Source organism: Pseudoalteromonas sp. J2K-J979 (genome assembly GCF_058169715.2).
Window position 1 is genome coordinate 474,154 of record NZ_CM200281.1, and the last position, 230,686, is coordinate 704,839.

The 230,686-nt window shown below is 40.3% G+C and carries 218 protein-coding genes, 5 tRNA genes, 3 pseudogenes and 2 riboswitches (2 of these 228 running past the window's edge); of the genes and pseudogenes, 154 read left to right on the forward strand and 72 right to left on the reverse strand.

The window, feature by feature from the left end; genetic code table 11:
- The 4 genes from secA to AC3KVK_RS02285 form a co-directional block, all read left to right on the forward strand.
- Positions 1–1,451 carry the 3' portion of a preprotein translocase subunit SecA gene (secA, locus tag AC3KVK_RS02270; RefSeq protein WP_490311053.1) on the forward strand. 1,255 nt of this gene lie to the left of the window's left edge, so the window shows 1,451 of its 2,706 coding nt (coding positions 1,256–2,706); the start codon falls outside the window, past its left edge; its stop codon occupies positions 1,449–1,451.
- 120 nt (positions 1,452–1,571) lie between these two features.
- Positions 1,572–1,979, forward strand: coding sequence for an 8-oxo-dGTP diphosphatase MutT (gene mutT, locus AC3KVK_RS02275; protein WP_490311052.1), 408 nt, complete (start codon positions 1,572–1,574; stop codon positions 1,977–1,979).
- An 84-nt stretch (positions 1,980–2,063) separates the two neighbouring features.
- Positions 2,064–2,825 carry a substrate-binding periplasmic protein gene (locus tag AC3KVK_RS02280; protein ID WP_490311051.1) on the forward strand — a complete coding sequence of 254 codons (762 nt, stop codon included), beginning with the start codon at positions 2,064–2,066 and terminating at the stop codon, positions 2,823–2,825.
- 354 nt (positions 2,826–3,179) lie between these two features.
- Positions 3,180–3,353 (forward strand): hypothetical protein, encoded by a 174-nt coding sequence (locus tag AC3KVK_RS02285; RefSeq protein ID WP_490311050.1) that lies wholly within the window; start codon positions 3,180–3,182, stop codon positions 3,351–3,353.
- Here the strand turns inward: AC3KVK_RS02285 and AC3KVK_RS02290 are convergent.
- Positions 3,350–4,345 carry a substrate-binding domain-containing protein gene (locus AC3KVK_RS02290; RefSeq protein ID WP_518526923.1) on the reverse strand — a complete coding sequence of 332 codons (996 nt, stop codon included), beginning with the start codon at positions 4,343–4,345 and terminating at the stop codon, positions 3,350–3,352. The two genes, AC3KVK_RS02285 and AC3KVK_RS02290, sit on opposite strands and share 4 nt — an antisense overlap.
- Before the next feature lie 459 nt (positions 4,346–4,804).
- The gene (locus AC3KVK_RS02295) at positions 4,805–5,680 is read right to left on the reverse strand and encodes a LysR family transcriptional regulator (RefSeq protein ID WP_490311048.1); all 876 of its coding nucleotides are present in this window, start codon (positions 5,678–5,680) and stop codon (positions 4,805–4,807) included.
- A gap of 130 nt (positions 5,681–5,810) precedes the next feature.
- Between AC3KVK_RS02295 and AC3KVK_RS02300 the strand changes: the two genes are divergently transcribed.
- Positions 5,811–6,380 (forward strand): cytochrome b, encoded by a 570-nt coding sequence (locus AC3KVK_RS02300; protein ID WP_490311047.1) that lies wholly within the window; start codon positions 5,811–5,813, stop codon positions 6,378–6,380.
- A gap of 5 nt (positions 6,381–6,385) precedes the next feature.
- Positions 6,386–6,970 (forward strand): YceI family protein, encoded by a 585-nt coding sequence (locus AC3KVK_RS02305; protein WP_490311046.1) that lies wholly within the window; start codon positions 6,386–6,388, stop codon positions 6,968–6,970.
- Between the two features lie 33 nt (positions 6,971–7,003).
- Here the strand turns inward: AC3KVK_RS02305 and AC3KVK_RS02310 are convergent, their stop codons facing one another.
- Positions 7,004–7,855, reverse strand: a complete 852-nt coding sequence (locus AC3KVK_RS02310; protein ID WP_490311045.1) for a transporter substrate-binding domain-containing protein — start codon at positions 7,853–7,855, stop codon at positions 7,004–7,006.
- 150 nt (positions 7,856–8,005) lie between these two features.
- Positions 8,006–11,557, reverse strand: a complete 3,552-nt coding sequence (locus AC3KVK_RS02315) for a methyl-accepting chemotaxis protein (protein ID WP_490311044.1) — start codon at positions 11,555–11,557, stop codon at positions 8,006–8,008.
- Between the two features lie 288 nt (positions 11,558–11,845).
- Between AC3KVK_RS02315 and thiI the strand changes: the two genes are divergently transcribed.
- On the forward strand, positions 11,846–13,303 hold the full coding sequence (gene thiI, locus AC3KVK_RS02320; RefSeq protein WP_490311043.1) for a tRNA uracil 4-sulfurtransferase ThiI: 1,458 nt from the start codon (positions 11,846–11,848) through the stop codon (positions 13,301–13,303).
- A gap of 60 nt (positions 13,304–13,363) precedes the next feature.
- Here thiI and AC3KVK_RS02325 read toward each other — a convergent pair whose 3' ends face one another.
- The gene (locus AC3KVK_RS02325; protein ID WP_490311042.1) at positions 13,364–14,302 is read right to left on the reverse strand and encodes a ketopantoate reductase family protein; all 939 of its coding nucleotides are present in this window, start codon (positions 14,300–14,302) and stop codon (positions 13,364–13,366) included.
- Positions 14,295–14,642, reverse strand: a complete 348-nt coding sequence (locus AC3KVK_RS02330; RefSeq protein WP_490311041.1) for a VanZ family protein — start codon at positions 14,640–14,642, stop codon at positions 14,295–14,297. The genes AC3KVK_RS02325 and AC3KVK_RS02330 overlap by 8 nt, the downstream gene beginning before the upstream one ends.
- 170 nt (positions 14,643–14,812) lie before the next feature.
- On the opposite strand from AC3KVK_RS02330, the gene AC3KVK_RS02335 reads away from it, so the two are divergent.
- Entirely contained in the window at positions 14,813–15,295 is a 483-nt protein-coding gene (locus tag AC3KVK_RS02335) for a YajQ family cyclic di-GMP-binding protein (protein ID WP_490311040.1), read from the forward strand.
- Positions 15,296–15,432: 137 nt separating this feature from the next.
- Positions 15,433–15,600, forward strand: a riboswitch (cobalamin riboswitch).
- Between the two features lie 34 nt (positions 15,601–15,634).
- Positions 15,635–17,482 carry a TonB-dependent receptor domain-containing protein gene (locus tag AC3KVK_RS02340; RefSeq protein ID WP_490311039.1) on the forward strand — a complete coding sequence of 616 codons (1,848 nt, stop codon included), beginning with the start codon at positions 15,635–15,637 and terminating at the stop codon, positions 17,480–17,482.
- Positions 17,483–17,575: 93 nt separating this feature from the next.
- Here AC3KVK_RS02340 and hutC read toward each other — a convergent pair whose 3' ends face one another.
- Positions 17,576–18,298, reverse strand: coding sequence for a histidine utilization transcriptional repressor HutC (gene hutC / locus AC3KVK_RS02345; protein ID WP_490311038.1), 723 nt, complete (start codon positions 18,296–18,298; stop codon positions 17,576–17,578).
- Positions 18,299–18,434: 136 nt separating this feature from the next.
- On the opposite strand from hutC, the gene hutI reads away from it, so the two are divergent.
- Positions 18,435–19,664, forward strand: coding sequence for an imidazolonepropionase (gene hutI, locus AC3KVK_RS02350; protein WP_490311037.1), 1,230 nt, complete (start codon positions 18,435–18,437; stop codon positions 19,662–19,664).
- 166 nt (positions 19,665–19,830) lie between these two features.
- Complete coding sequence (locus tag AC3KVK_RS02355; protein WP_518526924.1) at positions 19,831–21,618, forward strand: EAL domain-containing protein; 1,788 nt, start codon at positions 19,831–19,833, stop codon at positions 21,616–21,618.
- A 9-nt stretch (positions 21,619–21,627) separates the two neighbouring features.
- On the opposite strand, the gene AC3KVK_RS02360 is transcribed toward AC3KVK_RS02355, so the two are convergent.
- Together AC3KVK_RS02360 and rraA are read right to left on the reverse strand one after the other, a co-directional pair.
- Positions 21,628–22,683: a formimidoylglutamase gene (locus tag AC3KVK_RS02360; RefSeq protein WP_490311035.1), complete on the reverse strand. Its 1,056-nt coding sequence runs from the start codon at positions 22,681–22,683 to the stop codon at positions 21,628–21,630.
- Positions 22,684–22,686: 3 nt separating this feature from the next.
- Complete coding sequence (gene rraA / locus AC3KVK_RS02365; protein ID WP_490311034.1) at positions 22,687–23,235, reverse strand: ribonuclease E activity regulator RraA; 549 nt, start codon at positions 23,233–23,235, stop codon at positions 22,687–22,689.
- Between the two features lie 172 nt (positions 23,236–23,407).
- On the opposite strand from rraA, the gene AC3KVK_RS02370 reads away from it, so the two are divergent.
- From AC3KVK_RS02370 to AC3KVK_RS02380, 3 genes are all read left to right on the forward strand, one after another.
- The gene (locus AC3KVK_RS02370; protein ID WP_490311033.1) at positions 23,408–23,932 is read left to right on the forward strand and encodes a phosphatase PAP2 family protein; all 525 of its coding nucleotides are present in this window, start codon (positions 23,408–23,410) and stop codon (positions 23,930–23,932) included.
- Positions 23,929–24,963 (forward strand): MJ1255/VC2487 family glycosyltransferase, encoded by a 1,035-nt coding sequence (locus AC3KVK_RS02375; RefSeq protein WP_490311032.1) that lies wholly within the window; start codon positions 23,929–23,931, stop codon positions 24,961–24,963. Before AC3KVK_RS02370 ends, AC3KVK_RS02375 begins: the two co-directional genes overlap by 4 nt.
- 71 nt (positions 24,964–25,034) lie before the next feature.
- The gene (locus tag AC3KVK_RS02380) at positions 25,035–26,915 is read left to right on the forward strand and encodes a methyl-accepting chemotaxis protein (RefSeq protein WP_490311031.1); all 1,881 of its coding nucleotides are present in this window, start codon (positions 25,035–25,037) and stop codon (positions 26,913–26,915) included.
- Here AC3KVK_RS02380 and AC3KVK_RS02385 read toward each other — a convergent pair.
- From AC3KVK_RS02385 to priA, 5 genes are all read right to left on the reverse strand, one after another.
- On the reverse strand, positions 26,912–27,283 hold the full coding sequence (locus AC3KVK_RS02385; RefSeq protein WP_490311030.1) for a gamma-butyrobetaine hydroxylase family protein: 372 nt from the start codon (positions 27,281–27,283) through the stop codon (positions 26,912–26,914). The genes AC3KVK_RS02380 and AC3KVK_RS02385 overlap by 4 nt on opposite strands.
- A 54-nt stretch (positions 27,284–27,337) precedes the next feature.
- Complete coding sequence (hslU, locus tag AC3KVK_RS02390) at positions 27,338–28,666, reverse strand: ATP-dependent protease ATPase subunit HslU (RefSeq protein WP_490311029.1); 1,329 nt, start codon at positions 28,664–28,666, stop codon at positions 27,338–27,340.
- A 12-nt stretch (positions 28,667–28,678) separates the two neighbouring features.
- A complete protein-coding gene (hslV, locus tag AC3KVK_RS02395; protein ID WP_193332262.1) occupies positions 28,679–29,197 on the reverse strand; it encodes an ATP-dependent protease subunit HslV in 519 nt (172 codons plus the stop codon).
- A gap of 80 nt (positions 29,198–29,277) precedes the next feature.
- Complete coding sequence (locus tag AC3KVK_RS02400; RefSeq protein ID WP_490311028.1) at positions 29,278–29,790, reverse strand: SPOR domain-containing protein; 513 nt, start codon at positions 29,788–29,790, stop codon at positions 29,278–29,280.
- 144 nt (positions 29,791–29,934) lie between these two features.
- Positions 29,935–32,112, reverse strand: a complete 2,178-nt coding sequence (gene priA / locus AC3KVK_RS02405; protein ID WP_490311027.1) for a primosomal protein N' — start codon at positions 32,110–32,112, stop codon at positions 29,935–29,937.
- A gap of 342 nt (positions 32,113–32,454) precedes the next feature.
- Between priA and rpmE the strand changes: the two genes are divergently transcribed.
- A complete protein-coding gene (rpmE, locus tag AC3KVK_RS02410) occupies positions 32,455–32,670 on the forward strand; it encodes a 50S ribosomal protein L31 (RefSeq protein ID WP_086744205.1) in 216 nt (71 codons plus the stop codon).
- A gap of 75 nt (positions 32,671–32,745) precedes the next feature.
- Here rpmE and AC3KVK_RS02415 read toward each other — a convergent pair whose 3' ends face one another.
- From AC3KVK_RS02415 to AC3KVK_RS02425, 3 genes are all read right to left on the reverse strand, one after another.
- On the reverse strand, positions 32,746–33,261 hold the full coding sequence (locus AC3KVK_RS02415) for a DUF1285 domain-containing protein (RefSeq protein WP_490311026.1): 516 nt from the start codon (positions 33,259–33,261) through the stop codon (positions 32,746–32,748).
- Positions 33,262–33,264: 3 nt separating this feature from the next.
- Positions 33,265–33,837, reverse strand: coding sequence for a YceI family protein (locus AC3KVK_RS02420; RefSeq protein ID WP_490311025.1), 573 nt, complete (start codon positions 33,835–33,837; stop codon positions 33,265–33,267).
- 114 nt (positions 33,838–33,951) lie between these two features.
- A tRNA-His gene (locus tag AC3KVK_RS02425) sits at positions 33,952–34,027 on the reverse strand.
- Between the two features lie 106 nt (positions 34,028–34,133).
- On the opposite strand from AC3KVK_RS02425, the gene AC3KVK_RS02430 reads away from it, so the two are divergent.
- From AC3KVK_RS02430 to AC3KVK_RS02515, 18 genes are all read left to right on the forward strand, one after another.
- Positions 34,134–34,520, forward strand: coding sequence for a YbaN family protein (locus AC3KVK_RS02430; protein ID WP_490311233.1), 387 nt, complete (start codon positions 34,134–34,136; stop codon positions 34,518–34,520).
- Between the two features lie 125 nt (positions 34,521–34,645).
- Entirely contained in the window at positions 34,646–35,464 is an 819-nt protein-coding gene (locus tag AC3KVK_RS02435; RefSeq protein WP_490311024.1) for a mechanosensitive ion channel family protein, read from the forward strand.
- A gap of 28 nt (positions 35,465–35,492) precedes the next feature.
- Entirely contained in the window at positions 35,493–36,269 is a 777-nt protein-coding gene (locus AC3KVK_RS02440) for a DUF481 domain-containing protein (protein ID WP_490311023.1), read from the forward strand.
- 114 nt (positions 36,270–36,383) lie between these two features.
- Positions 36,384–39,053, forward strand: coding sequence for an SLBB domain-containing protein (locus AC3KVK_RS02445; protein ID WP_490311022.1), 2,670 nt, complete (start codon positions 36,384–36,386; stop codon positions 39,051–39,053).
- Between the two features lie 40 nt (positions 39,054–39,093).
- A complete protein-coding gene (locus AC3KVK_RS02450; protein WP_490311021.1) occupies positions 39,094–40,020 on the forward strand; it encodes a Wzz/FepE/Etk N-terminal domain-containing protein in 927 nt (308 codons plus the stop codon).
- 151 nt (positions 40,021–40,171) lie between these two features.
- Positions 40,172–41,251, forward strand: a complete 1,080-nt coding sequence (wecA, locus tag AC3KVK_RS02455) for a UDP-N-acetylglucosamine--undecaprenyl-phosphate N-acetylglucosaminephosphotransferase (RefSeq protein WP_490311020.1) — start codon at positions 40,172–40,174, stop codon at positions 41,249–41,251.
- Between the two features lie 135 nt (positions 41,252–41,386).
- Positions 41,387–41,797, forward strand: a complete 411-nt coding sequence (gene gspG / locus AC3KVK_RS02460; protein WP_490311019.1) for a type II secretion system major pseudopilin GspG — start codon at positions 41,387–41,389, stop codon at positions 41,795–41,797.
- Positions 41,797–43,449: a GspE/PulE family protein gene (locus AC3KVK_RS02465; RefSeq protein WP_490311018.1), complete on the forward strand. Its 1,653-nt coding sequence runs from the start codon at positions 41,797–41,799 to the stop codon at positions 43,447–43,449. Before gspG ends, AC3KVK_RS02465 begins: the two co-directional genes overlap by 1 nt.
- Positions 43,449–44,651, forward strand: a complete 1,203-nt coding sequence (locus tag AC3KVK_RS02470; RefSeq protein WP_490311017.1) for a type II secretion system F family protein — start codon at positions 43,449–43,451, stop codon at positions 44,649–44,651. Before AC3KVK_RS02465 ends, AC3KVK_RS02470 begins: the two co-directional genes overlap by 1 nt.
- Before the next feature lie 17 nt (positions 44,652–44,668).
- Positions 44,669–45,094 carry a prepilin-type N-terminal cleavage/methylation domain-containing protein gene (locus AC3KVK_RS02475; RefSeq protein WP_490311016.1) on the forward strand — a complete coding sequence of 142 codons (426 nt, stop codon included), beginning with the start codon at positions 44,669–44,671 and terminating at the stop codon, positions 45,092–45,094.
- A 4-nt stretch (positions 45,095–45,098) separates the two neighbouring features.
- Positions 45,099–45,533, forward strand: a complete 435-nt coding sequence (locus AC3KVK_RS02480) for a prepilin-type N-terminal cleavage/methylation domain-containing protein (RefSeq protein ID WP_490311015.1) — start codon at positions 45,099–45,101, stop codon at positions 45,531–45,533.
- The gene (locus AC3KVK_RS02485) at positions 45,526–46,212 is read left to right on the forward strand and encodes a prepilin-type N-terminal cleavage/methylation domain-containing protein (RefSeq protein WP_518526925.1); all 687 of its coding nucleotides are present in this window, start codon (positions 45,526–45,528) and stop codon (positions 46,210–46,212) included. The genes AC3KVK_RS02480 and AC3KVK_RS02485 overlap by 8 nt, the downstream gene beginning before the upstream one ends.
- Entirely contained in the window at positions 46,209–47,099 is an 891-nt protein-coding gene (locus AC3KVK_RS02490; protein ID WP_490311014.1) for a type II secretion system minor pseudopilin, read from the forward strand. The genes AC3KVK_RS02485 and AC3KVK_RS02490 overlap by 4 nt, the downstream gene beginning before the upstream one ends.
- A gap of 5 nt (positions 47,100–47,104) precedes the next feature.
- Complete coding sequence (locus AC3KVK_RS02495; RefSeq protein ID WP_490311013.1) at positions 47,105–48,214, forward strand: hypothetical protein; 1,110 nt, start codon at positions 47,105–47,107, stop codon at positions 48,212–48,214.
- A gap of 43 nt (positions 48,215–48,257) precedes the next feature.
- Positions 48,258–48,779 (forward strand): hypothetical protein, encoded by a 522-nt coding sequence (locus tag AC3KVK_RS02500; protein ID WP_490311012.1) that lies wholly within the window; start codon positions 48,258–48,260, stop codon positions 48,777–48,779.
- Complete coding sequence (locus AC3KVK_RS02505; RefSeq protein ID WP_490311011.1) at positions 48,780–49,364, forward strand: hypothetical protein; 585 nt, start codon at positions 48,780–48,782, stop codon at positions 49,362–49,364.
- Between the two features lie 14 nt (positions 49,365–49,378).
- Positions 49,379–51,430 carry a type II secretion system protein GspD gene (locus tag AC3KVK_RS02510; protein WP_490311010.1) on the forward strand — a complete coding sequence of 684 codons (2,052 nt, stop codon included), beginning with the start codon at positions 49,379–49,381 and terminating at the stop codon, positions 51,428–51,430.
- 465 nt (positions 51,431–51,895) lie between these two features.
- Positions 51,896–53,635, forward strand: coding sequence for a Slr4 family S-layer protein (locus tag AC3KVK_RS02515; protein ID WP_490311009.1), 1,740 nt, complete (start codon positions 51,896–51,898; stop codon positions 53,633–53,635).
- A 328-nt stretch (positions 53,636–53,963) separates the two neighbouring features.
- On the opposite strand, the gene AC3KVK_RS02520 is transcribed toward AC3KVK_RS02515, so the two are convergent.
- The 7 genes from AC3KVK_RS02520 to AC3KVK_RS02550 form a co-directional block, all read right to left on the reverse strand.
- On the reverse strand, positions 53,964–54,035 hold the full coding sequence (locus AC3KVK_RS02520) for an integrase core domain-containing protein (RefSeq protein WP_490311232.1): 72 nt from the start codon (positions 54,033–54,035) through the stop codon (positions 53,964–53,966).
- A gap of 561 nt (positions 54,036–54,596) precedes the next feature.
- Complete coding sequence (locus AC3KVK_RS02525) at positions 54,597–54,773, reverse strand: transposase (protein WP_490311008.1); 177 nt, start codon at positions 54,771–54,773, stop codon at positions 54,597–54,599.
- Positions 54,736–54,897, reverse strand: a complete 162-nt coding sequence (locus tag AC3KVK_RS02530) for a transposase (protein WP_518526941.1) — start codon at positions 54,895–54,897, stop codon at positions 54,736–54,738. Before AC3KVK_RS02530 ends, AC3KVK_RS02525 begins: the two co-directional genes overlap by 38 nt.
- A gap of 107 nt (positions 54,898–55,004) precedes the next feature.
- Positions 55,005–56,906: a tetratricopeptide repeat protein gene (locus AC3KVK_RS02535; protein ID WP_490311007.1), complete on the reverse strand. Its 1,902-nt coding sequence runs from the start codon at positions 56,904–56,906 to the stop codon at positions 55,005–55,007.
- A 64-nt stretch (positions 56,907–56,970) separates the two neighbouring features.
- Positions 56,971–57,663, reverse strand: coding sequence for a sulfotransferase family 2 domain-containing protein (locus AC3KVK_RS02540; RefSeq protein ID WP_490311006.1), 693 nt, complete (start codon positions 57,661–57,663; stop codon positions 56,971–56,973).
- Positions 57,660–58,952, reverse strand: a complete 1,293-nt coding sequence (locus AC3KVK_RS02545) for an oligosaccharide flippase family protein (protein WP_518526926.1) — start codon at positions 58,950–58,952, stop codon at positions 57,660–57,662. The genes AC3KVK_RS02540 and AC3KVK_RS02545 overlap by 4 nt, the downstream gene beginning before the upstream one ends.
- Complete coding sequence (locus tag AC3KVK_RS02550) at positions 58,945–60,135, reverse strand: glycosyltransferase (RefSeq protein WP_490311005.1); 1,191 nt, start codon at positions 60,133–60,135, stop codon at positions 58,945–58,947. Before AC3KVK_RS02550 ends, AC3KVK_RS02545 begins: the two co-directional genes overlap by 8 nt.
- 96 nt (positions 60,136–60,231) lie before the next feature.
- On the opposite strand from AC3KVK_RS02550, the gene AC3KVK_RS02555 reads away from it, so the two are divergent.
- From AC3KVK_RS02555 to AC3KVK_RS02630, 16 genes and pseudogenes are all read left to right on the forward strand, one after another.
- On the forward strand, positions 60,232–60,873 hold the full coding sequence (locus AC3KVK_RS02555; RefSeq protein ID WP_490311004.1) for a sulfotransferase family 2 domain-containing protein: 642 nt from the start codon (positions 60,232–60,234) through the stop codon (positions 60,871–60,873).
- Positions 60,866–62,077, forward strand: a complete 1,212-nt coding sequence (locus AC3KVK_RS02560; RefSeq protein ID WP_490311003.1) for a glycosyltransferase family 4 protein — start codon at positions 60,866–60,868, stop codon at positions 62,075–62,077. Before AC3KVK_RS02555 ends, AC3KVK_RS02560 begins: the two co-directional genes overlap by 8 nt.
- A gap of 332 nt (positions 62,078–62,409) precedes the next feature.
- On the forward strand, positions 62,410–63,339 hold the full coding sequence (locus AC3KVK_RS02565) for a glycosyltransferase (RefSeq protein ID WP_490311002.1): 930 nt from the start codon (positions 62,410–62,412) through the stop codon (positions 63,337–63,339).
- A complete protein-coding gene (locus AC3KVK_RS02570) occupies positions 63,320–64,042 on the forward strand; it encodes a WecB/TagA/CpsF family glycosyltransferase (protein WP_490311001.1) in 723 nt (240 codons plus the stop codon). Before AC3KVK_RS02565 ends, AC3KVK_RS02570 begins: the two co-directional genes overlap by 20 nt.
- Positions 64,043–64,132: 90 nt before the next feature.
- Complete coding sequence (rfbB, locus tag AC3KVK_RS02575; protein ID WP_490311000.1) at positions 64,133–65,212, forward strand: dTDP-glucose 4,6-dehydratase; 1,080 nt, start codon at positions 64,133–64,135, stop codon at positions 65,210–65,212.
- A 3-nt stretch (positions 65,213–65,215) separates the two neighbouring features.
- Positions 65,216–66,088 carry a glucose-1-phosphate thymidylyltransferase RfbA gene (gene rfbA, locus AC3KVK_RS02580; protein ID WP_490310999.1) on the forward strand — a complete coding sequence of 291 codons (873 nt, stop codon included), beginning with the start codon at positions 65,216–65,218 and terminating at the stop codon, positions 66,086–66,088.
- Positions 66,085–66,486, forward strand: coding sequence for a sugar 3,4-ketoisomerase (locus AC3KVK_RS02585; RefSeq protein WP_490310998.1), 402 nt, complete (start codon positions 66,085–66,087; stop codon positions 66,484–66,486). The genes rfbA and AC3KVK_RS02585 overlap by 4 nt, the downstream gene beginning before the upstream one ends.
- Positions 66,486–66,608: pseudogene (locus AC3KVK_RS02590) on the forward strand (N-acetyltransferase); the annotation flags it as partial. The gene AC3KVK_RS02585 and the pseudogene AC3KVK_RS02590, both read left to right, overlap by 1 nt.
- Before the next feature lie 123 nt (positions 66,609–66,731).
- Positions 66,732–66,929 (forward strand): annotated as a pseudogene (locus AC3KVK_RS02595) (DapH/DapD/GlmU-related protein); the annotation flags it as partial.
- Positions 66,930–66,954: 25 nt separating this feature from the next.
- Entirely contained in the window at positions 66,955–68,067 is a 1,113-nt protein-coding gene (locus tag AC3KVK_RS02600; protein WP_490310997.1) for a DegT/DnrJ/EryC1/StrS family aminotransferase, read from the forward strand.
- Positions 68,064–69,356 carry an O-antigen translocase gene (locus AC3KVK_RS02605; RefSeq protein WP_490310996.1) on the forward strand — a complete coding sequence of 431 codons (1,293 nt, stop codon included), beginning with the start codon at positions 68,064–68,066 and terminating at the stop codon, positions 69,354–69,356. Before AC3KVK_RS02600 ends, AC3KVK_RS02605 begins: the two co-directional genes overlap by 4 nt.
- Positions 69,353–70,345, forward strand: a complete 993-nt coding sequence (locus AC3KVK_RS02610; protein WP_490310995.1) for a glycosyltransferase family 2 protein — start codon at positions 69,353–69,355, stop codon at positions 70,343–70,345. Before AC3KVK_RS02605 ends, AC3KVK_RS02610 begins: the two co-directional genes overlap by 4 nt.
- 1 nt (position 70,346) lies before the next feature.
- On the forward strand, positions 70,347–71,414 hold the full coding sequence (locus AC3KVK_RS02615) for an acyltransferase family protein (protein WP_490310994.1): 1,068 nt from the start codon (positions 70,347–70,349) through the stop codon (positions 71,412–71,414).
- Positions 71,415–71,462: 48 nt separating this feature from the next.
- A complete protein-coding gene (locus AC3KVK_RS02620) occupies positions 71,463–72,248 on the forward strand; it encodes a glycosyltransferase family 2 protein (RefSeq protein WP_490310993.1) in 786 nt (261 codons plus the stop codon).
- Positions 72,245–73,165 carry a glycosyltransferase family protein gene (locus tag AC3KVK_RS02625; protein ID WP_490310992.1) on the forward strand — a complete coding sequence of 307 codons (921 nt, stop codon included), beginning with the start codon at positions 72,245–72,247 and terminating at the stop codon, positions 73,163–73,165. Before AC3KVK_RS02620 ends, AC3KVK_RS02625 begins: the two co-directional genes overlap by 4 nt.
- On the forward strand, positions 73,155–74,288 hold the full coding sequence (locus AC3KVK_RS02630; RefSeq protein ID WP_490310991.1) for a hypothetical protein: 1,134 nt from the start codon (positions 73,155–73,157) through the stop codon (positions 74,286–74,288). The genes AC3KVK_RS02625 and AC3KVK_RS02630 overlap by 11 nt, the downstream gene beginning before the upstream one ends.
- A 3-nt stretch (positions 74,289–74,291) precedes the next feature.
- Here the strand turns inward: AC3KVK_RS02630 and AC3KVK_RS02635 are convergent.
- Positions 74,292–74,366 (reverse strand) — tRNA-Arg (locus AC3KVK_RS02635).
- 208 nt (positions 74,367–74,574) lie between these two features.
- Between AC3KVK_RS02635 and AC3KVK_RS02640 the strand changes: the two genes are divergently transcribed.
- Positions 74,575–74,757 carry a MerR family transcriptional regulator gene (locus tag AC3KVK_RS02640; RefSeq protein WP_086744235.1) on the forward strand — a complete coding sequence of 61 codons (183 nt, stop codon included), beginning with the start codon at positions 74,575–74,577 and terminating at the stop codon, positions 74,755–74,757.
- On the opposite strand, the gene AC3KVK_RS02645 is transcribed toward AC3KVK_RS02640, so the two are convergent.
- From AC3KVK_RS02645 to AC3KVK_RS02660, 4 genes are all read right to left on the reverse strand, one after another.
- Positions 74,754–75,608, reverse strand: a complete 855-nt coding sequence (locus AC3KVK_RS02645) for a phosphotransferase (RefSeq protein WP_490310990.1) — start codon at positions 75,606–75,608, stop codon at positions 74,754–74,756. The genes AC3KVK_RS02640 and AC3KVK_RS02645 overlap by 4 nt on opposite strands.
- Entirely contained in the window at positions 75,608–76,222 is a 615-nt protein-coding gene (pnuC, locus tag AC3KVK_RS02650; protein WP_490310989.1) for a nicotinamide riboside transporter PnuC, read from the reverse strand. Before pnuC ends, AC3KVK_RS02645 begins: the two co-directional genes overlap by 1 nt.
- Complete coding sequence (locus AC3KVK_RS02655; protein WP_490310988.1) at positions 76,219–76,476, reverse strand: YkoF family thiamine/hydroxymethylpyrimidine-binding protein; 258 nt, start codon at positions 76,474–76,476, stop codon at positions 76,219–76,221. Before AC3KVK_RS02655 ends, pnuC begins: the two co-directional genes overlap by 4 nt.
- A 61-nt stretch (positions 76,477–76,537) precedes the next feature.
- Positions 76,538–78,622, reverse strand: a complete 2,085-nt coding sequence (locus AC3KVK_RS02660; protein ID WP_490310986.1) for a TonB-dependent receptor — start codon at positions 78,620–78,622, stop codon at positions 76,538–76,540.
- A gap of 239 nt (positions 78,623–78,861) precedes the next feature.
- Between AC3KVK_RS02660 and AC3KVK_RS02665 the strand changes: the two genes are divergently transcribed.
- On the forward strand, positions 78,862–79,257 hold the full coding sequence (locus tag AC3KVK_RS02665) for an acyl-CoA thioesterase (RefSeq protein WP_490310985.1): 396 nt from the start codon (positions 78,862–78,864) through the stop codon (positions 79,255–79,257).
- 9 nt (positions 79,258–79,266) lie between these two features.
- On the opposite strand, the gene AC3KVK_RS02670 is transcribed toward AC3KVK_RS02665, so the two are convergent.
- Entirely contained in the window at positions 79,267–79,692 is a 426-nt protein-coding gene (locus AC3KVK_RS02670; RefSeq protein WP_490310984.1) for an META domain-containing protein, read from the reverse strand.
- A 170-nt stretch (positions 79,693–79,862) separates the two neighbouring features.
- Positions 79,863–79,976, forward strand: a riboswitch (TPP riboswitch).
- 151 nt (positions 79,977–80,127) lie between these two features.
- Between AC3KVK_RS02670 and thiC the strand changes: the two genes are divergently transcribed.
- From thiC to AC3KVK_RS02705, 7 genes are all read left to right on the forward strand, one after another.
- Positions 80,128–82,089 (forward strand): phosphomethylpyrimidine synthase ThiC, encoded by a 1,962-nt coding sequence (thiC, locus tag AC3KVK_RS02675; RefSeq protein WP_490310983.1) that lies wholly within the window; start codon positions 80,128–80,130, stop codon positions 82,087–82,089.
- A 17-nt stretch (positions 82,090–82,106) separates the two neighbouring features.
- Positions 82,107–83,180 (forward strand): FAD-dependent oxidoreductase, encoded by a 1,074-nt coding sequence (locus AC3KVK_RS02680; protein WP_490310982.1) that lies wholly within the window; start codon positions 82,107–82,109, stop codon positions 83,178–83,180.
- An 8-nt stretch (positions 83,181–83,188) separates the two neighbouring features.
- Positions 83,189–83,389 carry a sulfur carrier protein ThiS gene (thiS, locus tag AC3KVK_RS02685; protein WP_490310981.1) on the forward strand — a complete coding sequence of 67 codons (201 nt, stop codon included), beginning with the start codon at positions 83,189–83,191 and terminating at the stop codon, positions 83,387–83,389.
- 2 nt (positions 83,390–83,391) lie between these two features.
- Positions 83,392–84,186 carry a thiazole synthase gene (locus AC3KVK_RS02690; RefSeq protein ID WP_490310980.1) on the forward strand — a complete coding sequence of 265 codons (795 nt, stop codon included), beginning with the start codon at positions 83,392–83,394 and terminating at the stop codon, positions 84,184–84,186.
- Between the two features lie 51 nt (positions 84,187–84,237).
- Positions 84,238–85,758 (forward strand): thiamine phosphate synthase, encoded by a 1,521-nt coding sequence (thiE, locus tag AC3KVK_RS02695; RefSeq protein ID WP_490310979.1) that lies wholly within the window; start codon positions 84,238–84,240, stop codon positions 85,756–85,758.
- Between the two features lie 14 nt (positions 85,759–85,772).
- Positions 85,773–86,531 carry a HesA/MoeB/ThiF family protein gene (locus AC3KVK_RS02700; RefSeq protein WP_490310978.1) on the forward strand — a complete coding sequence of 253 codons (759 nt, stop codon included), beginning with the start codon at positions 85,773–85,775 and terminating at the stop codon, positions 86,529–86,531.
- Between the two features lie 100 nt (positions 86,532–86,631).
- A complete protein-coding gene (locus tag AC3KVK_RS02705) occupies positions 86,632–88,821 on the forward strand; it encodes a M14 family zinc carboxypeptidase (RefSeq protein ID WP_490310977.1) in 2,190 nt (729 codons plus the stop codon).
- A gap of 48 nt (positions 88,822–88,869) precedes the next feature.
- Here AC3KVK_RS02705 and asd read toward each other — a convergent pair whose 3' ends face one another.
- Positions 88,870–89,766, reverse strand: coding sequence for an archaetidylserine decarboxylase (gene asd, locus AC3KVK_RS02710; protein WP_490310976.1), 897 nt, complete (start codon positions 89,764–89,766; stop codon positions 88,870–88,872).
- A 63-nt stretch (positions 89,767–89,829) separates the two neighbouring features.
- Complete coding sequence (gene rsgA, locus AC3KVK_RS02715) at positions 89,830–90,885, reverse strand: small ribosomal subunit biogenesis GTPase RsgA (RefSeq protein WP_490310975.1); 1,056 nt, start codon at positions 90,883–90,885, stop codon at positions 89,830–89,832.
- Positions 90,886–91,006: 121 nt separating this feature from the next.
- Here rsgA and orn point away from each other — a divergent pair, with 121 nt between their 5' ends.
- From orn to AC3KVK_RS02750, 7 genes are all read left to right on the forward strand, one after another.
- Positions 91,007–91,552, forward strand: a complete 546-nt coding sequence (gene orn / locus AC3KVK_RS02720; protein ID WP_490310974.1) for an oligoribonuclease — start codon at positions 91,007–91,009, stop codon at positions 91,550–91,552.
- Positions 91,553–91,924: 372 nt separating this feature from the next.
- Positions 91,925–92,000 (forward strand) — tRNA-Gly (locus tag AC3KVK_RS02725).
- Between the two features lie 199 nt (positions 92,001–92,199).
- A tRNA-Gly gene (locus AC3KVK_RS02730) sits at positions 92,200–92,275 on the forward strand.
- Between the two features lie 36 nt (positions 92,276–92,311).
- Positions 92,312–92,387: transfer RNA gene (locus AC3KVK_RS02735), tRNA-Gly, on the forward strand.
- A gap of 93 nt (positions 92,388–92,480) precedes the next feature.
- The gene (locus AC3KVK_RS02740) at positions 92,481–92,678 is read left to right on the forward strand and encodes a DUF1289 domain-containing protein (protein WP_490310680.1); all 198 of its coding nucleotides are present in this window, start codon (positions 92,481–92,483) and stop codon (positions 92,676–92,678) included.
- A complete protein-coding gene (locus AC3KVK_RS02745; RefSeq protein WP_490310681.1) occupies positions 92,650–94,638 on the forward strand; it encodes a PAS domain-containing sensor histidine kinase in 1,989 nt (662 codons plus the stop codon). The genes AC3KVK_RS02740 and AC3KVK_RS02745 overlap by 29 nt, the downstream gene beginning before the upstream one ends.
- 96 nt (positions 94,639–94,734) lie before the next feature.
- Positions 94,735–95,856: a response regulator gene (locus AC3KVK_RS02750; RefSeq protein ID WP_490310682.1), complete on the forward strand. Its 1,122-nt coding sequence runs from the start codon at positions 94,735–94,737 to the stop codon at positions 95,854–95,856.
- Positions 95,857–95,863: 7 nt separating this feature from the next.
- Here AC3KVK_RS02750 and queG read toward each other — a convergent pair whose 3' ends face one another.
- Complete coding sequence (gene queG, locus AC3KVK_RS02755) at positions 95,864–96,991, reverse strand: tRNA epoxyqueuosine(34) reductase QueG (RefSeq protein ID WP_490310683.1); 1,128 nt, start codon at positions 96,989–96,991, stop codon at positions 95,864–95,866.
- Between the two features lie 2 nt (positions 96,992–96,993).
- Between queG and AC3KVK_RS02760 the strand changes: the two genes are divergently transcribed.
- The 28 genes from AC3KVK_RS02760 (at position 96,994) to AC3KVK_RS02895 (ending at position 123,595) form a co-directional block, all read left to right on the forward strand.
- Entirely contained in the window at positions 96,994–98,511 is a 1,518-nt protein-coding gene (locus AC3KVK_RS02760) for an NAD(P)H-hydrate dehydratase (protein WP_490310684.1), read from the forward strand.
- Positions 98,512–98,521: 10 nt separating this feature from the next.
- The gene (gene tsaE, locus AC3KVK_RS02765) at positions 98,522–98,992 is read left to right on the forward strand and encodes a tRNA (adenosine(37)-N6)-threonylcarbamoyltransferase complex ATPase subunit type 1 TsaE (RefSeq protein WP_490310685.1); all 471 of its coding nucleotides are present in this window, start codon (positions 98,522–98,524) and stop codon (positions 98,990–98,992) included.
- Entirely contained in the window at positions 98,982–100,337 is a 1,356-nt protein-coding gene (locus AC3KVK_RS02770; RefSeq protein ID WP_490310686.1) for an N-acetylmuramoyl-L-alanine amidase, read from the forward strand. Before tsaE ends, AC3KVK_RS02770 begins: the two co-directional genes overlap by 11 nt.
- A gap of 9 nt (positions 100,338–100,346) precedes the next feature.
- The gene (gene mutL, locus AC3KVK_RS02775) at positions 100,347–102,173 is read left to right on the forward strand and encodes a DNA mismatch repair endonuclease MutL (RefSeq protein ID WP_490310687.1); all 1,827 of its coding nucleotides are present in this window, start codon (positions 100,347–100,349) and stop codon (positions 102,171–102,173) included.
- Positions 102,170–103,087 carry a tRNA (adenosine(37)-N6)-dimethylallyltransferase MiaA gene (miaA, locus tag AC3KVK_RS02780; RefSeq protein WP_490310688.1) on the forward strand — a complete coding sequence of 306 codons (918 nt, stop codon included), beginning with the start codon at positions 102,170–102,172 and terminating at the stop codon, positions 103,085–103,087. The genes mutL and miaA overlap by 4 nt, the downstream gene beginning before the upstream one ends.
- An 81-nt stretch (positions 103,088–103,168) precedes the next feature.
- Positions 103,169–103,435: an RNA chaperone Hfq gene (hfq, locus tag AC3KVK_RS02785; protein WP_490310689.1), complete on the forward strand. Its 267-nt coding sequence runs from the start codon at positions 103,169–103,171 to the stop codon at positions 103,433–103,435.
- A gap of 16 nt (positions 103,436–103,451) precedes the next feature.
- Positions 103,452–104,750 carry a ribosome rescue GTPase HflX gene (hflX, locus tag AC3KVK_RS02790; RefSeq protein ID WP_490310690.1) on the forward strand — a complete coding sequence of 433 codons (1,299 nt, stop codon included), beginning with the start codon at positions 103,452–103,454 and terminating at the stop codon, positions 104,748–104,750.
- An 81-nt stretch (positions 104,751–104,831) separates the two neighbouring features.
- Positions 104,832–106,010, forward strand: coding sequence for an FtsH protease activity modulator HflK (hflK, locus tag AC3KVK_RS02795; RefSeq protein WP_490310691.1), 1,179 nt, complete (start codon positions 104,832–104,834; stop codon positions 106,008–106,010).
- Positions 106,011–106,016: 6 nt separating this feature from the next.
- A complete protein-coding gene (hflC, locus tag AC3KVK_RS02800) occupies positions 106,017–106,895 on the forward strand; it encodes a protease modulator HflC (protein WP_490310692.1) in 879 nt (292 codons plus the stop codon).
- 388 nt (positions 106,896–107,283) lie between these two features.
- A complete protein-coding gene (locus tag AC3KVK_RS02805; protein WP_490310693.1) occupies positions 107,284–108,600 on the forward strand; it encodes an adenylosuccinate synthase in 1,317 nt (438 codons plus the stop codon).
- 237 nt (positions 108,601–108,837) lie between these two features.
- Positions 108,838–109,410 carry a tetratricopeptide repeat protein gene (locus AC3KVK_RS02810; protein ID WP_490310961.1) on the forward strand — a complete coding sequence of 191 codons (573 nt, stop codon included), beginning with the start codon at positions 108,838–108,840 and terminating at the stop codon, positions 109,408–109,410.
- Between the two features lie 91 nt (positions 109,411–109,501).
- Positions 109,502–112,000, forward strand: coding sequence for a ribonuclease R (rnr, locus tag AC3KVK_RS02815; RefSeq protein WP_490310694.1), 2,499 nt, complete (start codon positions 109,502–109,504; stop codon positions 111,998–112,000).
- A gap of 3 nt (positions 112,001–112,003) precedes the next feature.
- On the forward strand, positions 112,004–112,741 hold the full coding sequence (gene rlmB / locus AC3KVK_RS02820) for a 23S rRNA (guanosine(2251)-2'-O)-methyltransferase RlmB (RefSeq protein ID WP_490310695.1): 738 nt from the start codon (positions 112,004–112,006) through the stop codon (positions 112,739–112,741).
- Between the two features lie 199 nt (positions 112,742–112,940).
- Entirely contained in the window at positions 112,941–113,282 is a 342-nt protein-coding gene (gene rpsF, locus AC3KVK_RS02825) for a 30S ribosomal protein S6 (RefSeq protein ID WP_086744266.1), read from the forward strand.
- 17 nt (positions 113,283–113,299) lie between these two features.
- Positions 113,300–113,647, forward strand: a complete 348-nt coding sequence (gene priB / locus AC3KVK_RS02830; RefSeq protein ID WP_490310696.1) for a primosomal replication protein N — start codon at positions 113,300–113,302, stop codon at positions 113,645–113,647.
- The gene (gene rpsR / locus AC3KVK_RS02835) at positions 113,622–113,849 is read left to right on the forward strand and encodes a 30S ribosomal protein S18 (RefSeq protein WP_086744268.1); all 228 of its coding nucleotides are present in this window, start codon (positions 113,622–113,624) and stop codon (positions 113,847–113,849) included. The genes priB and rpsR overlap by 26 nt, the downstream gene beginning before the upstream one ends.
- A gap of 35 nt (positions 113,850–113,884) precedes the next feature.
- Positions 113,885–114,337, forward strand: coding sequence for a 50S ribosomal protein L9 (rplI, locus tag AC3KVK_RS02840; RefSeq protein WP_086744269.1), 453 nt, complete (start codon positions 113,885–113,887; stop codon positions 114,335–114,337).
- A 279-nt stretch (positions 114,338–114,616) separates the two neighbouring features.
- Positions 114,617–115,042, forward strand: a complete 426-nt coding sequence (locus AC3KVK_RS02845; RefSeq protein WP_490310697.1) for a type IV pilin protein — start codon at positions 114,617–114,619, stop codon at positions 115,040–115,042.
- On the forward strand, positions 115,039–115,485 hold the full coding sequence (locus AC3KVK_RS02850) for a pilus assembly FimT family protein (protein ID WP_490310698.1): 447 nt from the start codon (positions 115,039–115,041) through the stop codon (positions 115,483–115,485). Before AC3KVK_RS02845 ends, AC3KVK_RS02850 begins: the two co-directional genes overlap by 4 nt.
- Positions 115,476–115,901, forward strand: coding sequence for a type IV pilus modification PilV family protein (locus tag AC3KVK_RS02855; protein WP_490310699.1), 426 nt, complete (start codon positions 115,476–115,478; stop codon positions 115,899–115,901). Before AC3KVK_RS02850 ends, AC3KVK_RS02855 begins: the two co-directional genes overlap by 10 nt.
- Positions 115,901–116,419: a PilW family protein gene (locus tag AC3KVK_RS02860; RefSeq protein WP_490310700.1), complete on the forward strand. Its 519-nt coding sequence runs from the start codon at positions 115,901–115,903 to the stop codon at positions 116,417–116,419. The genes AC3KVK_RS02855 and AC3KVK_RS02860 overlap by 1 nt, the downstream gene beginning before the upstream one ends.
- Positions 116,420–116,429: 10 nt before the next feature.
- A complete protein-coding gene (locus tag AC3KVK_RS02865) occupies positions 116,430–118,217 on the forward strand; it encodes a DUF7305 domain-containing protein (protein ID WP_490310701.1) in 1,788 nt (595 codons plus the stop codon).
- 227 nt (positions 118,218–118,444) lie between these two features.
- The gene (locus AC3KVK_RS02870) at positions 118,445–119,017 is read left to right on the forward strand and encodes an RNA polymerase sigma factor (protein WP_490310702.1); all 573 of its coding nucleotides are present in this window, start codon (positions 118,445–118,447) and stop codon (positions 119,015–119,017) included.
- Positions 119,004–119,510: a hypothetical protein gene (locus AC3KVK_RS02875; protein ID WP_490310703.1), complete on the forward strand. Its 507-nt coding sequence runs from the start codon at positions 119,004–119,006 to the stop codon at positions 119,508–119,510. Before AC3KVK_RS02870 ends, AC3KVK_RS02875 begins: the two co-directional genes overlap by 14 nt.
- A gap of 11 nt (positions 119,511–119,521) precedes the next feature.
- Complete coding sequence (locus AC3KVK_RS02880; RefSeq protein WP_490310704.1) at positions 119,522–120,469, forward strand: DUF4097 family beta strand repeat-containing protein; 948 nt, start codon at positions 119,522–119,524, stop codon at positions 120,467–120,469.
- A gap of 126 nt (positions 120,470–120,595) precedes the next feature.
- Positions 120,596–121,975 carry a replicative DNA helicase gene (gene dnaB / locus AC3KVK_RS02885; protein ID WP_490310705.1) on the forward strand — a complete coding sequence of 460 codons (1,380 nt, stop codon included), beginning with the start codon at positions 120,596–120,598 and terminating at the stop codon, positions 121,973–121,975.
- Between the two features lie 3 nt (positions 121,976–121,978).
- Positions 121,979–123,055 carry an alanine racemase gene (gene alr / locus AC3KVK_RS02890; protein WP_490310706.1) on the forward strand — a complete coding sequence of 359 codons (1,077 nt, stop codon included), beginning with the start codon at positions 121,979–121,981 and terminating at the stop codon, positions 123,053–123,055.
- A 153-nt stretch (positions 123,056–123,208) separates the two neighbouring features.
- Positions 123,209–123,595, forward strand: coding sequence for a VOC family protein (locus AC3KVK_RS02895; RefSeq protein ID WP_490310707.1), 387 nt, complete (start codon positions 123,209–123,211; stop codon positions 123,593–123,595).
- A gap of 220 nt (positions 123,596–123,815) precedes the next feature.
- Here AC3KVK_RS02895 and argE read toward each other — a convergent pair whose 3' ends face one another.
- Positions 123,816–124,961, reverse strand: coding sequence for an acetylornithine deacetylase (gene argE, locus AC3KVK_RS02900; protein WP_490310708.1), 1,146 nt, complete (start codon positions 124,959–124,961; stop codon positions 123,816–123,818).
- A 186-nt stretch (positions 124,962–125,147) separates the two neighbouring features.
- On the opposite strand from argE, the gene argC reads away from it, so the two are divergent.
- From argC to AC3KVK_RS02935, 7 genes and pseudogenes are all read left to right on the forward strand, one after another.
- Entirely contained in the window at positions 125,148–126,164 is a 1,017-nt protein-coding gene (gene argC / locus AC3KVK_RS02905; RefSeq protein ID WP_490310709.1) for an N-acetyl-gamma-glutamyl-phosphate reductase, read from the forward strand.
- A complete protein-coding gene (argB, locus tag AC3KVK_RS02910; protein WP_490310710.1) occupies positions 126,157–126,918 on the forward strand; it encodes an acetylglutamate kinase in 762 nt (253 codons plus the stop codon). The genes argC and argB overlap by 8 nt, the downstream gene beginning before the upstream one ends.
- An 8-nt stretch (positions 126,919–126,926) precedes the next feature.
- Entirely contained in the window at positions 126,927–127,847 is a 921-nt protein-coding gene (locus AC3KVK_RS02915) for an ornithine carbamoyltransferase (RefSeq protein ID WP_490310711.1), read from the forward strand.
- A gap of 9 nt (positions 127,848–127,856) precedes the next feature.
- Positions 127,857–129,062 (forward strand): argininosuccinate synthase, encoded by a 1,206-nt coding sequence (locus AC3KVK_RS02920; protein ID WP_490310712.1) that lies wholly within the window; start codon positions 127,857–127,859, stop codon positions 129,060–129,062.
- A 65-nt stretch (positions 129,063–129,127) separates the two neighbouring features.
- Positions 129,128–130,495, forward strand: a pseudogene (argH, locus tag AC3KVK_RS02925) (argininosuccinate lyase); the annotation flags it as partial.
- A 246-nt stretch (positions 130,496–130,741) separates the two neighbouring features.
- Positions 130,742–130,948, forward strand: coding sequence for a hypothetical protein (locus tag AC3KVK_RS02930; RefSeq protein WP_490310713.1), 207 nt, complete (start codon positions 130,742–130,744; stop codon positions 130,946–130,948).
- 39 nt (positions 130,949–130,987) lie between these two features.
- A complete protein-coding gene (locus AC3KVK_RS02935; RefSeq protein ID WP_490310714.1) occupies positions 130,988–131,503 on the forward strand; it encodes a hypothetical protein in 516 nt (171 codons plus the stop codon).
- Positions 131,504–131,558: 55 nt separating this feature from the next.
- Here AC3KVK_RS02935 and AC3KVK_RS02940 read toward each other — a convergent pair whose 3' ends face one another.
- Entirely contained in the window at positions 131,559–133,004 is a 1,446-nt protein-coding gene (locus tag AC3KVK_RS02940; protein ID WP_490310715.1) for a capsule assembly Wzi family protein, read from the reverse strand.
- Positions 133,001–133,483 carry a pantetheine-phosphate adenylyltransferase gene (gene coaD, locus AC3KVK_RS02945; protein ID WP_490310716.1) on the reverse strand — a complete coding sequence of 161 codons (483 nt, stop codon included), beginning with the start codon at positions 133,481–133,483 and terminating at the stop codon, positions 133,001–133,003. Before coaD ends, AC3KVK_RS02940 begins: the two co-directional genes overlap by 4 nt.
- Positions 133,484–133,624: 141 nt before the next feature.
- On the opposite strand from coaD, the gene AC3KVK_RS02950 reads away from it, so the two are divergent.
- On the forward strand, positions 133,625–134,269 hold the full coding sequence (locus AC3KVK_RS02950) for a TetR/AcrR family transcriptional regulator (RefSeq protein ID WP_490310717.1): 645 nt from the start codon (positions 133,625–133,627) through the stop codon (positions 134,267–134,269).
- 68 nt (positions 134,270–134,337) lie between these two features.
- Here AC3KVK_RS02950 and AC3KVK_RS02955 read toward each other — a convergent pair whose 3' ends face one another.
- The 3 genes from AC3KVK_RS02955 to waaA all read right to left on the reverse strand — a co-directional run bounded on the left by AC3KVK_RS02955 (position 134,338) and on the right by waaA (position 136,667).
- Entirely contained in the window at positions 134,338–134,661 is a 324-nt protein-coding gene (locus tag AC3KVK_RS02955; RefSeq protein ID WP_490310718.1) for a MaoP family protein, read from the reverse strand.
- Between the two features lie 178 nt (positions 134,662–134,839).
- Complete coding sequence (locus tag AC3KVK_RS02960; RefSeq protein WP_490310719.1) at positions 134,840–135,394, reverse strand: DUF1415 domain-containing protein; 555 nt, start codon at positions 135,392–135,394, stop codon at positions 134,840–134,842.
- 4 nt (positions 135,395–135,398) lie between these two features.
- Entirely contained in the window at positions 135,399–136,667 is a 1,269-nt protein-coding gene (waaA, locus tag AC3KVK_RS02965) for a lipid IV(A) 3-deoxy-D-manno-octulosonic acid transferase (protein ID WP_490310720.1), read from the reverse strand.
- 170 nt (positions 136,668–136,837) lie between these two features.
- Here waaA and AC3KVK_RS02970 point away from each other — a divergent pair, with 170 nt between their 5' ends.
- From AC3KVK_RS02970 to hldE, 3 genes are read left to right on the forward strand one after another with little or no spacing between them, the layout of a single operon-like run.
- Positions 136,838–138,247 carry a capsule assembly Wzi family protein gene (locus tag AC3KVK_RS02970; protein ID WP_490310721.1) on the forward strand — a complete coding sequence of 470 codons (1,410 nt, stop codon included), beginning with the start codon at positions 136,838–136,840 and terminating at the stop codon, positions 138,245–138,247.
- Positions 138,248–138,304: 57 nt separating this feature from the next.
- The gene (locus AC3KVK_RS02975; RefSeq protein ID WP_490310722.1) at positions 138,305–138,892 is read left to right on the forward strand and encodes an SIS domain-containing protein; all 588 of its coding nucleotides are present in this window, start codon (positions 138,305–138,307) and stop codon (positions 138,890–138,892) included.
- A complete protein-coding gene (gene hldE, locus AC3KVK_RS02980; RefSeq protein ID WP_490310723.1) occupies positions 138,892–140,334 on the forward strand; it encodes a bifunctional D-glycero-beta-D-manno-heptose-7-phosphate kinase/D-glycero-beta-D-manno-heptose 1-phosphate adenylyltransferase HldE in 1,443 nt (480 codons plus the stop codon). Before AC3KVK_RS02975 ends, hldE begins: the two co-directional genes overlap by 1 nt.
- A 27-nt stretch (positions 140,335–140,361) precedes the next feature.
- Here the strand turns inward: hldE and AC3KVK_RS02985 are convergent, their stop codons facing one another.
- Positions 140,362–141,087: a 3-deoxy-D-manno-octulosonic acid kinase gene (locus AC3KVK_RS02985; protein ID WP_490310724.1), complete on the reverse strand. Its 726-nt coding sequence runs from the start codon at positions 141,085–141,087 to the stop codon at positions 140,362–140,364.
- A 127-nt stretch (positions 141,088–141,214) separates the two neighbouring features.
- Between AC3KVK_RS02985 and AC3KVK_RS02990 the strand changes: the two genes are divergently transcribed.
- The 6 genes from AC3KVK_RS02990 (at position 141,215) to glpG (ending at position 146,462) form a co-directional block, all read left to right on the forward strand.
- The gene (locus tag AC3KVK_RS02990) at positions 141,215–142,264 is read left to right on the forward strand and encodes a glycosyltransferase family 9 protein (protein ID WP_490310725.1); all 1,050 of its coding nucleotides are present in this window, start codon (positions 141,215–141,217) and stop codon (positions 142,262–142,264) included.
- 1 nt (position 142,265) lies between these two features.
- Complete coding sequence (gene gmhB / locus AC3KVK_RS02995; RefSeq protein WP_490310726.1) at positions 142,266–142,811, forward strand: D-glycero-beta-D-manno-heptose 1,7-bisphosphate 7-phosphatase; 546 nt, start codon at positions 142,266–142,268, stop codon at positions 142,809–142,811.
- Positions 142,812–142,944: 133 nt separating this feature from the next.
- Positions 142,945–144,141: a glycine C-acetyltransferase gene (locus AC3KVK_RS03000; protein WP_490310727.1), complete on the forward strand. Its 1,197-nt coding sequence runs from the start codon at positions 142,945–142,947 to the stop codon at positions 144,139–144,141.
- 66 nt (positions 144,142–144,207) lie between these two features.
- Complete coding sequence (tdh, locus tag AC3KVK_RS03005; RefSeq protein WP_490310728.1) at positions 144,208–145,233, forward strand: L-threonine 3-dehydrogenase; 1,026 nt, start codon at positions 144,208–144,210, stop codon at positions 145,231–145,233.
- A gap of 69 nt (positions 145,234–145,302) precedes the next feature.
- Entirely contained in the window at positions 145,303–145,620 is a 318-nt protein-coding gene (gene glpE, locus AC3KVK_RS03010) for a thiosulfate sulfurtransferase GlpE (RefSeq protein WP_490310729.1), read from the forward strand.
- A complete protein-coding gene (gene glpG / locus AC3KVK_RS03015) occupies positions 145,620–146,462 on the forward strand; it encodes a rhomboid family intramembrane serine protease GlpG (RefSeq protein WP_490310730.1) in 843 nt (280 codons plus the stop codon). The genes glpE and glpG overlap by 1 nt, the downstream gene beginning before the upstream one ends.
- Here the strand turns inward: glpG and AC3KVK_RS03020 are convergent.
- Complete coding sequence (locus tag AC3KVK_RS03020; RefSeq protein ID WP_490310731.1) at positions 146,443–146,838, reverse strand: flagellar basal body-associated protein FliL; 396 nt, start codon at positions 146,836–146,838, stop codon at positions 146,443–146,445. The genes glpG and AC3KVK_RS03020 overlap by 20 nt on opposite strands.
- A 225-nt stretch (positions 146,839–147,063) precedes the next feature.
- Between AC3KVK_RS03020 and AC3KVK_RS03025 the strand changes: the two genes are divergently transcribed.
- Positions 147,064–147,609: a chorismate--pyruvate lyase family protein gene (locus AC3KVK_RS03025; protein WP_490310732.1), complete on the forward strand. Its 546-nt coding sequence runs from the start codon at positions 147,064–147,066 to the stop codon at positions 147,607–147,609.
- Positions 147,606–148,478 carry a 4-hydroxybenzoate octaprenyltransferase gene (ubiA, locus tag AC3KVK_RS03030; protein WP_490310733.1) on the forward strand — a complete coding sequence of 291 codons (873 nt, stop codon included), beginning with the start codon at positions 147,606–147,608 and terminating at the stop codon, positions 148,476–148,478. The genes AC3KVK_RS03025 and ubiA overlap by 4 nt, the downstream gene beginning before the upstream one ends.
- On the opposite strand, the gene AC3KVK_RS03035 is transcribed toward ubiA, so the two are convergent.
- The 4 genes from AC3KVK_RS03035 to AC3KVK_RS03050 all read right to left on the reverse strand — a co-directional run bounded on the left by AC3KVK_RS03035 (position 148,475) and on the right by AC3KVK_RS03050 (position 152,299).
- Complete coding sequence (locus tag AC3KVK_RS03035; RefSeq protein ID WP_490310734.1) at positions 148,475–149,104, reverse strand: 2OG-Fe(II) oxygenase; 630 nt, start codon at positions 149,102–149,104, stop codon at positions 148,475–148,477. The two genes, ubiA and AC3KVK_RS03035, sit on opposite strands and share 4 nt — an antisense overlap.
- A 67-nt stretch (positions 149,105–149,171) precedes the next feature.
- Complete coding sequence (locus AC3KVK_RS03040) at positions 149,172–150,086, reverse strand: LysR family transcriptional regulator (RefSeq protein ID WP_490310735.1); 915 nt, start codon at positions 150,084–150,086, stop codon at positions 149,172–149,174.
- Positions 150,087–150,302: 216 nt separating this feature from the next.
- Positions 150,303–151,829, reverse strand: a complete 1,527-nt coding sequence (locus AC3KVK_RS03045; RefSeq protein ID WP_490310736.1) for a DUF3369 domain-containing protein — start codon at positions 151,827–151,829, stop codon at positions 150,303–150,305.
- 68 nt (positions 151,830–151,897) lie between these two features.
- Positions 151,898–152,299 carry a DUF2721 domain-containing protein gene (locus AC3KVK_RS03050; RefSeq protein ID WP_490310737.1) on the reverse strand — a complete coding sequence of 134 codons (402 nt, stop codon included), beginning with the start codon at positions 152,297–152,299 and terminating at the stop codon, positions 151,898–151,900.
- A 227-nt stretch (positions 152,300–152,526) separates the two neighbouring features.
- On the opposite strand from AC3KVK_RS03050, the gene AC3KVK_RS03055 reads away from it, so the two are divergent.
- From AC3KVK_RS03055 to AC3KVK_RS03065, 3 genes are read left to right on the forward strand one after another with little or no spacing between them, the layout of a single operon-like run.
- Positions 152,527–154,122 carry a hypothetical protein gene (locus AC3KVK_RS03055; RefSeq protein ID WP_490310738.1) on the forward strand — a complete coding sequence of 532 codons (1,596 nt, stop codon included), beginning with the start codon at positions 152,527–152,529 and terminating at the stop codon, positions 154,120–154,122.
- Complete coding sequence (locus AC3KVK_RS03060) at positions 154,123–154,452, forward strand: putative signal transducing protein (protein ID WP_490310739.1); 330 nt, start codon at positions 154,123–154,125, stop codon at positions 154,450–154,452. It abuts the gene before it with no gap.
- The gene (locus tag AC3KVK_RS03065; protein ID WP_490310740.1) at positions 154,439–155,032 is read left to right on the forward strand and encodes a YjaG family protein; all 594 of its coding nucleotides are present in this window, start codon (positions 154,439–154,441) and stop codon (positions 155,030–155,032) included. Before AC3KVK_RS03060 ends, AC3KVK_RS03065 begins: the two co-directional genes overlap by 14 nt.
- On the opposite strand, the gene rsmD is transcribed toward AC3KVK_RS03065, so the two are convergent.
- Positions 155,033–155,632: a 16S rRNA (guanine(966)-N(2))-methyltransferase RsmD gene (rsmD, locus tag AC3KVK_RS03070; protein ID WP_490310741.1), complete on the reverse strand. Its 600-nt coding sequence runs from the start codon at positions 155,630–155,632 to the stop codon at positions 155,033–155,035. It lies immediately after the preceding gene.
- A gap of 152 nt (positions 155,633–155,784) precedes the next feature.
- On the opposite strand from rsmD, the gene ftsY reads away from it, so the two are divergent.
- The 4 genes from ftsY (at position 155,785) to rpoH (ending at position 160,460) form a co-directional block, all read left to right on the forward strand.
- Positions 155,785–157,476 (forward strand): signal recognition particle-docking protein FtsY, encoded by a 1,692-nt coding sequence (gene ftsY, locus AC3KVK_RS03075; RefSeq protein ID WP_518526927.1) that lies wholly within the window; start codon positions 155,785–155,787, stop codon positions 157,474–157,476.
- Between the two features lie 48 nt (positions 157,477–157,524).
- A complete protein-coding gene (gene ftsE / locus AC3KVK_RS03080; protein ID WP_490310743.1) occupies positions 157,525–158,202 on the forward strand; it encodes a cell division ATP-binding protein FtsE in 678 nt (225 codons plus the stop codon).
- Positions 158,199–159,185, forward strand: a complete 987-nt coding sequence (gene ftsX / locus AC3KVK_RS03085; protein WP_490310744.1) for a permease-like cell division protein FtsX — start codon at positions 158,199–158,201, stop codon at positions 159,183–159,185. The genes ftsE and ftsX overlap by 4 nt, the downstream gene beginning before the upstream one ends.
- Before the next feature lie 408 nt (positions 159,186–159,593).
- Positions 159,594–160,460: an RNA polymerase sigma factor RpoH gene (gene rpoH / locus AC3KVK_RS03090; protein WP_490310745.1), complete on the forward strand. Its 867-nt coding sequence runs from the start codon at positions 159,594–159,596 to the stop codon at positions 160,458–160,460.
- Positions 160,461–160,539: 79 nt separating this feature from the next.
- Here the strand turns inward: rpoH and AC3KVK_RS03095 are convergent, their stop codons facing one another.
- The 4 genes from AC3KVK_RS03095 to gpmM all read right to left on the reverse strand — a co-directional run bounded on the left by AC3KVK_RS03095 (position 160,540) and on the right by gpmM (position 165,359).
- Complete coding sequence (locus AC3KVK_RS03095; RefSeq protein WP_490310962.1) at positions 160,540–161,286, reverse strand: divergent polysaccharide deacetylase family protein; 747 nt, start codon at positions 161,284–161,286, stop codon at positions 160,540–160,542.
- Positions 161,287–161,421: 135 nt separating this feature from the next.
- Positions 161,422–162,630, reverse strand: a complete 1,209-nt coding sequence (locus AC3KVK_RS03100; protein ID WP_490310746.1) for a S41 family peptidase — start codon at positions 162,628–162,630, stop codon at positions 161,422–161,424.
- 42 nt (positions 162,631–162,672) lie between these two features.
- Complete coding sequence (locus AC3KVK_RS03105; protein WP_490310747.1) at positions 162,673–163,809, reverse strand: murein hydrolase activator EnvC family protein; 1,137 nt, start codon at positions 163,807–163,809, stop codon at positions 162,673–162,675.
- Positions 163,810–163,814: 5 nt separating this feature from the next.
- A complete protein-coding gene (gene gpmM, locus AC3KVK_RS03110) occupies positions 163,815–165,359 on the reverse strand; it encodes a 2,3-bisphosphoglycerate-independent phosphoglycerate mutase (protein ID WP_490310748.1) in 1,545 nt (514 codons plus the stop codon).
- 345 nt (positions 165,360–165,704) lie between these two features.
- Here gpmM and AC3KVK_RS03115 point away from each other — a divergent pair, with 345 nt between their 5' ends.
- Genes AC3KVK_RS03115 through gpsA form a run of 4 tightly spaced genes read left to right on the forward strand, consistent with a single transcriptional unit; the run spans position 165,705 to position 167,923 of the window.
- Entirely contained in the window at positions 165,705–166,136 is a 432-nt protein-coding gene (locus AC3KVK_RS03115) for a rhodanese-like domain-containing protein (protein WP_490310749.1), read from the forward strand.
- A gap of 3 nt (positions 166,137–166,139) precedes the next feature.
- Entirely contained in the window at positions 166,140–166,397 is a 258-nt protein-coding gene (grxC, locus tag AC3KVK_RS03120; protein ID WP_490310750.1) for a glutaredoxin 3, read from the forward strand.
- A gap of 24 nt (positions 166,398–166,421) precedes the next feature.
- Complete coding sequence (secB, locus tag AC3KVK_RS03125; protein WP_490310751.1) at positions 166,422–166,907, forward strand: protein-export chaperone SecB; 486 nt, start codon at positions 166,422–166,424, stop codon at positions 166,905–166,907.
- A gap of 5 nt (positions 166,908–166,912) precedes the next feature.
- A complete protein-coding gene (gene gpsA / locus AC3KVK_RS03130; protein WP_490310752.1) occupies positions 166,913–167,923 on the forward strand; it encodes an NAD(P)H-dependent glycerol-3-phosphate dehydrogenase in 1,011 nt (336 codons plus the stop codon).
- Here gpsA and AC3KVK_RS03135 read toward each other — a convergent pair.
- Complete coding sequence (locus AC3KVK_RS03135; protein WP_490310753.1) at positions 167,920–171,732, reverse strand: EAL domain-containing protein; 3,813 nt, start codon at positions 171,730–171,732, stop codon at positions 167,920–167,922. The genes gpsA and AC3KVK_RS03135 overlap by 4 nt on opposite strands.
- A gap of 120 nt (positions 171,733–171,852) precedes the next feature.
- Positions 171,853–172,317, reverse strand: coding sequence for a tRNA (uridine(34)/cytosine(34)/5-carboxymethylaminomethyluridine(34)-2'-O)-methyltransferase TrmL (gene trmL, locus AC3KVK_RS03140; protein WP_490310754.1), 465 nt, complete (start codon positions 172,315–172,317; stop codon positions 171,853–171,855).
- A gap of 106 nt (positions 172,318–172,423) precedes the next feature.
- On the opposite strand from trmL, the gene AC3KVK_RS03145 reads away from it, so the two are divergent.
- Positions 172,424–173,320, forward strand: coding sequence for a cation diffusion facilitator family transporter (locus AC3KVK_RS03145; protein ID WP_490310755.1), 897 nt, complete (start codon positions 172,424–172,426; stop codon positions 173,318–173,320).
- Here the strand turns inward: AC3KVK_RS03145 and AC3KVK_RS03150 are convergent.
- The 3 genes from AC3KVK_RS03150 to AC3KVK_RS03160 are packed head-to-tail and all read right to left on the reverse strand — an operon-like array spanning position 173,278 to position 176,316.
- A complete protein-coding gene (locus tag AC3KVK_RS03150; RefSeq protein ID WP_490310756.1) occupies positions 173,278–174,237 on the reverse strand; it encodes an alpha/beta fold hydrolase in 960 nt (319 codons plus the stop codon). The two genes, AC3KVK_RS03145 and AC3KVK_RS03150, sit on opposite strands and share 43 nt — an antisense overlap.
- An 8-nt stretch (positions 174,238–174,245) precedes the next feature.
- Positions 174,246–175,631 carry an ATP-binding protein gene (locus tag AC3KVK_RS03155; RefSeq protein WP_490310757.1) on the reverse strand — a complete coding sequence of 462 codons (1,386 nt, stop codon included), beginning with the start codon at positions 175,629–175,631 and terminating at the stop codon, positions 174,246–174,248.
- A 1-nt stretch (position 175,632) separates the two neighbouring features.
- Positions 175,633–176,316, reverse strand: coding sequence for a response regulator (locus tag AC3KVK_RS03160; RefSeq protein WP_490310758.1), 684 nt, complete (start codon positions 176,314–176,316; stop codon positions 175,633–175,635).
- A 143-nt stretch (positions 176,317–176,459) separates the two neighbouring features.
- Here AC3KVK_RS03160 and AC3KVK_RS03165 point away from each other — a divergent pair, with 143 nt between their 5' ends.
- Positions 176,460–176,897 carry a Spy/CpxP family protein refolding chaperone gene (locus AC3KVK_RS03165; protein WP_490310759.1) on the forward strand — a complete coding sequence of 146 codons (438 nt, stop codon included), beginning with the start codon at positions 176,460–176,462 and terminating at the stop codon, positions 176,895–176,897.
- 74 nt (positions 176,898–176,971) lie between these two features.
- On the opposite strand, the gene yacG is transcribed toward AC3KVK_RS03165, so the two are convergent.
- The 8 genes from yacG to nadC form a co-directional block, all read right to left on the reverse strand.
- On the reverse strand, positions 176,972–177,202 hold the full coding sequence (gene yacG, locus AC3KVK_RS03170) for a DNA gyrase inhibitor YacG (protein WP_490310760.1): 231 nt from the start codon (positions 177,200–177,202) through the stop codon (positions 176,972–176,974).
- A gap of 85 nt (positions 177,203–177,287) precedes the next feature.
- Entirely contained in the window at positions 177,288–178,970 is a 1,683-nt protein-coding gene (gene pilB, locus AC3KVK_RS03175) for a type IV-A pilus assembly ATPase PilB (protein WP_490310761.1), read from the reverse strand.
- Positions 178,971–179,061: 91 nt separating this feature from the next.
- Positions 179,062–179,700 (reverse strand): dephospho-CoA kinase, encoded by a 639-nt coding sequence (gene coaE / locus AC3KVK_RS03180; protein ID WP_490310762.1) that lies wholly within the window; start codon positions 179,698–179,700, stop codon positions 179,062–179,064.
- A 138-nt stretch (positions 179,701–179,838) separates the two neighbouring features.
- The gene (locus AC3KVK_RS03185) at positions 179,839–180,735 is read right to left on the reverse strand and encodes a prepilin peptidase (RefSeq protein ID WP_490310763.1); all 897 of its coding nucleotides are present in this window, start codon (positions 180,733–180,735) and stop codon (positions 179,839–179,841) included.
- A 7-nt stretch (positions 180,736–180,742) separates the two neighbouring features.
- Positions 180,743–181,981 (reverse strand): type II secretion system F family protein, encoded by a 1,239-nt coding sequence (locus AC3KVK_RS03190; protein WP_490310764.1) that lies wholly within the window; start codon positions 181,979–181,981, stop codon positions 180,743–180,745.
- A gap of 67 nt (positions 181,982–182,048) precedes the next feature.
- Positions 182,049–183,752 (reverse strand): type IV-A pilus assembly ATPase PilB, encoded by a 1,704-nt coding sequence (gene pilB / locus AC3KVK_RS03195; protein ID WP_490310765.1) that lies wholly within the window; start codon positions 183,750–183,752, stop codon positions 182,049–182,051.
- A gap of 79 nt (positions 183,753–183,831) precedes the next feature.
- The gene (locus tag AC3KVK_RS03200; protein ID WP_490310766.1) at positions 183,832–184,167 is read right to left on the reverse strand and encodes a type IV pilin protein; all 336 of its coding nucleotides are present in this window, start codon (positions 184,165–184,167) and stop codon (positions 183,832–183,834) included.
- Between the two features lie 472 nt (positions 184,168–184,639).
- Positions 184,640–185,527, reverse strand: coding sequence for a carboxylating nicotinate-nucleotide diphosphorylase (nadC, locus tag AC3KVK_RS03205; protein WP_490310767.1), 888 nt, complete (start codon positions 185,525–185,527; stop codon positions 184,640–184,642).
- Between the two features lie 249 nt (positions 185,528–185,776).
- On the opposite strand from nadC, the gene ampD reads away from it, so the two are divergent.
- The 7 genes from ampD to AC3KVK_RS03240 all read left to right on the forward strand — a co-directional run bounded on the left by ampD (position 185,777) and on the right by AC3KVK_RS03240 (position 195,314).
- Entirely contained in the window at positions 185,777–186,316 is a 540-nt protein-coding gene (gene ampD, locus AC3KVK_RS03210; RefSeq protein WP_490310768.1) for a 1,6-anhydro-N-acetylmuramyl-L-alanine amidase AmpD, read from the forward strand.
- Positions 186,317–186,369: 53 nt separating this feature from the next.
- Positions 186,370–187,212 carry a beta-lactamase regulator AmpE gene (ampE, locus tag AC3KVK_RS03215; protein WP_490310769.1) on the forward strand — a complete coding sequence of 281 codons (843 nt, stop codon included), beginning with the start codon at positions 186,370–186,372 and terminating at the stop codon, positions 187,210–187,212.
- 300 nt (positions 187,213–187,512) lie between these two features.
- Entirely contained in the window at positions 187,513–188,262 is a 750-nt protein-coding gene (gene pdhR / locus AC3KVK_RS03220) for a pyruvate dehydrogenase complex transcriptional repressor PdhR (RefSeq protein WP_490310770.1), read from the forward strand.
- Positions 188,263–188,333: 71 nt separating this feature from the next.
- On the forward strand, positions 188,334–191,000 hold the full coding sequence (gene aceE / locus AC3KVK_RS03225) for a pyruvate dehydrogenase (acetyl-transferring), homodimeric type (RefSeq protein WP_490310771.1): 2,667 nt from the start codon (positions 188,334–188,336) through the stop codon (positions 190,998–191,000).
- Positions 191,001–191,011: 11 nt separating this feature from the next.
- A complete protein-coding gene (gene aceF, locus AC3KVK_RS03230) occupies positions 191,012–192,910 on the forward strand; it encodes a pyruvate dehydrogenase complex dihydrolipoyllysine-residue acetyltransferase (protein ID WP_490310772.1) in 1,899 nt (632 codons plus the stop codon).
- Positions 192,911–193,083: 173 nt separating this feature from the next.
- Entirely contained in the window at positions 193,084–194,511 is a 1,428-nt protein-coding gene (lpdA, locus tag AC3KVK_RS03235) for a dihydrolipoyl dehydrogenase (RefSeq protein WP_490310773.1), read from the forward strand.
- A 116-nt stretch (positions 194,512–194,627) separates the two neighbouring features.
- On the forward strand, positions 194,628–195,314 hold the full coding sequence (locus tag AC3KVK_RS03240) for a tRNA-uridine aminocarboxypropyltransferase (RefSeq protein ID WP_490310774.1): 687 nt from the start codon (positions 194,628–194,630) through the stop codon (positions 195,312–195,314).
- Positions 195,315–195,368: 54 nt separating this feature from the next.
- On the opposite strand, the gene AC3KVK_RS03245 is transcribed toward AC3KVK_RS03240, so the two are convergent.
- Positions 195,369–195,797, reverse strand: a complete 429-nt coding sequence (locus AC3KVK_RS03245; RefSeq protein ID WP_490310775.1) for a GNAT family N-acetyltransferase — start codon at positions 195,795–195,797, stop codon at positions 195,369–195,371.
- A gap of 219 nt (positions 195,798–196,016) precedes the next feature.
- Positions 196,017–196,181: a hypothetical protein gene (locus tag AC3KVK_RS03250; protein ID WP_490310776.1), complete on the reverse strand. Its 165-nt coding sequence runs from the start codon at positions 196,179–196,181 to the stop codon at positions 196,017–196,019.
- Positions 196,182–196,505: 324 nt separating this feature from the next.
- Here AC3KVK_RS03250 and AC3KVK_RS03255 point away from each other — a divergent pair, with 324 nt between their 5' ends.
- Genes AC3KVK_RS03255 through AC3KVK_RS03270 form a run of 4 tightly spaced genes read left to right on the forward strand, consistent with a single transcriptional unit; the run spans position 196,506 to position 201,113 of the window.
- On the forward strand, positions 196,506–197,510 hold the full coding sequence (locus AC3KVK_RS03255) for an extracellular solute-binding protein (protein WP_490310777.1): 1,005 nt from the start codon (positions 196,506–196,508) through the stop codon (positions 197,508–197,510).
- Complete coding sequence (locus AC3KVK_RS03260; protein ID WP_490310778.1) at positions 197,510–199,156, forward strand: ABC transporter permease; 1,647 nt, start codon at positions 197,510–197,512, stop codon at positions 199,154–199,156. The genes AC3KVK_RS03255 and AC3KVK_RS03260 overlap by 1 nt, the downstream gene beginning before the upstream one ends.
- Positions 199,149–200,186: an ABC transporter ATP-binding protein gene (locus tag AC3KVK_RS03265; RefSeq protein ID WP_490310779.1), complete on the forward strand. Its 1,038-nt coding sequence runs from the start codon at positions 199,149–199,151 to the stop codon at positions 200,184–200,186. Before AC3KVK_RS03260 ends, AC3KVK_RS03265 begins: the two co-directional genes overlap by 8 nt.
- Positions 200,187–200,204: 18 nt before the next feature.
- Complete coding sequence (locus tag AC3KVK_RS03270; protein WP_490310780.1) at positions 200,205–201,113, forward strand: Dyp-type peroxidase; 909 nt, start codon at positions 200,205–200,207, stop codon at positions 201,111–201,113.
- On the opposite strand, the gene argR is transcribed toward AC3KVK_RS03270, so the two are convergent.
- Positions 201,110–201,577: a transcriptional regulator ArgR gene (argR, locus tag AC3KVK_RS03275; RefSeq protein ID WP_490310781.1), complete on the reverse strand. Its 468-nt coding sequence runs from the start codon at positions 201,575–201,577 to the stop codon at positions 201,110–201,112. The two genes, AC3KVK_RS03270 and argR, sit on opposite strands and share 4 nt — an antisense overlap.
- 379 nt (positions 201,578–201,956) lie before the next feature.
- Here argR and mdh point away from each other — a divergent pair, with 379 nt between their 5' ends.
- Positions 201,957–202,892 (forward strand): malate dehydrogenase, encoded by a 936-nt coding sequence (gene mdh, locus AC3KVK_RS03280; RefSeq protein ID WP_490310782.1) that lies wholly within the window; start codon positions 201,957–201,959, stop codon positions 202,890–202,892.
- 104 nt (positions 202,893–202,996) lie between these two features.
- Here mdh and ispB read toward each other — a convergent pair whose 3' ends face one another.
- The gene (gene ispB, locus AC3KVK_RS03285) at positions 202,997–203,968 is read right to left on the reverse strand and encodes an octaprenyl diphosphate synthase (RefSeq protein ID WP_490310783.1); all 972 of its coding nucleotides are present in this window, start codon (positions 203,966–203,968) and stop codon (positions 202,997–202,999) included.
- Positions 203,969–204,352: 384 nt separating this feature from the next.
- Between ispB and rplU the strand changes: the two genes are divergently transcribed.
- The 5 genes from rplU to AC3KVK_RS03310 all read left to right on the forward strand — a co-directional run bounded on the left by rplU (position 204,353) and on the right by AC3KVK_RS03310 (position 207,417).
- A complete protein-coding gene (gene rplU / locus AC3KVK_RS03290) occupies positions 204,353–204,664 on the forward strand; it encodes a 50S ribosomal protein L21 (RefSeq protein WP_086742421.1) in 312 nt (103 codons plus the stop codon).
- 16 nt (positions 204,665–204,680) lie between these two features.
- A complete protein-coding gene (gene rpmA / locus AC3KVK_RS03295) occupies positions 204,681–204,938 on the forward strand; it encodes a 50S ribosomal protein L27 (protein WP_086742422.1) in 258 nt (85 codons plus the stop codon).
- A 317-nt stretch (positions 204,939–205,255) separates the two neighbouring features.
- On the forward strand, positions 205,256–206,404 hold the full coding sequence (gene cgtA / locus AC3KVK_RS03300) for an Obg family GTPase CgtA (protein WP_490310784.1): 1,149 nt from the start codon (positions 205,256–205,258) through the stop codon (positions 206,402–206,404).
- Between the two features lie 69 nt (positions 206,405–206,473).
- Positions 206,474–206,959 carry a type 3 dihydrofolate reductase gene (folA, locus tag AC3KVK_RS03305; RefSeq protein WP_490310785.1) on the forward strand — a complete coding sequence of 162 codons (486 nt, stop codon included), beginning with the start codon at positions 206,474–206,476 and terminating at the stop codon, positions 206,957–206,959.
- Between the two features lie 83 nt (positions 206,960–207,042).
- On the forward strand, positions 207,043–207,417 hold the full coding sequence (locus AC3KVK_RS03310; RefSeq protein WP_490310786.1) for a DUF3718 domain-containing protein: 375 nt from the start codon (positions 207,043–207,045) through the stop codon (positions 207,415–207,417).
- Positions 207,418–207,580: 163 nt separating this feature from the next.
- On the opposite strand, the gene AC3KVK_RS03315 is transcribed toward AC3KVK_RS03310, so the two are convergent.
- On the reverse strand, positions 207,581–208,741 hold the full coding sequence (locus tag AC3KVK_RS03315) for a DcaP family trimeric outer membrane transporter (protein ID WP_490310787.1): 1,161 nt from the start codon (positions 208,739–208,741) through the stop codon (positions 207,581–207,583).
- Between the two features lie 381 nt (positions 208,742–209,122).
- On the opposite strand from AC3KVK_RS03315, the gene acs reads away from it, so the two are divergent.
- A complete protein-coding gene (gene acs, locus AC3KVK_RS03320) occupies positions 209,123–211,063 on the forward strand; it encodes an acetate--CoA ligase (RefSeq protein WP_490310788.1) in 1,941 nt (646 codons plus the stop codon).
- Positions 211,064–211,146: 83 nt separating this feature from the next.
- Positions 211,147–211,800, forward strand: coding sequence for a response regulator transcription factor (locus AC3KVK_RS03325; protein ID WP_490310789.1), 654 nt, complete (start codon positions 211,147–211,149; stop codon positions 211,798–211,800).
- A gap of 50 nt (positions 211,801–211,850) precedes the next feature.
- On the opposite strand, the gene purU is transcribed toward AC3KVK_RS03325, so the two are convergent.
- From purU to AC3KVK_RS03340, 3 genes are all read right to left on the reverse strand, one after another.
- Complete coding sequence (purU, locus tag AC3KVK_RS03330; protein WP_490310790.1) at positions 211,851–212,684, reverse strand: formyltetrahydrofolate deformylase; 834 nt, start codon at positions 212,682–212,684, stop codon at positions 211,851–211,853.
- Between the two features lie 141 nt (positions 212,685–212,825).
- A complete protein-coding gene (locus AC3KVK_RS03335; protein WP_490310791.1) occupies positions 212,826–213,179 on the reverse strand; it encodes a DUF3718 domain-containing protein in 354 nt (117 codons plus the stop codon).
- 226 nt (positions 213,180–213,405) lie between these two features.
- Entirely contained in the window at positions 213,406–216,855 is a 3,450-nt protein-coding gene (locus tag AC3KVK_RS03340; RefSeq protein WP_490310792.1) for a hybrid sensor histidine kinase/response regulator, read from the reverse strand.
- A 411-nt stretch (positions 216,856–217,266) separates the two neighbouring features.
- Between AC3KVK_RS03340 and AC3KVK_RS03345 the strand changes: the two genes are divergently transcribed.
- The 4 genes from AC3KVK_RS03345 (at position 217,267) to AC3KVK_RS03360 (ending at position 221,940) form a co-directional block, all read left to right on the forward strand.
- The gene (locus AC3KVK_RS03345; RefSeq protein WP_490310793.1) at positions 217,267–217,530 is read left to right on the forward strand and encodes a DUF4212 domain-containing protein; all 264 of its coding nucleotides are present in this window, start codon (positions 217,267–217,269) and stop codon (positions 217,528–217,530) included.
- Positions 217,531–217,541: 11 nt separating this feature from the next.
- A complete protein-coding gene (locus tag AC3KVK_RS03350; protein WP_490310963.1) occupies positions 217,542–219,266 on the forward strand; it encodes a sodium:solute symporter family protein in 1,725 nt (574 codons plus the stop codon).
- Positions 219,267–219,366: 100 nt separating this feature from the next.
- Positions 219,367–221,205 (forward strand): DUF294 nucleotidyltransferase-like domain-containing protein, encoded by a 1,839-nt coding sequence (locus AC3KVK_RS03355; protein WP_490310964.1) that lies wholly within the window; start codon positions 219,367–219,369, stop codon positions 221,203–221,205.
- Positions 221,206–221,301: 96 nt separating this feature from the next.
- Positions 221,302–221,940, forward strand: coding sequence for a 3'-5' exonuclease (locus AC3KVK_RS03360; protein WP_490310794.1), 639 nt, complete (start codon positions 221,302–221,304; stop codon positions 221,938–221,940).
- 28 nt (positions 221,941–221,968) lie between these two features.
- Here the strand turns inward: AC3KVK_RS03360 and AC3KVK_RS03365 are convergent, their stop codons facing one another.
- Positions 221,969–223,156 carry a GAF domain-containing protein gene (locus AC3KVK_RS03365; RefSeq protein ID WP_490310795.1) on the reverse strand — a complete coding sequence of 396 codons (1,188 nt, stop codon included), beginning with the start codon at positions 223,154–223,156 and terminating at the stop codon, positions 221,969–221,971.
- A gap of 200 nt (positions 223,157–223,356) precedes the next feature.
- Between AC3KVK_RS03365 and AC3KVK_RS03370 the strand changes: the two genes are divergently transcribed.
- The 6 genes from AC3KVK_RS03370 to AC3KVK_RS03395 all read left to right on the forward strand — a co-directional run.
- Positions 223,357–224,067 carry a DUF3313 family protein gene (locus AC3KVK_RS03370; protein WP_490310796.1) on the forward strand — a complete coding sequence of 237 codons (711 nt, stop codon included), beginning with the start codon at positions 223,357–223,359 and terminating at the stop codon, positions 224,065–224,067.
- Positions 224,068–224,201: 134 nt separating this feature from the next.
- On the forward strand, positions 224,202–225,149 hold the full coding sequence (metA, locus tag AC3KVK_RS03375) for a homoserine O-succinyltransferase MetA (protein WP_490310797.1): 948 nt from the start codon (positions 224,202–224,204) through the stop codon (positions 225,147–225,149).
- Entirely contained in the window at positions 225,139–226,200 is a 1,062-nt protein-coding gene (locus AC3KVK_RS03380) for a homocysteine S-methyltransferase family protein (protein ID WP_490310798.1), read from the forward strand. The genes metA and AC3KVK_RS03380 overlap by 11 nt, the downstream gene beginning before the upstream one ends.
- A 9-nt stretch (positions 226,201–226,209) precedes the next feature.
- Complete coding sequence (gene metH / locus AC3KVK_RS03385; RefSeq protein WP_490310799.1) at positions 226,210–228,843, forward strand: methionine synthase; 2,634 nt, start codon at positions 226,210–226,212, stop codon at positions 228,841–228,843.
- A gap of 181 nt (positions 228,844–229,024) precedes the next feature.
- On the forward strand, positions 229,025–229,906 hold the full coding sequence (locus AC3KVK_RS03390; RefSeq protein ID WP_490310800.1) for a transporter substrate-binding domain-containing protein: 882 nt from the start codon (positions 229,025–229,027) through the stop codon (positions 229,904–229,906).
- A protein-coding gene (locus AC3KVK_RS03395) for a sensor domain-containing diguanylate cyclase (protein WP_490310801.1) crosses the window boundary here: on the forward strand, positions 229,899–230,686 show its start. Its footprint extends 1,159 nt past the window's final position; 788 of the gene's 1,947 nt are visible here — the first part of the coding sequence; its start codon is at positions 229,899–229,901; the stop codon falls past the right edge of the window. The genes AC3KVK_RS03390 and AC3KVK_RS03395 overlap by 8 nt, the downstream gene beginning before the upstream one ends.

Below are 230,686 nucleotides of genomic sequence, written 5' to 3' on the forward strand. Positions count from 1 at the left end.
TCCGTGATGATCGTGCAGATCTTGTGTATCTAACTCAAGAAGAAAAGTACGAAGCGATTTTAAAAGACATTATCGATTGTCAAAAACGCGGTCAGCCAGTGTTAGTCGGGACAATTTCAATCGAAAGTTCAGAGTACTTATCGCAGTTTTTACGCAAAGAAAAAATCCAGCATAATGTGCTTAATGCTAAGTTCCATGCGCAAGAAGCCGATATTGTTGCAGATGCCGGTTTACCTGGAAAAGTGACAATTGCTACCAATATGGCAGGTCGTGGTACCGACATCGTCTTAGGTGGTAACTGGCAAGCTCAAATTGCAAAATTAGATAATCCATCTGACGAAAAAATCGCGCAAATTAAGCAAGAGTGGCAAACAACTCATGATGCTGTTATTGCTGCAGGTGGTCTTCATATCATCGCTACAGAGCGCCATGAGTCTCGTCGTATCGATAATCAGTTGCGAGGCCGTTCAGGTCGTCAAGGGGACGCAGGTTCAAGCCGTTTCTACTTATCAATGGAAGATTCATTGATGCGTATCTTCGCTGGTGAGCGTATGACTAACATGATGCGTAAATTGGGAATGGAGCGTGGTGAAGCGATAGAACACCCATGGGTTAACCGTGCGATTGAGAATGCACAGCGCAAAGTAGAGGCACGTAACTTCGATATTCGTAAGCAATTATTAGAATTTGATGATGTTGCCAACGACCAGCGTCGAGTTGTGTATTCACAACGCAATGAGCTACTCGATGAAGGAGATATCTCTGAAACAATCACCGCTATTCGCAAAGATGTACTGAATAACAAGATTGATTTGTATATTCCACCGCAGTCTCTCGCTGAAATGTGGGATATTCCAGGGTTAGAAGAGTGTCTAAAAGCAGACTTCTTGATTGAAATCCCAGTGCAGCAATGGCTTGATGAAGACAATAAATTGTTTGAAGAAAAGCTTCGCGAACGCATTGAGGAAGTAATCGACAATGCTTACAAGCAAAAAGAAGAAATGGTCGGTGCACAAGTACTTCGCCAGTTCGAAAAGTCGATTATGCTACAAAGTTTAGATCAGCATTGGAAAGATCACTTAGCTGCGATGGATCACCTTCGCCAAGGAATCCATCTACGTGGCTATGCGCAGAAGAATCCTAAGCAAGAATATAAGCGTGAGTCGTTTGAATTATTTACTGAAATGCTTGAAAACTTAAAAGTCGATGTTGTCGGTATCTTGAGTAAAGTTCAGGTTCGCGCAGAAGAAGATGTCGAAGCTGTCGAAGAACAACGACGTCGCTCTGAAAATGTTGAAAAACAGTATCAACACGCAGAGGCTGAGCAAGTTGGTGGCGAAGCACCTGCAGCACCAAGTATGGTCAGAGCTGAGGCAAAGGTTGGTCGTAATGATCCATGTCCTTGTGGCTCAGGGCAAAAGTACAAGCAATGCCACGGTAAATTAAAATAGTTTACAGCGGTAAAAAATAAAAAAGCGACGTTCAGTCGCTTTTTTATTAACTCAAAACCAGTGATTCCTAGTGACTATTAGGATAGGTGCTTCATATTATCGATTTCGTAAGGTTTGGAAATGAGTGGAATTCAGCAAAAAAAGAGTGTGCATGTAGCGGTAGGTGTCATTAAGCGAGATGATCGTATCTTTATTTGTAAGCGACAAAAAGATCAACATCAGGGCGGGAAATGGGAATTTCCAGGCGGGAAGGTCGAAGCGGCTGAAACGGTTACGCAGGCCCTTCAGCGAGAGCTAAAAGAAGAAGTTAATTTAGTGGTGAATTGTTCAACGCCATTTATGGAAATTCACCATGATTATGGTGATAAAGTGGTGTTTTTAGATGTTCACTTAGTTGAAGATTTTGACGGTGAGGCCAAAGGGATGGAAGGCCAACAGGGGCGATGGGTTGCTTTACATGAATTGCAGAGTTATCAATTTCCCGAAGCTAATAAAGTGATTTTAGATAAACTCCTGTCTGAATATTGAGAGTGTGTTAAGGGCGAGAAAAGCGTCATAAGTAGGGTTTATTGGCTACACTGCATATAAGGTTACAAGAATAGGCTTTAGTTGATGTTTAGATTGTACTTGCTCGTAAATCTAGCGATCGCACTTATGATCAGTTTTTATAGTAAGGCAGATAGCACGACGTTATCAGTGAGTGTTGGTTGGAATAAACCGCCTTATGTAATTGAGAAAAACAATACCGGTTTTGAAATTGAATTGGTTCGTGCCATTTTTAGTCAGATGGGTTACAAATTAAATTTTATTTATGTGCCGTTTGCCCGTTCTCATTACTTACTTCAACAAGGGAAAATTGATATTGCGATGACGCTCAACCCTAGAATGAACATTCGTCCTGAACAGTTGAGCGTAAGCTATATTAATTATCATAATGCAGTCATTAGTTTAAAAGGCCGAGGGTTTCGGTTTACGACGATTGATGATTTGGCTGCTATTTCATTTGTTGGCTTTCAAAATGCGACCATAGTGTTAGGCGATAAGTTCGCTCGGACGACCACGCGAAGCCCATTTTACCTTGAATTACCCGATCAAACCCACCAAGTTGAAATGTTACTTAAAGGGCGTGTTGATGCAGTGGTCATGGATGTGAATATATTTAATTATTTAAGTCGAGCTATCATGCACAAAGATCATATTGACAATGTAGATATCCACCCTCTCTTCTCTACCAGTCATTATCATTTAGGGTTTAAAGATATCGCCTTAAAAGATCACTTCAACCAGGCTTTAATTGAATACAAAACATCATCAGCTTACCCTGCGCTGATTAAGAAATATGATTTCTACCAAACTAACTTTCCCGATCAATGATTTAGTGAAGATAGTGAATTGCTACTTTTGTTTATAGTTCACAAAACAGAGCTACAACATGGATTCTTTTGAAATTCCACTGGTTAAAATATATACAAAAGGATGTTGAGTGCTGATTTGTCTACGTACAATGTGAGACATTGACCTAGTTTGTTGTAGTAATGGGTATAAATAGGGCGTGTTTTTTAGAGTTATCACTCTTTTTATTTTTTTAATGCATTGTTTTTATTGTTCATTATTTGTTTTTCCTTGGTTTTTATGTGTGTACTGTCATAAAAACTTAAATAATCAGCTCTTTGTTTATCTATGGTTGATTAATATAATTATTACATAAACAACAAGTGGACATGTGAGATGGATATTACATTTAACCCAAAGGCAGATCAGCCAACAGTCATTGATAGCGATGTTATTGGGCAGTATCAAGCCTGTATAAATGAATTTGAAAAGCTGGGTTATGACGATCCCTATCTGCAAGAGATAAAAGCAGAAATAATGAAACTTCAGCAGCTAGGAAACCAAGACTAATGAGGGATAGCTTTCACTAAGTTATCGATAGTGTAAGCTAATTTGGAACGATGTTGTAAGCTAAAAACTGTAAAATCAATATCGTTCAATTTTTGTTGGTTAAGTAAAGATATAATGGCTTGGCTAGATTGCTTTGACTCTCGTTCAAAAACTTCGACCTGCTGTATTGCTTCTTGTCTTGGAAGTAATTGATGGTAATAGTCATTAATGTAAGCCATCGCATAACCTCCCAACGCTACATGACCACCAATAGAAATGACATCTTTGGCAAATTGAGGTTTTTCATCCCAATTAATCCCTCCTATCGTACGACTTTTTATATCATTTAAAGATGCTTTTTTTGCACCAAATGCAATAGGGTCATTAGCCGCCCAAATGATATTGATTTCAGGAAAGCGGGTGAGCCAGGCAAGGCTGAGTGTTTCACTTTGAGTTTGTGACCAGTTAGCAACGCTTTCGCCCACCATCTCCACGGGAATAGTGGCAGCGTTAAATGCATCTAGCATACCTTGTTTTCGATCGATAGCGGCGTAGGTTTTGTAGTCACCTTGTAGAGTTAAGACTTTTGCTGGTTTTTTCGAATGGGTTTGGTGCCGATTGAGTAATTCATGGGCTAATTTATATCCAGCTTGATAATTATTAGGCTCTAGGCTGGCGATTAAAAATGGGTACTCAGTGATGTTGTGTTTTTGATTTTGCCAGTCAACGTCTCTGATACCATTAAATAAAAATAAAGTTGGAATATTGGCATGATTAGTCATTTTTAGCATTTCCAATCCAACACCTTTTTCATTTACTAGCACAATGAAATCAGGTTTAGAGCGAATGGCTCTAAGTAATAAGGATTTCATAAAAATATGATCGCGATTAGCAAAAAAGGTGACCAAATCAATATTAAAATCATCAGCTGCGGCATGCATAAAGCGATCGACATTAAGCCAGAAATTTCCTGTCGAGTTCGCGTGCTGGTGCCCTGGGTTAATAAAGATCACTGAAATCGCATGGGTAGGTGAGCTGTGAAAAAAGATAAAAAAACAGATAAGGAGAGACCTAATAACTTTCATTTTTTAATCTCTTTTTAGGCGTTGATTCAGTGTTGATAACAAATTATAGGCTGTAAACCTAAAAGTGGTCGACGTATTTACACGAGGTTAGTCTCTTAACACTAGGCAATTTACAAGCCAGCAAATAGCGTACAGACAAACGCTTTTTACTTAAGGGAAAAATGATTAAACGTGTAATTGTCCGCACACTCAATTAAGTTTGCGGCTCAGTTACAAGCTATGCAAGTAGGCTCGAACCCGACTTTAAAATGCTGGGCATGGCGCGGGCACACCAACAAGTAAAATAATTGTTCCTGGATTTACCTTGTATAGCATGGGGCATTAAGCAGCTAAAAGTTTGAGTAATGTTATTAATGGATCTGCTAAAGGAGCGAAAAAGCCCCTTTTTTATGTTAATAAATGACGTTGTAGAAATTGGTAGAGGAGTGTGACTCGAAGGCTGTGCTTTAAATCGCGATGATAAACAAACCATAAAGACTCAGTCGGGGCCAAATTGATTGATCGGATCGGCTGTAAATGGGGATACAAGCTCGCTTGTTTTTTATCGAGCGGGCCAATGCCAAAACCATCGATTACAGCTTGATGCACATCGGGGAAATGATTGCTTTGATAAATAATATTATCTTCTTTAATATGTTGATTTATGCTGTTAACAAAGGGGATAGAGCGTTTCCCTCCGCTGGGTAAAACCCAAGCATGGTGTTGAAACTCATCAGAGTGAGTGGGCGAGCCATACTTATCTATATAGGACTGAGCGGCATAATAGCTAAACTCTAACTTCGCTAATTGTTTAGCTATGATATCGGGTTCACTGGGCTTTTTACCAATTCTAATCGCTACATGTACGCTACCGTTTTCTAAGGGGACAATCTCATCCGTCGCTACGATTTCGATGCGTAGATGAGGATGCTCAGCGATGAATGCCATTAAGGCTGGGTTGAGCTCAGAAGAATAAGACAAAACAGTTGTAATGCGCAGTTTGCCCCTAATTTCACTTTCACACTCATTGAGTAAATTATGAAGATGAGCAAAGTTACTCTCAAATGACGGCATATTTTTAAGTAAAACAAACCCTGCATCTGTCAGTTGGTAGCCACGCTGATGTCGAATAAAGAGCGTTACTTTTAAGTGTTCTTCTAAACGATTGATATGACGCAATACCGTGGTATGGTTGATATTTAAACTAATAGCAGCTTTGCTTAGGCTACCATCTAAGGCGACTTGATATGCGATGCGGTAATCATCCCAACTAACTTGTAGCATGGTCTTTTCTCATCAAAACAGATTGCTCCAGTGTAAAGAGTTGTGCAAATACGCACAATTGTTTTTCTAAATTAGCTATTTTTTTAATTTTTAATCTCCGTACACTGATGGTGTTGATTATGGAGGTTGCATGTTAAAAAATTCATCACACCAATACGGGGTTGTGTCGATTGCTTTGCATTGGTTAATGGCCGTAGCCATCTTATTTTTATTTGCACTAGGCCTGTATATGGTGGAGCTAACTTATTACGACGCTTGGTATAAGGGCTCACTTGATTTGCATAAAAGCCTGGGTATTGGTGTGTTTTTACTATTGCTCATTCGGGTCGTATGGCGCTACTTTAATATCGCACCAGATGTTATCTATTCAAAGAGTTCTTCTGCAAAAGCACTTGCTAGCATTGCTCAGTATGTTCATTTACTCCTGTATATTTTAATGCTTTTGATTGTAGTTACCGGATTTTTAATTTCGACTGCGGATGGGCGAGCTATTGATGTATTTGGCGTGCTAACGATACCAGCTTTGCCTTTTTCGTTTGATCAACAAGAAGATGTAGCCGGTGAAATCCATTTTTGGTTAGCGTGGAGCTTAATGACACTGATTGCGGTTCACGCTTTAGGTGCATTCAAACACCATTTTATTGATAAAGATCGCACATTATTGCGAATGGTAAAAATTAAACAAAATAGACAGGAGTGAAGGTAATGAAAAATACACTAATCAGACTATCGTTAGCGGCAGGTACATTATTGAGTCTTGCTAGCTTGCAAGCTCATGGAGCACAATACAAAGTTGATACAGCCGGTGCGCATGCTTTTGTTAATTTTAAGATAAAGCATCTGGGTTACAGCTGGTTACATGGCCGGTTTAATACGTTTGATGGTCAGTTTAGTTACGATGCCGCAAAAGTGAATGACTCAACTATTTCGATTGAGATTGACACCGCGAGTATTGACTCTAATCATGCAGAACGTGATAAGCACTTAAGAGGTAAGGACTTTTTAAATGTCAGTAAATACCCAAAAGCCACGTTTACTAGCACAAAGATTCAGTTTGATAGTGAGCAGAAAGGGGTAGTCACAGGTCTTTTTACGCTGCATGGGGTGAGTAAAGAAATCAGTTTCCCAATAGAAAAAGTAGGGGAAGGCCAGGACCCATGGGGTGGATACCGCTCTGGGTTTATGGGGCAAACTAGTTTAAAACTAACCGACTATGGAATTAACTATGATTTAGGCCCTGCATCGACCCATGTTGAGATTGAGATGCATATTGAAGGGATTAAGCAATAACAAGGCTTCGCGAATCAACGAGCAATCATGTATTTATTGTGTTGCTCGTGTTGCTTCTAAAAGGAATTCGTTAAACTGCGGGTGAAATAATGGCGGAAGCCAGCGAGTTAACACCTTTTGGTAATGCTCTGTTTTATAAACTCTCAGTAAGGCGCTTTCCAATAAAGCAATGTGAGCAACTCCTGCAGGGGTGTTTGTACAGCCAATATACCCGCGACTATAGGTAGGAGCTTCATTCAGTTGAAAAATACTGAGCTCCTTATTAATAAGATGCTTTTGAGCGAGGTACATTTCTTCATCTGGGTAACCGAGCACAATATCAAGGCGTTGCTTATACAGCATCATAATGAGATTTTCTAAGATATCCATTCCAGCTCGGTTGATTATTTGAGTCGATACGGCTTGATTGATTATGGCGTCGAGTTTGTTACCGAATGAACGGTTAGGGGAGACACCTAACGTCAGTTTTTCATCGGTGAGTAATTGCTTTAAAGAAACGTGTGTTTGAGATATTAAATTTAACTTCAGCGCACTTTTTTTCAGCATCATCACTGTTGGTGCCATGCCAAATGTAGATGGTGAGTGAGTAAATGCAATTTTCTTCAGACGTTCTGGAGTTTTATATAAAGATAGAAAACAAAATTGATTATCAGGGTTGCTAAGATCATGAATTAAGCGGCTACCAGGTATGGCTTGGTAGGTAAAATCTACACTTGGGAGCTGCTTTTGTAACAATGCAATCACACCTCGATCTCTACCTAATACTTCGTGATTATCAGTATTAATATAATAAGGCGGAAAATCGACAATTAACCAGTTGATTTGCTCATTGGCCAAGGAAAGAGGTGAGTAGAAGATGTATAAAAGAGGAAAGAACCACTTCATTTTTTCTCCTACGATTGGTCATTAAAGTTAGATACGTGCTCATACCGTTCATTAGCATTACAGACTGGCGAGTTCATCGTAAGTATGGTTTAAAGTTTTCAGTAAGCAAAAAAATGGCGCGATAACCGGCGCCACTTTTCTTTGAAGGAGTTAGGCTAAGAGCTTTTGTGTATGACTTGGCTTAGGTGCTTCGAGTGATATAACGTCATGCTCGATTAATTTAAACTTGTTAATTAACGTTTGTAATGCGTCTGCTTGGCTTTCCACTTGTTCAAAGTTGTTAGCTAAGTTGTTTAAAAGAGATGCGTTTTCTTGTGCTCCGCGATCAACTTTCACTACTGACTGTGTGACCGACGAAACTTGCCCTGATTGCAGTTGCATTGCGCGAGTCACAGAATCTATTACATCCTTCACTTCATGGCTTGATACGGTTATTTGTTTTAAAATACTACCGGATTCGGTCGCGAGTTCAACGCCAAGTTTGACCTTACTGGCTGATTCTTTAATTAACACCGATATTTCTTTTGCAGCCGCTGCAGAGCGTTGAGCGAGGCTTCTCACTTCTGAGGCGACCACAGCGAATCCTCTTCCTTGTTCGCCAGCGCGTGCTGCTTCAACCGCTGCATTGAGGGCCAGTAAATTGGTTTGAAATGCAATCTCATCAATTGTGCTGATAATACTCGACATTTTTCGAGCTGATTGATTGATATCTTGCATTGCATCGACTACTCTAGCAACAACTTGTTCGCCATTGTTTGCAAAGTCATAGGCTTTGACTGATAGGTTCATTGATTGTTCAGTCTGTGTCACTGTGTTGTTTATCGCTTGGCTCATATCACTCATAGCGTTACTGATGGTTTGAAGGTTTTCGACCTGTTGAAATACGCTTTGGTTGATTTCTGTTGTTTCATGAGAAGATTGTTGTGCGCTTTGCGTCACAATATCGGCGGTCTGATGGATATCTTCAATCATGGCAACAAGGTTACTAACTGTTTCATTGATACTCTGTTTTACTGCGTTATATTCGCCATGGCTGTTATATGAAATATTATGAGTCAGGTTGCCTTTTGCAACGGCCTCCATTACTTGTTTTGTTTCACCAAATACAGTTGATAGGGTGTCTGAAGTCGTGTTAACTGCAGAAAAGAGTTTTTCAAAATCACCATCGCTCTGGATATGGATCCGCTTATCAAGTTGACCTATGGCTAGCGCTTGCATCACCTCAGATACGGCATGCACTACTTGATCGCATTGTGCAGCAGCATGATTCACATTGTTTTTTAAATCGAGTAATTGGCCTGTTGCAGCAACCGCTACCTGCTGCTCAAACTCTCCTTTAGCTACTTTTTTCATTACACTAATGATGTCTGAGATCACAGTATTAGTATCGGTTGCAGCTGTGTTTATGCACTCTTTTAGGGTCGCTAAATCGCCATTTGCAGGGACGGTGAGGTGATGGGTAAAGTTTCCTTGTGATAAGGATTGCATAACGATCACTGCATCGGTAATAAACGAGGACGTTGCATTAGCTGAGGTATTGATCGCAACTTTTAATTCAGCAAGCTGCCCATTTGCAGGGCTCTGCACTTGGCTATTAAAGTGGCCATTCTCGATTTCTTTCATCACGCAGATGATGTCAGAAATCACTTTGTCGGTGTCATGAGCTGCACGGTTGATGCAATCTTGTAGCGTTTTTAATTCACCTTTGCATTGTGTATCTAAGCTGACATTGAAATTACCTTGCGAAAGCGACTGCATTACTGTGACCGCTCCAGAAATAACCGTAGAGGTACTGCTGGCTGATTCGTTTATTGCTTGCTTTAAGTGCGCCAGTTGTCCTTTCGCTTCACACGTTATAGATTGGCTGTAATCGCCTTGTTCTATCGCACCCATTACGTTGACTATTTCTTTGATGACGCGTTCAGTATTTGCAACGGACAAATTAATAGCTTCTTTAAAATGCTGTAAGTCACCTTTGCAAGGCAGCTCTACTCTGTGAGTGTATAAACCTTGCTCTACTTGTTGCATTACAAAAGAGCCTTCTTTAATAAATTGCCCGAGTGCTTGCGCGGTTAAATTTACATTTTCTGTCAGACTTGCTAATTGACCTCGGCACTTTATTGTTGTGGTTTTATCGAAATGACCATTGCGCATGGTATTCATTACATCGCTGATTTCATCAATGGCACAATCAATACTGGAGGCTGATGTGTTAATAGTTGATTTTAGAGTATTGAGATCACCATCGACCTCGACGGTGACGCGAGATTTAAACTCACCATCAGCGAGTTTGGACATTGTTTGATTAATATCACCTACAGCACTTTGTAAAGAGCTAAGCATTTCGTTGAGCGCTCTAGTTGCTTGTGCTATCTCATCGTTACCATGCACCGGAGCTCGCATAGAAAACTGCCATTTTTCTTTGAGAGTGAGTAGAAATTCTGATAATTGTTTGATTGGCATCGCGATGCTAGCAGCAAATTTAAAGGCTAAAAGCGCAATTAAACCTGTAGCGACGAATAAACTGATCACAAAAATTATGGTGAGATTATTGACTAAGGTAAAGGCTTCCGACTGGCTTTGCTCGACAATGAGCGCCCATTGAGCGCCTGCAACATGTACATTTTGATACGCGGTAATGACCTCCTGATTTTGATAGTTAATCGTATTTAATACTCCATCATTACCAGCGAGTGCATTACGAATGCTTTCTAAGTTTTCAAGCTTGTTACGTTGTTGAGAAAATGATTGGGACACAGTCATGGTTTGATCAAAAAAACTGTCGGACCTTAATTTCATATCTGTGCCAACCAGATAGGATTCACCCGTTTTTCCTAACCCGTAATCTGAACGCATCACTTGCGTAATTTGATCTAAGGGGAGTTGCAGAATAAGCACCCCAAGAATGGTTGCGTCTTGATAAATAGGGGTCGCAATAAAGCTTGCCGGAGCCGAATATGACGGAGTGTAAGGTTGATAATCAATCATCACGACTTCATCGGGTTGTTTTGTCAGTGCTTGTTTAAAAGCTTGGGCTAATCCACTGGCTTTGTAGGGGCCATTGTTTATATTGGTTGCAAAGTCGATTTCTTTGTACACGCTGTAAATAACATCACTGCTGCGCGCGTCAATTAAAAATAAGTCGTAATAGCCAAAATCACTTACAAAAGTAGAGAAGTCAGGATGGTATTGTTGATGAGCATGTTCATAAAGATTCTGTTGATTGGTTTTTACGAGTTTGTTTTTTTCACCTAAAGGATAAGGGCTGCTGCTAATGTACGTATTTTGTAACTGTTTGGCTTGAGGCGAAAGCGCTAAATAAAGGGCGTTGCTGTCGATTACCTGGTCGGTCTTATTTTGATAAGCAGAGGCAAATGTTTCAGTATAAAACTGCTTGAGTAATGAATCATCAATAAGCTGGGTTTGAGTAAACCCTTCCTTAAAATCAGTAATGGCCTTTTTGATTGAAGACTGATGTGACAGGTTTTTAAGTTGTTGAGTGGCTTGAGTAAAATAGCGTTCGATAGCATTACCTTTTAGGCTTGCTATCGCTGAAAGGTTTTCACCTTTGATGTTGTGTATCGCACTTGTTGAATTATACAGTGCCATAATGGCTAAAAAAATGGCCGGACACACACCGATAAAAATGAGTAAAGAGGTTAGTTTTTTCTGTAATGTCAGCTGATTGAAAAAGTTAAACATGCCAATTCCCTTTCTGTTGAATTCCAATGTGTTCCAAGAGTCAGTATAGGAACAATTAAATACTTGTGTATGAAAAACGTTCAACTTGTTGTTTTATTGTTTATGTTGCGGTGTAAATAGGTTTTGACACCCGTGTTTTACTCAATTGATTTTAAAGTCTTAGCTTTTTAGAGGAAGAGTTGCAGGTAAGTAGAAATGCGCGATGGTGATGGCTTAGGTCATAACATATTTCCTACCTTGGGCCACATTTGCTATAATCGCGCGCTTGTCGCCGAGTGAGTAAATGAGATGTTTAAATTTATTGTTAAATTGCACCCTGAGATCTCGATTAAGAGTCGTTCAGTCCGTAAACGTTTTACTAAATTATTAGAGAATAACGTTAAAATAGTAATGCGCAGAATTGACGAAAAAGTCAAAATTGTAAATAACTACGATAACGTTAGTGTTGTATCAAATAGTGAAGATTTAGCGATAAGAGAAGCATTAATTGACGGGTTAAAACGCATTCCGGGGATTGTGCAATTCATTGAAGTGCAAGAAGTCGCCTTCGAGACGCTCGACGATATCTATCAAGCAACATTAAAGCTCAATTATGAGGTGGTGGCAGGAAAAACCTTCTGTGTACGTTGTAAGCGACAAGGTAAACATGATTTTACCTCTAGCGATGTTGAGCGCTATGTAGGGGGGGGGTTAAATCAAAATGTGCCGGGTGCAAAGGTGAAACTGAAAGCCCCACAAGAAACGGTTAAAATCGAAATTAAAGATCAACGTGCTTACATCATCACACAAACTCATTTTGGTATGGCTGGCTTTCCTTTACCGACGCAAGAAGATGTGATTTCACTGATGTCGGGTGGTTTCGATTCTGGTGTGGCCAGTTATCAAATGATTCGTAAAGGCGCTCGTACACACTTCTTGTTTTTTAATTTAGGTGGTGCAGCGCATGAAATCGGTGTTAAGCAAGCAAGTCACTATATTTGGAAGCAATTTAGCTCAACACATAAAGTGAAATTCATCAGTGTTGATTTTGAACCGGTCGTTGCTGAGATATTAGAGAATATTGAAAACAGCCAAATGGGCGTAGTGCTCAAGCGTATGATGATGCGTGCTGGAAGCATGGTTGCAAAAAAGATGGGTGTCGAAGCGCTGGTTACTGGTGAAAGTTTAGGTCAAGTATCTAGCCAAACGTTGACAAATTTAAGTGTTATTGATCAAGTGACTGATACGTTAATTTTACGACCGCTTATTCAGCATGATAAACAAGAGATTATTAATATTGCCCGCCAAATTGGTACCGCAGAAATGGCGGAAGCGATGCCAGAGTATTGTGGTGTAATCTCTAAAAAGCCAACAGTGAAAGCTAAACTTGAAAAAATTATCGAAGAAGAAACGAAATTTGATTTAGATATCTTAGACACTGTTGTTTATAACGCACGAATTATGGATATTCGTGATATTGAAGTTGAAGCAAAGCAAGAAGTAAAAGAGGCTGAGTCAGTATCTGATTTGCCTTCTGGCGCAGTGGTTGTTGATATTCGCTCTCCGGAAGAAGAAGATGCACATCCGCTCGATCTTGAAGGGATTGAAGTAGTCCATGTTCCATTTTTCCGATTAGCGACTAAGTTTGGCGATTTGCCTCAAGATAAAGAATATTATTTATATTGTGCTAAAGGTGTTATGAGTCAGCTGCAAGCGTTGATTTTACATGAAAATGGTTATGCGAATGTCAAAGTTTATCGTCCATAAGGGCGCTTAAAATCCAACACGTATTTTTGGTGTAAAAATACGTGTTGGGATAATCTGAAATTAATGTAAAAGCGTGCCGTCAGGTGCGTTTTTTTTTGCATTTGAATAATGGTTAATTCGTTTGAGCATCTCCAGGTTGTACGGTGTTTGTATATGGTATTGCTGCCCTAAATGCACAATATAACCACAGATAGCTTCTATTTCAGAAGGATGTCCCGCCGCAATATCACGATTCATAGAGGAAAAATTGTCCGCAGTGTCACGCATCACTTTATAAACCTGATACAGTATTTTATGTAATTCAAGTTTCACCCCTTGAACTCGTGCTAGTTGATAGGCTTCATGAACTAAATTAAATACTTGGCTGGCATAGTGGGGTTGTGTCAACAGACCATTTTTAACTTGATAAATCGCAGAAAGCGGATTAATGGCGACATTGATAATGAGTTTTTGCCATAAGAGTTGCTCAATGTTATCGACTAGGTGCAAATCAGGAATTGCTGCACTCAGGCTTTTAAACACCTTATTTTGATTTGTTTTGGCTGCCGAATTGACTGCGCCTAAGTTACTCACTCCTTTACCTGTATGTATAACATCTTGGCTTGATTGCTTATATGCGGCTTGTGTTGTCGTGAGGAAAAACAGCTGCTGCTGGCCAGTTAATAAAGGGGCTATCAGTTCAATACTGCCCATACCATTATGACTTAAAATAATGATCGCATGTTTGCTTAACCGAGGTTTAATTGCATTAAATGCCTCTAAAACTCCAAATGATTTGGTAGGAATGATGAGGTAATCTATTTCATCAGGGCTATCAAGTTGTTCAAGTTTGGGTGAAAAGGGGGTGTATTGATTATTTCGCCAATAATTAAAATGCTTAAGTGTAGGTGTATCTCTTAAACAGAGTGTCACTGAGTACTGGGTTTGTAAAAAGTAACCATACAATAAACCGATAGCACCTTTTCCTATTATGTGAATTGTAGGATGAATGCTAGGCATCTTTTTTCACATATTTGTGCCAGCAATATGCCGTTGCAAAATAGCTTAGAGCACCCACTGTATCAGCGATAAAATCACCCAAAGATGCTTGGCGGTGGGGAAGGTTATGCTGCATGATCTCAACAATCCCGCCATAACCCGCAAGCACAATGATATACACCCAAATAGGCGCTTTTATTGCATGAGCAAGCAAACCTGCCAAAATGAAAAATATGCCAAAATGTGCAACTTTATCGATATGTGGGAATAACATGACCCCACCTTTGACTTCCTTGGCAAACAAGACTGTAAATGACAATACAGCTATAAAAAACACTAATTGATAAATTCGACGACTCACAATTTGGGCTCTTGATTTTAAATGTGAGCCAGTATATCAAACAAAATGAAGGACGCTGCTGCTTTTTTGTAACTCAATTTGCAATAATCACTTCATGTGTTGTCAGGCTCAATATTCGCATTTCAACGCGACTTGGGTATAATCGCTGCAATATTTTTGAGGAGAAAACTATGCCATCTTTTGACATTGTATCTGAAGTTGAAATGAGTGAAGCGAAAAATGCGGTTGATAACGCTAATCGTGAATTAGAAACGCGTTTTGATTTTCGCGGCGTGGATGCATCAATTGAATTAAATGATAAAGTAATTAAGCTGAAAGCAGAAGCTGACCCACAAGTTATGCAATTATTTGATATCTTAGCAAATAAAATATCAAAACGAGGTCTAGATGTCGCAAGTTTAGAGCTGCAAGATATTACACGCGCAGGTAAAAATGTGATGCGTAATGTTGCACTAAAGCAAGGAATCGAAAAAGATATGGCTAAGAAAATAGTCAAAACGATTAAAGATTCTAAAATTAAAGTGCAAGCCTCTATTCAAGGTGAAGAAGTGCGCGTAACAGGTAAAAAGCGTGATGATTTACAAGAAGCAATGCAGCTTATTCGTACTTCAGAACTAGGCCAGCCGTTCCAGTTTAAAAACTTCCGCGATTAATTCTCAGATCCGAAAAGGCAAGTTAGCTTCGTTAATTTGCCTTTTAGACATCTATACGTCCATTGACATTCGTCCTCAATATCATCACAATACGCGCAAATAGCGACTATCAGCGATCTTTAGGATCCTGATAATTAAGCTGAGCCCTTAATTAAGGTGCTAATCAAGCTTCATTGCAATGAACGCTTTTTAGGATAATCGGGAAGTTGGTGCGCCATAATCCAACACTGCCCCCGCAACGGTGAGCGAGATAAAATAATTTTTTATCCGACAGTCCGGAGACCGGCCTTAATTTCATTTAGTTACTTACAATTTGTGCGGTGGGCACAAGGAGATACCATGTTTTACAAATCAAAAGCTACATTAGCCGTTGCGGCAGCTGTCACCTCTTTTTGGGCAACTTCAACACTTGCCCAAGATACAATCGAAACAATTACAGTAACCAGCAATAAAATTGAACAATCGATTGAAAATGTATTGGCAACCGTGAATGTTATTACCCGTGATGATATAGATAAAGCAAATGCACGAGACTTGCCAACGTTACTTCAAAGTATAGGTGGCATTGATATTGTGCGTAACGGTGGCCAAGGCCAAAACGCAAGCTTATTTATCCGTGGTGCTAGCTCTAGCCACTCTTTAGTTTTGATTGACGGAATACGTGTTGGCTCTGCTTCTTTAGGGTATAAATCGTTATCGACTGTGCCGCTTAACTCGATTGAGCGTGTTGAAATAGTGAAGGGATCTCGAGCGGCTTGGTATGGTTCTGACGCGTTAGCTGGTGTAATTAATATTATTACCCGAACAGGAGATAGCTCGTCAGCTGCCTTTACGAGTGGCGCAGATAATTATACTGATTTGCAATTTTCAGGTGCACTTAACGGCGAAAACTACTCGGTGGTGTTAAATGCAGGTGTTGAAAAAACCGATGGTTTTGATGTGACCACGAATCAAGATTTAGATCGTGATGGGTATGAAAATCAAAATCTGGGTATCAATGCGCGTTTTCAAACAGCAGAGTTCGGTGAGTTCAAGTTCATCACTCAGTATAGTGAAGGTGACGTTGAGTATGATAGCAGTGGCGACGACCTTCAAGAATTCGAAAAATTTCATACTTTATTAGGCTGGACAAAGTCAGTTGGATCTTTTGATCATCAATTACAGTTAAGTCAAAGCAAAGATAAAGAGTTTAATACGATGCAAGTGCCCACTGCATGGCATAAACCAAGTAATTATCAAACGAATCGCGAAGAAGCTAATTATCAGCTTGCAGTTAATATTAATCCAGAATGGGATTTAGCGGGTGGTATTGATTGGAACAATGAAGATTTAAGTGATTCAGTAAATGCGTGGGCAGGCCCAGAACAACCTCAATCAGGCTTTACTGATGAAACTCGTCATAACCTCGGTGTCTATGTTGGTGGGTATTTTGATTCACAAGCATTAAATGTCAATGCGGTTGTCCGTCGTGATGATAACTCTGATTTTGGAGTAAATAATACTTATAATGTTGCCGTTGGATTACCCGTTTCGGATATTGGCATGTTTCGAGCAACACATGGAACAGGCTTTAAAGCGCCAACCTTCAATAATGCCAGTTCAATTTGGGGCACAAACCCAGATCTTCAGCCAGAAGAGTCAACCAATAGTGAACTTGGCTTTAATCTTAATTTAGCACAGGGCCAGTTTGACGTAGCGATATTTAAAAACGATATTGATAACTTGATCCAATGGGTACAAGGACCTGAAAATGTCGCTAAAGCGGTTTTTGAAGGGGTTGAACTGAGTGGCCAGTTTAGCTTATTTGGATTTGATAATAATGCTAATTTTACTTATCTTGATGCCAAAGATGAGCAAACAGGCACACAATTAGTTTTGCGACCTAAGCATGCTGTTAATTGGACTGTGTCAAAACAAATCGATGCTTTATATATTGCGGTTGAAATGCAATATCGCTCAGATCGTTTAAGTTATTACCAAACACCTCTGCAGTCTTATACGGTTTGGAATGTCAGCGCAAATTATAACATTGTTGATAATATCAAGCTTAATGCACGTTTAGAAAATGCATTCGATAAAGAGTATTTTACCAATGTCGCAGGAACAAACTGGCAAACGGGTGAAATCACTTCAAATTACGTGGGTGCAGGTCGTCGACTCTATGTAGGCCTTAATTACAGTTTTTAATCAAATTTGAGTTGTAATAAAGCCCCACCACGTTGATGCGAGGTGGGGCTTTTTAGTTTATGAAAGTCATCTAATCGATTGTTAGTATGAAGTTTATATTTTGGGTTTATTTTTTTTAAACGTTAAATGCCCACCAAGGCGGTATTTGCTTCCAGGTGAGACTAAGCGGGTAAAACTGACAATACCGCTGGATGACCAAGTTCGTCGGATAACTTGTAAGCAAGGTTCTTCATTATAAAGCGCGAGCCAATTACACATTTCGGCATTCGGGCTAATCGCTTCAACTGTGTGCTTCGCTTCGGTTAATGGGGCTGCTTTACATAAATATTCGTGTGGTGTTGTTAGCTCAAAATTTTGTTGTAAGTAATTAGGCGCAAATTCGGGATTGACAAAGCGTTCTTCTATTTGAAGTGGGATTTCATTTTCTAGGTGGACTAACACAGAATGATAGACGAGACTATCGATCTCCACCCCTAAGGCAATTGCGATAGGAGCGATTGCAGAGATTGACTCAAGCGTAATGGGCAAGCAACTGTATTGGCCCCCTCGATCTTTTACTTCATCAGCGATATTTCGAATCTCAAGTAATGACGATTGTGATTTAAAGGCAGCAACAAATGTGCCCAGACCTTGATTTCGGGTTAAAATCCCTGCTTCACACAGTTCAGTAAGTGCTCGACGAGCGGTCATCCGACTGACAGAAAATTGCTCGGCAAATTCATTTTCTGATGGAATTTTTGAATGTTCTTCCCATTGAGCTGACTTAATTTTGCTAATAATATGTTGTTTTATTTGGGCAAATTTAGGTTCCAACATAATAGGATTTCCTGTGTTTAATTGGCGAATTTGCCATATACTTTGAGCATTACAAATAAAGATGACACAGAGATCTTGTATATACAAGGCGTGTTGTTAGACTTGATACAATTAACTTTTACTTTGGATTTTTTACATGCATATTTTCGATCAGGTCATCATTGATGTGAACCTTGCGACTCTCGATACCAATGTTGGCGGTGCTTATGGTGCGATTAAGGATGGCGCAATCGCATTCAAAGATGGAAAAATTGCATGGTTAGGTAAACAGCTAGATTTACCCAAATTTGATGCACTGACAACCCCCGTTTTATCGGCTAAGGGAAAATGGATGACTCCGGGGTTAATTGATTGTCACACTCATTTAGTTTTTGGAGGCTCTAGAGCACAAGAGTTTGAAATGCGGTTGCAAGGTGTCTCTTATCAGGAGATTGCAGCTCAAGGTGGTGGGATAGTTTCGACTGTAAAAGCGACTCGCAGTGCAAGTACCGAAACATTGTTCGTTGCTGCAAATAAACGTTTGCAAACGCTCTTCAAGGAAGGTGTAACCACAGTAGAGATCAAATCAGGCTACGGTTTAGACCTTGAAAACGAAATAAAAATGCTTGAAGTTGCAGAGTTACTTAATCAACATCACCCGATCACTATACAAAAAACATTTTTAGGCGCTCATGCCGTGCCTCCAGAGTATAAAGACCGAGCAGATGAGTATATAGATTATGTCTGTGAGGTCATGTTGCCAGAGGTCGCACAACGTGGCTTAGCTGATGCTGTCGACGCTTTTTGTGAAGGAGTTGGGTTTAGTAATGCACAAACCCGTCGCGTGTTTGAAAAAGCAAAGGCATTGGGTTTACCAGTTAAGCTCCACGCAGAGCAGTTATCAAATTTAGCCGGTGCGCAGCTTGTAGCTGAATTTTCTGGGTTATCAGCCGATCATATTGAATTTTTAGATGAAGCTGGTGTGAAGGCTATGGCGGAAGCGGGAACTGTAGCCGTGTTGTTACCGGGCGCATTTTATGTGTTGAGAGAAACTCAGCTCCCTCCTTTGGCGCTTCTTCAGCAATACCAAGTCCCCATAGCTATTTCGACAGACTTTAATCCCGGCACTTCACCGATTTGCTCATTAAAACTGATGATGAATATGGCTTGTACTTTGTTTCGCATGACGCCAGAGCAAGCACTTGAAGGGGTGACAAAGCATGCTGCCAAAGCACTTGGTTTGAATGATCGAGGTGTTATAAAAGTTGGCATGACTGCCGATTTAGCGTTGTGGGATATTGAGCATCCAGCAGAGTTAGCTTATCAATTTGGGGTGAATCCTTTGGTTGAATTGTGGATAGAAGGGCAAACAATGGTAATTCATTAATTGTCTATTCATAATGGGTTAACTTTGTTGATTGTAATATTGCTCTTTTTGTATCGCTTAATTTGAACGTTTATACCGTGAGTTAGCTATTGAACTAGCAAAATTAGTTAATACGTGCAACTTAGCTTAAATGGGAAGGAACATGGGTATTTTGAGGTGGTTCACTTTGACAGCGTTAAGTCTCTTTACAGTAGATTTATCGGCCAGTGAACAGTTAAATGTATTTAATCCGACCAGCTTTATTGCGGGCATGTTACTGATTTCTTGGTTGTTATGTACGCAGCTGAATCAGGGGTTAATTACACGCATCTTAAATATTGCGGCTGGAGTCACTTCTCTGGCTTTTTTAAGTTTCCATAAAGTTGAGCTCATTGCTTTACCTATATTAGCTATTGTTGCTGAGTTAGTTTTTCAGTTAAAAGATAATCGGCGTTATAGCCAAAGTGCAGTTGCGGGGTATGTCGCGTTAGGTTGTTTCTTGTTGATTATTATCGGGGTCGCATGGTTCTCATTTAGTATTGATTATTTGGCTCTTGGCCCCATCGCGTTCTTCTTATTACAATGTTTGTTAATTGATTTAAGTATTGAAAAAGGACAGTTAAACTGTGCCGATGAAAACTTGGTGGAGCAATCTGTTCCAACTATAACTGTGCCTGATAGGGCGATATTTAAACACAGCTTAATGGCACAATCGCGTAAAGAAAAATGCCAGCTTGTATTATTTAAGTTTGATGGATTCAGTGAAATTAACCATAAACTCGGCCATGAATTTGGTGATTTGTTGATAGTTCAACTTATTTCACGTATTAAAACCACTTTGAGTGATGACTCTCTTTTATCGTTGGATCAACAAAATGACTTTAGATTTGCGCGTCTCAATAGCGTAGAGTTTGCTTTTATAGTCAAAGATTTATCTCAGCAATATCGTTATCAGCAGCTCATTAACGAGTTAGCGCGCATTACAAGTCAGCCTGTCGTTATTAAAGGCTGTCCCCTCAATACAGAGTTAAAAGCAGCGATGGTCCCTGTTGAATGTTCCTCTGAATCTGTTGATGTGGAGAAAATTATTAAACATGCCTATTTGGCACTTGAGATGGCGGTGAAGCAACAAGACATCTTAGTGGATTATCAGGCAGATATGTCACAAGTACGAGAAGCTCAACTAGAAAAAATTATGCGTTTGGCTAATGCTAATTTTAATGATGAATTTCAGTTGTATTTTCACCCGGTCATTGATTTAAAAACGAATAAAGTCTTATTTATTGAATTATTATTACGATGGCAACACCCAGACAAGGGCTTACTTGATGCCGCTGCGTTTGTGAACGAAATACGCATGGCAGGGTTGTCTTATGAAGTTACACGTTGGGTCTTAGAAAAAGCCGCTGAAATTTCTTTAATGCTAAAAATAGAAAACTTACAGGTACCTGTTAGTGTTAATTTATTTGGCCCTGAGTTGTTTCAGGATGAAATGGTTGAGTATTTGGCACAGCTAATTGAGATTCATCATTTAAACCCAAAGAATTTAATTATCGAGTGTCCTGCAGGAGTTTTGCTTGATTTAGAAGACAAGGGAGCCGCGATATTAAAAAGGCTTAAAAATCTAGGCACTCCGGTTTGCTTAGATGATCTGGGTGTAAGTCCGTTGTTGTTAACTCAGTTACCAAAATTAACACTGCAATATGTTAAACTTGATGATGCTTTAATTGCTGAATTTAGCCAAAATACGAACTCACGCAACCTTTTGCGTGGCATTATAAGTATGTGCAACAATTTAGACACGCAGGTGATAGCTGAAGGTGTAGCTTCAAATGTCTTACTCGAGTTTGTAGAGACATTGGAGTGCGATGGTGCTCAGGGGTATTTATTTACACGACCTTTAAGTGTGGTGGGTATCACTGCTTGGTTAAATCAGTGGCAGCACAAGCTTGATGCGGATCAGTTGCCGTATTAAGGATCAAACTTATTGAGCTTGACGCCCCATCAAATACGCATAAACGAGAGCACTTAATATTTGACCCGCTTCATTCATTCCTTGATTGAGGCCTGCAGGGTGAGTTTTAGGTGCGGCTTCACACAGATGAAGATAACGGCTAGTTGGTATAGTGGCCATATTAAAAACAAACTGCTCAGCTTCGTTGACACTAAACCCACAATTTGTAAATGCGCTAACCGGCATGTGAGAAATACTATCCACATCAACCTCAACCCCTAAAGGTCGGGCTTGTTTTATTGCTTTGGATTTAAAAAGCGAGCAACTATCTTGAAATGTGAGAGTTTGGCGCACTTTTATAGTTTGATAGGAGTCAAAAGTAAACCTAGCTTCTTCTAACGCGCTGAAAATAGCCTCGTTGTTTTTCAGTTCGTGCAAACCTATGACATGATAATCACTCAGATATCCACGTTCATACGCGTAGCGGAATCCATTACCGCTGTGACGTCCTTCAATTGAACGAAAATCCGCATGAGGGTCAAGGTTGACTGCACTAACTTGAGTCTGAGTGCTTGTTGCAAGCGCTTGCAATAAAGGATAACTATTATTGTGACCGCCACCAATGACAATCGGCTCTAACCCAGCTTTGAAAATTGCCGTTAATACTGGCTCAACAACGTCATCAATGTCGCTACATAGCTGACGTAGTTTATTTAAATCTTGAACTGAATGTGGATCAAGCCCTGCACTTTGAGCCATGATACAGCTAACATCAATCTCTCCAAGTAGTAAAATCTGTTCACTAGCAAAGAAGCGGTTAGCCTGCATATTTAAAAAACGGCTTAAGAATGCGCGCCAACCAAAATCAGCCCCCCCATTGCCACAATTAGCACGAGGGCCAATATCTTCTGGGATCCCAATTAATACATACTTGATGCCAAATTGTGCGGCATCATTCAGTGCTTGAGTGAAATCTACTTGAGTATTGATATAAAAGAGAGATTGGCCAATTTTCTGCTCACCTTCTCGCGGGCTGATAAATGGCGCAATATCATTTTCGGTGTAAATATTTAACTTGAAGGACATGAATTAGCGATCTTCTAAATCAAATTCACCTTCAGAGTCGAACTCATCTTCTGAATCAAACTCATCTTCATCAGCTTCAAGATCTTCCCCAGATATGATTATACCTGTGCTATCAGCATAGATGTAATCGTCTTCATAAAAAGAGACCCCTGCAAAATTGACAGGAACAGCTAATTCGCCATTATTATTATCTTCTGCGCCAACCGGAATGGAGGCGATTGCTTGAATCCCTATATCGAGCTCATCTAATTCATCAACATGCCTAACTGCACCATAAACAACGATGCCTTCCCAATTATTTTCGAGTGCTAGTTCAGCTAATTCAATATCGATCAATGCCCTTCTAGTGGAGCCGCCGCCATCAATTAATAGCACTAAATCCGTACCATCATTAGCCAACGCATCACGGATCAATTGGTTGCTTTCGAAACATTTGATGGTTTTTATTTGTCCGCCAAATGAGGTTCTGCCACCAAAATTTACGAACATAGGTTCGAGTACATCGACTACTTCGGCAAATTGGTCACATAACTCAGATGTATTGTATTGCATGAGCTGATCCTTAGGTGTTAGCTAATGAGGTTATGTGTCTCAGTATACATTTGTCTGGACGCAATACAATCAAATAAACTCTGATTTTCGATAGAAATATTAATGTCTTGAAATCTTCATGTAATTGTTACTTGACCCAATTAGGCTTAAGTAAAACGCAAGGGAGTGAGCCATGATATTTGTCAAAATCACTGAGTTGGACCACGCAATTTTTCGCGGGTTATTTAAGCCCAATGCCCCCAAATGGTGGCAAGTTTTATTTGTAAACCTATCTAAAACTGGCGATGGCTATGTATATATTGCCTTTGCTGGTTTGTTACTTTACCTCAACAAACCACAGTCATTGAGTTTACTTAATGTGCTACTGCTGGGCTTCATGATTGAGCGGCCATTGTATTATTTTCTCAAAAATGTATTCAAACGCACGCGACCTTGTCATTGGCAAGGAGGGATGTCATTTATCATTCCGAGTGATCAGTTTAGTTTACCTTCAGGCCATAGCGCTGCTGCTTGGGTGTTTGCTGCGTCGGTGTCTTTCTTTTTACCTCAATATGAAGTGTTATTTTTTACTTGGGCGAGCTTGGTGGCTTTATCAAGAGTGATGTTAGGGGTGCATTATCCATTAGATATCGTACTTGGTTCATTGATGGGTTATGGGTGTGCGCACTTAAGCATGAAAATCACAGGAGTGTTATGAGAATTTTATATGGTGTTCAAGGGACTGGGAATGGTCATACAACACGAGCTAGGGTGATGGCTGAGGCATTTAAACAGCATGATGTTCAGGTTGATTATCTTTTTTCAGGCCGAAATCCATCAGATTACTTTGATATGGAAGCCTTTGGAGAATATCAAACCCGGACAGGCCTCACTTTTGTGACCCAAGCTGGAAAAGTGAACGGTTGGCAAACAGTCAAACAAGCAAAGATAAAGCGCTTTTTTAAAGATATAAATGCACTTGATTTAAGTTGTTATGATCTTGTGTTTAATGATTTTGAACCTATTAGCGCTTGGGCGGCCAAAAAACAAAATGTACCAGTTATAGGGATGAGTCATCAAGCTGCGTTTTTATCGCCGAAAGTCCCAGTAATAGGGAGTAATATTTTAACACGTACACTGATCCGTAAATTTGCTCCTGCAGATATGTATTTGGGCGTACATTGGCAGCCTTTTGCTTGTAATATTATTCCACCATTTATTAGTCAAAACCATCAAGAAACCAAGGTTGTTGCAGTTAGAAATAAAGTACTCGTTTACCTTCCCTTTGAGTCATTAAGCAAAGTGGTCGAGTTATTAAGAGGTTTCCCGCATTTTGAGTTTTATTGTTATCACCCAGATGCAGAAGATCAATCCATGGCTCATATCCACTTACGAAAACCGTCGCGCAATGGCTTTTTAAGTGACTTGTGTAGTTCAAGTGGTGTAATTGCCAATGCTGGTTTTGAGCTCTCAAGCGAAGCATTACGCTTTGGTAAAAAGCTTTTATTGAAGCCTTTATCTGGCCAATTTGAGCAGAGCTCGAATGCGTATATGCTGTGTAATATTGGTTTAGCTAAAGTGATGCAGTTTTTAGACCCTGATGCACTTGAAGATTGGTTGTTGATTCCTAATATCGAACAAGTCAATTTTCCGTCCGATCCATCCCCATTAATCGAATGGCTGATCAAAAAGCAATGGGATGAGGTAGGTCTGTTGAGTAAACAATTATGGCAAGATGTGAAATTATAATTTACTTGAATTAGCAGTTTTATCAGAGCCTTCTATAATCTATTTAATGTCAACGAAACAGGTAGAACTCTATGGAAGTGTTACAGCGATTTTCAATTAAGTTGCGGTTACAACTTAATGCTTTAGTAATTGGGATCGCAATGGTTGTATTACTTATCGTTCTAATTTATGAAACGAATAGTATGGCAAAGCTTACAGAAGCGATCAAAGTTACCGAAGGGCTAAGCATTTCACAGCTTGAACTTCGTAAACATGAGAAAAACTTTTTGTTTTTTAAAGAAGAGCAAGAATTAGAGCTATTTGAACTTAAATATAAAGAGCTTGAAGAAAAAGCGGCCCTTCTGAATAATATTTTTGCTGATTTAGGCTATGAGCTTGATGACATCAAGAAACTTAAAAACTTGATATCTCATTATAATGAGGTGTTTGAAGCTGTTGTTCAGTTGCAAAAGACAATCGGATTGCACCCCAAAGATGCACTGTATGGTGAGCTCAGAGCTGCAGTTCATGAAGTAGAAACTCTGTTGAAAGAACAAAATGATTTTGAGCTACTGAGTGCTATGTTACAGCTCAGACGCAATGAAAAGGACTTTATGCTGCGTTTGGATGATAAGTACTTAACTAAATTTAACGAAAATGTGGATAGTTTTTCTAGTTCTATTTCACAAAGCCAACTCCCAAGTGATTATAAAAATCAACTTAGTGCATTATTAAAAGTGTACCATCAAAAATTCTCAGGCTTAGTGCAAGCTCAAAGGGCACTTGGACTGACACTTGGCAGTGCAAAACTGGGAGAGTTGACTACCAGTGCTAATGATAATGATGAATTTATTCGAGGTTTAGTTAAATTAACCGAGCAGCGTATTGATGAAGGTATCGCTTTGGCTAAGACTTTAAGCATTTCAGTATTTATTGTTGCCAGTTCGATCGTGATGTTTTTGGTTTTCTTTACTAGTAAATCTATTATCACCCCGATAAATAAAGTGTGTGAGACGATTAATAAGATACGTGGAGAAAATAATCTAAGTATCAGTGTTCGCTCATCTGGAAAAGATGAAATTTCGATCATGACCAATGATTTTGATAGTTTAATCGGTGATTTTAAAACCCTTATTTTTGAAGTGAATACAGCGCTTGGAATTTTAGGGGTTGCAACTGAAAACTTAGCGAATACCACCGCAGCAACCAGTGATGGCATGAGGGAACAATTACACGAAGCGGATATGGTGGCAACAGCCGCGACACAAATGCAAGCCACGATTCAAGATATTTCATTTAATACTGAAGCTGCAGCGAAAAAAGCAGAAACAACCAATGAAAGTGCATTAGAAGGTAAAAAAGAAGTTGACTCGACAGTAGCGCAAATATCTCAATTAACAGACTCTTTAGGTGGTGCATCTGAGGTTGTCTCTCAGCTAGAGAAAGATGGTGAAACAATTGGTTCTGTGCTGGATGTAATACGTGCAATTGCTGAACAAACAAACTTACTGGCGCTTAATGCTGCCATTGAGGCTGCGCGAGCGGGCGAGCAAGGTCGAGGTTTCGCTGTTGTTGCTGACGAAGTGCGTTCTTTGGCACAAAGAACGCAAGATTCGACTCAAGAAATTGAAGGCATTATTCATACGCTACAGCAACGTACTCAAGAAGTTGTGAGCTTGATGAATAAATGTCGTACTCAAGGTGATGAGAGTGCTAACCAAGCAAGAAAAGCTGGGGAATTATTGGAGTTTATTACTGAAAATGTACAAACCATCATGGACATGAGCACACAAATAGCCACAGCCATTGATGAGCAGAATTTGGTTGCTTCTGAAGTGAATAAAAATGTGGTTAGGATCCGAGATATTGCAGAGCAAGCAGCCAGTCATTCGGAGACCAATGCGCATACGAGTGAAGAAGTGTCAGAGCAGGCGAAAGTATTACACAGTGCAATAGCTAAATTTAAAGTTTAAAGGGTTTTAATGTTAATCAAAGGCTCTCTGGTAGCATTGCTGCTAGAGAGTTTTTTTAGGTACTCTTGCCAAAGCGTATCTTGGTTTTTAGCCAAATGTTCAAAATATTGCCAGCTATATAATCCCGAGTTATGTCCATCATCAAACACTAACCGCAGAGCATAATGCCCGACCGGATTAATTTTGCTAATCGTAACTTGTTTCTTATTTGCAACTAAAGTAGCGGTTGCAGGACTATGGCCTTTAACTTCTGCAGAAGGGGATAGGACTCTTAGAAATTCAGCACTGAACGTGGCTCTGTGATCATTATCAAAATAAACATCTAAGGTTTTTGCTTGTTGATGATAATGGACCTTTTTAACGAGCATGACTTGAACCTTTTAAAGCAGAAAAAAGCTGAGGCTGCCCTCAGCTTTTTAGGATTATAGAATAAAACGGCTTAAATCTTCATCTTCAACCAAAGCGCCTAAATGCTTGTTTACAAACTCAGCATTGATCAGCATATGTTCACCTGACTTTTCAGATGCATCAAATGAAATTTCTTCCATTAGTTTTTCCATTACAGTATGTAAACGACGTGCTCCGATATTTTCGGTTTTTTCATTTACACGCCATGCAGCTTCGGCGATACGCTCAATTGCATCGTCGCTAAACTCTACTTTTACACCTTCAGTGCCCATCAGTGCATGATATTGCTCGGTCAAAGATGCGTGAGGTTCAGTTAAAATACGTTTAAAGTCATTGGCGCTTAGTGCTTCTAATTCAACACGAATAGGTAGACGGCCTTGTAACTCGGGAATCAAATCTGAAGGTTTGGCCATTTGAAAAGCACCTGATGCTACAAATAGAATGTGATCCGTTTTAATCATGCCGTGTTTTGTGGTGACTGTTGACCCTTCAACGAGTGGTAATAAGTCACGCTGAACACCTTCTCGGCTTACATCAGGGCCTGATGAATCACCACGCTTACAAATTTTGTCGATTTCATCAATAAATACGATACCATTTTGTTCTACAGCGTGAATAGCTTGTTCTTTTAGCTCCTCAGGGTTAACTAAATTAGCTGCTTCTTCTTCAATTAATAGTTTAAAAGCATCTTTAATTTTTAGTTTACGCTTAGCACGCTTATCTGAACCCAGATTTTGGAACATGCTTTGTAATTGATTCGTCATGTCTTCCATACCCGGAGGTGCCATGATTTCTACGCCAACAGGTTGCTGGGCAATATCAATTTCAATTTCTTTGTCGTCTAACTGGCCTTCGCGTAATTTTTTACGAAATACTTGGCGAGTTGAAGAATCACGTGTTTCTTGGGTTTCTCCCCAGTTATCTTTAGCGCTAGGTAATAAAGCTTCTAATATGCGTTCTTCAGCGGCTTCTTCGGCACGATGTTTTACTTTTTTAGTGTGTTGCTCGCGAGTCATTTTTATCGCGATATCCGCTAAATCACGGATGATCGTTTCAACCTCTTTACCAACATAACCTACTTCAGTGAATTTAGTGGCTTCTACTTTGATAAAAGGCGCATTTGCGAGCTTAGCTAAACGACGGGCTATTTCTGTTTTACCGACACCCGTTGGACCAATCATTAAGATATTTTTTGGTGTCACTTCTGCACGCAAATCTTCAGGTAATTGCATACGACGCCAGCGGTTACGAAGGGCGATAGCGACGGCTTTTTTGGCACTGGCTTGGCCAATAATATGTTGGTCCAGTTCGTGGACAATTTCTCTAGGGGTCATCGCAGACATGTCTAAATCCTCTTAAAGCTCTTCAATTGTGTGGAAGTTGTTGGTAAATACACAGATATTACCTGCGATAGTTAAGCTTTTTTCAGCAATTTCTTTAGCACTTAACTCTGTATTTTCGAGCAGTGCAGTGGCAGCTGATTGCGCAAATGCGCCGCCGCTGCCAATAGCAATTAAGTCGTTCTCTGGCTGAACAACATCACCATTGCCTGTAATAATAAATGATGCAGTATGATCAGCAACGGCCAAAAGAGCTTCTAGTTTACGAAGGGCGCGATCGCTACGCCAGTCTTTGGCCATTTCAACTGCTGCTTTGGTTAAATGACCTTGGTGCATTTCTAGTTTGCTTTCGAAGCGTTCAAATAAGGTAAAAGCATCTGCTGTACCGCCAGCAAAACCGGCAAGTACTTTGCCGTTATAAAGACGGCGCACTTTTCGTGCATTACCTTTCATGACTGTATTTCCAAGTGAGACTTGTCCGTCTCCAGCGATGACTACTTTGCCTTCACGGCGAACTGACACAATCGTCGTCATAGTAATTCCTTAACGCGAGTGGCGATGGTGCCACTCGTTTATTTATCTTAAGGAGGGAGATGGGGGTGGTTAAGTTAAAATCAAGACCAGTTAAGGATTTGACATCGAGCAGCGTTGGCTCGCTTTAATTTATTTCGATCACTTTCAGCTAAGCGTTTTGTGTTATATGGTCCAAGTTTGACTCGATAATAGCCATTTTTTGATTGGCTTATCTCAGAGCTAATTCCTTGAAACGCAATCATGGCTTTTTGTGTTTCAGCGCGTTCGCTGGTTTTAAATGAACCACAAATTAAAGCATACGGACCTTTTTGCTCTTGCTCAGTCACTTCCACTTCTATTTCGTGGCTTTTAATTTCTTCAATAAACTTAGGTGGTTGTGGTTTTATTTCTGGTTTTTTTTGCACTTTAATAGGTGCTTTAGTTTGTTCAGCCACTTGCGCTGGGGGTTTATTATGAGTGATATACCATAACCCATAACTCAGCCCAGACACTAAAACAATGGCTAATAAAGACAGACCAATAGGCAGTTTAGCTTTTGGAGGCGGCGCTTTTTTATTGGGTCGCTTTTTATTGATGAAGTCGTGTTGAGCCATAAGAAATATTACTTATTAAAAAATTAGTACGAGAGCGAGAGAATTGGCCGATAGTCTAATACATTTCTATCCAGATGTATTAATGCATTTGAATTGAAAATATAAATTAATTCGCCAACGCGGATATTTTTACCATGCTTTAGATTAATTAAGATCCATCGGATCGACATCAATGTGCCACCTCACTTTAGCAGCCAGTTTGCTTTGATTTAAGTAAGCGGTGAGTTGTTGTAAATAGCTGTGCAATGATGCCCTGTTTTGCGCCTGAATATGAAGTTGGAATCGGTATTGGCCTGCAATTTTTTCAAGTGGTGCGGGAAGTGGGCCTAGTATTTCAATACCGGGTGGTATTCTTTCAGGAACAAGGTCATGTAAAAAAGCTAATACTTGTTGTGGGTTATGGGCTTGAGCTCGAATTAATGCGAGTTGGGAGTACGGTGGAAATGTCGTGATTTCTCTTTCTGTTAGTGCATAGCGAGCAAAATCTTGGTAGCCGTTATTGATCAAGTCTTGTAATAGTGGGTGATCTGGAAAATGCGTCTGGAGTAAAACTGTACCAGGTTCGCCACTTCTCCCCGCTCTTCCAGATACTTGAGTGATTAGCTGGGCTAAATGCTCGGTGGCGCGAAAATCATACGAGTACAAACCTGAGTCAACATCTAGAATTATGACTAATGACACATCTGGGAAGTGATGTCCTTTTGCGAGCATTTGCGTCCCAATGAGTAGTCGTGCACCTGGTGTATTAATGTCATGCAATGCACTTTCTAGGCTGCCTTTTTTGCGGGTGGTATCACGATCGATTCGATTGATGGGGATATCTGGAAATGCTTGAATTAAAAATTCTTCGATTTGCTCCGTCCCTTTACCTGCAGGGAAAATTTGTGTACTCCCACACTCAGGGCATTGCATCGGCGGTTGGGCTTGTTCTCCACAGTGATGACAAATTAGGGCACGCGAACTTTTATGATAAGTCGCACTGGTGCTACAGCGAGTGCAATTACTGACCCAGCTGCACTCATGGCAGATTAGTGTGGGGGAAAATCCTCTACGGTTTAAAAAAATCATCACTTGCTTTTGTTTTGCTAAATGTTGCTCAATTATAGGGAGGCAACTAGTTGCGATACCGGCTTGCTCTTTTTGGCCTCGCATATCAATAAGTTGGTAATGATTGTCGGTACTGGTCTGCGCGCGTTGGTTGAGGCTCAATAATTGATATTTGTTTGTAAGTGCTTTGTGTAAAGTTTCTAATGCTGGTGTCGCTGTACCGAGTACTAATGGAATATTTGCTTGATGAGCGCGAAAAGCGGCTAAATCACGGGCGTGGTAACGCAGGCTATCTTGTTGTTTAAATGAACTATCGTGTTCTTCGTCGACAATAATCATACCTAAATGCTGGAATGGAGTAAAAATGGCTGAGCGAGTGCCTATCACTATTGCACAGCTTCCCTGTTCACAATATCGCCATGTTTGCAGGCGCTCACTATCGTTCAGTGCTGAGTGCCAAAGCATAATGGGGGTGTTTGGAAATCGGCGTCTAAACCGATTGACAGTTTGTGGGGTTAGACCTATTTCGGGCACTAACACTAGCGCTTGCTTCCCAGCTGCGAGAATATCGGCCAGTACTTGCAAGTAAACTTCAGTTTTACCACTGCCTGTGACCCCTTCAATCAGAAATGTTTGATAACCCCGAACTTGCTTGATAGCGGCACATGCTACCGCTTGTTCTGCGTTTAGTGTTAGCGGCTTATGTATCTCTAACGGGTGTTGTTGCCATTGGTTATCATATTCAACAAACTGATGAGCCACTTCAATGGTTAATAGACTTTTGATGGTCTGGCTTGCAAAACCAAGCGCTTTAATTTCAGTGATGGGGGTTTTGCCAGATTCTTTTAAATGACAAAGTAATGCGTGTTGTTTCGCGCCCCGAAGATCGCCGCTTTTCAATCCCTTTTCTGTCAGTTCAAGGTAAGTGACACTGGTTTTGTCGGGTGATTGACCTTTCCGAAGGAGGCTTGGTAAAGCTAGTTGCAGTGTTTCACCTAAAGGGAAGCAGTAGTACTGACTCGCAAATTTCAGTAAATTTAAGAGTTGCGTTTGAAACACCGGAGCTGTATCGAGCAGGCTGTTGATGGGTTTGAGCTTTTCGATGGCAAAGTCACTGTTATCTTTTTGACTTAATACGATGCCTATTTTTTTTTGATTGGCGAAGTTGACTTCAACCCGCATGCCTGGCGCTATTTGATTCATTAACGTATCGGGAACAAGGTAATCAAAGGTTCGATTGAGTGGAACTTTAATTGCAACTTCTACTATGTTCATTGAATTGAAAACCAGTCTGACCAATCACTTAGCGTGATTATATACCCAACCCAGAGAAAGATGCGAGGGCCTTTATTATTGTGCGCCACAACAGATCTGCATGAATGTAGTTGCAGCTTCTAGGCGATATAAAGCATCTCAAGTGAATATTATATTCTCTTATTTATTAAATTCTTATGTTTTAAATAGAAGGAGGTAAAGGATATTATGTTGCTGATGAAAGATAACGCTTGTGTCGGTGTACTGATTTGTCTAAAATACGCGCCCTAACTACATTTGTTTAACTACGTATGGTGCCAGACTTCGGGTTTGGAGAGCGATACGGCCTTACCTGAGGTTACTATGAAAAAAGATATCCACCCTAAGTACGAATTAATCAATGCCACCTGTTCATGTGGTAACAGCTTTTCTACTCGCTCTACTTTATGTAAAGACGTTCACTTAGACGTATGTTCTGAGTGTCACCCGTTCTATACTGGTAAGCAAAAAATTCTTGATACAGGTGGTCGTGTTGATCGCTTTAACAAGCGTTTTGGCGCACTTAGCAGCAAAAAATAATTTGTTGTTATTGTTTAAAAAAAAGCACCTTCAGGTGCTTTTTTTTGTGGCTGAAACTTTGGTTAAACGCTTGATTTAGCCCAATCTGAACGAATGCTCGCCAGATTGGATCGTGAATATCCCATTTTTTTCAGTAGTCTGTTGTGCGAGTTGATAATAAACGTTTCTATTTAGCTTAGCTGTTAAACCATGATGAAGAATTAAGTAGGGAAGTGTTTGGTCTAGATGTTGCTGCAAAATTAAAGGGTGTCTTGGCGATAATACAAAGGTGCGCGCAAGGTTATCGACTAAGCACAATGCTAATCCTTGTTCTGTTTGCTGTTCATTGTAATCAACAATTACAAAAGGGGCATCGTCCACTTTAATTCTGACTTTTTCTACAGGGGTTTTTAAATAGTAACTCTGGGCTTCTTTAAGCATGACAGAGGCAAAGAGTTTAACCATTTCTATGCGCTTAATCTCTGTACCTTGAAAGTACCAGCGCCCATCCGATCGGATATGGATATCGATCTCGCCACAAAAAGGGGGATCCCAATTGTCTAATTCAGGAAGCTTTCCTTCAATGTGTTGACTGAGCGCGGCTAAGTCCATGGATTAATGTTTTTCTAATGTTAGGACAAATGAAACTGGTACGGCTTGTGCGATAGAAGGCAGCCCGGCTAGTTGCTGTAATTTCTCAACACCAGCCGTTAAGCCAAAGTCAGCGGCATTGATAAGTACAGGCATTACTGAAGCGACAATTAACCCGCCCGTGACTTGGTGTGTAATTAACACATCGACATTGATTTCTTTATTTACACCATGAAGAGAGAGGCTTGCAGGTAAGCTCATTATCTTTGATTGGCCTTTTTTGATGCTCTCAAGGGCGGATGACACATTGGCTGAAAGTGTTAGGTGAGGAAACTGAGCTGTTTCAAATAAGAACTCTTGCATGCGTGTATTGCGTATTGCGATGTTACTTTCGATGCTGGCCAGATCAATGTTCATATTGAACAAGCCGCTGTCATTAATTTCGCCCGAAAGTGATTTAAAAAAGTGTGTTTCTGCAATGGTATTGTTTTTAATTGATACAAAATTTACGCGGCTTTGTTCATTATCAATTTGCCAATGAGCGAAACTTGGAGTGCTAAGAAGACAAAGCGCAGGAAGAATTAATGTCTTAAACATGGTGAATACTATCCAAAAAATAAATTTGGCAGATGATAGCATCAAGTTAAATAATTTGTAGTAACAATAGGATATTTTGTATTGATTATTCTAGGGAGAGAAAAAAGTAAAAAATGGGGCGATTGACGGGGATTGAACCCGCGACAACCGGAATCACAATCCGGGGCTCTACCAACTGAGCTACAACCGCCACTAACACCATGTTTGGTGTGGCGCGCATAATACATAAAATAACTTCCTTTGGGAAGAGTTGTGATAGTCTTTTTTTAAATAAAATGTATTGGAGATGGTTTTTGATGCTAAAACGAGCGGTTTGGTTGATTTTTGGTTTGCTGAGCCTGTTGTTAGGCGGGATTGGTGTAGTATTACCGTTACTGCCAACGACCCCCTTTATATTATTGGCTGCCTTTTGTTTTTCTAAAGGATCAACGCGTTTGCATGCTTGGTTATTGAATCATCGCCTATTTGGGCCGCTTATTGTCGACTGGCTGCAATACGGAGTGATCAGTTTTCGGGTTAAGTTAATCGCAACATGTTCAATGGTGCTGATGGTTGCTTATCCTTTGTTATGTTTGTCATTCTCACAGTACTTAAAAATGCTGGTGTGTATGTCTATCTTAATAGTCCTGATTTTTATTTGGACTCGACCGAGCGTCAGAGCTTTGTCAAAAGGCGATGTATGAACCTTTGCTGACTATACGAATTAAAAATTTAAAAATAGGATAAAAATTTATTATTTTTTTCATTACTGCACAAATAAAGTTCGATATAATTGCCATCCCTAAATTTGACACTTATGGAATAAAACATGGATAAAGCTATTGAGTGGTTAACGAGTAACTCAGATTTGCTCTTGCACTATGGTGTTCAAGCAATTTTTGCAATTGTTATATTTATTATTGGTAATAAAGCGGCACATTTTGTCGGAAAACTAACAGCTAAAGGGTTAGAAAAGCGTAAGGTAGATAAGGCTGTATCGAGTTTCTTATCAAGCATTGTTTATGCTTTAGTGTTTGCAGCTGTAATTTTGATGGCTTTATCACAGTTAGGCATTCAAACTACTTCGTTTGTTGCTATTTTGGGTGCTGCGGGTTTGGCTGTAGGTCTCGCGTTACAGGGGTCGTTATCTAATTTCGCATCAGGTGTATTAATTATTATTCTGCGCCCGTTTAAAGCCGGTGACTTTGTTGAGGCTGGCGGCAAGTCGGGCAGTGTACAAAAAATCGAAATCTTTTCTACTGAATTACGCACGCCAGATAATAAAGTTATTATTATGCCCAACTCAGCAATTATGGGTGGCCCCATCACAAATTTTTCTCGTGAAGCAACGCGTCGTATCGATTTAGTGATCGGTGTCAGCTATGAGGCTGATTTGAAACAAACTAAGCAAGTGCTTGAAAATGTATTAAATGCTGATGAGCGTGTATTAAAAGATCCTGCATTTACTGTCGCAGTGCTAGAGTTAGCCGATTCAAGTGTGAACTTTGTCGTACGCCCTTGGGTGAATAGCGGTGATTACTGGCCAACATATTTTGCATTGATGGAAAATATTAAAATTGCTTTAGACGATAACAATATCTCAATTCCATATCCACAAATGGATGTGCACTTACATAAAGACGCATAAGACTCAATTTAGATTTAAAAGGTTTTAAATGAAAAAGTTATTATTAGTCAGCGCAGTCTTAGCCACTTCAAACGTTGCTATGGCTGATGAAGCTGACAAAACGTGGGAAGTATCAAGTGAGCTGGGTTTAATTGCCACAAGTGGTAATACAAAGACAAATACACTCAAAGGTGCGATTACAGCACAGCACAATTTAGAAAGCTGGGTGAATGAGTATAAGCTTGATGGTTTGTATAAAGAAGACGAAGTAACTTTAGATTCTGGGGTGAAAGAAACGCAGCGTACGAATGAAAAGTACTCAGCGTCAGCAAAAGGGAATTATGAAGTGGGTGAAAAACACTCACACTTTTTCGTTTATGGTTCGCACGTATCAGATTATTTTGGTGCATACCGACATGAAACATTAGCTTCTTTAGGTTATGGTGCACGTTTTTATGAAACCAGCACGATAAAACTCGATGCTGAAATAGGTCCTGGTTATAAGTATTTTAAACACTCAGAAACAAGTGCAGTTAAAGATTCCAAAGGTAACCTAGTTGCAGGTGAAACGGATGGCGAAGCCATTGCTCTTGGAATGGTTAATTTTAGATGGAAAATTAGTGAAGGCGCGCGTTTTACGCAACTTGTACAGGTTGAATACGGCGACACCAATACTAAGACTAAATCTGAATCGGCATTATTAACTAAGATCAATGGTTCAATGCAAATGAAAGTGGGTTTTAATGTCACCCACAATAGCGATGTTTCGGGTGATAAAGAAAACACAGATACTGAGACGGTATTGACGCTGGTATACAATTTCTAAGGTAGAAATTGTTATTATTTGTAACAGGGAGCATTTGCTCCCTTTTTTTTTATATCTAAAGTCAGGTAGAATAGCGACCTTTGTTTTGACTTTTTCTTGATATAAGGGATTTGCGTGAAATTTTTAAGCTTAATCTTTTCTGCTTTAGTACTCATAGGTATCACAAGTAGTGCAAATGCTGCTTCACCGACACCACAACAATTAGAACAGTTTAAAAAATTACCGAAATCTCAACAGCAAGTACTCGCGAAACAATATGGAATTGACCTTAATTCGCTCAATAAAAAATCGGATAACAATACATCAGAATCTGAAAGTAATACGCAATCGGTATTTCCTCGAATTGAAGAGCTAGAAACTGAGGAAGATAAGTTAGATAAAAAATTTAAACCCGAGACTGAAGAGCTCAAACCGTTTGGGTATGAACTTTTTGCCGGTGAGCCTATGTCGTTTACACCAAGCGAGACTGCAGCTGTGCCAGAAACTTATATTGTAGGGCGGGGTGATGAGTTTCAAATTAATTTATACGGCAAAGAAAATCAGATGTATGACGTGGCAGTTGATCGTGAAGGTCGCTTAGCGATACCTGATTTAACACCTGTCCATGTCGCTGGTCTTAGTTTTTCTGAAGTAAAAGAGCTGATCAAAACCAAAATTACACAAGAAATTATTGGTGTAAAAGCCTTTGTATCGCTTGGTAAATTACGTTCGATGCGCGTGATGGTGTTAGGTGAAGCCTACAAACCGGGATCATATACTATTTCCTCCTTGTCTTCGTTAAGCCATGCATTATTTGTCGCAGGAGGGGTGAGCGATATTGGTTCTTTGCGCAATATTCAGTTAAAGCGAGCAGGAAAAACGATTACCACTTTAGATTACTATGATCTATTGATTCGAGGCGATAGTACAAATGATGTGATGCTCAAAGCGGGGGATGTGGTTTTTGTTCCATCGGTTGGTAAGCAAGTTACAATTTCTGGATTGGTGAAGCGCCCAGCTATTTTTGAATTGAAAGAGAATGAAACCGCTGAAGATTTGATAAAAATGGCTGGTGGATTTAAAGCTGAAGCTTTCCCGCAGAAAACTATCATTGAGCGTTATAAGGGCAATAGCTTTAAAACAGTACTTACACTCGACTTTTCACAGCAGCCTGTAGATTACCAACCTCAAGATGGCGACATCATTAAAATTCAAGCTTCTTCAAAGGAGCTCGAAAATGCGGTGACTTTGATGGGAGCGGTGGCCCGTCCTGGACATTATGCCTGGAAAAAAGGAGATCGCATCTCGAGCTTAATTTCTTCCATAAAAACAGATGTATTACCAATTGCTGACTTCGACTATTCATTAATCGTAAGGGAGAAGAATCTAAAAGGAGAAATAGAGATACTGCAGTTTTCATTGTTGGAAGTATCAAACAGTTCTTCCCTAGACTTTAAATTGGAGCCTCGAGATATCGTTGTTATATTTAGTCGTTTTGAAGAGAAAGTAGATGAAAAGCGTGTACTCTCAGGTATGGCATTTACGGAAGAGCAGATTGCATTACAAGAAAAAGTCGAACAGTGGCAACAATATGAAAATCGAAAGTTTCAAGAATATATTGGCATTTTAATTGAAGAAAAAGAGTTAAAAGAAAAAGACATAGATAGCCTAACTCAATTATTAAAAGGTGAAAAAGAAGAGCTTAATGAGGATGATTACTCACTATTTAGTCGCAAATTATTATTGAAACCTATCGTTCTTAGGCTACAACAGCAAGCCTCATCAGGCAGTGAAGCTCAATTAATAGCTGTTAATGGTAAAGTTCGTTATCCAGGTGTTTATCCGTTAGTAAAAGATGGAAGTATAGCCAATGCAGTAGCTGCAGCGGGAGGTTTGTTAGAGTCCGCTTTTTTAGAAAAGGCAGAGGTGACACGGCTTTCTCAAAATAGTATCAATAAAGTTGAGCATATAACTTTTAATATCGAATCTGCATTATTAAATCAGTCAGATTTAAAATATAAACTTAAAAGTAAAGATTCATTAAATATCTTTTCAGTTCCTAATTGGCAGGAAGAGGTGTCCGTTCAGTTGGTTGGTGAAGTTCGTTTTCCTGGTATTTACTCTATCAGGCGCGGTGAAACACTTGAAAGTGTTCTTGAGCGTGCTGGAGGGTTGACCGAGTTTTCTGCTCCTGATGGTGCTATTTTTACTCGAGAATCGATTCGTATAAAAGAACGAGAGCAACTTAAAAAACTATCAGAGGACTTGCGCCGCGAAATTGCCTCAAAAAGCTTTCAGAATTCGATAACTGATTCGTCACTGAGTTATGAAGATACAAATAAGCTTTTAAATGATTTGTCTGAAGTAGAAGCGTTAGGTCGTCTCGTTATCGATATTAATGAAATTTATAATGGCACTCAAAAACTTGAACTTGAAGACGGTGATACACTATATGTTCCAGCCATTCAAAATACCATAAATGTGATTGGTGAGGTTAATGTATCAACGTCTCACTTGTTCAATAAGGAAATGACATTAGAGACTTATATTGCAGCTAGTGGTGGCTTTAAACAAAGGGCTGATGAAGAACGCGTTTACATTATCAAAGCTAATGGTTCAGTTAAAATACCTAGCAACGATGCCTGGTTTTCTGTGTCTTCTGGAGTTGATTTGGCTCCTGGGGATACAATCGTGGTTCCTCTAGATGCTGAGCACATGGATAAACTCACACTGTGGAGTACTGTTACACAGATAGTGTATAACTTGGGCACTGCGGCGGCTTCTCTTTCTGTCTTGATAAAATAGTGTTGCAGAAGAATCTTAGAATTGAATGGAATAATATTAAATGCAGTCTGTCTTAAATAAAGCCAATGATGAAATAGCTTTAATGGAGCTATTTAAAGCCTTATGGGGGGGGAAGTTCATTGTCTTAGCTTTTGCTATTGTCTTTTCTGGAATGAGTGTCTTTTACGCGCTTTCAATTCCGAATATTTATAAATCAACAGTGTTGCTAACTGCTGCAGATGAAGGTAAAAGTGGAGTGGGGTCTAAGCTTACATCTCAATTTGGGGGGTTGGCAGCAATGGCGGGTGTTAACCTAGGCTCAGCAACGAGTGATAAGTCAGCTTTAGCTTTAGAGATAATCAAAAGTAGATCGTTTATTGTTGAATTTGTCGAATACTATGATTTTAAAGTAAATATTATGGCGGTTAAAGACTGGGATGCGCATCAAAACGCACTGGTTTATAATGATAATGTTTATGATTCAAAGTTAAAACTCTGGGTTAGAGAAGCTGTATTTCCGAGAGTGGCAGAACCAAGTTCTCAAGAAGTATATGAGAAATTTTTAAAGGAGCATTTAGTCATAACTTCTGATAAGAAATCAGGTTTGACTCAAATTTCGGTCTTTCATGCTTCACCTTATATTGCGAAGGATATTGCCGATAAATTGGTTGAGGCTATAAATAGTAAAATAAAGAAAGATGATATTGAAGAGGCCAATAATAGCATTAACTATTTAACAGCAGCTTTACAAGAAACAGTCGTAGCAGATATGCAAAAAATCTTTTATGAGTTAATTGAGCAACAAGAGCAAACTAAAATGCTTGCGAATGCGCGAAGTGAATATGTGTTTAAGGTAATTGATCCTGCAGTTGTTCCAGAGCTAAAAGATGGCCCGAAAAGAGCTACTTTATGTATATTTGGTACCTTGCTTGGGGTTTTATTAGGTAGTGTAATTGTTTTAATAAGATTTTTTATAAAAAATAAGTAAGCTATTTTTACTACGGGTAGATAATAAAGGTTAGTTCCTAATAAATTGTATTTTAAGGTGCTGTTTATTATTGAAAAATGACTATGCCTAATTTGTTTTTTTTATAGTTTGTATTACAATATCGTCCACAATAGGAAATGTATTTTAAATTATGTTTACAGAAACATTCACGGTCTTTTTTGCTTTCCTTGCATCTTATATCGCTATAATCACGATCAAACCATTCGCTATAAAAGTTGGCTTAGTTGATGAGCCATGTAGTCGAAAAAAACATATAGGCTCAATTCCTCTTATTGGTGGCGTGTGTATATTTGTTGCTGTCTTAGTATCTGTTTTAATGTTTTATCCACTAGATAAACCCCTAGTGAGCTACTTGGTCTGTGCTGGAGCGATTGTGCTCTTGGGTGTTGTGGATGACTATAGGCAATTAGGAGTTAAAATTAGACTTTGTATCCAAACGATTGTTGCTTTAGTAATGATGTGGGGTTCTGATGTATATATTCATAATCTCGGTAATTTATTTGGTACAGGTGGGATTGACTTAGGTTTGTTTGGTATTCCTTTTACAATAATAAGTGTTATTGCCGCGATTAATGCATTCAATATGATTGATGGGATTGATGGATTAGCTGGTTCGCTTAGTATTACAACATTAGTATCAGTTTTTTTACTGATGAGCTTCAGTGGTCATTTTGCTATTACAGCATTACCTTTAATTATTATCGCCACAATTGTGCCTTATTTAGCTTTTAACTTAGGGGTTAAAGGGCATCGGAATCGCAAAATTTTTATGGGTGACGCAGGTTCAATGTTTATTGGTTTGAGTATTGTTTGGTTTTTGATGGTGTGCACCCAAGGTGAGGGCGTTGCTTTTAGGCCTGTGACAGCCCTTTGGATTATTGCAATTCCACTTATGGATATGATGGCGATCATTATCCGTCGTCTTAAAAAAGGTCAATCTCCCTTTATGGCAGATAGAGATCATTTGCACCATGTATTTATGCGCATAGGTTTTAGCTCTCGTAAAGCACTCTCTGTGATCGCAACCTTCTCAATGATTATGAGTGGGGTAGGAATAACTGGTGAGTTATTAGCGGTTCCTGATTTAGTTATGCTTGTTTTATTCATAATGGTTTTTATTGGCTATTCTTCCTGTATTCAACATAGCTGGAAAGTGGCTCGCTTCTTGAGGCGAAACCGCAATAATAGTCATTCATACAAAAAGCCTTAAGTATTTACTTAAGGCTTTTTCTTGTTTGGGCATAAATTTCTGTTTCAAGCAAACCTCTTATATCGACAGTAATCGTCAATCTTGGTAGTATCGAGCGGGTATTCCTTTCTATGCTGATATGGTCATTATAAAACTATGAAACAAAAAAAATTATCTTCTCAATTTGGCTTTACAATGATGGAACTATTAATCGTTATTGTGATTTTAGGGTTACTAATGTCCTTAGTGGCACCAAAGTTTTTTAATAAATTAAGCACGGCAGAGAGAGGCATAGCAGCTACTCAAATGTCTGCATTTGAAACCGCTTTGGATACTTATCGCTTAGATTTAGGTAAATACCCGCAAAAACTCGAAGATCTGAGAGTTGGATCTGAACCTCGCTGGGATGGTCCTTATTTGCCTAAAGATATTCCGCTCGATCCTTGGGGAAATCCTTATGTATATAAAATTCCCGGTGAAGACGGGAACCCCTATAGCATCATGTCATATGGTGCTGATGGCAAGCTTGGTGGCGAAGATAGTAACGAAGACATAGTTCATAAATAATGGAAATAAATCAATTACTTCGTGATGAGTTTTTTATAACGCAACCCGATCTTGAGCGAGCACTCAGTTTTCAACAGCGGTTTGGTGGTAGATTAGAGCAAATTTTAGTTAATATGGGGAGCCTTCCAGACGATCAAGTTCCTCATTTTCTATCGCGTTATCTCGATATTCCTTTGCTAGATTTGTTTACTTGGCAAGAGCAAAGCTTACCTACTGTCGCTGATGAAGATTTTAAAATACTGGTATCGAAAAACTGGCTACCGTTAAAGGTTGATGGTGATAATTGGACCTTTGCGTGTGTTTTTCCGCTTGATCTCACGATAAATGAATGGCTAAGTAAACATAAAATTAACGCTGAGCTGTTTATTGCCACTGAATCTGACATTCAAAGTTTATTAGCTCAGTATGAGCAACATACGGTGGAAGAAGATAACTCAGAGTTTGTTGGAGATGAAGAGGATCGACTCAGAGAGCTGGCCACAGAAGCACCTACGGTTAATTTGCTCAATTCATTAATTTCTCGAGCGTTGCGTCAGGGGGCATCTGATATGCATTTAGAACCATATCAGGGGCGTTATCGGGTGCGCTATCGCGTCGATGGTGTATTACATGAAGTAGAGCGTTTAGCCCCAAAAATGCAGTTGCCGATTGTGACCCGTTTGAAGATATTATCTGGAATGGATATCGCTGAAAAGCGCCGACCGCAAGATGGAAAAATTGAGATGAAAATCTCAAATCAAGAAATCGACATTCGTGTTTCAGCATTACCACTTAATGATGGTGAATCGGTCGTCATGCGTTTTTTACGCAAAGATAATGTGCAGTATGATATGTCTGTCCTTGGGTTATCGGCTGATATTGAAGCTATGATACGAGGTGATATCCGTACCACTGCGGGGGTTGTATTGCTCACAGGCCCAACTGGTTCAGGTAAAACCACGACCTTGTACACGTTTTTAAATGCACTTAACAATGATGATGTGAAAATAATAACTTTAGAAGATCCTGTCGAGTACCAATTACCTGGAATCAACCAAGTACAAGTAAACAGTGATATTGGTTTTGATTTCTCTGCAGGTTTACGGAGTATTGTACGCCAAGATCCAGATATCATCATGCTTGGTGAAATCCGCGATAAAGAAACTGCACAAATTGCACTGCAATCGGCGTTAACGGGTCACTTAGTTTTCTCAACCGTGCATACCAATGATGCAGCTAGCGCTTATACTCGGCTACTCGATCTAGGAGTTGAAGAATTTCTACTTAATGCCGCTTTAGTCTCGATAGTTGCACAGCGGTTAGCCCGAAAAATTTGCCCTAAATGCTCAGTACCTCATCCTGATGCCGAGTCTTTGATTGAGAAGTATGAGCTTCATGCATTTGCGAATAAATTTGATTTAAGTGAATTTAACCTTCGTAAAGGCGAAGGGTGTGAGCATTGTTCTCATACTGGCTATAAAGGTCGAATGGCAGTCACCGAATACTTGGGTTGTGATGACGCAATAAAAGCGATGCCTAAAGACAGCGATTTTATTAATAAAGCCAAAGCGCATAATGCAAAGTTAAATCGTCGTACTTTACTTGAAGATGGCTTGTATAAAGCTGTACAAGGCTTTACGACAATAGATGAAGTATTGCGAGTTGCGGGCTGATGGCATTATTTAACTACAAAGCTTACGATAGCTCAGGTGCAAAAACGGATGGTCAAATCGAAGCAAGTGATCAATCCAACGCCTTAGAGCTATTAAAAGCACAAGGGCTCCTGCCTTCAGAAATTAAGGCTTATCAGGAGCCTGGAAAAAATGTTTTTAGCTTTGGAGAAAAAGTAAACCTTGCTGATTTAGAGTTTTTAACAGCAGAGCTTAGTTTGTTGTTGGAATCGGGCGTTAAAATTGACCGCGGTATTGATATCATACGTAAAACCAAAGCCAAACCCGCTTTAGCTAAATTACTCAATGATCTGAACCAAAGCATCAAGAAAGGTAACAACTTGTCTGATGCATGCCGTGATCATCCTGAGGTTTTTGATGAGCTTTATTGTAATTTGATTGAGCTTGGGGAAGCATCAGGAAACCTGAGCGAAATATTTGCTGACTTAGCCAAAGACTTAAAATTTAAACGTGATTTACGCAGCAAAATCATCAGCTCGCTGACCTATCCAAGTGTTATTTTTTTCGTCTGTATTTTAAGTATTGTGTTCATTTTTAACTTTATTATCCCAAAAATGTCGAGCATGTTCGCTGATGCCAAAGATTTACCTTGGTATACCCAAATGATGCTGAGTAGTAGCGAGTGGATGATGCAGTATCAAGGCTTATTACTTGTTGCTTTATTGGCCGGTACTTTCGGGTTAGTTGCGGCGGCAAAACAACCTAAGTTTTTAGCTTGGTGGCAAAATACCTCGCTAAAACTTCCTGTAATCAGAACAGCTATCATCACCATCGAACGCATTCGTTTTAATAGCGGTTTGGCTATGATGGTTAAAGCCGGTGTGCCGATAGATAAAGCATTAGGGCTATCTGCAGGTAATATCAAAAATCATTCACTACGCCGAGAGATGGAAATAGTCAAACAAAAAGTAAAGCGAGGGAGTGCACTTACTCCTGCGTTAAAACAAACCTCCCTTTACCCTGATTTTTTTATCTCACTACTCGAAGTGGGCGAAGAGTCGGGTAATTTAGAGCGGGTATTTGATGAAGTGGCTAACCGGTCACGTCAAGAGTTCGAAAGCTGGACCTCTAAGATGACGACCCTAATAGAGCCGTTGATGATCTTATTTATGGGTGGTTTTGTTGGGAGTGTTGTAGTCGTAATGCTTTTAAGTATGGTGTCTCTTAACGATGTTGGATTTTAAACCAAATGAATCTGGATGTGGCTAAGCAACGAAGAGGAGGGATGGGATTCACGTTAATTGAGCTCATGATTGTGATGGCAGTAGTTGCTTTATTAATGGGGTTAGTAGGGCCGCTAACTTTGCAGCAACTAGATAAGAGTGAAGCAAAAACAGAGCTCATCAGTTTTCAGAATAACTTGAAGTACATGAGTAAGGCAGCATACCTGACAGGTCAACATTTTCACTTAAATTTGAATGGCAAAGAAGTTATTATCAAAAACATAAATTCATCAGCAATAATCAAAAGCACAACTTACAAGCATTTATTTTTTAAAAACAGAAGTCTGCGATTTAATCAATACGGATTTATTCAAGAACGAAATCCAGTCTCAATTCATGTTGGAAATAAGATAGTGGAGCTTGAGGTTTTTGATTTAATCAATAAGCCTTATAATTTTGAATAATAAAATGTTTGCAAATAATAAACAAAATCTCGGTTTTACGCTTATAGAGGTCATGATAGCGAGTGTCATCTTATTTGGTACTATCGCTGTTTTAGGGTTGATCTATAAAGGAGTTGTCACTTCTTCGCTCAAGGCTGAAAATCATGTAAAGCTAAGCTTAGCTGCCCCCTTTATTGAGAAAAAAATTAAAAGTGTGATTTTTGATACTTCAGATTCAAAGGTACTTTTTTTGCAAGGGAGTGGGACTGAATACAATGTTCACTATAAATGGGTCGCCAACTCTATAGATTTTCAGTCTCCGCCAGTGAGTTTTGATCCTGAGTCGGGGAAGCTAACTGAGCATCCGAAAAAATATAAATTGTGGGAAGTGAACTTAGACCTTGAATTTCTGTCTACGCTTCAATCTTATACCTACTTGGAAGTCTCTTGGCATGAGTAGAAATGGCTTCACATTGATTGAATTACTAATCACCATCATGATACTTAGTTCACTGCTATTCTTGGGCTCATTTAGTTATCAAATGTTAGCAAATCGATGGGAGAAGCAATTAGGTACTTTTGATAATTCACTTAGTCTGAGTCGGAATATCCAAATATTAGAAAAAGTGCTCAGTAGTACTCTTCCGCTAGTTATTGAAGATAGACAATTATTAGCTTCCAATTATGGCTTTTTTTTTATTGGGAAAAAAAACCGGCTTTTATCTATTACCGAGCAGGGGTTATTTTCAAATGAATACCCTGAAATTTTCTTACTTTCACTGAAGGAAGTGGAAAATGGTAAATTTGATTTGATATATCAAGCGCTAAGTACAGAACATTTTTTATTAACATCTTCAACGCAAGAGATTGTTTTCGAGCATAGCTACTTGTTGTTAGAAGGGGTATCAAAGTTTGAGTTAAGCTACTTTGGTTGGGATAATCTCCTTACTAAAACTGAGAAAAATGTTGAAGGTAATTCAGCCTCTTGGAGAAGTGAGTTTTCAGGGTTGAACTCTCAAGCTTTACCTAACGAGGTAGAGGTCGTTGTGGAGTCAGTTGATCTTGAATTTTCATTTAAAGTTCAAATGGAGCGAAACTCACTGCGGTATTTAACCCCATACATTGAGGTTGATCCGTGAAAAAAGTAAATGGGATTGCACTAATACAAGTGCTTTTATTTACCGCTATTCTGACAGTGTTTGCAATCTACTTAAATCAGACTGCGAAACAACAAGTCTCACTAGCCCAAATGGCAAAAAAACGTGCTGAAGCTGAGTTTTATCTGAAATCAGCTCATTCGACTGTACTATTTAATCTTTTAACAAAAGATAAAGTGATGGTGATTGCCAGCAATGATGAAGAGGAAAACTTAGACATAAAGAGTGTTTGGAATTTTCATGGCCAACCATTTAAGTTAAATCAGTTTGTTGATGTTGAAATCCAGGATTTAGCAGGGTTGATCAACCTTCACAAGCCTAATATTAATGTTCTCAATAAGCTACTCGTGGCTAATGGGGTTACACCAACCCGAGCTAGAATGATTATTGAACGTTTGTTAGATTGGCAAGATCCAGATGCTGAACCGCGCGAGTTTGGTAGAGATAGTGGTGATAACTCTTTGATCAGAAATGCTCCTTTAAGTCACTTAAGTGAGGTTGATAAAGTAATGCAGTTCACCGATGAAGAAAAAAAACTAATTCTGGCGAATTCAACAATCCATTTTATTGGTCATTTTAACCCATTGTCTGCATCGATCGAGATGATTAAGAGTATCACTAAAAATATAGGTTCAGAGTTGATGATTAAAAGGTTGCGTGAAAGCAATCAATTGGATCGAAATAAGTTTGAGTCTATCAGTGGAATTCAAGATAGTGATGAGTCATGGTTAGTGGTCGCAAACACTTTACAAATAAAGTATAAAGTTACCTTAGATCAAATTGTATTACATAAAGAGTACACAGTTAAACTTCAGCCATATGCTTCCCAAGGGGCTTCTCCATATCTCATTCTTTCGGAACGAAACTAAATAAAATGAATCAAATATCCAGTATTTTTTATAAAATTAAGAAGTCAATATTAAGCTTTTTATTTTCAAAGGTGGGCTATTATGATGGCCAGTTGCACCAATTCGATTATTCAGAACAAGGCAAAAAAGTTGTCGAAAATTTTAGCCCTTGGTTGTTAATTATTTCAAATCGTTTCTATGAAGAAAAAATATTAACCTTTCCAGTAGTTGAAAATAAAGAAGTTGCTAAATTAATTAAATTAGCAGGTTCAGCCAATACGGTTTCTTGTATAGCAAGCAAGTCAAACGATAGTACATTTGTTAATCAGTGGGTCTTTGACTCAATTACAACAACTTCGTTTATTCAAGTACCCGAATCTTACTTGCTTGGGTGCGGCTTGGAAGTACACCATATTGTCAGGGTGCAAGAGTCTCCAGATAAAGCCTTTTATGTTGCAAAATCACCCAATAACATAATCAGAAGTGCTGATGAGTTTGCCAGAATAAATAGTTTTGATATGTTTGCTATGTCTGCAGGAATGCTTGCTAATCATCGGCAAAATTTAGACGAAAATCAGAAAGAAAAAGCACTAATGAAAAACTTATGTGCGCTCAATATCATGCAATTAGTTCAGTTTATTAAGCTGCCGACTAAGGTTAGTCTTGATAAAATACTGCAAGGATTAATAATACCTGGCTTTCTATTGTTCGCAGGTTTTTTATGCTTAAGTTCTGTGTTTCTTATGGTGCGAGGTGCGCATTTAGACTATCAAATAAATGCAATACAAGATGATGTAAGCGGATTGCTAGAAAGTTACTCTGAATACGAAGCAAAGCGCAGTATTTATAAGCAGTTATATTTGATTTCTGAAAGTGCGGACAATCATTTAGGGCTAATTGCATCTTTGGCACCCGTTTTTGATATTGCCACTATCAGCAGTGTTAGATATGAATTTGGTAGATATATTGTCCAAGGAGAGGTGGAAAAGGCATCTGTCCTATTGGAATTATTATCAACACAGCCTAATGTCCAAGAAGCCAAATTTGATTTACCCGTCACTAAAAATGGATCGAGAGAGCGCTTTACATTGAGCTTTTCTATTACGCAAACACTGAGTTTCCCTAAGTTAGGTTGATCTAATGAATGAACTGAAGAAGCATTACCCTTTATTACTTATAGTGGCGATTTTATTATCCATTAAATTTATTCTTATTCCATTAACAGAGTGGCAGCAAAGGACTGTGAATGAGCAGAAATTGCAGCTAAGAAAATTGACAAAATCATTGGAACTTTTAGCTAATAAAAATGATATTGTTGAAGCATATGAGCACTTAAATGGTGAGATGAATAAACTTAAACCTCTTTTTTATACTGAGGAAGCTCAAACTAATTTTCAGTTAGAGCAGCAAAAGATCATAGAAACAAAGCTAGCTCGGCACAACTTAACGAGTAAAAGGCTTGGCTGGCTGCCAACCTATGAGCAATCAAATGAAGAAGTCAGTAAAATACAACTCGAGTATAGTTTTGAAGGTGATGGCGAAAATGTCATCGCCTATTTGATTGAACTAAGTGAAAATAAAGAGCTTTTAGCAATAGAAAAAATCAACTTAAGCTTTAGAGGTCAAAGGCCCGGGCAGTTGGGGATTATCAGTGTTTTTGCTAAACGCAATTTTTATGTTTTAAGTCAAAAGGGAAGCTAAATGGCGATGAAAATATTTTTCGCTTTTCTGAATCGCGGAGACGTGAGAATAAGCTTGCTAATTTCTCTGTGTGGTTGTGTTTATTATGGTGTGAATAATTTAACATTGGAGCGAGAGGCAGCTAAAAATAATGATGAGGATACTAATGTTGTTGAGTATATTAGTCAGGCAGTGACAAAAGAACACATTTTTCAATTGAATCAGCTGTACCAAGCTTATGCTCAGAAGAAGCCTCAGGAAGAAAATCAAGACGCAGAAGTCAATAAAAATAGAGGCTTAACTTTAGAGGAACAGTTAAATCAACGTGGTGACTTAACTGAGGTTTTCTTAGGTGATAATAAGCTACAACTTAAAGCTGTAATATTTGACCGAGCACAAAAAGAGCAATATGCCATTATTCAGATAGATGATTTGTTGACAAATCAAACACAAATGAAGCAAATAAACCATGAGACTTTATTACTTGGAGCACAACTTAAGATTTTGAGTAATAAGTCAGTGTTATTATCGGTACCAAGAGAGCAAGAAACACAAGAAATAAACCTAACTATGTTCAAAACACAAAATTCAGTAGATTCACAATAATGAAAGGCACTCGAATGAATAATATTAATGCTATTTCGGTAGCTTTAGTTGGTATGGTTCTGTTAAATGGGTGTAACACTACTCAAAATCAGCCGTTTACTCCAAAAACATCTTTTTTAGCGTCGAACTCTGCCACGAGCAATTCAGCGACTGATAATATTCAACCCAAAAATGAGAAAGTCAGTAAAGTTAACTCAGAGAAAAAACTAAACTTTTTACCTACATTTCAAGTTGAGCAGCAAAGTGCGCAATTAACGGATGATGTTATCGAACGTTTTAGTAATGAACAGACTCTAGAAATTAGCGCAGAAACCTTACCTTTACAAGATTTCCTTCATTTAGTCTTAGGTGATCGTTTAAGTGTTAGTTATGTCCTGTCAGATGATATAAAAGCTGATGGTCAGCCTGTAACCTTAAACCTTCAAAATGCGGTGACAGAAAGAAAACTGTTTTTATTAACGGATGAATTGCTGGAGGAACGTGGTTATACCATTCGCTTTAGTGACAATATATTTTATGTACATAAGCAAGATAGCAGTCAGGGTCAAACGGATTTAGTCTATGGCTATGGAAAAAGTGTAGAGAGTGTGCCGCAAACTAGTGGCGATATTGTGCAGATGGTACCATTTGAATATGGAATGCAAATTTCTATGTCTAATACCTTGCGGCAAATGATAGGTGTTAAGTCAACCTCAGATCCAGCCCGAAACACTATTAATATTTTTGGCAAGCGCAGAGATATTATCCGTGCTTTAGAATTGATTGATATTTTCGATCGGCCAGCAATAGCGAATAGACATATTGGTGTATATAAGTCGACCTTTATCAGTGGGGACGAATTATTACAAAAATTAAAGGAATTATTGGCTCAAGAAGGAATAAAGCTAGGATCAGGCTCAGATACAAATAGCACGATTACTGTTGTGAATATGGAAAAGCAAAGTCGCTTAGTCTTTTTTGCTGTTAAACCTGAAATCATCGAACGAGCTGTATTTTGGGCGAATGAAATTGATAAACCTATTGATACAGCTGAAAAGCAGTATTTTATTTACCAGCCTCAATATTCACGAGCTGTTGATATGGGCGAAAGCCTAGAAGCATTAGTAGGTGAAGTGAGTAGCATTTCGTCAAGTACATCTGCAGCGCAAGAGAACAGTAAAAGGCAAGGTGCTTTAACAGCGAGTTCAGAAGACTTGAAAATGGTCGTCGATGAACGATCTAACTCCGTTATATTTTTCACTACAGGAGAGAAGTATCAGCAAATATTACCGCTAGTTAAGAGGCTTGATATTCTGCCAAAACAAATTATGTTGGAAGTCGTTATTGCAGAAGTCTCGTTAACTAATGAGTTTAAGCAAGGGGTGGAGTTCGCTTTTAATAATGGTAATTATGGACTGTCAACGCAAGGTGCATTTATGGGGGAAGGGTTTGGCGGTCTTTCCTATCTATTGAAAGGTGCGCAGGGGCAGCTTGCGATTAATATGTTGCAAACCAATTCACTGGTTAATATTTTGTCTCGTCCCTCTTTGGTTGTGAGAGATGGTGTGAGTGCCAATATTAATGTTGGAACCGATATTCCCATTGTAGGCGAAACATCATCAGACCCGATTAATGGTGATAGGCAAACTACTAAAATAGAATATCGTAAAACAGGGGTTGAGCTTGGAGTAACACCTACAGTGAATGCTCAGGGTATTGTATTGATGGAAATTAAACAAAAAATATCGAATCAAGTAGAGTCTGGTTCGACGGTCTCGGGAAACCCCAGTGTCTTTGAACGTACAATTAACACTGAGGTAGTGGCTGAAAGTGGGCAAACCATAGTGCTAGGTGGGTTGATTAGTGAAAACCAAAGCACTAAAGATTCTAAAGTACCGTTTTTAGGCGATATTCCGATTATTGGTGGTTTGTTTCGTGCAGATACCGAAAGCGGTGATAAAACGGAGTTAGTTATTCTGGTTACGCCTAAAGTTATTGAGTCTTCTTCGGAATGGGATGATATCAAAAAGCAATTTGATAGTGCGTTTCAAAATTTGTCGTTGCCAACGCCAATTATTTACAATTAATACGGGTTTTTGATTAGTACATATTATTGGGTTTAACTCATATTAGTTTGCAATAACCATAAAGGTTGGCTACAAATAAAGGTTGGCTACAAAGTAGGTAATTATTATTAGTGTTTGTACTTAAACAAATAAATTGTAATTGTAATAATAAAGTTACTGATTATTCGTTGATAAGTTTGAAAAACTTGAGTAGACTCGCTATACGTTATGGCTTGTTAAAAAGTCTCTAGTAAATAGCCTTAACGAAATTTGCTAAATTTAATTCGCGTTGTTTACAATATTCAGCGCTCAGAAAACTTAGTATAAAAATACAGTAATTTAGGTTGTTGACAGTTTGTTGTTTAGCGGCTTACACTTACTGCGTTTGGTTGTTGCTTAGGTGACGGCCTAAGTACAATAAAAAGTATGTGAAATAATAGACTAATACTATTGTTTCAGTTTCATGAAACTTGGAGAATGGAAATTATGTTCAAGAAAACTCTACTAGCACTATCTATCGCTGGTGTATCTGTAGCAGCTAATGCAGCAACAGTAAAAACAGGTGCTACAGCAACAACAGCTGCAGCTCAAGAAAAATTAATTACAGCGTCTGCAAAAGGTGCTGCAGGTGAAGCGTTAGGTGTGAATAAAGCATTTGGTGGTGCTGATGATAACTGTCTAGCCCTTGCTTCATTCTACGGCGTTACATTAACAAATAAAACTGGCGGAACTGCTGATTCAACTAAAGGTGCTGGTATTGCTGGTGATACTGCGACTTTTGTTGCTGGTAATGGTTTATCTGCAAATAAAGTATTTACAACTGCTGCTGATACTTGTACTGCTGAAATTCAACCTGTTTTAAGCACTACAGCTACAAAAGATGGTTTAGAGTACACGCAAGCTACAGCGCTTGAAATCAAACCAATGGTAGTTGCTGGTATTGGTGGTTACAAAGCGGAAGATACATTAACATTCCAATTTACTGGTGCTAAGTTAGATTTAACTAAAACAACAGCTCCAGTAATTACAGTTCAAGGGCACGGTGGTACAAATACAACTGTAGGTGGTATTCAAGGTACTGTTGCTGACGTTTCTTTTGATATTCTAGATATCACAGATTCTCAAGTTCGTTTTACTGTTAAATCAGCTAACCCTGCAACTTCGTTTGTACGTGGTGGCGCTATTTTAGAACTAAGCAAAATCTTCCTTGATTCTACTGGTTTAGCTGCATCTACATCTGTAACGCTTAATTCTTTTGGTACTAATACATCAGGTACTAAGTTTGATGAATCTTCTGCTACTACAGTAGTAAGTCTGCTTCCACAGTACACAACTGAAGTTGAAACTCTGTTAGATGCTGATATCGATGTTGGTAAAGATCGTCAACAGTTTGCTAACAATTCAACTGCTGATGCGCTAGTACTTAAAACAACTTTAAACCCTACATCAAATACATTAGTACCTTCTGAAGTGACTTATCTTGTATCTGGTGATTTCTCTTGGGCATACGCTCCTTCAGTAGATTCTAATAAAGATGGTAAATTATCATCTGCAGAATTAATTGCTGGTAAAGTTGCTGTTTTAACAGGTGGTGATGATACGATTAAATCTCTTGCATTAAATGCTACTAACACAGAACTTACAATTGTAGGTACTGTAACCGGTGCTTTAGATACAAATCCAACAATCACATTCAACGTACCAGGTTTTGACTCTGGTAAAGCAGAAAATCCAATGATTTCTGTTCAAGATTTCACAGTTAAAGTTGATACACTTTCTGATAAGTCTGTTGGAAATAAAGCAGTGAACATGCCTTCTTTAGCTAAAACAGCTGCGGGTGCATGGAAATTAAATGGTTCTGTTGTTGTAGTTCCTTACGTACCGTTTGGTCCTATTACACAACCAATTTTACGTCACACAAATGCTGGTACACAAACTGGTGACATCACTGTACGTTACATGGTTGAAGACGTGCACACTGCATGGCAGCCACTAGCTGCTGCTGGTGTAAAAGATGCTAAGCCTGGTGTTCGTAACATGCTTAACTTAGTAACTGATGCGCTTAAAGCAGAAGGTTATGATGCAACGACTACAGGCTTCAAAGTAGCTTTAGAAGTTGTTACTAACGTACCTTCAAAAGACGTACACGTATACGGTGGTGCGAAAATCACTGCTGAAGGTCAAGATCGTATCCACTTAGGTACTTTCAAAACTAACGTAAACTAATTTAAACTTAGTTTAATAAAAAGCGAGCTTAGGCTCGCTTTTTTTATATTTAATTTTCTGATAGATGGAAGTTTGATATGCTTGTCATTCTCTTTATGTGGTGCTGCAGGGCAGCCCATTTTAGTCAGAGTTCTTGTTGAAGTTAAATTGTAACTCCACCCAATTTAGTGCAGTTATTGCGTAGAATCTTATGCAGGCTCGAGGCATCCAATTGATGTCATATCGCCAAGTGGGCCATAAGGCCGCTCATAATTATAAATATCTAACCCCTTACCTGTGATTGTACGTACTTCTAGGAGTGACTCAAAAAATATACATCTAGCCCCTCTTAACGGCAACTTCGGTTAAACCTTTCAACAAAACCATTTTGGTCGGGATTGCCTTGTTTTATAAATTCCAACTTGATGTTGTTTTCTACTGCTCAAGTTTCCAGCCTAGTTGAGGTAAATTCAGGGCCGTTATCTACTCTAATTTTATTTGGTTTACCACGCTAAGCAATGGTGTGTTTTAGTGTCCCAATCACTCTCTCAGCCGTTAAACTGGTTGTCGGTTGAAGTCATCAAGTGCATTCAATGTTCTAAAATGGTGCCTATAGCTCAGTGCATCTTTCATAAAGTCTATTGAGCAGATTCATTATGTTGTGTTGGTGCACTTAATGGCTCAGGCGTTCTCATTGGTAAATGGCGCTTTCTTTTACGTCTCAAGTTGAGTTTTAACAGGTTGTAAATGCGTTCAACGCGCTTTTTATTACAAGGCTTGCCTTTGTGTTGCGAAGCCTTTGAATAACTGAGGCACCCCCTATGGTGACGTTCGGCTAACGCCTAAAGCACGTCGCTAACTTCATCACCTGGTGGTCGTTTAAAAGCTGCGCGGCTTAGCCATGCCACTTCAAAAGCAAATGCGACGCAAACCTTGAATTGAGCTCTTAAATGCTCTAACCAAGCTCTACGCCTACTTGTCTTTACGGCTTTTTTGCAATGATATCCTCAAGCATAGAATGCTTTAGGCTCAGTGTTGCAAACATATCTTTTAACTTATGGTTTTCTTCTTTAAGTTCTTTAAGTTCTTTAAGGCGTTTAACATCAGAAGTTTCCATACCATCATATTTTGAGCGCCACAGTGTAAAATGTGCTATCACCTATTCCATAGTTACGGCAAATTTCAGTTACTGGAATGTCTGACTCTGCTTCTTTGATAATGCTGACAATTTGAGTTTCGGTGAACTTGCTTTTCTCATCGTAAACTTTCCTATTTATGTCAATTGAAAATTCTACTTATGAACTGTTTGATTTTTTTGGGGGAGGGCACAACTTGATTAGGTAAAGATGGCTAGTTGTTAAAAGACAACTAGCCATGTAATTCTAGTTAATTAAAATAACAAAATGCTATTTTTGTTTGCGTAACTGGTTAAATGTTTAAATGCAGTCTCAATTAAAAGACTGACATCTTGGTGTTCAGGATGATTTAACTTGTTGACCTCTTGCCAATAATTATAATTTTTTACAATAATCTGCTGCTCTAAATGCTTAACTTCATTGATGAGGTCAGCATCATGTTGGTAGTGACCAGCCTCATTAGAGGAAAGAAGTATCATTTTTAAGGTTTCATTGAGTAAGGCTGAGTTATCAGTTTTAGGGATTACCATTTTATCAACTTGATATTCATTCTCTGAAAGCGCTACCAAATCGGGAGCAAAGTCTGTCAGATAATCACCATTTTCTGAAATATTGTCGGTCGATTGAGCACCTGAATTACCGAGGATGGTAAAAGAAATATTGTTTCTGGTTGTAATTTTTGTAGGTACACTAAAAAACCACGGCGCTTGTGTGTCAATAAAGCCATAAATAAGGTAGGTTAGTAATGGATCAAAGTTATTATAGTGTACATAAAGTTCACCGCTTACTGGGTCAGGTTGACCTGATACTGATAAGGTTGATTTATTTGCATTATAATAATTTGATTTGGTTTTATGATTTAAAAAATCAATAATAGATAATAACCCAAGTTCATGAGGTAGCTCTGTGTGAATCCCTAACTCTAAGAGGGCATTCTGTTGGTAAGTAAAAGTACGAGATCCGAAAAAGCTCTCAATAGCGAGTCTTTCGACCATATTACTCTGGCACAGCTGGCTAAACTTTTGAACCTTTTGGTTAAACCCCTTACCTGATACCAATTTAGCCAGAAGTTCAGGCTGTTTGTTTAATGAAAAAAATGGGCTCGACGCTTTCCATGTCTTTATTTTGTCTGTCTCATTATAAATAGCAACCATTAACTCCATGGTTTTTTTAGCTTGTGGATTCATCATCGTTTGTTTAGCTTGAACCACAAGTTGATCATCTTTTGAGAGGCTGATGTCAAAGTCGTTCAGTAGCGGCATGCAAGTGAGTGGGATATCGAGTAATCGCTCATTTGATTTATTACTGCTGAATACTTTGATTGACAAGTTATTATCTTCTTCATGGACACGTAATCGGGTGTGGAAGGTCGCACCGTAATTTATATTGTCTTCGAACAATTGCTCAATGAGTTGGATCAGCTTTTTATTCTTACCACTGACTAATTCGTTTGAGATTGATGATTCATCAATTGATGTAGTTGATTCTGTACTTGGATTGAATATTTGTTTAAATGCACTAAACCACTTCTCATGATTATGTTTTGCTTCTAAGCGCTCTAAAAGCTGGTTACCGAGACAAAGCTCGTTAGATAAGTAGAAGAGATTTAGAAACTTTTGGTTGTTAGCTGATGATAAGTTATTACACTCTGTAAGCAGCTGTGTAGAAAAATAGTTTTTTTTATCGGTATTGTTGATACCTATAGCAGCTAAGATTAATAAATATAGTGCTTCGATAGAGTAGTCTGTTAAAGCTCTTAACTTTTCTCCATATTCGAGTATCAATTCAAACTCTTCAAGTTCGCACGCTAGTTGGCACAGTTTTAAACGCGTTTGAGCATTATTGGCTGAAGGGTCTAACTTTAGAGCAGATATAAAGCAGTTTAGCGCTTTGTCTTTAGTATTGTTTTTAATGTGAGAAGAAGCTAAATTATTTATAATTCTTGATTTTTCTTGTTTTGTTTCAGCGAGCTTAAGTGCTTTTTCAAACCTTGGAATTGCTAATGCAAATTGATTGTTATGAAAGTAGCAAACGGCTTCGAGGTCTAAAGAGCCATAAGAGGGGTTCTTAGTATTAACTTTTTTAATTAAAGTGAGTGCTTTTTTAATCTTTTTTTTACCAATTAACTCATTAACTTGATGTAATATTTCTTCCATTTTATTCTCGGCTTTAATTTTAATTTTAATAAAGGGGAGTATTCCCTTTTGTTATACTACTAGTCTATTTTGATTCAAAGGCATAATCAAAATTTAGAATGTCGCATTTGTATTTATTAGCAACAAATTCTTGGCCTTCCAGATCGTAAAATTCAGAATAGTTGTCAACCTTGTTAGGGGTATTTTGAATGGCACGCAACTTATCGAGGATAAAGTTCGATTTCTGTGTTTTATTTTTGTGAGGTAAAGTGAGTGACTCACCTGTAATAATACGTGTGATCTCAGCAAAGTCATTATTTATGTTTTCAAATTTACCAACAAAATCGACACACACGTCTCCGTTTCTATCAACAACAAAGTCACTTTGTGGCATGACGTGGCGGTGTATGCCGTTATATCCTTGATAATCATCTTCGCCCTTTTTTGGGTAATGTTTAAAGAGGAAGTCTTTAAATGGATATTTATGGCCTTTATAGAGATACTCGGATACTAACCTATTCCATGGATTTCTTACGATAGTAAATTTAAAAAGTTGATTAAACTCTTGTTCCGTTAAGTAGCCGTACTCTAAATATTCTTGTGCGGTCAGGTGAGCGAGTCGTGGTGGCCCCTTTTTTGGGTTTGGATTTTTTTTGAGTAAAAAGTGATGCCTATCTTCCCATTTTATTCCTGCGCGCTTTAAGAAAACAGATTCCACACTTTGCCCTGCGGCTTTGGGGATGTGAATAAATAAACAGTTATCGAAAGTTGAAATCATATTTTTTCTTTTTCAAAATTTAAAATACGTCTTTTTACGAAATACAAACTTAACAGGTTTTGTAATGCGATACCAAAAGAGGTTGTGATAGCAGCACCTATGGTAGTGTAATTAGGGATTAAAATGAACCCTAAAGAAACGGTCAGTACGGCTGTGAGCAAGGTGATTTTTTGATGATGCTTCTCATTGCCTGTCATAATTAATAAGTTTACGACGCTGCCAGTTCCTACATTGATGCACTGACCTAAAATTAGGATTTGTAGTAACAGTGTACCAGCTTGGAATTGCTCTCCAAAAAGTAAAAGTAAAGCGTCAGCTAGAGATAGTAAAATAACCCCCAGCATAAACGAAGTAATTAACAAAATTTGATTACATGACTTTACAAGTTTAACAAGCTCAGTTTTTTTGTTCGCTTTATATAGTTGCGCAAAATGGGGGGCTAAGACTGCATTTATTGCAAATAGTATCATAGTCATAGCCGTTGATATTTTGAGTGCCAAAGCATAAATACCAATGTCATTTAAGTTTGTGTGAATACTTAATAAGGCGATACTAAATTGAGGGATTAGTAAATATACAATAGATGTAGTCCATAAAGGAAAACTGTGTTTAAGTAGCTGTAAAGGGGTCTCTCGCTTTTGTTTGTTTGTATTACCATTTATCAAGGGCTTTAGCTTGAGATAACACATAATAAAACTGAATATACAAGCGAGAAAACTTGCGCTCGCCAGTAAGTTTAGGAGCTCTTTTGCGTTTGAGTCTAATTGTGAAAAGCATTGAAAAAGTAATGCCGCAATCAATAACGACGTAAATCCATTAAAAGCGACAGAGTAAGTCGTTGCATTGACTCCTTTTAGTAGTCCAGAGTTAATGGATAAAAAGGTGGCAGAATAAGCCATGATTATTATAGGGTTAGTCAGGTCAATTAGAAGTGGCTGCTCTAATAAATAGCCAAAAATTTCGATTTTAAATATGTATAAGGTGGTGCAAAGCACGGTGATAAAGATAAAAGCTAAACTACTAACTTTTAAATATCGATTTATCAACAAGTTGAAATGTTTTCTGTGAAGATTGATAGCTGTATTTTTAACGATTGCACTATCAAACCCAAACTTTGCGAATGTTACTATAAATAGTACGAGTACTTGCGCTAAGGAAAATAGCCCGAATTCTAGAGTGCTCAACTTTTGGGTGGCAATATAACTTATCAATAAGCTTAACAAGGCCGTTAATGCCTTTATTACGAAGGGGGCTAGAGATAGCCTCATGATTTTAGATGCGTTAATCATTATTTGATACTTTGTGTAAATAGCTTTTATGTGCAAGCTTTAATACTTCGACTAATTTAGAGCCGATTGCCTCATTACTGAAATGATTATTTATTAATTGATGTTGTTCTTGTTTCTTTTGATTGCTCATTCTGGGTTTGAGACGTTTTTTGATAATTGCATCAGTGAGCTCTGGGATCGAAAAGCTTGTGAGGACAGTTTCATTTATCTTATTTATCATTTCTTCAGGGCCTTCACATGGGGTTGTGATGATACTTAACCCACAACTTATTGCTTCGTATATTGATACGCCGAAAGTCTCATATTCAGAAGCTGATATATAGCAGTCTGAATTCATCATTCGTTGGGCGACTTCCTTTCTTGGTAATTCGCCAGTGAATATAGTGTGTTCAATTATCTTAAGTTCTGTGGCGAGTTTGATTAACTTTTCTTTATCGCGACCATCACCGATTATGGTTAAGCTCATTGAATCCACTTTTTTTAGCGCTGCTGCAAACGCATATATAATTTTATCGATTTGTTTTATCGGCCGCAGGTGAGCGACAACAATTAAGCGAAACTTTTTATGTGTAACTTTTTTTGGGTAAAAACAAGTTGTATCAACAACATTCCCGATTACCTGAATATTATTTATCTCAGAAAATAGGGTAAGATCATGTGATAATGATGGGGAAACAGCAATCAAAGTTTGAGCATTTTGGCAGGCTTGTTTAATAGTATCTATTTCTTGAAGGCGATATGCTTTTTTTCGGAGCATAGAGCTATGTTCTGTTATGATAAAGGGTAGGTTATACTTGCTTCCGATCAGGTTAGCTGCAATACCGGCTCCACCTGCGGCACTACAAAAAGTGCTGTGGGCGTGAATAATATCAGGCTTACCGTATTTGTTGCAGTATAAAAGATAGAGTTGTTCAAATTGTTCTAGTCTTCGTTTGGCGTTGTAGGACCAGAAAAACGGCATTGTGAAGTAAGCTTTTTTTATAACGGCTAGTTTAGGTGAGTGTTCCTGATATTCAGTTAACGAGTACCAATTCGAAATATTTTTTATGGATGTCGCTTGTGGATAAATAATGCCAACATTGACTCCTTGTTTAGCAATTGATTTAGCTTGATCTTTAAAGAAAGATCCTAGAGTCGGGGAGTTAGGAGACTCAAACCATGAAGGCAGTACTAAAATATGCATAGTTTAATCTCTCAGAAAATTATCACGACAGAATACTGAAAATTGTTTAAGACGTCTATTTAGACTTAGGTACTTTATTAAAAACGAAATGCTCACATGTTAAAAAAAATTATAAAAAATATTTTGAATCACGTTAGATGTGTAGGTTATCCATATAAGCCGTTCATGTATAAATATAAATGTATTTTTATACACATTCCTAAAAATGCAGGGACGAGTGTTCTTCGTGCGTTTGGTGATAATGGGTATCGGATGCATGCAAGATGGCAAGATTATTATGAATCTCATGCTTATTTTTTTGAAAAATCAACAAAGTTTGCAATAGTTAGAGAGCCCCTAGATCGTCTCTATTCAGCGTATCAGTATATATTGAATGGTGGGAATGGCACACAATCAGATTTACTCCTAAGAGATGCAGTTACAGACAATTCTGTGGATTTTAATAGTTTTATAATGGATGTACTGGATTATGACTTCTTAATGATACAAGTGTTGTTTCTTCCACAGTACCTCTTTGTTTATGATAGACATTATCAAAGTAAAGTTGATTTAGTCTTGAAATATGAAAACTTACAAAATGACTGGCAAGTACTTATGCGTGAATTGAAACTTGATTTACAGCTTCCTTGGGTGAATAAAAGTGGCGAAACAAGTTTTGGCGAGTCATTAAGTGATGAAGCAATACGGAAAGTTAAATTGTTATATCGTTTAGATTATAGGCTTTTTAGCTATGACTGAAGAATCATCAAGTAAAAGGGTTATTATAACTAGTAATGCTTATTTACCCAATATAGGTGGGATTGAAAACTCTCTGTATTATTTGGCTATATCTTACCGAAATTTAGGTTACGAAGTTGAAATCATTGTCAGTGATATAAATACAGTCAATCAATCCAAGCTAAAAGATAAAGAGTTGAAACAAGGGATTACCATATATCGCTACCCAAGTTATCAGCACGCAAGCTTAGTTGTTAAGCCTTTTCGTTCATTTCTTTCGCTAATCGCGATGTATAGATTACTGGTTGGCCGTCGACTTCATGGGCAACAAAGTTTTGTGATTAGTCGATTTCATTTCAATACTATTATTGCTAAATTTGCTGGTTTTCAAGATGTAGTTTATTTAGTTCCTGGTGTGGTTAAATATCAAAACAAAGCGGATAACACGAGTATTGTTTCTGGCATTAGTAAGCTCAAGCGTACCTTGCAATTAACATATCACGCTCTTCTTCAAAATAAGGCGTTTAAAGTTGCCGATCGTTTATTTGTTTTTAGTGAAAATATGAGTAATCAGGTATTAAGTATAGTTAACCAAAAGATAGATTTAAATATTACTAAGCCAGGAGTCGATGTTGCGCGTTTTTCTGCTTTACAGGAGAGTGATAAAAAATTTCTCAGAGATAAGCTAGGTCTGCCAAATGATAAAAAGATATTACTAATGGTAGGCCGCTTTGTAAGAGCTAAGGGGATTATGTTTGCTTTAGAAGCGATGTTAAAGTTAGAGGATTATCATTTAGTATTAGTGGGCTCGGGTGAAGAAGAGGAAATATATCAAAACTTCATCAGTGATAATCAATTAGAATTGTCCGTCACTATTTTTGGGGTTCAACAAGATCCTGTCCCTTTTTATCAGTGTGCAGATATCTTTTTAATGCTGTCTATTTATGAGCCTTTTGGGCAAACTATTTTAGAAGCAATGTCTTGTAAACTCCCGATTGTAGCTTTTTCTCCAAATGCTGGAGTTAAGACTGCGACATCAGAAATTTTACTACCGTCAGATGCATTGTATGTTGATGAATGTAAGGCTGAAAGTATCATTGTGAAATTAAGAGAGCAAGAGAGCAATACCAAGCTTCTTTTTGAAATGAGTGAACATGGACGGCAATTAGTTAAAAATAAGTTTACCTGGCCATTACTTGCCCATTCTTTGATCCGCACAGAATAGTTGCCCTTTTCATTATGTAAAAACCTTATTTTGAAATGCAAGTTTCCTCAATCAAAATAAGGATTAGATAATTGCAGGGATTAGTAGGATTTTCGTTTGATTTTAGTTAAACTTAGCAAGTTTTTGGCTTTTATTATTTAAGTATTGCTTGTTTAACTTTCTTCACTTTAATATTTTCGGCCTTATGATTAGAGCTCATTTAACAAGACTCTACCGAAGAGCTTTTAAGTAAGGCATTTTTATCTTATGTTTGAATCATTTTCACTAAGCGCTTATTGTTTTAATTTAACAATAATTAAAAGGTGTGTTGGATCTCAGGTGCGTTTTTGAATATGAAAATATCTGTTGTTGTTCCTCTCTATAACAAAGCTAATTATGTGGTCCGTGCTATTGAATCTATACTGAATCAAACCCAGAGTGTAGCTGAAATAATAGTGGTTGATGATGGTTCGACAGATGATGGAGTTAAGCGTTTACTTTCTCAATTTAAAGATCAATTAACGCTTATTCAACAGGATAACCTTGGTGTTTCGGCAGCTCGTAATGCAGGTGTTAGGGCGTCGACCTGTGAATATATTGCTTTTCTTGATGCAGATGATTACTGGTATTCTCATTTTGTAGAGAATATTATTTCATTACATAACCAATACCCTGATTCAGGGATGTTCTGTACTGGCTACGAGTTTTTTCGCGATGAGTTATTAGTAAAATTAAAAAACCCTCATTTACCTAGCTCACCTGGGATTATTAAAGATTACTTTGCAGCTTGTTGTAATGCCGATTTACCCGTTACTGCATCATCGGTTTGTATAAAAAGAACGCTGTTAGATCAGGTTGGAGGGTTTCCAGAGCTGATCAATATAGGTGAAGACCAAGCTGTTTGGGGAACAGTTGCATGTTTTACGACAATTGCATATTCGCCTGTTGTTAGTGTTGTGTATGATTTGCAGGCTTCTGATAGTACAAGGCATTTTCAGCAGCGTTTATTAATCTCCCCCCATGTCGATATATTTACTAAATTGGTCATGGATAAAAAGGTCCCGCTTCCGATGGTTGGAAGTATTAAAACCTTGATCCACTTGAGTGTGATGAGCTGTATTAAAAATAACTTGATCGCCGGCGAGAAAGGTCAAGCATTCCAATTGTTAACAAATCACCATTGGCTAAAATGGGATGTATATCGCCTATTTGCGTTTGCATCTTTGTTATTACCAAAAAATTTAGTCGCTAGGTTTTATAGTTATGCACGCACTTTTAGATAAATTAAACGTCTCACCTGATATTTATCAGGCCTTGGATGACGTTATTCAAGCAACAGAAGTACACTCTGCTCAAGCGATTAGCTTTGTAAATCCATATTCATACATGCAATTAAGAGGGCATGATTTATTAATTAGCGGGTTAGATGCTTTATACACCGATGCAATTTCATCCGCAAAAATGTTTGGGTGGATGTTTGGTAAGCCTGTTCCCCGGATTAGTTTTGATTTGGGCTCTTACGCAAAGCACTTTTTTGAACAAGCAAACACTCATCAGTTACCTATCTATTTACTTGGTGCAAAAAGTGACGAGTTAAATAAAGCCGTCGCAATTTTTAAAAAGCAATACCCTAACTTAAATATTGTTGGATTTCGAGATGGTTATTTCTCTGACGATGTTGAGGTGATGCAACAAATTGTTGATAGTGGAGCTGAATTTGTTGTGTGTGGTATGGGAACGCCTAGGCAGGATGAATTCGCAGTCAAACTAAAGGCGTTTCATCAAGGGCAAATCAAGCAAATTTACACTTGCGGTGGTTTTTTACATCAGAGTTCTGAGCGCTTACAGTACTATCCCGAATTTATAAATCGGTTTAATTTACGTTGGCTGTACAGAGCTTTAACAAATTCGTATGTTGCTAAGCGATTATTTTTTGATTATCCAAAATTTCTTTTTAAGGTAATCGCAGATTATCGAATGAAATAACAGATAGTTTTTAAATTTTAATTAGAACACAGATTTAGACAGTTTAGCGGTCTCATAGTTATGAGAGGGCACTGTTTTATAGGAACTTAAATGAACATTTTAGTTACGGGTGGCGCTGGTTTTATTGGTTCGGCTGTTATTCGTCATATCATTGAAAATACAAGTGATACCGTAGTTAATGTCGATAAGCTGACATATGCAGGAAATTTAGAATCTCTCGACCAAGTCAGTAATAGTGAACGTTATCACTTTGAACGAGTGGATATTTGTGATTCAGTCGCTTTAACTGCTTTATTCGAGAAATACCAACCAGATGCTGTGATGCACTTAGCGGCAGAGTCACATGTTGATCGTTCGATTGATGGTCCTTCAGAGTTTATAGAGACTAACATTGTTGGAACCTACCGATTATTGGAGGTTGCGCGCAAATATTGGTTAATGTTGCCAGAAGAAAAGAAAGAGGTGTTCCGTTTTCATCACATTTCGACTGATGAAGTCTATGGCGACCTTGATGGGCCAGAGGACTTATTCACCGAAGCAACCCCCTATGCACCAAGCTCTCCTTATTCAGCGTCTAAGGCGGCAAGTGATCATTTAGTAAGAGCTTGGCTTCGCACTTTTGGTTTACCTTCAGTTATTACCAATTGTTCTAACAATTATGGGCCATACCATTTTCCTGAAAAACTTATCCCACTTATGATCTTAAATGCTCTAGAAGGGAAGCCTTTGCCTGTGTATGGAAATGGTTTACAGATTCGAGATTGGTTGTATGTTGAAGATCATGCTCGTGCTCTATATTTAGTTGTGACACAAGGGAAGATTGGAGAGACTTATAATATTGGTGGTCACAATGAAAAAGCCAATATAGAGGTGGTTAAAACAATTTGTGATTTATTAGAAGAGCTAGTACCTGACAATGCATTTTCTAAATTAGGTGGTAATGAGCATGGTTTTGCTGGATTGATTGAGTATGTTGCTGATCGTCCGGGCCATGATGTGAGATATGCGATAGACGCGAGCAAAATAGAGCGAGAACTCGGTTGGGTGCCTTTAGAGTCATTTGAAAGCGGTATTCGCAAAACAGTTTTATGGTATTTGAACAATCAAGCCTGGTGGAGACGAGTATTAGATGGCTCTTACGCTGGCCAACGATTAGGGTTAGAGGGCTAAAATATGAAAGGAATAATTTTAGCTGGAGGCTCCGGTACTCGCTTATATCCTATTACTCAAGGTGTTTCAAAGCAGTTGTTACCTGTTTACGATAAGCCGATGATCTTTTACCCTCTGTCGGTGCTCATGCTTGCCGGTATCAGAGATGTATTAATCATTTCGACACCAAATGATATTGGTGGCTTTGAGCGATTATTAGAAGATGGTAAGCAGTTTGGTATTAATGTTTCTTATGCTATTCAGCCTAGTCCAGATGGCTTAGCGCAAGCATTTATTATTGGCGAAGAGTTCATCGGTGATGACAGTGTGTGTTTAGTCTTGGGCGATAATATTTTTTACGGGCAAGGATTTACACCTAAATTGCAAAATGCAGCCGCTCGTCCAAGTGGTGCAACTGTGTTTGGTTATCAAGTAAAAGATCCTGAACGGTTTGGTGTGGTTGAATTTGATAGTGAAAATAAAGCGATATCAATTGAAGAAAAGCCACTGAAGCCAAAATCACATTATGCAGTCACTGGGCTGTATTTTTATGATAATGATGTGATTGAAATTGCTAAATCAATCAAGCCTTCTGCTCGTGGTGAACTTGAAATTACCTGTGTTAATAATGAATACCTCAAGCGTGGCGATCTTAATGTAGAAATTTTAGGCCGTGGTTTTGCTTGGCTTGATACAGGCACTCATGAAAGTTTGCTTGAAGCGAGCCATTTTGTTCAAACCATCGAGCACCGCCAGGGTTTAAAAGTGGCGTGCCTTGAAGAAATCGCTTGGAACCGTGGTTGGTTAACAAACGAAGCATTAGAAAAACAAGCATCGTTGATGAGCAAAAATAGTTATGGCCAGTATTTGAAGTCTTTAGTGAAAGGTGAGCAGTGAGTTTAATCAATTTTATTGACATCAAATCGTTAGGTGATAGCCGCGGTGATTTAATTTCACTCGAAGAGAATGGCAATATTCCTTTTGCAATCAAACGGGTTTATTACATCTTTAATACCGAGCAAGGTGTTGCACGAGGTTTTCATGCTCATAAGGCACTGCGTCAAGTCGCTTTTTGTATTGCCGGTCACTGTGAATTTATTTTAGATGATGGCCAAACACGTCAAACAGTCTTGCTAGATTCACCAACTAAAGGCCTTCTGATCGAACACATGCAATGGCGTGAAATGCATAACTTTAGCGAAGGTTGTATTTTAATGGTGATTGCCAGTGAGCATTATGATGAGAGCGATTATATCCGTGATTATGATCAGTTTTTGCGGGAGGCTAATCAATGATGATTCATCCTTTAGCCGACGTACATACAGATAAAATTGGCCAAGGTACGCGAGTTTGGCAATTCTCAGTTGTACTTGATGGCGCGATTATTGGTAAGAATTGTAATATCTGCGCTCATACGCTTATTGAAGGTAATGTATTCGTTGGCAATCGCGTTACGTTAAAAAGTGGTGTGTTTCTTTGGAGTGGCTTAAGGGTTGAAGATGATGTATTTATTGGTCCAAACGCGACGTTTACCAATGATATGCACCCGAGATCGCAGCAATACCCAGAGGAATACCCTATCACTTTAATAAAAAAAGGGGCTTCAATTGGTGCCAATGCTACTATTTTACCTGGTGTTATTATCGGTGAAAAAGCTATGGTCGGTGCCGGTGCGGTAGTCACCAAAGATGTAGCACCCTATTCAGTCGTAGTGGGTAATCCTGCTAAACATATTCGTTTTATTGATAAAGAGTCATCTTTAAATGTCTAAACAAGTTTCTTTTCTCGATTTAAAAAAAATTAACGCTCAATATCGTGATGAACTCATTGCGGCTGCAACACGAGTTATAGACTCTGGTTGGTTTATTATGGGTAATGAAGTGACGCAATTTGAACAAGAGTTTGCATCTTATTGTGGTGTTAAGCATGCGATAGGGGTCGCTAACGGTTTAGATGCATTAAACTTGGTCCTTAGGGCGTGGAAAGAGCTTGGCAAACTGCAAGATGGTGATGAAGTTATTGTTCCTGCAAATACATATATCGCAACGGTTTTGGCTATTACTGAAAATAATTTGGTCCCAGTGTTTGTTGAACCTGATCCGGTGACATTTAATTTAGATCCAACCAATGTGATTGCTGCGCTTTCAGCTAAAACTAAAGTGCTGTTCCCTGTGCATTTGTATGGACAATTAACTGATATGGAAGCAATTAATAACATTGCAGCGCAGCATGGTTTATTGGTTCTTGAAGATTGTGCTCAGGCGCATGGGGCTGAGTTAAACGGTGTGCGTGCGGGTAACTTTGCAGATGCGGCTGGTTTTAGTTTTTATCCAGGCAAAAATTTAGGCGCTTTAGGCGATGCAGGCGCAGTAACAACTAACGATGATGAACTGGCTACGACGATTAAAGCACTGCGTAATTATGGCTCACATAAACGTTATGAAAACCTATATAAGGGGTTAAATAGTCGTTTAGATGAGATGCAAGCAGGATTTTTAAGAGTCAAATTAAATCATTTAGACGCAGAGGTTGAGCGTCGTCGTTATATTGCAAATCGTTATATTAATGAAATTACTAATCCGTTAATTAAGTTACCTTTTGTGCAGTCGCAGCAAGGGCATGTTTGGCACCTTTTTGTAATTAAATCAGCTAATAGAGCAGTATTTGGTCAGTATTTAACTGATAATGGCATTCAAAATTTAATCCATTACCCAATTCCACCGCATAAGCAACAAGCGTATTCACAATACAATCATTTAACATTACCGCTTACCGAGCAGTTGCATAATGAGGTGTTATCTTTACCGATAGACCCAACAATGAGTGATGATGAGATAGCCTATGTAATTGATAGGGTTAATCACTATACTGTATGAAGTTATTTAGTGTAACCATATTAAGTGGGCTACTGACCTTTCTTAATATGGTCAAAGGCTTTTTGATTTCTAAAGTTGTTGCGATTTATGCAGGCCCTGAAGGGGTCGCAATGATGGGGCAATTACAAAGCTTTGTAGCCGCAATTAATGGGTTAGTATCAAATCAAATCGGCCAGGGTATTGCGCGTTTTACCGCTCAAAATGGAAGCGATGGGCAATCCCCTTCGCTTTATTGGCGTGCCGCAACTAAATTACTTGTTTATATTTTGTGTTTAGTTACACCTGTTTTTATCATTTTTTCATCGCAACTTGCTAATTGGTTAATAGGGTCCACAGAGCTTTATTGGATCATTGTGTTATTGATGGTTTTTCTGCCCTTGAATATTTGTAATAGCTTTTTGCTCAGTGTGTTAAATGGTAAAGAAGAGCATCTAAAATATATAACTTCACTTATGCTCTCGACAGTTGCCTCAACAATAATGGCAATTTTACTTATCTATTTTTATGGGATTAATGGTGGCTTAGCGGCTGTCGCGTTAAATAATGCTTTAGCAGGCTTAATTGTAATAGCACGTGTCTATAAAACTGAGTGGTTTAATTTAACGCAATGGTTTGGTCAAACAGATGCAGAAAAAATTAGTGTCATGTCTAAATACATGGCGCTTGGTGTTGTTGGTGCGTTGACTGGGCCGATGTCATTAATCTTTGTCAGAGAGACGTTAGAGAATAATATTTCTTTAGCTGCCGCAGGGAATTGGCAATTGATGTGGAGCATATCAACGGCTTTTATATCAGTGTTAACGACAGCCGTTGGAGTGTATTACTATCCGAAATTAGCTAAAAGTCGATATTTTGAACACTTAACCAGTGATACTTTAAAGGTTTTTATTTTAATCATACCGCTAGCCTTAATTGGTGCAGGCATGATTTATTTTATAAGAGCCGAATTAATCACTTTATTGGCAACAGAAGAGTTTAAATATACAGAAGAATTATTTGGTGTGCAGTTATTAGGCGACCTAGTTCGTATTTTAAGTTACATACCTGCATTGCTGTTAATGGCAAAAGGTTATTTTAAAATGAATGCAATATGTGAAATTATAGCAAGTTTAAATTTTGCAGTGATAAGCTATTTTTTAATCCCTGAGTTAGGAATTATAGGTGCAAGTTACGCTCACTTAATTAATTACGCTATTTATTTCTTGGTTGTTTCGACTGTATTTATTATCCATTTACGAAAAATGGACCGTTTTAGCGATGTTAAACAACAAGAAGTGGCTAGCGTATGAAGACACCTTTAGTTTCTATTTTAATCCCAGTGTATAATGCTGAGTTATTTCTCACCGAGTGTTTAGAGTCATTAATTGGCCAAAGCTATCAAGATATAGAAGTGTTGTGTGTTAATGATGGCTCTAAAGATAGCTCTTTGGATTTTTTATACACATTTGCCAACAGCGATCCGCGAATTAAAGTGTTTGATAAAGCGAATGGTGGAGCATCATCGGCTCGCAATCTAGCGCTTAAACATGCCAATGGTGATTTTATTTGCATGGTCGACTCTGATGATTATATCGCCAGTGATGCAATTGAAACATTGGTGTCAACTATTACAAATACACAAGCAGATGCTGTGTTGTTTGATCTTTACTACCTATATAAAGATGGAAGTAGTGCAAAATTCAAACAGGTTGATACTTCTGGAACTGTCACAGGCTTTGAGGCTTTAGAACTGTCATTAGATTGGACTATTTCAGGTGTTGGTATGTTTAGCAGGGCTGTATTTAGTGATGTTCGTTATGATGAGTCTAATCTGCATGGTGATGAGCTAACAACTCGGGTGCTGTTTTCGAAATGTCAGCATGTGAGTTTCTCAACCGGAAAATATTTTTACCGCCAATATAACAGCTCTTCAACATCAGCTTTTTCAATGAGTCGCTTCGGCTTGCTTGATAATCAGTTGAAAATAAGAAGTTTGCTTCAGGAGTTGGGCTGTTTTGAGATGTGTAAAGCTCGATATTGCGCTCAATTAATGGTGTGTATTTGGTCTGCAGGTGTTGTGTTTAATGAAAATAAACATCTTATGTCTAAAGTTGAGGTTGACGAGATAAAAATGAAGATAACTTACTGTAGAAATGTAATGAAAGGCCACTTTACATATTTATCACTTAAACATCATAGTCCTTTATATAGTTTGTTATTATTAAGTACTTTCACCGCGGTGACTTTGTCAGCCGCAGCATTTATATTCACAACTTTAAAAAAAATCAGTAGAAGATAAGATGCAAAGTGCCAATATTCATATAGCTGATCAACGAACTAGGTTGATATTTTTAGATTTATTTCGTTTTGTTGCGGCATTAGCTGTTGTTCTGTATCACTTAACTTATTTTTTACCAAGTAAACCTGTAACTTTTGAGTTTTTTTCATCGTACACTCAATATGGTTATTTGGGAGTTAATTTCTTTTTTATGATTAGTGGATTTGTTATTTATTTATCGATAGAAAAGAAAGATTGGCGTGAATTTATTGCTTCTCGAGTTGGTCGCTTGTTCCCCGCATATTGGTTTGCAGTCTTATTCACTGCGACACTCTTTTTTAGTTTCCCTGGACATTTGGAGCTCCCACTATCGGTAAATGATGTGTTAATTAATCTAACTATGCTGCAAGACTTTTTAGATGTAACTCATGTTGATGGCGTTTATTGGACATTAACTGTTGAGTTAGTTTTTTATTTTTGGATGTTTATTTTTATTTTTTTTAAAAGATTGAATGCAATCCCTTATTTTTTTCTAGCTCTGCTTTGTTTAGCCTTGTTAAGCTGTTTTATTGAACTGCCTAAATTACTCAAAAGCATCTTATTGCTAGATTGGGTCTCGTATTTTTTATCAGGTATGATTTTTTATTTATTTTACAAAGGTAATAGGGCGCCAATATGGTTTTGCGCGTTAATTATCAGTCTAGGTGTTTCGATGCTTAAAGCAGCAGACTACCTATTGTATTTTGATGTGGCGCAGCGTGCAGAGTTCTCATTACTAGTAATAAATAGCATCATAGTGGTAATGTATGCGTTTTTTATATTTTTAATTAAATACTCTAGTTATTTTGTAAAGTATCTAAATGCAAAGTTGATTGTTTTTTTAGGTGGGCTGACTTACCCACTTTATTTAGTACACCAAAATGCCAGCTATATATTGTTCTCATATTTTGATGGTGTTAATGAATTTATTTTGTTGTTTTCGTTACTAGTAGCATGCTTTATTTTATCGACTTTTATGTATTTAATAATCGAAAAAGAGGTTCACCACAAGTTGAGTCGTTTTACGCATCGCATACTTAGCAGGGTTTGACTTGAAAGTAAGCTTTGATTTTTAATATTCCAAATTTAAGTCGATCAAATGTACAGTGTAATAATTCCTTTTTATAAACAAGCGGCATATGTTGGGCAGACGATTCAATCTGTGCTCGCGGCAATTGGGCCTAACGATGAAATTATCGCTATTGATGATTGCTCCCCCGATAATACATGGGATGTATTACAGCATGTGACTTCAGATAGCCGTGTTAGAGTGTATCGTAATGAAGTTAATATGCGTCATGTAAAGACACTTAATCGCGCTGCTAATTTGGCTAAAGGAGATGTGTTAATCGTGCTTGGTGGGGATGATTTGTTAGGTGAAAACTTTACCCATTGGTTAACGCCTCATTTTGATGGTGGTGCTGATATCGTTTTTTCACCTGTGAAGTTTTTTTACTCGACAGATATTCTTTCGCTAACAGATACTGTCATTGTTGATACGTTACAACTTAAGCTGACAAATGTACTTTTTGGTTGGGGGAGTATTAATAAACGGAAATATAGTATTATTGGCTGTGCAATAAAAAAAGAGAGTTTCTTAAAGTTGGGTTGCTTTTCAACAGATGTCGTTATTGAAGATCATGATTTGTTTATTCGAGCGGCAAAGAATAATATGAAGTTGTTGTCTGTATCTGGAAGCTACTCGTATTATCGTCAATCAGCAGGAAGTATATCTAGTAACATGAGTCGAATGATCAAAGAGGATTTTAAAATTATTAAAAGGCACACTCCTTGGTACTTAGCTATGCTAGTTATGGCTAAAAGGCTTGTAATATTTTCGTTGGTATATTTTAAACGTCAGATTTTGGGAAAAAAAGCTAAATGAAAAAGGTGCTTTGCATTTCCTTTCCTGCATCGAGTAACAATGGTGTAGGTTATTTTGATTTTTACAATAAAAACCAAAATGCCGAGTTTTATTACTTTAGAAAAAGTGTAAAAACTTTTTTTTCAGATTACATTTCTGTTATGCGTAAAGCCTTAACGTGCCAGGTTATAATTATAAATTATGTTTCTTTGTTTTTGTTGCTAGGGCCATTGCTTCGTTGTTTCTTTAAGAAAGTCGTATTTATTCCTCACGAAGGAGAGCCTTTATTTCCAAAGCAATTCAAGCAGGCAATCCCTTTTCCAAGAAGCTTAATCTCTTCACTTTTTATTTCTCGTATTTGCGTTAAGCTAGCAAGTGAGACGTATTGTTTATCTACATTACAAGCTAAGTACTTAAAATCAAATGAAGATAAGGTTATTCGCTTTGGTATAAATCCAGACTTTTTGATAAAGCCATTGTTACAACGACAAGGGTGTTTTTTTCCAAATCGTAAAAATGAAGAAATTAAAGGTTTTGAATTAATAACGAAATGCCACTCATTTATAATTAATAATAATCACCAAGATTTAAATGCATCAGAAATGGCTTCATTTTATGCCGAAGCTAAAATTGTACTGATCCCATCATTAATAGAGACATACTCATACTGTATGGTTGAAGCTATGTTAGCTAACTGCATTGTCTTAACAACAAAAGACGTAGGGTTGGCTTATGATTTCTTTAATAAATATGATGAGGAAACTTTAAAGAGATATGGCCTTTTTATATTCGATTCAGCAGATTTGATGGTTGAATATTTATTAAAAAACAAAGAATTCTTAGAGGGGCAAGAGTCAAATACATACGGTTTGGCAATAGAGTTTGGGTTGTCCGGAGAGGCAGCTCAATCAGTTTTAAATGAGCTAATTGAAAAATAAAATGATAAAAAATCAGTTTTATATATTCATTATAGGTTTGGCTTTTTTTAGCTTCTTTTCTTATAACTATTACAATTTATTACCCGCAAATGCGATATTTGAGCTTCTAGTGTTAAGTGCATTCTTTTTTGTTGCAAAAAGGATGGAGGTCAAAGCTTGGATTGTTTTTGCAACTTGTTCTTTTTATATTGTTTATACACTTTCCATCTCCTTAATCAATAACGTACACATTCAAGATTATTTTCTTGCTTATAAAACATTTGTTTATTTAGCTATTCTTTGCTTTTTTAGTGGTAAACAGTTGTTTGATAAAACAGCGCTAATAAAACTTTATCATATAGTGCTAGCTTTATTTATTTTAAAGTATGTGCTGTGGTTATTAATTGCTACCTTTGAAAGACCTGGGATCTTTACAGAGAATAATTTTGAATTAATGCTGCTACTATTTTTTTCGTTATCTGTGTATTCTGCTGTGGGTAAGTTATCTCGGGTAGAGTTGCTAACATTAGTTGCAATTGTGTTTTTGTCTGGCTCTCGCTCAGGTGTTTTAGCACTTTTTGCAATGCTATGTATTTTATATATTAAATCTTTTGATTGGCGCACTTTATTGAAGATTGGCTTACTTTTCTTTGTTGGTGTGGGTGTCGGGTTTGTATTTATAAGCAGGTTGTCTGGTGGCGGGATTGAATCAATAGATCGATTTGTTTTCTTGCAAGGATTCGTTATAGCAGTGATGGATTGGGGGGTATTGGACTATTTAACAGGTTCACCTCCTTTGACTGCTTTACCTGATGTTGTGTGTGAACGTTTGGTGTTTTATAAAACAATGTTTAGTGCGGCAGATCCAAGTCGGTGTTATTCGGTGATACTTCACTCTTACATTATTAGAGTTTTGTTTGACCATGGAATCTTAGGCTTGATTTTTATTTTTGGTAGTATTTGGACATTAGTGAAGATTAGCGGTATTTCTAACCGAGTTAATCTTGCAGCGTGCTCAATTTTATTTTTAAATGGTCTGTCAGTCAGCGCGTTAAATAGTGTTTATGCAATGATTGGTTTGATTTTGTTACTTACAGCAAGCGCTCAGTATGAATTAGAACGTGAAGCTGTAGTTAATGAGTAATTATGGCGCTCTCGCTAGGAATCGAACCTAGAACTTGGCCTCCGGAGGGCCACGTGATATCCATTTCACCACGAGAGCGAGTCGAGATGATGAGCGATAAGCTCAGAGGCAATGATAAATCGATCTTGAGGTAATTACTAGCGTGAAAATGCTAGATGCTTAATAATTCAGCGATATTTCAATTTTTATTTGCTATGTTAGTATAATTGCTCGCAATTTTAGCCGTTTGGGCTTTAATTATGAGAGTAGCAATCTCTAATTATGACTTTTATTGAAGGAGAGCCTAATGGCACTAATGACAATTGAACAAGTGGCTGAGTTTTTAGGTGTACAAGTAGAGCGTGTTAAGCGTTTAGAGCGAGAGAGCTTATTAACAAGTAAAGACAAAGATGATGCGGGTAACCCGATGTTTAACGATCAAGATGTACAACGTTACAAAGAGTTAGCTGAACGAATTGGTGGGATTTAACGTTTTAAATTCAGCTTAGTGGTTTTTAGTTGAGTGATTTGTGTCCACGTCAGCTTCGCCTGATTATCAAGTTGACGTGATACATACCAAAAATAACACAGTAATAAATAAATCAGTTGGTATGTTACCAGCTTTTTTTGTGCCTGAAGAAAATCAAACCCGATATCATTGGTAGTTAAGTAAGCGTGTAAAAACTTATCTTTTTGAGAGTTACTGAGTGCAAAGCTTAAACTCACTGCGGCTAAATCAAAAAAAACATCATTGTTATTGGCATATTCAAAATCGAGTAAGAACCACTGACTGTTTTGCTGTTTTTGAGACTTAAGCAAATTGCTTAGCTCTAGATCATTGTGGCAATAGCCAATATGCAGTGGGTATTGCGCGAGTTTATCTGCTAGTTGGGTGATTAACTCTCGAAAAGGTAAATATTCTGGTAAATGCTGGTAAGATTTAAAATTTTCACAGACAGCTAAGCACGGACCTAGATCCAGGTGTTGGTGTAAGGTGCTAAGAAGAGCCACTATCTTATCAATCTCAACATCAGTACTTTTCTTACCTTCAAGGTATTCAAAAAGGGCGATATTTTTACTTGAGTCGATAGCTGTTACCTGTGGGCAAATTCCTTGTAGCGCAAGAATTTGTTGCGTCTGTAATTGCGCTAGGGGGGTTGAGTTACGATAAAACTTTAGTAGATAAGTGTTTTTATCGGTTGTGAGGCAATAATTGTCGTTACTGAGCCCTTGAGGTTGATAGGTGAGGGTTTGCACTGACTCTTTTGGTAAGTGTGCAGCGCAAATGTCAGTGACAATATCAGGGAAAGGCCCTTGTTCTAAGCATTTAAATGGGTGCATTATTGTGGCACTTGTTGGTGATATTGTTGATGCCAGGTTTTAAAGCCCCATGCAGCCATAATGGTGTAAAAGATAAAGAGTACCAGAGTTGGGTAGTATCCTTTTTCGAAGTACAGATACATCGACGCAGCATCAATTACGATCCAATAAATCCAATTCTCTAGCACTTTTTTTGCCACTAAGTAAGTCGTAACTACAGCAAAACAGGTTGTAAAACTGTCGAGGTAGGCGAAATCTGCGTGGGTATAATTTTGCATGACAAAACCAAATGCAGCCGCAACTAATGAGGTCACCAAAATAATGTTTACATGGCGATGTATGGTCCAACTTTGAATGTGTTGGCCTGTTGAGTTTTGCTGTGTTCCGTGACGCCAAATGTGCCAACCATAAATTGCCATCAACATGTAATAAACATTAAGCGCCGATTCCATTAATAAGGCGCCATTCCAAAATAAGAGTGTATAAATAATGGTGCTAAAAAATGCGGCTGGCCAGCACCAGAGGCTTTCTTTAATTGCGAGTAACAAGTACGCCATGGAAAGGGCAACAGCTAAATACTCCCAATAAGACATGGCGGTAAAACCGCTTAGTGTTGTGTGTAAAAAGTCGCTCATTTTTGCTCAGGTGATAAATCACCGCTGATAAATTTACACACAAAGATCGCTTTACCGAACTCTTGATAGGAGCGCTTTATTTCTTGGCTGAGGACGGTCATCACTAAATCATACTCGCCAAATATTTGGGTCGACATGGTGTTGGTGATCACTTTCAGTCCCGAGTGTTCGTTTAAGCGGTCGATAAAACCTTTGATAAATGGAATATAGTCTTGGTGAAGTGGGTATTTACTAATTTCGACAGACAATTGCATCGTGATTCTCACTAAAAGAAGAGGTAAGCGAACCTTACCTCTTTATTATGGTTACAGGCTATTAAAAGCCATAGTTAAAAGTCACCCCAGCGACTTGAGGTTCGCCATATTGCACGTAAGTATGGGTCTCATAGCCATCACGCGGGTCGTTACCGAACTCAAAGCCACGGACCGCATAGTCTTTATCAAAGATGTTGCGAGCCCAGACGCTCACTTCCCACTCATCACGCTGATAAGCGACGCGCGCATTGACTAGGTTGTAGCTATCCGATTTTGAATAATGACTATCAGAGAAGTAATAATCGTCTTTTCCTTCGATGCCAATATTGGCAGATAGATGATCGGTTAAGATGTAATGAGCATTAAAAGCATATTGATATTTAGGCGCTTGTGCTTGCTCATCACCGTCTTTATCTAAGCCAGATGATGTAACAAAATCATTAATTTTGGTTTCAAGATAACCGACACTACCTGTTAGGCTGATGCGGTCGGTGAGCTGATAGGAGCCATCAATTTCTAAACCATAATTGGTGCCTGAACTGGCATTATCGAGATACCCAGCAAATTTTTGACCTGACACTTTCCAATTTTTGAGCTGGATATCTTCACGGTACATATAAAATGCGGTTAAGCGAAGTACAGTGCGGTTATCAAGTGAAGTCCCTTTAACACCAAACTCTGCATTCCACAGGTATTCAGGATCAAAATAGTGATTACTCGGATCGATTTCGAGCCCTTCATCCTGAGCTTTAGCTAACGCTTCACCGTTCACGCCACCGGCTTTATAGCCTCTTGATAGGCTCGTGTATATCATGGTGCGGTCTTTGACATCATGTTCAATCGCTAATTTACCGCCCAGCATGGTATCCGAGGTCGTATCGTTGACATTATTAGTGTCTTGATAATTCCCTTCGTAATGCTCCAAGCGCAGCCCTGAAATCAAGCGGGTTTGCTCATCAAGGTTATGAATATATTGACCAAATAAAGCAACGTTTTCTGTTTTATAGGCTGAAGTAAAATCTTGCGATTGCCAAGTATATTGACGCGTTAAATCAACATCACGGCTTTGGTAATAAAGCCCAGAAATCCAATTTTGATCTTTGCCAGAAAAGGTGAGTTCAGCCGTGTGATCAGAGCGATCGCGATAATACGCATCTGTGGAGCTGTAACCCCAATCATGTAAACCCGCTTCACATAACACCGGTTGCGCTGCATCATTACAGACCCAATCTTCATCATAGCTATACAGAAGCTCTGAATCCATTGCTGTCAGATTAAATGCAATATCAGCAGAAGCTAAACCGGTATAGACATTATTTAATGCAATCGCTTTACTAAGTTGATTATCTTGACCAGGCTCATCCGCCACGCTATTTCGGCTATTGTCTAACGTGAAACCATCATAACCATTGTTAATATCGGTGTAATGCACCGTTGCTAAGCTGGAAAAATCATCGTTCCACTGCTGTGAAACTTTAAAACGGCTGACAAATTCATCCCGTCCCTGAGTGTCTTGCACACCTAAATATGAGTTCTCAACAAAGCCATCGCTTTTTGATTGGTAGATACTGCCATGAATGGCCGTTGAATCAGTCAAACCTTGGCCAAAAGCAAGCCCAGCTTCAGTACTATTGTATGTACCCACACCGAGTTTAATGTTTAATTGCTGTTCTTGAGTTGGGGCTGTTGAGCTGATGTTAATCATGCCAGCTAAGGCATCGGCACCAAAGCGCGTTCCTTGAGGGCCGCGATAAATTTCAATTTGTTGAGTGTCAAATAACAGGGCTGCACCACCGAGACCTGAATAATTAATTCCATCAATGATCACACCGACCGAAGGGTTAATAGGGTCAACAAATTGTGAACGTAAACCCACCCCGCGAATTTGTACAAAGCGGCCACGCGAGGCACCAGCAGTGAAGTTAACGTTTGCAGCGGCGGCTAATATTTCATCCAAATAAGTCGCATTGCGTTGGTTAATTTCAGTATCCGTAAACAAAGATGCGCTAGCACTCAGCGCTTGGATGCTTTCATTTTTGAAATCACCATTAATCACAACACGTTCAATGTCGCTTTCATCAGCAAGTAGTGGGAGTGCGATCGCTTGACTGATTGCGATGGCTATTAAAGAGGTACGTAGGTTCATTAAAATTCACTTGTCCTTATTTGAGGGCTGTAGTGTATTAAAAAGTCGGCATTTTATAAAGGTAATGCATACCAAGTTCAGCGTTTGTCTGGCTATGTTATATAACTAAAATTCAATGTTAGGAATAAACTTATAAACATTGATTATGGATTACTTTTTAATTACCAGTCACAGTCGTCATACCATGTCAGGCTTGTTAGTGTGTTATAAAGCGTTAAAATTCAAAATAGAGAGTAACAATGGGCTTTAGAATAGACTTAAAAGTGCGCGATTATGAATGCGATTTACAAGGTATCGTCAACAATGGTGTGTATTTTAATTATTTAGAACATGCTCGCCATGAATTCTTGCATGCTAACAACGTTGACTTTGCAAAACTCGCTGCAGATAAAATCAATTTAGTGGTGATCCGTAGTGAGATAGATTTTAAAGCGTCGTTAGTACCAGGGGATGAATTTTATATTTTAGTCACTCCAAATCGAGCTTCTAAGTTGAAATTTGCTTTTGAACAGCAAATTTATCGCAGTTGTGATGATAAATTGGTGGTTTCGGCTGTGATCACTGGCACCTCTGTTAATGAACGTGGTCGCCCGTTTGTGCCAGCTGAAATCGAGCAGATATTTCCACTTAACTAGTGTGATGATTTATTGGGGATTTAAGACCGCAGTGGCTGTTACTCGCTTAAATGTTAATGGCCTGTTTGTTCCTAGCGTGAGTGTCTCTTGAGAGAGCGCAATTGCAGTTGAAGTTTTTAAAGTTGAAATAAGCAATCGTTCAATTTCATTGAGTGGCGCAGTGCAACTTTTTCGCGTCATTCCGAGTTGTTCAACTTTAAAACGTAAATTGCGAAGCTGGCCTTGGCCAAAAAATTGATTACACCCAGTAAAGCCATTGATTCGCATCCCTTCATTAAAACTCAGGGTCACCGTTGTTGTAGCGGGTTGTTCAGTGCCAACGCTAACTAATTGATAGGTCTGCTGCTTTAATTGTTCTGCGATTGATATTTGAGTCGATTGGCAACCTGTTAAGTGAAACAGAGAAAAACAGGTAATAATGGCAGCTAATTTCATGAAAAAACTCAAACTCGAAACGAAGTTAAAGCATAGCAATTTTTTAGCGGCTCTGCTGTGGCAATTTCGTTAATGGTTTGCAGCAAAAGTTTATCAACGGAGCGAAAAATAGCCGGTTAATTGAATGTTTCGTTCTTGCGTCTCATCATTAGGGGCAGTACACTAGCGCCAGTTACTTGTCGGAGTGCCAAGGTTAGGAAGCTAACAGAGGCTGAGATCGCGAAAGCGGGATCCGTGAACCTGAACAGACTCATATCTGCGTAGGAAACAAGCTGCCCTCATTCGGGTGTGTTTGTGCACTCGAAAAACGTGCACACTCTGCCAAAATGATGCAATGACTTCGGTCACCTTGAACCTTTTTTCAGTGTTTATGCACACATCTTGAAAGCCAAAGATCTCTGACAAGACCGTCATTCAAATTTAATGAGGTGCGTCATGTCACAAAATAACAGCAATGCAAGCAAGCCTTCTCGTCGCGAAACGCGTCAGGCAGCGTCAGATTTTATTTATAACTTAACCGGTCAACCATTTCCAAATTCAGCCAAAGTGTATGTCGCTGGCGAGCAAAAAGGGGTGAATGTTGGCATGCGTGAAATCACCTTAGGCGATAGCTTCAAAGGTGGCACAGAAGACAATCCCATTCTTGAAAAAAACGATCCGGTACGTGTGTATGATACATCGGGCCCTTATACCGATCCAGATTTTACCCTTGATGTGCGCCATGGTTTGCCTAAGTTTCGTGAGCAATGGATTGAAGAGCGTAATGATACGGAGTTACTGGACTCTGTGACTTCTCAGTTTTCACAGCAGCGTATGGCCGACGAAGGCTTAGATCATATTCGTTTTGAGCATTTACCAAAAATTCGCCGTGCAGTGGCGGGGAAAAATGTCACGCAAATGCACTACGCGCGCCAAGGGATTGTCACGCCTGAAATGGAATATGTTGCGATCCGTGAAAATATGGGGCGTGCCAAATTACGCGAAGAAATTCTGGCGCAGCAGCATGCGGGTGAATCATTTGGTGCGAGTATTCCAGAATTTATTACCCCTGAATTTGTACGAGACGAAATCGCCCGTGGGCGCGCAATTTTACCAAACAATATCAATCATCCAGAATCAGAGCCGATGATTGTTGGGCGTAACTTTTTAGTTAAAGTAAACGCTAATATTGGTAATTCATCTGTTACTTCATCCATTGAAGAAGAAGTCGAAAAACTCGTTTGGTCAACCCGTTGGGGCGCGGATACCGTGATGGATTTATCAACAGGTCGTTATATTCACGAAACCCGTGAGTGGGTGGTGCGTAACTCGCCTGTGCCAATTGGCACTGTGCCAATTTATCAGGCACTTGAAAAAGTAAATGGCGTGGCTGAAGACTTAACGTGGGAAATTTTCCGCGATACCTTGATTGAGCAAGCGGAGCAAGGTGTTGATTACTTTACGATTCATGCTGGTGTGTTATTGCGCTATGTGCCAATGACCGCAAAGCGTGTCACGGGCATTGTATCGCGTGGCGGATCGATCATGGCCAAATGGTGTTTGGCACATCATAAAGAAAACTTCCTTTACACCCACTTTGAAGATATTTGCGAAATCATGAAGCAGTACGATGTGTGCTTCTCACTCGGCGATGGTCTTCGTCCGGGTTCAATTGCCGATGCCAACGACGAAGCACAATTTTCGGAATTACGCACTTTAGGTGAACTCACTAAATTAGCGTGGAAACATGATGTGCAAGTGTTCATTGAAGGGCCAGGACATGTGCCCATGCATATGATCAAAGCCAATATGGAAGAGCAGCTTAAACATTGTGACGAAGCACCGTTTTATACCCTTGGTCCACTGACTACCGATATCGCGCCTGGTTATGATCACATTACGTCAGGGATTGGGGCTGCGCAAATTGCATGGTATGGCTGTGCCATGCTTTGTTATGTGACGCCAAAAGAGCATTTAGGCTTACCAAATAAAGAAGATGTAAAAGAAGGCTTGATCACTTACAAAATAGCAGCCCATGCGGCTGATTTAGCCAAGGGTCATCCCGGTGCGCAAGTACGCGATAATGCACTGTCGAAAGCGCGCTTTGAATTTCGCTGGCACGATCAGTTCAACCTTGGCTTAGATCCCGATCGCGCTCGTGAATACCACGATGAAACCTTACCGCAAGAGTCCGGAAAAGTGGCTCATTTTTGCTCTATGTGTGGCCCTAAGTTCTGCTCGATGAAAATTTCGCAAGAGGTACGTGATTACGCTGATGATCTCGAAGCCCGCGGCATTGATCCTAACAATGCAGGTGAAGCTATCAGCATCAAAATGGTGGATGTTGAGGCAGAAATGAAAGCAAAATCAGATGAGTTTAAACAAACCGGATCTGAGCTTTATCACCCTGTGGGTTAAGTGAGACGAGCATTAATATGAAAAAACACATTGCAATCGTCGGATTTGGTTTAACAGGTCGCTTAGCAGCATTGCAACTGGCTGATGAGTTTACGATCAGTATTTTCGAGGCCAGTGATCATCATGCTAGCCAAAGTGCTGGTGCCGTAGCGGCTGCAATGTTGGCTCCGCTGGCTGAGTCTGTCTCGTGTGAACCCGACTTAGCCGAGCTTGGTTTACGTGCTATTGCACGCTGGCCGAATATTCTCAGCACTTTGATTGAGGATGTGTTTTTTCAACAACAAGGTGCGCTGGTTGTTGCGCATCAACAAGACTTCGCGGATTTACAGTTATTTGCTAATCGCTTAAAGCCTGTACAGCAACAACAAGGTTTATGGCTCAACCATGCGCAACTGACTCAAATGGAACCGACATTGGGTGCTCGATTTCAAAAAGGGATGTTTTTGCCTTGTGAAGGACAACTTGATAATGCAGCTTTTTATCAAGCGAGTTATCGCACTTTGCAAAAAAAAGATATTCACTGGCATTTCGGTCAGTCAGTGCAGGTCGAAGGAGAGCAAGTTGCAGGGCAATCATTTGATTTAGTAATAGATTGTCGTGGTTTAGGGGCAAAAAATCAGCATCTAGGACTTCGTGGTGTACGTGGTGAAGTAGCTCGAGTCTTCGCCCCTGAAGTCTCGTTGTCACGACCCATCCGCTTAATGCACCCTCGTTACCCTCTATACATTGTACCTAAACCTAACCATGAATTTGTGATTGGCGCGACAGAAATCGAATCACAAGGTGATCATCCTGTCACGGTACGCTCTACGCTGGAGCTTTTATCTGCGGCCTATAGTATTGACTCAGGGTTTGCTGAAGCACACATACTGAGTTTAAAAAGTGGTCTTAGACCTAGCTTTATTGATAACCGCCCAAAAATTACTTTGGAGAAGCAGCTTATTCGGATCAATGGCTTGTATCGACATGGCTACTTATTAGCTCCAGTCTTGGTTGATGAAGTTGTCCGTCAAGCGCGTCATCGGTTGTTAGAATCAGATTTTGTACCAGCCAGTGCCCATGTCGCTGAGTTGGTTGAACGTGTGGATTAAAAATTAAAATGAATATTATCTTTAATGGTCAAGCCCTCACCTTAGCGGAGACACACATTAATTTAACTCAGCTATTAACGCTACAAGGTGCCAAAGAGCCGTATGCCGTCGCGGTGAATCAAGTATTTATCGCCCGAAGCCGCTGCGATGACTACCAGCTAACAGCTGGTGATAGCGTAGAGCTACTCTCGCCGATTCAAGGGGGATAAGTATGGGACTACAGGATAAGCCACTGACGATATATGGCAAAACTCTTACTAGCCGTTTGTTTATTGGCTCGGCTTTGTATCCATCACCGCAAGTGATGCTCGATTCTATCATTGCATCTAATGCTTCTGTGGTGACGGTGTCTTTGCGTCGTCAAGGAACGGTCGAGGCGGGGGCGGATTTTTGGCAGCTTATTAAGCAAACCGAGCTGGCTATTTTACCCAATACCGCAGGGTGTTATAGCGTGAAAGAAGCGGTGACTCTAGCCCAAATGTGCCGAGAAGTATTTCAAACCAATTGGATCAAATTGGAGCTACTTGGCGATGAATATAACTTACAGCCCGACCCAATTGCACTGCTTGAAGCGACCCGTATTTTAGTGGCTGAAGGCTTTGACGTTTTACCTTATTGCACCGATGATTTGGTTATTTGCCAAAAACTCGTTGAATTGGGTTGTGAAGTATTGATGCCGTGGGGGGCGCCAATTGGGACCGGCAAAGGTTTGCTCAATCCTTATAATTTAAAAGTAATCCGTGAGCGCCTCCCTGACACAACTTTATTGGTTGATGCGGGGCTTGGTTTACCATCTCATGCCTGCCAAGCGATGGAAATAGGGTATGATGCGGTATTACTTAATTCTGCTATCGCGCAAGCCGGAGATCCGGTGCTGATGGCCAAAGGGTTTGCTGATGCTGTTGCTGCAGGGCGAGCTGGTTATTTGGCGCAAGCAATGCCAGAAAAAGAGCTGGCTAAGCCGTCAACGCCGACACTCGGGATGCCATTTTGGCACCAGAATTAAACATCCTTAAAATCGTATTTAATCAATAAATTGGATAAGTGAGCAGTAATTTTGAAACGTATTATTTGGACAATCGCAGGCTCTGATAGCGGCGGTGGTGCTGGGATCCAAGCTGACATTAAAGCCATCGAAAGTTTTGGTGGCCATCCATGTACCGTTATTACTGCGTTAACCGCACAAAATAGCCTTGGCGTCGAGGCTATTAATGCAATGAGTATTGAAATCCTTGAATCACAAATATCAGCGCTTGAAGTTGATATGCCTGCAAACGTAATCAAAATCGGCTTGCTTGCAAATATCCAACAAGTTGAGTTTATAGCCGCCAAACTTGCCCATTTTAAAGCTAATTGGCCTGTTCCGCCGTTAGTGGTTTATGATCCTGTGGCGGTAGCATCAAGTGGAGAGGCCTTAACAGAAGATGACATTATACCGACGTTAAAAAGTACGTTATTACCGCTGGTGGATGTGATTACCCCCAATACACAAGAAACACAAATTCTGACCGGTCATTATTTAATTGGCCCCAGTGCAGTGCGTGATGCCAGTGATGCTTTTTTTAACTTGGGAGTTGGAGCGGCGGTTATTAAAGGCGGGCATTGGGATTATCCTGATGGCTATTGTGTGGACTATTGTGCTGTGCCAGGCCAGGAATATTGGTTAGGAAATAAAAAGCTAATTGCACCGCATAGCCATGGAACGGGCTGCAGCTTTGCATCAAGTATCGCTGCATGTTTAGCTCTAGAGTACCCACTTAAAGATGCCTTTATCCTAGCAAAAGCATATATCAATCAAGGGCTGAAACATTCAGAGCGCATTGGGCAGGGGATTGGTCCTGTGAACCATCGTGGTTTTCCTCAAGATTTAGCTGATTTTCCCAGTGTGATTGAAGCTGGCAGTTGGTTGGGTAAAGAGCTCGAATTGGAACCTTGGGATCGTCCGGTTATCAGTGGCTTTGCGCAATCTCAGACCAAGCGGCTAGGCTTGTACGCTGTGGTAGATAATTGCCAGTGGCTTAAGTTATGTCTTGAAAATGGCATTCAAACGGCCCAATTAAGAATTAAAAACGCCGATGCTCCAGATTTAGCAGAACAAGTGAAAACAGCGATTGCTTTAGGCGAAGAGTTTAATGCGCAGGTTTATATTAATGATCATTGGCAATTGGCTATTGAGCATGATGCGTATGGCGTGCATTTAGGGCAAGAAGATCTCGATACCGCTGATTTAGAAGTCATTAAACAAGCAGGATTGAAGTTGGGGTTATCGACACATGGTTTTTATGAAATGCTCAGAGCACATAATTATCAACCGAGCTACTTGGCATTTGGTGCGATTTATCCAACCACAACCAAAGATATGACTGGGCAAATTCAAGGTCTTGAAAAATTAAAACATTTTGTACCTTTGATGAAAGCATACCCGACAGTCGCAATTGGCGGCATTAATTTGGCAAGAGCGTCAGAAGTTGCCGCAACAGGTGTTGGCAGTGTTGCTGTGGTGAGGGCGATTACAGAAGCAGCTGATCCGATACTTGCGATAAGCCAATTACAACAGGCCATTAAGGTTCAAGACTAAGCGTATAAAGTGCCATGATGGAATTATCAGATAAAGAGCAAATCCGCTATAGCCGTCAGTTAATGCTTGATCAAATCGGTTTTGATGGCCAAAAAAAGCTGAAGCAAAGCCGAGTCTTGATTATTGGTGTCGGTGGACTGGGCTCGCCGGCAGCGTTATATTTAGCGGCTGCGGGGGTGGGTCATCTAACATTAGTCGATAATGACAGGGTTGACTTATCTAATCTTCAGCGACAAATTTTGTATAAAATTAATCATCTCGGGCAGGAAAAAGTAACTGCTGCGGCAAAAACCTTGACGAGTATGAATAATCAAATCGTGATATCGACGGTCGCTGAATTACTCTCGGACGATAACGCCCACAGCTTAATTTCGGCTCATGATATTGTACTTGATTGCAGTGATAACTTTAGTACTCGTTATCTTACAAATAAAACGTGTGTAGAGACCCACACGCCTCTGATCTCTGGCGCAGCGATTGCGAATAAAGGGCAACTAATTTGTGTGGATACTCGTCAGGCAGACCATGCCGACGGGTGCTATCAATGTATTTTTCCCCCATCAGATGCTCAGACAGCTCTCAATTGCGGTAATGCCGGTGTTTTTGGACCTTTACTTGGTGTGATTGGCGCGATGCAAGCACAGCAAGGTTTAAATTATCTATTAGGGCATGCTTTCACAAATTGCTTTATTGCGTTTGATGCACTGAGCTTTCAGCAAACACGCTTTCTTTTTAAGCAAGATCCAGCTTGTGAGGTCTGCAACACCAAATAGCGTTACAATTTTTGACAATTAAGTGGTAACAGAATGTTTTAATTGTTCCAAGAATGTTATATTTTCATTAATAATAATTTTATAACATTGGTTCTCTAGGATGGCGTTGCTCAGCCCACTTTTATTGGCAAGCACCATATTTATGGCGGGGGTTGAAAACCCTGTCTATTTGGCAAAGTTTGATAATAAACAACAAGAAATACAAACACGTATTAGTTTTCATCATGCATTGTTGACGGATGAAAAAAATGGCATTTTACTGCAACTAACAAACGATGAAGTGCTCAAGCTACAAAGTAAAGGCATTACATTGAGCGCAGCTGATGATGTGTGGCAGCGAAAAGCGAAAGAACTGAGTTACCAGCAAACCTCTTTAAACGTTCAACAAACCGGAATCCCGGGTTTTCCATGTTATAGCACCGTCGAAGAAACATTTACACAGATGCAAATATTGTTTGAACAATATCCAGACCTTACACAGTGGCAAGATATTGGCGACAGTTGGCAAAAAGAAAACGGTGGTGAAGGTTATGATCTCAAAGTCCTTAAAATTGGTAATAAAAATTTAGTTAATCCACCAGTATTGTTTATTCAAAGTGGCCTTCATGCCCGTGAGCTTGCGACAGCAGCACTAACATTAGATTTTGCGAAGTTGTTACTTGAAGATGCAAAAGTCGATGCTGATATTGCATGGATCCTTGAACGTCACCAAATTCATATCTTATTTCAAAGTAACCCAGATGGGCGTAAGATCGCCGAAAAAGGCTTTTTACACCGAAAAAACAAAAACGAAAATCATTGTGCGAATGGTAATGTCGGGGTTGATCTGAACCGTAATTATTCGTTTGGCTGGAATTCTGTTTCAGGTGGCTCAAGTGGCCAAGCTTGCCAAGAAACGTATCGAGGTCCGAGTGCAGGATCTGAACCTGAAGTTGCAGCGATAGAAAGTTATGTCAGAAGCCTTTACCCAGATGTGCGAGGCCCAAATGATAACGATGCAGCCCCCGATACAACACCTGGTTTGTATTTAGATATTCATAGTTATAGCCGTTTGATTTTATGGCCTTGGGGGCATACTAATGCACCGGCACCTAATCAGGCGGGTCTAGAAGCTTTGGGGAAAAAGTTAGCGTTTTTCAATAAATACATGCCGCAGCAGTCTATTGGTTTGTACGCGACCGATGGCACGTCTGATAATTTAGCCTATGGTGAGCTTGGGGTTGCGCATATTACTTTTGAACTTGGTACTGAGTTTTTCCAATCGTGCAGTTATTACGACACAGTGTTAAAGCCAGATAATATAGAAGCCTTATTATACGCAGCTAAGGTGGTTGAAGCGCCTTATTTATTGAGTCAAGGGCCTGATATTGAATCAATCGAAGGGCTAAGTGCAGAAAACGGTTTAATTCGTATCCAAGCTCGGGCGACAGAAACACGTTTTAGTCAGTTAAATGGAAACTTAAACACTGATAATATTTCAGAGGTGCGGTTTAGTCTAAATGCCTATCCTGAGATTGGAAATTCGCAACTTGCTGAAATCAGCGATGGTAATGCTGATTCACCTACTGAAAATGCCATCATCAGTTTTAATGAGTCAGATTTAATCGATGGGCAAGTGACCGTTTATGTGCAGGCGAAGGACGAAACAGGGCAAGTTGGGCCTGTTTCCGCGTTTAAAGTTGATACGCGTTTGCCAGAATTAAGTGCATCAGTTGAGTGTTTGGGGGCGAAATGTGAATTTAAATCAGGTAATTCGCTCGGCGGCTTTTCATATTTATGGCAATTAAGTGATGATGACAGCCGCAATGAAGCTGAGTTTTTGGCTGTTATGCCTCAGATTGGTGTAAATAAAGTTACGTATCAATTAACCAATCAATTTGGTATCACGCAAAGCAAGGAGCTTGATGTTCAAGTTGATGAATTATTTGAGCCTGTAGCTGATTACAGTGAGTCGTGTCAGGAGTATGTTTGTCAATTCGATGGTTCACTTAGCAACGATGACGATAGCTTAGGGTTAAGATACGAATGGAAAGTAAACGCTAAAGTTGTATCGGATGCTGAAGTGTTAAGCTATGACTTTGCCCAAGCGGGCACTTATGACGTACGACTAAAAGTTACAGATGAACATGGTCAAATTGCAGAAAAAGAAACACAAGTTGTATTAACTGCCCCTGTGGTGATTGAGCCGCCTGTCGTTGTGGAGCCTGCAGAGAAAAAATCAGGGGGTACCTTTGGTTGGTTAGTTCTTGGCTTTTTGACTCTGTTAACCCGTTTACGGAAAGTAGTTTAATGGGTGCTAATTAAAAAAGGTCTGCATTTGCAGACCTTTTTTGTCGTTTTAAGACTCTTGTAATACTTCAGCTGGGCCTGCTTCAGTGATTTTAGCAAAGGGCTGCCCCATTCTAGTCACTGTTTCAGCGACTTCAGAAGGTAAGAATTCAGCAACATTTTGTGGCCATGCCAAAATAACGGTTGAACCGAGTTTAAAGCGGCCCATCTCTTCACCTTTTTCCAAGGTGATTTTCTCAGGGCCTGTTGTTGGGTAATCCCAGCTAAATACTTGTTTTGCAGCTGGTGGGGTGACTGTGCCAGCCCAAACTGTTTCAATGCTGGCTACAATCGTTGCTCCAACGAGTACCATAGCGAGTGGACCTATCTCGGTTTCAAATATAGCAACCACTCGTTCATTTCGGGCAAATAAATTAGGAACATTTTGCGCGGTTAGAGGATTTACAGAGAATAAATCACCTGGGACGTAGATCATTTTACTGAGGGTGCCAGCAATGGGCATGTGAATACGATGGTAATCTTTAGGCGCTAAATAAATAGTGGCAAATTTTCCACCTTGGAATGGGGTGGCGACATTTGCATCTCCACCTAGTAATGCTTCGAGGCTAAAGTCATGGCCTTTTGCTTGGATTAAACGATCATCTAAAATATCGCCCAACTGACTTATTTTACCATCTACAGGATGAGCGATAAGGTCACTCTCGGGAGTAATTTGACGCAAACCAGGTTTGAGAGGGCGAGTAAAAAATTGATTAAAGCTCTTGTAAGCCGATGGGCTTTCTTGCTCAGCTTCAGACATATCAATTTTATATTGTTTAATAAATGCTTTGATTAATGCAGTGGTGACAAAACCAGCTTCTGCCGCAGCTAATTTCCCTACAACACGTGATACTAAGTGCTTAGGCATGGCATACTGCATGGCTATTTTAAATTTATCTAAACTCACGTCGTTCATTCCAAATGAAATTTTTTTAATTCTAGCGAAAAACAAACGCTAGACCAATGTATTTTAGACTCGCGGATTACGAGCGCCGGCGCGGCCATCTTCCATGGATAATAAAATTCGATGGTAGCTATCAAAGCGTAGCTCACTGATATGCTCGTTCTCGAGGGCTTCTACCAAGAGGCAACCAGGATCATTGAGGTGTTTACAGTCGCGAAATTTGCATCCTCCTAAAAACTCTCGAAACTCTTTAAAGCACCAAGTGACTCGATCTGGTTCTAAGTGCCATAAACCAAATTCACGGATCCCCGGAGAGTCAATTAAATTTCCGCCACTGGGTAAATGGTGCAAACGAGAAACGGTAGTGGTGTGTTGGCCAAGTCCACTGTTTTGCGACACATCTTGGGTAAGGATTTGGCTTTCTGGTAATAAGCTGTTCACTAAAGTGGATTTGCCAACACCACTTTGACCAACAAAAATACTGTTTTTATCGACCAGTATTTTTTTTAGTTCAGCAATTCCTTGTTCTGTTTTCGTACTAATTAGGTGTACTTGGTAACCGATATCTCGATAAATATCGAGCACAGAGTTAATGTAAGCTAATGACTCATCATCCAGTAAATCTGTTTTATTCAGAATCAACACTGGCTCAATGCCCATGTCTTCACAGGCTACGAGATAACGGTCAATGATATTAGGCGTAAATTCTGGAAGCACAGCTGACACCATTAAAATTTGGTCGATATTGGCAGCAACCACTTTCACACCATCATAAAAGTCTGGACGAGTCAGTTGGCTAGTGCGCTCTTCAACTGCTTCAATGACACCTGCTAAATCACCCGAACTCACTTTTGCACGACGGAAAATAACACGATCACCACAAACAATATTGCTTACGGTACGACGAATATTGCAACGCAACACTTCTCCACTGGTAGTTTCAATGTCTGCATGCTGACCAAAACGACTGATAACTAGCGCATTTTCAGTGTCACCTAAATTATCGTTTTGCCATGAAATATCGTTGTTCGGCGCTTTATGTTTTGCTGTATTTAAGCGCTTTTCATGGTTAGCCTGAATCCGGCGGGATTGGCCTTTACTTAGTTTCTTTCGTTTTGTCACTTTTCGCCTATAACTTAAATAAATGGTTTGCTTTTAAAAAAAGCGTTTTATCCATGCTCGAAGCGTAATATGATATATGTAATTGCATTAAATCGAAAGGAAAGCACCGCTAAGGTAATTTATGTCTTTTCATGAATCAAATTTGATTTGGCTAGACCTCGAAATGACGGGTTTAGAACCAAAAACAGACAAAATACTTGAGATCGCGACGATTGTTACGGATTGTGATTTAAATATATTAGCTGAAGGGCCTGTGATTGCGATTCATCAATCTGATGAATTACTCGATGGTATGGATGAGTGGTGTGTGAATCAGCATGGGCAATCAGGTTTGACAGAACGTTGTCGCCAAAGTGCTTTTGATGAGCAATATGCAATCAATGAAACGATTAAGTTTTTAGAAAAGTGGGTGCCTAAAGGGGCATCGCCGATGTGTGGTAATTCCATCGGACAAGATCGTCGTTTTTTAAATGCGTATATGCCTGTTCTTGAAGATTATTTCCATTATAGAAATTTGGATATTAGTACAATTAAAGAGTTGGCAAGACGCTGGAAGCCAGATGTTTTGAAGAAAGTAAAAAAGAAAGGTGTGCATTTAGCTCTTGAAGATATCCATGAGTCGATTGCGGAATTGAAGGTTTATCGTACAGAATTTTTTAACCTCTAATTTTTTACTAAAAAAATGCTTGCAAAGCAGCATCTTTATTGTAAAATCTCGCCCCGCTTAGGATAACAAGCCTTCGGGGCGTTTTTGTGAGCAAAATAAATCCATCAATACCAAATGTCGGGTTTATCGAGTACTAACTCAGTTGCCGGATTGTTAGGCGCAACCTCAAGGTTGTGTTCCAACGTTCAAGTTACTGATTATTTATGAAGCGGCACTAGCTCAGTTGCCAGAGTGTTAGTCGCAACCTCAAGGTTGTGTTCCAACGGTCAAGTTACTGACTATTTTATGAAGCGGCACTAGCTCAGTTGCCGGAGTGTTAGACGCAACCTCAAGGTTGTGTTCCAACGGTCAAGTTACTGACTATTTTATGAAGCGGCACTAGCTCAGTTGGTAGAGCGCAACCTTGCCAAGGTTGAGGTCACGAGTTCGAGCCTCGTGTGCCGCTCCAAATTCTCTGTAAGAATTAAAATTACTATTTTAGATAAAAGGCACCAGCTCAGTTTCCGGAGTGTTAGACGCAACCTCAAGGCTGTGTTTTAACGGTCAAGTTACTGACTATTTATGAAGCGGCACTAGCTCAGTTGCCGGAGTGTTAGTCGCAACCTCAAGGTTGTGTTCCAACGGTCAAGTTACTGACTATTTATGAAGCGGCACTAGCTCAGTTGGTAGAGCGCAACCTTGCCAAGGTTGAGGTCACGAGTTCGAGCCTCGTGTGCCGCTCCAAATTCTCTGTAAGAATTAAAATTACTATAGTGTGAAGCGGCACTAGCTCAGTTGGTAGAGCGCAACCTTGCCAAGGTTGAGGTCACGAGTTCGAGCCTCGTGTGCCGCTCCAAATTTCCTCTATGATTTACTCATCCGATTTATACGCTTAATTTTCTTTTTCAAATCTATACTTACTGTAATCCATCTTTAATATTTGTCTCTTATGAGCATTAATAACCCTTGTAAAAATAACTGCTGTTTAGATCCCTGTGATATCTGCCTAGGCTGTTTCAGGACACTCAATGAAATTTTAGCTTGGCGAGCCATGAGTGATCAGGAAAAACAAGCTACGCTAATATTATGCAATCAGCGAGAAGCGGAACGAAGCGGGTATGTTAAAAAGGATATTGATCGTCGATAACTCCAGCGTGTTAGCGATGAGAGTCAAAGCATTGTTAGAATTGATCGGCTGCGAAGTTGTGTTATGTCACTTTAGTGAAGTTGAAAAAATTTTATTAGAGCAATCTTTTGAGATGATTGCTATTGCCCATGGAATCCCGATTACATTAATCAGCCAAATTAAACCATTTTTAACTGCAATACCGACTTTACTAATAGCTCCAAACAGCCAAGGTGGGACAGTTCTTGACTCATTTTCTGATATTTATCGTCTTTTGCCTGAATCTCAAGTGATCTATCCCTTTTATGATAATAAAGAGTTGATCGGTATTTTAGAGAGTCAGTTAATGATGAATGAAGAGGAAGTTGAAATTATACTCCCTCAAATATTATTGGTTGACAGTGAGTTAGATAAGTTAACCGAGCTCGAGAATGCGTTGAAAGGCGCACATATCAATGTTGTAACAGCGACCTCGCTAGCTGAAGCGATTGAGCAATCAATTGCATTTAAAATAGATATATTAATTTCTGATTTTAATTTGCCGCGCTGCAGCGGAATCGACGTTTATCGCAAAGTTAAAGGGATAAACCCTGATTGTCGCTGTTTATTGATTACTTCGCAACCTTTGCAAAGTACCTTGATTGAAGCTATTCGGATTGGCGTTGATGATGTTTTAGAAAAGCCACTTGATCAGAGTTTATTACTTCAATCCGTGCACAAAATGTGGCAAACAGAATTGTTAAAGCGGAACAATTCTGAGCTGGTTGAACGACTCCAAGATACAGTTGATGCCCTAATTGAAAAAGATAGCTTATTGCGTGTTATTTATAAAAATACGCCAGATGGCATTATTTTATTCCAAAAATCAGGAGTTATTTTAGAGGCGAATGACTCGTGTAGCTATTTATTCTCTGTAGCTCGAGATCGTCTTGTCGGACATTCAATCTATGAATTGATTGATCAGGAATCAGTTAATGAAATTAAAGATGCTATTGCAATGGCGATGTATAATAAGCAATTTCATTGTGATCTCAGCGTCGCAAATACTTTAGGTCAAATTATTCCTCTAGCAGGATCTTTCAGTGAAATAGACTTTCATGGCGAATCTGCATATGCAGCGGTACTCAAAGATGTCTCACATTTAAAACATAAAGAGGATTTGTTGCGTGAAGCAAAAGCTTTACTTGAGCACAAGGTGCAAAGTCGAACTGCTGAGCTGCAGGCTGCGAAAGAACAAGCAGAAATGGCCAATCAAAGTAAGTCTGAATTTTTAGCTAATATGTCTCATGAATTAAGAACGCCAATGCATTCTATTTTGAGTTTTTCTCAGTTTGGTTTGGAGAAACTATCGAAAGAGCCCATTCCAGTCGATAAACTAGAAAAGTACTTGTCACGTATAGAGACAAGTGGGCAACGTTTGCTGTCTTTACTTAATAATTTGCTCGATTTATCAAAACTGGATGCAGGTCAATTCCCTTTCAATCCGAGTAAACAAGAAATCCAGAGTATTATCAGGACTGGTATCGAAGATGTCTCGGGGAGTGCTCTATCGAAAAATATTCACATTACATTATCCGAAGGTGATTTTTCACCATGTCATTTATATTGTGATGCGTCTCATATTAACCAGATAATTCGTAACTTGTTAGGTAATGCTATTAAATTTAGTGACGCCAATAGTGAGATCAATGTAATTCTCAGCAAGGATTCAGGTCATGTCCAGATACAAATTAAAGATAATGGTATTGGGATCCCTGACAGTGAGTTAGAACATATCTTTGATAAATTTGCTCAAAGCTCTACAACTAACAAAGGTGCAGGAGGAACAGGTTTGGGTTTGGCTATCTGTCGTGAATTTGTCAGCTTACACCATGGTAAAATTTGGGCTCAAAACAACCCCGATAAAGGAGCATCTATTTTTATATCACTGCCAATTAATGCAACAAAGCAGACATTAAGTAGTGAAATCTCAATGTCTTGACTACGCTTATAAAAGACTACGTGTTAAGAGCAAAAGGTAACAAAGGTTTTATTTTGTTAACTTGATTATTTTATACAAGGAACCTGTGGGGGAAGTATGTCAGAACACATAATTTTAGCAGTAGATGATGAGCCTTTTAATTTAGAGATTATTGAAGAAATTTTAGAGGATGATTACACACTGCATTTTGCATCTAGTGGACCAGATTGCTTAAATGTTGTGGAAGGTATTGCCCCCGAAGTCATTCTACTTGATGTGAGTATGCCTGACATGGATGGTTATGAGGTTTGTCGGCAGCTTAAAAGTAACCCTGCTACAGCTGACATTATGGTGATGTTTGTATCAGCAAGGGGAACCATTGAGGAACGAATTGAAGGTTATAATGTTGGTGCTGAAGATTATATTGTTAAGCCATTCGCAAAAGAAGAAATAAAAGCCAAACTCAATTCATTATTCAAGGTGATTGAAGAACGGAAGCAATTAGAGCGTCAAGTTGAAGATGCAACAGAAACCGCATTTAATGCCATGACCAATAGCAGTGAAATGGGCAATATTGTCCAATATATTGAGAATATTGGTACACTTGACGATCCTGCTGATTTAGCTAAAGCGCTAATTCAATGCATAAAAGGGTTTTCACTTAAGTCATGTGTTGCTTTTCGTTATAACGATAAAGTCACTCACTTTAGTTCTGAGGGAGCTTGCTCTCCCATGGTAATAGAGTTATTTGAATTACTCTACTGTAAAGGGCGCTTGTACGAGTTCCCTCCAAGGATTTTAGTTAATTATCCAAAAATCAGTTTGTTAATCTTGAATCTTCCGATAGATGATCAAGAAAAGTTAGGTCGAATTCGTGATCATATCTGTTTTATTGTCAGTGTTACTGAGCAACAACTGGACGCAATTTTAACAAAACGCAAATTACAGTACCAGAAAATGCAGTTGCAGCGGGCGTTTTCTCTTGTGCGTGATAAATTTGAAGATTTGGTGGGAGTATTGAATCTCAGTCACGAAATGAATGAAGCGATATTTAGAGATTTGCAGAATGAATTTGAAATGCGGATCCCGCACATGGGGCTTGACGACGATCAAGAGCAATACATATATAAAAAAGTCGATGATACTATTTTGCGATCAGTCGCACGAGAAGACCTATTGACCGATGTTAAGCGTGCCTTTTTCGATATTGAACAAGATTTACATCAGATGCTCGAATAACATTTCTTTATGCATCTCTTGGTAAGCCTTTTTCAATGGCAATAATCAAACGTTGTGTTTTTTTATTTTTTTCACGCTTCTTTAACTGTTCTGAAATAGCCCAGTCAATATGCTCACTTACTAGTGCGGAGGCGTCGGGCTTTGCTTTTTTTAGCACTGTAATAATGTGTTCACTGAAGGATGCATTACCTAAACCTACAGCAATATTTCTTAACCAACGTTGATGACCAATTCTGCGAATGGCACTGCCTTCAGTATTTTTTAAGAATGTGGCTTCATCCCATAAGAAGAGCTCTACTAATTCTTTATCCTTTAATTGCTTGCGGGCATGAAAATCATCTTCAGCGGTGAGTTGGCCGTAACGATTCCACGGACAAATGAGTTGGCAATCGTCACAGCCATAAATACGATTGCCGATTAAAGGGCGAAACTCGGTGGGAATGGCTCCTTGTAGTTCTATAGTGAGATAGGAAATACACCTTCTCGCATCGACAACATAAGGTTCTACAATTGCATTTGTTGGGCATAATTTTATGCATGCGACGCAACTGCCACATTTTTCTTCAACTGGCTCATCTATAGGCAAAGGTAAATCGACAAATAATTCGCCTAAAAAAAACCACGAACCGGCTTCTTGATTTAGGATTAAGGTGTGTTTTCCTGTCCAGCCTAGACCTGACTTTTCTGCTAACTGTCTTTCTAAAACTGGGGCTGAGTCAACGAAGGGACGAAAGCCAAACTGACCGACCTGCTGTTCGATCCGTTCACCGAGTTTTTTGAGGCGATTTCGAATGAGTTTATGATAGTCGCGTCCCAAGGCGTAGCGGCTGATATAGGCTTTATCAGTATTTTTGAGGTTTTTTGCAAAACTAGCATCCGGTGGGAGGTAGTTCATTCGCACACAGATCACCCGTTGTGTTCCTGGTACAAGTTCTGCTGGTCGGGCGCGTTTCATTCCGTGCGCGGCCATGTAATCCATTTCACCATGGTAACCGAGCGCCAACCAACGTTTCAGTTGGCTTTCATGTTCGCTCAGATCAATATCGCTGATCGCAACTTGATCAAAGCCAAGCTCAACGCCCCATTGCTTAATTTGTAAGGCTAGTTCAGGATAGTTAATATTAGGTGCAGTCACAGATGAGCCATATGAAAAAAATGTACACAGACAATTTACCACAAGTAGCCTATTCAGCGGAACAAGTTCAACTGAATGAGTCTCGTGTTGCGCTCGCATGTGGCATTGAAATGTTTGATTTGATGCAGCAGGCTGGAAAAGCGGTCTATCAAGTTATCTGTGATTTTTATCCCACAGCTTCGCGAATTTTGATTTTTACAGGCGCGGGTAATAATGCTGGTGATGGGTATATTATTGCTAATTTGGCTCTGATGGAGGGCTGCCAAGTAACCGTTGTGACATTAAAAAGCCCTGAGCACTTATCTGGGGATGCAAAGCGGGCGTTTGAATTATTTTCTTGCCATCAACAGGTAGCATTGAGCTGGGATGCTTTTATAAAAAGCGATACAGCGGACTATGACGTAATTGTAGATTCAATGTTGGGTACAGGGTTTGTTGGTGTGCTCGCAGAGCCATACAGTGAAGCTTGTGGCTGGATCAATCAGCAGAAATCTAAGCCGGTTGTTGCTGTTGACGTTCCTACAGGTGTTAATGCAAGTTCTAGTGCAGTATGTGAGCATGCGATATTGGCAAATTTTACCGTTAGTTTTATCGCGTTAAAACAAGGTTTATTGACTGGGTTGGCCAAAGTGCACGTTGGGGAGTTGATCTTTGCAGGTTTGGGGCTTGATTGTGCATTTTCAAATTTAGTACCCGCAGCGGTTACATTTAAAACACTTCCGACTCTAAAAAGATCTTTACCGAAAAGAAGCATCAATGCATATAAAAATCAGTTAGGCCATGTTTTGTGTATTGGTGGAAATATAGGAATGGCAGGTGCGATCCGTTTATCTGCTGAAGCAGCATTGCGCAGTGGCGCAGGGTTAGTAAGTGTTGTAACGCGTCCTGAAAATTGTAATCAAGTCCAGCAAGGTCGTTATGAGTTAATGGTTCATGGAGTACTCTCACCCAACGATTTAATCCCATTAATGGATAAAGCTTCAGTCATCATGTTAGGTCCAGGGTTAGGCAAAGATGAATGGTCCTTAGGCTTGTTAGATTGGGTACTGAGTAAAGCCCTTGTGCCACTAGTGATTGATGCGGATGGGTTAAATTTACTTGCATCAAAGGCGTCTATTTCGTTACCAAAAGGCTCAGTATTAACGCCTCATCAAGGCGAAATGACACGCTTATTAGAGTCGGTCTCTCATCAAGTAAATGAAGACCGTTTTGAGAGTGTTCGAACATTGGCGATGATCTATCAATCTGTTGCTTTACTAAAAGGGCCTGGAACGCTCATTTGCGAAAATGATTGTATAAATATTAATCGAACAGGTTCAGCCGCTTTAGCCAGTGCTGGGATGGGTGATGTGTTATCTGGTATTATTGCCGGGTTAATGGCACAAAGTATGAGTGCGTTTGATGCAACTCAGTTAGCAGTTGCAATCCATGGGGCTGCAGCTCAAAATATTGAACATTTAGGTGCGCGTGGTTTGTTGGCGAGTGACTTATTTCCTGAGATTAGGCGCCTAGTTGGCTAAAGAGATGAACATGAAAAAATTTGAATGCGACTTGGCAAATGAAGAAGCAACTGTTGCAATGGGTGCAAGACTTTCCACTGTATTAGGTGAAGGGGCTGTGGTCTTTTTACATGGAGACTTAGGTGCTGGTAAGACGACATTGACCCGGGGGATTGTTCAAGGGTTTGGTCATCAGGGAAAGGTTAAAAGCCCAACTTACACAATTGTTGAACCCTACGAGCTTGCACACCATAACATTTACCACTTTGATTTGTATCGATTAGCTGATCCTGAAGAGCTTGAGTTTATGGGGATCCGTGATTATTTTGCCAATTCTGCAATTTGTTTAATCGAGTGGCCTGAAAAAGGCGGGCTGTTGTTAGCTAAGCCTGATTTAGATATCACACTTGAGTATGTTGATGAACAACGAAAAATCAGTATTATGGGAAGTACAGAGAAAGGTCAGTCCATTGTTGCTAAACTTGAAATACATGCAAATTAATATACTTAAAACGCTTATTTTGTGCCTTTGTGTGCTGTTAGTTAGCAGCTTTACAGCATATGCCGCAAAACAAAACGAAATTACGAGCGTTCGTGTTTGGCCCTCTCCACAAAGCACCCGAGTGGTGTTCGACCTTCAAGAAAAGCCTGATTATAGCTATTTCATGCTCAAAAACCCGTTACGCTTAGTCGTTGATTTTAAAGAAACAAAACAAGACCAAGTATTGCCTCAAGTATCAGGTCAGCACTCGGTGATTTCGAAAATTAGGTATAGCAAACCAAAGAAAAAGGGCTGGGTGCGAATTGTTTTAGAGTTGAACCAGTCAGTTAAGCCTGTTTTATTTGCTTTAGCTCCAACTGAGCCCTACAGCGATAGGTTGGTTATTGATTTATATGGAAAAAATCCAGAGAAAAAAACAACTCCTGCTGTGGCGAAAAATCGTGATATCAGTGGCGATCGTGACATTGTTATTGCTGTTGTTGCAGGGCATGGTGGTGAGGACCCTGGTTCTATTGGTCCATCAGGCACTTATGAAAAAACGATTACATTACAAATAGCTAAACGACTGGGGGCGTTGATTGATCAGCAACCTGGTATGAAAGCTGTTTTACCGCGTACCGGTGATTATTATGTAAAACTTAACACGCGTTCGGAGCGGGCAAGGCAGCATAAAGCAGACTTTTTAATCTCGATACATGCTGATGCATTTGTGACACCTAAGCCAAGTGGCGCGTCCGTGTTTGTGTTGTCTTTACGGCGAGCTAATACAGAAACAGCTCGATGGATCGAAGATAGCGAAAAGCAATCTGAGCTACTCGGTGGGGCGGCAGATGTGATTAAAGACACTAAAAATGAAAAATACTTAGCGCAAGCCTTACTAGATATGTCTATGGATCATTCTATGAGAACAGGGATGCAAGTGGCAGATGAAGTGGCAAAAGAGCTTGGTAAAGTAACCAAAATGCATAAAAAGAGACCTCAAGCGGCCAGTCTTGCCGTCCTAAAGTCACCCGATATTCCATCAATTTTGGTTGAGACAGGTTTTATATCAAATCCCCATGAAGAGCGATTATTAAAGACTCGGGAACACCAAGATAAGTTAGCAAAAGCGGTATTTATAGCTGTTCGCTCTCATTTTGAGAAAAATCCGCCAGACGATTCATTATTTGCCAAGTTAAAAGCGCAAAAGCCAAAAGAAAATAGCATTCACAAGGTTCGATCGGGTGAGTCATTAAGTGTATTGGCAAGTCAATACGGCGTGTCTGTTGCACAAATTAAGCAAGCGAATAACTTAAAGAGCAACAGACTGCTAATCGGGCAAACACTCACTATTCCAAGAAGCTAAGTTACATAAATGAGCATTCAAATATTACCAGCGCGTTTGGCTAACCAAATAGCAGCAGGTGAAGTGGTGGAACGACCCGCATCTGTTGTCAAAGAGTTAGTTGAAAATAGCTTAGATGCAGGTGCGACGAGGATCCAAGTAGATATCGAACGGGGTGGGCACAAACTTATTCGTATTCGCGATAATGGCTCGGGCATTGATAAAGGCGAATTGACGCTGGCATTATCTCGTCATGCGACGAGTAAATTAAAAACTTTAGATGATCTTGAAAATATTTGCTCGTTAGGGTTTAGAGGTGAAGCGTTGGCTTCAATCAGCTCCGTATCTCGTTTAAGTTTAAGCTCAAAACCAGCATATCAAGAAGATGCTTGGCAAGCTCAAGCCGAAGGGCGAGATATGGCGGTGACGATTAAACCAATTGCTCATCCAACGGGTACTACTATAGAAGTTGTTGATCTCTTTTTTAACACTCCGGCGCGACGTAAATTTTTACGAACAGAAAAAACTGAGTTTAATCATATTGATGAGCTTTTGAAACGCATTGCGCTTAGTCGTTTTGATGTCTCTATTAGCTTGAAGCACAATGGTAAAATGGTTCGTCAGTACCGCCCTGTTTTGAACGAAGGCGATAAAATAAAGCGGGTATCACAAGTTGCAGGAAAAGACTTTTTGGCACACGCTGCTTTTTTAGAGTCTGGAGACGAGCAATTAAATATCCAAGGTTGGATTTTACCTTCTGGAATGGCAATAGAGCCACAATATACATATGTAAATGGACGAATGATGCGTGACAAGCTTATCTTGCACGCAATTCGACAAGCTTTTGAAGAGGTGTGCCCGAGCCAGCCTATTCCAGCTTTTGTTCTTTATTTAACTATCGATCCCCGTCAAGTAGATGTGAATGTGCACCCAGCGAAACATGAAGTGCGTTTTCATCAAGCAAGGTTAATTCATGACTTTATTTTGCAAGCTGTTAAACAGGCAGCAGAACCTTCGGCCGCTGAGCTAACGAGTTATTTATCTGATACGACAAGGGTTGAGCTTTCTCATGATAATTATGCTGAGTTTGCATTGGGCGCAAACCGGCAGCCTGAGCGTGATATGGCCAGTCAAGGCTCCTATCAACCTCGCGCGCAAGCAAGTGGTGGGTATCAACCGAGAAGTATCTCTCAAGATGCAAATGTGCAGCACCATAATGCGAATGCATTTTATCAGGGTGTTGCTGAGCAGCGAGCGCAGCACTTTGATCAACCTTCGATTGGAGAAGCTGAAAGTTCAAATGAGTCAATTTATACAAGTAAAGAAGTTCAATATTTAACTCTCGATGATGGCTCGTGCATTTTGAAGAATCAAGGCGGCGTGTATCTTTCTCATTTTCGCTACATTTTGCCCGAATTTTGGCTAGGTGAGCTGGCACAAGAAGGGCAACTAGACACTAAACCGCTACTACTCCCAGTTCGGGTTAGTGTGACAGAAGAAAGTGGGGAACTGTTAGCGGAAAACTTATCTTGGTTAACGATATTAGGCTATGAACTGATCGTTAACCATAACTATGTGATGATTAAACAATTACCGCCCTGCGTATATTCTGTGGATGTTAACCAAGTCGTCGATAAACTTATTCTTATTTGCCAAGATAAATTAACAAATATTGAACAGTGGTTAACGTGGCAAGCAAAGTGGTGTCACCCGCGGTTCTTTAATAAGCAACAAAATACTGCCTTATACCAATTTCTTATTAATAAACCTCAAATGAACGCGCTTCTTTTTGAAAAAGCCGTTAAAATAGATCTTACTGATTTTATAGAGCAATTAGAGCGGAATAGCATCACTTGAAGCGTTTACCGGTAATTTTTTTAATGGGCCCAACGGCCGCAGGAAAAACTGATTTAGCTATCAGCTTATGTCAGCACTTAAATACTGAAATTATCAGTGTTGATTCTGCGTTGATTTACCGTAACATGGATATAGGGACAGCTAAACCGACTCAGCAAGAGCTTACTTTAGCGCCACATCGTTTAATTAATATTTTAGATGCTAAAGAAAGTTATTCCGTGGCTGATTTTAGGCAAGATGCACTGGCTCATATAAATGAGTTACATCAGCAAGGAAAAATCCCAGTGTTGGTGGGTGGTACTATGATGTACTTCAAAGCACTATTAGAAGGCATTTCGCCATTGCCAGAAGCCGACCCTAAAATTAGAGAACAGCTTGAAAAAGAGGCTTTGCTGGATGGTTGGCCGGCGTTGCATCAGCAGTTAAAAAAAGTCGATCCGGTTGCGGCTGAACGTATTAAAGAAAATGATTCGCAGCGTATTAATCGTGCATTAGAAGTGTATCGTATAACGGGCACAGCCATGACTGAACTGCAAAAAGTAAAGTCAGAACCTTTGCCTTTTGAAGTCATACAATTTGCGATAGCACCGACAGAACGCAGCGTATTACATCAGCGAATTGAAAAAAGATTTAAAATAATGCTCGAACAGGGTTTTGAATCAGAGGTGAAGGCCTTATATCAAAGAGGTGACTTATCCACCGCTTTGCCTTCAATTCGTTGTGTTGGTTATCGTCAAATGTGGGATTACCTAGACGGTTTAGTTGAGTACGATGAAATGGTATTTCGTGGCATCGCAGCGACCCGTCAATTAGCAAAAAGACAGCTAACTTGGTTACGTAGTTGGCAAGAGGTTACTTGGCTTGAGTCTGGGGCTGAAGAAAACTTGCAACGTGTGTTAAGTTCGCTAAGCTAATAAAGAGATTGTAGTAAAACTAGTTGAAATCTTTACAGATTAATAATTATATAAAAACACCTAAATCGAAGGAAAATAACAATGGCAAAGGGCCAATCTCTACAAGACCCATTTTTGAATGCGCTTCGTCGCGAGCGTATTCCAGTCTCAATTTACTTAGTTAATGGTATTAAATTACAAGGTAAAATTCAGTCTTTTGATCAGTTTGTAATTTTACTTGAAAATACTGTAAACCAAATGGTTTACAAACATGCCATCTCTACGGTTGTGCCAGCCCGAGCGATTAATTTCCACGCTCAACCTGAGGATGCAGCGTCAACTGATAATGAAGATGACGGCAATTTTTAATTTAGGAGCATAATGCTTGTTTGACCGTTATGAAGCTGGTGAACAGGCCGTCTTAGTCCATATAGAGTTCCCAAAAGAAGGAGATCGTGAAGATCTTCAAGAGCTCGAAATGTTAGTTTCTTCTGCAGGTGTAAGTAGTTTGGCGGTTGTGCAAGGCAGTCGTCAATCGCCTCATCCCAAGTTTTTTGTCGGAACGGGTAAAGCTGAAGAAATCGCTGAGATTGTCCAAATCCATCAAGCGGATGTTGTAATATTTAATCACGAACTTTCACCCTCTCAAGAACGAAATTTAGAGCGAATTTGTCAGTGTCGTGTACTCGATAGAACGACGCTAATTTTAGATATTTTTGCTCAACGAGCCCGAACTCATGAAGGTAAACTTCAAGTTGAATTGGCACAGTTACGCCATATTTCAACGCGTTTGATTCGGGGGTGGACTCATTTAGAGCGTCAGAAAGGTGGTATCGGCCTACGCGGGCCTGGTGAAACGCAACTTGAAACTGACCGTCGTTTGATTAGAGAAAAAATTAAAAGTATCTTAAAGCGTTTAGATAAAGTATCAAAGCAGCGCGAGCAAGGCCGAAGAGCTCGAAGTCGTAATGAAGTGCCGACGGTTTCGCTAGTCGGTTATACAAATGCAGGAAAATCAACTTTATTCAATAGAATAACTAATTCAGAAGTTTACGCTGCCGATCAGTTATTTGCTACATTAGATCCCACCCTTCGAAAAATTGATGTAGTGGATGTTGGCAAAGTGATTATGGCTGATACAGTAGGATTTATTCGTCATTTACCTCATGATTTGGTTGCTGCATTTAAAGCCACATTGGTTGAAACGCGAGAAGCTGATTTACAAATACATGTTATTGATGTTGCTGATGAGCGCAGAGAAGAAAATATCGATCAGGTCAATGATGTTTTGCATGAGATAGATGCTGACGAAGTACCGCAGTTATTGGTTTATAACAAAATTGACTTAGTTGAAGAACTCATTCCACGTATTGTCCGTAATGATGAAGGCTTGCCTGTAAGCGTTTGGTTATCAGCACAGTCAGGCCAAGGGTGTGAACTTCTTTTACAAGCTGTTAGTGAATGTTTAGCCGAAAAAATGTTAAAGTGCCGATTACGAGTCCCTGCTCGATTTGGTTCTTTACGGGGTGCCTTATATAAATTGAATTGTATCCATGATGAACAATATGATGATTTAGGTAACTGTTTATTACAAATCCGTTTACCGATGACGGATTGGAATCGTTTACTTAAAGATAATGGCACTGAAATAGAGAGCTTTATTATGACTGACTCACTATTATAATTTTAACGCATTTGGGTATGATAATGAGCGTTAGTTTGATAAGTTTAACTGAATTCATTTTAATAACAATGGAGTATGGCTATGGCCTGGAACGAGCCGGGTAACAATGGCAACGAGAAAGACCCTTGGAAAAATAAAGGGGGCAAAGATCAAGGTCCACCAGATTTAGATGAAGTTTTTCGTAAATATGGTGATAAATTCAATGGTTTATTCGGTGGTGGCAATAAGTCAGGCAGCTCAAACGGTAACTTAAGTGGTGCTGCAATTGGGTTTGTATTGATTATTGCGATTGTGGTGTGGGCATTAAGCGGTATTTATACTGTGAAGGAAGCTGAGCGAGGTGTCGTACTTCGTTTTGGTCAATTCCATGATGTTGCTTTACCTGGTTTACGTTGGAAAATGACGTTTATCGATCGCATTATACCAGTTGATGTTGAGGCGGTACGTTCTTTATCTGCATCGGGCTTTATGCTAACTGAAGACGAAAATGTCGTGAGTGTCGAGTTTGTTGTTCAATATAGAGTGACCGAGCCGCGTAATTACTTGTTTAGTGTAACGGATGCGGATCACAGCCTTCAGCAAGCCCTTGATAGTGCGCTTCGTTATGTGGTTGGTCATGCTCGCATGGATCAAATTTTAACTCGTGGGCGAGAAGTTATTCGTCAACAAACATGGGAAGAGCTTAATAAAATTATAGAGCCGTATAATTTAGGTCTTGTTCTGACTGATGTTAACTTTAAAGATGCTCGACCACCTCTTGAAGTCAAAGATGCATTTGATGATGCTATTGCTGCACAAGAAGATGAACAACGCTTTATTCGTGAAGCCGAAGCGTATGCCAGAGAGATCGAACCTCGTGCACGTGGTCAGGTAACGCGAATGACGCAAGAAGCTGAAGGTTATAAAGAACGTGTAACACTTGAAGCACAGGGTGAAATAGCTCGTTTTGAAAAGTTATTACCCCAGTATCAAGCTGCAAAAGAAGTCACTCGCAAACGTTTATATATTGAGGCGATGGAGTCTGTTTTAGGCAATAGCTCGAAGGTGCTAATTGATGTTGAAGGTGGCAATAACATGATGTACTTGCCGTTAGATAAAATCATGCAGCATACACAAAGCTCAACAAACACGCCTACGCAGTTGCCAAGTACAACGGATATTCAGAATTTGAGAACGCAAATGAATAACACGTTAGGCAATAGCCAAGTGAATAGCGCAATCGATCGTTTTAAGTCTGATCGCTATTCAAATGGGAGATAAGAATAGATGAAAAATTTTAGTTTAGTTTTATTATTTACTTTCGTTATTCTGTCTTTCTCTGCTGTTTTTGTGGTGTTTGAAGGTCAGCAAGCGATTGTACTTCAGTTTAGTAAAGTGAAAAAAGACAATGATGACTCGGCTGTAGTTTATGGTCCAGGTCTTCACTTCAAAATTCCTTTTATTGCTGAAGTGAGAAAATTAGATGCGCGTATTCAAACGTTGGATGGGGCACCGGATCGTTTTGTTACTAGTGAGAAAAAAGACTTAATCGTAGACTCATTTGTTAAATGGCGCATTAACGATTTTAGCTCTTTTTACTTAAGAACTCGTGGTGATTTGCAATACGCTGAAACTCTGTTGAAGCAAAAAGTAAATAATGGTTTGAGAACTAATTTTGGTTCAAGAACGATTAAAGAAATTGTTTCAGGTGAGCGCAGTGCATTGATGAAAGATGCGTTGATTCAAGCGTCTGAGAGTGCCAGCGAGTTAGGTATTGAAGTGCTTGATGTGCGAGTGAAGCAAATTAACTTACCTACAGAGGTCAGCAACTCAATTTATCAACGTATGCGTGCTGAGCGTACCGCGGTGGCCAAAGAGCATCGCTCAGAAGGTAAAGAAAAAGCAGAGACAATTCGCGCTGGTGTTGACCGTCGTGTCACTGTCTTACTCGCTGAAGCAGAGCGTAATGCACGAATTGTTCGTGGTGAAGGTGATGCTGAAGCTGCTAATATTTATGCCTCTGCGTACTCAAAAGATGCTGAGTTTTATAGTTTCTTACGTAGCTTAGATGCCTATAAAGCAACATTCAATAATAAGAATGATGTGATGGTGCTAGGCACTGAGAGTGAATTCTTCGATGCAATGAAGAGCACTAAGACTCAGTAATTATGCTTTTGATGAAAACCCCGCTTGTGCGGGGTTTTTTTTGCTTGTTTTAAAAACTAAACAGTGGCGGAATTTTTTGAGTATTGAGTATTGAGTATTGAGTATTGAGTATTGAGTATTGAGTATTGAGTATTGAGTATTGAGTATTGAGTATTGAGTGAGTGAATTTGTGATAGATGTCTCAAAGTACTTTTATGCCCTAAGAGGTTTTTATGCAAATTTGTTTAAGGTATAGATCAAAATAGCCTGATAAAAAGAAGTGACTTTTTTAAATCACCATTGAATCAATAGTTTTTGACACAAAGATGAAAAAAGCGCCAAAACAGGGTGATCTTTACCTATGATTTCTGGTAAAATCTGCCCCTAATTTTTTCTAAGTGAATTTACAATGGGTAAAAACGTCGTTGTATTAGGCACCCAATGGGGTGATGAAGGTAAAGGTAAGGTTGTAGACTTACTGACAGACAAAGCATCTTTGGTTGTTCGTTATCAAGGTGGTCACAATGCTGGTCATACATTGGTAATTAACGGTGAAAAAACAGTATTACATCTTATTCCGTCGGGTGTTTTACGCGATAACGTGAAATGTGTTATCGGTAATGGTGTTGTATTAGCACCTGATGCGTTAATGAAAGAAATTGGCATGCTTGAAGAGCGTGGCGTTCCAGTTCGTGAACGTTTGCTTATTAGTGAAGCATGTCCACTTATTCTTCCTTTCCATGTCGCGCTTGATGTTGCGCGTGAGAAAGCGCGTGGTGATAAGCCAATCGGCACGACTGGTCGTGGTATAGGCCCTGCGTACGAAGATAAAGTTGCGCGTCGAGGCTTACGTGTTGGTGACTTATTCAACCCTCAACAATTTTCTGACAAGCTTAAAGAAGTTTTGGAATACCACAACTTTACGCTTGAGCATTACTATAAAGTTGAGCCAGTTGATTTCCAAAAAACGTATGACGATGCGATGGCTGTCGCTGATATTCTAAAAGCCATGGTTGTTGATGTCACTGAGCTACTTGATCAAACGCGTCAAGCAGGCGAAAGTATTTTATTTGAAGGTGCGCAAGGTACATTACTTGACATCGATCACGGTACATATCCATATGTAACATCTTCAAATACAACTGCTGGTGGTGTGGCTACCGGTGCTGGTTTTGGTCCATTGCACCTAGACTATGTGTTAGGTATTGCGAAAGCTTACGCGACACGCGTTGGTTCTGGCCCATTCCCAACAGAGCTTTATGATGGTCTTGATAAACAAGACCCTGTTGGTAAGCATTTAGGTGATAAAGGGCGTGAGTTTGGCGCTACGACCGGTCGCTTACGTCGTACTGGTTGGTTTGATGCGGTTGCAATGCGCCGTGCGGTACAAATTAACAGTGTATCGGGTTTTTGTTTAACTAAGTTAGATGTTTTGGATGGCTTAGAAACAATTAAGATCTGTACAGGCTATCAATTAGAAGATGGCACAGTGACAAATGTGACTCCTTTAGCTGCAGAAGGCTACGAGAAAGTAACTCCTGTGTATGAAGAAATGCCAGGCTGGTCAGAAAACACATTTGGTGCAACGACTGTTGAGCAATTACCGAAAGCGGCCATTGACTACATCAAGCGAATTGAAGAAATCACAGGTGTTCCAGTTGATATTATTTCAACAGGCCCAGATCGTGTTGAAACGATGATTTTACGTAACCCATTTGGTGCATAATCACTAAACGGTTTTATGTGTAGAAAAAGCTGCCTTTTGGCAGCTTTTTTATTGCCGGTTATATTGTTAAAGCGTATGTATTCGCTTTTATCGGTTGAATGAGTCAAGCTTGAATGGTACATGTCGCAGGTTTGGCTTATTTCTTGAATAGTATTTAGTGTGCATGAATTGTGTAATCAATAAGACGTGAAACTGACTATGAAAAAAATTGCTTTATTATTTTGTTGCTTGTGGCCGATGTACGCCAAAGCAGCTGCGCCACTTGAAGCTGTTCAACTCTATACTCAAGATGAGTTGTTAGCATTGATCAAAAAGAATGCTCATTTAAGCCGTGTGAAATTGGATGAATGCCAATTAGTACAAGATATTGAAGCTCGAGCAATTAAAATGGGCATACCAGCGTATCAGTTTCTCTTTGGCGACATGCTTGCTTTTGGAGTCTGTATTGATAAAGATGCCGAGCGGGGTATTTATTATATGCGCTTGGCTGCCGAGCAAGGCTTAGCTGAAGCACTCGAACAAATGGGGCGTTATTATCATCTTGGCCGTTTTGTGCAGCGAGATTTAAACCAAGCCATCGTGTTTTTAAGGGAGGCCTCAGCACTTGGGAATTTAAATGCGCAATTGAGACTCGTCGACTTATTTAATCAAGGGGTGGGTAGCCCTGCAGATTACGAAGATGCTTATCGGTGGTTATTTCATTCAATTATTGCAGATAAAAAAGTGCATCAACAAGCTCAGACTGCACTGGCGTCACTAGCGCAAAAAATGCCGGCAAGTGTCATTGAGCGAGCGCGAAAGCCAATTTAGTGAGATTGAATCGCTGTAAAAATAATTTAACCTGTTTCATTAGTGGCTTTTGGTTTAAAATAACAGCATAAATCATTTATAAAGCCACTTAATGTCTAATCAAGACCCCTTTTTAAGCCGCGAGCAAGACAAATACGACAACCCCGTCCCTAGTAGAGAATTTATTCTCACTCATTTACAAACACGTCAAAAACCAGCCTCATTTGATGAGCTATGTGCTGAATTACTCGTACTCGATGAAGAGCGAGTGATTGCACTGAAGCGTCGCTTAAGAGCGATGGAGCGTGATGGCCAGTTATTTTTCAATAAACAGAAATGTTATTGCATTATAGATAAAGCAGGCCTTGTTAAAGGTAAGGTTATCGGGCATCGAGATGGATTTGGCTTTTTAGCGCTAGATGAAGGGGGTAAAGATTGGTTTATTCCAAAGCATCAAATGGCAGGGCTACTTCATGGAGATAGGGTCTTAGCTAAGCCTGCTTCTCGAGGGAAAGGTGACAAGTGTGATGCGCGAATTGTTCGAGTGCTCGATGGTGAGCGTGCGCCGATTATTGGTCGTTACTTTGTTGAGCATGGTATGGCGGTTGTTGTGCCAGAAGATCCACGTATTAATCAAGATATTATTGTTCTACCAGGGAATGAAAATGGGGCTCGCCATAATCAAATGGTACAAATTGAGGTCACTCAACGCCCTAGCCAGCGCATGAATGCTGTTGGTCGAGTATTGGATGTCTTAGGTGAGCACCTCGCTCCAGGTATGGAGATTGAGGTTGCACTGCGTAATCACGATATACCTCACGTTTGGCCAGATGCAGTCACTGAGCAAGTCGCTCATTTAACTACGAATGTGCTTGATAAAGACAAAGAAGGGCGGGTTGATTTACGACAATTGCCGCTTGTTACGATTGATGGTGAAGATGCGCGAGATTTTGATGATGCGGTCTATTGTGAGCGAAAGAAAAGTGGAGGGTGGCGTTTATGGGTCGCTATTGCCGATGTCTCGCATTATGTGGGTAAAAATACGGCTCTTGACCAAGAGGCAATAAATCGAGGGAACTCAGTTTACTTTCCTGAACAAGTTATTCCTATGTTGCCAAAAGTGCTTTCAAATGGCTTGTGTTCACTTAACCCAAAAGTTGACCGTCTTTGTATGGTCGCTGAAATGACTGTATCTGATGCGGGGCGTTTGTCGGGTTATCGTTTTTACGAAGCTGTTATGAATTCTCATGCTCGTTTCACTTACACCCAAGTCGCTGCAATTTTGGCTGGCGAAACCGCAGAGTCAGAACATCAAGCTTTGGTGCCCCACTTACAAGATCTGTATCAAATGTATATGGCCTTAAAAGGTGCTCGCTTAGAGAGGGGGGCGATTGAGTTTGAGACCCTTGAAGCTAAGTTTATTTTTGATGCTCATCGAAAAATAGAAACGATAACGACTCTGCAGCGTAACGATGCACATAAACTCATCGAAGAGTGTATGATCCTTGCGAATGTTTCGGCTGCACGGTTATTGGAAAAACACGAGGCCAGTGCGTTATATCGTGTTCATGACGAACCAGATAGTGAAAAACTCACTCATTTTAGAGCTTTTTTAGGCGAACTAGGGATTGAAAACACCATTCCAGCAGAGCCTACACCAAAAGACATAACTGATAGTTTAAGCCGCTTAGGGCAACGTCCTGAAATTGAGTTAATTCAAACCATGCTTCTGCGTTCGATGAAACAAGCTGTGTATCAAGCTGATAACATAGGCCATTTTGGACTGTCTTTACCAGCGTATGCCCACTTTACTTCGCCGATTAGGCGTTATCCTGATTTAGTTGTTCACCGAGCAATAAAAGGGGTGATACACGCACAAGGACAGAAAACATCTGGCGAATATGTTTATACCCCTGATGAAGTGGATCAGCTGGGTGAGCAATGTTCAACAACTGAGCGCCGTGCAGATGATGCTACCAGAGAAGTCGCTGATTGGCTCAAATGTGAATTTATGCAAGACCGCGTCGGGCAGCATTTTACAGGGGTAGTTTCGTCAGTAACCAGTTTTGGTTTATTTGTTCGTTTAGATGATTTATTTATTGATGGTTTGGTTCACATCACGGCTTTAGGTAATGATTACTTCCATTTTGATGGTGCGCGTCATTGTTTGGTTGGCGAAAACACCAAACAAGTTTATCGCTTAGGTGATAAGATTTCAGTGACCGTCCTCTCTGTGAGCCTAGATGAGCGTCGTATCCACTTAGGGTTACAATCTGAACAAGCCAATGATCGTTATTCAAGACGCAGAAATAATAAGGCAATCGAAGAAAAAATTAGTGTTCGGCAGCAACTTAAGTCCGGTAAAATTCCGGGTAAAGAGAAATTAAAAGATAAAACAGGAACTGAGACTAAAAGTGGTCAATCAGCAACGAAAGCAGATGGAGCGGCTAAAAAGTCTAAATCTTCAACTAGGTCAGTCGTAAAAGTAGACGTTAAATCGCTGCAAGATGGGGCTAAAAAGAAGAAGAAAAAGAAAGTTGTGAAGCGTAAACGTCCAGGTAAGAATGCCCGGAAACGCAACGGCACAGGCCGTGATTTAGGAGCGAAATAATCAGTGAGTAATGAATTAATTTTTGGTTTCCATTCCGTGGAAGCTATTTTGGCCAAAGAACCAGAGCGTTTTATTGAAATCTACGCTTTGAAAGGGCGTGAAGATAAAAGATTAGCGCCAGTGCTCGAGTTAGCGCAGCAATTTGGTGTTTCTGTCCAATACATGCACCGTAAAACTTTAGATGAAAAAGCGCAAGGTGAGCAACACCAAGGTTTAATTGCCAAAGTGAAAGCAGGCAAAAGCTACAGCGAAAAAGATCTGGATGAGATTATTGCTCGCCATGAAATGCCATTTTTCTTGGTGCTCGACGGCGTGACTGATCCACATAATTTAGGGGCGTGTTTACGTAGCGCAGATGCGGCTGGAGTTCATGCGGTGATTGTTCCTAAAGATAATTCGGCCAAATTGAATGGTGTTGCAAGAAAAGTGGCTTGTGGTGCAGCAGAGACCGTTCCTTTAGTTCAGGTGACCAATTTAGCACGTACATTGCGTGAAGTTAAAGAAGCCGGAATATGGGTGATTGGGACGGCAGGTGAAACAGACACCCATGTATTTGACGCCAAATTGACAGGGCCAGTTGCATTAGTGATGGGGGCTGAAGGTACAGGCATGCGCCGTTTGACTCGTGAGCACTGTGATGAGTTAGTTAAAATTCCAATGGTTGGTACGGTCTCCAGTTTAAATGTATCGGTCGCAACAGGAATTTGTTTATTTGAGATTTTACGACAAAGAAAATCATAATTAAATCAATGCATTAAAAGGTGGCTTTAAGTCGCCTTTTTTGTTTTTAGTTTAACCTTGTTATTTTTTTATTTGTTTATTGCTTAATCATTAATGAAGACGTAAAATACGCGCTCTTTTCAGCCAAACAACTATCAGTTCCTTGCCTTAAACCGACCGGCTGAAACGGTAAAAGGCTAACTAACCGTAAGGAATACCCATGCGTCATTACGAAATCGTATTCATGGTTCATCCAGATCAAAGTGAGCAAGTACCAGGCATGATCGAGCGTTATACTGGTTCTATCACTGAAGCTGGTGGCACTATCCACCGTTTAGAAGACTGGGGTCGTCGTCAATTGGCATACCCAATCGATAAACTTCATAAAGCCCACTATGTTCTAATGAACGTTGAAGCTACATCTGAAGTAATCAACGAGCTTGAAACTTCTTTCCGTTATAACGATGCAGTACTACGTAACTTAGTTATGCGTACTAAAACGGCTGTAACTGAAGCATCTCCTCTTGTAAGAGAAGAGAAAAGAGAAGCTACTGAAGCTTAATCGTTTTGAGTACTTGTATGACTAATAACCAGCTTGTTTTATCTGGCACGGTGTGTAAAACACCTAAGTTTAGTCAAAGCCCAGCGGGCATTCCACACTGTATATTTGTGTTGGAACACCGTTCACAGCAAGTTGAAGCCGGATTAAACCGTAATAGTTATGTTCGGATGCAAGTTGTTGCTAGTGGCGAAGCAATACAAGAGGCTACTCAAGGCTTACAGATTGGGTCACAATTGACTGTGTTTGGTTTTTTAAATCGTCACGAAGGCCGAAATGGCTTAAGTCAGTTAGTTTTACATGCCCATCAAATAGAAAGAATTATTTTAGGAGATTTATCTCATGGCACGTTACTTCAGACGTCGTAAGTTCTGCCGCTTCAAAGCGGAAGGCGTACAACAAATTGATTATAAAGATCTAGCTACTCTTAGAAACTACGTTACAGAAAGTGGCAAAATCGTACCTAGCCGTATCACAGGTACTAGCGCTAAATACCAGCGTCAATTAGCAGCAGCAATCAAACGCGCTCGCTACTTAGCCCTTCTTCCATACACTGACTTACATAAGTAAGCAGCGGACTAACAGTTTTTAAAAGGTGTAGAGACATGCAAGTTATTCTACTAGACAAGATCGCTAACCTAGGTACTCTAGGTGATCAAGTTGCAGTAAAATCAGGTTACGCGCGTAACTTCCTTTTCCCTAAAGGTAAAGCCGTTCCTGCAACAGCTGCTAACATTGAATCATTCGACGCACGCCGTGCAGAACTTGAAGCGAAAATCGCTGAAGGTTTAACAGCAGCTCAAGCGCGCGCTGATAAACTAACTGCATTAGCTGAAGTTACTTTAGTATCTAAAGCTGGTGATGAAGGTAAGTTATTCGGTTCTATCGGTACTCGCGATATCGCTGATGCTATCTCAGCAGTTGGTATTGAAGTTGCTAAATCAGAAGTTCGTCTACCTAACGGTACTATCCGTGAATTAGGTGAATTTGAAGTAGCAATTCAATTACACGCAGAAGTAACTACAACGATTACTGTTGTTGTTATTGCTGAAGCTTAATCAATAATATTTATTGATTGGCTAAAAAAGCCGCGCTTTGCGCGGCTTTTTGTTTTGTAAACTTTACAGTTTCACAAATAATATACAGATTTCACTCATGCTATTCTAATACTGCAACATTTGGTTTCGTTTTTTTACCTTTATACGGTCCTAACGCTAGGAAAATTAAGTATATTCAAAAAAAATATGGCTGCTTAAAAAATGTTCTAATCTTGCTTCGCTAATTTCATTCTCCTGCTTTACTGCCTAATGCTTTTTTCGGTAATATCTACTTCACAAATGACACCGCTGTCATTTACATTTATTTACATAACTCAAGGTATTACATTGAAAGCATCGCGTTATAAATTTGGTTTTACATTAATAGAAATGATGATAGTAGTTAGCATTATTGGTATTTTAAGTGCCATTGCGCTGCCAGCTTATTCTGATCATGTCAAAAAAGCGCGTCGTGCCGATGCTCAGCAAATACTGCTGCAAAATGCGGCGTTATTAGAGCGTCAATATTCTCGTCAAGGTCAATACCCCGCATCATTCAGTGTAACCACTTTAGAGTTTTATCGATTTAGTTATAGCAAAAGTTCTGATAGCGCGTTTACCCTTAAAGCTGTACCGACAGGCGACCAAAGTTCGGATTCGTGCGGCAGTTTAACAATTAATCATCAAGGCGTTAAAACTCCAAGTACTTCAGGGTGTTGGAAATGATGAAGCAACGTAATGGATTTACCTTACTTGAGTTGATGGTAGTCGTCAGCATTATCGCTATTTTGGCTCTAGTGGCGTTACCTAATTTTTACCAACAAATAAAGCAAGACCGACTAGTAACCAATGCGAATCAATTACACAGTGTGTACAAGTATGCACGAGCTGAAGCAGTTAAACGCGAAAAACCAATTCAACTGAAAAAAAATGGTAATAAATGGCAAGTCAAAACCACGGTTGCCCCGATAGAAGTGTTGGCAGAGTTTAACTCGACCCACAGCAGTGTCTCAGTGTCTGGGTTACGTGATTTAACCATTTCACAGTATGGCAGTACGCTGGTTAGTTCATTAACCGTGACCGATGCAGACGCAACAACACAAGACTATTTGTTGTGCATCTATGTGAGCGGCCAAAGTATGTTAAGTAAGGGTACCGCATGCGCTTAAAATTAAATAAAACTCAGCAAGGGTTTAGCTTACTTGAAGTTGTTATAGCCATGCTGGTCGCCAGTACTGCGTTATTAGGGTTGGCCTCTGGTCAGGCTAAATCACTGCAGTTTGCTTCAAATAGTCTCGATTATACGGTTTCAATTATTCAGGCTAATAATGCTGTAGAGCGGGTATGGGCTAATTTGTGTGGCTTGCAGTATGGGGTAGTTGCATATGATGCGCCATTTGAGGCGAAGCTTGATCCTACACTGGCTCGTTATAACCTAACAGTGGCACCAGCAGCGCCAGCCGCATTTAGTAATAGCTTATCAATTACCGTCAGTTGGAGTGATGACAGAATGACTGATCAATTGGCGAATTCTGTGACACTCAGCCCTGAGTATCCAAATCTAAATGCGGGGTGCAGTTTATAATGCGCGCGATTCATCAAACTCAGCATGGCTACACATTGATAGAATTAATGGTTGCATTAGCTGCGAGTATGTTTTTATTAAGTGGTGTTTCGATGGCATTTGTCTCGATTAAAACCACTATCAGTAGCACTGAAGCCTTAGAAAACTCACAAGAGGTGATCCGTTCGACTGCGGATGTAATGACGCGGACTCTCAAGCAAACGCTATCTGCGCCAGTCGTTAGTACGACCGCCATTTTGAACGACACGCTGACTATTTCTCAACAGGCCAATACTATTAATTGTTTAGGCCAGTTGGCTGTGGCCGATTACACCGAAGTGTATCTCTTTGATGCACCTAATTTGAAATGCTCCATTGATGGGGGAGCCTCCCAAACCTTAATCACAGGTGTTGAAAGTCTCAGCTTTGCCTTAAGCGGTCAGTTAGTAACCACGACAGTCAAGCCAACTGGATTGCCTGACTATTTAGGTAATGGTCTTGCTATCGATACTTCTTTAACTGCTGATATTCTAAACTAAGGCCAATCCGATGAAACAAATGAAAAAACAACAAGGTTTTACTATCGTCGTGGTTTTACTGTTAAGTATGATGGCCAGTGTGGTGGTGATTAGCTCGCTGAAAGATACCACGATGCAAGAACGCTTGAGTGGTAATTTTGAAAAGCAAACCAATGCAAGGCTTGCGGCTGAATCAGGTTTATTTTCTACAAACGAATATCTTAATTCGCAATTAAATGCCTTACCAGCTTCAACGCTAGATGATTTAATTGCGAGTAAAGGGGTGGATGGAAAGTTTTCTTATGAAGCCATAAATATGCTTGAAGGCATGTTGGCAAATGTTGAACTTTCGAAAACTAGCGATGGTTTTTTAAGTGTTACCAGTGGGGGGAAGCGTTATGAAGGTGAAAAAAAAATCAGAGCTTTCTATGAGTTAGTTCCAAGTGCTGGTAACTCATTATACCCCGAAGCCATAATTGGATGTAAAGGTGCTTCGTACGGTGCTTCGGGTGGCTTGGAAAGCTATCATTCTCAGGATTCGACTTATAATGGTAACGACGCTAATGTAAAGACAATTATAGAGAATGCAGATATTAAATTAAAGGGCTCAGGTTCTGTAAAGGGGGATATCACGTCTACAGGTTCAATTGAGGTTGCATCAACCGCTGTTATTGAGGGCGATTTGTGGGCTAATTTTGATATCACTTTTATGGCTGGGGGATCAACGAGTAGCCGTATTGTCAATGGTAATGTATTGGCTTTACAAGATGTGATTATTAGTCAATCTACAGTAAATGGTTATATTCGAGCTAAAAATTTAATCGAGCTGCATGGCGGTGTAGTAATCAATAATAACAGCGCTTATGAAGATGTTCTCTATGGTGTTGGTAAATTAGGTACAACCTCGACTTATATTAATAACGGAATCACTAAGGTTTTATCAGAATCCTCCAAAAATACAAACTTAAAAATACCAAAGGTAGAGACACTGGATGAGCTTGGCAGACCTGTACCAACGTCAAAAGAATGTGACCCGTTACAAATTAATACTATGAATCCTTTATTTAATGACTCTGCAGACAGTCTGGTTTCTAAATGGGGGAATGTGGCTGTCTTTACAGAAAAAACTGCCAATTATGCTTACCAAAACGGAACAAACTCTGGCAGTTTGCCCATCAGAAATATCGATTCAAGTAATTTGAAAATCTTAAATTCGACATATGATGGTGTATATTTCTTCAATGATTTTTTGATTAATGGTGGTGATGTAAAATTTATTTCTAGCGACGGTACCAATAAAAAAATAGCTGTACTTGTGGCTGGTAATTTTAATTTAAAGGCTTTGCAAAGTCAGGCGTTCATTAGTAAAAATGTGAGCTTGTCTTTTTATGTTCAAGGTCGCATTGAAATTCGAGATTCTGCAACGGTTGAAGAACCAATAATTAGTTTTCCAAATGAAAAACTGTATGCATTGAACTTTTTTTCTGCTAACAACCAGATGAAAATAGCACCAAAAGATACTTCCTGTGCAAGTGGTACTGGGGAGCCTAGTAATTATGGTGTTTATATTTCTTCTGCAGCTGAAATTAATGCCACTATTTATGCCCCAGATACGAATGTTCATGTTGGAGGCTCAGGGGTATTTTCTGGCTCAATGCGCGGTGGCACAGTGCAAAACTGTGGGACAGGAACAACTCGGTTTGATGTCGCTTTACGAAATATTGGAGGTGGAGTGGCTGGCAACTCCTCCCCTAAATTAGTTTTCAAAGGTTGGCGATATCATGCCGAATCGGAGGAAGAAGAAGCCTCTTCAAAATAAATAATACAAACGGCGCATCATGCGCCGTTTGTATTTCTAGGCATGCAAAATAACTCTGCTGTAATCTGTGATGAGTTAACACGTTTTATCTGCTTGGGTGATTGATAAACATTTACTGTGAGTTCTGTGAAAACGACATTCTAAATATCTCTCTTGTGATTTAAACCTTTTCAATTACCCTTAGCGTCTAATAGAGTATTACAAAATAAAATTAAACTGGGATACGGATGTTGATTGATGCAAAACAGCGTTTTGCCAATGACTTAGATGACACCTCAGATGAAGAGCGATTGATTATACAAACTCAGCAAGGTTGCCAAACTGCTTTTGCGGGCTTGTATCAATTACATGTTAAAAGAGTCTATGGCTTATGCCTACGTTTAACCGCCAATGAAGCTTTTGCACAAGAAGCGGCGCAAGAGGTGTTTGTACAGCTCTGGCAAAAAATTAATAGTTTTGATGGTAAGGCCAAGTTTTCTACTTGGTTACATAGTGTCACAGCAAATGTGGCGATCAGTTATATGCGTAAACAAACCAGTTGGTTGCAAAAAGTGGTGAGTTTTGAAACCGAAGGTATGCCAGAGCAAGCTATTGAGCAATGCCATGGTATTGAAGGGTTGGATAAACTCATTGTGCGTTTACCAGAGCGTGCGCGTTTAGTATTTGTATTGCACGCTGTCGAAGGTTATCGCCATGAAGAAATTGGTAACATGCTAAATATGGCCGTGGGATCAAGTAAGTCACAGTACCATCGCGCAAGGCAATTATTACAGGAGTGGTATCAAAATGAGCAAAAATAATCAGTCGAATGACAAAAACTTTGATGCATTTTTAACTCAGTCATTACGAGAGCTGAATCATGATATCACGCCACAGGCCGATTTATGGCGGGGAATCGAGCGGGCAATTGATGGGCAAGAACAACAAACTGCAGCGATGACTGCCAAGCATTCAAAAGTGAAATATTTAGCCATGGCTGCCAGTGTTTGTGCGTTTGCTTTATTGGTGAATGTTTCGCTTAACACCAATACACAAATTGACCCCATTGTTGCTATGAGCAATTTATACGAAGCAGAAAAATCCGCTTTATTAGTGCAGTACCAAATGCAACCGGCATTAACAGAAGATTGGCAGGTGCAACTGGCTGAATTAGAAAGTGCCGAAGCGGCGATTAAACTAGCACTGGAGAATGATTCAAAAAATCCAACGTTGTTGCGTATGTTATCGCAAGTCTATCAGCAGCAATTAGATTTAATTAACCGTGTCCACAAACCAAGCTTACAACATATTTAAGAGGGATTGAGATGAATAAATTAATAAATACGTTGGCATTACTGGCGTTGTTTCCATTGACACTACTTGCTGGTGAATCAATCAATCAATCGCGGGTTATCCAAAGTGATGCCAAAATAAAAATATCCAGCCCAAGTGGTTTCAGCGAAATAAAAACTTGGGATAAAAATGCGTTTTTAGTCGAAGGTGAATTAGATGATGAAGCATTAAGTTATGAACTTAATGCTGATAATGATGAGGTGAACTTTGAGGTAAAAATGCCAAGGCGCACCAGTGGTAATAACCGAGACGGTTCTCAGTTGAGATTTTTTGTGCCTCAGAATAGCCAAGTCTATTTTGAAGGTGTTAATACAGAAGTCATGATATCGGATGTGCAAGGTGGCAGCGACATTGAAACAGTAAATGGCGGGATAGAAGCAAATAACTTAAGTGGCGATATTCGCCTTAATACAGTCAATGGGCAGATTAAAGGTGAAAAGCTGAATGGCGATATCCGCTACAGTGCGGTCAATGGTAACATTGACGACCATGATTCGAAGGGGACCTTGCGCTTTGAAGCCGTTAATGGTGACTTAACAACTCGTACTGAAGCATCATCATTACGTGCTGAGAGTGTGAATGGCGAGATTAATTTTAAGTTAGCCAATACTCAACGAGTTCAGATCAACACAGTGAACGGGACTGCGAATATCGAGGTCGGTGCTTTACAACCTGATGCGCAAATAGAGATCGAAACAGTCAGTGGCAGTGTCACTCTCAGTTTGCCAGAATCGCTTTCGGCTAAAATAGAAGTGCAAACACATGCAGGAGGAAAAATTAGTAATAACCTCACGAGTGATACCGTAAAAAAAGCTAAATATGGACCTTCGAGCACCCTGAAATTTGATATGGGCACCGCTCAAGCTGATATAGAAGTCGACACCATCAGTGGCCATGTTCGTTTGAAAAAAACTAAGTAAGCAAGATTAAATTCACATCATCACCTTGTAGCATAGGCTGCAAGGTGAAATCTTTTTCTAATTAGTGTTTCCACACCTGTATAGAGCCGATAGAATAGAGCCATTGTTCGTGTAATTAGAAACCTCATGGCTAAACCAGATAAACAAGTCGATACCATTAAAATGGCTCCTCATTCAATTGAAGCGGAGCAGTCTGTTTTAGGCGGTCTGATGCTCGATAACGAAGCATGGGATCGTGTTGCGGAACGTGTTGTTGCACAAGATTTTTACACTCGTACCCATCGTTTCATTTTTGAAGCAATGGAAAAGTTGGCCGAGCAAGGGCAACCAATCGATTTAATAACCATTTCTGAAACCCTCGAAAAAAATAATCAGCTCGACAGTATTGGTGGGTTTTCATACTTAGGTGAAATTGCAAAAAATACTCCAAGTGCTGCCAATATCAATGCGTACGCAGAAATTGTGCGTGAACGAGCCGTGGTTAGAGAAATGATTTCTGTAGCCAATGAAATTGCCGAAGCAGGTTTTAATCCAGAAGGACGAGCGAGTCATGAGCTACTGGATTTAGCCGAGAGTAAAGTGTTTAAAATTGCCGAAAAGCGAACTAAAAGCTCTGAAGGCCCACAAAATATTCATACTATCTTAGAAAAAACCATCGATAAGATTGAAGAACTCTATCAATCACCACAAGATGGTATTACCGGAGTGAGCTCAGGTTATTCTGATTTAGATAAAATGACCGCTGGGATGCAACCGTCTGATTTGATAATTGTCGCTGCCCGCCCATCAATGGGTAAAACCACTTTTGCGATGAACTTGGCAGAGCATGCCGCGATGACACAAGACAAGCCTGTAGTGATCTTCTCGTTAGAGATGCCTTCAGAACAAATCATGATGCGTATGCTTGCATCCCTTGGCCGAATTAATCAAACCAAAGTCAGAACAGGTCAACTGGATGATGATGATTGGGCGCGATTATCGTCGACCATGGGGTTATTGATAGAAAAGGGTAAAATGTTTGTTGATGACTCATCAGGACTGACCCCAACGGAACTACGTTCGCGAGCGCGTCGTATTGCCCGCGATAATGGTGGCATCAGTATGATCATGGTCGATTACTTACAGCTTATGCGTGTTCCAAGTCTTTCGGATAATCGAACCTTAGAGATAGCTGAAATATCTCGGTCTCTCAAAGCATTGGCTAAAGAATTAGAGTGCCCTGTGATAGCGCTTTCGCAGCTAAACCGTACGCTTGAGCAACGTGCAGACAAACGCCCTATAAACTCAGACTTACGAGAATCAGGCTCTATTGAGCAGGATGCCGATTTAATCATGTTTATCTACCGTGATGAAGTTTATAACGAAGACAGTATGGATAAAGGGGTCGCCGAAATTATTATTGGTAAACAACGTAATGGCCCAATTGGTAAAGTACGTTTGACGTTCCAAGGCCAGTTTTCTCGTTTTGATAACTACACGGGGCCAGCTGTTGATGATGAGTATTAAATAATGCGTTTGGCGACCGCCGAAATAAATTTCAGTGCGCTTGAGCACAACTTTAATCAAGTTAAAAAATTTGCAACTCATAGCCAAATCATGGCTGTTTTAAAAGCTAATGCCTATGGCCATGGTTTAGTGCCCATTGCCAAGCGTTTAGATCAAGCCGATGCATTTGCAGTGGCACGAATAGACGAAGCGCTTGCATTACGCGCAGGTGGTCTGGTTAAACCAATTGTTTTACTTGAAGGTTTTTTTGAACCACAAGATTTACCGATTTTACTAGCGAATAATTTTCAAACCATTGTTCATGATTGCTCCCAGTTGGCTGCTCTTGAGGCGAATGATCTTGATGGTCAGCTCATTACGTGGCTTAAAGTGGATACCGGAATGCACCGCTTAGGTGTGACACCAGAAGAATTTGATGCGACTTATCAGGCTTTATTAGCGTGCAAAAATGTTCACCCTGCAATTCGTCTGATGACGCATTTTGCCTGCGCTGATGATTTAAACGATCAGAAAACTCAGCAACAGTTGAAATTATTCAATCAATTAGTGGCAGGGAAAAACCAGCAGCATTGTTTAGCTAACTCGGCCGCTATTGTCGGTTGGCCTGACACTCATGGCGAATGGGTCCGCCCAGGGTTGATGATGTACGGGGTATCACCGATGCAAAATTGTATTGGTGCTGACCATCAATTACAGCCAGTCATGCGTTTGAAAACCAGAGTGATATCAATACGCCAAATAAAAAAAGGTGATGCGATTGGTTATGGCTCAACATGGCAAAGCCCAAGAGATACAAAGGTAGGGGTGATAGCTATTGGTTATGGTGATGGTTATCCGCGCCATGCACCAACGGGCACGCCCATAATTGTTAATGGTGAAAAGGTTCCGTTAGTGGGTCGAGTGTCGATGGATATGATTACGGTCGATTTAGGGCCAATTACTGATACGAAAATTGGCGACGAGGCGATTTTATGGGGGCCAGAATTACCTGTCGAGGTCGTGGCTCAGCACGCAGGAACAATTCCTTACGAGTTGCTGTGTAATATTACGCCAAGAGTCGACTATTTATATAAAGAATAAAATAGATTTAATGCTTTATATTCTTTATATAACCAATCTGGATCTCGCTATTTAAGCCTTCGATTTTCTGCGCCCGGTTAAATGAATCATCGCTAGAAATTGTTTGATATTTATGCTTTATTAAACAATAAGGTGAAATGGGCTGAGGTAAGAATGGAGCATTTAAAAACAATCATTTATGTTGATGATGTAGAAGAAACCCTCGACTTTTATTATCAAGCATTTGGTATTGTTGCGTTGGTGCTAGATGAGTCAGGTCAGTATGGGGAGCTAGATACTGGCGGCGTGAAACTCGGCTTCGCAGCCCACCCTTTAGCACAATCGCACTTTAAACAGAGTTATATTCGTTCACAACCTAAGCAACCCGCATTGGGATTTGAAATCGTATTCCAAAGTGACAACGTCATCTCCGCTTATGATAAAGCCATTCAAGCTGGAGCAGAGCCGTTGGCTCCGCCTGTAGAAAAACCGTGGGGGCAAACAGTTGCCTACGTACGTTCAATAGAAGGCACACTCATTGCTATTAGCAGTGATGAGTAGTTAACCGATTCTCTGAGTAAACAACTTCCACAGGTAAGGTTAAGCAGCATGTTTACTCAGAAGTTTGACTCACCTATTTAATCGCAGTGGTGGATGAGAAGTTGATCAAAAAGAGACGTTAAAGTAATAGTTCAAGATATTTATCTCAAGCGGGTTACTCTCATCGTAGAAAGTAACCCAGCGTAAAATAGAGTTTTTATCCGGTAATAAAGTTATTTAGTTAAAAACAACTTTGTAAAATTAACTCCTTAATCATTGTCTGGGTGGGTGCTATTTTCTCAACCGCAAGGAATTCATCCGGCTGGTGGGCTTGTCTAATGGAGCCCGGTCCCATCACAATTGTTTGACATCCCAACTGTTGAATAAATGGTGCTTCTGTACAGTAGTTTACGGCTTGTGCTGGTTGCCCTGAAATTGCTTCGGCTAGTTTGACTAAGCTGCTATCAACTGTTCCGGTAAATGCAGGGATCGGATCATGTAAATCAATGACTTCAACAGAATTCGGGTAGCGTTGATTAATGTCTTTGACTGCATCAAGCAGCAAAGCTTGTAATTCTGGAATACTAATTCCAGGTAGTGGGCGAAGGTCAATGTGAAGCTCGCAACAGCCACAAATTCTGTTTGCATTATCACCACCATGAATATGACCTAAGTTGAGAGTGGGATAGGGCACTGCAAAATGATTAATTGAATAGTTATTCTTTAACTGCTCTTTCAGTCTCAGTAAGTTGCTAGTAACAAGGTGCATGATTTCTATCGCGTTAAGCCCAGCGTCAGGATCGGAGCTATGGCCTGCTTTCCCTATCACTCGAATTGCAGCAGACATATGACCTTTGTGCATAAAAACCGGAACCATGTCAGTGGGTTCGCCAATAATACATCGCTCGGGTTTTAAATTATCGTGCTTTGCTATTTGTTGCGCCCCTGCCATTGTCGTTTCTTCATCGGCGGTGGCAAGAATGATAAGCGGCTTTTTTTGTTTTGTTAAATCAATAGACTGGAGTGCATTAAAAATGAAGGCAAAAAAACCTTTCATATCGATGCTACCTAATCCATAGAGTTTGTCTTCCTTTAACGTTAACTGAAACGGGTCGACTTGCCAGCGGCTATCATCAAAAGGGACGGTGTCAGTATGCCCAGCGAGCATTAAACCACCATCCCCTTCGCCTAATTTAGCGACCAGATTAAACTTTCCGGGAGCCTCGGTCAGTTCTGTCACTTCACACTGAAATCCGAGCGACTCCGCCCATGTAGCTATCAAGTCTATAACACCTCGATTACTCAAATTAAGGTGCTCGACCGTAGCGCTAATAGAAGGTGAAGCAATGAGTTGTTGGTACATATCAAGAAATGTCGGCTGAGCCATAAAAACTCCAAAATAATTATGCAAGATTGTTGCATATTAATTTAAATCTATTTATGCTGCTTAGCAATTCAAAATAGTAAGCCGCATCGTTTTTTTGTCATATTATGAATGCATGTTGACGATAGCAGTTTTCTATTATTAGCAAAGTAAATTTAGTGCGGCATAAGCTGTTTTTTTTGAGGTGTCATGAACGTCATTATTGTTGGTGCAAGTGGGTATAGCGGAGCCGAATTGGCTAGATTAGTTGCTGTACATCCTAAATTAACGTTAGCAGGTTTATTTGTATCTGAACAAAGTTTAGATCAAGGAAAGCTACTTAGTGATTTATATCCTCAATACTCCGGCTTGATTGATTTACCACTTCAGCCTTTAAACTCTAGTGCTCTGCAACTCATAGAACAGCAAGCCGATTATGTTTGCTTGTGTACTGAGCACAAAGTCAGCGTTGATTTAGCCCCTCAATTTCTTGAAATGGGCAAGCGAGTCTTTGATTTATCTGGCGGTTTTCGTCTGAGCAGTGATGAAGATTATCAACGTTATTATGGCTTTAGCCATTCTCAACCCGAGCTATTAGCACAAGCGGCTTATGGTTTAGCTGAATGGAACGCAGAAGCAATTGCTAAAGCACAGTTAGTGGCTGTTGCGGGATGTTATCCAACCGCGGCACTCAACGCATTAAAACCTTTAGTTGATGCAGGCTTAGTGAATGATTTACCTATTATTATCAACGCGGTGTCGGGTGTGAGTGGTGCTGGCCGTAAAGCCAATATATCGACTGGGTTTTGTGAAGTGAGCTTAAAACCGTACGGTTTATTTAATCACAGACATAGCCCTGAAATAGAACGCTACTTAAATCATAAAGTAATTTTTACTCCGCATTTAGGTAATTTTCCTCGTGGAATTTTAGAAACCATTTATGTGCAATTAAATGAAGGGGTAAGCCCTGAGCAAGTGGCCGAAGCTTATCAATGTTTGGCTCATGAACCTTTGATTAGATTGTTAGGTGAGAAAATCCCGTCAATTAATGGCGTAGTTAACCAAGCGTTTGTCGATATCGGTTGGCAACAGCAAGGCAATATGTTGATTGTTATGAGTGCGATTGACAATTTGCTCAAAGGAGCTGCGGGACAGGCGTTGCAATGTATGAATATTGCAATGGGGCTTAGCGCTCATTTTACCTTAGTTGGAGGTCAGTATGACTAAATGGGTGATTAAGCTCGGTGGGGCAGTTTTAAATTCTGAAGAGGCTGCTTCTGCGTTATTTAAGGTAATGAGTGAGCAAAAAAATGCACAATTTATTATTGTTCATGGCGGCGGCGCTCTAGTCGATACATGGTTACAAGATGCTGGTTTTGTGAGCAGTAAACATGAAGGGTTACGGATCAGCCCCCGAGAGCAAATGCCCTATATTGTCGGTGCTCTAGCAGGCTGTGCTAATAAGCAGTTAATGGGGCAAGCAATCGCTTCAAACATGACACCGGTTGGTATTAGCCTATTTGAAGCTGGGATTGTGAGTAGTCAAAAGCTTAAAGCTCTAGGGTTGGTTGGTACATGCAGTGAAGGCGGTGTTAATTTGGTTCCGACATTATTAGCAAGTAACTTGTTACCCATTATCAGTTCGATTGGTTTTGATAACGACGGTACTTGGTACAACGTCAATGCTGATGAAGCAGCTGCTGCAATTGCTAAAATTCTCGATGCCGAGCTTATTTTTATGACGGATGTCGAAGCGGTACTTGATGAAAATAAACAACCGTTGCATCAGTTGGATGCACAACAAATTAGTGAACTAATTGCTTCAGGAGTGATCTTGGGTGGGATGCAAGTCAAAGTTGAGACGAGCTTACTCGCTGCCCAACATTTACGACGCGGTGTCTATATTTCGAGTTGGCAAAAGCCAGAAAACTTAACCGCTCTACTTAATCAAGAGCATGTAGGAACCAAAATCGTCCCATAGGAATAGATATGTTACAGCATTATTTACACGGATTAGAGCTGAACAAGCAGCAATTATTAGCCTTACTCAATTTAGCGCAAAAAATTAAAGCGCAACCGCAAGACTTCAACCAAGCGCTTGCGGGCAAGTCGGTGGTCACGTTATTTGAAAAGCCGAGTTTACGAACTCGTTTGTCTTTTGATATTGGAATCAATAAATTAGGCGGCCATGCAGTCTATCTCGATCAGCAAAATGGCGGTATGGGTAGTCGTGAATCGGTCAAAGATTTTGCCCTGAATATTTCGACTTGGGCAGATTGCATCGTTGCACGGGTAAATGAACATGTAACGTTAAAAGATTTGGCCGAGTACGCCAATGTGCCAGTTGTAAACAGCTTATGTGACTTGTATCACCCGTGCCAAGCATTAGCTGACTTTTTAACGCTACAAGAAGTACATGGCGATGTGAGTGAGCTCAAGCTCGCATATTTTGGTGAAGGTAATAACGTTACACACTCTTTGATGTTATTAGCCGCCACGCTTGGAACTGATTTTGTGGCAGTGTGTCCGAAGGGGCATTCACCTGATGCGCAAATTGTAAAGCAAGCTGAACTGATTGCCTCTGCAAATGGTGCGTCAATTCAAGTGAGCGATAGAGTTGAAGCTGCCGTTGGCGCAAATGCTGTTTACACCGACACTTGGGTATCGATGGGTGACAACACACCACTCAAAGTGGTGAAAGATAAGTACATGCCCTACCAAGTCAATCAGGAGCTGGTGGATTTAACCGGTGCTAGTAGCGTGCTGCATTGTCAACCAGCTCACCGTGAAATAGAGATTACTTCTCAAGTGATGGACGGCCCAGCATCTAAAATTATTCAGCAAGCAGAAAATCGCATGCATGCGCAAAATGCTTTGCTTGTTACTTTATTAAATCCAAATTTTGTTTAAGAGATCAACATGAGTTCAATTAAAAAAGTCGTTTTAGCCTATTCAGGTGGATTAGATACCTCAGCCATTGTTCCTTGGTTAAAAGAGAATTATGGCTGTGAAGTTGTTGCGTTTGTTGCTGATGTTGGTCAAGGTGCTGAAGAGCTTGAAGGCGTTGAAGCTAAAGCGTTGGCTTCAGGTGCATCAGAATGTCATATCGTCGATTTAAAAGAGGCGATGGTTGCTGAGTATATTTACCCTACACTTAAAACAGGCGCAATTTACGAAGGCACTTATTTACTAGGTACTTCAATGGCTCGTCCGATCATTGCAAAAGCACAAGTCGAAATAGCCAGAAAAGTCGGTGCTGATGCACTCTCACATGGTTGTACTGGTAAAGGTAACGATCAGGTTCGCTTTGAAGGCTGTTTTGCTGCTTTAGCTCCGGATTTGAAAGTGATTGCGCCTTGGCGTGAATGGGACTTAACCAGCCGCGAATCATTATTAGATTATTTAGCAGAGCGTGATATTCCTTGTTCGGCTTCAGCAACCAAAATTTATAGCCGAGACGCCAATGCATGGCATATTTCTCATGAAGGTGGTGAGTTAGAGAATCCTTGGTGTCAGCCTAGCGAACAAGTCTGGACGTGGACAAACTCTCCAGAGCAAGCGCCGGATCAAGCTGAGTTAGTGACGCTAACTGTTAAGCAAGGTGAAGTTGTTGCGGTCAATGGTCAAACATTAACGCCTTATGAGTGTTTAGTTAAGCTTAATAAATTAGCGTCGGTTCATGGTATTGGGCGCGTGGATATCGTCGAAAACCGTTTGGTTGGTATGAAGTCTCGAGGTTGTTATGAGACTCCAGGTGGAACGGTTATTATGGCAGCTCTGCAAGCGATTGACGAATTGGTCCATGATAAAGCGAGCCGTAAATGGAAAGCGACACTGGCAGGCGAGTTTTCTCATTTAGTTTATGATGGTCGCTGGTTTACTCCACTTAAAGATTCGATTTTAGCCGGAGCAGAAGCGTTAAGTGCGGTTGCGACAGGTGAAGTGGTGTTAAAAATGTATAAAGGCCAAGTTACAGCCGTCCAAAAGCAGTCTCCGAACAGTTTATATAGCGAAGATTTTGCGACTTTCGGAGCTGATGATGTGTATGACCAATCGCATGCTGAAGGGTTTATTCGTTTGTATTCATTAGCGAGTCGTATTTCAGCATTACATAAAGCGAAATAAATAACGGCGAGTCTTTTTTAAAGGGCCGAAAGGCCCTTTTTCACTGGGTTTATGAGGAATAAAACATGGCATTATGGGGCGGACGTTTTTCAACAGGGCCTGATCAAGCATTTAAGCAATTTAATGATTCGCTTCCGTTTGATTATCAACTAGCAGAACAAGATATTGTTGGATCAATCGCATGGGCGGGCGCACTTTTGCAAGTCAACATTTTGACTGAAACAGAGCATAAGACGTTAGTTGCTGCACTTGACGCTTTATTGATTGAGGTGCAAGAAGCGCCTTCATTACTTCAGGAGTCAGATGCAGAAGATATTCATTCATTTGTTGAAGATGCGCTGATTAAAAAAGTGGGTGATTTAGGCAAAAAGTTGCACACCGGGCGTAGCCGAAACGACCAAGTGGCCACTGATTTTCGATTGTGGAGTCGCGAAACAGCTGAGCAGTTATTGCTCGCTTTAGCTGAGCTTAAAAAGAGTTTTGTGGATCTAGCTGAACGTGAGCTGGGCACTATTTTACCCGGGTATACACATTTGCAACGCGCTCAGCCTGTACTGTTTAGCCATTGGTGTATGGCTTATTACGAAATGCTGAGCCGTGATGAAAGTCGATTACAAGATGCATTGACACGATTGAATGTGTGCCCGCTAGGCTCTGGTGCGCTAGCGGGGACTGCTTATCCGATTGATCGGCAACAACTTGCCACCCATTTAGGCTTTCGTGCCGCTAGTCGTAATAGTCTGGATGCTGTGTCTGATCGTGACTTTGTCGTTGAGCTACTGAGCTGTGCGTCTATTTCCATGATGCATTTATCTCGTTTAGCCGAAGATATGATTTTTTATAACTCAGGCGAGGCAGGGTTTATTGAATTAGCTGATAATGTTACTTCTGGTTCATCTTTGATGCCGCAAAAGAAAAACCCAGATGCGCTTGAGCTCATCCGCGGTAAAACTGGGCGAGTATTTGGTGCGTTTTCTGCCATGATGATGACGCTAAAAGCGCTACCTTTAGCTTATAACAAAGATATGCAAGAAGACAAAGAAGGGCTGTTTGATGCGATGCCGACATGGCTTGCCTGTATTCATATGGCACAAGCTTGCATTAGCGGTGTCCAAGTTAATGCTGGGCGAACCGAGCAAGCAGCCCGAGGTGGTCATGCCAATGCGACTGAGCTTGCGGATTATTTAGTAAAAAAAGGTATTCCTTTTCGAGAAGGTCATCATATCGTTGGTCAATTAGTGCAAATAGCAATTGCAGAAGGTAAAAGCTTAGAGCAACTGAAGTTGGAGCAATTTCAGCAGGTCTGTGCGGTAATAGAGCAAGATGTTTACCCTGTGTTGGAGCTTGATGCGTGCATTAATGCGCGAGTTGCATTAGGTGGGACCTCTCTTGAGCAGGTCAAATCAGCCATTACTGTTGCTCGACAAAGTGAGGTTTTTAAGAGCTAAGTAAGAAACAATTACTTAATATGTTAAAAGCACGCCTTGAGCGTGTTTTTTTATGACTTTTTATGGAGTTAGTGAATAAAAAAATAAACTTGGCCTCAATTTTGCTACAAGTTAAATGATGTGTCAAAAAATTGTAATTGGATACTTCAACCTGTCAGTTTTGTGTCTATTGTGAAATGAGCCACCAGACTGCTGAATCTATTTATTTAATTAATTTACAAGGAAATTAACATGCAAATTAACGCAAATAGCGGTGTTTCAGCCCTAGCTTATGCTCAAAATCAAAATACTCAACCAGCTCAAACGCAAAGCACTGGTACAAACACCCTACAGTCTGATAAAGTGACCTTTTCTCAGCAGGCGATGGAAATAGGTGGTGCGCAGCTACAGCGTGGCGGTGGTGGTGTTATCCTTCCTGACATTAAGACTGAACGGTAGATCTTATCGAGAGAGTCTTAAATAATATAAGAGTTTAAAATGCTTTTTTTTAGTGAATACTTAGGGATACATTTTAATGGCTTGATGGTTTGGGGATTCTTGATGGCATTCTTTTTTAGTTTGCTGATGTACTTTACTGAAGCAAGAAAAGATTTATCTGTTATGTCAACATCCCTGATTATGTTTATGTCATATTTCATCAGTGGAGATTGGGATTTATATATTTCAGATAAAACCCAAATTTATCTTTTCTGGCTTTATTTTGACTTTTTCACCATCTTTTTAATTTACATTACTCATAGACTCTTTAAATTTGAGGTAAATAGTGCCATCTACCTTATCTATATTGGATTGATACTCAATGCTATTTTATTTTTAAGTATGCATATTGATATTAATGTAAGAATGAATAGAGAGGAGTGGTGGCTTTGGAGTTTATACTCCATTGGAATGAATGCAATAGACTTTTCGATGATAGTCTCTCTAATAGTAGCTAAAGACTTTTTGAAAATAAGTTGTATTCCTAAGTTATTCACAAAAAAAGCGCTGACTTAGCGCTTTTTTATGGTGTGTGGCTCGTCTGAAATACGATAGGCACTTTTCAAATTTCTTAAAATCGATATTCCCAACTCATTTGTACGGCGCTGAAGTTCTGGGTTTGGTTGTCTGACTCGCTTTTTTCTCGCCAAGCACTGGCCGATACTTTAAATAACCCGTCAAAGATACCTTGCTGATAACCCACTTCTATTTGTAGTTGTTCATTGATGGCCGTTTCGTCGAGTTGACCTAGTGGTCGATCAAATTCTATCTGGCGAAGCTTTGTATAGGCAGCGACCCCATTGATTTGATGGTATTGAAGACCGAGAGTATTACTCGTGGCAAATGGCCCGATGCTTGCTCCGAGTATTTGTTGGTAATGCTGATAGCCGTCGCTGAACGCAGGGTGTTGATAACCACAATGAAAATGTTTATCTAAGCTTGCGCAAGTTTTCTGGGTGTTACTGTGCTCTAGATAGCTTTTGATAACATAATCAACATCACCAAAAAAGAGCTCTGCGCCCAGAGTGTGATTGGTTGATTCGGGTAGTAGACTGCTTTGTTTATCGCCTGCAAACTCACCATAAATAGCGCCGCTATGACCGAATAGGAGTGTTGAATATTTAATATCAACTGCACTGAGCTGATTGTAATAATTTAGCCCTGTAGCAGGGTCTATTTTATTTTTACCCAGCATAACGTTACCCAAATCGCCAACGTCATCGGCTTGATCACTGGCATCAAATTGGGCTGTTTGACTATAGGCTATTTCGAGGCCTGTTAATGGGGTTGCTGCAAAACGAGCTCCCCAAAATTTATTAGTAACAGGCGTTTGGCTTGGGTGTTTTTGCTCGCCAATTAAGGCGGTAAACTGCCAATTACCGATAAATGATAATAAATTAGGACCAAAGTAATCGCTGTTGAATCGGCTGAGTCGTAGTGCTTTCATGGGAGAAGCATTGTTTGATAGCATCAGTGCATTGTCGTTAGCTGGCCCCCACCAACGATTTACTTGTTCAGCGCTGATGACCCAGTTACCCATTAATACGGCTAAATAGCTGTCATCGTACGACAGGGTTTTATCATTGTTGGCGTTATATGCTGCTTGAACGCTTACTTTAGCCGTGACGTTATTACCCATTAACACACTGTAGCCCTGGATCGCGGCTTCTTCTTGGTAGCGCTCACCAAAACTTTGAGTGTCAGAGGGGCGGCTATTAAGTTTAATTTTAATACCAGAGCGGGTGCCTTTTTGAGCAAAACGTAAGGCATGGCGAACATGATTAAAAGCAAATTCAGCTTCTTTTGGGAGCTGATTTCGCTGAGCTTGGCTTAAGTCTTGTGCTATGCCTTGCCACATTAGAGGGTAGTTATTGACCGGGCGGCGTATCACGCCATAACTTACCAGCTGTTCAATCGATTGACGCAAGTAAGTATCGGTGGTGCCAATCCACGGTTCGGCCCGCAGACTTGAACAAGTTAATAAAGCGCAAGTAATAAGGGTGCGACGTAACATCATCCGCTAATTTTTTCCTTTAATGCTTTTTCAACCGCAGGGTGTACAAATTTACTGATGTCACCTTGGTGCAATGCGACTTCTTTAACGAGAGAGGATGAAATAAAGGAGTTCTCAACTGAAGGAGTTAAAAAAATGCTTTCTAAATTTGGATTTAAACTGCGGTTCATATTGGCAAGTTGCAATTCAAATTCAAAATCTGACACTGCACGAAGCCCACGAACAAGCAAATTAGCATGTTGTTCTTTAGCTAAATCAGCTAAGAGGCCCGAAAAGCCAATTACGTCAACATTGGGAATATGTCCTAATACTTCATTTGCTAAACTGACGCGCTCATCAAGAGTAAAAAAAGGTTGTTTATTTGGGTTGAACGCTATCGCAAATGTGACGTGATCAAACATTTTTGCTGCGCGCTCTACTAAGTCAGAATGGCCATTGGTAAGGGGATCAAACGTGCCTGGATAAATTGCTTTTACATTCATAATGCGTTTAATTCACAAAAAATTAGTAACGATATAAGATTTAGCTTTAGTTTATCAGTGTTTGTTCTCAATAGCAGCCTTTAGGTTCCAAGTAACATTGTTTATAATACGCGCTTAATTATTGTATGGAATCAGAATATTATGAGTACCAAGGATAAAATAATTCAGGCCAGTATTGCTTTATTTAACGAGCAAGGTGAACGTGCAGTTAGCACCAATCACATCGCGGCCCATTTGGGAATTAGCCCTGGCAACTTGTATTATCATTTTAAAAATAAAGAAGATATTTTAAGACATATCTTTGCGTTATATCGAGAGCATTTACACACTCACTTTACACCGATTAACCCAAACGAAGATCAACTCGAACAATTAGTCGGTTATCTCGATTCTTTATTTGAGCTGATGTGGAAGTTCCACTTTTTCTACGATAATCTTGGTGATATTTTGTCGCGAGACGATACCCTTAAAAAAGAATACCACGCCATGCAAGCCAGTCTGCTTGAACAGATCTCAGACGTGGTACGCGGTATGAAAGTAGCAGAAATTATTGATATCGAAGAGCAAGATATTTTGGATTTGGCACACAGTGTGAAAATCATGGTGAGCTTTTGGACGCCGTACTTAAAAATTCATAAGTTTGATTCAAGCCTGCTAAAAACAGATATTTATAAAGGTTTGCTAAAAATACTCTTATTATTTAAGCCATATAGTTACGGAACGGGTAAGGATAAAATAGCTCAATTGCAGCAGCACTACCAAGAGCTAGCTCAAGCTGAACAGTAAAAAAAATACGCTCAGCAAGGAGAATATTATAATTCTACTCACTGAGCGCATTCATTCAATTGCTTGAATTAGGCGTTAGAAAAATCAATAGTTGGGCGAGAGGTTTCTTTTTTACCAAAAGCACTAAAAAAGGTGTCTTTTCGTGAAATCTCTTTTTTATATTTAACCCATACTTTTTCTAAACTGGTTTGTGCATCTTTCGCGCCATCACACACCATTATGAAGTCATACTCGTCTGGTAGTTCAGGTTGCAATACTTTGTTTTGTAATTTTATTAAGGTATCACCGTAGCTACTTAATAGTTCAGCTTCGCTAATCGAAAAAGAACCTGAACGGCGGAACCCCATCGGGAAGTTTATATCATCAAAAAACTCAAATTGACCGGTACGCATACATTTCTCCGCAAGACTGATTGATCGAGCTAAATATGAATCAGGATTGGGATTTGGTAAAACATAATTTTTTTATCGGTAAGAACAAAAATATTTATCGAAATCTAGCGAGCGCGAAAAATATTTTTGTCATATAAATGAGTAGATTACCTGTGGGCTTAACGAGTATAAAAGAGAGTTATTTTTTATCGTGATTGATACAACTTGCCAATAACTGTTGCCAAAAGTCACTGCCTTTACGTCTGGCAAGCTTAATGTTGTGGTCGGGAATAGATTCAGGCTGATCGTATTCATCTAATGCAAGGCTCATACTCTGTTCGCGGATCAAATGCAGTGTAGGGTAGGGAGCGCGATTAGTATAATTTGCAGGGTCATTAGTTTCGCTGTCGGCAAATACGTAATCAGGGTGAAAGTTTGCAATTTGGTAGGTCCCTTCAAACCCTTGCACAGCGAGCATAACATTCGCTAAATCAACTAAAGCTAAAAAATCATCAAAATCAGCAAAGCCATCAGGGTAAATCAGTAAAGTTGTTTCAATTTCAGGATGTTGATCAAGTTCAAAGCAGCCATCTAGCATGCTCATTACTGCATCTTCTGCTGTACTCTGTGGACACACAGTGTACTTAATTTTGTTGTTTTCAACTTCTGCTCGTGCAAATGGACAAAAGTTATATTTAACAATCACATTGCTGACCCAGAGTTGAGTCTGTGTGATCGCAGGATGTTGGGACATAGAATTAATCCAAAAATTTTAAAATAAGTTCAAGGGAGTGCGAAAGTGCCCCTTGATTTGCTAAAACAAATTGATGAGCTGCACGACCGAGCTGTTGTTGGCTAGTTGACTGGTCATGTAACCGCAATAAGTGCTCACTCAGCTCTGCTTGGTTATCACAGACTATACATGCTTGTTGTTCAATTAGGCCTTGATAGACTTGCTGAAAATTAAACGTGTGCGGACCTGTAATAATTACACATTCAAACGCAGCGGCTTCAAGTGGATTGTGCCCTCCTCTGGCCACCAAACTCCCGCCAATAAATGCAATTTGCGCGCAGCCATATAAAACTTGAAGTTCACCCATTGTATCGCCTAATAAAATCTGTGGTTTATCTTTATGGGTCGATAAGGCTGGTTGGCTGCGTCTTTGGTAGCTTAAGCCATGCTTTGCAATCAGTTGAGCGACGGATTCAAAGCGCTCTGGGTGCCTAGGAACTAAAATGAGCAATGCATCCGGTTGTGTGGCTAGTAACGTTTGGTGAGCTGACAAAATAAGTTCATCTTCGCCTTCATGGGTTGAGCCAGCGAGCCAGATAAGCGGGTGGTGGTTGAGTGATGTTTTAAGCTCAGAAGCGTGTTGTTTAACCTCTTGGCTAAGTTGAATATCAAATTTGATTGAGCCAGAGACCGTCATTGAATTCGACTTTACACCTAGGGTAATAAAACGATCTGCGTCTTGTTGACTGTGGGCGGCCACATGACTTAATTTTGGGAAAATATGCTGCGTCAAAAAAGCAGTTTTTTGATAGCCAAGAGCTGATTTTTCAGAAAGTCGCGCATTGAGTAAAAGAATTTTACACGGTTGTTTAGTCGCAAAATGGATTAGGTTTGGCCAGAGCTCTGTTTCTAAAATAACCATCAATTTGGGGTTGAAGTGGCGATAAAAGCGCTTTACCGCCCCTGGAAAATCTAAGGGTAAATAAACATGACTCACCGTGTCTGCAAAGGTGTGTTTAATTTGATCGCTGCCAGTTGGTGTATTACAGGTGATCACAACGGGCAAATCATGCTCGGCTATAAAACGTTTAATCAAAGGGGTCGCAGCGATTACTTCCCCAAGTGATGCGCAGTGAAATACAATCGTTTCTGGGGGGGCTGCTTGTGAATAAACTCCTAGTCTTTCAAAAAGGCGTTGTCGATATGCAGGGGCTTTTTTTCCACGACGCCAAAGGTGGGCAAAAATTAAAGGGCTAAGCAGGTATAAAAGTAGGCTATAAAAAATGCGGGCCATAATCAGAAACAATAAGGTCAGATAAACATTATGGTAGCGTTTTTTCAGTCAAAACAACACCTGCTACCGCTAATAAAGTACGAAGATAACAATTTTAAACAGGCCTAAAGTGTCATCTTCTAAGTAGATTTGATACCATCATTAGGCCTTAAAATCAGTGTCATACATTTATGAAATTAAAATATTTATCACCGTTAGTTTTTGCTCTGTGTAGTTCATCGTTATTTGCTAAACCAACAGCTTATTTACCTGTTCATATTGATAGCCATTTAGAACAGCAAGTTGACACCATGTTTGTGCTCACAACGGGCACGCCAATGACCAAACCTTATGCGTTGGATGAGATAGATATAGCATTGAGGCAACTTCGTACGGTCGATAAAGCGCTTTATGACGCTATCCGTGTTGCTCTAAAGCCTTACCGAGGGCAAGATCAAATCAGCCGCTCAGGATTAAGGGCCACAGCCAAATATGAAAAAACCATGGCTATACCCAATCAGCGCGGTTTAATGTCTGATGAGTGGGGGCAAGGCTTTTTTGAAGGCATTTGGCGCCCCAGTGAATCTACCCTTGTACAAGTTGGCTTAGATTATCGTTTTGCATCAGGGGATCTGGTTGCGTATAACACGTTCTTTAGTCTTGCGGGTGAGTCATTGCAGCTTGATATAGGTTATAAAGAGCATTGGTTTTCACCATTTAAACACTCTGCACAAATGATTTCGACTAATGCCAAAACTTCTCCTTCTATCTCTTTGGGATTAACCAAACCGATTGCAGATTGGTGGAACCTTGATTTTGAACTTTATTATTCTAAATTAGAAAAAGTTGAAAAAGGCATTGGTTATCAAGGTGAATGGCACGATGGTCGGCCGCTAATTGCAGGAACACACTTAAGCTTTGAACCAGTAACAGGTTGGAAAATAGGACTTAATCGTATTCTACATTTTGGTGGAGGGCCGCGAGAAGTCAGCGCCAAAGATATTTTTAAAGCCTATTTTGACCCTGCCGGCAATGATAATTTGCATGGTGATGATGTCGAACTAGGCGATCAATTAGCGTCTGTAACCAGTGTTTTTAACTTTAACTGGGGTACGCCTGCAGAACTGTATTTTGAATATGGTGGTGAAGATACCAAAGAATATAAAAACTATGAAATTGGTAATTTAGTGTTTTCGGGTGGTTTTTATTTACCACAACTGACCTCTAACTGGTCAGTGAGATACGAATATACCAGTTGGCACTCACTGTGGTATGTGAATTCAATTTATAAATTTGGCAATACCAATGATGGGGCTGTGTATGGTCACTTTGCAGGTGATCAGCGCACCTTTGGTGATGCCACACCGTCAGATATTCACCTTATTGATATTGGCTACAACGAAGATATTAATTCATCATGGCATATGAAACTAACGACTATAGAGAACCTTGATTCTGCAACTGATTATCAGCGTTCATTGGAGCTACAGCTGAGCAATAGCCGTAAGTGGCAAGAGTATCGAATCGAGAGCCAAATTACATACGGCACAGATGTATTTGATGAAAAATATGGTCATTTATCGGTGACTTGGTTTTGGTAAAACCTCGCTAAATTTAAGGCTTGAGTTATCTATAGCTTAAGCTGGATAGGAAAAATTATGAATAACCCTGAAATCGAAAATAGTTATGCGGCTAGTTTGGCGCGCCACAGAGCGGCGTTTTCAACCCTTGAAGCTCATCAAAGTCAAGCCTTAGCTTTATTAAAGCAATGCTTAGTGACTTTAAAAGCAGGTGGAAAAGTGGTTTGGTTTGGCAATGGCGGCAGTGCTGCTGATGCGCAACATTTAGCGGCAGAATTCGTGGTTCGGTATAAAAAAGAGCGCGGTCCGTTGGCATCAATCGCCTTAACTACAGATACCTCGATTTTAACAGCCCACTCCAATGATTATTCTTTTGATACTGTTTTTGAGCGTCAAGTGCAGGCACTGTGTAAGCCACAAGATTTAGTGATAGGGCTGACAACATCTGGCACCAGTAACAATATTAATTTAGCACTGGCAGCTGCTAATGAAATTGGCGCATTTACAGTTGCTTTGACAGGGCGTGATGGTGGATTGGTTAAAGATATTGCTCAATTAGCGGTGATCATTGCAAACGATGAAACTGCGCGTATTCAAGAAGCACATATGTTTATTGGTCACTGGTTGTGTGAAGCGCTGGATTTGAGTTGGCAGGAAGAAGCATAATGGATTTATCACTGTTTAAACATTTATCAAACGCCAAAGTGTTAGTGGTTGGTGATGTGATGCTTGATCGTTATTGGCATGGTGACTCAGGCCGTATTTCTCCTGAGGCCCCTGTGCCAGTTGTGAAAGTGAGCCAATTAGAAGATAAAGCTGGTGGTGCTGCAAACGTTGCAAAAAATATTGCCCACCTAGATGGGAAAGTAAGTTTGCTGGGCATTATCGGTGAAGATGAAAGCGGTGAAACCTTACAAAAACTCTTAAATCATGAATATATAGCCTCTGAATTAGTCATTCAAAATGAGCATCCTACGATTGCAAAAATGCGCGTAATTAGCCGTCATCAGCAAATCGTTCGTCTCGATTTAGAAGAAAACTTTACTGCGGCACACAGCCTGCTTTTACTTGAGCGTTTACGCTCTGTTGTTGCAGATTATGATTTTGTTTTATTCTCAGATTATAACAAAGGCTCATTAGCTCTAATTGAACCGATGATCGAAGTTGTTAAAAAGGCTGGAAAAACAGTTTTAGTTGATCCTAAATCGAAAGATCTTTCTCGCTATCGAGGGGCTGATTTTATCACACCGAATTTAAGCGAGTTTAAAGCTGCGGGTGGAGAAGTGGGTTCTGAGGCGATTATCACTGAGTCGGCGCGAAAAATTATCCAAGAATGTGGTATCCAGGCCATGTTGTTGACTCGTTCTGAGCAGGGAATGTCGTTAATTACAGCTGATGAAAAACATGATTTTCCGGCTCAAGTGTTGGAAGTATCTGATGTGACGGGGGCAGGCGATACCGTCATTGCTACGTTAACTGTGATGCTTGGAGCGGGTATGCCAGCTAAAGATGCTGTAGAAGTCGCTAATTTGGCTGCAGGATTGGTTGTTGCTAAATTAGGGGCTGCAACCGTTCGCCCTGAAGAGTTAACACGTAAACTGAATCAGTATTTACTCGAAACGGGTGAGCACTATCAAACCCCATTTACTGATGTATTGCAGCATATCGAATTGGCTAAAAGTGCGGGTGAAACCATCGTATTTACCAATGGTTGCTTTGATATTTTACATGCAGGGCATGTGCGGTATTTAGCGCAAGCTAAAGCGATGGGGCACAGGTTGGTGGTTGGGCTCAATAACGATGAATCAATTGCCAGATTAAAAGGGCCTGAGCGTCCAATTAACCCATTTGAGGAGCGCGCGATGGTGTTATCGGCTTTGTCATCGGTTGATTGGGTGATCCCATTTGGCAATGAGGATGAAAATGACACACCAGCTAAATTGATAGAACAAGTAAACCCCCACATTTTAGTCAAAGGAGGGGATTATACTGTTGAGCAAATAGCGGGCGCAGAGTTTGTGTTATCACAAGGTGGAAAGGTGGAAGTGTTAGAGTTTTTAAATGGCTGCTCGACATCGAATGTCATTAATAAGATTAAAACTCATTAAGACTATAAATAAAAAAAGCCTGATAAATCAGGCTTTTTTTATATGAGTGAGGTAATGAGCTTGCAAGGTTTGCCAATTACTCTGTTGCCAATGAAATTGCTCATGTTTGGCGAGTTGTTTGTTAAAAGAGCGCTGTAAACGAGTCATATTAGCCTGTTGCCAATGCGCTGCTGGGGGTTTTAGTTGTCCTCGGTCAAAGTCAATTAAGTACACCTCACCATAGTGATCAAACAATATGTTATTGATGTTTAAATCTGCATGAAAGACACCTTCATTATGAAAATTAGCAATGCTTTGCGCTACTTTTTCTATTTCTGCGAGAGTTAATGAGCGACATTGTAAAATGTCGAGCACACTTTGCGCTCCTTCAATCGCTTGAGTGATGATATCGCCACGATAAATTAACCCTGATGGTTTAAATTGCGCAGCTATAGGCTGAGGAACATTGAATCCTTGCTCTGCTAGATGGGCTAATAAGGCAAACTCTTGGTACACACGAGATTTTTTTAGGCCTAAATTCAAGTACTGGTCACTTAATACTTTGCCAATTAATCCACCGCGCCAATAATGGCGAATCACAGCTTTTAGTCCGTGATGCTCAAAAAACCATGTACTTGCACGGCCAGTTTTTTTAGCATAAATTTTATTTTGTTGATGCCAAAATTCAGCAGAAAACCACATATCACTTACATCACTCGGGCTTGATGAGGTAAGCAGAAGGACTGATTGTTCGGATTGTTTTAATTGAATCATCAAATTTTAGCACCAAAAACCAAGACAAAGCGTAGTTTACAATAAGTTTGCCATAGTGAACATTTGGTTTGTGCGGCTATTTCCATTAAGATCTAAGCTTGTGTTGATTTTCCACTACAGGATTGCTGTGAGCGCTAACTTAAACCTTAAAGAGATTTGTATTGTTCGACTATCAGCCATCGGCGATGTTTGCCACGCAGTTGCAGCAGTACAGGCAATTCAACGTCAATACCCAAACGCTAAAATCACATGGGTCATAGGTAAAATTGAAGCTATGTTACTGGCCGATCTTCCGGGTGTTGAGTTTGTGATTTTTGATAAAAAACAAGGCAAAGCAGCGTATCGACAACTTAAGCAGCAGTTTAAAGGGCGACGGTTTGATGTACTTTTACACATGCAAGTAGCGCTTCGAGCCAACCTGGCTGCGGCATGTATTCCTGCGAAAATGAAAGTCGGTTTTGATTGGCACCGTGCAAAAGAAGCGCACAGCTTGTTTATCAATAAAAAAATTAAGCCGCAAGATGAGCCTCATGTATTAGATGGTTTTATTGAATTTGCACGCAGTATCGGTGTGTCGCAACCGCTTGTACAGTGGCAGATGCCTTATCAAGAAAATGATTTAGCTTGGGCTAAGCAACAATTGAGTGAATGGTCAAAAGTATGTGTGATTGCGCCAGCTGCGAGTAAAAAAGAGCGCAACTGGTTACCAGAGCGCTACGCTGCAATCGCCGAACATGCGCAAGCTCAAGGTTTCAAGGTGGTGCTAAGTGGTGGCCCAACCGAAATGGAGCGCGAGTTAGCCGAACAAATTATTCAGCATAGCCAAGCCGATATTCTTAATTTGGTCGGACAAACATCGTTAAAACAATTATTATGCGTGCTCAAATGTGCAGATTTAGTGTTAGCTCCTGATACCGGGCCTGCGCACATGGCGGTAACGGTTGGGACGCCGGTTATTGGTCTATATGCCCACTCAAATCCTAAACGCACAGGGCCGTATTTATACCAAGACTATGTGGTTGAGGTATATCATCAGAACATTGAGTTGCAATTTGGCAAGCCAGCAGCCCAATTGCCGTGGGGAAAACGTGCAAAAGGGGCTGATTTAATGCAGCAAATTACGGTTGAGTCGGTTTTATCTATGTTTGATCATGTCATTCAAAAAGAGCAACTATAAAATGAATAAAGCGGTTTTCCTTGATCGCGATGGCGTGATCAACATTGATCATGCGTATGTCTATAAAATAAATGAGTTTGAATTTGTACCTGGTGTTTTTGAAGCTTGTCGTCATTTCGTTAAGTTAGGCTATAAGTTGATAGTGGTAACGAATCAATCAGGGATCGGGCGAGGGTATTACTCTGAAGCCGATTTTGTAAAACTCACTCACTGGATGAAAAGGCAATTTGAAGCGCAAGAAGCACCGCTGTCTGAAGTGTATTTTTGCCCACATCATCCAAACAATGCATTACCTCAATATTTGCAAGAATGTGATTGTCGTAAACCCGCTCCGGGTATGTTATTGCAAGCAATGACGCAATTTAATATTGATGCCAGCCAAAGTATCATGATTGGTGACAAGCATTCAGACATTGCCGCAGGAAAAGCCGCGGGTGTGGCACGTTGTGTCTATATTAAAGAAATAAACCAAGCGACAGAGCAAGAGTTGGCTGAATTTGAAATATGGCCAACATTAGCTTCTGCGGTAAAAAAGGTAACTAATTAAGCGTTTGGACTGGTCCGATCGCTAACAAAACAGTGCATTTATAAGTTGAAACTTTTACAATGCGCCTCAGTTTTTAACCGTAACAGTGGTTTATCGTTATGGTTTACTCGTTCAAATACTTTGGAGAAAACAGATGAGAGCATCTGCGTTTTATGAGCAGCTAAAACAGCAAATTAATGAAGTAAAAGCGGAAGGTTTGTATAAGAGTGAGCGTATTATCACTTCACAACAACAAGCTGAAATTCAAGTTGCCTCGGGCGATAAAGTTATTAACTTTTGTGCCAACAACTATTTAGGTTTAGCTAATCATCCAGAGTTAATCGATGCTGCAAAAAATGGCTTAGACCAGCATGGTTTTGGTGTGGCGTCTGTGCGCTTTATCTGCGGTACACAAGATATTCATAAGCAGCTTGAAGCAAAAGTCAGTGAGTTTTTAAAAACAGAAGATACCATTTTGTATTCGTCGTGTTTTGATGCCAATGCAGGCTTATTTGAAACAATTTTAGGTGCAGATGACGCTATTATTTCTGATTCGTTAAATCATGCCTCAATTATTGATGGTGTGCGTTTATGTAAAGCGAAGCGTTTCCGTTATGCCAATAATGATATGGCTGATCTTGAGCAACAGCTTATAGCAGCTGATGCCGCGGGTGTGAAAACCAAATTAATCGCCACTGATGGTGTATTTTCAATGGATGGCGTGATTTGTAATTTAGAAGCTGTGTGTGATTTAGCTGATAAATATAATGCTTTGGTCATGGTTGATGATTCTCACGCCGTGGGTTTTGTTGGTGAAAATGGTCGAGGCACAGCCGAATACTGTAATGTAATGGATCGTGTCGACATTATTACGGGGACGCTAGGTAAAGCCCTTGGCGGCGCATCGGGTGGTTATACATCGGGCCGTGCTGAAATTGTTGAGTGGTTACGTCAACGTTCACGTCCTTATTTGTTCTCTAACTCTTTAGCACCTTCAATTGTGACGGCTTCTTTAAAAGTGTTGGATATGCTTGCACAAGGAGAAGCGCTGCGTAATACCTTGTGGAGTAACGTGGCGTATTTCCGTGAAAAAATGGAAGCGGCTGGTTTTATCTGTGCGGGTAAAGACCATGCAATTATCCCTGTGATGCTAGGAGATGCGAAAGTGGCGGCTGAAATGGCTGACAGACTCTTAGCCGAAGGCATTTATGTTACTGGCTTTTCTTTTCCTGTTGTACCAAAAGGTCAAGCGCGTATTCGTACTCAAATTTCTGCAGCTCATACCCAAGCGCAATTAGATAAAGCGATTGACGCTTTCACGCGTATTGGTAAAGACATGCAAATTATCTGATCTATAGTTAATCGATATTGAACAAACAGCCTCTCTTTTGAGGCTGTTTTTGAAGGTGAACAGTAAATGAAAGCATTATCTAAATTAAAAGCCGAACCAGGTATTTGGATGACGGATGCGCCAAAACCGGAAGTTGGCCATAATGATTTATTAATTAAAATTCGTAAAACAGCGATTTGTGGTACGGATGTGCATATTTATAAATGGGATGAATGGGCGCAAAAAACCATTCCAGTTCCTATGGTTGTCGGCCATGAGTATGTTGGCGAAGTCGTCGATATGGGGCAAGAAGTTCGTGGCTTTAGCGTTGGTGATCGGGTTTCGGGTGAAGGGCATATTACCTGCGGACATTGTCGTAATTGTCGAGCTGGACGAGTGCATTTATGTCGAAATACCATTGGTGTAGGTGTTAATCGTGAAGGCTCATTTGCCGAATATTTGGTGATTCCGGCTTATAACGCGTTTAAAATCCCTCATAATATATCGGACGAATTGGCGTCGATTTTTGACCCATTTGGCAATGCTGTTCACACTGCGCTGTCGTTTGATTTAGTAGGTGAAGATGTGCTGATCACGGGGGCTGGCCCAATTGGCATTATGGCAGCAGCAGTTGCAAAACATGTTGGGGCGCGTTATGTGGTGATTACTGATGTGAATGAGTATCGTCTTGAACTGGCTCGCAAAATGGGGGCAACTCGTGCGGTTAATGTCGCCAATGAAAAGCTTGAAGATGTAATGAAAGAGCTAGGTATGACAGAAGGCTTTGATGTTGGCTTAGAAATGTCGGGTGTGCCGTCTGCTTTTACGAACATGCTTAGTAATATGAATCATGGCGGTAAAATTGCGATGCTGGGTATTCCACCTTCTGATATGGCGGTTGATTGGAATCAGGTAATTTTTAAAGGATTAGTCATTAAAGGGATTTACGGACGTGAAATGTTCGAAACCTGGTATAAAATGGCGAGTTTGATTCAGTCAGGACTTGATTTATCACCGATTATCACACATCAATTCTCAATTGATGATTTCCAGCAAGGCTTCGATACCATGTTATCAGGCCAATCGGGTAAAGTTATTTTAGATTGGTGTTAATTGATTAGTTAACACGTTAATATTAAGGGGCATTGGCCCCTTTTTTTATCATTTCATTTTGAGGTAGTTATGGCATTTAAACATTTATCAGCGGCGCAAGCGAAAGACCTTATGGCTGGCGAGACGACAGTAGTGGCAGATATTCGAGATGAAAATTCGTTTGTTCAAGGCCATATGCCGAACGCTGTACATTTATCTAACGCCAACATCGGCCAATTTATGATTGAAAAAGATTTTGAACAGCCCATTATTGTGGTCTGTTATCACGGTATAAGCTCTCAAGGTGCAGCTAATTACTTGATTGAGCAAGGGTTTGAGGAAGTATACAGCATGGATGGTGGATTTGATGCTTGGTCTAAACAGTTTATGGATGAAATAGAAAAATAATGGTGATCTTAGCTCAATTAAATAATCCACGTGCAGCTCAAGCCTTTGTTGATTATTTAAAAACTCAGCACATAAATGTGCAGTTAGCGGCGCAGAGCGCAGATCAAGTAGCAATACTTGTTGATGAGGCTAAGTTAGAACAAGCGCAGCGTTTATGGCATGAGTTTGAACAAAACCCAAATGATGAAAAGTACTGGCAGGCCTCATGGGTGGCGGGTAGCACAGACTCTGGACTAAGCTATCAGGGCGCGTCACTTAATTTAGTCCAACGCTTTAAAGCACTGAGCTGGCTCAATCAAGCGGTAAGCTTAGTATGTGTGATACTATATTGTTTATTTATGTTTGGTGGATTTAATAGTTTATTTGCTATTTTAAAATTCGACCCAAGCAGCCCTGTTCAATGGTTTACACCCGCTGTGATTCATTTTTCTGCTATTCACTTAATTTTTAATATTATGTGGTGGATGAGCTTAGGTGCCAAGGTAGAAAAGCGTTTAGGGGCCATTCAACTAGTCTATGTTTTTATCATCACCGCTTTGTTAAGTAATTGGGCTCAATTTTTGATGGTTGGCGATAATTTCGGCGGTTTATCTGGAGTGGTATATGGACTACTTGGCTTTTGCTGGATTTTTGGTTATCGCACAGCAGATTCGGTTATCAAAATTGAGAAACCCATAGTTGGCTTTATGCTCGTGTGGTTAATTTTAGGCTTCGCGGATGTGTTATTAGTCAGTATGGCCAATTGGGCACATTTGATTGGACTGGTTGCTGGTGGCTTATATGGCTGGTTCTTATCGACAACTAAACCAGCCAAGCTAGATACTAGTGATACAGGTATTTAGTAAATAAAATATCTTTAATAATTTCGTTGCCGGTCTCTTGTTTTAAGAGTTTTTTAACCTCGGCAACGCACTTTTTGCGGATTTCTTCTCGGCCAGTTAAAGATTTGACCTTTTCTTCAGGCTCTTTACTTAAAATTTCAACTATCGCATCGCGTAAAAGTGGATCATGATGCTCAACAACCGCTAAGTTACCCATATCTTGGATCATCAGTTCAACGGTTACACGCACATAACCCATCTTTTTAGCTGAGGTGCCAATGTAATTGGTGATAACATCAGGTTCAAAGCCATAGTAACCTATGTTTGATGCTGCATAGCTGTTTAAGCTGGTAAATTGGATCCCAATAGCGCAAATTAAAACGGCTAAAAATCGCATGCTTGTTTCTCTTTTAATAAAATGTGATGACATAAATGTGTGATTTAACAGCATTATGATATCTGTTTTAGCAAATTATAGTCCAGCATTTATAACAAGATAACTCTTTCTTTATTTTAAACGCTTTACTCCGTATGTTATTTCATAATATCCATGAGCTAACCTGACTTTTTCAGTTGGATTTGAAATGCTATGATAGAGCTTCTATTGTCTAGGTGTCGTGTTGTGTTCGAATTTCCTCTCCCGCTTACTAATAACTGGCTGTCTGAAGCAGCGTGTAAATTTAGCCCCAATCAATATCATTGGCTTTTTAGTGAAGGCTCACTAACAGCAAAGCTAAAGTCTTGCTTTAATGACTTTAAAGTTGAGGTGTTAAGTGAAAAAAAACAGTCCCTCACAGCTGAGCAAACTGAGTTTTTATCTCCTAGGGAGCTAGGTGATTATACTTTTCGAGAAGTCATTTTACATTGCGATGAGCAAGCGCAAATTTATGCGCAAAGCTGGATCCCGGATGCACTCTTTTTGGCCGATTCTCAATTATTTGAATTGGGAAATAAGCCTTTGGGAGAATACTTATTTAGCCATCCAGATCTAGTCAGAAATAAGATACAAGTTACCCAGTTTGGGTTGTCCCATCCTATTGTTGAGCTTGCATGTTCGCTTAATTTACCAAAGCAGGAGTGTTTAGGACGCAGAAGTATTTTCACTTTATTTGGTCATCAAGTGATGGTGTGCGAAGTTTTTCTCCCTCAGTCGGTACTTTATTCATGACACTTTTTGGATTAATTAACAAGAATTGGCCGTATTATTTACAGCTAATGCGCACGGATAAGCCCATAGGTACTCTCTTGTTACTCTGGCCTACTTACTGGGCTCTTTGGTTGGCAGCGGATGGGTTTCCACAATGGCACTTATTGGTCATTTTTAGTTTGGGTGTATTTGTCATGCGCTCTGCTGGATGTGTGATTAATGATTTTGCTGACAGAAAAGTGGATGGGAAAGTGAAGCGTACTGAACATCGTCCATTAGCCGCAGGTCATGTCAGTTCAAAAGAAGCATTGGTCTTATTTTTTGTATTAATTATCGCGGCTTTTCTTTTGGTTTTGTGTCTCAACTTCAACACTGTTTTGTTATCCTTTGCAGCGTTAGCACTCGCTTTTTGTTATCCGTTTATGAAGCGGTACACACATTTACCACAAGTGGTATTAGGCGCTGCATTTAGCTGGTCAATTCCTATGGCTTATATGGCCACTTTGAACACCATTCCGGCAGAAGCTTGGTTATTGTATAGTGCTAATTTAGTTTGGACCGTTGCGTATGACACTATGTATGGCATGGTCGATAAAGATGATGATCTTAAGATAGGGGTTAAGTCGACCGCAATCCTATTCGGGCGATTTGATAAGATTATCGTCTGCGTGTTGCAGGTTGCCACTATTTTGATGCTTCTATATATCGCATCAATACACGCTTGGCCTTACAGCTTGCTTACAACATTATCCTTGGTATTAGTAGGGTTATTTAGTTACCAACAATATTTAATTCGAGATCGCCAACGTGATTTATGCTTCAAAGCATTTTTACATAATAACTATGTTGGTTTGCTAGTGTGGTTAGCTATTGTCGTTTCTTATAGCTAACTCGCTGGATCAATAAAGCGATGTGATGAAGTGTTTTTTCTAAACCAACCCGCTATCGAGTGACGGGTTTCAAGTGCTGGCAAAACTTCATGTGCAAATTCTTCACTAACAAATACGACAAGTGTGCCAGCTGTGGGTCTGATGGTTGTTAATACATCTTTACTTTTTGGCTTGTAAATTACCAATTCTCCCCCTTGTGGACTATTTAAATAAAAAATAGTAGTGAGCACGCGGTTTGAACGCCCTTTAAATGCATCGAGGTGTTTTTTATAAAAATCACCCTCTTGATAGGTCGCATAATGTGCTTCATAGTCGAATAAACCAAGATAAAAATGTTGGTTAATAATATCTCTGAGTTGCTCCATCAGCGATAAATATTGCTGTTGCACGATGGATTGATTATCAAACCACTTTGTTTTATCAGATCGGATACTTGAATCAAGTTGCCTGTCGGCCTCTCGACCAATACTGGCAGACTTGAATAACGACTGCTGAGTTACACATTCAGTTAATAAGTTTGTGGTGAGATCACAAGGGATGGCGTTATCAATAACTGCCAACCCATGTTGTTGGATTTGATTGATCAGTGAATCAAGAGTGTGAGAGGAAAAATCAGGTGTGTGCATAGCCAGGCTCATAATTTCTATAACGCAATTATAGCATTGACGCTCACCGGATTAATATCTTGATGGGTTAATAACCCGCAACTTGTTCAAGACTTTCTCCTGTTTGCAATTTAACTTCATCGGCAATATAGCTAAGAAGTTGTATTGCTTGATGTTGTAGAGAAAATTTATTAGCTGTGGTGACAGCTAATGCAAGTTGTTGCGATTCTTGAGATGGCTTAATGATGACTAAGTCAGTATTGCCCTCAATAGTTTTAGCGTGTTCAATTCCTGCAATCGCAACATGTTTTGCATCTTTTACAGTTTGTGTGATCTGGTCAATGTTGCCGACTTTGATCGTTGATACTTTATGCAATGCTGTTGCTGCATCTTGTAACATTTTTTGTACTGAGCTGCTTGATGATAAGCACGAGAGCATTGGAAAAGGTGCCAGAGCTTTACGATCGATATCAGCAGTGGTTACGAGGGGGTGTGTATTGTGTACGAACAACACCAATTGATCAGGTAAGCGTACTAAGGCATTTTCTGGCACACTACTTTGGCTGTTGCCAATTGCGAGATCAATTTCGTTGAGCTTTAGTTTCTCATCTAGTTGAGACTGAGAATATAAGTGCATTTCAATTGATGTTTCAGGGTGATGCTGCATAAACTTACCGCATGCTAAGGGGACGATCGTGGTTGCATCCATAGTGTAACCAATAACTATCTTTTCACACTCATTCGACTTGTGTTTAGTTAGTTTTGTTTTCAACTCACTTAAATTTGTCAATGTGTCATGACAATAAGTTAAAAAAATCTCTCCTGCTTCAGTTAAATGTACTGAGCGGGTTGAGCGGGTGACTAATTCACAGTCGAGTTCTTGCTCTAAAGTTTGAATGCTCCGAGTAAGGGCTGATGTGCTTAGGTTGCATTGTTCTGCGGCTTGACGAAAGTGGCGAAGTTTTCCTAACGCCAAAAATTGCTCGAATTGTTCCAATCTCACTTTATGATCCTTCTCTTTCAAGTGAACTGAGCTAAAACTGACAGTTGTACCAAAATCATTTTGGTTTTGAGTAATTACTTTGTTTTTTCTACGCTTTTTGCCTAAAAAAAGTAACAACTGAGCAATAATATTAAAGAATAAGGTACAAAAGCAAGCTTTAATCTCTATTTACTCTAGTAAAATAGTATTAATAGATTACATAATTGATTAAGTACCTTAGTCTGGGTAGGCGTCACGGACTCCTAAAAAGGCATCTAAATCATCAATGAAGAGAGTGACTAATTCAGGATCAAATTGTTTGCCGCTTTGCTCTTTCAATAGCGTTAAGATATCTTCGAGTGGCCATGCTTTTTTGTAGCAGCGATCGCTACCAAGTGCATCAAATACATCAGCAAGTGCCGTAATCCGACCTGATATATCGATTGCTTTGCCCTTTAAGCCTTGAGGGTAGCCTGACCCATCCCATTTTTCATGATGCTGATGGGCAATTATCGCTCCTTGCTGTAAGATCTCATTGGTCGAGTTACGAAGGATGTCATACCCCATTTGAGCATGTGACTGCATGATTTCCCACTCTTGTGCAGTGTGTTTTCCTGGCTTATTGAGGATAAGGTCCGGTATCCCTATTTTTCCTATATCGTGAAGGGGGGATGCCAGTTTTATGATTTCAGCTTGATATGGGGTGAGCCCATATTTTAAAGCCAGCATATAACTATAATTGGCCACTCGCTTAACATGGCTACCTGTTTCTTTACTACGTTTTTCGACTGCTTCGCCTAAAATATAAGACAATTCTTTTTGTGACTCTCTGACTACTTCACGAAGGCGCAGATTGTCGTATGCAAGGGCAATATTATTAGAAAAGAACTCTAGAAGTTGATGATCAGAAGGTTGTAACTTTGAGGATTTGCTCACATAGAGCATTGTCTCTAGGCCGCCTTTTGTTGGAAAGTAGCCAACAAATTGATTTTCATCTTTAAATGATTGTTTTTTGTTATGAACATTAACAAATAAGTCACTAATTTCATCAGGTAGAAGTGTATTCTCTGAGCTTGGAGATCCTACAGATGAAGCTAGTAACATAAAGTCAGTGCCGGGTTTTGCTTGAGAGTTTACTGCTGCAGCACAGTAGATTTCGTTATCTTCAAGGCCCATTACTGTGGAAACATGACCTAAAATGGTCGAAGCAAATTGATCTACAGTATCGCACTCTAAAAAATTAGCTGAAGCATTAATTATATTCTCTAACCCTAACTTATGTTTCTCAATAATACGAATATCACGATAGGCGCGAAGCGCTGAATATAAGAGTGTTTTAAGTTTTATTGCTGTTAACTCTGTTTTATTTTTATAATCGTTGATATCAAAGTCACGAATTACAGATTCTTCAGGTGCTTCACCGGGCTGGCCAGTTCTTAATATTAATCTGACGTCATGGTTATGGGCATCTTCACGAATATACCTTATTAAATCGAGCCCAGCATGGTTGGTTTCCATCACCACATCAACCAAACCTACAGCTACTTCATCCATGTCTTTCATCATATCTTTTGCTTGTTCAGCTGAATATGCATGATGGAAGCGCAAGGGCTTTCCTTCAAATTGGAAGCCAGTTAAAACTAACTTAGTAACCTGATGAATATCTTCTTCATCATCAACTACTAAAATGTCCCAGCCGCTATTGAAGTCTTCAGGTTGCTCATCAGTTTGTGAGCTTTCATCAGAGAATAAAAAGTCAGACACAAATTACCACTTAATCAACATTGGATGTATTGAGTATAGAAGGTAAAAGTAAAAAGTATAAAACTCGCTTAGTGATTGTTTAGTGGCTTTTCCTCGATGTTTGTCAACTCTAGTTCAATGGCATCACAGGATATATAAATCTCATAAAGAGAAAAAATAAGTGATGCAAGGAGACACAATAAACTGCAACCAAAAAAGATGGCACCGATTAAACTTTGCTCTAAAAAAACAGCAAACATTGCTGCAGTGCAGAGCAAGAAAGACATCACTCCGTAAAATTGCATAGTACGAATAAGCTTAATTCGTTTTCTTAAATTACTTATTTGTGCTTTTACGACAGGGCGAATAGTGTCTCCTTCTCGAGAGTTTAGTTGTCTGATTAACTGGGCAAGCACTAAAAATCGATTCGTGTAAGCGAGTAAGAGCAAGGAAATAGCTGGGAAAAGTAGTGCTGGAGTGGTTAACGTCATAGCTCAGAGACTTCTATATGGGTTTTGATTGTTAATTATATGTTTTATTCTGTTTATATTCACGTATTAGCAGTGTTAAGATAGCTAGATTATAAAAAATAACTGTTTTTTTAACCTGTTAATTTTTAAGATTTAGTTTTGAGTCGTTAGTAATTAGTAAGTTCATCATAAAAATAACAGAACTTGAACTAAAGTAGGTATAGCAGTGCGTCAGGGGAAAATTTAGCATGGGCGAATTTCAAGGTACCCAATTACATCAGCTTTTACAAAGCTTAGAGTCTGTTTCTGCAGAAGATACGTTTCACAAAGTTGCGCAGGAACTCTCAATTGAGCCTGTGGCATTGCATGCCAATTTATCGGACACTATTTCTGTCGGGCACCCATATATTGATCAAGTGTCGCAACAATTAATCGAGATTCTGACACCTCAATTAAAAGGCTTGATGCTTGTTGCTTGCCAACAAGCGCTAGAAAAAGGTCATCAAGCGGCGATTGTGCAACATCAAGCTGATGAAGATGAGGCAATAAAGGCGCTTGAAAAGCAAATTAAATCACTTCAAGAAACGAATGCCGAGCTTGAAGCACAATGTCGCACAGAACAAGAAAAGAGTCAGTGTTCTGTTGATGAATTGGTCAGTCTTAAGGAAAAATTGCTGGAATTAGAATCAGTTAAAGAGCAGTGTGCTATCCTGCAATTAAGTGCTCAAGAGCACCTTACAACCCAGCAAACGTTGCAAGCTCAGCTATCGGATAAAACAGCGAAACAGCAGTCATTAACAGAGCAGTTACAACAATCAGAATCGGCGCTTGCCAAGCAAAAAGAGCTAAATGCATTACAGTCAGATAAAGTTAAACAACTGATAGAAGAACGCAGCCAAGAAAATGCATCACTTGATGACAGGCTCAAACAGCAAGAGCGCCATTATCAAAAAGAACTTTCAGAAGTCAAAACGACATTAGTTGATATCGAAGCCGAGTTAGCGCAAAGTCAGCAAGCTGTTGCAGAGCAACAAAAAATATCGGCTAATCATGTTCAAAAAATTCAACAATATCAAGAGCAACTGCAAGATAAGACTGAATTGCTTTCTCATGTCGAAAATGCAAGCGAATCTTCGTTGCAGCAGTTAGATTTATTAGCAAAAGAAAAAGAAGCACTCACTCAAAAACTTGAAAGCGAGCAGCAAAGTCTTCATTCATTAAATACTCAATTTGAGCAAGCTAATGCACGCTTTAAACAAATTGAAAGTAATAATGAAGCCTTGCAAAAAACGCTGAATAGCAAAGAGCAAGAGTTGAATGCGATTCAAGCTAATGTTGTTTCGCTCGAAGAAACAAACTCGACTTTAACTCAAGAGTATGAAAATTTAGTTAAAATTAACAATGAGTTTAAAGATAAGGCTGAAGAGCAAGCCAAAAAGCATGACGGTCGATTTAACGACCTCAAAAAAGACTTGTTTGCTGAAAGCAAGTTATTAAGAGCAGAGTTAGAGCAAGCCTTGGCTAATATAGTTATTTTAGAGCAAGATCGCGAACAATTGAGTGAGCAACTTAGTGAGCTAAGGGTGAAAGAAAAAGGCTATCAAGATGCCATTGTTGAAAAAGAAAGCTTATTAGCCAATCAAGACTCAGCATTGAATATGGCGCAAGGCCGCAACTCGAGCTTAGTTTCTCGTTTAGAAGCTGAATCACAGCAAGCCCGAAGTGCTTATGAGAGTATCCGAGCACAAAATAATGAATTAACAGAAAAAATAGAAGAATTAGAAGGAAAAGTAACGGAATTTAGGCTTAAATTTGAATATGCTCAGCAACAACTTATAAGCTAAATGACGGATTTCTTAGATTGGATTAGTATTTACAAAGCAGAAAATGTAATAGAAGCTAATCTGATCAAAGGGTTGTTAGCCCTTAGTCGCATAGATGTTCGATTTCATGGTGAAGCGCTGTCTGGCGCTTTAGGTGAAATTCCCCACGAACAAACTTACGTTTCAATTCTTGTCATGCAGATAAAGCAGCGCCAAGCAGAAAAAATATTGTTAGAATATCAATCTAAGCAATCAATTCACGACTGGTTTTGTGGCCACTGTGGTGAAAAAAATGGCGCAGGATTTGAGCTTTGCTGGTCCTGCCAAATGGATAAAGATGAAAAAGCCTAATAACTTCCAACGTATTCGCGAATTAAACTATCTACAAAAGGCTGTGCTGGCAGCTGCATTACTAGAGCGAATGCTGCCTAATTACACTCTTTTTTGCCATGCAACAGAGTTTGGCGAACCTAGTGTGTTACGTAATACGCTCAATTTAATTTGGGAAAAACTTGTTTTACCTAAAAGTAAAATAAATCTAGAGCTACTAGTTGATAAAGTTGAGCCGAATGTCCCCGAAGTTGCTGATTTCGATATGTTTGGCGTGTACCCTGCGATCGATGCGGCCACCGCATTGCTTGGTATGCTCAATGGCTTATTCATGGAAGATGAATCTGAATTTGTCGATATCAGTAAAATATCACAAGCAACAGTAGCAAAGTTAATCGAATATCAGCTAACTAGTGAAGATATTGTCGCCGATAACCAAGCGATCAGAGAGCATCCATTAATGCAATATGAAATGGATATGCTGTCAGAATTAATTGATCATGTAGAAAGTATGGGGCGCATTACTTCTGAGAGTGTGAAAGCGCTTAAGAAAAAAGCGCTTGAAGATGGTCAAACTAATATTGGCATCGAGATAGAATAATTACAGCGCTTCATTTTTCTGTGCCTGAAATAAACGGTAGGTGACTTGACCCGCCGTTTTTTCTTTTAGTAGCGCCCAATTAGCGGGAGCTTGAAATTCATTGAGTTCAGATTCAACTTCAACATAAATTAGGCTCATTGGTTTAAGTGCATTTGCTTGAATTAGTTGTTCGCAACAGATTTGTGCCAGACCTAGACGAAATGGGGGATCAATAAAAACTAAATCATATTGTTGATCTAGTGCTAAAATTGCGCTCAGTGCATCGGCATGAATCACGTTGGCATCATGTTGCTTCAATAATGTTAAGTTATCTTTTAGTTGTTGCGCAGCAATTTTATCTTTTTCTATAAAAGTGACGGAGTTCGCATAACGCGACAATGCTTCAAAGCCTAGCCCGCCAGAACCTGCAAAACAGTCAAGTACGTCAGAACCTCTGATGTCATTCATCAGCCAATTAAACACCGTTTCTTTGACCCGATCTGTTGTTGGTCTTAAACCAGCCACGTCTTTGACTGGCAGTTTACGCCCTTTAAACTGGCCACTGATTATTCGGATGTGCCCATTGGCTGTTTTAGCTGTGTTACCTGTCTTTTTTTTCATGGATGTCACTAAAAAATGGTGTCTGAATTCGCTCTCATATACTATTGAGCTTAATTCACTGGTGGTGGTCACTTTTTCATTCTTTTAATGAAAGTGTTACCATAGTTTCACTTCACAGTTTATCAGATTTATATAAGTGGTTATTAGCTAGTATGGCAAAAAAAAGCAGATTTTTATCTTGGCTAGGTTTGGGGAAAAAAGACTCTGAACAAGCACCAGAACAAAACACTCCTTCTAATGAAGATCACTCAATTGAACAAACACGCCAGGCCGAAGTTGCAGCGCAAGAAGCCAAAGCGGCAGAAGAAGCCCGTTTAGTTGAAGTTGCTGAACAAGAGGCGCAAGCGGCAGAAGAAGCCCGTTTAGCAGCAATTGCAGCGCAAGAAGCCAAAGCGGCAGAAGAGGCTCGCCTAGCAGCAATTGCAGCGCAAGAAGCTAAAGCGGCAGAAGAGGCCCGTTTAGCAGCAATTGCAGCGCAAGAAGCTAAAGCAGCAGAAGAGGCCCGTTTAGTAGCAATTGCAGCGCAAGAAGCCAAAGCAGCAGAAGAGACCCGTTTAGCAGCAATTGCAGCGCAAGAAGCCAAAGCGGCAGAAGAGACCCGTTTAGCAGCAATCGCAGCGCAAGAAGCTAAAGCGGCAGAAGAAGCCCGTTTAGCAGCTATTGCAGCGCAAGACGCTAAAGTGGCAGAAGAAGCCCGTTTAGCAGCAATTGCAGCGCAAGAAGCTAAAGCGGCAGAAGAAGCCCGTTTAGCAGCTATTGCAGCGCAAGACGCTAAAGTGGCAGAAGAAGCCCGTTTAGCAGCAATTGCAGCGCAAGAAGCTAAAGCGGCAGAAGAGGCTCGTTTAGTTGAAGTTGCTGAACAAGAGGCGCAAGCGGCAGAGCAAGAAAGTAAACCACTACAAAAAGAGCCGAAAAAAGAAGGTTTTTTCAGTCGTTTAAAGAAAAGCTTGATTAAAACTAAACAGAATATTGGCTCTGGGTTTATCAATATTTTCTCAGGAAAGAAGATCGATGATGAGCTATTTGAAGAGCTAGAAACTCAGTTGCTAACAGCCGATTTGGGCGTTGACACAACACTAAAATTAATCGATCGTTTAACGGATGCGGCAGATCGTAAGCAGTTAAAAGATGGTGAGGCGCTTTACGAGTTATTAAAACAAGAAATGGCTGATATGCTTCATTCAGCTGAGCAAGCCTTAGATGTTGGACAGTCAGAAGGTCCATTTGTGATCTTGATGGTTGGAGTTAATGGTGTTGGTAAAACAACTACAATTGGTAAATTAGCTAAGCAATTTCAATCACAGGGTAAATCTGTGATGTTAGCTGCAGGAGACACATTCCGAGCGGCGGCGGTAGAGCAGTTGCAAGTATGGGGTGAGCGCAATGACATTCCAGTTGTAGCACAACATACAGGGGCTGATAGTGCATCGGTTATTTTTGATGCTTATCAAGCTGCTAAGGCGCGTAACGTTGATGTATTAATTGCAGATACAGCTGGACGCTTACAAAATAAAGATAATTTAATGCAAGAGCTAGAAAAAATAGCTCGAGTTATGAAAAAGATCGATGAAAATGCTCCACATGAAGTAATGTTAACGATTGATGCGGGCACAGGTCAAAATGCAATTAGCCAAGTCGAGTTGTTTAATAAAGCCGTTGGGTTAACGGGAATTACTCTAACCAAGCTAGATGGAACAGCTAAAGGCGGAGTGATTTTTGCTGTTGCAGATAAATTTAATGTGCCTATTCGCTACATTGGGGTAGGAGAAGGAATTGATGATCTTCGCCCATTTAAGAGTGATGAGTTTATTAACGCACTCTTTAGTCAGGATGAGCATTCTTAGTTATAAAATAGGGCGCCCAGGCGCCCTTCGCTGTAAGATAAAATAATAATGATAAAATTTCAGCAAGTAAGCAAAACATATCCAGGTGGCCACCTGGCACTTGAAAAAATCAGTTTTCATCTCGAACCGGGTGAGTTGGCTTTTTTAACTGGCCATAGTGGCGCAGGTAAAAGTACGCTGTTAAAACTGATTAGTTTAATGGAGCGACCTTCAGCAGGTGAAGTTTTCATCAATGGGGTGAAACTTAATCAACTCTCTACCAAGCAAGTTCCATTTGTACGTCGTGATATTGGCATGATTTTTCAAAATCATCGTTTGCTGAATCGTTATAATATTTTTGATAATGTAGCCTTTCCGTTAGTGATCGAAGGGATGCACCGTAAAGACATAGAAAAGCGCGTTCATGCGGCGCTTGACCGAGTTGGATTGTTAAGTAAAGTTAAATGTTATCCAGATACTTTATCAGGTGGAGAGCAGCAACGGGTTGGTATCGCACGAGCGATTGTTAATTCACCACCAATCTTGTTAGCGGATGAACCTACAGGTAATTTAGACCCTGAATTGTCCGTTGAGATTTTAAATTTATTCGAAGATTTTAATCAGCAAGGCACGACTGTATTGATTGCAACCCATGACTTGGGATTAATAGCAAGAATGAAGTATCGCAGTCTAACGTTGAAAAAAGGCCGATTGATTGACGATTTATTGTCTCAGGAGGGTGTATGAGTATCCTGTTTAAAGGTCGTCACAGCCAAGCTGAAACATATAAAAAATCATGGTGGCTCAACCTTTACTTTATTGCGCAAAATACTCTTCGCCAAGGTGTACATAGTTTAGGTGAAATGTGGCGAACTCCCGCGGCTTCTTTAATGACTATTGCTGTGTTAGGGCTGAGTTTGACGCTTCCAGCGACTTTGTACTTGGTTGTGAAAAATGTTCAACAAGTGAGTAGTGGTTTTGAAAATGCGGCTGAAATTTCACTGTTTGTGAAAACAACAAGTTCAGAACAAGAAACAAGCTCACTCGTAAATCGTCTTAGCCTGTATCCTGAAATAGAGCAGGTAAGGTTTATTTCAAAGCAGGCTGCACTCGAAGAGTTTAAATTGGCATCTGGATTCGGTCAGGCGCTGAATTATTTGGATGAAAACCCATTGCCAAGTGTTATTTTAGTCACGCCTACTAAACGTCACACTTCAGCGCAAGCAGCTAGAGCATTACTAAATAAGTTAGAAAAAGAACGAAACATCGACTTTGGAAAACTTGATATTGAATGGTTAGAGCGATTAAATGCCTTATTAAGCTTATTGAGAGAAAGTGTTATCACCATCGCACTTTTATTACTGACTTCCGTTATTTTGATTATTGGTAATACGATCAGATTATCAATCATGGATAAAAAAGAAGAAATCCAAGTGATGAAGTTGGTAGGGGCTACGAATAACTTTATACAAGCACCATTTTTATGGACAGGTATTTGGTACGGTCTGGTAGGTGGACTTTTTTCATTCATTTCGATAGTCATAATGACTTGGTGGTTAGAATCTGCGGTGAGTCATGTTGCCGGGGTTTATCAAACTGACTTTTTATTACAGGGGTTAACTTTTTCAGAGTTTATTGCTTTGTTGTTTGTAGGGGTATCACTTGGTTTAAGTGGCTCATTTTTATCAGTAAAACGATATATAGATGCAATTGAACCTGATAAAATCTAAGTGCAAAAATAAGGCGGTTCCGCTAGTTTAACACTGAAGTGTTGCTCCCTCCTGTTACAAAGAACAATTCATAGCTTGAGTTGGCATTAAAGTTTCTCTTGAATTAACTTCTTGAAAAGTGATGAGATGTAAAATCTGTAAGATATATTTACACTCTAGCTCTTGCACTTAGTAGAGATTTTGCTAAGTTAAGCATCTAGCGCAGTTAATACTGCGCAAACGTTAAATTTAATTTAGACATTTTTACGTAACAAATCCAAGCTATCGTTCTCTTTTCTTCTTATTTAAAGTAGTACTCGATATTTTGAACTTTTCAAAAATCATCGAGTCTTAAAAAACGATATGAAATTAGCACTCTAATTAAAAGAGTGCTAATATTGCGAAAAGCATGGATCCTAGAGGTGAAATATGAGCAAAGATTTACAAGCAATGATGTTAACTGTGCCACAACAAAGTGGCAGCATGGAGGGGTATCTTCAGGCTGTTAGCAGTATCGCAATGTTAAGTGCTGAAGATGAAAAGGCACTGGCAGTAAAACTACAACAAGACGGTGATCTTGATGCAGCAAGACAGCTTATTATGTCACATCTTCGTTTTGTGGCACATATTGCCAAAGGGTATTCAGGGTATGGATTACCGCAAGCGGATTTAATTCAAGAAGGTAATATCGGCTTGATGAAGGCTGTTAAACGTTTTGACCCATCAGTAGGTGTACGTTTGGTCTCGTTTGCAGTTCATTGGATAAAAGCAGAGATCCATGAGTATGTACTCAAAAATTGGCGCATAGTTAAAGTAGCGACGACTAAAGCGCAGCGTAAGTTATTTTTTAACTTAAGAAAGAATAAAAAGCGTCTTGGTTGGTTTAATCAAGATGAAATCACGACTGTAGCTAATGAACTTGGCGTGACAGAAAAAGATGTTCGTGAGATGGAGTCACGAATGAGCAGTCAAGATATGGGCTTTGATTTAGGGAATGATGATGATGAGTCATCAAGCTCAACTCAGTATTCACCAGCACAGTATTTAACTGACAATAGTGTGGATTTAGCTGAAAGCATTGAGCAAGAACAGTGGGAAAGCGATACACATAACCGCTTATTTTCAGCACTTAAAACGCTCGATGAGCGTTCTCAAGATATTGTTAGCACGCGTTGGTTAAGTGATGACAAAGCAACTTTACAAGACTTAGCAACTAAATATGACGTGTCTGCTGAGCGTGTAAGACAGCTTGAGAAAACAGCAATGAAAAAACTACAAAACCTTATGACTGCTTAGCGCGTCATAAGGTATAAAAAGCCTCTTTTGAGGCTTTTTTTATATCTTATGAATGTTAATTTAGTTGTAAAGAATTCAATTACTCACTCGATGTTTGTTGCTCAGACAACGTAGCTAGACGAATATATTTCTTATCAACTAAATTAGATAAAGGCACCAGTTCTATCCCTTGATCTTTTAGTCTCGGAATGTGTTTATCTAAAAAGGCAAGAGTTTCAGGATAAGGGTGAGCGATAGCTATCGCGTAATCATTCTTTTTAGCAAGTCGTATTAATTGATTGAGGCGAAATGTCATTTGTTTTTCGCTCGGAATATTATCCAGAAACACGTGACGACTAATATTATTTACCCCAAATAAGTTTGCCATATTTTGTGCTTGGCTTTTTTGCGTCGTTTTACTGTCTAAAAAATACAGGTTTCGCTCTTTTAAAATCTCCATTGTCCATGACATAGGCTTGATTTTTTGTGTGAGGTACGAGCCCATATGGTTATTAATACCTTTTACTTGCGGTAAGTCATCAAGGGCTTTTTCTAATGTATGCTGAAGTTGCGCTCTATCCATGTCGTTTGTGATTGCACCGGGCCCTAACTCTTTGCCACTAATAGCTTGCATAGGTACATGCAAAAGAAGTTCTTTCTTGGCTATTTCTGCTTGTTTGGCAAATATTTTAGCAAATGGGGTATGAGGCAAAATAGAATAGGAGACTTCACCGGGTAACGTGATTGCTTGCAAATCACGCGCATGGTATCCAATATCGTCAATGACGATGGCCACTTGGCCAGCATCGCTACTTGCTGAGCACACAAGTATGCAAAAACTAATCATCCTGAATTTTAAGCGCACAAATAGAATCTTATTATAGTTAGTTTTGCGCCTTAAACTCATTAGTGATGTTTTGGCGCAATTTGTTATTTATTATGATGTTAATGCAACTAAAAATTTACATTGTCATTCTTTTATCTAGTATTTTTTTAGTATTTTTTGAGCTTGCTCTAATTGTACATCGCGAAATGCGGTAAGCAAGGGTTGATTGCTAATTCCTTCATTCATTTTTTTCAAAACCAACTCATCTTCTGCCGGAATTTTGGCTTGTTCGATCGCGATATCGGGTGAAATGCCGATCCCATCAATAGACTTACCTGAAGGTGTATAGTATTTGGCAGTTGTTAGTTTCAATGCTGATTGTCCATCACCTAAGGGGATTAAAGACTGAACCGAACCTTTACCATAAGAACGAGTACCAACGACCGTCGCTCTATGGTTATCTTTTAAAGCACCTGCCAAAATTTCAGCAGCAGATGCAGAGCCTTTGTTTATTAATACCACAATAGGAGCGCCATTTAGCACATCACCTTGTTTAGCATAATAGGCGTGGTTGGCATCATAAAAACGCCCTTTTGTAGTAACAATGGTGCCTTGTTGTAAAAATAAATCAGAGATAGCGACTGCACTGCTCAAAACACCCCCAGGGTTATCGCGAAGGTCGATGAGTAAGCCGGATAGATCTTCGCCGTTTTCATTAATTAAGCGAGCAATGAGCCGAGCTGCGTCATGCAAAGTGTGATTGTTAAAGTTGCTGATCCGAATTGTGGCATATCCACGCTCTGTTAATGAGCCTGTCACGCTTTCAATGGAGACTTTATCGCGTTGGACATTAAATGTCAGCGCTTCACTATGACCATGGCGGGCAACTGCAAGCTTGATAGTCGGTGATTTAGCTTTGCTAATCAGTGAGGCTATTTGTTTGATAGGTTTATTTATTACAGTTTGCTCATTGATCTTTAGTAAGATATCACCTTTTTTGATCCCCGCTTGTGAAGCTGGGGAGTTAGGAAGAGCAGCAACAATCAAAATATGATCATCACGTTGCTCTACTTCAATACCCAATCCGGTATATTGACCATTTGCAACATTAAAGAGATCTTCAAGTGCCTGAGGATCTAAGTAAGCTGAATGAGGATCCAGTTGCTTGATGATTGAATCTATAGCTGTTTGATTGAGTTTACGCTCATCTATTTTATCAACGTAAAATGCTTGAATATGCTCTAAGATAATCGGGAGGTCAGCATTCTCTTCATCAGCATAGAGCGGGTTAATGCTCAACAAACAGAACAGGAACGACAAAATAATGACGTTACAACGCTTAAATAATGGGGATAATCTATTCATGGGCTCACTCCTGGGTCGAGTGTAGCCAACTAGTTTACTAAGTTACCTACACCATTTATTAGGGTTTACCGCGCTTCCCTTGTGCCGTATTTCGAAGTATAGACCAGGATCGCTTTGTCCACCGCTTTGACCGACTAAAGCAATGACTTCTCCTTGAGCCACTTGATCACCGACTTCTTTTAAAATTGCTTGATTATGGCCATAAAGACTCATAAAACCTTCACCGTGATCAATGACAACGACCCAGCCAAAACCTTTCAACCAATCAGAAAAAACGACTTGTCCATGATGAATGGTGGTCACTGGGGCGCCTTCATTCGCTTTGATGACCACACCTTTCCAGCGAAAGCTCCCATGCTTACGTTGGCCAAACTTATGGGTAAGGCGGCCTCTGCTAGGCCAATTAAGCTTACCTTTGTCAGCAGTTAAGCCATCAAAGCGGATAATTTTTTGTGCTTGCTGTTGCAGCTCTTGCAAAGTGTCACGCAGCATTTGTTCGTTTTGTTTGAGGTAGTCAATTGCCGACTGAGTTGATGAATGTTGCTTTTTAAGTTGTTGCAAGCTGAGCTTTCGTTCATTTTGAGCGAGTACTAACGCATTTTGTTTCTGTTTTTGCTCTGCTAAAAGTACGACTAATTGGGATTGAGTCGCGGCTAACTTTTCTTTGTTAGCAGCTAGTTCAATCAAGGTGGTTTTAAGTGAATCTATTTGTTTAATACGCGCATTATTGAGGTAACTGTAATAACTTAAGGTGCGTTCAAAGCTCGTGACTTCTTGTTGATTCAACAAAAGCTTACTATAGTCATGACTGCCAGTCATATAAGCACTTCGGAGTTGAGCTGCAAGTGTATTTTGCTGCATTAGCTTGATGGTGTTGAGCTCTTGGATGTTTTCTTCTAGTGCGAGTTGCTCGTTACGATTGAGCTCAGTGGCAAAATTTAATTCTTTGAGTGATTTGGCGTTTTGCGCGATATCGAGTTCTGATTGTTTAAGGTTTTTTTCTTGTGCTGATATTTCAGAGCGTTGCTTTTTAAGACGCTCCGCACTGCTTTTGAGCTCTTTTTGAATTTGGTCTAAGTCTTGTTTTGTGCGATCTTCGTTACCACTGGCAAACGCCAATGGTAACGATAATAAACAACACAAAAGGGGCAACGTTATTGTTTTTATTAGATGGCCCATCTTGATTAGTTCACTTGCATTATGGTACTGCCAGTCATTTCCTCGGGTTGTTCCATTCCCAATAAATGAAGCATGGTAGGTGCAACATCACTGAGTTTTTTTGCACTCAACGCTTTTGCGTCACGACCAAAGTAGATAAAAGGGACTGGCTCACTGGTATGTGCAGTATGGGCTTGGCCTGTTTGAAGGTTTTCCATCTGTTCTGCATTGCCGTGATCGGCAGTGATTAATGCTTCGCCTCCGGTTTCCTTTAAGGCTTCAATAACACGACCAATACAGTGATCCACGGCTTCACATGCTTTAACTGCAGCACTGAATACTCCTGAGTGGCCAACCATATCACCATTAGGGTAGTTACAAATGATCACATCATGCGCGCCTGCATGTATTGCTTCAACTAGCTTGTCTGTCAGCATTTCAGAGTTCATTTCAGGCTGTAAGTCATAAGTTGCTACTTGTGGGGATGGAATGAGGACGCGATCTTCACCTGCAAATAGCTCTTCTCGACCACCACTAAAAAAGAAAGTAACGTGCGCATATTTTTCAGTTTCAGAAATTCGTAGCTGTGTTTTATTATGTTTTGCTAGCCATTCACCTAAGACATTAGTTAATGCCACAGAAGGGAAAGCGGCTGGGGCTGGGATGTCTTTAGCGTATTCTGTCATGGTGACAAACGAAGCTAATTTCGGTGAGGCTAGCTTTTTGAAGCCGTCGAAATCAGAATCAACAAACACACGGCTCATTTGCCGAGCGCGATCGGCTCGAAAGTTTAAAAACAGCACACTGTCACCATCATTTATGGTTGCATTGGTCTGGTTGTGACCTTGAATAGACGTGGCAGCGACAAATTCGTCATTTTCATCACGTTGATAAGCCGCGTTCAGAGCATCGGTTGCAGTCGCGTAGCTGAATTCACCGTTTGCTTGAGTCATTAGGTTGTAAGCTTTCTCGACCCGATCCCAGCGGTTATCGCGGTCCATCGCATAGTAACGGCCAATTAATGAGGCAATTCGACCGCAATTTAACTCGTCAAATTTAGCATCAACTAAGTCTATAGAGGCTTGTGCACTGCGAGGTGGTGTATCACGACCGTCAAGGAAAGCATGCAGGTAGACTTCTTTTGCCCCGCGTTGTGCTGCTAGCTCAATAGTTGCAATGATATGGTCAATATGACTGTGCACACCACCTGGGCTTAATAGCCCCATTAGATGAACAGCTTTGTTATTGGCAACGGCTTGATCAATGGCTTTTACAAATGTGCCATTATCGAAAAAATCATCTTCTTCAATTGATTTAGTGATCCGAGTAAAGTCTTGATAAACAATACGACCCGCGCCTAAATTTACATGACCCACTTCTGAGTTACCCATTTGGCCATTGGGTAAACCAACATCTAGACCTGAACCTGAAATGAGAGTGCTCGGATATTGTTGCCATAACTGATCCATAACAGGCGTGTTGGCAGCCAAAATAGCATTACTTTGTGGGTCTTCGCGGTAGCCCCAGCCATCAAGGATAATAAGTACCAGAGGTTTCTTTTTCAGTGTCATTTGAGCTCCATAGATCATGAAAAATTGTTAAAAATACGCAGTATCGCAAGCATACCGCTTTTTGTTTTTATATTCAGCAAAGAAACCAGCATATTAATATTATTCACCTTAAATTAACCTGTGAATTGATAAGTTTCAGAGTCCCATAAAAGCTTAGTTAAAGGTGGGATCAATAAATCGTTTACCGGAGCCAGTATGATTAATTAGATTAAATACTTGTATTGACAAAAGTCTATTAAGGTTAAGCTGTAGGGGGCTGTGAATGAGATAATTAGCCTAGTATCTTACTTTTAAGCGTGTATACTTACGCCGTTTGTTTAATTAACTGTAAAAATTGGAATGTGAATGGAGCAATATATAGAGTTTATCGGAAACCATCCGATTTTAAGCTTAATTTGGCTTGGTTTAGTGATGGCGATTATTTTAGGCTGGTTTAAAGCTAGATTTTCTGCGATTAAGCACATTAACCCACAACAACTGACTTTACTTGTAAATCGAGAAAATGGTGCGGTTGTCGATATTCGTGCTTTAAAAGAGTTCAATAATGGCCATATTGCAGGCTCTGTGCACTTGTCTGCTGAAAAAGCAAAAGAAAAAGAGTTTTCAGCGGTTGAAAAGCTAAAAAGTGCGCCCATTATAGTTGTATGTAACACAGGTATGACAGCATCTGGTGTGGCCGATAACTTAAATAAAGCAGGCTTTGAGCAAGTTTATATATTATCTGGTGGCATTGGAGCATGGCAAAATGCTGGCTTACCAATGACAACAGGACGCTAAATAATGAGTAACAAAGTTGTTGTTTATACAAAAGATTATTGCCCTTACTGCGTTCGTGCTAAAGCATTATTAACCAGTAAAGGGATCGAATTCGTTGAGTATGATATTGGCAAGCAGCCTGAACTTCGCGATGAAATGATCGAAAAAGCGAACGGTAGTTACACTGTGCCGCAAATTTTTATCGGTGCTCAGCATATCGGCGGATGCGATGATATGATGGTACTCGAAGCGCAAGGTAAATTGGATACTTTGCTTCAATAATTAATAAATTTAATAGGAAGTAACATGGCAGAACATGATCAAACCGCAGCTCAAGAACAAGCTGGTCCTCAATTTGCGATTCAACGTATTTATACAAAAGATATTTCGTTTGAAACGCCTAACTCGCCTGCGATTTTTCAAAAAGAATGGACGCCAGAAGTAAAACTAGACTTAGACACACGCTCGGCTAAATTAGATGAAGGTGTATTTGAAGTCGTATTAGCCCTAACTGTAACGGCAACAATTGGCGAAGAAACAGCTTTTTTATGTGAAGTGCAGCAAGCGGGTATTTTCACAATTAGCGATGTTGAAGAAGGTCAACTGGCGCATATGCTAGGTGCATTCTGTCCTAATACGTTATTTCCATATGCACGTGAAACAGTATCAAACTTAGTTAATCGTGGTACTTTCCCACAGTTAAACTTAGCACCTGTAAACTTTGATGCTTTATTTGGCCAGTACGTACAACAACGTGCAGCTCAAGCTGAGCAGGCACAAGCAGACGCATAAATATTATGAAAACAGCTAATTTTGCTGTTTCAGTCTTAGGGGCGGGCTCATATGGGACCGCCCTTGCTATTTGTCTAGCGCGAAATAGCCATAAGATATCGTTATGGGGACGAGACGCAACTCACATCGAAACATTGTCGCAAGAGCGCAGTAATGAACGCTATTTACCTGGTGCGCCTTTTCCTGAAACTCTGCATTTAGAGACTGATATAGCCAATGCAGTGTCGCAGACTCAAACTGTACTGGTAGTGGTGCCAAGCCACGCCTTTGCTCAAACCTTGACGAATATTAAACCTTACTTACAACCTGGAGCGAGAGTCGCTTGGGCAACTAAAGGACTCGAGCCGGATACAGGGCGTTTATTGCAAGACGTAGCGCGTGATATTTTGGGTGAAGATATTTCATTAGCTGTGGTGTCAGGCCCAACATTTGCTAAAGAAATGGCAATGGGCTTACCTACGGCTATTTCTGTCTCATCTGCTGATGCTCAATTAGTAAAACAACTTTCTGACTACCTTCACTGTGGTCGCTCATTTAGAGTGTACAGTAATGATGATTTTATTGGTGTGCAATTGGGGGGCGCTGTCAAAAATGTGATCGCTATAGGTGCGGGAATATCTGACGGTTTTGGCTTTGGCGCTAATGCTCGAACTGCACTTATTACTCGAGGTTTGGCTGAAATGTGCCGACTTGGGTGCGCGATGGGCGCCAAACCCGATACATTTATGGGGATGGCGGGTTTAGGTGATTTGATTTTGACCTGTACAGATAACCAATCTCGTAACCGGCGTTTTGGTTTAGCACTGGGTCAGGGATCAGATGTTGAATTGGCTCAAACATCGATCGGGCAAGTTGTCGAAGGTTACCGCAATACTAAGGAAGTCTACTTATTAGCAAAACGTGTTGGCGTAGAAATGCCCATCACGGAGCAAATTTACCAAGTCTTGTACGAAGGTAAAAATGTTAAAGAAGCTGCGATGTCGCTTTTAGGTAGAGAGAAAAAGGCTGAAAGTTAACCAGCCTTTTTTTTATTGTTTTTTAACGGTTTATTGATTTTTAGCGTCGCTATATCAGCAACTGAAACTGGCGGACTGAAATAGTAGCCTTGCACCACGTTGCACCCCATCACATGTAATAAATAAGATTGGTCATACGTTTCTACGCCTTCAGCAACAACTTTGATATCGAGGTATTTGGCTAATTGTATTATGGTCGCTGTGATATTTCTGTCTCGTTCATTTTCAACCATATCAATAATAAATGATCGATCAATTTTTAAAGTATCAATGGGGAATTGCTTTAAATAGCTAAGTGATGAGTGCCCTGTACCAAAGTCATCTAGCGCAATTGCAAACCCAAGAGATTTAAGTTTTTCCATTTGTTTTATTGCAAATTCAGGATCTTGCATCATGGCGCTTTCGGTTATTTCGAGTTCAAAGTGCCGCCCGCTGATGTTGTAAATTGTGAGTAGCTGTGTCAAATCTTCAATTAAACTGGCTTTTTGAAAGTGGGCCGCTGAAATATTCACTGCTACTCTACCGACTAGCTCTCCTTGCTCGTACCATGTTTTCACTTGTGAGCACGCCTGTTTCAATAGACTTTTTGTGAGCGCAATGATAGTGCCGTTTTTTTCAGCTATTGGGATAAAGTCATTTGGTCCGACAACAGTTCCATCAGGTTGAGGCCAGCGAGCAAGGGCCTCGAAGCCAACAATTTTGTTCTTGATGGTATTGAACTTTGGTTGGTAATAAAAAATAAACGCTTCATTTTCGATCGCATGAAACAGGGCGCTTTCTTTTGAGAGTGTGTGGGGGCTAGAGCTTTGTAGTTTCTTGTCGTAAAACTGAAAGTTATTTTTACCATGGCGTTTAGCGTAATTTAATGCGCTGTCAGCGCTACGCATCAAGCTCTCGCAGTTGACGCCATTTTCAGGGAATAAAGCAATGCCAATACTTGCAGATACGGTGACTTCTATTTCGTTTAAAATAAAGCTGTTAATTTTGCTGAGAATTTTTTGAGCTTGTCGTTTTAAATAGAAAATGCTCATATTATTATATAAATATGGGGGGATCAAAATCGCGAATTCATCACCTCCTAACCGCGATAAAATACAGCCTTTATCAAGTAACTTATTGATCCGCTTGCTAGCTAATTTAAGAAGTACATCACCTTGGCTATGACCCAACGACTCATTAATTTTATGGAAATTATCGAGATCCAAAAACAGCAGCGCAAAAGAAGGGAAAGCTTCTCGACTGTCAACGATTGCTTTGTTGAGGTGCTCCATAAATAATGTACGATTTGCAAGGCCTGTGATGGGATCGCGCGTGGCTAATAGCTGTAGCTCTTTTTCGTGACGTTTTCGAGTGGTGATGTCATTGAACATCCCCACGTATAAGGTTTTATTCTTTAATTTAAAAATGGATTTTTGTTTAATTTCCGTAATGGTTAAATCCAAATAAAACTCATCTGCGTTTTTTCGCGAACTCCAGATTTGCCCAGACCAAAATGCATTTTCTTTTAGTTCTTTATAGATGAGTTGCTCAAGTTGCGTATTACGACCATTACTCGTGTAGATTTTGGTTTTTTTCCCAAGAATATCTTCTTTTTGGAAGCCTGTTGTTTGAATAAAAACGTTATTGACCTCAATAATTTCAAAGTCTTGATTTGCAATCCAAACAGATTCTTTAGTTTGGCTTAATAAAGAGGTTGTTAAACTGTTACCATGAAAGCCTGAACGCTTGGCTTTTACAAACGCAAAAATAACACTAAACACAGCAATTACGATGGCTAAAAAATAAACGAGTGCAATTAAGTTACTTCCATGGCTGATCAGAGTCAGTTGGGTGCTTTGTAACTTGGGTTCGCCATTATTTTCTATTTCCAAAACATGTGTGCCTGAAGGCAGTGACATAATATTTAAACTTGACTGATTAGGAGCCATAGTCAGCCACTCTTGGCTAGGAAGCAGTCGATATTTAAATTGGAAGTAGTCTAAGCCAGAGGGGTTGAGCGTGGCTAAGTTAAGTTGTAGGTTATTAACCGGATAGGGCAAATGAACGGTATTACTGGGGAAGAGTACGGATTGTTGCAGCTTATGTGTAAACAGTACCTCCGAAACCCGTAGTTGATTAACATCTTGGTAAGTGGCTGTGGGGGTCAATGTGCTAAAACCTTCATTCTTTTGGATCAGTACCCCATTGTTTATTTTTAATAGATTCAATGGCGAGTCAAAAAGCAATGTATTATTAATAAACTCCGTAGCATGAGTGTCTAAATTATAAAACTGAGCTAAACCCTGATGTTTTAGCCAATAATGCGTGTCATTAAGTGGCGTGATTTTTCGTGTTTCACCTGCGAGCAGTAAATCGAATGAAAAGTGGTTATCAAGCGTCTGATTAACTTGCCAAAACCCTTCTTTTGAAGCGATATAAATTTTTTTGTTACTTGTATTAAAAGCAATATCATAAATTTTGGTTATTTGAGTGGGTAGTAAAGTGAGCAGCCTAGCTTGGTTATCATTAAGTGCGTAGAGGTGTTTATTAGTAGAAAAAATAAATTGGCGATCTATATATTTTGAAACGGCATTAATGTGATTAAACTCTAGATGAGTCGTTTTTTGTAATGTTCTGAGATCAAGAGTGTGTATAGATTGATTATCTGCCAAAATGAGCGACTCTTCATTGATAGCCAGCTTGCGAATATCGCGTGAGATAGAGAGTTTTGTCGAAGAATCATCAGTCGCTTGGTATTTAAATACCCCATCTTTGTTACTATAAATCCAAGTGTTTGCTTGATATTCAATAATAGCTGTTAGCGAATAAGCTGTATTGTCGAGTAAGTCCTTACCTTGAAGTTGAGTGAGTGGGTATATTTCTGATGCAGTGGTAATTTCTTTATCAACAATTAAAGGTAAAAATTGTGCTTGCCATACGCCAGATTGATCTTGTAACCACAGCTGTTTATTTGTATCTATATAGCTGTTTATAATAGTGTTGATACTTGGAAGTGTGATTGTTTGGGTTTGATTTGAGAGACTATCGTGTAAATAGGCTTGGTTCTGGCTAATAGCATAAAAGTAGCCATTATTGCTGTGTTTAATAGTGTTAATCTGATGTGTTGATAAGGGGGAGTATTTTTTTAATTGAGTTGTTTGCAGTTGAAACAGTGAGTGAGATGAATCTATCACCCATACTCGACCTTGCATATCAGCTGATATTTCTTTTATACCAGGCCCATGCTCAAATTTGGCCACCACCTTTTCTACAGCAAGCTTGATTTTTAGTAGTTGATTATCCGTATTGTAAATCCAAATATGGCCATTTGGTAACAGAGTGAATTGGCTAATAGCCCCTAAAGTTAAACGAGTCAGAGGGTAAAAAAGTTGCCCATCTTGATATTGATGTAATCGCCCTTGGCTTAAAAACCAAATTGAATTTGCATGCTGCACATAAACTTGACTGACAGGGCCTTCAAACAGTATTTGACTGGTCTGGCTATCAATGCTGATTTGTTCTAGCCCTCTATCACTGCTCAGCCAAATATGCTTTTGATCGGATGAAATTTCGTGAAAAGATTGACCAACTAGGCCGGGCACTTCTTGTGATGTGATACTGCGGGTATTGATACCATCAAAGCGATATAACCCATTATCGGTGGCTAACCAAAAATCTCCTCTAGAATCTTGATTAATAGCCAAGATATTGCGTCCTTGGATGACTTTATTGTCAATAGTTAAGGCTTGTAAAGAAGCGAAAAGTGGAAAGCAGCAAACAAGGGTTGAACAAAATAGGGCAATTAAAAAAGCAATCCGTTTCATCATCATTTACCTAAAATCCGTTTGTATTTTAGTTTAGTTGACTTTATCGAAAATGAGGGAAAAAGAGAGGATATTTATAAGTGAGACACAGCTGTAGAGCTTGGGCCCTACAGCTGAGGAAAGCGGCTAAACGGAACCGGCAAAATCTAGTTGGCGCCAAGATTCGTAAATAAACACCGCGACAGCATTAGATAAGTTCATACTGCGGCTATCAGGTTGCATTGGAATGCGAAGGCGCTGTTCGTTGGGTAGGGACTCAATAATGTCCATCGGTAGGCCTCGAGTTTCAGGGCCGAATAACAAACAATCGCCAGCTTTAAATTGCGCTTTATGAAATGGGCCGGAACCTTTGGTTGTGCAGGCGTAAACGGTTTTCGGTTTTTCTGTCGCTAGATAACTTTCTAAGTTTGGATGGCGTTTTACATGACTAAATTCATGGTAATCTAGCCCAGCACGGCGCACACGTTTGTCATCCCACTCAAACCCTAATGGTTCAATTAAGTGTAGCGAGTAACCTGTATTGGCACATAGGCGAATAATATTACCGGTGTTGGGGGGGATTTCAGGTTGATAAAGTACGATATCGAGCATAAACACCTCTTGAAAAATTGCTGGCTTATACTATCAAAAAGTAGCGGGGACGCGTATTAAAAATGATAATATCTTAATGGTTAAGTCAAAAAACTAGGCAGAGTTGATGAAAGAAAGAGATTATGGGTTTTGGGTCAAGTTAGCCAGCTGGGTCACCATGGCGATGGTCAGTGTTATGATCTTAACAAAAATATGGGCGTGGCTGACCACAGGCTCTGCAGCTATGCTTGGCTCTTTAACCGATTCTTTAATGGATATTACAGCGACCCTGATGAGCTTTTTTGTCCTACGATATGCGCTTAGACCCGCAGATGATGACCATCGCTTTGGCCATGGTAAAGCTGAATCGCTAGCAGGGCTTGGCCAAGCGGCATTTATTGCAGGCAGTGGTTGTTTATTGGCTTTTCATGGTATTGAGCGTATTTATAATCCGACCATGGTTTCACACACCAGTATTGGTATAGGTGTGAGCATTTTTGCGATTATCTGCACGTTAATTATTGTCACTGTACAGCACCAAGTTATTAAGCGTACGGAATCAATAGCGATAAAAGCAGACTCTGTACACTATAAAGGTGACTTAATCCTCAATGCGAGTGTAATTGTGGCCATGGCTTTATCAAATTATGGGTGGCTGCATGCTGATGGCTTCTTTGCGATTTTTGTAGCAGGTTATTTACTCTTTAATGCGTGGCAAGTTGCGTTAGAAAGCGCGGATCATTTAATGGATAAAGAACTGCCAGATGAAGAAAAAGCGCAAATTCTACAGTGGGTTAATAGCCACGATAAAGTGCATGGTGCTCATGATATTCGAACGCGTCAAGCAGGTCAGACAAAGTTTATTCAGCTACATATTGAGCTAGATGACGACCTTACACTGATGAATGCTCACCATGTATCTGACGAAGTTGTCGGGATTATTGAGAAAAATATGGATGGGCACGTTGATATCTTAATCCATCAGGATCCTTTATCTGTGGTTCGGGGGGCTAAAAAATCATAAATCTGACTCATTACGCTACGGCGAATGCTGTCTTGCGCGCACAATAACTCGTGTTTGGCCTTTTTGTATTGGACTAATGACGCGTGAGGCTGACGGCTCAGCCACAGATCTTGCGCTTGATTATCAACTATCTCATCGTCTGCTGCTTGCAGCAAGAGTATCTCCAGATTTAGAGGGGTCTCTGCTATTTTCTGCATTGCAATTAGTGCCGCTTTAAGCCAAGCGGCGGTGACTCCGCCGAGTTGGATAGTGGGGAAAGTACGATATAAACTTCTAAAAAGTTGGTAACGGATTTCACTCTGTGTGAGCTGATTTTCCTCAAAAGGCTTTTCACAATAATCACCCTGACCAGGTAAATAAGCGGTTTTCTGCCCTATGTTGACCAATAGATTGAGATAGCACTTTGCAAACCAATTAGGTAGCGATCCAAAATGGATACCAAACATCGGAGCGCAAAAAATAGCGCGTTTAAACTTATCTGGGTGTGTTTGCAGGTATAAAGCAGCGATGGCACTGCCCATCGAGTGAGCAAGTAAGGTTTTTTCTCCCTGCCAATATTGTTCGACCACTGTATTATTAAAGTGTGAAAAGGCGTCAACATAAACAAAAAAATCTTCAATATACCCTTTATGGAGATTGCTTAATTGACGACTCGATAAGCCTTGGCCTGGGTGGTCCATAATGAAAACTGCATAATTATTATGGTAGAGTTCCCAAATCAATTCTTTGTATTTTAATAAGCATTCAATGCGGCCACTAGAAATGACGATTGCATGTTGAGCTGATGCGGGAATCGTATATGCGTAAGCTAACTCAAATCCAGCAAATGCTAAGGTCGTTTGTATGACGTTTTCTTGCCAGAAGGTGTCAATAACTATTTGGTTTTCGCTTAGCTGTGTTTCTTCGGAGTAAAACATAATTGGTTCTAATCTTGATTTAGCGGTAATGTGACAGTGACACATAATCCACCATCAGTTTGATTAAATAAAGATATTTGACCATTGTGGGCTTCGATCGCGTGTTTACTGATGGCTAGCCCAAGGCCTGTGCCCCCTGAATTTCGATCTCTGGCTTGTGACACTCGAAAAAAAGGCTCAAAAATTTGGGTTAAATATTCATCTGGTACACCAGGTCCATCATCACACACCGAAATTATTAACGTTTGATCATGATGCTTTAAATCAACGGTGACATGGTGTTGTGCGTATTTTATCGCGTTACGAAGTATATTCTCGAAAGCACTGGCGAGCGCTTTGGCATCAAAGCTAAATTGTGCATCTTGATGGCCGCTGAGAGTGAGTGATTTATGGTGCTGTTTAGCTTCAAATTGTGCATCAGAGACGACTTTATCAATCACTTGATTAAAGGCTTGCTTTTCTTTAATTAGTACCTGACTTTGCGCTTCCAAACGAGAGACGGTTAACACGTCAGCAATCATTTTATCAAGGTTTTCAGCCTCTTTTTCAATACGTTGAATATACGGATTGTGTTGATTATCGAGTTGCATTTGTGCAAGTCCTGCAGCCATTTGTAAGCGTGTTAAAGGCGAGCGCAGCTCATGAGAGATATCGGCGAGTAAGCGTTTTTGACTCGTGACTAATAATTCAATTTTTTCAGCCATTTGATTAAATTCATCAGTTAACTGGCCGAGCTCATCGCGTGATGCAGTACCATTGTTTACGCGTGTTTTGAGCTGCCCTTTGGCGAGTTCACTGGAGGCTTTTTTTAATGCGTTGATGGGGCTCATCAGCGCTTTACTAAACAATAAACTCAAACTTAAACTTGCACCAAGTGCGATTAGCCATTTGAGCCAAGTGGGCATAAGCTTTAATTTAAAAATAAGGTGGGGCTTGGTATCTGGTTGAATTTCATAGAGTAAATAGCTCTGATGCTCAACGTTTATTTGAATAGGCCCAAAAGCGTGGTAAGTAGGAGTAAAAATGATTTGTGGCGATAAAGCTTTGGTGTAACTAATAAGGCTAATATCGATTTCGTTATCGAGAGGCTGATTAAAGTAACTCTCATTTTTTTGCTCATCAACAATATAGATTAAGCGATGTTTGGTCATACGTGGGTGATTGACAATCTCTTTGACATCGCGTTGGGATTTTTTACTCGCGCGCTCGATACTCTTACCTAACATAGCTAGGTTTTTTTCCATAGGCCCTTTTAAAGGCTCGTTGATTACATTATCAGTGGTGATATTACTTAAGAAGATAGCGAGGCCGATTGTGGCTAAAATAGTGAGCCAAAACCAAATAAAAATTTTGAAAAATAAATAACGGCGCGGATCGAATCGCTGAAAAGTCATCCTAAGCTCCCGAAACAAAAATATAACCTGAACCTCGGATGGTCTTGATACGCTCAGGCTCAATATGTTCAGCTATTTTTTTGCGAATATTACTAACATGCATATCAATCGAGCGGTCAAAAGCAGCCAAGCGCCGACCTAGCACTTGTTCGCTTATTTGCTCTTTACTGACAATATCACCAGCACATTTTAGTAACAGGTTTAAAATTTCATACTCAGTCCCGGTGAGTAATAAAGTGTGACCAGCGGCGAGTACTTCACGACTATGAGGGCGAACTTCAATATCGTGCCAAATATTGGGGTGATTTTTGTTACTGGCGGTAATGTGCTCAATACGACGGGTAATTGCTTTGACGCGAGCGAGGAGTTCGCGGTGATTAAATGGCTTGGCTAAGTAATCATCAGCGCCAAGTTCTAAACCAAATATACGGTCAAAATCTTCGCCGCGAGCGGTGAGCATGATGACAGGGGTGAGTTTATGTTGGCGTAAGGTTTTAAGTACGTCAAAGCCTTCAATTTTAGGAAGCATTACATCAAGAAGAATCAATGGATAATCATGAGCGAGCGCTTCGTTTAGGCCTGCTTCACCATCATTTTTAATGACTAATTCAAACCCTTGCGCACCTAAATATTCATTTAATAGTTCACATAAAGGGATATCATCGTCAATTAATAGCAGTTTCATAGCGCACTCTGGTTAGCTTTTATGAATTTATTTTAACTGTTTATCAGTTGATTTGGCACTCTTTACACAACCTTTACGTTCCTTTGCGTTCCTTTTCATTGCAGTTGCTAAAGTGTGTTTACCAACCTATGGAGAGTATCATTATGAAATTATCACAATTGGCTTTAATCGCAGCGTTTGGCGCGACCGCATTCTTTTCGAGTGCAAGTTTTGCTAAGCCAGATCATAACTTAGCACGTTTTTTACAGTCAGACCGCGCTGCAAAAAAACTCGACTTAAGCCAAGCACAGCAAGATCAAATTGCTGCGTTGCAGACATTGAGTAAAGCGGAGCTCGCACCTTTTAAAGAAACGATGAAGGGGAACCGGACTGAAATTAAGGCGATTGTTCAGGCTGAACAGTTTGATGAAGCTGCATTTAGAAGTGCTATACAAGGTAACCAATCAGAGCATCTTGAAATAGCAGTGATCCGAGCACGATACAACAACCAAGTTTGGAATGTGCTAACGGTCGAACAACAAGAAAAGCTGAGCAAAATGGCTAAGCATAGGCATAAAAAAATGAAAAAACAGCAAGGTTAAATTGAAGTCATTAAAAAGGCGCTGAGTCGAAATGTATCAGTGCCTTAATATTTAATTGTTCGAGTGTAAAAGGTTTACTTAAAAAAATCCTGCTCTGCTTTTGCTAGCATTTCTTCGATATCTTCAATCATCTCAGAGGTTACTTTTTGGTCATTACCACTTTGGCTGCTAATTTTATGGTTTTCCATTGACCACTCACCAAGGTCGATTAATTGACATTGTTTACTACAAAATGGTCTAAAAACAGATTGCTCGCCCCAAATTACGTCTTTTTTGCAGTTAGGGCAGGAAACGACAGTACTCATTCCGGACTCTTAAAATCAAATAAAAACAAAGTTTACCTCGTGCTTGTCACGATGCAAAGTGCTTTGCTGTTTTTTACGCAGTGACTTAAAAGCTGGTCACACGGTTTATTTCGGCCAAACTGGTGACCCCTTTGGCCGCTTTTCGTAATCCAGATAATCGTAAGTTATTAAAGCCGAGCTCTTTCGATTTTTCGGCTATTTCAAGGGAGTTACCACCGCGCATAATAATTTGCGCGATTTCAGGGGTAATTTGCATTACTTCATAAATACCCACTCGGCCTTTATAGCCTTCGGTACAAAGTTCACAGCCGACGGCCTTAAATAAAGTGAGATTTTGACTTTGTTGCTCATCAAAGCCTTGGCGAATAAGCTCTTCATAGGGGAGTTCTTCAGGTTGTTTGCAGTTGCTGCATAAACGCCGAGCAAGGCGCTGGGCGATAATGAGGGTGACTGAGCTTGCTACATTGTATGCTGGGACGCCCATATTGAGTAAACGGGTCAGGGTTTCTGGGGCCGAATTAGTATGTAAGGTCGAAAGCACTAAGTGACCTGTCTGCGCCGCTTTAATTGAAATTTCTGCTGTTTCAAGGTCTCGTATTTCCCCCACCATCACTACATCGGGATCTTGTCGCAAAAACGCACGCAGGGCATTGGCAAAAGTCATATCAGCGCGGGCGTTAATTTGCACTTGGTTAATGCCAGCTAAATTGATTTCGACGGGATCTTCAGCTGTTGATATATTTCGCTCAGGTTTATTCAGAATGTTTAAGCCTGTATAAAGCGAAACCGTTTTCCCCGAGCCTGTGGGACCTGTGACCAAAATCATGCCTTGAGGCTGGGCGAGGGCATTTAGATAGAGCTCTTTTTGCTCTGCTTCGTAACCAAGCACATCAATGCCGAGCATGGCACTGGAGGAGTCTAAAATCCGCATTACGATTTTTTCGCCCCATAGCGTCGGCAGAGTTGAAACCCGAAAATCGATGCTTTTTTTCTTGGTGATTTTAAGTTTTATTCGGCCATCTTGTGGCTTGCGTTTTTCGGCAATATCAAGCCGTGACATAACTTTAACCCGTGCAGAAATCCGGTTTGCGAGCGCTTGTGGCGGGGTGGCGACTTCATGCAATATGCCATCAATGCGAAAACGAATTCGATAGGTAAATTCGTAGGGTTCAAAATGTAGATCTGAGGCGCCTTTACGAATGGCATCCATCAAAATTTTATTGATATAGACGATAATCGGTGCATCTTCTTTATCATCAGCGTTGTCGTCTTCTTTGTTTTCGCTGCTGGTGTCGACTTCGAGATCGCTAAATTCTTTAAACTCATCGTCGCTTAAATCAAGGCCTTTTGATGAGTCAAAAAGTTGTTCAATCTTTTTTTCAAGCTCAGCAAAGTCGACCACGACTGCTTCGGTTTGTAAGCCGGTATTAAACTCGAAATTTTCAAACGCATCAAAGTCAGTGGGATCAGAGGTCGCTAAATAAAGTGTACGTTTTTTTTGACCGAGCGGAATAATATGATGCTTACGAATGAGAGACTCATTGATTAGTTCACTGGGAATATTACGGACATCAAAATAAGATAAGTCGAAAAAAGGGACGTTAAATAACTCGCTACACTTGGCTGCAAATGACTTAGATGTGAAATCGCTACTACTAGTAATAAGTTCAATTACAGAGGCGCTACTGGCACCACGTGCGCTGATATCTTCAGGGGTGAGATAACCAAGGCTGATACATTTACGAATAAGCGGAGAGTTGACATTCATATCGCGTGACCCAAACTATTGATTAGTTAAGTGTTACCGAGAACGCCAAGAATGCAAGAATATCAAGAGTGTTTAAAAACTATAGCTGGCGTTAAGTTAGTTTCTGGTAAGCATGGTGTAATTTAATCACCTGCTGCTGGGCAAAAAGTAAGTCTTTTGAATTATCAAGAATGTCATCAGCTTTTGCTTGTTTGTCGTGCCGGGACATTTGCGCAGCCATAATGGCTTCGACTTGCGTTGTTGGTACGTTATCGCGCTGACTTGTGCGGCTAACTTGCAATACTTCGGGGGCGTCGACTAAGAGTGTGCGGGTGCAAAGTGTATCGAGCTGATTTTCGAATAATAACGGGGCAACCAAGATCACGTATGAGCTGGTGGCGGCATTTAAGTCGTGGTGGATTTTTGCTCTGATTAATGGGTGGAGTAAGTTATTAAGCCAGCTTTTATCAACTGAATTGCTAAAAATTTTCTGACGTAAAAAAGCACGGTTTAACTCACCATTTTCGAGTAACACATCGTCACCAAAGTACTGATGAATCGCATTTAAAGCAGGGCTACCTATGGCAACTACTTCGCGAGCTATTATATCCGCATCCACCAATTCAATGCCGAGCTCTGCGAACATATTGGCAACGGCCGTTTTACCCGAGCCAATACCACCGGTTAAACCAATAATAGGCTTGTTAAAATCAACGGATGAATTGGAAGGTGAAGTGATGTCTTGGTTCATAAAAGTGTTACTTATGGTATGAAATTCACTGTAGTGAGTTCGTTTGTAGAGCGTTAATAGCTAACTGGTAAACTTTATAGGGTGAGCTTATTAAACTTCACCCTGTTTTCTCGTTGCAATTTTGCTGAAAGCTTGTGCTTATAGCAAATATGACAAGTACGCCTGATTGATTTGCTCGCCCCATAACATGGCTATCCAGCCGGCAATGGCAATGTAAGGGCCAAACGGGATGGGGGTGGCTTTGTCTTTACCTTGAATGCTTAGCAAGGTAATGCCAATGATTGCGCCCACTAAGCTTGATAATAATATAATCATCGGTAAGGCCTGCCAGCCGAGTAACGCGCCAAATACGGCCATTAGTTTGAAGTCGCCATATCCCATGCCTTCTTTACCGGTCGCAAGTTTAAACAGCCAATACACCGACCAAAAACACAAATAGCCCAATGCCGCGCCCATAATGGCTTGATTAGGCTCAATGGTTAAAGCAAAGACTGATGCCAACAATGCAAGCCAAAGGAGTGGTAAGGTCAGCTGGTCGGGGAGCAGCATGTGGTCAATATCAATAAATATCAGTGCAATCAGCACCCAGGTAATCACTACGTAGAGAGCGGTTATGGCGGTTGCACCGAATACCGCAGCAACCGCGACGCTTGCAAGCATCGTCAGTAGTTCAATACTAGGGTAGCGAATTGAGATGGGCGCTTTACAGTTGGCGCATTTGCCTTTTAAAAATAACCAGCTTAATACCGGAATATTTTGCCATGCCTTGATTTTACTCTGACATTTAGGACAGGTTGATGCCGGTACCGCTAAGTTAAAAGGGGCTGCAGGGTTTGTTGAATCAGCTGGTTGAGGGTTGGTTTTAAGCTCATCTTCAAGCAATAAACGACATTCAGACTGCCACTCATTTTGCATCATCATCGGTAAGCGATAAATTACTACATTCAAAAAACTACCAACAGCTAAAGACACCAACGCAACAGTGAGATAAAAAAAACACGGTTGCTGTTGGAATAAGTCTAATACATCACTCATTATCACATTAACCACCGACGATCGCGCCGAGTTGGAATATCGGTAGGTACATAGCAATAATCAAACCACCAACCAACACCCCTAAAATGGCCATAATCAAAGGCTCGAGTAAGGTTGATAGGCCATCGACGGCATCGTCGACTTCTTGTTCATAAATTGTGGCTACTTTTGAAAGCATGTCATCAAGTGCGCCTGATTCTTCACCAATGGCGACCATTTGCACTACCATGTCGGGGAAAATATTCGAGTTACGCATCGCGAAATTCATTTGATTCCCCGAGCTGACTTCGGCTTTAATTTCAATAATGGCTTCGCGATAAACGGCATTGCCAGAAGCACCTGCTGCAGAATCAAGGGCATCAACGAGCGGCACACCTGCAGCAAAAGTGGTTGAAAGCGTACGGGCATAACGCGCCACTGCGGCTTTGTCTAAAATTTTACCCACAATCGGCAATTTCAAAATTGCGCGGTCAGTGTTATCGCGAACATTTTTACTGCCACGGTGCGCTTGGCGAAAGGCAAAAAACGCTGCAGCCATACCACCAAATACTAGCCACCAATAATTTTGCATAAACTCAGAAATACTAACAACAAACAAAGTAAAAGCGGGCAATTCAGCGCCAAAACCGGCAAAAACCGATTCGAATTGTGGTACCACAAATATTAACAAGATAGAAGTGACCACTAAGGCAATGGAAAGTACTGCAATGGGGTAAATCATGGCTTTTTTAATTTTAGATTTAAGTGCTTCGGACTTTTCTTTATAAGTAGCAACTCGGTCAAAAATTGCGTCTAACGCACCTGATTGCTCGCCAGATTCGACTAGATCACAGTAGAGATCGTCAAAGTAAAGCGGGTGTTTACGCAATGAGTCTGAAAACGGGTTACCGGCTTTGACTTCGTCGCCAATTTTAGTAATCAAGCGTTGGAGATTCTTTTTTTCTGAACCTGATCCTATCATGTCAATGGCTTGAATCAGGGGCACGCCAGCCATCAGCATCGTGGCGATTTGGCGAGTGAGGACACAGATATCTTTAGCGGTAATTTTCGGCTCAGACGATAAACCAAGAAGTGGTTTACTCTTCTTTTTTACTTTAGAGGGGGTAATGCTTTGCTTGCGCAGCTGGGCTTTGACTAAGGCAATACTCGCGCCATTCATCTCACCTTCGAGCTTTTTACCACGACTGTTGACTCCGACCCAGGTATAGGTGTCGAGCGCTTTGCTGGCGGCTGTTTTTTTTGCCATGGTGTGATCCTTTGCCAAATAAACTGTGTGTTTTTATTATAAATTATAGGGTGTATTAAACACCCTTTTAGTGCTGATAGCTAGTGACGCGGTTGATTTCAATTATTGAGGTCATACCGGTGGCGGCTTTTATCAGGCCCGAGCGGCGCAGATTATTTACTCCTTCGCTAGTGGCGACCTCGGCTATTTCAAGGGAGTTACCACCGCGCATAATAATTTGTGCAATATTGGGAGTAATGGGCATCACTTCGTAGATACCAACCCGGCCTTTGTAGCCCTCAGTACAATGCTCGCAACCCACTGCTTTAAATAACGTCAGTTCCGGTAAGTCATCTTGGGTAAAGCCAAGTTTTAAAAGCTCCTCTACAGGGACATCTTCAGGGGCTTTACAATGGTTACATAAACGACGAGCAAGGCGCTGGGCAATAATTAAGCTAACAGAGCTTGCAATGTTGTACGAGGGCACCCCCATGTTCATTAAACGAGTGAGGGTTTCTGGCGCTGAGTTAGTATGTAAGGTCGAGAGCACTAAGTGACCAGTTTGCGCCGCTTTTATGGCGATTTCGGCGGTCTCTAAGTCTCGAATCTCACCGACCATCACCACATCGGGATCTTGACGTAAAAAGGCACGTAGGGCATTGGCAAAGGTCATATCTGCACGGGGATTAATTTGCACTTGGTTAATGCCGGCCAAGTTAATTTCGACCGGATCTTCCGCGGTTGAAATATTACGCTCAGGTTTGTTAAGAATATTCAGACCGGTATAGAGCGAAACTGTTTTGCCCGAACCGGTTGGGCCGGTGACCAAAATCATACCTTGTGGTTGGGCTAAGGCATTCATGTACAAGTCTTTTTGTTTAGGATCATAACCCAGTACATCGATGCCGAGCATAGCGCTGGATGAATCCAAAATCCGCATTACGATTTTTTCGCCCCAAAGGGTTGGCAAGGTTGAAACACGAAAATCGATGCTTTTCTTTTTCGAGATTTTGAGCTTAATACGGCCATCTTGGGGTTTGCGTTTTTCGGCCAAGTCCATGTGTGACATGACTTTTATGCGGGCTGAAATACGGCTTTCAAGCCCTACCGGAGGAGTGGCTATTTCATGCAGTACGCCATCAACACGAAAGCGAATCCGATAAGTGTGCTCATAAGGTTCAAAGTGTAAATCCGAGGCGCCTTTTTTTATTGCATCCATCAATATCTTATTAATGTAGACGATAATCGGTGCATCGTCTTCTTTACTGTTAACGTCAGTCGAGAGGGATTTTTTGTTGGAGGTGTCTTGTTCGCTTTCGACCCCTTGAAGCTCGGCCATTTGCGCATCACTGAGCTCGAGTCCATCGGTTTTATCAAATAACGACTCGATAGCGAGATTCAATTGCTCGTAATTGACCACTACCACTTCGGTTTGCATGCCAGTATTAAACTCATAGTCTTCAAAGGCATCAAAGTTAGTAGGATCGGCACATGCTAAATATAAGGTTTTACCTTTAAGTGCTATAGGGAGGATTGAGTGTTTTCTGATCAGTTTTTCGTTTATTGTTTTCTCTTCAGGCAATGAGCGAATATCAAAACCAGACAAATCCATATAAGGCACGAAGAATAATTGTGAGGCTTTTTTTGCCAACTCTTCAGCTGTAAAGCTACATTCTTTACAAAGCAATTCATAAACTGATGTTAAGTTACCATCTTTATAATCATTTAAATTTGAGGAAGTTAAATAACCGGAGTTTACGAGCTTGCGAATAAGAGGAGAGTTTAATGACATTTTTATATGATATATACTTGATTTTATTTTTTATTAATGAAAATTAGATGGGAAGAATGTTCTTCCCATCTAAAATAGATTAGCTTCTTGTAACTGTTGAATCAGCTGCTGCAGGTGATTTTTTCTTACCTGTTAATGTAAATGGAAACGCAGTTGGTATTGCTGTTGGCTCATAAGAAGCGCAAGAGCTAGCTGCAGGATATGCAGTTATAGCTTTGCTTGGATCATGAATGCCTATTGCGACAGAATCAGCTACACCTTTCAGCTCTAACAAACAAGCTCTTTCTGCACCGCTTGAAGTATATTGCTGATACTGCGGAATCGCTACTGCAGCCAAAATACCGATTATTGCAACTACGATCATTAATTCGATTAGTGTGAAGCCTTTTTGGGCTTGTTGTTTCATGTTTTTCATATGTACCTCTCCTAACGAGTAACATTTGGGGCTAACTTCCGGGGGGAAAGTATGTTCACGCCCCGATTTAACATCTCTAAGTATAGTGTGTTTTCTCAAATGAGAAAGTCAGTGAGGGTATTTGTCCTAACACCTTACACTGCATACAAAAAGATGATGTCACTGTGATTGATTTAGCCGATTGGCCAGTGTGGTTGGGTAAATTGACCGATTGTTTGGGCAAAAAACTCGACTAAACAGTGGTAATGGGCTAATAAATCCTTATTGAATCATCCTTTTGTATTAGCTGTTACTTCCTGTACTCGCTAATTCTTACTAGATACTAACAGGTGTTTTATGATTTTGGTAGTATCTTTTATTACAAATTAGTTACAAGTGTTGTAACGAATGTGTATTTGTCGCCATTGTACACATTTTGTTAGCCCTGACAATTGGCATTATGCAAATTTTACATAACATATGCTGGTTTTTTTTAGATTGGATCGTTCAAAAAACGCATTGATAAATCAAGGGCTTTTACGTGCTTGGTAATTGCGCCGCTTGAAATGTAGTCGACACCTGCTTGCGAATACTCGCGTAATGTTTCGATGGTCATATTTCCTGACACTTCGAGTTTGGCGCGTTGATTGTTAATACGCTGTTGATTGGGGTGTTGTTCGGTTAATTGTACGGCTTGATTGATATCAGCCACGGTGAAATTATCAAGCATAATAATGTCGGCACCGGCATCGAGGGCTTGGCTAAGCTCGGTGAGGTTTTCGACTTCAACTTCGACTTTGAGCTGTGGGTGATTGTGTTTGGCGGTGGCTACGGCTTTATCAATCCCGCCGCAGGCGGCAATATGGTTTTCTTTAATTAAAAAGGCATCGAACAAGCCAATACGGTGGTTTTTTCCGCCACCACAGACCACGGCGTATTTTTGTAAGGCACGTAAGCCAGGAATGGTCTTACGGGTATCGAGCAATTGGGTGGTGGTGCCTGCGAGCTCTTTGACATAGTGCGCGGTGGTGGTGGCGGTGCCCGACAGGGTTTGCACAAAATTTAGTGCAGTGCGCTCGGCCGTTAAAATGGCGCGGGCATTGCCTTTGGCGGTAAATAAAGTGTCGTTTGCTTTTATTATGTCGCCATCGTGTTTGTTTATTTCAAGCTGAACGCTTGGGTCAACCTGTTTGAAGACTTCTTTAATCAGTGCTTCGCCACAAAAAATGCCATCTTCGCGGGTGATGACTTTGGCATGAGCGAGTTGAGCGGGCGGAATAAGCGCTGCAGTGATATCGCCGTCGATTGCATTTTGCCCATTGAGATCTTCTGCTAAAGCTTGGGCGACGAGTTGTTCAATTAACTGGGGTGAAATGTTCATAAGTTGACTCTCAATTGGCTAGTCTTGGGAGGTGGCATACCTTATTAATGTGTCATTTGGCTTTGCTGAGTCTTTTTACTCGTACAACGTGAGCGAATCAGTTGTAAAGGCGTGCCAAATGCCTGTTATCGGGTATTGCCACCACGTTTGCTAGTGTGTTGTCAGATATATGATTTATTTTACCTCTTTATAAAAAGAAACCCTAGGGGCAAAATAGGGCAAAAGCGAATAAACAAAAAAAGGATGACCATGTTTGCAATTGAACAAGGCTGGTTAGGGGGGGTGACACGTTGCCCATCGGCGCATTTTAATGAGCGCCCAGATGACGAAATCTCGTTATTGGTGGTGCATAATATTTCGCTACCTGCGGGTCAGTTTGGTGGGCCTTTTATCAATGATTTGTTTTTGGGTTGTTTAGATTGCACTGCGCATCCGAGTTTTGCTGATTTAAAAGGGCTTGAGGTGTCGGCGCATTGTTTGATTCGCCGCGATGGGCAAGTTATTCAGTATGTGCCGTTTAATCAACGCGCTTGGCATGCGGGGGTCTCGATGTTTGAGGGGCGCAGTAATTGTAATGATTTTAGTGTCGGAGTTGAGCTTGAAGGCACCGATACCACCCCTTATACCGATGCCCAGTATTTGGGATTGGCGGCTATAGCCAAGTCATTGATAAACCAGTATCCTAGGCTGACAAAAACGCGGATCACTGGCCATGAACATATTGCGCCAGGGCGAAAAACCGATCCGGGTCAAAGTTTCAATTGGCCACACTTTTTGTCACTTTTATAACCTTATACTTTTATTTTGATTAACCAAACGAGATAGCTTAATTAGGTAATGTTATGACCTTAATTTCGATTTTAATAGCGCTGATTATTGAACGCTTAGATGCCCGCGGTAAATATTGGCAAATGCAAACCTATGCCAGTGTTTATTTAGACAAGTCACAAGGGTTCAGTGGGTTATTTAAACAATCCATGCTTGTTTTTTTGTGGTTACTTGTACCGGCTTTGTTAGTTGCGGGTGCGGCGCGCTTTATTGACTTTGTACTGTGGCAGATGTTGGTTAATGTGGTGGTGTTATTGGTTTGTTTGGGCTGCGTGTTTTATCGTGAAAAATACAAAGGGTATTTGAATGCGATGCAGCGTAATGATAGCGAAGCGGCGAGTTTGTATGCTTTGCAGCTTGGCCAAAAACGTACCGAAGATCAGCGTGGTGGCGAAACCCTTGGGCAAACGTTGGCTTGGATTAACTTTCGTTTTTATTGTGCGGTGATTTTTTGGTTTGTGGCGCTAGGCCCAGCTGGAGCGGTATTTTACGCTTTGGTGCGTAGTTTTGCTGATGCTGTACGTGAGGGTAAAGCTGATAGCCTGAAACCACATAAAAAAATGCTGCAAGCATGGTTATTTTGGCTTGATTGGTTACCTGCGCGAATTGCCAGTTTTGGCTTTTTAATTATCGGTAACTTTAATAAAGGAACCTCGTGCTGGCTTAAGCATGTGCTTAATTTTTCGATCAGCAACCGAAAAATGGTCACAGAAACAGCCCTTGCTGCCGAACAAGTTGAAGCTCAGCATATTGGTTGTACCGTTGAGGCGCTATGTATGGTGAAACTGGTCAAGCGTAATGTATTGTTCTTTTTAGCCATCATTGCGGTGCTGACCTTGTTTGGCAATGTCTCTTAGTGGTTGTGTTGAGGCGCAGCGCTTTTTTTAGCCAAACAGTAAAAGCGACAGATTAACCTGTCGCTTTTCGCTTTCTGGTCTGACCATTTTACTTTTTAGCTTTATTTCTTTCATTTTGTCGAAAAGTTTTCATAATTGTCGGTTAACGTGTTTTTTATCTGTGCGTTGTTTTGTCTTAAATTGTTGCTTTATTAGTCGTGCTTTGACAGTGGCGGTAGATTTTGTTAATTTATGCCCAATATTTTGGTATGACCAATTTACCTTTAAATCTTTTTCAATAACTTGAGTAACCCTTTTTCTATGTCTCTGAAGATCAAAGCAGCAAAATTATCCGATGTAATTTTAGAGCAATTAGAAAATATGATCCTTGAAGGGTCATTAGCGGCTGGGCAAAAACTTCCTCCAGAGCGTGAGCTCGCTAAGCAATTTGATGTGTCTCGACCGTCATTACGTGAGGCGATTCAGAAACTGGAAGCGAAAGGGCTTGTTACCCGTCGCCAAGGGGGCGGCACTTACGTTAAAAATCAGCTTGAAGGTGGGATGACTGATCCTCTATTTGAATTGATCAGTAAACATCCTGAATCGCAATTTGATTTACTTGAATTTCGCCACGCGCTTGAAGGTATTGCTGCTTATTATGCTGCATTGCGTGGTACCACCACTGATTATGCCAAGATTCAAACGAGTTTTGATTTAATTATGGCTGAAGAAGGCAATATAGAGGCTAAAGCAAAAGCGATAAACGGCTTTCACTTTAGCATCGCTGAAGCGTCACATAATGTGGTGTTACTGCATTTAGTGCGCGGCATGGAAGCGTTGTTAGAACAAAACATTGTGCAAAATTTAACGGTATTACTTGAAAAGCCAGCAGTGCGAAAGCAGCTGGCTGAGCACCGTAAGTTGTTGCTTGATGCAGTCGTTAATGGTGAGCCCGATAAAGCTCGGGTTGCCAGTAATGCTCACTTGGCGTTTATCGAAGAAGCGTTATTAGAAGCCGGTAGAGAACATTCAAGAATTGAGCGTAGTTTAAGGCGCACACAACAAAGTTAAGCTAAATCGGGTTTAATGTTGTGGGAAAATTTGAAGCTAAATTCGTATTTTAAACATAAGGAAAACTCCATATGTCTGAAGTCAATAAATTTGACGTAGACGCACTAGAAACACAAGAGTGGTTACAGGCTTTAGAGTCTGTTGTGCGTGAAGAAGGTGTAGAACGTGCTCAATTTTTACTTGAGCAAGTATTAGAAAAAGCCCGTTTAGACGGTGTTGATATGCCAACGGGTGTAACAACAAACTACATCAATACTATTCCAGTTGAGCAAGAGCCAGCGTATCCTGGTGATGTGAATCTAGAGCGTCGAATTCGCTCGATCATTCGTTGGAACGCAATCATGATTGTATTGCGTGCATCGAAAAAAGATCTTGAGCTTGGCGGCCATATGGCGTCTTACCAATCATCAGCTGCGTTTTATGAAGTGTGTTTTAACCACTTTTTCAAAGCGCCTAACGATGTTGATGGTGGTGATTTAGTTTATTACCAAGGTCATATTTCACCTGGTATTTATGCTCGTGCATTTGTTGAAGGCCGTTTAAGTGCTGATCAACTTGATAACTTCCGTCAAGAAGTAGATGGCAATGGTTTGTCGTCTTATCCACATCCAAAGTTAATGCCTGAATTTTGGCAGTTCCCTACGGTTTCTATGGGTTTAGGCCCTATAGCATCGATTTACCAAGCACGTTTCTTAAAGTATTTAGATGGCCGTGGTTTAAAAAATACCACTGACCAACGTGTTTATGCCTTTTTAGGTGATGGTGAAATGGATGAGCCAGAATCACGTGGTGCGATTTCATTTGCTGCACGTGAAAAGCTCGACAACCTGTGTTACCTCATCAACTGTAACTTACAGCGTTTAGATGGCCCAGTGATGGGTAATGGTAAAATCATCCAAGAGCTTGAAGGTTTATTTAAAGGCGCTGGTTGGAATGTCATTAAAGTTGTATGGGGTTCTGGTTGGGATATTTTACTTGCTAAAGACACGACGGGTAAATTACTACAATTAATGAATGAAACCATTGATGGTGATTACCAAACATATAAAGCCAAAGATGGCGCGTATGTTCGTGAGCATTTCTTTGGTCGTTACCCTGAAACTGCAGCACTGGTTGCAGATATGACGGATGAGGAAATTTTTGCCCTTAAGCGTGGTGGTCATGAGCCATCTAAATTGTATGCAGCGTTTAAAGCGGCGCAAGAGACGAAAGGTCGTCCAACGGTCATCTTAGCTAAAACTGTTAAAGGTTATGGTATGGGTGAAGCGGCCGAAGGTAAAAATATTGCTCACCAAGTGAAGAAAATGGATATGACGCATGTTGCGCATTTACGTTCTCGCCTTGGTTTACAAGACTTAGTGTCTGATGATGAGCTGGTTAACTTGCCTTATTTGACTCTTGAAGAAGGTTCAAAAGAGCATGAATACTTGCATGCACGTCGTAATGCGTTAAAGGGTTACACACCAAAACGTATTGCTAACTTCACTCAGCCGTTAGTGCTTCCTGAAGTTGAGGCGTTTGCACCGTTACTTGAAGAGCAAAAGCGTGATGTATCAACGACAATGTCGTTTGTTCGTACCTTAAATGTGCTACTTAAAGATAAAAACATTGGCCAAAACATAGTGCCAATCATTGCTGATGAAGCGCGTACCTTTGGTATGGAAGGATTGTTCCGTCAAATTGGTATTTATAATCCTCACGGCCAAAACTACACGCCACAAGACCGTGACATCGTTTCTTACTACAAAGAAGCCACTTCAGGTCAAGTGTTGCAAGAAGGGATTAACGAATTAGGTGCAATGTCATCGTGGGTGGCTGCGGCAACATCTTACAGCACGAATGATTTACCGATGATCCCATTCTACATCTACTACTCAATGTTTGGTTTCCAACGTGTTGGTGATATGGCGTGGATGGCAGGTGACCAACAAGCTCGTGGTTTCTTACTCGGTGCAACTGCTGGCCGTACAACCCTCAATGGTGAAGGTTTACAGCATGAAGATGGCCACAGCCATATTTTAGCAAACACGGTGCCTAACTGTATTTCTTACGATCCTACTTATGGCTATGAAGTCGCTGTAATTATTCAAGATGGTATTCGTCGTATGTACGGTGAAAACCAAGAAAATATTTACTACTACCTGACCGTGATGAATGAAAACTATCATCAACCTGCAATGCCAGCGGGCGCTGAAGAAGGAATTCGTCGTGGTATCTATAAACTTGAAGACTATGCTGGCAGCAAAGCACGCGTGCAATTACTGAGCTCAGGTACCATCATGAATGAAGTGCGTAAAGCGGCGCAAATCTTAAGTGATGATTATGGTATTGGTTCAGATGTTTACTCGGTTACATCATTTAATGAATTAACTCGCGATGGCCAAGATGTTGAGCGTTTCAATATGCTTAACCCTGGTGCAGATGCGCGTGATGCTTATATTACTGAAGTGTTAAATGACTCAGCAACAATTGCTGCAACTGATTACATGAAGAACTACGCAGAGCAAGTTCGCGCGTTTATTCCATCAGCAAACTACAAAGTATTAGGGACTGATGGTTACGGTCGTTCTGATAGCCGTGAGAACTTACGTCGTCACTTTGAAGTAAATGCGGGTTATGTTGTTGTGGCTGCATTAACTGAATTAGCAAAACGTGGTGAAGTGGATAAAGCGCTGATCGTTCAAGCAATCGAAAAGTTTGAAATCGATACAGACAAACTTAACCCACTGTACGCTTAAGAGGATTGAAGATGACTATTGAAATTAATGTACCAGACATTGGTGCTGATGCAGTTGAAGTCACTGAAATTTTAGTCAGTGTTGGCGATACCGTAGCCGAAGATCAGTCTTTGTTAACTGTTGAAGGTGATAAAGCATCAATGGAAGTGCCTGCCTCAAAAGCGGGTGTGGTAAAAGAGATTAAAGTCTCAGTGGGTGACAGCGTTGAAACTGGCAGCCTCATTATGGTTTTTGAAGGTGAAGGTGCAGCAACCGCTGCTCCTGCACCTGTAGCACCGGTGAATGAAGTTGCTCCAGCAAGTAATACTGCTGCTGAGTTAAAAGATGTTCATGTGCCTGATATTGGCGGTGATGAAGTTGAAGTCACAGAAATTTTGGTCGCCGTGGGCGATGTTGTGGCTGAAGATCAATCAATCTTAAACGTTGAAGGCGATAAAGCATCAATGGAAGTGCCGGCTCCTTTTGCTGGTACAGTGAAAGAAATTAAGGTTGTTGCTGGTGACAAAGTTGCCACAGGTAAATTGGTGATGGTGTTTGAGGTGGCAGGTTCATCTGCGCCAGCAGCACCAGTCGCTGCTGCGCCAGCACAAGCTAGCCCTGCAGTCTCCGTTTCTGCCAATAAAGATGTTAACGTTCCAGACATTGGCGGCGATGAAGTTGAAGTCACTGAAATTTTAGTGTCAGTGGGTGATGTTGTTGCTGAAGATCAATCTATTTTAAATGTTGAAGGCGATAAGGCTTCAATGGAAGTGCCTGCGCCATTTGCTGGTACTGTCAAAGAAATTAAAGTAGCCGTTGGTGATAAAGTTGGGACTGGCTCCTTGGTGTTTGTATTTGAAGTGGCAGGCAGCGCGCCTGCTGCACCTGCACCTGCACCTGCAGCAGCTCCGGCAGCGCAATCTGCTCCAGCGGCTCCTGTTTCTGCACCGGCTTCAACGCCTGCACCTAAAGCTGAATCGTTTGCTGAAAATAGTGCGTATGCCCATGCATCGCCTGTTATTCGTCGTTTAGCACGTGAGTTTGGGATTAACCTTGCGAACGTTAAAGGCACAGGTCGTAAAGGCCGAGTGGTGAAAGACGATGTACAAAACTATGTTAAACAGCTTGTTAAGCAAGTTGAATCGGGTGCGTTGAGCGCGAATAAAGGCACTGAAGGTGGCGGTGAGTTAAACCTGATCCCTTGGCCTAAAGTAGATTTTGCTAAGTTTGGCGAAGTTGAAGAGAAAAAACTGTCGCGTATTCAAAAGCTATCGGGTGCAAACCTTCATCGTAACTGGGTCCAAATTCCACATGTGACGCAATTTGATGAAGCAGATATCACCTCACTAGAAGTGTTCCGTAAAGAGCAAAATGCGCAGGCTGAAAAACAAAAACTCGGTGTGAAAATTACGCCTTTAGTCTTTGTTATGAAAGCTGCAGCTAAAGCACTTGAAGAGTTCCCAACGTTTAATTCATCGTTATCTGAAGATGGCGAAAGCTTAATTTTGAAGAAATACGTGAACATAGGCGTGGCGGTTGATACGCCAAATGGCTTGGTTGTTCCTGTTTTCAAAGACGTGAACAAAAAAGGCATTATTGAGTTATCACGTGAGTTAATGGATATCTCCAAAAAAGCGCGCGAAGGTAAACTCACCTCTTCAGATATGCAAGGTGGCTGCTTTACTATTTCAAGCTTAGGTGGAATTGGTGGTACGGCCTTTACGCCTATCGTTAATGCACCTGAAGTGGCAATCTTAGGTGTCTCTAAATCTGAGATTAAACCAAAATGGAATGGTAAAGAGTTTGAACCTAAATTAATGGTACCGCTGAGCTGCTCTTACGACCACCGTGTAATTGACGGTGCGCTAGCTGCTCGCTTTACTGTGACATTAGCTAACTACTTAAGTGATATTCGTCAGTTAGTAATGTAAAAAGACAATCCTGTTTGTGTAAACAAACAGGATTTATTTTGTATCCAATGATACAATTTGACCAAATTTAAACGCTGTCGTGTGTTCTTGTCTTGCAGGGTTACTTGTAAAAGGATAAATGGCAGGGCAAAACTATAGGGCAGTGTCCCGTTCGAAAATAATAAGGTAATAGCATGAGCAACGAAATCAAAACTCAGGTTGTTGTACTAGGCGGTGGTCCTGGTGGTTATTCTGCAGCTTTCCGTGCTGCTGACTTGGGTCTGGAAGTAACACTAGTAGAATCTCGCGATACGTTAGGTGGTGTATGTTTGAATGTGGGTTGTATCCCATCAAAAGCATTACTTCATGTTGCTAAAGTTATTGATGATGCGGCTGAAATGTCATCACACGGTGTGACGTTTGGCGCACCACAAATTGATTTAGACAAAATTCGTTCTTGGAAAGAGTCTGTAATCGGTCAATTAACTGGCGGTCTAGCTGGTATGGCTAAAATGCGTAAAGTGAAAACTGTCTATGGTTACGGTAAATTCACAGGCGCAAACACTTTAGCTGTTGAAGCGGCTGACGGTACTACAAGTACTATTACGTTTGATAATGCAATTATTGCTGCAGGCTCTCAACCAGTTAACTTACCTTTCATCCCACAAGATGACCGTGTAATTGACTCTACTGGTGCACTTGAGCTTAAAGATGTGCCTGAAAAACTACTTGTTTTAGGTGGTGGCATCATTGGTCTTGAAATGGGTACTGTTTACCGAGCGCTAGGTTCACAAATTGATGTGGTTGAATTTGCTGATCAGTTAGTACCAGCTGCTGATAAAGACGTTATCAAAATTTACCAACGTTATGTGAAAGATAAATTCAATGTCATGCTGTCAACTAAAGTGGTTGCTGTTGAAGCTAAAGACGACGGTTTATATGTAACGTTCGAAGGCAAAAATGCTCCTGCAGAACCAGTTCGTTATGACAAAGTACTCGTCGCGGTTGGCCGTACGCCAAACGGTAAATTATTGGATGCCGATAAAGCTGGCGTAAACGTTGATGAGCGTGGTTTTATCAATGTTGATAAGCAATTACGTACCAATGTGAATCACATTTTTGCGATTGGTGACTTAGTGGGTCAGCCAATGCTTGCACATAAAGCCGTTCATGAGGGTCATGTTGCAGCTGAAGTTATTTCTGGTCAAAAGCACTTCTTTGATCCTAAGTGTATTCCTTCAATTGCATACACAGATCCAGAAATCGCATGGGTGGGTGTGACAGAGAAAGAAGCGAAAGAGCAAGGCTTGAAAATCGAAACTGCGGTTTTCCCTTGGGCTGCTTCTGGTCGTGCGATTGCATCTGCACGTACTGAAGGTCAAACAAAGCTTATCTTCGATAAAGACTCTGGTCGTATTATCGGTGGTGCGATGATTGGTATCAATGCAGGCGAAATGCTAGGTGAAATTGGCTTAGCAGTTGAAATGGGCGCAGACGGTGAAGACTTAGCGTTAACTATCCATGCTCACCCAACACTGAATGAATCAATTGGTTTAGCAGCTGAAATTTTTGAAGGCTCTATTACTGATTTACCAAACAAAAAAGCTGTTAAAAAGAAATAAGCGAGATTTAAAATAATCTTACGCTAACTGTTCTGATGCAGTTGTTATAAAATGCCCGCCTTGAGTGGGCATTTTTTATGTCGTATGGTTTGCTCCGTAAGTAGAAGGTCAGTAGGTTGAAAAATGCAGTATTAGCACTTCGTGCAAAGCAATTAGAGACATCAAAACGCGAATTTAATGCCCGTGGCGGCAAGATGATACGCTGTGAAGGATGTTTATTATCGGTTAATTACTGTATTTGTGCTGGGATTGAAGTCGCTGATTGCCAAAGTGCGGTGTGTTTGTTGATGTCGCATAATGAAAGTTATAAACCATCGAATACAGGGCGGTTAATTGCAGATATTATTCCAGATCATTACGCATTTCGGTGGCAGCGAACAGAGGTCGATCCTGAACTTTTAGCGTTATTAGCTAATCCTAACTATCAACCTATTATTGTCTTTCCAAAAGATAATCTACCTGAATCTCGTTTTATTGAAACAATCGAGGTCGCAGATGGTAAAAAGCCGTTATTTATTTTTCTTGATGGCACCTGGCGCGAAGCAAAGCGAATGATCCGCAAAAGCCCATACCTTGATCATTTACCAATTTTATCTATCACGCCAGATAAGCTGAGTGAATATAAACTTCGCGTGGCGGCTTTTGATAATCATTTAGGTACCGCAGAAGTGGCGATTATGGTGTTAGAAATGGCTAAAGAACTCGATGCATCGGCAAAATTAGAGAAGCATTTTATTGATTTTCGAGAGGCTTATTTAAGTGGCAAACGCAACAAAGGGGCGTTATTAACCCCTAAAGATTAAAGTGCTTTTTGAGGTAACGCGCTTTAGTTTTCATCGTTTTGGAGGCTACTGTTTTTATAGTTGCTTTGAATGCATGAAATACTCAAATTGATCTTCGCCAAAAATGCGAAAACCGAGTCTTTTGTATAATCTCAGTGCTCGGTTTTCTTTTAGTACCGTTAATTCTAAGTATTTAGGGGATGAAGTCTCTAAAACTTGCTTTAGAATCTGACTTCCCAAGCCTTTGTTTTGAAAATCTGGGTGAATTTGTAGTTGCATGATTTCAAGTTTTTCTTCGGTTTCGCGAAATTTCAAGGTGCCAATGATGCTCTTTTTATAGATGATGAGATGTGAGCATTCATATGCATCACTTAATCTGAATTGATGTTCTTTTTCCGACAGAAACTGCCCTGATGCTTCAAGGTGATGAACCATGGTTAACTTTCTGAGCGTTAGCAAGTAATCCCAATCTTGGGGCGTTGCTTTAATAAATTCAAACTTCAAATTGCACCTTTTTTTAAGCAAAAAAAAGCGTGGTCTATAAAATAGTCCACGCTGACCGGAATCTTTCTGAGCATCCTGCTCGGTGCCTTTTGGGGCAATCCTACTCGTCTATCCTTAGCTATATTGCTATAGCAGACTCATCCTAAGTCTATTTCCTTGTGTGCTCTTAACTGTCATCCTTTACACTTTACTTCCTTGAGCAGCTGACTCCTGTCAGCGTTAAAACATCCTTGTTGCATCTTTGAGCGCCACTCCTGTGGCGCGATCCATGATTTGAGCATCCAGCTCCGTGCGTCCTGCACATCCTACTTTTATTCCTTGTCCCTGTGCTAAACTAAGCACTTTTGGCTTCATGCCTTGCTTGACGTTCCATCTTTCCTTCAAGCTATGTATTCATTATAGAAGTTTGGGTTGAGTAAAATAGTATCTCTACAGCAATAAATTGATGTTCATTAGATTTTAAAATTACTTTAATTGTTTTATATCAATACTTTAAATTTTGTTTGTTGTGTTTTTATACGATGGAAATAGGTATGTCTGTCGAGTTTGTGGGAAATATCTTACAAATAAAATCCTACTTACGTGGTTTTTACTCTCTAAAAGCTAAAGAGTTTCATGAAAGTGGGGTGTACGAGATAAAAGCTGTACTTATGTATCAGAATGTTTAAAATTCAACTGATAATACTTCTTATTTAAAAAGGCATAATTATGAAATTAAAAGCGATAGCATTACTTGCGAGTTTATTTAGTGTTAGTAGTCAAGCCGCTGATGTTGTTAATATTTATTCGTTTCGTCAACCGTTTTTAATTGAGCCTATTTTAGAAGAGTTTACCGCTCAAACAGGGATTCAAACTAAAGTGGTCTTTGCTAAAAGTGGTTTGATTGAGCGCATTAAACGTGAAGGTAAGCATACCCCAGCAGATGTAGTATTGTCTTCTGACTTTAATACACTGTTACAGTTGCAAGATTCTGAACTCATGCAGCCAATTGATAGTGAATTAGTCCGAAATAATGTGCCGAGCACCTTTAGAGCTGATGATGGTCAATGGGTTGCGCTAACTAAACGTGCACGAAATGTTTATTCATCAAAAGAGCGAGTGGGGGCATTGCCAGCACTTAAGTATGAAGACTTAGCTGATGTGAAGTATAAAGGCAAGTTGTGTACTCGCTCAGGTAAGCATCCTTATAACTTAGGCTTGGTTGCCTCTATGATTGCTCATCACGGTGAAGCCGAAACGAAAACGTGGCTCGAAGGTGTGAAAGCGAATTTAGCCCGTAAACCACAAGGTAATGACCGTGCACAAGTGAAGGCCATTAAAGAAGGATTATGTGATCTAGCGCTCGGAAATAGCTATTACTTCGGTAAAATGATTATGGATCCTCAGCAAAAATCTTGGGCTGACGCAGTTCATATCAACTTCCCCAATCAGCAAGACCGTGGTGCTCATATTAATGTTTCGGGTGTCGTTATGAGTAAGTTTACTAAAAATAAAGCAAACGCTTTGAAACTTATTGAATTTATGACTGACAATAAAGCTCAGAATATGTATGCTTCTCTTAATATGGAATACCCTGTAAAAGTGGGTGTACCACTGTCAGAGTTAGTGGCATCTTGGGGTGAGTTTAAGGAAGACAGTTTACCACTCACTGAAGTTAGTAAATATCGTCCTGCGGCATTGAGGCTGATGGATGAGGTAAAATTTGATCTTTAATGCATTTACGTTTTTCACTGTCTAGATGGCAGGTTTGTGCTTGGGCGGCAGGTTTTTTTCTGTCGCTTCCTCTGGCTTTTCTCGTTTTCGAATCGTTTCAACCTTCGGCTGAGGTTTTTGATCACCTCTGGCAAACCGTCCTTTGGGATTACACTGCCAATACTATTTTATTGATTTTTGGCGTGGCCATTGTCAGTGCACTTATAGCACTCCCTTTAGGGTGGCTTATTGCTTATTGTGATTTTCCTGGAAAAAAATATTTTGAATGGGCGTTGATGCTACCATTAGCGATGCCTGCATACATTATTGCGTATATTTATACTGACCTTTTTGATTACGCAGGCCCGGTACAAGTGTGGCTAAGGAATATTTTTGGTTGGCAATCGGCAGGTGAGTATTGGTTTTTTGATATTCGAACTTTGCCTGGTGCGATTGTCATGATTGCGTTGGTGCTATATCCGTATTTGTATCTCATTTTTAAAACGGCCTTAAAGGAACAGTCACATAAATTGATTCATGCCAGTCAATTAATGGGGCATTCAGCGCTGTTTAGTTTTTTTAACGTTTCTTTACCATTGGCGAGAGGTTCTATCGTGGCGGGCCTTGCGTTAATTAGCATGGAAGCTATGGCCGATTTTGCTACTGTACATTATTTTGCTGTGAGCACTCTTACAACAGCTGTTTATGATACATGGCTGGGTTATTACTCATTGACAGCCGCAGCAAAGATTTCAGCAGTGATGCTGCTTATTTTATTTCTAACATTAGGAATAGAACGATTTAGTCGCCGTAACCAGCACGTTTTTGAACGGCAAAGTGTTTATAATTATGGTGCCCTTTACAGACTTAAAGGAAGTAAAGCTTTTTTGGCAACAGGGTTTTGCTTATTGGTGTTAGCGTTGGGGTTTATTTTGCCCGTGGTTATTTTGATTAGTTATGCTGTGCAATACTTTGCGCAATCATGGCAAAGTGATTTTTTAATTTATGCTTGGCAAAGTTTAAAGTTAGCCAGCATTGTAAGTCTTAGTTGTGTGTTGATAGGATTATTTGTTGTTTATGCGCAGCGTTTAAGTGAATCGCCATTTAAAACTTTTCCCGGGCGAATCGGTAGTGCTGGTTATGCACTACCGGGGACTGTGTTGGCGATTGCTGTTTTACTTCCTTTAACGCGTTTAGATGAGTGGGTTAATCAATTTGCTGATAATACGCAATGGTTTGTGGCTCCAGGCTTGTTTTTTAGCGGAACCATTTTTGCACTTATTGTTGCTTATATAGTGCGTTTTTATGCCATAGCCCAAGGAACGATAGAAGCCAGTTTTGCCCGAATCTCACCTTCATTAGATATGGCGAGTGCCTCTATGGGGCGATCAAAAGGGGAAACATTACGTCTCATTCATTTACCTTTGATGCATCGCGGTATTCTGACTGCTGGGTTATTAGTATTTATTGAATGCATGAAAGAGCTGCCCGCCGCATTGTTATTACGACCATTTGACTTTGAAACCTTAGCCACCCATGTTTACCAATATGTCAGTGATGAGCACTTAGAGTTAGCTGCTTTATCTGCATTATTAATTGTATTAGTGGGTTTGCTCCCTCTATATTTTGTCAATTCATCTATGGAACGAACGCAATCTCATGAGTAGCTTATCAATTAAAAATCTTGTTTATCGTTATCATAATCAGGCTGTGATTGATCAGTTGTCGTTGACCGTCAATTCGAATGAAATAGTTTGCTTGTTAGGTGCGAGTGGGTGTGGAAAGACAACGACTCTTAAGGCGATTGCTGGCTTGATCAAACCTGAATCAGGTAGCATTTTTGTTGCTGAACAGTGCGTCAGCGACGAGCATTATTTCTTACCGCCTGAACAGCGAAATTTGGGCATGATGTTTCAAGATTACGCGCTATTTCCGCATTTAACTGTGGCTGAAAATATAGGTTTTGGACTTGCTAAATGGTCAAAATCAGCTCGTCAGGAGCGCGTTGAAGAAATGTTGGCGTTGATTAAATTACCTGATTTAGCTAACCGCTATCCACATCAGTTATCGGGGGGGCAGCAGCAACGGGTTGCAATTGCACGTGCATTAGCTTACAAACCGACCTTCTTATTGTTGGATGAACCATTTTCTAACATTGATCATCAGGTGCGCTTTCAGCTAATTGAAGAAATCCGTCAAATTATTAAAGCCGCACAAGTTTCGGCGATTTTTGTCACTCATTCAAAAGAAGAGGCGTTCGCTTTTGCTGATAAATTGGCGGTGATGGATCAGGGGCGAATTTTACAAGTAGATGAGCCTCAGGCATTGTTTTCTCATCCCAACTCAAAGCAAGTTGCTGAATTTCTAGGTAACGGCATATACTTAGCGGCAAGTTATAACAAAAATAGAGAATTAACGACTGAACTAGGGCTGCTAGAAGCTGATTTAGGATTAGCGCAAAGTGAGCTTGCGGGGTTGGTATACGTGCGTCCACATCATTTAATGCTTCAGGCTGATCAACACGGTCAACATAGCGTTAAAGCACGACGGTTTATGGGGGAGCAGTTTTTTTATCGAGTCGATATTGCAGGGCAAGAAATTGAAATTGCAGCAAACTCTAATGCGATATTTGAAATTGGCCAGCCAGTCACCGCGACTCTCTTACCGCATCCAGTTAACTTCTTTGCCCAGTCGTGATTATTGAGAGGGTGCGTTATGCCACAAGCGCAATCAGGTATTTGTGCCGAAGCTAATTTACATGGTTTATATTTATTTTTAAATGTTTTAGATGGGCATGATAAGTCGGTTGCAAAGAAGCTGTCGCAAATTATCGACTTACAAGATGATTTTTCTGACCAATTTTCAGAGGCGCTACTTTCAAGTGTTGTGGCTATTGGTGCGGAATATTGGCCGCATCTTTGCCCAACGAAGGTGCCTTGTGGATTGGTAGGCTTTCCACATGTTGATGATGCTGAGCATAATATGCCTTCTCAACCTTTTGATTTATTCATTCAGATCCGCTCAGATAGAAGTGATGTTAACCACTTGTTTGGGTTGAGAGTACTGAATTTACTCGCCCCTGATATTGAGCTTGTTGAGCAAGTTAAGTGTTTTCGATTTTTAGATGGGCGTGATTTAAATGGTTTTATTTATGGAGCTGACGTGCCTCATGGGCGAGCTAAAAAAAGAACCGCTTTAATCGAAGATATAGATTCACCTTTCCATCAAGGAGCCTTTGTTCATATTCAACGTTTTCGACATAATTTGAATAAGTGGCAGTTACTCAGTGTCGATGAACAAGAAGCGATTATAGGGCGGACTCGTCTTGATAATAATCTAATAGAGCCAATTAATACAGATAGTCATTCTTATCGTTTTGAACTCAAAGATGGGCAAGGTAATGCGTTATTATTACAGCAAGGCATGCCTTACGGGGATATGCATGAGCAAGGCATGCTGCAGGTTAGTTGTAGTGCTAATTGTGAAGCATTTTTAAAGTTATTGAAAAACCGACTAGGCAGTGAGCAGGGTTATGATAACTGGCTTGATTTTACGTCAGCAGATATGGGGGCGTCATTTTTTGCCCCATCGATCGACTTTTTGGCTCGGTTAGCTGAGGATTAAACAGATTCAAATAGGTTTTTGACACGATCTAAGGTGATGTCTATTTCGCTAATTTTAGCCGGCGCGATGAAAATAGTGTCATCGCCTGCGATTGTACCGAGCACACCATCAGCCTTACCAAGCGAGTCCAATAAACGTGCAATGAGTTGTGCAGCTCCTGGGCTAGTACGGATGATAATCATCATTTCATTGTGCATGATATCGATAACAAGTTGGCGAAGAGGGCTTTTGGCGGTCGGTACCCCCATCTCTGCAGGAAGGCAGTAAACCATTTCTTGTTTGGCGTTACGTGTTCTTACTGCGCCAAATTTACTCAACATGCGCGATACTTTACTTTGGCTGATATTATCAAAGCCTTGCTCTTTTAAGGCATCAACAATTTCCCCTTGGGAGCCAAAGTTTTCTTCCTTTAAAAGTGCTTTAAAAGCCTTGACCAGTGCTTCTTGTTTGTCTTGTATCTGCATCTCTGACTAATCTGTTTTACATCAATTCATAAATTCTACACAAATTTCAGCTAAGATGCACAAAGTTCACCGCACTAATTGCGATTATGGGCGGATAAAATTCTTATAAAGTGATGATGCATGTGTAAGTAAAAAGCAAAGTAGAGAATTGGCTAATTTATACTTGCACTTTGAATGGCGATTGAAGGGTTGACTGTAAAAATTAATGAAAGTGGTTAGTTTGGGTTTACCTGAGCTTTAAAGGTGTCTTTTTGCTATGTTGTTACAACTATAGTCGCTAATAGTAAGAAAATAGCGGGTTTAATTTGTCTTTAGCCTCAGTTTTCATTATCTTTAGGGGCGAATTTTTTTACCTTCCTCTTTTATACGGAGAATACAAATGAAAGTAGCCGTTTTAGGTGCCGCTGGTGGTATCGGCCAAGCCCTGTCTTTATTATTGAAAACTAGCCTTCCTGCTGGTTCTGAGTTGTCATTATATGATGTTGCTCCAGTTGTCCCAGGTGTTGCTGTTGATTTGTCTCACATCCCAACAGATGTGAAAGTTGCAGGTTTTGGTGCTGATAATCTTGCGGATGCATTAACAGGCGCTGACATTGTGTTAATCCCTGCTGGTATGCCGCGTAAGCCTGGTATGGACCGCGCTGATTTATTCAACGTGAATGCAGGTATTATCAGAACTTTAGCTGAAGGTATTGTTGCTAATTGTCCTAAAGCCCTGGTTGGTGTTATCACTAACCCTGTAAATGGCACTGTGCCAATTGTGGCTGAAGTATTCAAAAAAGCAGGAACTTATGATGCGTCTCGTGTATTTGGTGTGACGACTCTTGATGTAATCCGCTCTGAAGCATTTGTAGCTGAATTAAAGGGTCTAGATGTTGCTCAAGTGAAAGTACCAGTTATTGGTGGTCACTCTGGTACAACTATTTTACCATTATTATCTCAAGTTGAAGGCACGTCTTTCACTGATGAAGAAGTTGCAGCTTTAACTCCTCGCATCCAAAATGCAGGTACTGAAGTAGTTAATGCTAAAGCGGGCGGTGGTTCAGCGACTTTATCTATGGGTGCAGCAGCAGCTCGTTTTTGTTTATCTTTGGTTAAAGGTTTACAAGGCGAAGACGTTGTTGATTATGCCTATGTTGCTGTTGAAAATGGTGATGCACCATACTTTGCACACCCTGTACGTCTTGGTAAAAATGGTGTGGAAGAAATTCTTTCTTATGGTGCGTTAAGTGCATTCGAAGAAAAAGCTAAAAATGATATGCTTGCAACTTTAAATGCAGATATCAAAGAAGGTATCGACTTCATCGATGGTTAATTCATAGTATGAAATAAAAAAAGGCCTGCACTGCAGGCCTTTTTTATGCTTATTTAAGCTTGAATTACTGACTTAAAAACAGTTTAGCGGTTAAGTTTGCTAAGCTAATGATTTCTGTCAACGGCTAATTTTGCTAACCCTATAAGTGCATTCTTGTAATCGCTCTCAGGGAGAGACTTAAGGCATTCAATTGCTTTCTTTGATTCTTCTTTCGCTTTATTTAAAGTGAAATTAAGTGCGTCGGTTTGTGCTAAAGTAGCCAAAATTTCGTTGAGGAATTCTCTACCGTTGCCTTGCTCAATCACTCTACGAATAAGTGCAACTTGCTCCTCATTGGCATGTTGCATTGCATAAATAAGGGGTAACGTGGGTTTACCTTCGGCTAAATCATCACCGAGAGCTTTGCCAAGTTCAGCTTGATCAGCGCTGTAATCAAGTACGTCATCGACTAATTGAAAAGCGGTACCTAAGTGCATACCATACAGTTTTAACGCATTTTCGGTGTGCTCATCTTGCTGTGTTATCACTGCGGCTAGTTGAGTCGCGGCCTCAAATAATTTAGCTGTTTTGCTATAGATGACCTGCATATAACTCGCTTCAGTGGTGTCGGGATCATTACAATTCATCAATTGCAATACTTCGCCTTCAGCGATCACGTTTGTTGCATCAGAGAGTATCTTCATTACTCGCATTTCTTCGAGGCCAACCATGAGTTGAAAAGCGCGAGTGTAAATAAAGTCACCTACCAATACACTTGCGGCATTACCAAATTCAGCGTTTGCTGTGGCATTACCACGGCGGAGATCGGATTCGTCTACTACGTCATCATGTAATAATGTTGCAGTATGAATAAACTCTACAATAGTAGCCAGGGTGACATGTGCATCCCCTTGGTAACCGAGGGCCTTTGCTGCAAGAAGGGAAAGCATGGGACGAACTCGCTTACCGCCGCTATTTACGATGTATAGGCCAAGCTGATTAACTAAGGCCACATCAGACTGTAGTTGAGTATAAATTAATTGATTAACGCGCTGCATGTCATTATCAGTTAGCGCCTGGATAGATTTGATATCCATTGATCTCCGAACCAGTTTCTTTGTAGTGGTTTTGCAGCGTTCGATTATACAACAATAATTATTTGAGCTCGACCGTTTAATGCTAGCTTAGCGAGAATTATTAAATTAAAATAAATTCAAAGAGTAATTTTGCTCACAATAAACTTGACGACTGGTTGAAAAGCAACCGCTCTTTATCTTTATGAGTGCTTTGTATCTATTTTAGTAAGTTTTTTGACCTAATTTATTGTTTACATTGATTTTTTGTGAATTTTTAAATGTGGATTGTTTTTTGCAAAAAGTTGCCTGAATATACTTGCTTGTGTTGAATAATTAGCGTAAACTTCGCGGCCATTGAAGAATATTTAGTTGCGTCGATTTGAGGGCGCACAGACGGAGTTAATTATGTACGCGGTTTTCCAAAGTGGTGGTAAACAGCACCGTGTGACTGAAGGTCAAACGATTCGTCTTGAAAAATTAGACGTAGAAACTGGTTCTGCAGTAGAGTTTGATAAAGTACTTTTAGTTGCTAATGGTGAGAAAGTAGAAATCGGTGCACCTTTCGTTAATGGCGGTAAGGTTGCAGCTGAAGTTGTTTCTCATGGTCGTGGCGAGAAGATTAAGATTGTTAAGTTTAGACGTCGTAAGCATTCTCGTAAACAAATGGGCCATCGTCAATGGTTCACTGAAGTTAAAATCACAGGCATTAGCGCTTAATTAGAGGTACAGTAAGATGGCACATAAAAAGGCAGCTGGTAGTACTCGTAACGGTCGCGATTCAGAAAGTAAACGTCTAGGCGTTAAGCGTTTTGGTGGCGAGTCAGTTTTAGCGGGTAGCATCATCGTTCGTCAACGTGGTACTAAGTTCCACGCTGGTGCAAACGTAGGTATCGGTAAAGACCACACAATTTTTGCAAAAGCTGACGGTAAAGTTCAGTTTGAGCAAAAAGGTCCTTTAAACCGTAAATACGTAAACATCGTCTCTGAGTAATCAGAACTTTGTTTTGAAAAACCTCGCTTAGGCGGGGTTTTTTGTTTTTAATTATTAAATTTAACTTCCTCAATTACCTATCGTTGGACGATTCGTTCATTTTATATTGTTAATTTATAGAGTTAGTTCTTTGCCTATTTAGATGATCTCATAAGTAGTAAGTGATAATCGCGACTCTTATGGGGGATTTGGGCCTGTTCAAAACTATGAGTTATCTATTCGGGGGATTGATTGCTATTATCTATAGCAAGCATATGCGCAACGATTTATAATTGCTCAAAGTTAAAGTATTCAAGTTATTCTGTAAGCGAGAAACCATGAAATTTGTTGATGAAGTGGAAATCCGAGCCGAAGCCGGTGACGGTGGTAGCGGAGCCGTTTCTTTTCGTAGAGAAAAATACGTACCTGAAGGGGGCCCTGATGGGGGAGACGGTGGTGATGGCGGCAGTGTATACTTTGAAGCTGACGAAAACCTGAACACGCTGATTGATTATCAGTTTGAGCGCTTTCACCGTGCTGAGCGTGGTACTAATGGTCGCAGTCGGAATTGTACTGGCAAAAAAGGGGACGATCTTATTCTTCGAGTACCACAAGGTACCCGAGTATCAGATATCGAAACTGGCGAAAGTATTGGTGACTTAACGCGTCATGGTCAGCGTTTGCTAGTTGCCAAAGGTGGGTTTCATGGTTTAGGTAATACTCGTTTTAAATCAAGTACAAATCGCGCCCCACGCCAAAAAACACTAGGCACACCAGGTGAAATTCGCAATCTAAAACTTGAACTGTTATTACTTGCTGATGTTGGTTTACTAGGGATGCCAAATGCGGGTAAATCTACATTTATTCGTAGTGTATCTGCAGCCAAACCAAAAGTTGCAGATTATCCATTTACAACATTGGTTCCAAATTTAGGTGTGGTACGTCCTGATGTCAACAAGTCATTTGTTATTGCTGATATTCCAGGTTTGATTGAAGGTGCAGCAGATGGTGCCGGCTTAGGTATTCGTTTCTTGAAGCACCTTGAACGTTGCCGTGTGTTACTTCATATTATTGATGTAATGCCTGTAGATGGTTCAGATCCAGTTGAAAATGCTGATGCAATAGTTGCAGAGCTTGAATGTTACAGCCCTGAATTAGCCTCAAAGCCTCGCTGGCTTGTTTTCAATAAAATTGATCTGTTGCCTCAAGATGATGTTGATGCGGTTTGTGCTCAGATAGCCGATGCATTAGATATTAAAGAGAATATCTATAAGATCTCTGCGGTGAGTAAGCAAAACACATCCGAATTGTGTTTTGATGTCATGACGTTACTTGATTCAATGCCAAAAGATAAATTTGAGCAAGAAACGACGAAAGAGGTTGAGTTTAAATGGGACTCTTATCATCAAGAAACTCTGGATGATGATCTTGACGATGATGATTGGGATGAAGATGATTACGATGTAGAAGTCGTTTATCAGAAATAAGAAAAGGCGCCTAGCGCCTTTTTTCATTTTAGTATATTAAAATTAATGAATAAGTATTAGGTGTTCCTTGTGATTATTTCAATGATTGCCGCCATGGCAAATAACCGTGTGATTGGAAAAGAAAATCAAATGCCCTGGCATTTACCTGCAGATCTTAAACATTTTAAAGCCGTTACTTTAGGTAAACCCGTGATAATGGGTCGTAAGACATTTGAGTCAATTGGTCGCCCTCTTCCTGGGCGAAGAAATATCGTTATTACGCGCAATACTGAACTTGCAATAGAAGGGGTTGAACTGGTTAATTCTCCTTCTCAAGCTATTGAAATTGTTGGTGAGGTTGAAGAAGTGATGATTATCGGTGGTGGCTTTATTTACGAAGCTTTTTTACCTGTTTGTCACCGTTTATATTTAACTTTTATTGACCTTGATACACAAGGTGATACGCAATTTCCCGACTATGAAAAAGTTGGTCCTTGGCAAGTATCAGAGATTGAAAAACACGACAGTGACAAAACTAATCCTTTTGACTACACTTTCATTACTTATACTAAATAAGCATTAGGTTGTTGCATAAATCTAGTCATTTTGATACAATTTTTGCACTTTAACTAAGTAGAAAGTATTAAAAGGTACGAAGTATGAAATTAACAGCGAGTATTGTGTTAGGTATTTTAGCAACAGGATCAATGGTATTTTCTTCTTCTGTAAGTGCGACAGATCAGCTTGTTGCAAGTATTTGTGACTATGTTGCAGCAGATGACAAAAATCGTTTACGTAAAAAACTAGATGACAGTCGTTTAAAGCTACGCAATGTGTATGATGATATTAGCTGTGGTGGGAATTCATTACTTCGTCATGCGATGACAAATAATGCGGCAAGTGCAGGGGAGTTTATAGTTAAGCAGCTTCCGAAAAAGAAATTAGCGTCATCAGGCGATTTTGAGTGGGCAACTGCAAATGGGCATGGTGCTTCAGCTGTCGCAGCTGCAATTAAGGATCGTGCAGGTTTGTAGTGTTTAGAGTTAGCATTTTATAGAAAAAACCAGCTTAGGCTGGTTTTTTTATTGGTGTTTAGAAAAAATAAACACTCGTTTATTGACCTAAAGGAGAATAGCGAGCTCAAAGTCAGTAAATAAAAATGCGGCATTTAGCCGCATTGTTCAGGAAGTAATCTAATTAGAAAACGTATTTGGCAGAAAGTTGTAAGCGAGTTAAATCGCCATCAGTCCCACTTTCTATTTCGCGATTTGCATGTTTTAACTCGACACCAAAAGTGAGCTTTTTCTCAGGTGAGTAAAGTAAGTTTGCGCTATAGCTGGTACTCGATTTTGTTGGGCTACCATACATTGCAGCTAAATCAGTATTGTTATCCGCTTCAAAAAATGAGTATAAGAAAGTAGAACGGACTTTGTTACTCCAATGATGTTGATAACCAATAAAACCTGATGTTGAGTCAATTGCATCAAGTTCATCACCATTTAGCACAGCGCCATTAGCTATATTTAAGCCAACATATCGGCCTAAACCTGAACCTTGAGTGAGCATAAATTTGATGTTGTCATTTCCAACATTAACTTTACCCGAAACGCTTACACCGTAAGCACTTTGTGTCGCATCAACATTATTTTTATTGTATTTCAGTTGTCGCGCTAAACCAGTGACAACAAGCTGACCCCAATCAGCATTGTGGGTATAGCGAGCCGATAAATCAGGCAAGCCAGCATCGTCTGTTTCGACGCGTGCACCGTTGACTGTAATTGTGCTTTCAGGGTTTTCTGCTGAGAAAGACCAGTTGCCTTTGGTATATTTGATCATGGCTTGGCGGTTGAAAACAGTTCCTTCTGCTGGACCGACGAAGTCAAGAGTTTCAGGTAAGGCACCAACGTTTTGAAAATTAGACCATGCTTGACCAAACAACCAACCATCATAGGTAACAAATGCCTGGCGTAGTCTTGGTACATATGAATTTGAAACGCGCTCATTCCCGCCTGGGGTAACTAAAAAATCGAGCTCAATTTTTGTTTTAATGCTTTTCCCACTGTCTAACTTAGTGTCAGTCCCGAAGAAAAAACGTGATTGTTTAGCATGCATATCAAAGACAGGGTCATTGTTTTGTGCATCTGGTCCAACAGGTGTTGTCCCAGGAACATAAAAGTCACGACCAATGCTGTCACCAGAAATTGCACCAGCAGAGAAGTCGCTCCACATTGCATCAAGTTTGACGTAACCACCATAATTGACAGTTGTGTTGTCCATAGACGCAGCATTCGCGCCAAAGCTAAGGGCGCTTAATACTGCAATAGCGCTTAATTTTTTTGTTAATATAATTGTTTTCATCACTGTATCCCAATTGAACGTGCTTAAGTAATGTTGTTTATGAATAGATTTTGCTCAATTACCTATTGGTCTATACGACTAAGGTTGAACTTGTTAATTTTATGTAGTTTAAATGAGGTTTAAATTACAGGTTTTCTCTATAAAGTTGTCTATATACAGAAGCTTATAGTGTTTAGCAAATTTAATAGGGCTAGAGGATATTAAATGAGTATTAAGTTATTTAATAGGGGAGTGATTTGTAATTAAAGTAAAAATTATTCGTTAATGGTTTGATCTTAAACAATCTCATGGTTATCTCATACTAAGGTCTAATATTTAATAATGGGCTGCTGGGTAATTCTTTGGGTATATGCTATGAGCAAGAATTTTAGGGAGACAGTTATGTCAGAAAGTATTTATCCAGTACCAGAATCAGTAAAAGCAAATGCATTGATTGATGAAGCAAAATATAAAGAATTATATCAATGGTCGATTGATGATCCTGCTGCATTTTGGCAAGAGCAGGGCCAGCGCCTTGATTGGATAAAACCATTCACTAAAGTAAAAAATACTTCATTTGATCAAGGGCATGTTGATATCCGATGGTATGAAGATGGGCAACTAAATGTCTCATATAATTGTATTGATCGCCATTTAAAAGATAAAGCAGATAAAGTTGCACTTATTTGGGAAGGAGATAACCCTGAAGATGTCGCTCATATTACGTATCAGCAATTGCATGATGAAGTCTGTAAATTAGCTAACGGCTTAAAAAAGCTAGGAGTCAAAAAGGGTGACCGTGTTGCTATTTATATGCCTATGACGCCTCAAGCGGTCTATGCGATGCAAGCATGTGCTCGAATTGGTGCGATTCACTCGGTTGTTTTTGGTGGATTTTCGCCATCTGCCATCGCGGATAGGATTCGTGATTCAGGGGCTAAAGTTGTCATTACTTCAGATCAAGGTCGTCGTGGTGGAAATGCGGTACCTCTAAAAGCTAATGTTGATGAAGCTGTTTCTCAAGAAACAGTAACAACCGTTGAACATGTCATTGTTCACCAGTTGACAGGTGGTGAAGTTGAGTGGTTTGAGCATGATGTCTATTGGCATGACTTAGTGGTTGATGAGCCTACAACGTGTGAACCAGAAGTCATGGATGCAGAAGACCCACTATTCATTCTTTATACATCAGGTTCAACGGGCCAGCCAAAAGGTGTTGTGCACACCACAGCAGGTTATTTAGTTTACACTTCATTAACTCATGAGTGTGTTTTTGACTTAAAAGAAGATGATATTTATTGGTGCAGTGCCGATGTAGGTTGGATTACAGGGCATAGCTATATTGCTTACGGCCCACTTGCAAATGGTTGTACACAAGTTATCTTTGAAGGGGTGCCAACTTACCCAACAGCTGGTCGAATGGGTGAGATTGTTGATAAACACAAGGTTTCTATTTTATACACAGCGCCTACAGCAATTCGTGCTTTGATGGCAAAAGGTGATGAGCCGACTGCAACTTCTTCGCGTACTAGCCTTCGTATCTTGGGTTCGGTTGGTGAGCCAATTAATCCAGAAGCGTGGGCGTGGTACTATGAAAAAATAGGCAATGGCCAATGTCCAATTGTTGATACTTGGTGGCAAACTGAGACTGGTGGCATGATGATTACGCCATTACCAGGTGCGACAGCCATGAAGCCAGGATCTGCGACGCGACCATTTTTTGGTATTTCTCCAGCATTGTTCGATGCCGAAGGCAATACATTAACAGGGGCAACAGATGGTAACTTAGTTATTTTAGATAGTTGGCCATCTCAAGCTCGCACAGTGTATGGTGACCATGAGCGGTTTGAGCAAACATATTTTTCAGCTTATCCGGGAGTTTATTTCACTGGCGATGGTTGTCGCCGTGATGAAGATGATTATTACTGGATCACCGGGCGAGTGGATGACGTATTGAATGTCTCTGGACATCGCTTAGGTACTGCTGAAATTGAAAGTGCTTTAGTTGCACATGAAGCCGTTGCTGAAGCTGCAGTAGTTGGCTACCCTCATGACATTAAAGGACAAGGTATTTATGTTTACCTCACTCCAAACGATGGTGTGGCAGTGACCGATGAATTAACGAAAGATGTTCGTAATTGGGTCCGTAAAGAGCTGAGCCCTATCGCTTCTCCAGATATGATTCAATGGTCTCCTGGCTTACCTAAAACGCGCTCAGGTAAAATTATGCGTCGAATTCTACGTAAAATTGCAGCAAACGAGCACCAGCAGTTAGGAGATACTTCTACACTTGCAGATCCTAGTGTTGTTGAAGAGTTAATCGAAAATCGCTTAAACCGTTAAAAGGTTGCTAATTCGATTGTTCAACAAGTAAGATATCGGCTGTTACCTGTTAAGTTAACAGCCGATTTTATTAGGAGTAGATAATGAGCCAGTTTTTGATCGCGGATGATCACCCTTTATTTAGGGAGGCATTAAAAGGGGCGTTAAAGTCAGCATTTTCTGAGTTAGAAGTCTTTGAATCAGATAACTTTGATGCCACATTAGAGCTATTGAAAATGCATGATGAGCTCGACCTGTTATTGCTCGATTTACACATGCCTGGCAATGATGATTTATATGGATTGATCCGCATTCGAGAAGATTACCCTGATTTACCTATTGCTGTTGTCTCTGGCAGTGAAGACATTCAAGTTGTCTCTAAAGTTATGGCGTATGGAGCGATGGGATTTATTCCTAAGTCCTCATCTTCAGAAGAGATCGCACAAGGTATCGCTGCAATCTTAGAAGGGGATACTTGGCTACCAACTCAGCTTAAGGATCAAGTCGCAGGTTTAAGTGATGATGATATTGGCTTGGCGGCGCAGATCGCGTCATTAACGCCGCAACAGTACCGAGTATTGAGTTATTTACATGAAGGGTTACTCAATAAGCAAATTGCGTTTGAACTAAGTATTTCCGAAGCCACAGTAAAAGCACATATCACGGCTATTTTTAGAAAACTAGGCGTTTATAATCGAACTCAAGCAGTACTCATTGCTTCTAAATTACAACTAGAACCTCAAACCGAGAGCAATTAGCACTAGTAGGAATTAACGTGTTAGATTGAGCTAACACGTTAATTTGCGTGCTATCTAAATACTACTGTTTTATTATCATTAATAAAAATACGGTGCTCACTCGCTAGTTGCAGCGCTTTACAAAATACATTCTTTTCAACGTCTCTGCCAAGTTGCGCTAATGCTGTAGCATCATTGTCATGAGTCACATGTATCACATCTTGAGCAATGATGGGGCCTTCATCGAGCTCATCAGTCACGAAGTGCGCTGTGGCTCCAATTATTTTAACTCCACGTTGATAGGCTTGTTGGTATGGTTTGGCGCCAATAAAAGCAGGCAAAAACGAGTGGTGAATATTAATAATTTTGCCGATGAACTGCTTTACAAATTCAGGGGTTAGAATGCGCATATATTTAGCTAAACCAATTAAGTCTGGCTGATATTGAGCTATTTTAACTGCAACAGCTTGATCATGTTCGCTTCGGGTGAGTCCTTCATGACTAATTACATGAAAGGGCACCTTAAAGCCTGCGACTAAAGGAGCCAGCGTGTCGTAGTTTGCAATCACAGCAACGACTTCAATATTCAGGGCATTCTCAAAACATTTTAATAATACCCCGCCTAAGCAATGGGCTTCTTTTGTTGCCAATAGCACGACTTTTTGTTTGTTTTGACCTTCTAATCTCAGGTGACTATTTGGCGGTAAAATGCCTGCAAGTTGAGGCAATAGATTTTGGCTCGAGAAGTTACCTTCAAGCTCTGTTCGCATAAAAAATCGACTATTAATATTGTCGACAAACTCATTGTTTTTCACAATATTGAGTTGGTGCTCGTAACAGAGACTGGTTATTTTCGCAATGAGCCCTTTTTCATCTGGGCAATCGGTTAGTAATACTTTCTTCATGGTTTCCTCATTCCATAGCAAGATAATGTAAACGTTTTTGATTGTTAACACGAAGTGAATTACAGAACAAGATTTAAATACACGATGCAGGTTTTCGACATAAAAAAAGCCGGCGGAGCCGGCTTCTTATTTAAAATGCGTTTAGTTGACGCGTTTTTCTGCGGCAATATGAAGGTGCGGAGATTTTTCTTTAATGGCTGCTAGGTTATCACCCACAACTGACTTAGGAAGCTGGCCGATAATAAACTCGCCTGTATTCAGTGCTTTTGATGTAGCAGCAAATTGTAATAAGTTCTCACCGTTACATTGAATACTGTCAAAAACAGAGCGAATTTTTAATTTGTTATCTTTTAAAAATGAACGAAGACGAGATTTATCATCTATTTGTGTGTACTCACAAATACGAATAGATACTTCGTCATTGGCGCTGACAGTTGCTGTAAAAAGAGTAGATGTAAGTGCGATAGCACTAAGTGAGAGTAAAGTCTTTTTCATTTTTTATCCCGTGAATATTTATTATGATAAGTATCACCTAGCACATTGCCGCTAAGTGACTAATATAAATAACTAATTTAGGTACTTATATTTATCTACGTGATAGTTTAGTTAATTTTTATGGTTTTGCATGCTTTTACTAGTAAAAAAGTTTATTTTCATCCTTTTGTATTGCTTTGTTGGTTCTATTTTGAACAAATGGTAAAGTTAACTGCCATAACAGGCGTTACAAGCGACTGTTATGGTTTAGTAAAGCTTTTAATTTAGCAGGTTTTATCGGCTTACTTAAATAATGGATATTAAGCTCCTTAACTTGCTGCTTTAAGCTGTCATCACGCACTGCAGTGATCAGGATAGCGGGTACTTGCTTTTGCCAAAGTTGGCGAAGTTGTAAAATTAGACTAACGCCATCACAATCATTACTAAGCTGATAGTCCATTAAAATAACATCTGGTACGGGGTGCGTGCGTGCGTACTCAAGGGCATCACCGACATTGTCTGCACTGTTATAAGTTACAAACCACTTATCGAGTAATGTGCTCATCGCGCTCAAGTTTTCTTGTGCGTCATCGACCATAAAAATCGTTAATGTTTTATCGTGGCTCAAATGTGATGAGTTTGATGGCTTTTGTTGAACCAAAGCAGGCTCACCAAGTGGCACTTCGATACTGAAACAACTACCTTTATCGACCACTGAGCTCAGGGTAAGTGGAATAGAAAGCAGGTCGGCCATTCTTTTAACGACACCTAAGCCTAATCCGACCCCTTTGTTATCGGTTTTGCTGATACGATAAAAATCATTAAAAATCCGCTGTTGTTCATACTCGGATATCCCAGGCCCTGTATCCCAAACTTCGATGCGCAAATGGGGCCCTCGCTGGCGACACAGAACCAAAACTTTACCAGTTTGCGTGTACTTCACAGCATTGGATACTAAATTCTGAATAATCCGTCTTAAGTAAGTGGTATCGCTATGCACAATGGCATCGCATTCTCTAATTTTTAAAATCAGCCCTTTTGCTTTAGATAAAATGGAATATTCATTAGAGAGTGGCTGTAAAATATCACTAATCGAAAAATGACGTGGTGTGGGGGTCATAGCCCCTTGGTCGAGTTTAGCTATTTCAAGCAAGGCAGACATCAAATGTACAGTTGAGTCTAAGCTATCACCCAGCTTATTCAGGGCGCTTTTGTTCGGGGAGTTGAGTTGTTCTTCGTCAATGGCCGCTAAGTACAGCCTAGCTGCATTGAGGGGCTGTAAGATATCGTGACTGGCTAACGCTAAAAAACGGGTTTTACTCTCATTGGCTTTTTCAGCTTCCATTTTGGCCAGTTGGAGTGCTTGCTCCGTTTGCTCTCGTTTAACTATTTGCGCTTCTAAATTTTTGTTAATTGACCTTATTTGTTGCGTACGAACTTCTATTCTGTTTTCGAGATCTATATTGACCTCTTCCAGCGCATCTTGCGTATTAATGTGATTGGTCACGTCAGAGAAACAGGTAACAAAACCACCATCTGGCAATGGATTACCAATCATTTCAAATACTTTACCGTTGCGCCGTTTACGCGTGAAATGGTGCGGTGTGCCATTCTTTAAATGTTGCACACGTTTTTGTACTTGCTCTTCAAACTCGCCTGGGCCGCAATCACCTTTACCCACATTAAAACGGATGACTTCTTCGATAGGCTGCCCAGATTCGAGAAAATTTTCTGGGTATTCAAACATTTCAATATAGCGTTTATTCCAAGCAACGAGTTTGAGGTCTTTATCTACCACAGAGATTCCATGACTGAGATTTTCTAAAGCGGTATAAAGCAAGTTTTGATTAAACTGTAGTGCTTGGGTTGTTTCATCAAAAAAGTTAACCACTTCTTCAAAGGCCATTTGCTTGCCTGAAATGACTGCTCCCATAATGGCACGAGCAGTAGATGCACCGAGTACACCAGCGAGTGAGCGCTCACAATATTCAACAAAATTTATGGTTGGAGTGCTATTATCATCGCCCATTTCATTCATCATGGCGTATTCAATCAGAATTTGTTTTGCTCGTTCAATGCCTAAAAAAGTTTGCAGCAGGACTTTGAGATCGTAAACATTGGCGTTGATGCGTTTATTGGCGCGTTTCGCTAGGTTTTCTGATGCGCGCGGATTTACAAATGCAGAGGCTTGGATTTTATCAACCAGTCGCTCATGAGCCCCTAAACTAAAGCTGATATAACAGATGATGTTAGCGAAAAGCGCAATAAATGTGCCTTGCGTAATAATACTTTGCTGAGAAACATACCCTGCGCCTGAGACCCCTTCAAGCATCGGGAGCATTAAAAATAGCATCCAGCATAGAATACCAGCCATTAAGCCTGCATAGACTCCATATGCATGCCCTTTTCGCCAATATAAGCCGCCGATAATGGCGGGAAGAAGTTGTGTCACTAACGAAAAGGCGACGAGTCCCATACTGGCTAATGCAGATTGATCGCCGACCATTTGTTGATAAAAATAAGAGAGAAATAAAATCAAGGCGATGGTTAAACGACGGACCAGTAAAATGCGTTTCTTATAGCTAGTGGTGATTAAATTTCGTCTAAACTTTCGGCGCAGCATTAAAGGTAAAACAACGTCATTAGAAATCATCGTGCTGAGCGTTAATGTGGCAACGACAATCATTGCCGTCGCAGCAGACAGCCCACCCACAAAGACTAAAATTGCAATTGCATCAAACCCATGTGCGAGTGGTAAGGCTAAAACAAAGCTATCTGGTGCATAGTTGCCGCCAATAAGAGGGTGCATCGCCGCAGTGGCAATAGGAACTATGACCGCTGCAGTTAACAATAAATACAGCGGGAATGCCCATCGTGCGGTTTTGAGGTGTTTAGGATCTTGGTTGTCGATCACAGTGACATGAAATTGCCGAGGTAAACATACAATGGCTGCAGCAGCCATTAAGGTTTGGCCAATAAACGTGAAACTAAAAAAGTCGCTACTTTGCCAATGTTCAAAGGCATCTTGGCTTTTGAAAAATGCTAACATGCCAGGCTGGTAATCACTAAATATGTAGATAGCCAATCCCGCCACAGCGATGAGAGCAATCAGCTTAATGAACGACTCAAACGCAATTGCAAGCATTAATCCTGAACGATATTCAGTGACATCGACTTTGCGAGTGCCAAAAAAAATCGCAAATAACGCCATCATCAATGTGCCAATAAACGCTAACAAGGGGCCGGATACCCCACTGCTGGTTTGGAGTAAAACAAAACTAGTGCTGAGGGCCTTGAGTTGTAAAGCGATGTAAGGAATCGTGGCCAGAAGCGCGATGACAGTCACTAAAATAGCGGTGAACTGTCGTTTTCCGTATCGAGAGGAAATGAAGTCGGCGATGGTGGTAATATTTTGTTTTTTACTGACCACAACGAGCTTGTGTAAAAAACCTTGACCGAAAATAAAAAGTAACGCGGGACCCAGTAAAATGGGCAGATAACTCCAACCATTGTTTGCCGCTGTACCTACAGCGCCATAAAACGTCCATGACGTACAATAAATACCAAGCGCGAGAGAATAAACAAATGGGTGACGAGTAATTTTACTCGCTCTTGCGCTGGTTTTGTCTCCCCAATTCGCCAACCAAAACAAGGCTGCGATATAAGCAAGTGCGACAAAAATAAGAAAGATAGTCATAGTCGAGGCTTGTTATTATTTTGTTCACAAACTTTATCATGTTGAAGCGATAAAGTGTCAATTTCAATCAGTACACGAGTGGCTGCATTAAGCTGCAAAATATTCTTAATCTATTGTTTATTAATACTAATTTAAAAGGGTCAATAGATTATAAAATAATCTAAGACTAATGTCGCATTGGGGGGCTGATTGTAACCTTGGTCAATTTCTTAGCGGCTTTAAATTTATTTTATTTGTTTTATTTCAACTGGTTAGCTTGGGTTGTTACTGACCTTCCCTTTACGTAAAGGGGAGTGTTAATTAGTTGTTACGACTAAGGTCTCAATTAAAATGATGTCGAGCATTGCTAGAGTCAATGGTGACAATTAATACAGTCACTGCTCATTATGAGAGTGATGTAAGGGGATAAAAATGGCTTTTAAAAATGAAGAACAAGCGAAAGCATATTGGTCAGAAAATCTGTCTCTCATGTTTAAGCTTTTAGTTATTTGGTTTGTCGTATCGTTTGGGTTTGGCATCTTATTGGTAGATGTGCTCAATGAAGTACGCTTTTTTGGCTTTAAATTGGGCTTCTGGTTTTCTCAGCAAGGTGCAATTTATACATTTGTTGGTTTGATTTTTTTCTACGTGTACAAAATGAATGCGTTAGATAAAAAATACGGCGTAGATGAATAAGGATTAAAATGATGGATGTAAAAACACTCACTTTTATCATTGTCGGCGCAAGTTTCGCGTTGTACATTGCCATTGCAATCTGGGCGCGAGCGGGTTCAACAAAAGAGTTTTATGTAGCGGGTGGCGGTGTGCCTCCTTTAGCAAATGGTATGGCTACAGCCGCTGATTGGATGAGCGCCGCGTCGTTTATTTCCATGGCTGGTATTATCTCATTCGCCGGTTATGATGGCGGCGTTTATCTGATGGGTTGGACAGGTGGTTATGTTTTATTAGCACTGTGTCTTGCACCTTATTTACGTAAGTTTGGTAAGTTCACTGTTCCTGATTTTATCGGTGATCGTTATTACTCTCAAACGGCTAGAACGGTTGCGGTTATTTGTGCAATCTTCATCTGTTTTACATACATTGCAGGTCAAATGCGCGGTGTGGGTGTGGTATTTTCGCGTTTCTTAGAAGTTGAAATCGAAACGGGTGTCTACATCGGTATGGTGATTGTATTCTTCTATGCGGTGTTAGGTGGCATGAAAGGCATTACGTATACGCAAGTTGCTCAGTATTGTGTTCTAGTATTTGCTTACCTAGTTCCAGCGGTGTTTATCTCACTGATGATGACAGGTCACGTTTTGCCACAAACAGGGTTTGGTGCAACACTCAGTGACGGCTCTGGGATGTATTTGCTTGATAAGCTCGATGGTTTAAGTACGGAGCTAGGTTTTGCCCAGTACACGGAAGGCTCGAAGAGTATGATCGACGTCTTTGCAATTACGGGTGCCTTAATGGTGGGTACTGCTGGTTTACCACATGTTATCGTGCGCTTTTTCACTGTACCACGTGTAAAAGATACGCGTATTTCTGCGGCTTGGACTCTAGTATTTATCGCGATCGTATACACTACAGCTCCTGCGGTTGCGTCTTTTGCTCGTGTTAATATGATTGATACAATCAATGGCAAAGATGGTAGCGGTACGGTTTATGCGGATGCGCCAGCCTGGGTTAAAAACTGGGAACGCACAGGTTTGATTAAGTTTGATGACAAAAATGGCGACGGCAAAATGTTCTATTCTGCTGGCAAAATTGAAGATCAAAATTCAGCAAACGAAGTTAAAATTGACCGCGACATCATGGTATTGGCAAATCCTGAAATTGCTGATTTACCAGCATGGGTGATTGCATTAGTTGCAGCGGGTGGTATTGCAGCAGCATTGTCTACAACCGCAGGGCTATTACTGGTTATTTCAACCTCGGTTTCACATGATTTACTTAAACGAACTTTTAAACCGGACATTACTGATAAACAAGAGCTGATGGCTGCGCGTTTAGCGGCAATGGTGGCCATTTGTGTCTCGGCGTATTTTGGTATCAACCCGCCTGGATTTGTCGCCTCGGTTGTTGCATTTGCCTTTGGTCTGGCAGCTGCAAGCTTCTTCCCTGCCATTATTATGGGGATCTTCTCTAAGAAGATGAATAAAGAAGGCGCCATTGCAGGGATGGTTTCAGGTATTACTTTCACCGCGGGTTATATCATTTACTTCAAGTTTGTTAGTCCTGAGCTCAATGCTCCTGCTAACTGGTTATTTGGTATTTCACCTGAAGGAATTGGCCTAATCGGTATGTTAGTGAACTTTGTTGTTGCAGTGGCTGTGCTTAAACTCACTGCTGAAACGCCAGAAGAAGTTCAAGAGATGGTTGAAAGTATTCGTAACCCGAAAGGTTCAGAAGCAGCGCATGCGCACTAAGCTATCTGGCTTATAACGATAAGAAGCTCGACTAACGTCGAGCTTTTTTTTTTATCCAGTTTCAGTACAGTGGGCTTAGCCTTTGCAACCGGTAATGATGATGACTATTGAACAAAAAGAGTTAATACGCTTTATTAGCGAACAAGCCCCTTTTAATCAGCTCGATTCTGCTGCGACGGAGTATTTTGTCTCTCATTTGCAAGTTGTTTATATTAGCAAAGAAAATCAGCATCAATGGCTTAACAATCAGAAACCTAACTTATATTTAATTCGCTCAGGCTCGTTTGATTTAGTCGAGCCAAGTGGCGAACTCGTTGCGCGATTATCTGAAGGCGAATATTTTGGTTACCCTTCGCTTTTGACTGGGGATGACATTCAAAATCAACTTCAAGTGCAAACCGATGGCATAGTGTATTTACTGGAACAAAGTGCATTTGATTTTTTACGTCAGCAATACAAAGCCTTTGAGCAGTATTTTGTTCGCGCACATGCAAATCGGTTGTTATCCACCCATTATAAAAATAAAGCTGATAATTGGTCTGAACGCCGTATTTCTGAAGTCATGCATAAAGGGGCGGTGACACTCTCTCCAGATGCGAGTATTCGCCAAACGGCCAAAAAAATGAGCCAACATGGCGTGTCATCAATTATGGTTATGGAACATGAACGCCTCGTAGGAGTCGTGACCGACCGTGATTTACGTAACCGAGTCTTAGCCACAGAGCTTGACCCAAAAGAGTCTGTTAGTGTGATTATGAGTGCTAAACCTAAGTATATTTTCGAAAATAACCGGGTCTTTTCGGCACTACATTTAATGCTGCGACATAATATTCACCATCTACCTGTACTAGATGAAAACCATAAACCGCTCGGCATGTTGACTAGTACAGATTTACTTCGTCAGCAAAAATCCGATCCTGTGCAGCTGATAGGCCGTATTTATAAGGCCACCACAGTGGCAGATGTTAAGCGCTATGCTATGGAAATACCTGAATTATTACAGGGTTTTTCTCATAAAGTCGAAGATATCAGCCTGATTGGAAAATTGCTTAGTGGTATCACAGATGCGTTAACATCACGGCTAATTTATTTATTCCAAGAAGATCATGGCGCAGCCCCAACAGCATTTAGCTGGATATGCTTTGGCTCGCAAGCACGCGAAGAGCAAACACTTCATTCAGATCAAGACAATGGCTTATTATTGCCCGATGATCTTACTCCTGATCAGCGCCGTTATTTTGCTGCCATGGGCGAGTTTGTCTGCGAGCAACTAAGCGCATGTGGGATTGTTAAATGCCCTGGCAATATTATGGCCAGTTCGCCTGAGTGTTGTTTATCGATCTCTGCGTGGCTGGCTAAATTCGCTCATTGGGTTAGTAGCCCCTCACCTCAAGCGGTACTCAATTGTAAAATATTTTTTGATTTACGCTTTGTTGAAGGTTCGAGTGAACTCTATAAAGGATTCAGTTTTAAACTCAGCGAAATGAGTAAAAATCAGATTTTCTTTGCCTCGATGGCCACCGATATTAACACTAATTCAGTACCAATTGGCTTATTTAATCAATTTAAATTGGAGCAAACTCTCCATAAATACAAGTACTTAGATCTCAAAAAACGCGGTGTGGTGATCATAAATGACATTGTGCGTTTATACGCATTAAGTAATGGTGTCAAAGCCGCTAATACTGTAGAACGCATTGATCTCTTGGTTAAAGCGCAAGCTAACAATAAGCGTGATTTATATGACCTTAAAGATTGCTGGCGCTTCCTGACTCAGTTGCGTCTACGGAGCCAAATTAATCAAGAAGGGCTACCGAGTAACTGTATTAACCCAGAAACATTAACTTCATTAGAAAAACATCAATTGAAAGAAGCATTTTTCCTCGTCAAACAAGCGCAACAGGCCGCTGCATTTAAGTTTGCACGAGGCAGTTTATAACTATTTGTCTGACTTTTGCCACGCAGGGATGTGGGTGGCCCGACAACTAATGACTTATCGAGTGTCGCTCGTATAAGTAAAGAAGGATCAATTATCGTGAGTATATTTAATACCATAAAACGGTTATTAGGGCTCTCTCCCGAGTTGCAAGATACCTTGCAGCAAAATTGTTTTCGCGCCAAATATTTAGTGATTGATCTAGAGCTAACCGGCCTCAATCCTAAAAAGGATGAAATCGTTTCTCTAGCTTGGTTGCCCATAGAAGAGCAGCGGATATTTGTAGGGCAAAGTGAGCATTTTATTAATTCTCATGTTAATGAGCTAAAGCAAAGCCCAATTTTTCATGGTATTGATAGCCATGCTGTGCAAGGTGGCGTCCCATTAATCTCAGCGCTGCAACAGCTTAGGCCGTTAATAGATCAATATGTGTTGGTATTTCATAATGCTGAGCTGGATTGGTTATTTTTAAAAAATGCATTTGGCCAATTTAATATGTCAGTCGCACCGACTGTGATGGTCGATACTATGAAAATCGAGCACAAACGTTTGTCGTTACAAGGTCAAGAAATAGGCTTTGATGATTTGAACTTAGCTGCGTGCCGAGCCCGTTATAGTTTGCCAGAGTATTTAACACATAACGCTTTAACCGATGCTTTGGCGACCGCTGAGCTCTTTTTAGCCCAATTGAATAAAATAACAGGAGGTAAAGGCGTTGAACTGCGCCAGCTCGTGTAATGGGTTCTGGCGCTGGGTTTAAAGCGATCTAATCGTTAGACTGGAATATATGAAAGCAGCCTTTACCGTTGTTTTTGGCTTGATAAAGTGCTTTGTCCGCTTGTTGAACGAGCGGCTCTCCCACTTGTTCTGAGAGTGTGGTAAAGGCTATGCCAATACTGATCCCACAGGTTACCTGCGTGGAGCTATCAATACTAATCGGTTGGTTGATATCTTCAATTAGGCGCTCAGCGATTTGAGTGAGCTCAGCTTCATCAAGGGCTTGGTCGATAATTATAATAAATTCATCACCGCCAATACGTGCGACTAAATCATAGCCTCGCATTGCTTTTACCATCCGCTTACTGACTTCAACCAGTACTTTATCACCTGCATGATGGCCGTATGTATCATTTATCGGCTTGAAGCCATCTAAATCAAGGTATAACAAGTAAACATAGGCAGGTTGACGGTCAAGACGAGCTGAAATGCGTCTGAGTTCATTAAACAGCGATTTTCGATTTGCAAGCCCGGTTAAATTATCGTGAAGTGAATCAAACTCAAGTAGAGTTTGAAGTTGTTTTCGCTGTTCGACTTCTCGTTGCAGCTCTGTCAGGCTGTTTTGCAATTGTTGTGTGCGAGACTCTACTTGGTGCTCTAATTCGTTTTGGTATTCAGCTAAGCGCTGATTGGCTTCATATAAAGCTTGTTGGTTATTAAAGGCATCAAGTGCGGATGCAATGACATGACTGATGGTATAAAGCACATCAACCATGACTCCAGAGTATTCATCTTCTCGTCGATAAGACTGAATTATAAACGCGCCCAAGAAGTTTTCTCTGATAGTCAATGGAAAGCACAGCCATTGTTGGGGTAAAGAACCAAGCACTTTGACTTCGCCTTTATCTATTAGCTCAGAAAGTTGTGATAAATTAAAGTTACACACTTTTTTCTGGGCTAGGGCGTAGTAAGTGAGCGTACTCGCTAAGTCATTGAGTTCAATGCCATTGAGATCTTCTGCCTTAAAGTCATCTTTGACGTCATGGAAATACGGGAAGGTGAGCCGCTCGTCGTCACCTAAAAGTACCACGTAAAAATTATCGGCATAGGTTACTTTTTGTAAAATACAATGGATATCGAGCAAAAATCGCTGAATAGAATCACTGCTATTGAGGCAAGCAACAATGTCTGTCATTCGGTCAAGAACCCCGGATTCATTTAGACCAGTGAGTGCCATGGGCTGTCCTTGTGATAAAGTTAAAAATGAAAAAGTACTTATGAAATAAAGATAGTATTATCAGTGAGATTTGTGAACTTTATCCCTGAAAAAGCTTGTTTTAATTACGTGTTAAATTGCATAGTAAGCATTACATTATTCATTCGATTTGACATTTTATCTGGAACATAAACTTAAATAGCTAACATTAGGGAGTGAAAATGCATAATAAATTACGGAGTGTTTCTCAGAAATCTACATGGTGTGCCATTTTATTGAGTGGGATCTTAATGGGGTGTTCAAGCACGTCATCTCATCAGGCAGTATCACCTGCAGTGTCCCATGATGGATTAACGTTAATCAAAGAAACACGTTCAACAATTGTGTATAAAAAGTCACCGGTAGATTTTGGTTCTTATTCAACTATTCAGATATTGCCCAGTCAAGTTGCCTTTAAGAAAAATTGGCAGCGAGACTATAATCGTACAGCTGTTAGTTTGAGTGAGCGGATCTCTGATAAAGAAGTAACCAACATTAAATTGGTGGTTACAGAGTTGTTTGATGAGGTGTTTCGCACCGAATTTGGTGAGGTTGGTGGATACCCGCTTGTGCAAGCACCTTCACAAGGCACATTATTGTTACGTCCTTTTATAATTAATCTTGATGTTTATGCCCCAGATATTAATTCAAGCACTCGCGGGCGCACCTATGTAGAGGCTACAGGGCAAGCCACCTTGTATTTAGAAATATACGATGCAGTTAGTGGTGAAATTTTAGCGCGAGTCAGTAATGCGCAAGAAGCAGGCGATAACGGCTATCATCAGTGGGCTAATCGAGCGACTAACCGAGCTGACGCAAAACGTGTGATGAAAAAATGGGCTCAGACACTCAGAGTCAGCTTTGATAAAGCACAAGAGAACCACGTGAAGTAACATGATTTAAGCGCTGTTCTGGCAAAATCATTTAGGAGCAGCGCTATTATAATTGGACGTCTAAACATCTAGAGCTTGAAATTTCCAGATATCTAGTCATAATTGCAGGTAGTTTTGCTTATAGAGAAATAACGATGCCAATTACTGTCCTTGATGAACTCCCTGCTATTGCACAATTACGCCAAGAAAATGTGTTTGTGATGCCTAAAACTCGGGCTAAAACGCAAGAAATTCGTCCAATGCAGTTGGCAATTTTAAATTTGATGCCCAATAAAGTCGAAACAGAAGTACAGTTTATTCGCTTATTAGCTAACTCTCCGTTACAGGTGAATGTTGATTTATTGCGCTTAGACACCCACAGAAGCAAAAATACCTCTGAGCAGCATCTAGATACGTTTTATCGTTATTTCTCTGAAGTCAAAGATCTTAATTATGATGCACTAATTGTCACCGGAGCTCCTTTGGCACACCTCGAATTTGAAGAGGTTGCATACTGGGAAGAGCTTAAAGTGATTTTAGATTGGGCAGAACAACATGTTACCTCAACTCTTTTCTCATGCTGGGCCGCTCATGCTGCGCTTTACCATCATTATGGGTTGAAGCGAGATTTACGTGAACAAAAGTTATGTGGTGTGTTTCAGCATCAATGCTTTTTTGAACATGCCGCCTTGACGCGGGGTTTTGATGATGAGTTTTTGGTTCCTCATTCTCGCTATGGCCATATCGAGGTGAGCAAGATTCAACAGGTCGTTGAGTTAACTATTTTAGCTGGGTCAGACACGGTTGGCGCGTATTTGACAAAAAATACCTCCGGGAGCCAAGTGTATTTAACAGGTCATCCCGAGTATGATGCGGATACCCTAAAAGGTGAGTATATCCGTGATTGTGCGAAAGGATCGGATGCGCCTAAACCCGAAAATTATTTTGTCGACGATAACCCAGATAACAAACCGTCAAAAACATGGCAAAGTCATGCCTTTTTATTGTTTTCGAATTGGTTAAACTATTATGTGTACCAAACGACGCCTTATGATATTAACTTAGTTAGCCAGGATGTGAGGACTAACAATTATGCCGAATAAAGACAATACAGCCCAATTAAAAGCCGCGCTAGATGAACGTATTTTGATTTTAGATGGTGCGATGGGGACAATGATCCAAGAATATAAATTTTCTGAAGAAGACTATCGAGGCGAGCGTTTTGCTGATTGGCATGTATTGATTAAAGGTAATAATGATTTGTTGAGCCTGACTCAGCCCGATGTGATCGCAAAAATTCATCGTGATTATCTCCAAGCAGGTGCTGATATCATCGAAACAAATACGTTTAACTCAACCACCATTTCAATGGAAGACTATGAAATGGCACACTTAAGTCGTGAAATAAACCTAGAGTCGGCTAAATTAGCGCGCACCGTATGTGATGAAGTCACTGCGCTTGAGCCACATAAACCGCGTTTTGTTGCTGGGGTTTTAGGGCCGACTTCTAAAACCTGCTCGATTTCGCCAGATGTGAATGATCCGGGTTATCGAAATATTACCTTTGATGCGCTGGTGGAAGCGTACATCGAATCGACCTTGGCGTTAATGGAAGGTGGAGTCGATATTATCTTAATTGAAACTATTTTTGATACCTTAAATGCCAAAGCTGCATCATTTGCAGTAGAAGAAGCGTTTGAACAAGCTGGACGCGCATTACCCGTGATGATCTCTGGCACGATTACAGATGCATCGGGACGCACATTATCTGGGCAAACTACCGAGGCATTTTACAATTCAATACGCCACATTAAACCGATTTCAATCGGGCTTAATTGTGCTCTAGGTCCTGATTTATTGCGCCAATATGTCGAAGAACTCTCACGAGTCTGTGAAACATATACCTCGGTCCATCCCAATGCAGGTTTGCCAAATGAGTTTGGAGAATATGACTTAGAAGCCCCCGAAATGGCCGCTGAAATTATCGATTGGGGTCAATGTGGTTTTATCAATATTGTCGGTGGGTGCTGTGGTACAACGCCTGCACACATCAAAGCATTTGCGCAAGGACTCGCAACGGTTGCCCCTCGTCCATTACCAGAACTTGAAGTTAGGATGCGTTTATCTGGTTTAGAAGCCTGTAATCTGAACTAAGGACTGATAATGACTCAAAATACTGCCGTGTTTACCAATGTAGGTGAACGAACCAACGTCACCGGTTCAGCTAAATTTAAACGTTTAATCATGGAAGAAAACTATGAAGAAGCGTTAAGCGTTGCCAGAGAGCAAGTTGAAAGTGGTGCGCAAGTTATTGATATCAATATGGATGAAGCCATGTTGGACTCAAAAGCAGCCATGGTGAAATTTCTAAATTTAATCGCCTCAGAGCCCGATATTTCTCGGGTGCCGATTATGGTCGATTCATCGAAGTGGGATGTGATCGAAGCGGGTTTAAAGTGCATTCAAGGCAAAGCGATTGTTAATTCAATTTCCCTAAAAGAAGGGGAAGAACCCTTTATTCGTCAGGCTAAAATCATCAAACGATTTGGCGCCGCAGCTGTGGTGATGGCATTTGATGAAACAGGGCAAGCTGAAACGCAAGATCGGAAATTTGAAATTTGCCAACGTTCTTATCGTATTTTAGTGGACCAATTGGGATTTCCACCGGAAGACATTATTTTTGACCCGAATATTTTTGCGGTCGCGACGGGGATTGAAGAACACGATAATTATGCGGTTGAGTTTATTGAAGGAACACGACGCATTAAAGCAGGGCTACCTCATTGTAAAGTTTCTGGTGGTGTCTCGAATGTGTCGTTTTCTTTTCGGGGTAATAATCCGGTTCGTGAAGCGATTCATTCGGTGTTTTTATACCATGCGATTAAAGCAGGCATGGACATGGGGATTGTTAATGCAGGTCAATTGGCTGTGTATGATGATATTCCCGAAGAGCTGCGAAAGGCTGTTGAAGATGTGGTTCTCAATAAAGATGCTGGAGCGGGTGAGCGCCTTGTCGAGCTGGCGCCTAAATATTCTGGGATGGCGCAAGCTGAGCGCGTCGAAGATTTAGAATGGCGCACTTGGCCTGTAGCCAAACGTTTAGAACATGCCTTAGTGAAAGGCATTACTGACTTTATCGAAGCTGATACCGAAGAGTGCCGTTTGAGCTTTGAGCGCCCAATCGAAGTGATTGAAGGCCCATTAATGGATGGTATGAATGTCGTCGGTGACTTGTTCGGTGAAGGTAAAATGTTTTTGCCGCAAGTGGTTAAATCAGCGCGAGTAATGAAGCGCGCTGTGGCTTATCTAAATCCGTTTATTGATGCACTCAAAGAAGAAGGGGCAACCAACGGTAAAATAGTGATGGCGACGGTAAAAGGTGATGTCCATGATATTGGTAAAAATATCGTTGGTGTCGTATTGCAATGTAATAATTACGATGTGGTCGACTTAGGTGTGATGGTCCCTGCTGAGAAAATTTTGCAAACAGCTATTGATGAAAAAGCCGATGCGATTGGATTATCAGGCCTTATCACTCCTTCATTGGATGAAATGGTACATGTTGCCAAAGAGATGACCCGGCGTGGTTTTACGATCCCATTATTAATTGGTGGCGCAACGACCTCAAAAGCCCATACAGCCGTTAAAATTGAACCTCAGTATGATAAAGGCGTTGTGTATGTAAATAATGCCAGTCGTGCTGTGGGCGTGGTTTCATCTTTGCTTAGCGACACGCTCAAACCCGCTTTTTTAGAGAAAACGAAAAAAGAGTACGAAGTTGTACGCGATCAACAAGCGCGTAAACGCCCGCGTTCTAAAGCTGTGTCGCTGACTCGAGCACGAGAAAATGCAGCACAACTCGATTGGCAAAATTACACGCCTCCTGTGCCTAAAAAACTAGGGGTGACAGAATTTAAAGATGTCTCAATTGCGACATTACGTCAGTATATTGACTGGACTCCTTATTTTATGACGTGGTCGATAGCAGGAAAATATCCAAGGATATTAACCGATGAGATTGTTGGTGAGCAGGCGCAAAGCTTATTTGCCGATGCTAACGCCATGCTCGATGAGCTTGAAAAATCTGGCAGTTTACAACCTTTAGGGGTGATTGGATTATTTCCTGCCAACCGAGTCGGAGATGATATTGAAATCTACACCGATGAAACACGCACCGACGTCTTAACCTTGTCGTGTCACTTACGCCAACAAACTGAAAAGTCGGATTTTGCCAACTATTGTTTAGCAGATTACATCGCGCCAAAAGGAATAGCTGATTATTTTGGTGCCTTTGCGGTCACCGGCGGGTTAGAAGAAGATGATTTAGCTGATGCGTTTGATAAACAGCAAGACGATTATAATAAGATTATGGTCAAGGCGGTGGCTGATCGTTTGGCAGAAGCATTTGCAGAGTATCTGCATCAACAAGTGCGTAAAGAGTTTTGGGGTTATGCGCCAGACGAAACACTTTCAAATGAAGAACTGATCCGCGAAAATTACCAAGGGATCCGTCCTGCACCTGGTTATCCAGCTTGTCCTGAGCACACAGAGAAAAAGAAAATTTGGCAATTACTCGATACCGAAACACGCATTGGTATGCAGTTAACGAGTTCATATGCAATGTGGCCGGGTGCTGCGGTATCGGGTTGGTATTTTTCTCATCCGCAAGCGAAATATTATGCCGTCGCGGCTATTCAAAAAGATCAGGTGGAAGACTACGCTAAGCGTACCAACATGAGCCTGTCAGAAGCTGAGCGTTGGTTATCACCTAACTTAGGGTATGAACCTGAAAGTTAAGAGTATTTTAAAGGGTATGAGGAAAAAGTCAGTTATAAATGCTGGCTTTTTTATGCAAAATTACCAATCAATAGGCGATAAGCCTAGATGAAAATCAGTTAAAACGTTTTATTTGGTCGTAATTATGCTAATTTCTAGTTACTGAAAAAGTAATCACAAGGATGTATCGAAGGTTTTGTATATGTCTAAGTTATGTGTATTACTGCTATTTATTAGTTGTTGTTTACAGGCCACCAACGAAGTGGTGGTCGATATCCTAAAAAGTGAAAATTTCACTAACCGTTATAACGAAATTCTTAATGGTCGTTCTGCGCTGGCAGTTGAAGAGTTTAAGCCTCTCTCGGCGGGTTCACACCTTGAAATTGTTGAGATGATTCTCTTACAACAAGCTCTTTATTTAGGTGGCGAAACTCGCCCTGTTAGGTTTAAAGGCACAGAATCTCACAATCTCAATGAATATACCGATCTAATCAGTGGAGATGTTTTAACTTTAGGACGTACCTTGTGGTTTGAAGATACGGTCGACTTTTTAGGATCGCTCTATGTCAGCGAAGCTGTGATCCCTTATGGACAATATGAAGCGGGCTTTTATGTCGCAAAAGACAATTTAGCGGCGCAAAGTATGACCATTGATGATTTGCACAAATTAAAAGTAGTCGCGAACCCGCGTTGGAAGGCCGATTGGCGAGCTCTTAAAAATACACCTGTGATCATTAATAATTTTATTGGCCCGTGGGAAAATATGCTTGCTATGGTCGATGCAAAAATAGTCGATGCCATGCTGGTTAATTTTAGTGTAAGCCCAGATTTAATATTACGGTTTGCCGGAAAAGAATTTGTACCCATTCCAAACCTAAAGGTGATGCTACCTGATTCAAGGCATTTTGTTGTGAGTAAGCAACACCCAGAAGGTAGAGCAATATTTGAAGCACTTGAAAAGGGGTTAGTTGAGCTTAATAAGCAGCATAGAATTAAGCGCTTTTATCAACAAGCTGGCTTTATTAATTCGCAAGTTAAAGAGTGGCAGTTAGTAAATAAAGCAATGGTGGTCGTCAATGACTAAACCATCTTTGTTAATACTCGTGGTGATAGTGGCTCCGTTTCTTGTTGGGCAAAGTACCCTCGCTGAGATTGCTGATAAACCACCGGCTTTAATGGGAACCAAGGTTACCTCGATTAAAGTTGATAATGTGCTCGAAGAACAAGTGAGTCCAAGACTCGAGGCCTCGCTTACAAAGTTAAAATCATTAATAGCCGATGATTATAATTTCATGATGCTCCAAGCTCTGGATGATGTGAAAGCCAATTTGCAGGTGACACCTAGCTTAGTGGTTGAGCTTGAGGCGTTGTTGCTTGAAGCAAAGATTAAACAGTATTTTGGAGCGTATTCTGAGGCTTTATTATTAAATGCACAAGCTTTAGAGCTTGGTACACAATTGCAAAACCCCACTCTCTTAGCACATGTTTATAGTGCTTATGGCCAGTTACATTTAGGGTTAGATCAGACTCGTTTAGCAACTCAATTTTATGATTTAGGCTTACAGGCTATTGGTGAAAAAAACCAAACGTACCGCGCGCACCTTCTCGTATTAAAAGGGCAGCTCCATGTTTTTAATGGTAGTTATCGCCAAGCAATACAACTGTATCAGCAAGCTGATACCTTACTGGACCCAGATTCGACCATGCAAATCGAATTGCAGTTCGCCTATTCACAAGCGGCCTTAAAGTTAGGGCGCCCAAAGGATGCGCGAGCGGCACTCGAAAAGCTTAATTCATCATTTATATCTGTGTTTTCTTCGGAACAACTGCTTAAGTATCAATTGCTGAAAGCACAAGCGTATTT

Coding starts and splice junctions, on each gene's coding strand:
- pnuC (WP_490310989.1), bottom strand. CDS start 76,222: ATGAGCGACTTTTTACACACAACACTAAGCGGTTTTACCGCCATGTCT.
- AC3KVK_RS02375 (WP_490311032.1), top strand. CDS start 23,929: ATGAGAATTTTATATGGTGTTCAAGGGACTGGGAATGGTCATACAACA.
- priB (WP_490310696.1), top strand. CDS start 113,300: ATGACTAATAACCAGCTTGTTTTATCTGGCACGGTGTGTAAAACACCT.
- AC3KVK_RS03335 (WP_490310791.1), bottom strand. CDS start 213,179: ATGAAAAAGACTTTACTCTCACTTAGTGCTATCGCACTTACATCTACT.
- AC3KVK_RS02920 (WP_490310712.1), top strand. CDS start 127,857: ATGAGTTCAATTAAAAAAGTCGTTTTAGCCTATTCAGGTGGATTAGAT.
- lpdA (WP_490310773.1), top strand. CDS start 193,084: ATGAGCAACGAAATCAAAACTCAGGTTGTTGTACTAGGCGGTGGTCCT.
- AC3KVK_RS03135 (WP_490310753.1), bottom strand. CDS start 171,732: ATGATGATGAAACGGATTGCTTTTTTAATTGCCCTATTTTGTTCAACC.
- priA (WP_490311027.1), bottom strand. CDS start 32,112: ATGAACATAGTAGAAGTTGCAATTAAAGTTCCACTCAATCGAACCTTT.
- ampD (WP_490310768.1), top strand. CDS start 185,777: ATGTTTGCAATTGAACAAGGCTGGTTAGGGGGGGTGACACGTTGCCCA.
- AC3KVK_RS02875 (WP_490310703.1), top strand. CDS start 119,004: ATGAGCAAAAATAATCAGTCGAATGACAAAAACTTTGATGCATTTTTA.
- AC3KVK_RS02960 (WP_490310719.1), bottom strand. CDS start 135,394: ATGTCCCAACATCCTGCGATCACACAGACTCAACTCTGGGTCAGCAAT.
- AC3KVK_RS02360 (WP_490311035.1), bottom strand. CDS start 22,683: ATGTCCTTCAAGTTAAATATTTACACCGAAAATGATATTGCGCCATTT.
- mutT (WP_490311052.1), top strand. CDS start 1,572: ATGAGTGGAATTCAGCAAAAAAAGAGTGTGCATGTAGCGGTAGGTGTC.
- argC (WP_490310709.1), top strand. CDS start 125,148: ATGAACGTCATTATTGTTGGTGCAAGTGGGTATAGCGGAGCCGAATTG.
- gpsA (WP_490310752.1), top strand. CDS start 166,913: ATGAAAACAGCTAATTTTGCTGTTTCAGTCTTAGGGGCGGGCTCATAT.
- AC3KVK_RS03115 (WP_490310749.1), top strand. CDS start 165,705: ATGGAGCAATATATAGAGTTTATCGGAAACCATCCGATTTTAAGCTTA.
- gmhB (WP_490310726.1), top strand. CDS start 142,266: ATGAATAAAGCGGTTTTCCTTGATCGCGATGGCGTGATCAACATTGAT.
- AC3KVK_RS02850 (WP_490310698.1), top strand. CDS start 115,039: ATGATGAAGCAACGTAATGGATTTACCTTACTTGAGTTGATGGTAGTC.
- hutC (WP_490311038.1), bottom strand. CDS start 18,298: ATGTTGGAACCTAAATTTGCCCAAATAAAACAACATATTATTAGCAAA.
- AC3KVK_RS02600 (WP_490310997.1), top strand. CDS start 66,955: ATGTCTAAACAAGTTTCTTTTCTCGATTTAAAAAAAATTAACGCTCAA.
- trmL (WP_490310754.1), bottom strand. CDS start 172,317: ATGCTCGATATCGTACTTTATCAACCTGAAATCCCCCCCAACACCGGT.
- AC3KVK_RS03150 (WP_490310756.1), bottom strand. CDS start 174,237: ATGTTTTACTCCGAAGAAACACAGCTAAGCGAAAACCAAATAGTTATT.
- AC3KVK_RS02315 (WP_490311044.1), bottom strand. CDS start 11,557: ATGTTTAACTTTTTCAATCAGCTGACATTACAGAAAAAACTAACCTCT.
- metA (WP_490310797.1), top strand. CDS start 224,202: ATGCCAATTACTGTCCTTGATGAACTCCCTGCTATTGCACAATTACGC.
- AC3KVK_RS03310 (WP_490310786.1), top strand. CDS start 207,043: ATGAAATTAACAGCGAGTATTGTGTTAGGTATTTTAGCAACAGGATCA.
- AC3KVK_RS02380 (WP_490311031.1), top strand. CDS start 25,035: ATGGAAGTGTTACAGCGATTTTCAATTAAGTTGCGGTTACAACTTAAT.
- AC3KVK_RS02805 (WP_490310693.1), top strand. CDS start 107,284: ATGGGTAAAAACGTCGTTGTATTAGGCACCCAATGGGGTGATGAAGGT.
- cgtA (WP_490310784.1), top strand. CDS start 205,256: ATGAAATTTGTTGATGAAGTGGAAATCCGAGCCGAAGCCGGTGACGGT.
- hutI (WP_490311037.1), top strand. CDS start 18,435: ATGCATATTTTCGATCAGGTCATCATTGATGTGAACCTTGCGACTCTC.
- mutL (WP_490310687.1), top strand. CDS start 100,347: ATGAGCATTCAAATATTACCAGCGCGTTTGGCTAACCAAATAGCAGCA.
- AC3KVK_RS02450 (WP_490311021.1), top strand. CDS start 39,094: ATGCAGTCTGTCTTAAATAAAGCCAATGATGAAATAGCTTTAATGGAG.
- hflC (WP_490310692.1), top strand. CDS start 106,017: ATGAAAAATTTTAGTTTAGTTTTATTATTTACTTTCGTTATTCTGTCT.
- AC3KVK_RS03390 (WP_490310800.1), top strand. CDS start 229,025: ATGTCTAAGTTATGTGTATTACTGCTATTTATTAGTTGTTGTTTACAG.
- AC3KVK_RS03020 (WP_490310731.1), bottom strand. CDS start 146,838: ATGCGATTTTTAGCCGTTTTAATTTGCGCTATTGGGATCCAATTTACC.
- rplI (WP_086744269.1), top strand. CDS start 113,885: ATGCAAGTTATTCTACTAGACAAGATCGCTAACCTAGGTACTCTAGGT.
- ispB (WP_490310783.1), bottom strand. CDS start 203,968: ATGGATATCAAATCTATCCAGGCGCTAACTGATAATGACATGCAGCGC.
- AC3KVK_RS03060 (WP_490310739.1), top strand. CDS start 154,123: ATGACGGATTTCTTAGATTGGATTAGTATTTACAAAGCAGAAAATGTA.
- tsaE (WP_490310685.1), top strand. CDS start 98,522: ATGAAAAAATTTGAATGCGACTTGGCAAATGAAGAAGCAACTGTTGCA.
- glpG (WP_490310730.1), top strand. CDS start 145,620: ATGGTGATCTTAGCTCAATTAAATAATCCACGTGCAGCTCAAGCCTTT.
- AC3KVK_RS02915 (WP_490310711.1), top strand. CDS start 126,927: ATGTTACAGCATTATTTACACGGATTAGAGCTGAACAAGCAGCAATTA.
- coaD (WP_490310716.1), bottom strand. CDS start 133,483: ATGAATGTAAAAGCAATTTATCCAGGCACGTTTGATCCCCTTACCAAT.
- acs (WP_490310788.1), top strand. CDS start 209,123: ATGTCAGAAAGTATTTATCCAGTACCAGAATCAGTAAAAGCAAATGCA.
- AC3KVK_RS02535 (WP_490311007.1), bottom strand. CDS start 56,906: ATGGAAGAAATATTACATCAAGTTAATGAGTTAATTGGTAAAAAAAAG.
- AC3KVK_RS02325 (WP_490311042.1), bottom strand. CDS start 14,302: ATGCCTAGCATTCATCCTACAATTCACATAATAGGAAAAGGTGCTATC.
- hldE (WP_490310723.1), top strand. CDS start 138,892: ATGGATTTATCACTGTTTAAACATTTATCAAACGCCAAAGTGTTAGTG.
- tdh (WP_490310728.1), top strand. CDS start 144,208: ATGAAAGCATTATCTAAATTAAAAGCCGAACCAGGTATTTGGATGACG.
- grxC (WP_490310750.1), top strand. CDS start 166,140: ATGAGTAACAAAGTTGTTGTTTATACAAAAGATTATTGCCCTTACTGC.
- hflK (WP_490310691.1), top strand. CDS start 104,832: ATGGCCTGGAACGAGCCGGGTAACAATGGCAACGAGAAAGACCCTTGG.
- AC3KVK_RS02615 (WP_490310994.1), top strand. CDS start 70,347: ATGCAAAGTGCCAATATTCATATAGCTGATCAACGAACTAGGTTGATA.
- AC3KVK_RS02935 (WP_490310714.1), top strand. CDS start 130,988: ATGCTTTTTTTTAGTGAATACTTAGGGATACATTTTAATGGCTTGATG.
- ftsE (WP_490310743.1), top strand. CDS start 157,525: ATGATAAAATTTCAGCAAGTAAGCAAAACATATCCAGGTGGCCACCTG.
- AC3KVK_RS03315 (WP_490310787.1), bottom strand. CDS start 208,741: ATGAAAACAATTATATTAACAAAAAAATTAAGCGCTATTGCAGTATTA.
- AC3KVK_RS03325 (WP_490310789.1), top strand. CDS start 211,147: ATGAGCCAGTTTTTGATCGCGGATGATCACCCTTTATTTAGGGAGGCA.
- thiI (WP_490311043.1), top strand. CDS start 11,846: ATGTTTAAATTTATTGTTAAATTGCACCCTGAGATCTCGATTAAGAGT.
- pdhR (WP_490310770.1), top strand. CDS start 187,513: ATGTCTCTGAAGATCAAAGCAGCAAAATTATCCGATGTAATTTTAGAG.
- AC3KVK_RS02480 (WP_490311015.1), top strand. CDS start 45,099: ATGTTTGCAAATAATAAACAAAATCTCGGTTTTACGCTTATAGAGGTC.
- AC3KVK_RS02385 (WP_490311030.1), bottom strand. CDS start 27,283: ATGCTCGTTAAAAAGGTCCATTATCATCAACAAGCAAAAACCTTAGAT.
- AC3KVK_RS03000 (WP_490310727.1), top strand. CDS start 142,945: ATGAGAGCATCTGCGTTTTATGAGCAGCTAAAACAGCAAATTAATGAA.
- hslU (WP_490311029.1), bottom strand. CDS start 28,666: ATGTCTGCGATGACCCCTAGAGAAATTGTCCACGAACTGGACCAACAT.
- AC3KVK_RS02560 (WP_490311003.1), top strand. CDS start 60,866: ATGACTGAAGAATCATCAAGTAAAAGGGTTATTATAACTAGTAATGCT.
- rnr (WP_490310694.1), top strand. CDS start 109,502: ATGTCTAATCAAGACCCCTTTTTAAGCCGCGAGCAAGACAAATACGAC.
- AC3KVK_RS02605 (WP_490310996.1), top strand. CDS start 68,064: ATGAAGTTATTTAGTGTAACCATATTAAGTGGGCTACTGACCTTTCTT.
- AC3KVK_RS02505 (WP_490311011.1), top strand. CDS start 48,780: ATGGCGATGAAAATATTTTTCGCTTTTCTGAATCGCGGAGACGTGAGA.
- secB (WP_490310751.1), top strand. CDS start 166,422: ATGGCAGAACATGATCAAACCGCAGCTCAAGAACAAGCTGGTCCTCAA.
- wecA (WP_490311020.1), top strand. CDS start 40,172: ATGTTTACAGAAACATTCACGGTCTTTTTTGCTTTCCTTGCATCTTAT.
- AC3KVK_RS03200 (WP_490310766.1), bottom strand. CDS start 184,167: ATGAAAAACATGAAACAACAAGCCCAAAAAGGCTTCACACTAATCGAA.
- AC3KVK_RS02670 (WP_490310984.1), bottom strand. CDS start 79,692: ATGAAATTAGCTGCCATTATTACCTGTTTTTCTCTGTTTCACTTAACA.
- AC3KVK_RS02810 (WP_490310961.1), top strand. CDS start 108,838: ATGTACGCCAAAGCAGCTGCGCCACTTGAAGCTGTTCAACTCTATACT.
- AC3KVK_RS02985 (WP_490310724.1), bottom strand. CDS start 141,087: ATGATTCAATTAAAACAATCCGAACAATCAGTCCTTCTGCTTACCTCA.
- AC3KVK_RS02430 (WP_490311233.1), top strand. CDS start 34,134: ATGCTAAAACGAGCGGTTTGGTTGATTTTTGGTTTGCTGAGCCTGTTG.
- AC3KVK_RS02495 (WP_490311013.1), top strand. CDS start 47,105: ATGAATCAAATATCCAGTATTTTTTATAAAATTAAGAAGTCAATATTA.
- yacG (WP_490310760.1), bottom strand. CDS start 177,202: ATGAGTACTGTCGTTTCCTGCCCTAACTGCAAAAAAGACGTAATTTGG.
- pilB (WP_490310765.1), bottom strand. CDS start 183,752: ATGTCATTAAACTCTCCTCTTATTCGCAAGCTCGTAAACTCCGGTTAT.
- argR (WP_490310781.1), bottom strand. CDS start 201,577: ATGCAGATACAAGACAAACAAGAAGCACTGGTCAAGGCTTTTAAAGCA.
- rraA (WP_490311034.1), bottom strand. CDS start 23,235: ATGCAATACAATACATCTGAGTTATGTGACCAATTTGCCGAAGTAGTC.
- AC3KVK_RS03185 (WP_490310763.1), bottom strand. CDS start 180,735: ATGAGTGATGTATTAGACTTATTCCAACAGCAACCGTGTTTTTTTTAT.
- rpoH (WP_490310745.1), top strand. CDS start 159,594: ATGAGCAAAGATTTACAAGCAATGATGTTAACTGTGCCACAACAAAGT.
- rplU (WP_086742421.1), top strand. CDS start 204,353: ATGTACGCGGTTTTCCAAAGTGGTGGTAAACAGCACCGTGTGACTGAA.
- AC3KVK_RS02950 (WP_490310717.1), top strand. CDS start 133,625: ATGAGTACCAAGGATAAAATAATTCAGGCCAGTATTGCTTTATTTAAC.
- AC3KVK_RS03370 (WP_490310796.1), top strand. CDS start 223,357: ATGCATAATAAATTACGGAGTGTTTCTCAGAAATCTACATGGTGTGCC.
- AC3KVK_RS02770 (WP_490310686.1), top strand. CDS start 98,982: ATGCAAATTAATATACTTAAAACGCTTATTTTGTGCCTTTGTGTGCTG.
- AC3KVK_RS03100 (WP_490310746.1), bottom strand. CDS start 162,630: ATGAATAGATTATCCCCATTATTTAAGCGTTGTAACGTCATTATTTTG.
- AC3KVK_RS03050 (WP_490310737.1), bottom strand. CDS start 152,299: ATGACGTTAACCACTCCAGCACTACTTTTCCCAGCTATTTCCTTGCTC.
- rpmE (WP_086744205.1), top strand. CDS start 32,455: ATGAAAAAAGATATCCACCCTAAGTACGAATTAATCAATGCCACCTGT.
- AC3KVK_RS02300 (WP_490311047.1), top strand. CDS start 5,811: ATGTTAAAAAATTCATCACACCAATACGGGGTTGTGTCGATTGCTTTG.
- AC3KVK_RS02665 (WP_490310985.1), top strand. CDS start 78,862: ATGGGCTTTAGAATAGACTTAAAAGTGCGCGATTATGAATGCGATTTA.
- AC3KVK_RS02700 (WP_490310978.1), top strand. CDS start 85,773: ATGATGGAATTATCAGATAAAGAGCAAATCCGCTATAGCCGTCAGTTA.
- AC3KVK_RS02895 (WP_490310707.1), top strand. CDS start 123,209: ATGGAGCATTTAAAAACAATCATTTATGTTGATGATGTAGAAGAAACC.
- purU (WP_490310790.1), bottom strand. CDS start 212,684: ATGAAGAAAGTATTACTAACCGATTGCCCAGATGAAAAAGGGCTCATT.
- glpE (WP_490310729.1), top strand. CDS start 145,303: ATGGCATTTAAACATTTATCAGCGGCGCAAGCGAAAGACCTTATGGCT.
- AC3KVK_RS03340 (WP_490310792.1), bottom strand. CDS start 216,855: ATGACTATCTTTCTTATTTTTGTCGCACTTGCTTATATCGCAGCCTTG.
- rsmD (WP_490310741.1), bottom strand. CDS start 155,632: ATGAAAAAAAAGACAGGTAACACAGCTAAAACAGCCAATGGGCACATC.
- thiC (WP_490310983.1), top strand. CDS start 80,128: ATGTCACAAAATAACAGCAATGCAAGCAAGCCTTCTCGTCGCGAAACG.
- AC3KVK_RS03270 (WP_490310780.1), top strand. CDS start 200,205: ATGCCACAAGCGCAATCAGGTATTTGTGCCGAAGCTAATTTACATGGT.
- AC3KVK_RS03095 (WP_490310962.1), bottom strand. CDS start 161,286: ATGATTAGTTTTTGCATACTTGTGTGCTCAGCAAGTAGCGATGCTGGC.
- ftsX (WP_490310744.1), top strand. CDS start 158,199: ATGAGTATCCTGTTTAAAGGTCGTCACAGCCAAGCTGAAACATATAAA.
- AC3KVK_RS03265 (WP_490310779.1), top strand. CDS start 199,149: ATGAGTAGCTTATCAATTAAAAATCTTGTTTATCGTTATCATAATCAG.
- hslV (WP_193332262.1), bottom strand. CDS start 29,197: ATGACGACGATTGTGTCAGTTCGCCGTGAAGGCAAAGTAGTCATCGCT.
- AC3KVK_RS02655 (WP_490310988.1), bottom strand. CDS start 76,476: ATGCAATTGTCTGTCGAAATTAGTAAATACCCACTTCACCAAGACTAT.
- AC3KVK_RS02335 (WP_490311040.1), top strand. CDS start 14,813: ATGCCATCTTTTGACATTGTATCTGAAGTTGAAATGAGTGAAGCGAAA.
- ubiA (WP_490310733.1), top strand. CDS start 147,606: ATGACACTTTTTGGATTAATTAACAAGAATTGGCCGTATTATTTACAG.
- rfbB (WP_490311000.1), top strand. CDS start 64,133: ATGAACATTTTAGTTACGGGTGGCGCTGGTTTTATTGGTTCGGCTGTT.
- AC3KVK_RS02435 (WP_490311024.1), top strand. CDS start 34,646: ATGGATAAAGCTATTGAGTGGTTAACGAGTAACTCAGATTTGCTCTTG.
- argB (WP_490310710.1), top strand. CDS start 126,157: ATGACTAAATGGGTGATTAAGCTCGGTGGGGCAGTTTTAAATTCTGAA.
- AC3KVK_RS02845 (WP_490310697.1), top strand. CDS start 114,617: ATGACACCGCTGTCATTTACATTTATTTACATAACTCAAGGTATTACA.
- AC3KVK_RS02515 (WP_490311009.1), top strand. CDS start 51,896: ATGTTCAAGAAAACTCTACTAGCACTATCTATCGCTGGTGTATCTGTA.
- AC3KVK_RS02470 (WP_490311017.1), top strand. CDS start 43,449: ATGGCATTATTTAACTACAAAGCTTACGATAGCTCAGGTGCAAAAACG.
- AC3KVK_RS02370 (WP_490311033.1), top strand. CDS start 23,408: ATGATATTTGTCAAAATCACTGAGTTGGACCACGCAATTTTTCGCGGG.
- AC3KVK_RS03365 (WP_490310795.1), bottom strand. CDS start 223,156: ATGGCACTCACTGGTCTAAATGAATCCGGGGTTCTTGACCGAATGACA.
- AC3KVK_RS02465 (WP_490311018.1), top strand. CDS start 41,797: ATGGAAATAAATCAATTACTTCGTGATGAGTTTTTTATAACGCAACCC.
- AC3KVK_RS02705 (WP_490310977.1), top strand. CDS start 86,632: ATGGCGTTGCTCAGCCCACTTTTATTGGCAAGCACCATATTTATGGCG.
- AC3KVK_RS02510 (WP_490311010.1), top strand. CDS start 49,379: ATGAATAATATTAATGCTATTTCGGTAGCTTTAGTTGGTATGGTTCTG.
- AC3KVK_RS03065 (WP_490310740.1), top strand. CDS start 154,439: ATGAAAAAGCCTAATAACTTCCAACGTATTCGCGAATTAAACTATCTA.
- ampE (WP_490310769.1), top strand. CDS start 186,370: ATGACCTTAATTTCGATTTTAATAGCGCTGATTATTGAACGCTTAGAT.
- AC3KVK_RS03035 (WP_490310734.1), bottom strand. CDS start 149,104: ATGCACACACCTGATTTTTCCTCTCACACTCTTGATTCACTGATCAAT.
- AC3KVK_RS03255 (WP_490310777.1), top strand. CDS start 196,506: ATGAAATTAAAAGCGATAGCATTACTTGCGAGTTTATTTAGTGTTAGT.
- AC3KVK_RS02340 (WP_490311039.1), top strand. CDS start 15,635: ATGTTTTACAAATCAAAAGCTACATTAGCCGTTGCGGCAGCTGTCACC.
- rpsF (WP_086744266.1), top strand. CDS start 112,941: ATGCGTCATTACGAAATCGTATTCATGGTTCATCCAGATCAAAGTGAG.
- AC3KVK_RS02540 (WP_490311006.1), bottom strand. CDS start 57,663: ATGATTTCAACTTTCGATAACTGTTTATTTATTCACATCCCCAAAGCC.
- AC3KVK_RS02305 (WP_490311046.1), top strand. CDS start 6,386: ATGAAAAATACACTAATCAGACTATCGTTAGCGGCAGGTACATTATTG.
- orn (WP_490310974.1), top strand. CDS start 91,007: ATGTCTTTTCATGAATCAAATTTGATTTGGCTAGACCTCGAAATGACG.
- AC3KVK_RS02940 (WP_490310715.1), bottom strand. CDS start 133,004: ATGATGTTACGTCGCACCCTTATTACTTGCGCTTTATTAACTTGTTCA.
- AC3KVK_RS03105 (WP_490310747.1), bottom strand. CDS start 163,809: ATGGGCCATCTAATAAAAACAATAACGTTGCCCCTTTTGTGTTGTTTA.
- AC3KVK_RS02285 (WP_490311050.1), top strand. CDS start 3,180: ATGGATATTACATTTAACCCAAAGGCAGATCAGCCAACAGTCATTGAT.
- AC3KVK_RS02640 (WP_086744235.1), top strand. CDS start 74,575: ATGGCACTAATGACAATTGAACAAGTGGCTGAGTTTTTAGGTGTACAA.
- AC3KVK_RS03055 (WP_490310738.1), top strand. CDS start 152,527: ATGGGCGAATTTCAAGGTACCCAATTACATCAGCTTTTACAAAGCTTA.
- AC3KVK_RS02570 (WP_490311001.1), top strand. CDS start 63,320: ATGCACGCACTTTTAGATAAATTAAACGTCTCACCTGATATTTATCAG.
- AC3KVK_RS02970 (WP_490310721.1), top strand. CDS start 136,838: ATGAAATTAAAATATTTATCACCGTTAGTTTTTGCTCTGTGTAGTTCA.
- AC3KVK_RS03380 (WP_490310798.1), top strand. CDS start 225,139: ATGCCGAATAAAGACAATACAGCCCAATTAAAAGCCGCGCTAGATGAA.
- AC3KVK_RS02400 (WP_490311028.1), bottom strand. CDS start 29,790: ATGGCTCAACACGACTTCATCAATAAAAAGCGACCCAATAAAAAAGCG.
- AC3KVK_RS02680 (WP_490310982.1), top strand. CDS start 82,107: ATGAAAAAACACATTGCAATCGTCGGATTTGGTTTAACAGGTCGCTTA.
- pilB (WP_490310761.1), bottom strand. CDS start 178,970: ATGAATGTCAACTCTCCGCTTATTCGTAAATGTATCAGCCTTGGTTAT.
- AC3KVK_RS02545 (WP_518526926.1), bottom strand. CDS start 58,952: ATGATTAACGCATCTAAAATCATGAGGCTATCTCTAGCCCCCTTCGTA.
- AC3KVK_RS02740 (WP_490310680.1), top strand. CDS start 92,481: ATGAGCATTAATAACCCTTGTAAAAATAACTGCTGTTTAGATCCCTGT.
- AC3KVK_RS02865 (WP_490310701.1), top strand. CDS start 116,430: ATGAAACAAATGAAAAAACAACAAGGTTTTACTATCGTCGTGGTTTTA.
- nadC (WP_490310767.1), bottom strand. CDS start 185,527: ATGAACATTTCACCCCAGTTAATTGAACAACTCGTCGCCCAAGCTTTA.
- waaA (WP_490310720.1), bottom strand. CDS start 136,667: ATGGCCCGCATTTTTTATAGCCTACTTTTATACCTGCTTAGCCCTTTA.
- alr (WP_490310706.1), top strand. CDS start 121,979: ATGCGTTTGGCGACCGCCGAAATAAATTTCAGTGCGCTTGAGCACAAC.
- AC3KVK_RS02955 (WP_490310718.1), bottom strand. CDS start 134,661: ATGCGTACCGGTCAATTTGAGTTTTTTGATGATATAAACTTCCCGATG.
- gspG (WP_490311019.1), top strand. CDS start 41,387: ATGAAACAAAAAAAATTATCTTCTCAATTTGGCTTTACAATGATGGAA.
- AC3KVK_RS02295 (WP_490311048.1), bottom strand. CDS start 5,680: ATGCTACAAGTTAGTTGGGATGATTACCGCATCGCATATCAAGTCGCC.
- AC3KVK_RS02645 (WP_490310990.1), bottom strand. CDS start 75,608: ATGCACCCATTTAAATGCTTAGAACAAGGGCCTTTCCCTGATATTGTC.
- AC3KVK_RS02620 (WP_490310993.1), top strand. CDS start 71,463: ATGTACAGTGTAATAATTCCTTTTTATAAACAAGCGGCATATGTTGGG.
- AC3KVK_RS02440 (WP_490311023.1), top strand. CDS start 35,493: ATGAAAAAGTTATTATTAGTCAGCGCAGTCTTAGCCACTTCAAACGTT.
- AC3KVK_RS02310 (WP_490311045.1), bottom strand. CDS start 7,855: ATGAAGTGGTTCTTTCCTCTTTTATACATCTTCTACTCACCTCTTTCC.
- AC3KVK_RS02760 (WP_490310684.1), top strand. CDS start 96,994: ATGAGCCATATGAAAAAAATGTACACAGACAATTTACCACAAGTAGCC.
- AC3KVK_RS02550 (WP_490311005.1), bottom strand. CDS start 60,135: ATGCATATTTTAGTACTGCCTTCATGGTTTGAGTCTCCTAACTCCCCG.
- AC3KVK_RS02975 (WP_490310722.1), top strand. CDS start 138,305: ATGAATAACCCTGAAATCGAAAATAGTTATGCGGCTAGTTTGGCGCGC.
- AC3KVK_RS03190 (WP_490310764.1), bottom strand. CDS start 181,981: ATGGCAAAAAAAACAGCCGCCAGCAAAGCGCTCGACACCTATACCTGG.
- AC3KVK_RS02880 (WP_490310704.1), top strand. CDS start 119,522: ATGAATAAATTAATAAATACGTTGGCATTACTGGCGTTGTTTCCATTG.
- AC3KVK_RS03260 (WP_490310778.1), top strand. CDS start 197,510: ATGCATTTACGTTTTTCACTGTCTAGATGGCAGGTTTGTGCTTGGGCG.
- aceE (WP_490310771.1), top strand. CDS start 188,334: ATGTCTGAAGTCAATAAATTTGACGTAGACGCACTAGAAACACAAGAG.
- AC3KVK_RS02870 (WP_490310702.1), top strand. CDS start 118,445: ATGTTGATTGATGCAAAACAGCGTTTTGCCAATGACTTAGATGACACC.
- AC3KVK_RS03165 (WP_490310759.1), top strand. CDS start 176,460: ATGAAATTATCACAATTGGCTTTAATCGCAGCGTTTGGCGCGACCGCA.
- AC3KVK_RS02565 (WP_490311002.1), top strand. CDS start 62,410: ATGAAAATATCTGTTGTTGTTCCTCTCTATAACAAAGCTAATTATGTG.
- mdh (WP_490310782.1), top strand. CDS start 201,957: ATGAAAGTAGCCGTTTTAGGTGCCGCTGGTGGTATCGGCCAAGCCCTG.
- AC3KVK_RS02690 (WP_490310980.1), top strand. CDS start 83,392: ATGGGACTACAGGATAAGCCACTGACGATATATGGCAAAACTCTTACT.
- AC3KVK_RS02930 (WP_490310713.1), top strand. CDS start 130,742: ATGCAAATTAACGCAAATAGCGGTGTTTCAGCCCTAGCTTATGCTCAA.
- AC3KVK_RS02555 (WP_490311004.1), top strand. CDS start 60,232: ATGTTAAAAAAAATTATAAAAAATATTTTGAATCACGTTAGATGTGTA.
- AC3KVK_RS03345 (WP_490310793.1), top strand. CDS start 217,267: ATGGCTTTTAAAAATGAAGAACAAGCGAAAGCATATTGGTCAGAAAAT.
- AC3KVK_RS02625 (WP_490310992.1), top strand. CDS start 72,245: ATGAAAAAGGTGCTTTGCATTTCCTTTCCTGCATCGAGTAACAATGGT.
- dnaB (WP_490310705.1), top strand. CDS start 120,596: ATGGCTAAACCAGATAAACAAGTCGATACCATTAAAATGGCTCCTCAT.
- ftsY (WP_518526927.1), top strand. CDS start 155,785: ATGGCAAAAAAAAGCAGATTTTTATCTTGGCTAGGTTTGGGGAAAAAA.
- coaE (WP_490310762.1), bottom strand. CDS start 179,700: ATGAACCAAGACATCACTTCACCTTCCAATTCATCCGTTGATTTTAAC.
- AC3KVK_RS02415 (WP_490311026.1), bottom strand. CDS start 33,261: ATGGACTTAGCCGCGCTCAGTCAACACATTGAAGGAAAGCTTCCTGAA.
- AC3KVK_RS03350 (WP_490310963.1), top strand. CDS start 217,542: ATGGATGTAAAAACACTCACTTTTATCATTGTCGGCGCAAGTTTCGCG.
- AC3KVK_RS03160 (WP_490310758.1), bottom strand. CDS start 176,316: ATGAAACTGCTATTAATTGACGATGATATCCCTTTATGTGAACTATTA.
- thiS (WP_490310981.1), top strand. CDS start 83,189: ATGAATATTATCTTTAATGGTCAAGCCCTCACCTTAGCGGAGACACAC.
- AC3KVK_RS03155 (WP_490310757.1), bottom strand. CDS start 175,631: ATGACTTTTCAGCGATTCGATCCGCGCCGTTATTTATTTTTCAAAATT.
- rpmA (WP_086742422.1), top strand. CDS start 204,681: ATGGCACATAAAAAGGCAGCTGGTAGTACTCGTAACGGTCGCGATTCA.
- AC3KVK_RS02750 (WP_490310682.1), top strand. CDS start 94,735: ATGTCAGAACACATAATTTTAGCAGTAGATGATGAGCCTTTTAATTTA.
- AC3KVK_RS02745 (WP_490310681.1), top strand. CDS start 92,650: ATGTTAAAAAGGATATTGATCGTCGATAACTCCAGCGTGTTAGCGATG.
- AC3KVK_RS02860 (WP_490310700.1), top strand. CDS start 115,901: ATGCGCGCGATTCATCAAACTCAGCATGGCTACACATTGATAGAATTA.
- rfbA (WP_490310999.1), top strand. CDS start 65,216: ATGAAAGGAATAATTTTAGCTGGAGGCTCCGGTACTCGCTTATATCCT.
- AC3KVK_RS03355 (WP_490310964.1), top strand. CDS start 219,367: ATGACTATTGAACAAAAAGAGTTAATACGCTTTATTAGCGAACAAGCC.
- AC3KVK_RS03145 (WP_490310755.1), top strand. CDS start 172,424: ATGAAAGAAAGAGATTATGGGTTTTGGGTCAAGTTAGCCAGCTGGGTC.
- AC3KVK_RS02420 (WP_490311025.1), bottom strand. CDS start 33,837: ATGTTTAAGACATTAATTCTTCCTGCGCTTTGTCTTCTTAGCACTCCA.
- gpmM (WP_490310748.1), bottom strand. CDS start 165,359: ATGACACTGAAAAAGAAACCTCTGGTACTTATTATCCTTGATGGCTGG.
- AC3KVK_RS02610 (WP_490310995.1), top strand. CDS start 69,353: ATGAAGACACCTTTAGTTTCTATTTTAATCCCAGTGTATAATGCTGAG.
- aceF (WP_490310772.1), top strand. CDS start 191,012: ATGACTATTGAAATTAATGTACCAGACATTGGTGCTGATGCAGTTGAA.
- AC3KVK_RS02660 (WP_490310986.1), bottom strand. CDS start 78,622: ATGAACCTACGTACCTCTTTAATAGCCATCGCAATCAGTCAAGCGATC.
- hfq (WP_490310689.1), top strand. CDS start 103,169: ATGGCAAAGGGCCAATCTCTACAAGACCCATTTTTGAATGCGCTTCGT.
- rpsR (WP_086744268.1), top strand. CDS start 113,622: ATGGCACGTTACTTCAGACGTCGTAAGTTCTGCCGCTTCAAAGCGGAA.
- AC3KVK_RS02485 (WP_518526925.1), top strand. CDS start 45,526: ATGAGTAGAAATGGCTTCACATTGATTGAATTACTAATCACCATCATG.
- AC3KVK_RS02280 (WP_490311051.1), top strand. CDS start 2,064: ATGTTTAGATTGTACTTGCTCGTAAATCTAGCGATCGCACTTATGATC.
- AC3KVK_RS02855 (WP_490310699.1), top strand. CDS start 115,476: ATGCGCTTAAAATTAAATAAAACTCAGCAAGGGTTTAGCTTACTTGAA.
- metH (WP_490310799.1), top strand. CDS start 226,210: ATGACTCAAAATACTGCCGTGTTTACCAATGTAGGTGAACGAACCAAC.
- argE (WP_490310708.1), bottom strand. CDS start 124,961: ATGGCTCAGCCGACATTTCTTGATATGTACCAACAACTCATTGCTTCA.